Origin of the sequence: Arthrobacter antioxidans, from assembly GCF_023100725.1 — a bacterium.
GTDB lineage: Bacteria > Actinomycetota > Actinomycetes > Actinomycetales > Micrococcaceae > Arthrobacter_D > Arthrobacter_D antioxidans.
Map to the genome: position 1 here is coordinate 2,048,645 of NZ_CP095501.1, position 230,686 is coordinate 2,279,330.

The following is a 230,686-nucleotide window of genomic DNA, read 5'->3' on the forward strand; positions in this document are numbered from 1 at the left end:
AGATGCCCACGGGCTGGGCCATGCCGATGGCGTAGGCGATCTGGATCTCGGCCCGACGGGCGAGGCCGGCCGCCACGACGTTCTTCGCGACCCACCGCATGGCGTAGGCCGCCGAGCGGTCCACCTTCGACGGGTCCTTGCCGCTGAACGCGCCGCCGCCGTGACGGGCCATGCCGCCGTAGGTGTCGACGATGATCTTGCGTCCGGTCAGGCCGGCGTCGCCCACGGGCCCGCCGATCACGAAGGCCCCACCGGGGTTGAGGATGTGGCGGACCGACGACGCGTCGAGCTCGGAGGCGGCCAGGACCGGGGTGACCACGTGCTCGACGAGGCCGGCGCGCAGTTCCTCGAGGGACACCTCGGCGGAGTGCTGGGAGGAGACGACCACGGAGTCGATCGAGACGGGGCGGTCGCCGTCGTACCCGACGGTGACCTGCGTCTTGCCGTCCGGGCGGAGGTACGGGAGGGTGCCGTCCTTGCGGACGGCGGTGAGGCGCTCGGACAGCCGGTGCGCGAGCCAGATGGGGGCCGGCATGAGCACGGAGGTCTCGTCGCTCGCGTAGCCGAACATGATGCCCTGGTCCCCTGCGCCCTGGGCGTCGTAGGGGTCCAGGCCCGTCCCCTCACGGGTCTCGAGGGAGGTGAACACCCCGGAGGCGATCTCGGGGCTCTGCTGCCCGATGGACACGGACACGCCGCAGCGGGCGCCGTCGAAGCCGTTGGCCGAGGAGTCGTAGCCGATGCCGAGGATGGTCTTGCGGACGATGTCGGGGATCTCCACGTACGCCTCGGTGGTGACCTCACCCGCGACGTGCACGAGCCCGGTGGTCACGAGGGTCTCCACCGCGACGCGTGAATCCGGATCCTGTTCGAGCATGCCGTCGAGGATGGCGTCGCTGATCTGGTCGCAGATCTTGTCCGGATGGCCCTCGGTCACCGATTCCGAGGTGAACAGGCGCAGGGGGGAACCGATGCTGGGAGGAATCACGTGCTCACTCTACTTGGTCGGAGGGACGTTCCTGCGTGGGACCAGCGGGATCAGCGGGACAGCAGGCGCGCCGCATGGGCGATCACGGCGTCGGCGACGACCCGCTTGGAGCCGTGCACCGCGGCTGACTCGCTGCCGTCGGCGTCGAGGATGGTGACCTCGTTGGAGTCCTTGCCGAACACCCGGTCCGCGCCGACCACGTTGAGCACCAGGAAGTCGCAGCCCTTCCGGGCGAGCTTCGTGCGGGCGTGGGTCAGGGGGTCGGCCGCGGCGTCTCCCGTCTCGGCGGCGAAGCCGGCGATGACCTGCGGCCGCGCATCGGCGTCCCGGGCGAGTACGGCCTCGCGGAGCACGTCGGGATTCCGGACGAGGGTGATCACCGGGTCCGTCCCGTCGTCGTTCTTCTTCATCTTGGCCGCGGCGACCTCCGCGGGACGGAAGTCCGCGACGGCAGCGGCCATGATCAGCACGTCCGTGGTGGGCAGCGCGCCGAGGACGGCGTCGCGCAGCTGGAGGGCGGAGTCGACGCGCACGACGTCGCAGCCGGCGGGCGGCGCGACGTCGGCGTGGGCGAGGACGAGGGTCACGCGGGCACCCTGGGCGAGGGCGGCCCCGGCCAGGGCCATCCCCTGCTTGCCGGAGGACCGGTTGCCGAGGAACCGCACCGGGTCGAGGGCTTCGCGCGTGCCGCCCGCGGAGATGGTGACGTGCCTGCCCTGCAGGCTGCCGCCGTCCCCGGGGCGGGAGACGACGGCCATGACCGCCGCGAAGATGTCCGCCGGCTCCGGGAGCCGGCCCGGGCCGGAGTCCGTGCCGGTGAGGCGCCCGGAGGCCGGCTCGAGGACGGTGACGCCGCGCGCGCGGAGGGTCTCGACGTTCGCGCGGGTCGCCGCGTGCTGCCACATCTCGGTGTGCATCGCGGGAGCCATGACCACGGGGCCGTGCGCCATGAGGAGCGTGCCGGTCAGGAGGTCGTTCGCGAGCCCGGCGGCGGCCCGGGCCAGGACGTCGGCGGTGGCCGGCGCGACGACGACGAGCTCGGCCTCGTGCCCGAGGCGCACGTGGTTCACCTTGTCGACGTCGTCCCAGACGCTGTTGCTCACGGGGTGGCCCGACAGCGCCTCCCACGTGGCGGTGCCGACGAAGCGGGTGGCGGCGTCGGTGGGGATGACCGTGACGTCATGGCCGGACTCCGTGAAAAGACGGAGGAGGGATGCGGCCTTGTAGGCCGCGATCCCTCCTCCGACACCGAGGACTACGCGCACTGGCTGTCCGTGCTCGGGGCTGCCGGGACTACTCGGACTGTTCCATGGGCGAGGACACCAGCATGCCCTCGTTGATCTCGCGCAGGGCGATGGAGAGGGGCTTCTCGTTCAGGCGGGTGTCGACGAGCGGGCCGACGTACTCGAAGAGGCCTTCGTGGAGCTGGGAGTAGTACGCGTTGATCTGGCGGGCGCGCTTGGCACCGTAGATCACGAGGGCGTACTTCGAGTCCGAGGCCTCCAGCAGAGAATCGATCGGCGGGTTGATGATGCCTTCGGGCTGAGTTGACACAGAGTTCTCCAAAAAATAAGGCGGGACCGGCCGGATCAGCGCGCTTCAGCGCTCCAGCGGACGCAGTCCCATCAGTGATACGAGCTCGTCTGCCGCATGCTCCACGGTGTCGTTGACGACGGTGTGGTTGAATTCCGGCTCGGCGGCAAGTTCCAGTTTAGCGGTTTCCAGCCGCTGCTGCTGTTCCTCCGCCGTTTCGGTGCCGCGGCCCGCGAGCCGACGCACCATCTCCTCCCAGCTGGGGGGCGTGAGGAACACGAAATTCGCCTCCGGCATGGTCTCCTTCACCTGGCGCGCTCCCTGGAGGTCGATCTCCAGGAGCACGGTCCGGCCCTCGTCCATCGCGGCCTGGACGGTCCGCCGGAGCGTCCCGTAGCGGTTGCGGCCGTGCACCACGGCCCACTCCAGCAACTGCTCCTCGGCGACGAGCCGGTCGAATTCCTCCGGGGAGACGAAGAAGTAGTGCACGCCGTCGATCTCCCCCGGGCGTGGCGGGCGGGTGGTCGCGGACACGGAGAGCCATACCTCGGGATAGTGGTCCCGGATGTAGGTCGAGACTGTTCCCTTGCCGACCGCCGTCGGGCCGGCCAGGACTGTCAACCGGGGCTGTGACACTACCGCTTCCTTACTTTCTGGCCGAGCCAGACTGGTGTTGTTCGAGATAGGTGACGAGGGCCTTGCGCTGATGGATGCCGAGCCCGCGCACGCGGCGGGTCCCCGCGATGCCCACCTCCGCCATGATGGCGGCCGCCCGCACGTCGCCGACGCCGGGCAGGGCCTTGAGGAGGTCGAAGACCTTCAGGCGGCCCACGGCGTCGTCGCCGTCGTGGTTCTCGATCACGTCCGCCACGGAAAGCTTACCGGTCCTCAGCCTGGACTTGATGTCCGCCCGTACCGCACGCGCCGCCGTCGCCTTCTCGCGCGCCCGCGTCCGTTCGTCGTCCGTCAATGGCTTCAGGCTCACTGCTGCTCCCTACGCTGGACGGCACCACGAAGGGCGGCGACCGCTCGTCGTGTGGCTGGGTCAGGTGGATCGACGGACACGCCTGGTCGTCGTCCCGGGTGGGTGGGGGCCCGGCAGGCCCGGTGGAACGAACCTACCGGGCGCACGGCTCCGAAATCAATGCGCCCCCCGCGCTCAGGCGAGGCCGTCGCGGGTCCGCTCCGCCTCCGCGCGCAGCGTCGCCGCGCCGGGACCCGCGGCGAGGATCGCGCGGCTCGAGGTGGGCAGCACGAACGGCAGGGCCGCCCCGAACGCTGCCTCCAGCTCACGGCGCCCCGCACCCTGGGCGCCGACCCCGGGCGCCAGGACGGGGCCGTTGAGGGAGGGCAGATCCAGGCCGAGCCGCCGCGCGGCATCGCCGATGGTCGCGCCGATCACCAGCCCCACGTGGCCGGGCCCGGTGCCGGTGTTCTCCGCGGCCGCCGCATGCGCGATGGACCGCGCCACGGACGCGTCCCCGCCCACGTGCTGCACCGAGCGGCCTTCGGGGTTGGACGTCAGCGCGAGGACGAACACGCCGCGTCCGGTCGCGGTGGCGAGGTCGAGGGCCGGCCGGAGGGACTCGAACCCGAGGTACGGGTTCAGGGTGACGGCGTCGGCCGCCAACGGTCGGCCCTCCCCGAGCCACGCCTCGGCGTAGGCGCGCATGGTGGATCCGATGTCGCCGCGCTTGGCGTCCGCGATGGTGAGGACGCCGGCGTCGGCCGCACGGGCCAGCAGCGTCTCGAGGACCGCGAGTCCGCGCGCACCGTGCCGTTCGTACAGCGCCACCTGCGGCTTGAGGGCCGCGGCGACCGGCCCGACGGCGTCGAGCACGGTCAGGGAGAAGCGCTCGAGGCCCGCCGGGGAGTCCTCCAGCCCCCAGGCGTCCAGCAGCCCGGGGTGCGGGTCGATGCCGACGCACAGGCTCCCGCGGGCCGCCCGGGCCGCCGCGAGCCGTTCCCCGAAGGGGGCACGGGCCGCGGCGGCGCCGACCTCAGGAGGCATCGCGGGCCGCGGTGGACGCCTTGAGGTTGGCGGCGTGCTCCTGGAGGCTCGTCACCGACCACTCGTAGGAGCGCATGGCCTCGATCGCCTGCACGGCGGCCCCCACCTCGGGGATCGTCGTGATGACCGGGAGACCGTAGGACGTCGCGGCCGCGCGGATCTCGTAGCCGTCGCCGCGCGCCTGGCCGCCCGAGGGCGTGTTGATGATCATGTCGATGCCGCCCCCGGTGATGAGGTCCACCACGGTGCCCTCGCCGTGGGCCCCCGTGCCCTCGGCGACCTTGCGGACCGTCGTCGCCTGGATGCCGTTGCGCCGCAGGACGTCCGCCGTGCCGCCCGTGGACACGATCTCGAAGCCGAGGTCCACGAGCCGCTTGACCGGCATGACGATGGCGCGCTTGTCCCGGTTGGCGACGGAGACGAAGACCTTGCCCTGCACCGGCAGGGCCGCGTTCGCTGCGGCCTGGCTCTTCGCGAAGGCCGTGTCGAAGTACTTGTCGATGCCCATCACCTCACCGGTGGACCGCATCTCGGGGCCGAGCAGGGAGTCCACCACCGTGCCCTCGGGCGTGCGGAAACGGCTGAAGGGCAGCACGGCCTCCTTGACGGAGACCGGCGCGTCCAGCGGCAGCGAGCCGCCGTCGCCCCGGGCCGGCAGCAGTCCACGCTCGCGCAGTTCCGCGACCGTGACCCCGGTGCCGATCAGGGCGGCACCCTTGGCGAGCTGCACGCCGGTGGCCTTCGAGACGAACGGCACGGTCCGCGAGGCGCGGGGGTTCGCCTCGAGGACGTACAGGACTTCGGAGGCCAGCGCGAACTGGATGTTGATGAGCCCGCGCACGCCGACGCCCTCGGCGATGGCGAGCGTCGCCTCCCGGACACGCTGCAGCACGTCGGCGCCGAGGGTGATGGGCGGCAGCACGCACGCCGAGTCGCCGGAGTGGATGCCGGCCTCCTCGATGTGCTCCATGATCCCGCCGAGGTACATCTCCGTGCCGTCGTACAGCGCGTCGACGTCGATCTCGATCGCGTCCTCGAGGAAGCGGTCGATGAGGACCGGGTGCGCCGCCGTGATCTCCGTGGCGTTGGTGATGTAGCGGGAGAGGTTCGGCTCGTCGTAGACGATCTCCATGCCGCGTCCGCCGAGGACGTAGGACGGACGCACCAGCACGGGGTAGCCGATGGCGTCGGCGATCTTCTTCGCGTCCTCGAAGGACACCGCGGTGCCGTTCTTGGGGGAGATCAGCCCGCCGGCGTCGAGCACGCGGCTGAACGCCCCGCGGTGCTCGGCGAGGTCGATGGCCTCGGGCGACGTGCCGAGGATGGGGATGCCGGCGTCGGCGAGTTCCTGGGCGAGCTTCAGCGGCGTCTGGCCGCCGAGCTGGACGAACACGCCGAGGACCCCGCCGGTGCGCTGCTCGGCGGCGATGACCTCGAGGACGTCCTCGAGGGTCAGCGGCTCGAAGTACAGGCGCGTGGAGATGTCGTAGTCCGTGGAGACCGTCTCCGGGTTGCAGTTGACCATGACCGTCTCGTAGCCGGCCTCCCGCAGCGCCATCGTGGCGTGGACGCACGAGTAGTCGAACTCGATGCCCTGGCCGATCCGGTTGGGCCCGGAGCCGAGGATGATCACCGAGGGCTTCTCGTGCTGCGCCACCTCGTCCTCCTCGTCGTAGGACGAGTAGTGGTAGGGCGTGTAGGCGGCGAACTCCGCCGCGCACGTGTCCACGGTCTTGAAGACGGGGCGGATGCCGAGCGCGTGCCGGACCCCGCGCACCACGGCCTCGGGCGTGGAGGTGAGGGAGCCGATCTGCTCGTCGGAGAACCCGTGGCGCTTGGCGTGCCGCAGCACGTCCTCCGTGAGGTTCGGCGCCGAGCGCACCTCCTCCGCGATCTCGTTGAGGAGCACGAGCTGGTCGAGGAACCACGGGTCGATCGCCGTGGCCTCGTAGAGCCGCTCCACGGTGGCGCCGCCGAGCAGGGCGCGCTGCACCTGGGACAGCCGTTCGGTGGTGGGGCGCCGCGCCGCCTCGACGAGGGCGTCGACGTCCCCGGCGGGGACCGGCGCGAAGGACAGCTGCGACCCCTTCTGCTCGAGGGAGCGGAGTGCCTTCTGCAGCGCCTCCGTGAAGTTGCGGCCCATGGCCATGGCCTCGCCCACGGACTTCATGGTGGTGGTCAGCGTGGGGTCCGCGGCAGGGAACTTCTCGAACGCGAACCGCGGCACCTTGACCACCACGTAGTCGAGGGTCGGCTCGAAGGACGCCGGGGTCTTCAGCGTGATGTCGTTGGGGATCTCGTCGAGCGTGTAGCCGAGGGAGAGCTTCGTCGCGATCTTGGCGATCGCGAACCCGGTGGCCTTCGACGCGAGGGCCGAGGAGCGCGAGACGCGCGGGTTCATCTCGATGACGACGACGCGGCCCGTGTCCGGTTCGATGGCGAACTGGATGTTGCAGCCGCCCGTGTCGACGCCGACCTCGCGGATCACGGCGATCGAGATGTCCCGCAGGCGCTGGTACTCGCGGTCGGTGAGCGTCAGGGCCGGCGCCACCGTGATGGAGTCGCCGGTGTGCACGCCCACGGGGTCCACGTTCTCGATGGAGCACACGACCACGACGTTGTCGTTCCTGTCGCGCATCATCTCGAGCTCGTACTCCTTCCACCCGAGGATGCTCTCCTCGAGGAGGACCTCGCTGGTGGGGCTGTACTGCAGGCCCTGGCCGACGATGCGGCGCAGGTCCTGCTCGGTGTACGCGAGGCCGGAGCCGAGACCGCCCATCGTGAAGGACGGCCGGACCACCATCGGGTAGCCGAGGTCCTCGGCGGCCGCCAGGGCCTCGTCGATCGTGTGGATGATCGAGGACCGGGCCGACTCGGCACCGCAGCGCGCCACGACGCCCTTGAACTTCTCGCGGTCCTCGCCGAGCTCGATCGCGGCGATGTTCGCGCCGATGAGCTCGACGCCGTACTTCTCGAGGACGCCGTTCTTGTCGAGGGCGATCGCCGTGTTCAGCGCCGTCTGGCCGCCCAGGGTGGGCAGCAGGGCGTCCGGGCGCTCCTTCGCGATGATCTTCTCGACGACGTCCGGGGTGATCGGCTCCACGTACGTGGCGTCGGCGAACTCCGGATCGGTCATGATCGTGGCCGGGTTCGAGTTCACGAGGATGACGCGCAGGCCCTCCTCGCGCAGGACGCGCAGCGCCTGCGTGCCCGAGTAGTCGAATTCGGCGGCCTGCCCGATGACGATCGGCCCGGAGCCGATCACGAGGACGCTCTTGAGGTCGGTTCTGCGGGGCATCAGTTCTCTTCCTGGGTTGTGCTGCCGTGGCCGGGCTGGGCGCCCGCGTGGTCCTTCTCGGACCGCATCAGGTCGATGAAGCGGTCGAAGAGGTACGCCGAGTCGTGCGGACCGGCCGCCGCCTCGGGGTGGTACTGGACGGAGAAGGCCGGGATGTCCAGGCATGCCAGCCCCTCGACGACGTCGTCGTTCAGGCACACATGGCTCACCTCCACGCGGCCGTAGGTGCCGGTGGGCGCCTCGACGGGGCCGTCCAGCGGTGCGTCGACGGCGAAGCCGTGGTTCTGCGAGGTGATCTCCACCTTGCCGGTGCGGCGGTCCATGACCGGCTGGTTGATCCCCCGGTGGCCGTAGCGGAGCTTGTAGGTACCGAAGCCGAGTGCGCGGCCCAGGATCTGGTTGCCGAAGCAGATGCCGAAGAACGGCACGCGCGCATCGAGCACGCGCCGCAGGAGGTCCACCTGGGCGTCGGCCGTCGCGGGATCGCCGGGCCCGTTGGACATGAAGACGCCGTCCGGCCGGGCGGCCATGACGTCGTCGAACGTCGCCGCGGCGGGCAGGACGACGGTGCGCACGCCGCGCTGGGCGAAGTGCCTGGGCGTCATCGCCTTGATGCCGAGGTCGAGGGCCGCGATGGTGGCCACCGTCTCGCCGGTCCAGCCGTGGTCGGCGGGTTCGACGACGTACGCCTCGTCGATGCTGACCTCCTCGGCGAGCCGCGAGCCCGCCATGGACGGCTGGGCGAGGACCCGCTCGAGGAGCCGGTCCGCGGGCAGCGCGGCGTCCGCGCCGGAGAAGATGCCGGCGCGCATGGCGCCGCGCTCGCGGAGGTGCCGGGTCACGGCGCGCGTGTCGACGCCCTCGATCCCGACGATCCCCTGCTCGCGCAGCTGGTCGTCGAGGCTCTGCTCGGAGCGCCAGTTGGACGGACGGCGTGCCGCGTCCCGGATGACGTACCCGGCCACCCAGATGCGGCGCGACTCGGCGTCGTCGGCGTTCACCCCGGTGTTGCCGATGTGCGGCGCCGTCTGGACGACGAGCTGGCGGGCGTAGGACGGATCGGTGATGGTCTCCTGGTACCCGGTCATGCCGGTGGCGAAGACGGCCTCGCCGAGCGTGGTGCCCTCGGCCCCGTAGGCGCGGCCGCGGAAGGTGCGGCCGTCCTCGAGGACGAGCACTGCGGGTGCCTGTCGGTGGACCGGTGCCGTTGTTGGAGCGTGGCTCACAGCTGTTCCCTGCCTTCGGGGGTCGGTGGAGTGCGGTCGGAGGTGGTATCGGTGCGGGCGGTGTCGGTGCGGGCGGTGCCCGGGGGCGCGGAGCGGGCCGGGACGAGCGCGGCCGTGGCGGCGACGAGCTGCGCCTTGTGCGCGGCGTGGCGTGTGCGGAATCCCGTGTCGACGCCGTGATCGCCGAGGCGCCAGGTGAGGATCACGAGCCCCTCCTTCTCGACGAACTTGCCGGTCATCCCACCGGCGAGCTGCACCGAGGTGAGGTCGCCGCGCGGGATGAAGACGGTGCGGGCGCCCGTGCGCGTGATCAGGACGCCGTCCTCGTGGACGGAGGCGACGGCGTTGCCGCGCAGACCCAGCCCGTGCACGGCGATGCGGTCGAGCCAGTCCCCCGCCGTCGTCGTCGCGACGTACTGTCCCTCGGCCTCGTAGAGGACGGGCCCCAGGTCCGCGGGCGGCTCCGGCGGCGCAGGGACGTCCGCCTGCCGACGCAGCCGGTTGCGCCACCCGAGGCCCATGAGCCCGACGATCACGGCGATGATGCCGACGGTCAGGGCGACCCAGCCTAGAGATTCCACGCGGCGGCCCCTTCGGTCGCGGTCGCCGTCGCGGACTCCGGGCGGGGTGAGGCGAGGCGCCCGTCGAGGACCGTCGGGTGTCCGGCGTAGAAGGTGGCCCGGACCCTGCCGGGCAGTTCGAGGCCGCGGAAGGGGCTGTTGCGGCCCTTCGTGGCCATCGTGGACGGATCGACGGTCCACCGCGCGGCCGGGTCGACGAGGATCAGGTTCGCGGGCTCCCCGGCGGCGCCCGCCCCCCCCCCCCCCCGCCGGGCTGACCGAGGTGACCCGGGCGAAGCCCTCCCAGTCCAGCAGGCCGGTCTCCACCATGGTGTGCTGCACCACGGACAGGGCGGTCTCGAGGCCCGTCATGCCCATGGCGGCCTGCGCCCACTCGCACTCCTTGTGCTCGCTCGGGTGCGGTGCGTGGTCGGTGCCGACGACGTCGATCGTGCCGTCGGCGAGGGCCGCACGCAGCGCGTGGACGTCGCCGGACGTACGCAGCGGCGGGTTGACCTTGTAGACCGGGTCGTAGCTGCGGACGAGTTCGTCGGTCAGGAGCAGGTGGTGCGGGGTGACCTCGGCGGTGACGTCGATGCCGCGGGCCTTCGCCCACCGGATGATCTCCACCGACCCGGCCGTGGAGACGTGGCAGACGTGCAGGCGGGACCCGACGTGCTGGGCGAGCAGGACGTCGCGGGCGATGATGCTCTCCTCCGCCACGGCCGGCCAGCCGGTCAGGCCGAGGACGGCCGAGACCTCGCCCTCGTTCATCTGTGCGCCCTCGGTGAGGCGCGGTTCCTGCGCGTGCTGTGCGATGACGCCGTCGAACGCCTTGACGTATTCGAGGGCGCGGCGCATGAGGACGGGATCGTGGACGCAGATGCCGTCGTCGGAGAAGACACGGACGGCCGCCCGGGACTCGGCCATGGCGCCGAGCTCGGCGAGCCGCTCGCCGCCCAGGCCTGCGGTCACCGCCCCGACCGGGCGGACCTCGACCCAGCCGGAGGCGAGGCCGAGGCGGTACACCTGCTCGACGACGCCGGCCGTGTCGGCGACGGGAGAGCTGTTGGCCATGGCGTGCACGGCGGTGAACCCGCCGAGCGCGGCGGCGCGCGACCCTGTCTCGACCGTCTCCGCGTCCTCCCGGCCCGGCTCGCGGAGGTGCGTGTGGAGGTCCACCATGCCGGGGAGGGCGATCAGGCCCCCGGCGTCGATGGTCTCGACGTCGGCGGGTGCCTCGGCCGTCGCTGCGGCGCCGACGGCGGCGATGACGCCGTCGCGGACGAGGACGTCCTGGACGTCGCCGCCCAGGATCGAGGCGCCGCGGATGAGGTACGCGGGTGGGGTGGGACCGGTGGTACTGGTGGGGGTCGTCACGGGGTGCGGCCTTCCGGGATCAGGGCGGTCGGGTCATCGGTCTGGTCGTCGTGCTCGTCGCGCTGGTCCCCGGAGAGCAGCAGGTACAGCGCGGCCATGCGCACGGACACGCCGTTGCGGACCTGGGCGAGGACGGTGGAGCGGGGGGAGTCCGCGGCGGCGGAGGAGATCTCGAGGCCCCGGTTCATGGGCCCGGGGTGCATGATCACGGTGTCGTCCAGGCCCATCGTGTCCAGCAGTGCCAGCCGCCCGTCGTCGAAGCCCCAGCGCCGTGAGTACTCGCGCGTCGAGGGGAAGAACGCGGCGTTCATCCGCTCGGCCTGCAGGCGGAGCATCATGACGGCGTCGGGCCGCTGGGCGAGGGCGTCGTCGAGGTTGTAGAACACGGTGCAGGGCCAGGACCCGATGCCGACCGGGAGCAGGGTGGGCGGGCCGGCGAGGAGGACCTCCGCGCCGAGCGTGGTCAGCAGCCAGACGTTGGAGCGCGCCACCCGCGAGTGGAGGACGTCCCCGACGATCAGGACCTTCATGCCGGCAAGGGTGCTCCCGGCGCTGGGCATGCCGCCGAGACGCGCCCAGTGCCGGCGGAGCGTGAAGGCGTCGAGCAGGGCCTGCGTGGGGTGTTCGTGCGTCCCGTCCCCGGCGTTGACGACGGACGCGTCGATCCAGCCCGACGCCGCGAGCCGCGCCGGTGCGCCGGAGGCGGGGTGGCGGATGACGACGGCGTCCGCGCTCATGGCCTCCAGGGTCTGCGCGGTGTCCTTCAGGGATTCGCCCTTGGACACCGAGGATCCCTTGACCGCGAAGTTGATGACGTCGGCGGAGAGGCGTTTCGCCGCGGCCTCGAAGGAGATGCGGGTGCGGGTGGAGTCCTCGTAGAAGAGGTTCACCACGGTCCGGCCGCGCAGCGCGGGGAGCTTCTTGATCTCCCGCTCCCCCACCGCCGCCATCTCCTCGGCGACATCCAGCAGGCGCAGGGCGCTCCTCGCCGACAGGTCCTGCGTGCTGAGCAGGTGCTTCACGCGCGGTCCTCGATGACGACCTCGTTCACGGCGGAGCCGCCGATCAGGTCGATCTCGGCGAGATGCACGCGCACCCGTTCGCGGGACGACGTCGGCAGGTTCTTGCCCACGTGGTCGGCGCGGATGGGGAGCTCGCGGTGGCCCCGGTCCACCAGGACCGCCAGACGGACGGCGCGCGGCCGGCCCAGGTCGGCGAGGGCGTCCAGGGCAGCCCGGATGGTGCGCCCCGAGTAGAGGACGTCGTCGACGAGGACCACGACCTTGTCGTCGATGCCCGACGGCGGGAGCTGTGTCGCGAGGGGCGAGCGGGTGGGGTTGCGGCGGAGGTCGTCCCGGTACATGGTGACGTCGAGCTGACCCGTGATGAGGTCCGGATCCACCGAGGGATCCACGGACGCGATCTTCTGGGCGAGGCGCTGGGCCAGCGGGAAACCCCTGCGGGGAATGCCGAGGAGCACGAGGTCACGCGAGCCCTTGTTCGCCTCGAGGATCTCGTGGGCGATGCGTGTGAGTGCGCGGTCTATGTCTGCTGCTGCGAGAACAACGCGCTTGGTGATGCCGGAATCCGAGGCAGGCATGGTCATAACACGCTTCCTCCTTCCCCGCCTCACGGGACGGAACTTAAAGGGTGGTTGCGCCTTCAAAACTACCACAGCGGTGCATGCCCCTAGGGTTGGAGCATGGCGACGAACAACCAGGGCTACGGCCGACCGGCCGACTCCCGGCGGGCACAGCAGGACCAGCAGTGGCACCGGCACGGCGACCAGGGATGGTGGGGCGACACGACCGCGCGGCACCCCCGGGCTGCCCCGACCCGCGGCACGGGCGACGCCTTCCACCCGGTGTGGGACCGGCCGCCCCGACGCCGTCGCGTGCTCGACGTCCTCCTGGTGCTCGTCGCGGCCCTGGTGGTCGCGGCCGTCCTCCTGTTCCTCTCGCTGTCCCTCGGCCCGTCCGCCTTCGTCCTCTGCGGGATCCTCGCGCTGGTTCCGCTGGGCATCTGCCTGCTCGGGCTGCGCTGGATCGACCGGTGGGACCCCGAACCGCGCGGGGCCCTGCTCTTCGCGTTCCTGTGGGGTGCCGGAGCGTCCGTCGCCGTGACCCTGCTGCTCGGCACCTATGTGGTGGAGCTGCTCGGGGACGCGCTCACCACCACCTCCCCCGACGTGATCGGCCCGGTGCTGCAGGCCCCGCTCGTGGAGGAGTTCGCCAAGGGCCTCGGCGTGCTGATCCTCGTCTACACACGCCGCAGCCACTTCGACGGGCCCGTGGACGGCATCGTCTACGCCGGGACGGTCGCGGCGGGCTTCGCGTTCACCGAGAACATCCTCTATTTCGGCTCCGCGGTGATGGACTCCGGCAACGCCGGCGCCCTCGTGGGGGTGTTCGTGCTGCGCGGACTGTTCTCCCCGTTCGCCCACGTCATGTTCACCGCCCTGCTGGGGTTCGTGCTCGGCTACGCGCTGACCCGTGGCGGCGGGAACGCGCGGATCCTCGGCGCCTTCGCCCTCGGGCTCCTGCCGGCGATCGCCGGGCACATGCTGTGGAACGGCGGCACGATCCTCCTGTTCGACAACTTCTTCCTCTTCTACTTCGTCGTGCAGGTGCCGCTGTTCGTGGCCGCCGTGATCGCCGTCGTCCTCCTCCGGCGCGCCGAGCAGCGCCTCACCGAGGCGCGCCTCGGCGACTACGCGCAGGCAGGCTGGTTCACGGCCGAGGAGGTGAGCATGCTCGCCACCCGCCCCGGCCGGGCACGGGCTCTCGCGTGGGCCAGGACCGTCGGGGCGAGGGAGGACATGCAAGCTTTCATCCGGACGGGGTCGCGCATCGCGCACACGCGCCAGCGGATGCTGGGCGGACGGCGCGACGGCGACTACGCGGCCGAGGAGCGCGCCCTCCTGGCGGAGGCGTCGCAGCGGCGGGCCCGGATCTTCGACCGGGCGTCAGCCGTCCGGTAGGTGCGGCGCGGTCGCCCGCTCACGGGTCGGGCGCGCACCTGCGGTCGGTGCCCGACGGCGGAACCCACCGCACGTGCCCACCGACCGCCCGGAGCCGGGAACGGAAAAGCTCCCGTAGGCCGTCGACGGCCTACGGGAGCTTCCGGAGGGGATACGGGGCGCCGCTCAGGCCAGCAGGGTCGGCTTGAGCTGCTGCAGGCGTCCGAGGAGGCCGTTGACGAACTTCGGCGACTCGTCGGTGGAGAGCATCTTCGCGAGCTCGACGGCCTCGCTGACGGCGACGCCGTCGGGGACGTCGTCGTTGTAGAGCAGCTCCCAGCTGCCGATGCGCAGGATCATGAGGTCCACCGCGGGCATGCGGTCGAGCGTCCACCCCTGCGAATAGGTGCTCAGGAACTCGTCGATCTGCTCCTGGCGCTCCAGGACGCCCTCGACGACGTCCACCGTGTAGTCCGCGATGACCATGTCCGTCTTCTCGCGGCGCGCACGGATGACCTCGAGGGCCGGCATGTCGCGCTGCGCGGACTCGAAGAGGATGTCCAGGGCCCGACGACGGGCCTTACTGCGTGCGCTCACTCGTTGACGCGTCCCAGGTACTCGCCCGTGCGGGTGTCCACCTTGACCTTGGTGCCGGTGCCGAGGAACAGCGGGACCTGGATCTCGTGGCCGGTCTCGACGGTGGCGGGCTTGGTGCCGCCCGTGGAGCGGTCGCCCTGCAGGCCCGGCTCCGTGTAGGTGATCTCCAGCGTCACGGACGCGGGGAGCTCGACGTACAGCGGCGAGCCCTCGTGCATGGCGATCGTGGCCATCTGGCTCTCGAGCATGAAGTTCGCGGCGTTGCCGACGGTCTTGCCCGGCACCGTGATCTGGTCGTAGTCCGTGGTGTCCATGAAGACGAAGTCCTCGCCGTCCTTGTACAGGTACTGGTAGTCACGGCGGTCCACGGTGGCCGTCTCGATCTTCAGGCCGGCGTTGAAGGTCTTGTCGACCACCTTGCCGGAGAGGATGTTGCGAAGCTTGGTGCGGACGAAGGCGCCACCCTTGCCGGGCTTGACGTGCTGGAATTCGAGGACGTTCCAGAGGTTGCCTTCGAGCTTCAGAACAGTGCCGTTCTTGATGTCGTTCGTGGTCGCCACAGATTCACTTTCGTCGGGTTCTCGGATGGATCGGCCGGCCGGGGCACAGCGGGCGCGCGGAGGCACGCCAAAAGTCCAGAGCCCAGTCTACCCCGTACGGCCCGGGGGCCGGGCGGCCGCGGTCAGGACGCGGTCAGCACGTGGTCAGGCCGTGGTCAGCACGTGGTCAGCACGTGGTCAGGACGTGGTCAGGACGCGATCTCCTGGTAGGCCGCGAAGAGGAGCGACGTGTCGGGGACCTCGAGCATGCCCGGCCTGCCGATGCCGTCCAGCACCACGAAGCGGAGGAGGTCGCCGCGGGACTTCTTGTCGCGGCGCATCCCGTCCAGGAGCGAGGCCCAGCGGTCGCGCCGGTACGTGACCGGCAGGCCGAGGGCCTCGAGGATGCTCCTGTGGCGGTCCGCGTCGACGTCGCTGAGCCGCCCGACCATCCGCGACAGTTCCGCGGCGAACACGAGGCCCACCGAGACGGCCGCGCCGTGGCGCCACGAGTACCGTTCGGCGAGCTCGATGGCGTGGCCCAGGGTGTGGCCGTAGTTCAGGTACTCGCGGCGGCCCGATTCCCGGAGGTCCTCGGAGACGATGTCCGCCTTCACGCGGATGGACCGCTCCACGAGGTCCCGCAGCACGGGCGAGCCCGCGTCGGTCGCCGCGGCCTGGTCCTGCTCGATCAGGTCGAGGATCACCGGATCCGCGATGAACCCGCACTTGACCACCTCGGCGAGTCCGGTCACGAGCTCGTTCTTCGGCAGCGTGCCCAGCGCGTCGAGGTCCACCAGGACGGCGGCCGGCGGGTGGAAGGCGCCCACGAGGTTCTTGCCCTCGGCGGTGTTGATGCCGGTCTTCCCTCCGACCGCGGCGTCCACCATGCCGAGCAGGCTGGTGGGCAGGTGGACCACGCGGACACCGCGCAGCCAGGTCGCCGCGACGAAACCGCCGAGATCCGTCACCGATCCCCCGCCGACGGTGACCACGGCGTCCGAGCGCGTGAAGTCGTTCTGGCCGAGGACCTGCCAGCAGAAGGCGGCCACCTGGATGTGCTTGCCCTCCTCGGCGTCGGGGATCTCGGCGGTCACGGCGGTGAAGCCGGCATCGGCGAGCTCGTCGCGGACGGTGTCGCCGGTGGCGCGCAGCGCCCGCGGGTGGATCACCAGGACGCGCCGCACGCGCTCACCGAGGATCGCGGGCAGCCGCCCGAGGAGTCCGTGCCCGACGACGACGTCGTACGAGTCTCCGGGCGTGCTCCCGGTGACGGGGATGATGGTGGGGGTCTCAGTGTCCATGGTGTGTCGTCCCGCTCTCGTGGTCCAGGTGGTGTGTCGCGTCGTGGGTCGCCGCCGACGTGGTGTCGCCGAGCCCGCCGTCGCGGCGGTGCAGGGCCGGCAGGGCCCGGAGTACCGCCGCGGTGACCGCGCGGACGGAGAGCCCACGCGTGTCGACGACGGTCGTGGCCAGCGCGGCATAGACGGGCCGCCGCGCGTCGTAGAGCTCCTGCCACCGCTCCGCCGGTCGCCCGGCCAGCAGCGGCCGGCTCGCATCGGCGCCGATGCGCGGCAGGACGGCCGCGAGGTCGGTGTCGAGGAAGACGACCGTCGTGTCCCGCAGCAGGTCCCGGGTCCGCGGGTGGAGGACGGCCCCGCCGCCCAGGGAGACGACGGCGTCCTCGTCGAGGGCCGCACGGACGACGTCGGCCTCGAGGGCACGGAAGGCCTCCTCGCCCTGGCCGGCGAAGATCCCGGCGATGCTCCCGTGCCGTTCGACGATCACCCGGTCGGTGTCGATGAACGGCGCGCCGATCCGTTCGGCGAGCATCCTGCCCACCGCCGATTTGCCGACCGCCATGGGACCCACGAGGACGACGGGCCTGGTCCCGTGCATCAGGCCCCTGCGGAGTCCAGGAACTCCGGGATGTTCTCGAGGTAGCTGCGCAGGTTGCGGGCGGTCTCGGCCAGCGAGTCGCCGCCGAACTTCTCGGTGACGGCCTCCGCCAGCACGAGGGCCGTCATGGCCTCGGCGACGACACCGGCCGCGGGGACGGCGCACACGTCCGAGCGCTGGTGGTGCGCGCGGGCAGCGGCGCCGGTGCTCACGTCGACGGTTTGGAGGGCCCGGGGAACGGTCGCGATGGGCTTCATGGCGGCGCGGACGCGGAGCGTGTCCCCGATGCTCATGCCGCCCTCGATCCCGCCCGCGCGGTTGCTGGTGCGGACGATCTTGCCCTCCGCGTTGCGCACGATCTCGTCGTGGGCCGCGGTGCCGCGTCGCGCGGCGGTGTCGAAGCCGTCGCCGACCTCCACGCCCTTGATGGCCTGGATGCCCATGAGGGCCGCGGCGAGGCGTGAATCGAGCCGCCGGTCCCAGTGCACGTAGCTGCCGAGGCCCGGCGGGAGTCCGTACGCGACCACCTCGACCACGCCGCCGAGCGTCTCGCCCTCCTTGTGGGCGGCGTCGACCTCCGCCACCATCGCGTCCGAGGTGTCACGGTGGAAGCAGCGCAGCGGATCGGTGTCGAGGGCGATCACGTCGCCCGGGGTCGGCAGGACGGCGTCCTCCGGCACCGAGACGTACCCGACGGCCACGGTGTGGCTGACGAGGCGGATACCGAGGCCCTCGAGGAATTTCGCGGCGACGGCCCCGAGCGCCACCCGGGTGGCCGTCTCGCGGGCACTGGCACGCTCCAGGACGGGACGGGCCTCGTCGAAGCCGTACTTCTGCATGCCGGTGAAGTCGGCGTGCCCGGGGCGGGGGCGGGTCAGGGGGGCGTTGCGGGCCGAATCGGCGAGATCCGCGGCATCCTGCTCGCCCAGGGGATCGGCGGACATGATCTTCTCCCACTTGGGCCATTCGGTGTTCGCCACCTCGATGACCACGGGGCCGCCCTGGGTCAGCCCGTGTCGGACGCCGCCCATGATGCGCACCTGGTCCCGCTCGAACTTCATGCGGGCGCCGCGCCCGTACCCGAGCCGGCGGCGGGCCAGCGCGTCCTGGATGTCGCCGCTCGTGATCCCCACCCCCGCGGGCATGCCCTCGATGATGCCGACCACGGCGGGGCCGTGCGATTCTCCTGCCGTCAACCAACGCAACATGGCTTCCATACTGCCATGCGGCGCGGTACACCTCAGCGCCGGACTGCACCCACTGCGTCACACATCACGCGCAGGACGGCGGCGCGGTCCGCGCCGGCCTCGGGGAAGAACAGCGCCACCTGCTCGACGGCCTGGTGGATCAGCATGTCGAGGCCGGGCACGATGCGCCCGCCGGCCTGCTGCCACGCCGCGGCGAGCCGGCTCGGCCAGGGGTCGTAGGCGACGTCGAGCAGCGTCCCGTCCGTGCGGAACCCCGTGTGGGCCGTGAGCTCGCGGGCCAGCGGGTCGGCGGCGCGCGGCGGCAGGGTCGAGACGACGACGTCGGACGCCGGCACGACCTCGGCCGCACGGGACCACGGGACGACGGCGACCTCCACCCCGAGGGCCGCACCGATGCGCTGGAGGTCCTCAGAGGCTGCGGGACGGCGTACGATCACGGACACCGCGCCGGCGCCGAGCTGCGCGAGCCCGGCCACCGCGGCGGCGGCGGTGCCCCCACCGCCCAGGACGACGCAGCGCTGCGGCGCACCTACGCCTGCCGCGGCGAGGGCGTGGGCCACCCCGGCGACGTCGGTGTTGTGACCGGTGAGCATGGGGTGCGGGCCGTCGCCGACGACCACCGTGTTGACGACGCCGAGGACGGCCGCCGGCGCCGTCGTGGTGTCGACCAGCCGTGCGACGGCGCCCTTGAGGGGCATCGTCACGGACAGCCCGCGCCATGCGGTGCCGGCGCGCAGGTCGTCGAGGAACGCTCCTATATGCGCCGCATCCACGTCGATCGCGGAGTAGGAGCAGTCGATGCCGAGCGCCCGGTACGCGGCCCCGTGCAGCAGGGGCGATTTCGAGTGCGCGATCGGCGAACCGATCACGGCGGCCCGGACCCCCCGGGCCGCCGTCGTGCCTTCCGGCACCACCTACTGGCACCGTCCCGGATTGTCGCCGCACCAGGCGTCGTATTCGGCGACGTAGCGCAGGTGCTCCGCGTACGTCTCCGAGAACTTGGTCTCCCCCGTGTCGAGGTCCACCGTCACCCAGAAGTAGAACGGCACGTCCGCGGGATTGACGGTCGCGTCGATCGCCTCGTCGCTCGGGGAGCCGATCGGCCCCTTCGGGAGCCCCGGGTTGGCGTACGTGTTGTACGGGTTGGAGGTGTCGTTCTTCTCCTCCTCCGTCAGCTGGTACGTCCGCGTCCCGAGCCCGTAGGTCACCGACGCGTCCGACTGGATCAGACCGTTGGTCTCCGTGTTACCCGGCTTCAGCCTGTTGTAGATGGATCCGGCGACCGTCGCGTAGTCGCCTTCCTGCGCTTCCGCCTGGACGATGCTCGCCACGGTCAGGATCTCGTACTGTTCGTCCGGGTCGGTGACGCCGTCCTGGGCGAGCCGGTCGGTGGTCGCCGTGACCAGCTCGGTGATGATGTCCGTGGCGGTGGCCTCGACGTCGAAGCGGTACTCGCCCGGATGCAGGTAGCCCTCGAGGGAGAGCGCCTGGGCGGGGAGCCCGAACTGCCCCGGGTCCTCGCCGAGGGCGTCGAACTCCGCCCGCGGGATGCCCGTGGACTCACTGAGGATGTCGAACACCTCGCCCTGCCGCAGGTCGCGGGCGATCGCGGCATAGGAGACCATCGTCGGGTCCTCGCCGAGGAGCGCCTCGGCGGCGGCGGCGGAGGACATCTGCAGGCGCATCTCGTACTCGCCCGGCTGGACCTCGCGGCCTTCGGCGATGGCGCTGAGCGCCGTCACGAACGTCGCGGAGTCCGCCACGATGTCGGCGGCTTCGAGGCCGGTCCCGATCGCCAGCGCCCCGGCGCCCTCGGGGACCGCGAACACCGTCTCTTGGCCGCCCGGTCCCGCATAGTCCTTGACGTCGTTGAACCCCAGGAAGTCGCGCAGCATGAGGGCGGCGCCGTACACCGTGCCGGCGAACACGGCGAGGACCACGAGCATGACGACGGTTCGGCGGAGACGGCGGCGCCGCTTCGCCTTCGAGGGAGGCCGCGCGGTGTCGCGGGGCGGCATGTCCTGCGCCACGAAGAACTCCTCGACCGGCTCGGGGTGGGCGTAGTCGTCCTGCCGGGCGTCGTCGTCGTGCCCGTCGACACCCTGGTCGACGGCCTGGTCTGCAGGGTGGTCCGCCGCATCGTCTGCGGCGCCCTGGGGGGCGGAATGGCGGTCGCTCACGACTCGGATTCCCTCCTGCTGGGCGTACTGTGTCTGATGACTGGCTCCTCCGTAGGGGTCGGCAGCGGGCCTTGGGCGCCCGCAGCGGCTCGCACAGGAACCGGATCCCCCACATCCCGTCCACGTGAACGTTGCGTATCGATGGCATGCTGGAGTATTTCGACGGCAGCCACCTGATCTACCACCTTACGATGATCACGGCTCCCGAGACCAGCGGCGTGCAGGGAACGGTGGGCCGACACCGTGCTCAGCCTCTCGTCCACCAGGCGTACCGGTAAGGGATGGGACTGCCGGAGGAGTTCGTCCACGAGCAGGCCCGCGTACTCCCGTGCCATCTCCGCGGAGGGGCCCTCCCGGCCGCTGAGGGTCTTCGGGAGTCCCACGATGATCTGCACGGCGCCGCGTTCCACGGCCTCCCGGACGAGGATCCGCAGGTCGCTGTTCTTCCGCGCATCCCGCTTGAGCGTGCGGATCGGCGTGGCGATCAGTCCGTCGCGGTCGCACCCGGCGAGGCCCACCCGGACCTGTCCGACGTCGACCCCGAGTTTCGGCCCAAAGGGGTAGGGAGCGCCGTCGGGTGTGCCGGACGCCGCTCCCCCGCCGTTGTCCTCCACGGGTGCCGTCAGCGCTCCGCGACCGCTGAGCGGATCGCCGACAGCGCGTCGGGGATGCGGGTGGCGTCCGAGCCACCGCCCTGCGCGACGTCGTCCTTGCCGCCGCCGCCCCCGCCGAGGATCTTCGCGGCGGTCCGCACCAGCGCACCGGCCTTGACCCCGGCGGCCCGTGCCGCCTCGTTGGTCGCGACGAGGACGAGCGGACGGTTCTGCGCGACGCCGGTTGCGGCGACCACCGCGGGCCCGGACCCGAGCCGGCCGCGCAGGTCCAGCACGAGGGTCCGCAGTTCGTCCGCGCCGCCGATCTCGCCGGCGTCGTGCGCGATCAGGCGCACGCCGTCGACGTCCACCGCGGTGTCGACGAGCGAGCCCGCGGCCAGGGCGAGCTGCTCCCTGCGGAGCCGCTCCAGCTCCTTCTCCGCGGCCTTGAGCTTGGTGAGCGTCGCCGACAGGCGGTCGGGCAGCTGCGCCGAGGGCACCTTCAGCATCTCGGAGAGTTCGGTGACGAGTGCCCGCTCGGCGGCGAGGTGGCGGAAGGCATCGAGCCCCACGAGCGCCTCGATGCGCCGGTTGCCCGAGCCGACGGACTGCTCGCCGAGCAGCGTCAGGCTGCCGATGAGCGACGTCGAGGGAACGTGCGTGCCACCGCACAGTTCGCGGGAGAACTCGGCGTTCATCTCGACGACGCGCACCGTCTCTCCGTACGCCTCGCCGAACAGCGCGGTGGCGCCGAGCGCCTTCGCGTCCGCGAGGGACATGATCTTCGTCTCGACCTCGTAGTTGTCGCGGATCGCGATGTTCGAGACCTCTTCGATCTCCGACCGCGCCCCGGCACTGATGCCCTCGCCCCAGGAGAAGTCGAACCGGAGGTAGCCGGCCTTGTTGAAGGAGCCGCGCTGCAGCGCCTCGGGGCCGAGGATCTCGTGGAGGGCGGCATGGACGATGTGCGTGCCCGAGTGCGCCTGCTCGCCCGCGTGGCGGCGCCGGCGGTCGACGGCGGCCGTCACCACGGCACCCGGGAACACCTCGCCCTCGCGCACCACGGCGCGGTGGACGCTCAGGCCCTTGACGGGACGCTGGACGTCGAGGACCTCGACCACGAAGCCGTTGCCCGTGATGAATCCGATGTCGGCGGCCTGCCCGCCTGCCTCGGCGTAGAACGGCGTCTGGTCGAGGACGAGTTCGATCTCGCTCCCCTGCAGTGCGCTCGGGACGGACTGGCCGTGGTCCAGGACGGCGACGATCGTGGCCTCCGTGGTCAGTTCGTCGTAGCCCGTGAAGACGGTCTGGCCGCGGCCGAGCAGCTCGGTGAACACGGAGAGGTCGGCGTGGCCGGCCTTCTTGCCGCGGGCGTCGGCCTGGGCGCGGTGGCGCTGCTCGAGCATGAGCGAGCGGAAGCCTTCGGCGTCGACGGCGAGCCCGGCCTCCTCGGCCATCTCGAGCGTCAGGTCGATGGGGAAGCCGTAGGTGTCATGGAGCGTGAAGGCGTCCTGGCCCGACAGCGGGCGCTGCTCGGAGAGGGACTCCCGCACGGCCTCCTCGAGGCGCGCGGTGCCCGAGGCGATGGTGCGCAGGAACGCCTTCTCCTCGGCGTAGGCGATCCGGCTGATGCGCTCGAAGTCGGCGTCGACCTCCGGGTAGACGCCCTTCATGGCGTCCCGTGAGGCGGGCAGCAGGTCGGGCAGGCAGGCCTTCTCCACGCCGAGGAGCCGCATGGCGCGGACGGCGCGGCGGATCAGCCGGCGCAGCACGTAGCCCCGGCCCTCGTTGGAGGGGGTCACGCCGTCGGTGATGAGCATGAGCGAGGAGCGGATGTGGTCGGCGACCACGCGCAGGCGGACGTCGTCGGTGTGGTGCGGGTCCTGCGGGGACTCGGAGCTGGTGTACGTCTTCCCGCTGAGCGCGGCGGCGCGGTCCAGGACGGGACGCACCTGGTCCGTCTCGTACATGTTCTCGACGCCCTGCAGGATCATCGCGAGGCGCTCGAGCCCGAGCCCCGTGTCGATGTTCTTCTTCGGCAGTTCGCCCAGGATCTCGAAGTCGTCCTTGCCGGTGCCCTCGCCGCGCTGGTACTGCATGAAGACGAGGTTCCAGATCTCCACGTACCGGTCGTCGTCGGCCTCCGGACCGCCGTCGGCCCCGTAGGCGGGACCGCGGTCGTAGAAGATCTCCGAGCAGGGACCGGCGGGGCCGGGCTGGCCGGTGGACCAGTAGTTGTCCTTCTTGCCCATCTTCTGGATGCGCCCGGCGGGGACGCCGACGACGTCGCGCCAGATCTCCAGGGCCTCGTCGTCCTCGTGGTAGACCGTGATCCACAGCTTCTCCGCGGGCAGGCCGAACCCGCCGTCGGCGAGATCGCTGGTCAGCAGCTCCCAGGCCATACGGATGGCATCGGCCTTGAAGTAGTCACCGAAGGAGAAGTTCCCGCACATCTGGAAGAACGTCCCGTGCCGGGCGGTCTTGCCGACCTCCTCGATGTCGCCGGTGCGGATGCACTTCTGGACGCTCGTGGCACGGCTGTAGGGGGCCGTCTCGCGGGCGGTCAGGTACGGGATGAACGGCACCATCCCGGCCACGGTGAACAGGAGGGACGGGTCCGAGGAGATCAGCGACGCCGAAGGCACGACCGTGTGCCCGTTCTTCTCGAAGTAGCTCAGCCAGCGGCCGGCGATCTCGTGGGACTTCATGGGAGCAGATCCTTCGGTGGGTGGTCCGGACACCCGGACGGGGGGATGGGACCCGGCGGGCTCGCGCGGGTCGCGGTGCGGGGCCCGCCGTGCCGGCCCGCCGCGCGGACCGTCAGGCCAGGCGTCGGCGGTCGGAGACCCGGCGGCACCGGCGATGCGTCGTCCTAGCGGAGGGAGCGGCGCGTCGCGGGGGCGTCCGCAGCGGCGTCCTCGGCCGCAGCGGTGGGAGCCGGCACGCCGAGGGCGGAGCGGAGATCGTCCTCCCGCTCGTTCATGGAGGAGCGCAGGGCATCGGCGAAATCGGCGATGCTGTCGCTGATCTGCCCGACGGCGCGGTTCAGGCCCTCGGGGCCGAGGTTCGCCTTGGCCTGGGTCACCTTGCGCACCGCGACCACACCGATCGTGATGCCGGCTGCCAGCCAGAAAGCTCGTCTGATCATCGTTGTCTCCGGTTCGTCGTTGGGTTAGCGGCTGCGGCGGCGGCGGGTGGGCGAGGTCCGGCCGGCGAGGGCCGAGCGGACGCCGTACGAGAACGCCGAGACCTTGATGAGCGGAGAGCCGACGGTGGCGGCGATCAGCGAGGACAGCGCCGAGATGTTCGCCGACGCGTCGGAGACGTTGGAGGTGATCCCGTCGACCGTCTTCAGCTGCCGGTGCGTGGTGCTCACGGTGCTCGTGACCTCTTCGATCAGCGGCGTGGTCTCGTCGGTGACGGTCCGGATGGCCGTGCGGAGCTCGTCGAACACGCGTCCAAGCTTCCAGATCGGAACGGCCAGCAGCAGGACCAGGACGGCGAACACGCCCGCAGCTATCAGGCCGGCAATATCTCCACCTGACATGGGCGGTCTCCTTTACGCATGGGTGCACCGCCGGAACGGGCGGGCAGGGAATTTCGTGCTCTTAGTACCTTACAGAACGAAGAGCCCGCGGCGGGTGCCGCGGGCTCTTCAACCACGCCTGTCGTTCAGGGCCGCGGGGAACCCGCGGACGTGGACGCTAGCGTGCGTAGTACTCGACGACGAGCTGCTCTTCGCAGGTCACGGGGACCTCGGAGCGCTTCGGGCGACGCACGAGGCGCGCCTGGAGCTTGTCGAGCTGGACGTCCAGGTAGCCGGGAACGGCGGGGAGGACGTCGCGGTGCGCACCGGCGGCGGCAACCTGCAGCGGGACCATGGTCTCGCTGCGGCTGTGCACGTGGATGAGCTGGCCTTCGGCCACCCGGAACGACGGGCGATCGACGCGCGCGCCGTCGACCATGATGTGGCGGTGGACGATGAGCTGGCGTGCCTGGGCGCTGGTGCGGGCGAACCCGGCACGGAGCACGAGGGCGTCGAGACGCATCTCGAGCAGTTCGATCAGGTTCTCACCGGTCAGGCCCGAGGTCCGGCGTGCTTCTTCGAAGACGCGGGCCATCTGCGCTTCGCGGATGTTGTACTGGGCGCGCAGGCGCTGCTTTTCGCGCAGACGGACGGCGTAGTCGCTGTCCTGCTTGCGACGCGCACGGCCGTGCTGGCCCGGCGCGTACGGCCGACGCTCGAGGTACTTCTCGGCCTTGGGAGTCAGGGCGATGCCGAGGGCACGCGAGATGCGGACCTTCCGGCGGGCACGTGTGTTGTTAGCCACGTCTACCTTTCGATGTTTTTGCGGCGAAGAAGCGGACTTGCGCCACGGGGGCGTCCGCACTTCCGGTGTCGCTGGCCTCCACTTGCGGAGAGCCGGGATTGGCCGCTTCCCGGTACTACAGTCCGCCGCGACCCTGGCCGCCCACCCGCACGCAGCAGCAGGAACCTGCTGCAGGGCACGGAGGATGGCTGGTACACGACGACTTGCCAGTCAGCGTTCAATGCTAGCAGCGCGAGGGCGGTGGGCCGAATCCCTCCGGCGGCCCGCCACGACCGGCGGGGACCCGGGACCTCACTTGCCGCGGATGATCCGTCGGAGCCGCGACAGGCGGGAGCCGATGTCCCGTTCGACCCCGCGGTCCGTCGGCTCGTAGTAGTTCCGGCCCACCAGGTCGTCCGGCGCGTACTGCTGCAGGGCGATCCCGTGCGGCTCGTCGTGGGAGTAGACGTACCCCTTCCCGTGGCCGAGCTGGGAGGCACCCGGATAGTGCGCGTCCCGCAGGTGGGCCGGGATGCCCTGACCGCGGCCCGCGCGGACATCCGCGATGGCGGCGTTGATGCCGTTGTAGGCCGCGTTCGACTTCGGCGCGGTCGCGATGTGCACCACCGCCTCGGCGAGGATGATCCGGGCCTCGGGCATGCCGACGAGCTGCACGGCCTGCGCCGCGGCGACGGCCGTCTGCAGCGCCGTCGGGTCGGCCATCCCCACGTCCTCCGACGCCGAGATCATCAGCCGCCGGGCGATGAACCGCGGGTCCTCGCCGGCCTCGAGCATCTTCGCCACGTAGTGCAGGGCGGCGTCGACATCCGATCCGCGCAGCGACTTGATGAAGGCACTCGCGACGTCGTAGTGCTGGTCACCGGCACGGTCGTACCGCAGGGCGGCGACGTCGACCGCCTTCTCCGCGTGCTGCAGCGTGACCAGCACGGGCAGGGCCTCCCGCCCCTCCTGGTCGTCGTCGCCGTCGGCCTCACCCTCGCTCCGGGAGCCGACGGCCGGGGCGTCACGCTCGGACTGCGCGACGCCGGCGGCCGCCTCGAGCGCGGTCAGGCCGCGCCGGGCGTCGCCCGCGGCCAGGCGGACGAGATGCTCGAGCGCCTCCCCGGACACCTCGACCGTCCCGGCGAGCCCGCGTTCGTCGTCGACGGCCCGCTGGAGCAGGCCCCGGATGTCGGCCTCGTCGAGCGGCCGCAGGGTCTGCAGGAGCGAGCGGGACAGCAGCGGGGACACGACCGAGAAGGACGGGTTCTCCGTGGTGGCCGCGATGAGGACCACCCAGCCGTTCTCCACCCCGGGGAGCAGGGCGTCCTGCTGGGCCTTGTTGAAGCGGTGGATCTCGTCCAGGAACAGGACCGTGGTCTGCCGGTACAGGTCGCGTGAGGTCAGGGCCTCGTCCATGACGCGGCGCACGTCCTTGACCCCGGCCGTGATGGCGGACAGTTCCACGAACTTCCGGCCCCGGCCGCGCGCGATCACGTGGGCGAGCGTCGTCTTGCCCGTCCCGGGCGGACCCCACAGGATCACGGACGACGGCGCCGCATGGCCACCGGGATCGTGCTCCCCCGCGAGTGTCCGCAGCGGCGAGCCCCGGCCGAGCAGGTGCTGCTGGCCCACGACCTCCTCCACGCTGCGCGGTCGCATCCTCACGGCGAGCGGGCTGCGGGGCCGCAGGCCCGCCGAGCCGCGCGTGCTGCCGGCGGGCGCGTCGTCCGACTCGTCGTCGTCGGCCGCGGCACTGAATAGATCATTCACGGCCCCAACGTTACTGTGGGCCACTGACGCGCGGGCACCCGCCGAGGCTCCTCCGGACGGACGGCGCCGGACTGCGCGCTCCACGAGAGGAAGCCCATGACCCCCAGCAGGTCCGTGCTCGTCGAGGCCGGGCGCCTCGAGGGGTGGCTCGCACGCTTCGAAGCACGGAACGGCCCCTTCAGTGTGCACAGTGCGCAGGCGATGCCGGAGCGCGCGGACGGCTCGGTCACGGTGACCGCCGTGAACGGCTGCATCGCGGTCCTGACCCCGCCCCTGCCACCTGGCACCCTCCCCGGGCCTGGACCGGAAGGTGCGGTGCGTGGGTCGGCGGAGGGCGCCGGCCCGGTCCTGGACCTGCTCCCGGCGGTGGACCCGGCCACCACGGTGGGGATCCTGCTCGTCCGGCGTGGCGGCTACTCGGTGGGCGTCGCGCGGGACGGCGGGGTCGTGTCCTCGAAGACGGGCACGCGCTACGTCCAGGGCCGGACGGCGGCGGGCGGCTGGTCGCAGCAGCGGTTCGCCCGGCGACGGGCCAACCAGGCGGACGCCCTCGTGGAGGAGACCGCGGCCCGCGCCGCCGCCCTCTTCGGCGCCCATCCGCCGTCGTGCCTGCAGCTCGGCGGCGACAGGACACTGGCGACGGGCGCCCTCGGCGAGCCCGTCCTCTCACGGTTCGCGGGCCTCCCGCAGGTCCCGTTCCTCACGGTGCCGGATCCCCGCTTCGCGGTCCTCAAGGAGGCGGCCCGCACGGCCCTGGCCGTGCGGATCACGGTGACCGACCCGCCCGGGGAGAGCCCGTGACCGGGTGGCCGAGCCGTGCCCCTGCGCGGATCGGACCCCGCGCCGCCGTGCGCCTCAGGCCCTCCGGGCGGCTGCCGCGCGGAGTGCGGTGATCGCCGCGGCGGCGTCGTCCGCCCCGTAGACCGAGGACCCGGCGACGAAGACCGTGGCCCCGGCGTCGGCGGCACGGAGGATCGTCTCCTCCGTGATCCCGCCGTCCACCTGGATGGCGAGCGGCTGTGCGGCCCCCCGGACGGCCTCGGCGGCCCGGCGGATCTTCGGCAGGGTCAGGTCCAGGAAGGACTGCCCGCCGAACCCCGGCTCCACCGTCATCACGAGCAGCAGGTCGAGCTCGCCCAGCATGTCCAGGTAGGGCTCCACCGGCGTGGCCGGCCGCAGCGCCATGCCGGCCTTCGCGCCGGCCTCCCGCAGCTCCCGGGCCAGCCGGACCGGGGCCGCCGCGGCCTCCGCGTGGAAGGTCACCGACGCGGCGCCGGCCTCGGCGTACGCGGGCGCCCAGCGGTCGGCGTCCTCGATCATGAGGTGCACGTCGAGCGGCAGCGGGCTGACCTGCTGGATCCTCCGGACGATCGGCAGTCCGAGCGTGAGGTTCGGCACGAAGTGGTTGTCCATGACGTCCACGTGCACGGCGTCGGCCGACGCGATGCGCTGCAGTTCGGCCTCCAGGTTCACGAAGTCCGCCGAGAGGATGCTCGGATTGATACGGAGATGCGTCACAGCCGTTCCTTTCGTTGCCTCTGTCCTGACGTCCTCAGGGATTCTTCCGGATCAGCGCCAGGTACATGGCGTCCGTGCCGTGCACGTGGGGCCAGAGCTGCGCACTCGTCCCGTGGCCGGCGTCGAGCGCTCCCCCGATGCTCACGGCGTCGAGCGCGGCTCCCGCGTCGACCCGCTCGAAGCCGGTGCGCTTCCGCAGGCAGTCGTCGACGACGGCGTCCGTCTCCGCGTGGTGCGGCGAGCAGGTCACGTAGGCCACGACGCCGCCGGGGGCGACGGCGTCCAGCGCAGACGTGAGGAGCTCGCGCTGCAGGGGTGCGAGGCCCACGAGGTCGGAGGGCTTCCGGCGCCAGCGCGATTCCGGGCGGCGGCGCAGGGCGCCCAGCCCGGTGCAGGGGGCGTCGACGAGCACGCGGTCGTAGCTCTCCGGCTGCTCCCGCCCGACGTCGCGTCCGTCCCCCACCCGGAGGGTCCAGGAGTCCTCCGGCAGGGGCCGCAGCGCCTGCCGCACCAGCTGGGCGCGGTGCGGGACCGGCTCGTTCGCCGTCAGGTGCACGCCGTCGTCCAGCCCGATCGCCGCCAGCAGGGCGGTCTTGCCGCCGGGGCCGGCGCACAGGTCCAGCCACTGCTCGGGGCCGTCCGTGCGGCGTCCGGGGAGGTCGACGGCGGCCAGGGCCCGCGCCACGAGCTGTGATCCCGAGTCCTGCACGCGGAGGGTGCCTGCGGCGATGCCGGGGAGCCTGCTGATGTCGCCGCCCGAGTAGTAGGCCGATCCCGGTGCCAGCAGGCCCGGCTCGGCTCCTTCCCCGAGGGCGTCGTCGAGCGTGCCGAGCCCTGGGAGTGCGACGAGATGGACCACGGGCGCGGCGTTGTCGGCCGCCAGGAGGGCGTCGATCTCCGAGACGTCCCGGCCGTGGGCGACGAGCGCCTGGCGCATCGCGCGGACGATCCACTCGGGATGGCTGTGGGTCAGGGCCGCGATGGCGGTCGGGTCCGTCAGGCCCTCCACGAGGACGGCGATCCAGCCGTCCAGGTCATGTGCGGTGACCTTGCGGAGCACGGCGTTCACGAGTGAGGACGGACCTGCGCCGATCACGGCGCGCACGAGGCCCACGGTCTGGTCCAGCGCCGCGTGCGCGGGGACCCGCATCGCCAGGAGCTGGTGCACACCGAGCCTCAGGGCGTCCAGGACGGCGGGGTCGAGCTGGTCCAGCGGGCGGTCGACGCAGCGGGCCAGGACGGCGTCGTAGGTGCCCTGCCCCCGCAGGGCCCCGTAGGTGAGCTCGGTCGCGAAACCGGCGTCACGGCGGTCGAGGCGGTGCTTGCGGATGCTGGTCGGCAGCACGAGGTTCGCATAGGCGTCCTCGCCGGCCACGGCACGCAGGACCTCGAACGCCACGAGGCGGGCGGGATCGGCGCGGCGGGTACGCTGCGACGGCGCGGCCTGGGAGAACTGCCGGTCGCCGCCGCGGTTCCGTTCCCGGCCCTGGTCGTCGCGACGCCGGGTACCGCCGCCCTGACCGGCGCCCTGAGCCTTGCCTCCGGCACCCTGGCTGCGCTCACCGCGCCCGCCCGGTCCCCTGTTCGTTCCTCCGGTAGCACTCACTCGAACACCAGCTCTCCGCGCGTCGCCGCGCCCCGCGCCCAGTCGAGCGCTCTCATCATCTTCTTCCCGGCCGGCTGCAGGTCCCCGAGGACCAGCGCGTCCGTGCCCGTGCCCACCAGGACCTGCCGTCCGACGACGTCGATCCGGCCGGGCGGTACGGCCGGCTGTCCGCCGTCCATGCCCCCGTCCGTCATCCCGTCCTCACGGCCGCCGATCGGGGTGACGGGTCCGAGCTTCACCCGCTGCCCGTCGAGCGTGCTCCACGCCCCGGGCTCGGGGGTCACCGCATTGATGCGGCGGCGCACGGCGACGGCCGGGAGCGACCAGTCGATCCGTGCGTCGTCGATCGTGAGCTTGGGGGCGAGAGTCGCCTCGCCCGTCTGGGGTGTCGCCGTCACCCGACCCGCCTCGAGACCGGACAGGGTCTGCACGAGCAGGATCGCGCCGCTGTGGGACAGGCGGTCGAGGACCTCCCCGCTCGTGGCGCCGGGGTCGAGCGTCTCCGTCATCACGCCGAAGACGGGACCGGTGTCGAGCCCCTCCTCGAGGAGGAACGTGGTCGCGCCCGTGACGTCGTCCCCTGCGAGGACCGCGTGCTGCACGGGGGCTGCGCCCCGCCAGGCCGGGAGGACCGAGAAGTGGAGATTGATCCAGCCGTGCCGGGGAACGGCCAGCCCGGCCGGCGGGACGATGCCGCCGTAGGCGACGATCGCCGCGGCGTCGAGGGTCAGGGTCCCCAGGTGGGCGACGAGGTCCGGGGTGAAGCGGTTCGCCTTGAGGACGGGCAGCCCGAGCTCCTCGGCGGCGGCGGCGACCGGACTCGGCGTCAGGACTTTGCGGCGCCCCACGGGCGCGTCGACCCGCGTGAGGACGGCGGCGACATCGAAGCCTGCGTCCACCAGCGCGCGCAGCGACGGCACGGCGACCCCGGGCGTCCCCGCGAAGAGGATCCTCATCGGCCGGTCCTGCCGGCCGCGCCGGCGCGGCGGCCGGCCACCGGCGTCGCAGGCGTCGCAGGCGTCGCAGGCGTCGCAGGACGGGTGAAGCTCGATCCGAGGGACCGGGAGCGCTCCACCGCGGTCCGTGACGTGACCTGGTTGTAGTCGGCACTCCGGATGGCCCTGAGCGCATTCGTCCGGTCCTCGCCCGAGAGCCGGTCGATGTACAGGGTTCCGCGGAGGTGGTCCGTCTCGTGCTGGAAGGCGCGCGCCAGCATGCCCTCGCCCTCCACCGCGATGTCCTGCCCGGACACGTCCTTGCCCGTGATGCGCGCCCAGTCGGACCGGTCGACGAAGCTCCCGAGGCCCGGCACGGAGAGGCAGCCCTCGATGTCGGACTCCCCCTGCGAGGCGCCGCCGACCTCGAGCACGGGGTTCACCACGTGCCCCTGGACGCCGTCCACCCGGTAGGTGAAGACCTGGAGCCCGATGCCGACCTGCGGTGCGGCGAGGCCGGCCCCCTGCACGTCGATCATCGTCTCGGTCATGTCCTCGACCAGCCGGGCGAGCTCGGGCCCGAACTCGGTGACCTCCGCGGCGGGGGTACGGAGGATCGGATCGCCGATCATGCGGATACTCAGGACGGCCATCGGTACTCTGTTCCTCGCTTCGGTCACTTCGGATACGTCGGACACTCGTGTCGCTTCAGCTGCCCGGAGGGCGCGCGCACCGCGGCGGCGGTCCGACGACGTCGTGGCACCCGCACCCCGATCCGGGCGCGAGGTACCCGTCAATCCTAGTGCCGCGGCGCCCCGGGCCGTATCCGACGCCGACCACGGACGGACCGTCGACGGCTCCCGCGGCATGCGCCCTGCCTCAGGCGGGCAGTGCGGGTTCGGCGGGGGCCGGCCGGGCGGGCGGCGGACCGAGCGGCAGGAGCGCCCGGCCCGCCTCTTCGGCGTCGAAACCGGCTTCCCACGCCCGGCGGAGCGCGCAGAAGCGCAGCCAGTGGTTCTTCAGCACGGCGGGATTGGCCCGCATGGCCCGGACCTCGGTCTGGCCGACGGCCACCCCGAGCAGCAGCGGCTGGTCCCCGTGCTCCCACGCCCGCCATTCGCCCTTCAGGGGATCGACGAGGGACTCCTCCGCCTTCATGCCGGCCACGAGCTGCATGACCACCTTGTCGTCCAGCGCCTTCACGAATCCGTCGCGGTCGGTGTTCTTGGTCTTGTAGTCGATCAGGCACGTGCGGCCACTGATCGTGGCGACGAGGTCCAGGGTGCCCGCGTACCCGAGTTCGCTGTTCCACACCGTCAGTTCGGGTTCCACGGGGCGGACGTCGTAGAGGGCCCACCACTCGTCGAACCGCTGGGCGAAGCCGAGCTCACCCTGCTCCTCGAGGGCCAGGCGTGCCGCGTCGAGCTCGTCGGGACGCCCCAGGGCCCGCAGTGCCACCTGTTCGCAGTAGTGGTGCACCCGCGTCCCACGCAGGGCCGCCTCGTCGCGGTAGCGTTCGGCGGCCGACGCGGCCTCCCGGACGGCGGTGCGCAGCTCCGAGGCATTGCCCAGGGCTCCCGGCAGGCGGGGGTCGCGGGAGAGCGCGCTGGCCGCCATGTGGCCGTACCAGCCGCCGAGGGACGTGGGGAGCTGCGAGATGACGGTGGTGATGGACGGGACGGCGGGCTGCTCCGACGTGGAGCGGGCGTACATCCGGCCGTGCGGTGTCGCGTGGGCGAGGAGCGGGGCGGTCATGACCCCAGTCTCTCAGGTGGCTCCGACAGGTTCGGTCCCGGCGGCGGCGCCCCCGCCGGCTCCCACGGAAGGGACGACGCTCCCCGCCGATTGGACGAACCTCCGAACGTCCTATAGAGTTTTCTCTCGTTGGAAAACGAAGAAACACCGCGAAATGCATGGCATGGAGCAGGAGGTTTCGGCTTTTTTCCTCTGCGGACGTAGCTCAGCTGGCTAGAGCACCACCTTGCCAAGGTGGATGTCGCGGGTTCGAATCCCGTCGTCCGCTCGCAAGTCACTGTATGGCCGGATCCGTCCGGTGGTCGGAGCGATCCGATCATGGTGGGGTGGCCGAGAGGCGAGGCAGCGGCCTGCAAAGCCGTATACGCGGGTTCGAATCCCGTCCCCACCTCGGTGCAGAACGTGCACGAGTACCCATGAGAATGGGCGATTGGCGCAGCGGTAGCGCGCTTCCCTGACACGGAAGAGGTCACTGGTTCGATCCCAGTATCGCCCACTACGGCGCCCCCTCGGGGGCGCTTTTTTGCGGACGTAGCTCAGCTGGCTAGAGCACCACCTTGCCAAGGTGGATGTCGCGGGTTCGAATCCCGTCGTCCGCTCTCAGGCCGGTTGTCGGCCGTAGCCCGGTCCTGGCGAGGACCGGGCTTTTTTTGTGCTCCGCCGTCGGCGAACCGCCCCTTCCGCGCGAGCGATCCTCCCGGTCCTCCCCTATGCTGGATGCAGCGGAAACGGACTGCGTTTCCACGACCGAAAGGAGGTGTCCGTGGGTTTATTTGACGGGCTCAAGGGCAAGGCCGGCACCCTCGCGGGTAAGGCGACCGAACTGATTGGCGACAATTCCGACAAGGTGAAGAACGGCATCGGGAAGGCTGGCGACTTCGTCGACAGCAAGACCCAGGGCAAGTACTCGCACCACATCGACGGAGTGCAGACGAAGGCTTCGGAGATGGTCGACAAGGTCGACAAGAAGGACGGCAAGGACGGCTTCGGCCCCACCTCCCCGCCGGCCGTGTAACACCCAGCCTGGCAATGAGGAAGCGCCGGTCCCGCCGAGAGGCGGCACCGGCGCTTCTTGCGTGCAGGGGCCCGGAGGCCCGCCCGAGGGCTAGGAGGCCACGTCGCTGCCCTGCCGGGCCAGGGCGGTCAGGCGGGAGACCGCGCGGTAGTACTTCTTCATGTAGCCGCCGTGCATCATCTCCTCGGTGAAGAGGTGGTCGAACGTCGTGCCGCTCGCCATGATGGGCACGTCGCGGTCGTACAGCCGGTCCGCGAGGACCACGAAGCGCAGCGCGACGGCCTGTTCCGTGATCGTCTCCACGTTGTGCCAGGCCACGGCGTCGATGCCGTCCAGCATCTGCCGGTAACGGCTCGGGTGCACGTCCGAGAGGTGCCGGAGGAGATCCCCGAACTCGTCCTCGGCGAGGATCCCGCCGGCGTAGGACGCGACCCTCTCGCGCAGGCCGGCGTCGTCCATCGCATCGGGGGCCTGCGGCAGGCCGCGGTGGCGGAAGTCCTCGCCGTCGATCCTGGCCACCTCGAACTGGTCGGCGAGCACCTGGATCTCCCGCTGGAAGTCCTGGGCGGCGAAGCGGCCGTCCCCCAGGGATCCCGGCAGTGTGTTGGAGGTCGCGGCGAGCTTGACCCCGGCGTCCGCGAGTTCGCGCATCAGGCGCGACATCAGCACGGTGTCGCCCGGATCGTCGAGTTCGAACTCGTCGATGCAGACGAGGCTGTAGCCGCTCAGCGCGTCGACGGTCTTGCGGAAGCTGAGCGCTCCCACCAGGTTCGTGTACTCGACGAACGTCCCGAAGGCCTTCGGTCCCGAGGACGCGTGCCACAGGGACGCCAGGAGGTGGGTCTTGCCCACCCCGAAGCCGCCGTCGAGATAGATGCCGGCCCGTGTCTCGGGCTTCTTCCCCCCGCCGAAGAACCGGCGGAGGCCCGACGGCTTCGGCTCGTCCACGGAGGCCGCGAAGTCGCGGAGCTTCGAGACGGCCGCCGACTGCGACGGCTGCTGCGGGTCCGGACGGTAGGTGTCGAAGGACACCTGGCCGAAGCGGGGCGACGGGTAGAAGCCGCCCAGCAACTCATCGACGGAGACCCTGGGGCTGCGCTCTGTCAGGTGTTCGATGGCTGGCACGGACGTGGACCGCTTTCTCTCTCCGGCTGGTGGTGGCGGCGGCACGCCCGCAGGCTGCCGTTCCGCTACGCAAGACTACGGCACCCCTGTCCGCGCGGTACTTCCGGGACCCGCTCCCGGTAGCCCTTGACGCACGACCGATCGCGGAAGCAATTGCCCGGCCGCGTCGTTAGGCTAGAGGAAACCACGACCGCCCGTCCGCAGGACGTCGCGTCGTGTCCGGACAGCTGACAGCTACGCGAAAGGCCGCAATGACCCTGGCTCCCGACCCGCAGGACAAGTTCGCCGAGTACGCCCACCCCGAGCGGCTCGTCTCGACCGAGTGGCTCGCCACGAACCTCGGCGCCGAGGGACTCGTCGTCGTCGAATCGGACGAGGACGTCCTGCTGTACGAGACGGGCCACATCCCGGGAGCCGTGAAGATCGACTGGCACACGGAGCTCAACGACGAGGTGACGCGGGACTACATCGATGGTGAGGGCTTCGCGCGCCTCATGGCGGCCAAGGGCATCACGCGCGATTCCACCGTGGTCATCTACGGCGACAAGAGCAACTGGTGGGCCGCCTACGCGCTGTGGGTCTTCACGCTCTTCGGCCACGAGGACGTCCGCCTGCTCGACGGCGGCCGGGACAAGTGGGTCGCCGAGGACCGGACGCTGACCACCGACAAGCCCGCGGTCGCCGCCACCGACTACCCGGTGGTGGACCGCGACGACGCGTCCATCCGTGCCTACCTCAGCGATGTCCTCGACCACTTGGGCAATCCGCTGATCGACGTCCGCTCCGGGGACGAGTACACGGGCGCCCGCACCACCATGCCGGCCTACCCCGAGGAGGGCGCCCTGCGCGGAGGCCACATCCCCACCGCCCGCTCCGTCCCGTGGGCACGGGCCGCCGCCACGGACGGGACCTTCCGCACCCGCGCCGAACTGGACGCCATCTACCGGGACGAGGCGGGGCTGCAGGACGGCGACGACGTCGTCGCGTACTGCCGGATCGGGGAGCGCTCGAGCCACACCTGGTTCGTCCTCACGCACCTGCTGGGCTTCGACAGGGTCCGCAACTACGACGGCTCGTGGACCGAGTGGGGCAATGCCGTCCGCGTGCCCATCGTCCGCGGCACCGAGCCCGGCGACCTGCCCGCCGCAGCGCGGACATCGGCACGATGACCGCGGAGACCGTTCCGGCGAAGCTCGCCGAGATCATCGACGACTTCCAGGCCCTGTCCGAAGCGGACCGCCTGCAACTCCTCCTCGAGTTCTCCACCGGACTCCCGGGGCTGCCCGAGCGGTACAGCGACCATCCCGAGCTGCTCGAGCAGGTCGTCGAGTGCCAGAGCCCGCTCTTCCTCACCATGGAGATCGGCGGCGGGCCGGACCATCCGGTCCACCTCTTCTTCTCGGCGCCGCGCGAGGCCCCGACGACGCGCGGGTTCGCCGGCGTCCTGCTCGAAGGGCTGGACGGCCTGCCGGCCGCGGAGGTCCTCGCGGTACCGGACGACGTCCCCGACCGCCTCGGCCTCACCCGCGCCATCACCCCCCTGCGGATGCGGGGCATGTCCGCGATGCTGGGACGGATCAAGCGGAAGATCAGGGAAGCCTAGTAGCCGCCGCGCCGGGCATCTTGCCGCCGGGGAGGGTCCGCCCGTAGAGGTACCCGTCGAGCCAGCGTTCGACGACGGACTCCCACCGCTGCGGATCCACGTTCCACTCCTTCGTGTGCCGGGCCCGGTGGAACCGCTCGAGCGTCACGAAGGTGGGATTCTTCGCGGCCAGCTCGACCGAGGCGCCGATGGGGACGAACTCGTCGTCCTCGCTGTGGAGGATCAGGGTGGGCAGGGTCAGCTGTTCGGCGCGCGTGATCCAGTCCATGCTCTTGAGATCCAGCGGAGCGGCGAGACCGGTGATCCTGCGCGCACGCTGGCTCGCCAGGAGGTACTGGCCGAGACGCCCCACGGGCGCGGGGATCCGGTTCAGCGCGGCGTGGTGCGCGAGCACCTCCATCCAGTTGATCACCGGCCCGTTCAGGACCAGCGCGGTGATCCGGCTGCGGTGCCGTGAGAGGTCCGCGGTCTGCAGGACGATCGCCCCGCCCATCGACCACCCGAAGAGCACCACGTCACGGGCGCCGTGCGTCATCGCGAAGTCGATGGCGGCGTCGACGTCGTGCCATTCCGTCATGCCGAGGCCGTAGCGGCCGTCCGGTGCCGCGGGTGCTTCGCCGTCGTTCCGGTAGGAGATGACCAGGCTGGTCATGCCCAGGCGCCGCGCCGGGGCGACCGCCCTCAACGCCTCGGCCCGGGTGGCGCCGCGGCCGTGCACCATGATCGCCCAGGTGCCGGACGCCGCCTCGGCGCGGACCAGCCAGGCGGGAGCTGCCCCGCCTTCGACGGGGATGAGCACCTCCTCGTCCGCGAAGCCCACCGCGGACGGCGAGGCGTACACGGCTCCGCTCCACCAGCCGCGCGTCGCCGCCGCCAGGTCCCCCACGTGCACCGTCTCGACACAGCGTTCCACGGTGCCCTCGCGGGGGACGTAGGAGCGGATGGCACCGATACGGGCGTGACCGGCCCCCTGATCGAAGTACAGGCTGTAGGTCCCCTCCACGGTCGTGTCCTCGGTGGCGGGGAGGATGACCGTCTGGTTGCCGGCGGACCCGACGACGGCGAGGATGTCGAGGTTCTCGTCGCGGGTGCGCGCGGGCGTCACGACCTGCCGCGCGAAGTACACCGCGAGCCCCGAGACGGCGCCGGCCGCGGAGGATGCGACGGCGGCCCCCGCTCCCACGCCGAGCGCCGTCCACTTGAGCCACGGTGCGGTTCCCTGCTGCCCTGCAGCCGATGGCGTCATCGATGTCATGGTTCCATTTCTACCCTGCGGCGCCGAGGTCGTCGATTCGCGGACCGTTGCGATCCCGACCGGAGGGCGTGCAGCACGGCGCAGTACAGTGGCGCCATGACCCAGACAATCCTCGTACTGAGCGAAGAAGCACTGACCGCCCCGGATCTCCGCAACCTGCGGACGCTGCGGGGCGAGGACCATCTGGTGGAGATCGTCGTCCTGATCCCCGAGGACGCCAGCGAATCGGTGCTGGGTGAGTTCTTCCGCCACCTGAGCCTGTTCGAGGTGGGCGAGGCGTTCCGGACGTTCTCCGCCGACGACCGCCGCCATGACGAGGCCGCCGCCCGTGAGGCGCTCGCGACATCGCTGCGGCTGCTCGAGGAGGAGGGCTTCGCGGCCCGCGGACGGACGACCAGCGAGAATCCTGTGGACGCCATGATCCAGGAGGCGGCGGACAGCGGCGCCGCCCAGGCCGTCGTGATCACCCGCCCCCACGCCATGGCGGACACCTTCCACACCGACTGGGCCAGCAAGGCCCAGGCCAAGCTCGGCATCGCCGTGCTGCACCTGTACTCGGGGTCGGGATTTATTGGTGACTCGTAGGCGTTGCAGGGGTTATGACCACTGAACGTGAGAGCTACCGGCCAGAGATCGAGAAGTCCGACGACGAATGGCGGCAGGAGCTGACCCCCGAGGAGTTCCAGGTCCTGCGGAACGCCGGCACCGAACGCCCGTACACGGGCGAGTACTACGACGCCAAGACGGCGGGCACCTACGAGTGCCGAGCGTGCGGCGCCGAACTGTTCACGAGCAACGAGAAGTTCGACTCGCACTGCGGCTGGCCCTCCTTCTGGGCCCCGCTCGCCGAGGGCACGGTCCGCTACCTGCACGACCGCTCGCTCGGCATGGAGCGCATCGAGGTACGGTGCACCCGCTGCGACTCCCACCTCGGCCACCTGTTCAAGGGCGAGGGCTTCGACACCCCGACGGACCAGCGCTTCTGCATCAACTCCGTCTCCATGAAACTGGTGCCCGCCGAATAGTCCCGCGGCGGTAGAGCGTGCGCGGATGACGCAGGAAGGTCGGCCCTCCGGGGCCGGCCTTCCTGCGTTCCGGGTGCTGTGAAGGCCGGCTGGCCCTCCTGCAAGAGGAATCCACCGTTAGAACAAGGATCTCTGATGCTCGCGTGGTCTGTAGGTAAGAGTTCCTGTTCTGATTGCTAGGCTCGCCGCAGACGTACCAGCAGTCGTCCCGGCCGGAGAAAGCAGGAGCCATGACCGTCACCCCCCTCGTTCGAGCGGACAGCACGCCGCAGCACACCGACGCCTGGAAGGCGCTCAAGGCCGCAGCCCACGCGCTGCGGCTCCTGCAGGCCAAGGACGGCTCCATCCCCGACGCCGACCACCACGCGGCAGCCTCCGAGCACACCCGCAGGATCACCGCCGCCGTCGGGGAACTCGCGCCCCTGTTCCCCCACGACGCCGACTACCTCGCCCGCACCGTGACGGCCTTCGAGGCATGGCGCGCCGGCGGTTTCGCCGTCCCCGACTTCCTCGAACCGCTGCTCGCCTTCCAGCCGCAGCTGGACCGCACGGACGGCCTGCAACACCTCGTCGTGTTCCCCATGTACACCCAGAACGGCAGCACCAGCCGGCTCGTCGAGGCCGTGCTCGTCGAGGTGCTGTGGCCCGAGTTCGTCGCCGAACTGGAGGCGGGCGACTACTCCAACGCCCTCTTCGTCCCGATCAGGTTCCTCGACTTCACCGACGGCTACAGCACGAACTCCGCGGTGCTCTTCCCCGAGAGCGTCGCCGTGAGCCTCACGCCCACCTTCACGTGGGGCGCCATCTTCGCGGACCGGGAAGCCGCGCGGTTCCGTCGCGTGGTCCGCGCCGCCGCCGGGATCACCCACCTCGACCTGCCCGGCGAGGCGCTCGAGCTGCTGGAGGACCAGACGCTCGCCGAGGAGACCTTCGTGATGTGGGACCTCATCCACGACCGCACCCACATGCGCGGCGACCTGCCCTTCGATCCGTTCATGATCAAGCAGCGCATGCCGTACTTCCTCTACTCGCTCGAGGAACTGCGCTGCGACCTGACGGCCTTCCGCGAATCCGTGCGCATCGCCAAGGACGACGACGCCTCCCCCGAGGCGCGCAGGCACGCCCGGCTCGTGCAGTTCGCCGTGATCTTCGACCGCATCTTCCGCTTCAGCATCACGGGCAGCCGCGTACGCAACTACGACGGCCTCGGCGGCCAGCTCCTGTTCGCCTGGATGCACCAGCACCGCGTCCTCCACTGGACGGACACCAAACTCACCATCGACTGGGACGAGGTGGCCGACGTCGTCGTCGCCCTCGGCGAGCAGATCGAGCAGCTGTACTGGCGGTCCATCGACCGCCCCAAGATCGCGCACTGGCTGGCCGCCTACGAGCTGGTCTCGGCCACGGTCACACCGCACCCGGCGTCCGTGTGGGCGAAGGGACCGGACGCGCTCGAGCTCATGGGCCCGCCCCGCGCCCTCACCGACGCCGTCCTCGACGACGAGTTCCCGCTGTCCATGTTCTTCGAGGCGCTGGACCGCAAGATGAGGACCGTCATCGAGTCCACGGCCGGCATCACGGCGGACGCGGCATGAGCGGCGGCACCCGCGCCCGGACCGCCGTCGTGGCCGGCGCCACCAGCGCAGCCGGCATCGCCCTGACCCGGCGGCTGGTGGCGGACGGACTCGCCGTCGTCGCCGTCGGCTCCCACGCCGGCCGCCTCGACGCGGCGTTCGGGGCGCTCGACGGCGTGGACCGGCAGGCGTGCGACCTGGCCGACGAGGCCGCGGCCCTCGCCCTCGCCGACCGCGTCCGCGCCGACCACGGTGGCGCGGACGCGCTCTTCCACCTCGTCGGCGGCTGGCGCGGCGGCAAGGGCATCACCACCCAGACCACCGAGGACTACGACTTCCTGCACCGCTCGGTCTTCATGACCCTGTTCACCACGAGCCGGGCGTTCTACGACCAGTTGGCCGAGCGCGGAGGCCGGCTCGCCGCCGTCTCCGCCACGGCCGCCGCCGCACCCACCGCGGCGAACGCGTCCTACGCCGCGGTGAAGGCCTCCGTCGACGCCTGGATGCTGGCCGTCGCCGACGGCTTCGCCCGGGACGGCACGACGGCGGCCGCGACCGCCGTCGTCGTCAAGGCCCTCGTGGACGACGCGCTGCGCGAGCAGCACCCCGAACGCACCTTCCCCGGCTACACGCACGTCGACGACCTCGCGGCGATCCTCGCCGGACTGCCCGGGGCGCCGGCCGCGGAGGTCAACGGGACCCGCATCGACGCTGTTCGGGGATAATGGGACGGTGACCGATACCCTGACCTCCGTGGCCCCGCCCGCCTCCCTGCACGACCGCACCCAGCGCAGCTTCGCGTCGGACAACTACTCGGGGGTGCATCCCGAGGTCCTCGCGGCCGTCGCGGCGGCGAACGAGGGACACCAGGTCGCCTACGGCGAGGACCAGTACACGGCACGGCTGCTCGAGGTGATGGAGCACCACTTCGGCGAGGGGATCTCCATCTACCCCGTCTTCAACGGCACCGGAGCGAATGTCCTCTCCCTGCAGTCGATGCTCCCGCGGTGGGGCGCCGTCATCTGCCCGCAGACCGCGCACATCAACGTCGACGAGAACGCCGCGCCCGAGCGCGTGGGCGGCATCAAGCTCCTGACCGTGCCCACGCCGGACGGCAAGCTGACGCCCGAGCTGATCGACCGCGAGGCGTGGGGATGGGGCGACCAGCACCGCGCGCAGCCCCTCGCCGTCTCCATCACGCAGACCACGGAGCTCGGCACGCTCTACTCGGTCGCCGAGATCAAGGCCATCGCCGATCACTGCCACGCCCGCGGGATGCGCCTGCACATGGACGGCGCCCGGCTCGCCAACGCGGCAGCGGCGCTGGGCCAGCCCCTCCGCGCCTTCACGCGGGACGCCGGCGTGGACATCCTGTCCTTCGGCGGCACCAAGAACGGCCTCATGTTCGGCGAATGCGTCGTGGTGCTGGACCAGGAGGCGTCCACCGGGCTGGAGTACCTCCGCAAGCTCAACATGCAGCTCGCCTCGAAGATGCGCTTCGTCTCCGCCCAGCTCATCGCCCTGCTCGACGGGGACCTGTGGCTCCGTTCGGCGTCCCACGCGAACGCCATGGCGGCCCGCCTCACGGAGGGGGTCCGTGGGATCCCGGGCGTGACGCTGACGCAGGAGACCACCGCGAACGCGGTCTTCGCGATCCTGCCCCCCGGGGCTGCGGACCGCATCCGCGAGAGCTTCCGGTTCTACGACTGGGACCAGGCCACGGGCGAGGTCCGCTGGATGTGCTCGTTCGACACCACCGAGGAGGACGTCGACGCCTTCATCGACGCCATCCGCCGGGAGGCGTCCGCCTGACGGTCCCGGCGCGCCGCCGCCGCGCGCGCTGCGGCAGGGCATAGCCTGCGGGAGTGAGTGCAATCGGTGGCGTGTCGGAGCTTCCCGCAGAGTTCCTCGAAGCCCTCGCGGGGCTGCGGAAGGCGGCACGCCGCAGTGAGATCCGTCTCGAGGAGGTCCCCGCACCCTCGCGCCTCGCCCCGTTCGCCGTCGCGCTCGGCGCCGAGGTGTTCGAGGCGGCCCCCGCACCACCGGTACCCGTCCACGGTCCGGCACGCTCCCTCATCGTCGCACCCGACCCGGAGGAGCTCGCGACGGGCCGCTTCATCCTCCTCTACGATCCCGCGGGCTCCGAGGTCTGGAACGGCCGCTTCCGGATCGTGACGTACATCCGTGCCCAGCTCGAAGCGGACATGGGCAACGACGCCCTCCTCGGCTCCGTGGCCTGGACCTGGCTCGTGGAGGCCCTGCGGAACCACGGCGCCCGCCATCACAGCGCGGGCGGCACCGCCACCAGGATCCTCTCCGAGAGCTACGGCACGCTCGAGGACCGCCCGGACACCATCGACATCGAGCTCCGGGCCTCTTGGACGCCCGACACCTCCGACGTGCGGCGCCACCTTGAGGCCTGGACCGACATGGTGTGCACCTTCGCCGGCGTGCCGCCCCTGCCCGTCGGGGTCGCCCACCTGCCGCACCGCCGGTCCTGACGCGGCGTGCGTGCGAGGACTCGCACGAGGGCCCGTCGGGTCCCGGAAAGCCCCGGGATAGACTGAAAACACCATGAGTTCCCACACTTCCGAACAGACGGACCGCACCGAAGCGTCCCATCCCGCCGACGCCGGCATTCCCGAAGCACTCCCCCTCACCGAACCGCGCGACGGCGTGCCCCTGGTCATCGACACGCAGGCCGGGCTCGAACGCGCCGCGGCGGCCCTCGCGGCCGGGACGGGACCGGCGGGTGTCGACGCGGAGCGGGCGTCGGGCTTCCGGTACGGGCAGCGCGCCTTCCTCGTGCAGATCCGCCGTGAGGGGGCGGGCACCTGGCTCATCGACCCGGAGCCCTTCGACGACCTCCGCATCATCGACGACGCCCTCGACGGCGTCGAGTGGATCCTGCACGCCGCCAGCCAGGACCTCCCCTGCCTCTCCGAGCTCGGCATGTGGCCGGACCGGCTCTTCGACACGGAGCTCGCCGCCCGGCTGGCCGGACTGCCCCGGGTGGGTCTCGCCGCCGTCATCGAATCGCTGCTCGGCTTCAGCCTCGCCAAGGAGCACTCGGCGGCGGACTGGTCGAAGCGGCCGCTGCCCGAGCCCTGGCTGCGGTACGCGGCGCTCGACGTCGAGGTCCTCACGGAGCTGCGGGACAAGCTGGCCGCACTCCTCGAGCAGGACGGCAAGCTCGCGATCGCCGAGGAGGAGTTCGAGCACATCCGGCAGACGCCGCCCGCGGAGCCGCGGGTGGATCCGTGGCGCCGCACCTCGGGGCTGCACCAGCTGCGCGACCGGCGGCAGCTCGCGGCCGTGCGCCAGATGTGGCTCGAGCGCGAGGACCTCGCGCAGCGCCGCGACGTCGCCCCCGGCCGGCTGATCCCGGACTCCGCGATCGTCGCCGCGGCCAAGGCCATGCCTACGACCGTCCCGCAGTTGCTGGCGACCAAGGGGTTCCACGGCCGGGCGGCGCAGAAGGAGGCACCGCGATGGATCCGGTGCATCAGCGAGGCAGGGAAGCTCACCGACCTCCCGCCCCTGCACGTCTCCTCCAATGCTCCTCCCCCGCCGCGCGTCTGGGCCGAGAAGGACCCCGAGGCCGCCGCCCGGCTGCAGACCGCGCGGCCGCGCGTGACGCAGCGTGCCGAGAAGCTGGGGATGCCGGTGGAGAACCTGCTGACCCCGGACTACCTGCGCCGCATCGCCTGGCGTCCGCCGGCCGAGATCTCGCTCGAGTCCGTCGCGGCGGCCCTCGCGGACCTCGGCGCGCGACCGTGGCAGGTCGAGCAGGTCGCCGCCATCATCACGGTCGCGTTCCTCGACCCGGACCCGCTGCCGACCAAGGGCGGGCAGGAAGGCCAGGGCCTGGCTTCCGACTAGCAGAGTGCACCCGGGTGGCCGCTTGCACGCTATGTTACTGACCAGTAACATGTTCGCGGATCAACATCTCAAAGAGGAGTACCAGGTGAGCCTAGAAACCGGGACCACGCCCACACCCACGGGCAGAACGTCGCGCGCGTCACGCGCCGTCCGCGACGTCGTCTTCGTCGACGGCGTCCGGACGCCCTTCGGCAAGGCCGGCGACAAGGGCATCTATGCCGGCATGCGGGCCGACGACCTCGTGGTGAAGTGCATCCGCGACCTCCTGCGCCGCAACCCGTCCCTGCCGCCCGAGCGCATCGACGACGTCGCGATCGCGGCCACCACCCAGACGGGCGACCAGGGCCTGACGATCGGCCGCACCGCGGCCCTCCTGGCGGGCCTCCCCCGCACCGTCCCCGGCTTCGCGATCGACCGCATGTGCGCGGGCGCCATGACGGCCGTGACCACCACGGCGTCCGGCATCGCGTTCGGCGCGTACGACGTCGTCATCGCCGGCGGTGTCGAGCACATGGGCAACCACCCGATGGGCGCCGACGCGGACCCGAACCCCCGCTTCATGTCGGAGCGCATCGTCGACCCGGCGGCCCTGAACATGGGCAACACCGCCGAGAACCTCCACGACCGCTTCCCGGACATCACGAAGGACCGCACGGACGCGTACGCCGTGCGGAGCCAGCAGAAGCTCGCCGCGGCCTACGCGGAAGGGCACATCCAGCCCGATCTCGTGCCGGTCGCGGGGAAGAAGCCCGGTGCGGGATGGACCCTCAACAGTGTCGACGAACCTCCGCGCCCCGGCACCACCGTCGAGGACCTCGCGACGCTGCGCACACCGTTCCGCGCCCATGGGCGCGTCACCGCAGGCAATGCCGCCGGGCTGAACGACGGCGCCACCGCGGCCCTGCTCGCCTCCGCCGACGCGGCAGCGGAACTGGGCCTCCCGGTCCGCATGCGCCTGGTGGCCTACGCCTTCGCCGGCGTCGAACCGGAGGTCATGGGCATCGGGCCCGTCCCCGCCACGGAGAAGGCGCTACGGCAGGCCGGCCTGGACATCACCGACGTCGGGCTCTTCGAGATCAACGAGGCCTTCGCCGTCCAGGTCCTGAGCTTCCTCGACCACTTCGGCATCGACGACGACGACCCGCGCGTGAATCGCTACGGCGGCGCCATCGCCGTCGGGCACCCCCTCGCCTCCTCCGGCGTCCGCCTCATGAACCAGCTCGCCCGCCAGTTCGAGGAGGACCCCTCGGTCCGCTATGGCATGACCACCATGTGCATCGGCCTCGGCATGGGCGCGACCGTCATCTGGGAGAACCCCCACCACGAGCACTACGGACAGGATGCAGCATGAGCTTCGAACGCTACGACGAACTGGCCGCGCTGGTTCCCACCGAGATCGTCACCCACTCCTACGTCCAGGACGTCACGCTGCCCGAGGGGGCCGGGGTGCTCGCACTCATCACCCTCGACAACGACCTCGACCACTCGAAGCCCACGACGCTCGGACCCAACACCCTGATCGAATTCGGCCGCACCCTCGAGGGCCTGAAGGAACGCGCGGCGCGCGGCGAGATCTCGGCCGTCGCCGTGACCGGCAAGCCGTATTTCCTCGTCGCGGGCGCCGACCTCAGCACGGTCAAGAGCGTCAGGTCCGAGCACCTCGGCCGCCTGATGGCCGAGCTCGGCCATGAGGCGTACGACCTCCTCGCCGACCTGGGCGTCCCGAGCTTCGCCTTCATCAACGGCGTGGCCCTGGGCGGCGGCCTGGAGATCGCCCTCGCGGCGACGTACCGCACCGTGTCCTCGGGTGCCAACGGCATCGGCCTGCCCGAGGCCTTCATCGGTCTCGTCCCGGGCTGGGGCGGCGTCTACCGCCTCCCCCGCCTCATCGGCCCCGCCAACGCGGTAAAGGTCATGATCGAGAACCCGCTCAGCAACAACCGGAGCCTGGACGGCCGCACCGCGTACGAGCTGGGCATCGCGGACGCCCTCTTCGAGCCCGCCGACTACATCGAGCAGTCCCTGCTCTGGGCTGCGCGGGTGATCAACGGCGGCGAGGCCGCGGACGCCGTCGAGCAGCGGCGTGCCGGGCTCGCCCGGTACGACGACGCCACATGGACCGGCGCCGTCGCGGCGGGCCGCCGGTTCGTCGAGGCGAAGACCAGCAACGCCGCTCCGGCGCCGTCGCGGGTGCTCGACCTGCTCGAAGCGGGCCTCACGCTGTCCCGGAAGGAGTCGGCGGCTGCGGAGTGCACGGCCCTCGCCGAACTCATGCAGACGCCCGAGTTCCATGCCACGGTCTACGCCTTCCTGGACCTCGTGCAGAAGCGTGGCAAGCGCCCCGCCGGCGCTCCGGACAGGAAGCTTGCCCGCCCGGTCTCGAAGGTCGGCGTCGTGGGTGCCGGGCTCATGGCGAGCCAGCTCGCGCTGCTGTTCGCCCGGCAGCTCAGGGTGCCGGTGGTCCTCACGGACATCGACCAGGCCAGGGTGGACAAGGGCGTCGCGTACGTCCACGCCGAGATCGACAAGATGCTCGAGCGGAAGCGCCTGACACAGGACGCCGCGAACCGCACCAGGGCACTCGTCACCGGCTCCGTGTCGAAGGACGTCTTCGCGGACGCCGACTTCGTGATCGAGGCGGTCTTCGAGGAGATGTCGGTCAAGAAGCAGGTCTTCGCGGAGGTCGAGGCCGTCGTCTCGCCCGAGTGCATCCTCGCGACCAACACGTCCTCACTGTCCGTGGCCGAGATGGCTGCGGACCTCGTGCACCCCGAACGCGTGGTCGGCTTCCACTTCTTCAACCCGGTGGCGGCCATGCCGCTGCTCGAGGTGGTCCGCGCACCGAAGACGGACGACACCGTGCTCTCGACCGCCTTCGTCCTCGCGAAGGGCCTGAAGAAGAACGCCGTCCTCGTGCAGGATGCGCCGGCGTTCGTGGTCAACCGCATCCTCGGCCGCATGTTCGGTGAGATCACCGCGGTCTTCGATGAGGGGACGGACGCGGAGACCGCGGACAACGCCCTCCGGCCCATGGGCATGCCCATGACGCCGTTCCGGCTGCTCGCCCTCGTGGGCCTGCCGGTCGGGCAGCACGTGCAGGAGTCGCTGCACACCGCCTTCGGCGACCGCTTCCACGTCTCGGCGAACCAGCAGAAGCTGATCGACGCCGGAGTGAAGGGTCTGTGGGAGAAGCAGGAGGACGGTTCCTCGGTGGTGCCCGAGCAGACGCTGGCGCTCATGGAACGCGGGGACAGCCCGTCGTCCTCGGACGAGGTGCTGCGCCGCACGCAGGACGCCCTGGCGGACGAGATCGGGCGCATGCTCGACGAGGGCGTCGTCGCGGCTCCCGAGGACATCGACCTCTGCATGATCATGGGTGCCGGCTGGCCCATGCACCTGGGCGGTATCACCCCCTATCTGGACCGCGTCGGTGCGTCCGAGCGCGTCAACGGGAAGCGGTTCCACCAGGCCTGACGCATCGCCTGACGCGCGAAAGCGCCGGTCCGAGCGGCGCTCAGCCGGCTCGCTCCAGCAGCCACGCGTGGAGGTCCTCCACAGCCCCAGGGTTCAGCCGCGTGTGGTGGTCGACCGCCTGACGGTCACTTCCGAAGTGTCGGCCTAGCGAGTTCCGTCCCCGTCGGACAGGGCGGGATGATGGTGGCGGTACTCGGTGGGTGTGAGTCCTAGGTGACGTCTGAAGGCGGTGCTGAAGGAGTAGGCGTTGGTGTAGCCGACGGTGTGGGCGATCTGCGAGATGGTTCTGGTGCCTGGTGCGTGCAGAAGGTCCCCGGCGAGGGTCATCCGCCAGCGGGTGAGGTAGCTCATCGGGGGCTCGCCAACGGTTGACCGGAAGCGAGCGGCTAGGGACGCCCTGGATGTGTTGACATGGTCAGCGAGGCTTCCAACGGTCCAGGGCATCTCAGGTGCTGCGTGCAATTGCTCCAGCGCCTTTGTGACGATGGGGTCATCACATGTCAACCACGTCGGCCCCGTAGATGACTCAGGGCTGTCGAACCAGCCGCGGATCGTGCTGACAACGAGGACGTCCAGGAGGCGGTCGACGACGACTTGGGCGGCAGGATCATCGTGGGCGAGTTCGCGGGCCAGGAGCTCAACAAGGGTTGAATCAGCGTCCTCCTGGCGGACGATGGCGAGTCGAGGCAGGGCACGGGCAACAATCCCGCCGGCCTGATCCGGGCGCTCGTACGTTCCCACGAGGAGGGACGTCTCGCCGTCCTTGGCGTTACCCCACCGCCGGATACCGTGGCGCAATTCGTCCCGAACGTCGTGTTTCTCGACGGTGGTGCATCGCTGTCCGGGACCGATTTCAAGCGTCGGGACGCTACCGGCCGCATCGGTCACCTCGTACGGTTCTGGCCCGCGCACAAGGGCAACGTCACCCTCCTCGAGGAGCATTCCATCGACACGGGCCTGTCCCTTCGTCACGGCGAGGACAGTCAAGGCGGCGTTGTCGCGGACCGCGATCCCCCAGGGTGCGCTCATATGCACGGAGAGGGCGAAAGCCCTGGCGGCCCGTGGCCCGTCGAGGAAATGCGTCAGCGGGTCCATGTCAGGAAGGCTAGACGATCACGAAGGAAATCACGAGCTTCAGCTATTCAAAGTCCTAGAATCCGGCGGTGTACTGGGCTCATGACAATCCTTATCCTCGGCGGCGCAGGCCGCACCGGAGCACGCATCCACCACCGGCTCACTACCCGCGGAGTGCCGACGCGACTCGCTTCACGCCGGACCGGGTTCGACTGGCACCACCCGGAGACATGGCCTGCTGCGCTGGAGGGGATGTCAGCCGCATATGTGTGTTTCAGCCCTGATCTGGCACTCCCCGGGGTACCCGGGAAAATGGAGGCATTCGGGCGGCTCGCTGCACGATCGGGCCTCGAGCGACTGGTCCTGCTCTCGGGCCGGGGCGAGGAAGGCGCCAGGGCGAGCGAAACCGCCCTGCGTGCCGGGGGCGTGCCGACGACCGTGCTGCGCTGTTCATGGTTCCAACAGAACTTCTCCGAACATTTCCTCACCGGCCCGGTCCGTCGCGGCAGCCTGCGGTTGCCGGCCCCCGACGTACCTGAGGCATTTGTCGACCTCGATGATGTGGCGGACGCTGCGGTTCGCGCACTGACGCGTACGGTGCCGCGCGACGCTGTTTACGAATTGTCCGGGCCGGAGCTATTGACGTTCACCGATGTGGTAGCCGTCCTCAGCGGCGTCTGTGGTCGAGGCATAGCTTTCGAGCCTGTTGATGTACCGACCTTTGTTGCCGATCTCGCCGTGGACGGTATCCCTCGGGAGGACGCCGAGCCACTCGCCTACCTCTTCACTGAGATTCTCGATGGCAGGAACGCGTCTCTCGGCGACGGCATCGAACAACTCCTGGGCAGACGGGCCTCACCTTTCAGCTCCTACGCTCGTGTAGCGGCCGAGACGGGAGTCTGGGCGTGATCCAGATTGCTGCGGTCGTCGGAGCCGGTCTCGTCGGTGGCGTGTATACGGCGTTCTCGGTGATGGTGATGCCAGCGCTACGACGCCGTGATGACCAGACCGCGACCACCACGATGATCGCCATCAACCAAGCCGCCGAACGGGGGCCTTTCATCGTGATCTTCGGCGCCGCCGCTGTCGCGGCGCTGGGGATGGCGGTGAGCGCTCTACCTCGCGGCGCCGGAGGGGATCTCGCAATCGCTGGGGCATCCCTCGCCAGCACTGTCATCACCCTGGCAGTGAACGTTCCCCTCAATCGTCGGCTGGAGAGGGAAGGCACGACATTCTGGCCGACCTATCATCGTCGCTGGACAGCAGCGAACACGATCCGTGCCATCGCGGCCATCACCGCAGTGGGCCTTGGAAGTGCCATCCGGTGAGTGCCGCGGTGCGGTTGGGCTCGTGAACGGACCAGGTGCCGGGCGCGGCAATGCCCGCAGCACTGGTGACGGGCACCCAGGACACGGTCCGGTGGACCTGCTTGCCGCAAAACAGCGCTCCGCGCGGTGCACTCAGAGTTCCGAACAGACACCCTGCTGCAAGAGGCGTCGAGCGACGGCGAGCTTTGGAGACGGTCTCTTGCCTGTCCCATACCAGGGGGCAATAATTTAACCAACATGTTGGTTGATCAATCGAAGGGATGTGGATGATGTCGCACTGTCTGGCTTCCGCCATCGTCGTTGCGTCGCGGACGTGGTGGGTGATCGCCGTGGCCGTAGTCGCGACGGCGGGCTCCCTGATCCTGCTGCAGGCTACGGGTGCCCGCGTCGATCGATTCGTCGGATATCCGCCGTTCGACCTGCAGACGCCTCTGAGTGTCGAGTCGATCCTCGTACAGGCTCCGCTGTACGACGGGCCCGCACGCCAGGCGTATCTCTCGTTCCTGGTGGTCGATACCGTCTTTCCCCTCGCGGCGTCCGTGCTCCTCTGTCTCGTTCTGGCGCGGTCGCTCACCGTGCTGGAGAGGCTGCGGGGATTCCCGTCGGTCAACCTGGTGGTGCTCATTCCTCTGGTCGGGGCGCTGTTCGACTGGACCGAGAACGTCTTCTTCATGCTGGCGATCTGGGACCCGGATGGCCTTGGGTCATGGGCCGTGATCGCGGTGGGAGTGAAAGCGGCGAAGATCGTGCTGAGCGTCGTCCTCCTCTCCGGTCTGGTCCTCACCTTCGCGGTCCTCATGCTGACCTGGTCGACGGTGGCGCACCTGCGTACCCGGCGGCAGAGGACCCGGATGCTGCGCACCGATGAGTCTCCCGCGAGTACATCTCCCAGCCCGTCTTCGGGTCCCGCGCCCACGGCGGGAGCCTGAGATGGCACGGCCGAAGAGCCTGAACAGGTCTTCCCGCGCAAAGTTGCTCACCGAAGCGGAGAAACTGTTTGCAGCCCGGGGATTCTCATCCGTCAAGCTGAGGGATATCGCGGTGGCCTCGGGCCTGCATCACGCGTCGATCTACCACTACTTCCCGGGCGGCAAGGAACAGATCTACGTCGACGTGATGACAGCCAGCTTCCACGAACATCGCCGGGGGCTCGAGGAGGCCGTTGCGACTGCTCCGTCAGGGGTCCGGGAGCCGCTCTACGCCGTGGCGGATTGGTTCACCTCCCACCCCCCGGTGGATGTGGCGCGGATGGCTTTGGCGGATTTCCCCGCCCTGCATTCAGCCGCCGCAGACGAGCTCGCCGAGCTAGCATACGACTCGCTCCGGGGACCCATCGCGGCCGCCCTCAATGCGGCGCGAGACGCACCATCCGAGGCGCTGTCGATCACGGACCCGGATCAGGCAGCGATGGCCCTGGTGTCCCTCGTGCAGAGCGTCCACTCCGTGCCGGCCCGGTATCTGCCGACCCTCCAAGCGAGAACGGAGCTTGGCCGCGGTTTCGTGGACATGCTCCTCGACGGATGGATACGAAGGGAGCAGAAATGACCGCCACAACAATGAAGACCGTGGCCATTGAGCGACACGGCGGGGCGGAGGTGCCGAGCATCACGGAACTCCCGGTGCCACAGGTGGCCCGGATCAGGTCGCGGTCATGGTCGTCGCCGCAGGCCTGAACTCGGCCGACGCGGCGCTGCGCGCAGGACAGTTCAGGTTCTTCATCCGACACCCGATGCCTCTCGTGCTTGGGTCCGACCTCGCGGGAACGGTAGAGCAGGTGGGCGCGCTCTCGGCCTATCCGGCGAGGTACCTACGTGTCGGTCGTGCCTCTCGCCAACCCTGCGCAGTCATTTCGTGCTGGTTCACGCGGGCGTCGATTCCGACCGTCCATGCGGCTCGCCGAATCCGGCTCAGGCCGCCGGGCGCGGGAAGATCGCGTCCAGTGCGGCGAGGTCGTCGTCCGACGGCGTCCAGTCGGCCGCCGCCGCGTTCTGCCGCACCTGTTCGGACGACGTGGCACCGGCGATCACGGACCCGACGGACGGCTGAGCGGCGAGCCACGAGAAGGCCACCTGGACCTCGGTGACATCCCGTTCGGCCGCGAACGCGCCGAAGGCCTCGAGCTGGTCCCAGTCCGCGGTCTCCAGCACGTTCTTGCGTGAGTGGGTGAACCTGCTCCGGGCGGGGACCTCGTTGCGCCGGTACTTGCCGGTGAGCAGTCCGTTGGCGAGCGGGAAGTACGGCAGGACGCCCAGCCCGTAGGCCTCGACGGCGGGGACCACCTCGCGTTCGAGGCGACGGTCCAGCAGGTTGTAGGGGTTCTGCGCGGAGATGAACGGCGTGTAGCCGCCGCTGCGTGCCGTGAACTCGGCCTCGGCGATCTGCCAGCCTGCGAAGTTGGAGTGCCCGAGGTAGCGCACCTTGCCGCTCGTCACGAGGTCGTCGAGGGCAGCGAGGGTCTCCTCGATGGGCGTCAGCGGGTCCGGCGCGTGGTACTGGTACAGGTCGATCCACTCGGTGCCGAGGCGCCTCAGGGAGGCCTCGACCGCACGGATGATGTAGCGGCGGGAGCCGCGGGCGCCCCAGTCGGGCCCGTTGACGCCGTCCATGTCGAGGCCGAACTTCGTGGCGAGGACGACGTCGTCGCGCCGGCCGCCGAGGGCCTTGCCGAGCTGCACCTCGCTGACACCGGGCGCCCTGCCGTACATGTCGGCGACGTCGAACAGGGTGATCCCGGCGTCGATCGCCGCATGCACGACGGCGTCGGTACCCTCCTGCGACTCGGAGGTGGTGCCGGCCCGGCCCAGGTTGTTGCAGCCGAGCCCGACGGTGGAGACGCTGAGCCCCGAGGAGCCCAGTCTGCGATAGGTCATCATGCCCCTAACCTACCAACACAGTTGCCCCAGGCACACGACCCGGGGCAACGGTGTTCACGGTGGCGTCAGGCGAACCAGATGCCGATCTCCCGCTCGGCGGACTCCGCCGAGTCGGAGCCGTGCACGAGGTTCTGCTGGACCTTCAGGCCCCAGTCGCGCCCGAAGTCGCCGCGGATGGTGCCGGGCGCCGCCGTCGTCGGGTCCGTGGTCCCCGCCACCGAGCGGAACCCCTCGATGACGCGCTCACCCTCGAAGACGGCCGCGACGATCGGGCCGCTCAGCATGAATTCGACGAGCGGCTCGTAGAAGGGCTTCCCGACGTGCTCGGCGTAGTGCTCCTCGAGCAGCTCGCGGGTGGCGTGCACGCGCTTCAGTTCGGCGATGGTGTAGCCCTTCGCCTCGACACGGGACAGGATGGTGCCCGTCAGGCCGCGGGACACGCCGTCGGGCTTGACGAGGACAAGGGTGCGCTCAACGCTCATGGTGACTCCTGGGATGCATGCGCCGTCGCGGACGGCGCGGATGGGACAGCTGGTACCGGGTTCGACTCTACTAAAGCCCCTGCTCCTCGGGGTTCGCCTTCTCCCATTCCGCCTGCAGCCGGTCCCGCTCCACGTTCTCGCGGTCCACGCGGATGCCCTGCCGGATCCCGTACAGCCAGGTGAGGGCGAAGGCCAGGCCGACGACGAACATCACGGGTTCCAGGAAGCCCCCGGCGATGAGGACGAGCTGGAGGACCCAGCCGAGCGCGATGCCCCACTTCTTCGTCAGGACGGCGCAGGTGAGCACCAGCACCACACTGAGGAGGAGCCCTGTGGTCAGGATGAGGACCGGCGAGATCTCGTCGCGGCGCAGGCCGAACACCGCGAGCGTCGCGAAGAACACCACGAACGCCTCGAGGAAGAGGACCGTCGAGGCGAACAGGACCTTGGTGGACCGCCGCTTCTTCGGCATGCCGGGCCGCCACTCGCGCTGCGCCTTCGTCATGCGTCGTGCCATGCGTGGGCCTACTTCCCGAGGAGGGTGCGGGTTTCCCCGACCACCGTGATGGATCCGGTGACGAGGATGCCGCCGGAGAGGTCGTTGTTCTCCTCGGCCTTCATCACCGCCCACTCCAGGGCGTCGTCGAGCCCTGGGAGGATGGTGATGTTCTCCTCCGCGAACCCGGCCGCCAGGGCGGGCTGCAGGAGGTCGGCGGCCGGCACGGACCGGGGGGACGTCGACTGCGTCAGGCAGACGTCCTCGAGGATGCCGCCGAGCTCCTCGTGCAGCTCTGCCAGCATGCCCGCGACGTCCTTGTCCTCGAGGACCCCGATGACCAGCACGAGCCGGCTGAAATCGAACGCCTCGTTGATGCCCTTCGCCGCGGCACGCGCCCCGGCGGGGTTGTGCGCCGCGTCCACGATGATGCTCGGCGCGGTCCGGACCACCTCGAGGCGGCCGGGCGAGGTGACGGCCCGCAGCCCGTTGCGGACGAGCTCCGTCTCCAGCTCGCGCTCACCACCGCCGAGGAACGCCTCGACGGCGGCGACGGCGACAGCCGCGTTCTCCGCCTGGTGCTCACCGTGCAGGGGCACCAGCAGTTCGCCGTAGCGGCCGGCGAGCCCGGTGAGGGACACCACCTGGCCACCCACGGCGACGGTGCGGGATTCGACGCCGAACTCGACGCCTTCGAAGCGGAACTCCGCCCCGACCTCGCGGGCCCGCTCGAGCAGGACCTGCGCGGCGTCGCGGGGCTGGATCGCGCTGACCAGGAAGGAGCCGGGCTTGATGATGCCCGCCTTCTCGAGGGCGATGTCCTCGACGGTGTCGCCGAGCAGCTCGGTGTGGTCCAGGGAGATCGGCGTGACGACCGCCACCTGCCCGTCGCCGACGTTCGTGGCGTCGGTGATCCCGCCGAGGCCCACCTCGATGACGCCGACGTCGATCGGTTCGTCCGCGAAGATCGCGAACGCGAGGATGGTGACGCACTCGAAGTAGGTCAGGCGGGGTTCCCCGGCGACGAGGAGTTCCCCGTCGACGATGTCGAGGTAGGGCTTGATCTCGTCCCAGACCCGGACGAACGTCTCGTCCGTGACCGGTTCCCCGTCGATGCTGATGCGCTCGGTGACCCGCGAGAGGTGCGGGCTCGTGAAGCGGCCGGTCCGCAGGTCGTGTGCCAGGAGGATGCTCTCGATCATGCGCGCGGTCGAGGTCTTCCCGTTGGTGCCGGTGATGTGGATGATCGGGAACGCCCTGTTGGGCTCGCCGAGGATCTCCATCGCCCGGTGGAGCGGCGCCATGCGCGGCTCCATCCTGTTCTCCGGGGCTCGGCCGAGGAGCTCCGCGTACACGCTCTCGACCGAGAAGGCATCCAGTCCGGTGCTGCTCCCCGTGCCGTCGGTGCCGTCCGTGCCGGTCGTGTCATCCATGCTGCTGCTCCTGCTTCTCGACGGTGATGGTGAAGTCGTCGCCCGCGTCGGCGACGGCCTCGATGCGCAGTTCGAGGGTCAGCGTCTCGGCCCTGATGAGCCCGGCGTTCGCCTCGAGTGCTCCGACCTGCTCGGCGGCGACGCCGACGGTGGTGCGGATGCGGTCGCTGATGTCGAGGTCGGCATCGCGGCGGGCCTGCTGGATGGCACGGATCGCGTCACGGGCCGTCCCCTCCGCGGCCAGGTCCGCCGTCACCTCGGTGTCCAGGACCAGGAACCCGCCACCGGGCAGGACCGTCACCGCCTTCGAGGCGGCGTCGTTGCCCTCCACCACCGTGTCGAGGGTGTACTCGTGCGGTTCGAGGGCGAGGCCGCCCGCGGTGACGCCGCCGTCGTCGTCGACCTGCCAGTCGCCGGACTTCGAGGCCTTGATCACCGTCTGGACGTTCTTGCCCAGCCGTGGTCCCGCGGCGCGGGCGTTGACCACGAGCCGCTGGGTGATGCCGAACTCGGCCGGTTCGGCGTCGGCCGCGTCGATCAGGCGCACGCCCTTGAGGTTCAGCTCGTCGGCGATGATCGTCGCGTACTGCCCGGCGAGGTCCGCGGCGCCGGGCGCGACGACGGTGAGTTCCCGGAGCGGGAGCCGCACCCGGAGGTTCGCGGCCTTGCGCAGGCTGGAGCCGACGGAGCACACGGCACGCGTGCGGTCCATCTGCTCCACGAGATCCGGGGCGGCCGGGAACGACGTCGCCTCGGGCCAGTCGGTGAGGTGGACGGAGCGCCCACCCGTGAGGCCCCGCCAGATCTCCTCGGTGACGAGGGGAAGCAGCGGTGCGGCGACGCGGCAGACGGCCTCGAGGCACGTGTAGAGGACGTCGAACGCGTCGGTGTCCTCGTCGAAGAAACGCTGGCGGCTGCGGCGCACGTACCAGTTGGTGAGCGTGTCGAGGTAGCGGCGCAGGGATTCGCAGGCGTCGCTGATCGTGAACGCGTCGAGCGCCCCGGTCAGGTCGCGGACGAGGTTCCCCGTGTTGGCGAGGATGTAGCGGTCGATCGGCTCTGCCAGCTGCGCGGCCGCCTCCGGCGTCACGGTCTTCGCCTCGTAGCCCTCGCCGGCGTTCGCCGCGTTGGTGTAGAGGCTGAAGAAGTGCCAGACGTTCCACAGCGGCAGGATGACCTGGCGGACGCCGTCCCGGATGCCCTGCTCCGTGACCACCAGGTTGCCGCCCCGGAGGATCGGCGATGCCATGAGGAACCAGCGCATGGCGTCCGAGCCGTCGCGGTCGAAGACCTCCGAGACGTCGGGGTAGTTGCGCAGGCTCTTGGACATCTTCTGGCCGTCGGAGCCCAGGACGATGCCGTGGCTGATGACGTTGCGGAACGCCGGCCGGTCGAAGAGCGCCGTGGACAGGATGTGCAGCATGTAGAACCAGCCGCGGGTCTGCCCGATGTACTCGACGATGAAGTCCGCCGGGTTGTGCGTGTCGAACCACTGCTCGTTCTCGAACGGATAGTGCACCTGGCCGTAGGGCATGGACCCGGAGTCGAACCAGACATCCAGGACGTCCTCCACGCGGCGCATGGTGGACTGCCCGGTGGGGTCGTCCGGGTTGGGCCGCGTGAGCTCGTCGATGAAGGGGCGGTGGAGGTCCACCTCGCCCTGCGTGTTGACGGGCAGGCGCCCGAAGTCCGCCTTGAGCTCGGCGAGCGAGCCGTAGACGTCGGTGCGCGGGTACTCGGGGTTGTCCGACTGCCAGACGGGGATGGGGCTGCCCCAGAAGCGGTTGCGGCTGATGGACCAGTCGCGCGCGTTGGAGAGCCACTTGCCGAACTGGCCGTCCTTGACGTTGCCCGGGATCCAGGTGATGTCCTGGTTCAGTTCCACCATGCGGTCACGGATCTTCGTCACCTCGACATACCAGGAGGACACGGCGCGGTAGATCAGCGGGTTGCGGCAGCGCCAGCAGTGCGGGTAGCTGTGCACGTAGCTGGACTGGCGCACCAGGCGCCCCTCGGACTTCAGGACGCGTGTGATGTGCCGGTTGGCCTCGAAGACCTGCAGGCCCACGATCTCCGCGAGCGGTCCGCTGCCGAACATGGGCAGGAACTTCGCGCCCTCGTCGACCGAGAGGATCACCTGGATGCCGGCTTCCTCGCAGATCTTCTGGTCCTCCTCGCCGTAGGCGGGAGCCTGGTGGACGAGTCCGGTGCCGTCCGTCGTCGTGACGTAGTCCGCGACGAGGATGCGGAAGGCGTTGCGGTAGCCGCCCTCCTCGGGGTCCGCGAGGTAGTCCCACAGGGGCTGGTAGGTGAGCCCCTCCAGCTCGGTGCCGAGGTGGCGGGAGGTCACGGCCTCGCGCGCGGCGGCGGCATCGGCGAAGCCGAGGTCCTTGGCATAGTTGCCGAGGAGCTCCTCGGCGATCAGGTAGCGGCCGCCCTCGTCGTCGCGCCGACCCTCGACGACGACGTAGCTGATGTCCGGTCCGACGGCGAGCGCCGCGTTGGTGGGCAGGGTCCAGGGCGTGGTGGTCCAGGCGAGGGCCTGCACGCCGGCGAGGTCCTTCGAGAGGGCCGAGTCGCCGGGAAGGAGGGGGAACGTGACCGTGACGGTCTGGTCCTGGCGGTCCTGGTAGACGTCCTCGTCCATGCGCAGCTCGTGGTTGGACAGCGGCGTCTCGTCGTTCCAGCAGTACGGCAGCACGCGGTACCCGTTGTAGGTGAGGCCCTTCTGGTGCAGGGTCTTGAAGGCCCAGAGGACGGACTCCATGTACTCGGGGTTGAGCGTCTTGTAGTCGTTGTCGAAGTCCACCCAGCGCGCCTGGCGGGTCACGTAGTCGCGCCACTCCCCCGCGTACTTCATCACGGACGCCCGGGAGGCGTCGTTGAACTTGTCGATGCCCATCGCTAGGATCTGCTGCTTGTCGGTCATGCCGAGCTGCTTCATCGCCTCGAGTTCGGCGGGCAGGCCGTGCGTGTCCCAGCCGAAGCGCCGCTCCACGCGGCGTCCGCGCTGCGTCTGGTAGCGGCCCACGAGGTCCTTGGCGTAGCCCGTGAGGAGGTGGCCGTAGTGGGGGAGGCCGTTGGCGAACGGCGGTCCGTCGTAGAACACGAACTCGTTGGAGCCGTCGACGCCGGCGTCGCGGTGGTCGATGGACGCCTGGAAGGTGCCGTCCTCCTGCCAGTAGCGGAGGACGCGCTCTTCGAGCTCGGGGAAGCGCGGGGAGGCGCTGGTCCCGGCGGAGGGGGTGCCGCCGTCGTCGGGCGACACTGCTTTGGGGTAGATCTGCGGCATGGGTCTCATCCTGTGTACGGCGGCGTCGGGTGGTGCAGGAGTCCTGCCGTGAGGACGGGACACTGTCTCCCGCCACCGGTTGCCTGACCGGCCGCGAGGGTCCAGGACCCGCGGTACCACCTCACTTGCCGCCGTCGTCCGCCGTTCCGCTCATCGCGGTCGCGCGGGCCGGGGCTGCCGCTCGTTTCCAGGCTGTGACGGGCTCCCCGTCCGGGTCTACGGGCCGCCTCGCAGGAGGCCGGCCTTTCTTCCGGAAGCTCACCGGTGATGGCCGGGTCGACGCTTGTCCGTCCAGTCTAGCCCGGCTCCGAAATCGTTGTCGAAAGGGTCGAAGCACGCCGGGCGCCCCCGGCGCACCCACCGAAATCCGTTGTGGCGGGCGGCACGGCTTGGCAGGGTGGGAGGATGACATCCCCCGTTCTCCCCACCGCATCCGCCCCGGACACGGCCCGCCTGCTCCTCGGTGTGCTCCTGCCGACCCTCGTGAAGGGCCCCATCATCCGGCGTCCCTGGGCGGTGGGGCTCGCAGCGCGCCTCGACCTGGACACCCGGGCGGCGGGGATCGTGAGGACGGTCCACGCGAAGTACCCGGAGGGGCCGCTGATGCTGAAGGTGCCGATCCGCAAGCAGGCGATCGTCCTGGCGCCGGGCGATGCCAACATCGTCCTGGCGCAGTCCCCCGAGCCGTTCACCCCGGCCAGCAGCGAGAAGCGCGCGGCGCTGTCCCACTTCCAGCCCGCCAACGTGCTGATCACGCGAGGGCCCCTCCGGACGGTGCGCCGTGCCCTGCAGGAGCAGGTCCTCGACACGGACCACCCCGTGCACCACCTCGCCGACCGGTTCGTGCCCGTGGTGGAGGAGGAGATGCGGCAGGTGCTGGCCGAGGCCGTCCGCAGCGGGTCCCTGCCCTGGGACGACTTCCTCGACGCGTGGTACCGGGTGGTGCGGCGCGTGGTGTTCGGGGACCACGCCCGCGACGACACCGACCTCACGGACATGGTGATCCGCCTGCGGAAGGACGGGAACTGGGCGTTCCTGAAGCCGGTGCGGAAGAAGACGCGCCGACGCTTCCTGGCGCGGATCGCCGAGGAGCTCGCGAACGCCGAGCCGGGAAGTCTCGCCGCCGTGATGGCCGCCGCGCCCAGGGGCGACGGCGCCGAGCCCGCCGACCAGGTGCCGCAGTGGCTCTTCGCGTTCGACCCCGCCGGCATGGCGACGTTCCGTGCCCTGACCGTGCTCGCCACCCACCCGGAGGCGATGGCCGCGGCGCGGCAGGAGGTCGACGGCGACACCTCGGGACGCCGGCTCCTCCCCTATCTGCGCGCCGGCATCCTCGAGTCGCTGCGTCTGTGGCCCACCACCCCGATGATCCTGCGCCAGACCACGCAGCCCGTGCAGTGGGAGCAGGGACTGATGCCGGCCGATTGCGGCGTCCTGATCTACGCGCCGTACTTCCACCGGGACGAGCGTTCCCTGCGTAGTGCGCACAACTTCTCGCCCGAGCGCTGGCTGACCGAGGAGGACGACGGCTGGCCGCTGGTTCCCTTCAGCGGCGGACCGGTGGTCTGCCCGGGGAAGCAGCTCGTGCTGCTCGTGACGAGCGCGACCCTGGCGGCACTGGTGGCCGGGCACGACTTCCAGGTGCAGGAGGGGCAGGCGCTCGACCCGGCCCGCCCCCTGCCGGGGACCATGGACAACTACAGCGTCCGGCTGGGCGTCTCCCCCCGGGCCTGACCACCGCCCATCGGTGGCGTGGCTCAGCCCCGGAGGACCTTGTGGTTGGCGGCCTGGGCGAGCGGCCGGAGCACCAGGTGGTCGATGTTCATGTGGTGCGGCGCGTTCAGCGTGAAGGCGACGGCGGCGGCCACGTCGTCGGCGGTCAGGGGGTGCTGGACGCCCGCGTAGACCTGGTCGGCAGCGGCCTGGTCGCCACCGAGCCGGTTGAGGGAGAACTCCTCGGTGTGCACCATGCCCGGGGAGACCTCGATGACGCGGATGTTGTGCTCGGCCTCCTCGAGGCGGAGCGAGCGGGCCATCGACTCCTGCGCCGCCTTCACGCCGCAGTACCCGGCGCCGCCCTCATAGGGCGCGAGCGCCGCGGTGGAGGTCAGGAACAGGACGCTGCCCTGGCCGCCGTGGCGCAACGCCGGGAGCAGCGCCCGGGTCATGCGCATGGAGCCGAGGACGTTCACGTTGTACATCCACTCCCAGTCCTCCGTCCTGGCCTCGGCCACCCGCTCCGTCCCGAAGGCTCCCCCGGCGTTGTTGACCAGCGCGTGGACCGGGCCGGTCGCCGTGATCTCGGCGGCGAAGGCGTCCACGGACGCCTGGTCCGTGACGTCCAGCGCCATCGGCGTGGCCCCGGTCTCGTCCGCGAGCGCCTGCAGGCGGTCGATCCGCCGGGCCGCTGCGACGACGTCCCAGCCGTCCCGCCGGAGGGCACGGACGGTCGCGGCGCCGATCCCGGAACTGGCGCCGGTGACGATGGCGCGCAGGGCGGAGGGGGCAGGGTCGGCGGGGGCGCCGAGCGGCGCCGTCGATGTCTCGGTCATGGGCCCACTGTAGCCAGTGGGGGGCCGGAGCCCCGCCCCCCCCCACCGTCCAGGTCGCCGAGGGCCCCGTGCGCAATGGGATACTGATGGGATGCGTACCTCACGTCGACACCCTGTCCCTTCACCGTGGCCTCGGCATCGCTTCCTGGCTCTGACGGGACTGACCTTGTCGACGGTTCTTCTGGCCGGCTGCGGTTCTGACTACCCGCTGGGCGAGGAGCAGCGCCTCGCTGCGGAACAGAACACCTCGATGTTGGAGGGCACTCTGACCGGTGGTGGATCGACGGCGCAGAACTCGGCGATGACTGCCTGGCGTGCGGGGTTCAGTTTCCTTCATCCGAAGGTGCAGGTGCAGTACGCGTCGGTGGGATCCGGTGCCGGGAGGGCCGGCATCATCGAGGGCGCGACCGAGTTCGCCGGCTCCGATGCATACCTGCAGGACGAGGAGATCGAAGAGGCCCAGGAGACATGCGGACCCGGTGGGGCGATCAACATCCCGGCCTACATCTCCCCGATCAGCATCGCGTTCAACCTGCCAGGCGTCGACAATCTGAACTTCGACGCTGAAACGATCGCCCGCATCTTCCGTGGCGAGATCACGCAGTGGAACGATCCCGCCCTGCGGGAGTTGAACCCCGGCATCGACCTTCCGGACCGGATCATGACGGTCGTGACCCGGTCGGATGATTCCGGTACCACGGAGAACTTCACCGAATACCTCCATGACGCAGCCCCCGCTGTGTGGACCGACGACCCGGACGGGTCATGGCCGGGCGGCCTGCAGAATGAGAAAGCGCAAGGCAACACGGGTGTGGTCAGCACGGTCGTCCGCACGGAGGGCGGAATCACCTATGCCGATGATTCCCTCGTCGATGAAACCCTTGGAAAGGGTGTCTTGAAGGTCGGCGAGGAATTCGTCGAGGTCAGCGCCGACGCGGCAGCCACCGCGGTGTCGGTCGCCGAACGGGTACAGGGTCGTGGCAAGCATGACATCGCCCTTGAGCTTGATAGGACGACGACGGAACCAGGCGCCTATCCTCTGGTGCTGGTGTCGTATCTGATTTACTGCGCGACGTACCCGACTGCTGCGGACGCAGAGCTGGTGAAGACCTTCGGCCTGTACGTCGTGAGTCCTGAGGGCCAGCAACTTGCGAGTGATTCGGCGAAGAGCTCACCCATGCCGGCGGAGCTCGCACGGGAAGCACGGGAAGCAATCGAATCCATTTCGGTCGCCTGAGTCTTCCCGTGGCTCACCCTGATTCGCGGTGACCAAGGTTGCTGGTGGTTCAGGTGGTGTTCATGCGGTATCCGCCGGGCGGTTGTCTGCTGCTGATTAGCTGACGCGGACCACATTCCCCTGCGGAAGGCATGACCGTGACCACCACTGGACCATCGAAGTTCGCCCTGCTCCCCATGCTCGGGCACGTCAAAGGGAAGCGCAGCGCGGTGACGTGCGCACTGAAGTGCGACAACGCGTGCGCTTCCGCGGTGTGCAACACCTCCGACAACAACTACCTGCGCGATGTCGTGTCCGCGGAGTACTCGCGCCGCAGCATGCTCGGCGTCGGCGCCGCGGGTGCATTGACCCTCCTGCTGGGCACCGCAGGACAGAACACAGCCCACGCGGCCCTGTCCCCGGCCGCGAAGGCAGGCCATGGCAAGCTCAAGCACGCAAACCTGAAGTTCAGCCCCATCGCCCCGGTTCCTGCGATCGTCGATGAGATGACCGTCCCGGCCGGGTACTCCTGGGAACCGGTCATCCGATGGGGCGATCCCTTGTTCGCGTCGTCGCCGGACTTCGACCTCAATAATCAGACAGGCCGCTCCCAGGCCGAGCAGTTCGGTTACAACTGCGATTACGTGGACATCCTGCCCCTCGATGACAAGGGGCACGGCAAGGGGCACGGCAAGGGGCGCTCCGAGGACAAGAGCCGCCGCGCGGTCCTCGTCGCGAACCACGAGTACACCAACGAAACGATCATGGTCCCGCCGACCACGGACCCGGCGACGGTCCGAGAGATCGGCAAAGCCGGCCACGGCATGTCCGTCGTCGAGCTCGAGCGCAAGAACCACAACGCCCCATGGAAGTACGTGCGCGGTGCCCGTCTGAACCGCCGCATCACCATGAGCACCCCAATCGCCCTCACCGGCCCCGCCGCCGGGTCTGCACTGGTCCGCACCGCAGCGGACCCCTCGGGCCGCACCGTCCTGGGAACCCTGAACAACTGCGCCGGCGGCACCACCCCGTGGGGCACCATCCTCTCCGGCGAGGAGAACTTCCAGGGCTACTTCAAGGTCGCCACCCCCACCGCCGAACAGCGCCGGTATGGGATCACCAGCACGAACCCGGTGCGCGGCTGGCACGTCGACGAGGCCCGCTTCGACACCACGGTCGCCGGGTACGAGAACGAACCGAACCGCTTCGGATACATGGTCGAGGTCGACCCCATGGATCCAACATCGACCCCGGTGAAGCACACCGCGATGGGCCGCTTCAAGCACGAGGGCGCGAACGTCATCATCGCCCCCGACGGCCGGGTCGTCGCCTACATGGGCGACGACGAGCGGTTCGACTACCTGTACAAGTTCGTCTCCCGCGACCGCTACATCGAGGGTAACCGCGCCCACAACAAGACCCTGCTGGCCAACGGCGACCTGTTCGTGGCGAAGTTCGCCGGGAACTCCGCCGCCGAGATCGACGGCTCCGGGCGCCTGCCCTCCGATGGCGCGTTCGACGGCACCGGGCAGTGGATCCCGCTGACCCTCGCTGGCAAGAGTGCCATCGCGGGTATGAGCGTCGAGGAGGTGCTTGTCTACACGCGCCTGGCCGCCGATAAGGCCGGTGCCACGAAGATGGACCGCCCGGAGGACGTCGAACCGAACCCGGCCACGGGCCTGGTGTATGTGGCATGCACGAACAACTCCGACCGCGGCACCACCGGTAAGGCAGGAGTCGACGAGGCGAACCCGCGCACCCAGAACCGTGACGGGCACATCATCGAGATCGCCGAGGCGGGCAACGATCACGCCGGGACAACGTTCACCTGGAACCTGCTCATGGTCTGCGGCGACCCGAAGCAGGGAGACGTGACCTACTTCAGCGGGTTCCCCGTCGACCAGGTCTCACCCATCTCGTGCCCGGACAACCTGGCCTTCGACACGGCGGGCAACCTGTGGATCTCCACCGACGGCGCCCCTGCCGGCATCGGCTACAACGACGGCCTGTTCAAGGTCACCCTCGACGGCGCCGAACGCGGGAAGGTCGAGCAGTTCCTGTCCGTCCCTCGGGACGCCGAGACCTGCGGGCCGATCATCAAGGACGACGAGCAGATGGTCTTCGTCGCCGTACAGCACCCCGGCGAGGACGGTGCCTGGGGAGCCCAGAACTCCCTATTCCCCTACGAGGGTGCAGCAGCTCCCCGCCCCTCGGTCGTGCAGGTCTACCCCGCCAAGAAGAAGTAGACGACGCAGAGCACGCACTGAAGCGCATCCCTGGGGCGGTCGGACGGATGGTCCGCCCGCCCCAGGTCTCTTCCCGAGCGGACTGTATGGCCTCTTCCCCCTGGTGGTCCGGACCGAACGGCGGGTGGGTGGGGGCGCAACAGGTATCAGGGCGCCGCGTCGAGGACGTATCCCCTGGCTCTGACCGTGGTCAACGCGACTGTGGCCGGCAGTTTCTTCCGCAACCGGCCGATATGTACCTTGATCACGGATGTCCGGGGAGTACCGGACGCGTCTCCCCAGACCGCCGCGGTGATGTCCTCAAGGCTCACGACCTGCCCCGGCCGCGACATCAGCAGGCGCATCACCTCGAACTCGCGCACCGTGATGGGAATCCGCTGGTCACCGGCAGACAAGGTGAATGCTTCGGCATCCAGGGTGAGTTTTCCGACCGTGAGACGCGGCTCGGCCCGCCGGGTGAGGCGGGACGCCTGGACAAGGGAACGCAGTACGTAGGACTGATCCGGTGTGGGGTACGGGGGCCGGTGGACCTCGTCGATATTGGGCCTCAGTATGCCCGTGCTGATGACGGCGTGATCTGCCGAGCAAATCACGAGGACCGGAACGGCTGAGTGGTCCCTGATGGCCAGGGCTACGTCTTGCCACGCCCTGCCGCGACTACCACCAGTCTCAGGAAGGCTCTTGATGGAGCCTCCGGCTTCTTCTCCAGTGCCTTCGACACGGATGATGACCGCGCTTGGAGCGTGACGTCCGAAGAGGATGAACGCATCCGGGATCGTCGTCGCCACATGAACGGTTACTCCGGCGGAGCTGAGAGAGACGCGGAGCGCTTCATAGGCGTCCGCTGCAGGGTCGACGATGAGGACGCCCGGTGATAGTGGGTCCCAGATCGACGGTTTGCCCTCCATGTCAGCCATCATCGCACCCTCCTGCTAGTGCGCTGAACACGGTCGTCAGGCTGTCCTCGGAGCTCCCGTCCTGAAGTAGGCGAGGCTGCTCGCCAGCGACGACCCGCTCCCACGAAAAACCCTCCGGCATGCTGCGCATCATCTGCCCCACGTCCGGGTCATGGTCGGCCTGTTGCGCGTAGTTCATCCGGGTGATCCTCGGATGATTCGCCGATGTACCCACTTGGTCTGCATTGTGTTCATCTTTCGTTCACTTTCGCGGACTCTGATGGTCGATGTCGGCCTGACCGACATCCCCTCATCCCGGCGGCCGTCCCGCCCTTGGAAGGAACTAATCATCGTGAAGAAGACCGCACTTCGTACCGCTGGCCCCGCTTCGCTGCTGGCCATGGCCCTGCTGTTGACCGCTTGTGGTGGACAGCCCGAGTCCAACGCCGGCTCCGGCGAAAGCGCAGCGGCCGGCGAGGCGAGCGGATCGGTTGTCGCTGACGGCTCCTCGACCGTGGCTCCCCTGACCTCGGCCGCTGCGGACATGTTCCGCGACGTCGAGGCCGGCATCAACGTCACCGTGGCGACTTCGGGCACCGGTGGCGGCTTCCAGGCCTTCTGCTCCGGCGAGACCGATATTTCCAATGCTTCCCGCGCCATCGACGAGGAAGAAATCGCCGAGTGTGAGGCGAACGGCGTTGAGTTCACCGAGATCGTCATGGCGAACGACGGTCTGTCCGTCGTCGTGAACCCCGAGAACGACTGGGCCGAATGCCTGACCGTGGAGCAGGTCGCCACCATCTGGGGGCCGGAGTCCGAAGGCGAAGTCACCAATTGGAACCAGGTCGACCCGTCCTTCCCCGACCAGGAGATCGGTCTCTACGGCGCCGGCACCGACTCGGGCACCTTCGACTACTTCACCGACGCCATCAACGGCGAAGAGGGCGCGATCCGCACCGACTACAGCCCCTCCGAGGATGACAACGTCACCGTGCAGGGCGTCGAGGGCGACATGGGAGCCACCGGCTTCCTCGGCCTGTCCTACGTCGAAGAGAACCCCGATTCGCTGAAGGCCGTTGACATTGACAGCGGCGAAGGCTGCGTCGGTGCATCCCAGGAGACCGTCCAGGACGGTACCTACACGCCGCTCGGCCGTGAACTGTTCATCTACGTCGCGAACGCCTCCTACACTGAAAAGCCCCAGGTAAAGACCTTCGTCGATTACTACGTGGAGAACTCCGCTGAGATCGCCGACGCTGCCCTGTTCGTGCCCCTCACGGACGAGCAGGTCACGGTCGCCCAGGACGAGCTCGCAACCATCGGCTCCTAGCCGATACTCACCTCCCGTCCCGGGACACCTCGTGTCCCATCACACCCCAGGGAATCAGCACCACTTATGACACTTGTCAAAGAATCAGGCGGCCCGGCCAGCGCGCCGGGCCGCCCGGCCACAGCCCAGTTCAAGGGCCGCAAACGCTACGGCGAAATGATCATCGTCACCGTCCTACGGGCAGCGGCGATCCTGACAGTCCTCACGACGATCGGCATCGTCCTGGCGCTGCTCATCCCAGCCCTGGGGTTCTTCCGTGAAGTCCCGGTCACTGACTTCCTGTTCGGTGACCGATGGGCGCCACGCTTCGCGGACGCGTCCTTCGGCGTCATCCCCCTAATCACGGCAACGATGTGGACGACCTGCATCGCACTGCTCGTCGCCATCCCCATCGGCCTCGGCGCCGCGGTCCTGCTGTCCGAGTACGCTAAGCCGGGCCTGCGCAAAACCCTCAAACCGATCCTCGAGATCCTCGCCGGCGTCCCCACCGTCGTCTACGGGTACTTCGCCCTGACTTTCGTGCAGGGCACCATCTTCCGGGACTGGCTGAGCCTGGAAACCGGCGCCTTCAGCGTCCTCGCCGCCGGCCTGGTCATGGGTGTGATGATCGTCCCGACGATCGCCTCCATCTCCGAGGACGCGATGAACGCCGTCCCCCAGTCGCTCCGCCAGGGCTCCGCGGCGCTGGGCGCGAACCGAATGCAGACCAGCATCCGCGTCGTGTTCCCCGCCGCCCTGTCCGGCATCGTCGCCGCCGTCGTCCTCGGCGTCTCCCGCGCCATCGGTGAGACCATGATCGTCGCCCTCGCGGCCGGCAACCAGGCCCGCATCGTCGGCGGTCCGCTCGAGGAAGGCCAGACCATGACCGGCTTTATCGCCAATGCTGCCCTCGGCGACTCACGCGTCGGCTCCCTCGAATACGACACGCTGTTTGCGGTCGGCCTGCTTCTGTTCCTCTTGACCCTGCTGATCAACTTCATCAGCATCCAGTTCGTCCGTCGCTTCCGTGAGGAGTACTAGAGCCATGACCTCCATCATCGACAGCGGCACCAAGCCCCTGGGACACCGCCGCAGCAAGTTCAGCGGCGAAAAGACTCCTCAGGCCCTGATCTTCCTGATCCTGATCTGGGCGTGCCTTGCCTTTTCCTTCCTGTTCCTGCTGATCCTCATCGTCACGACCTTCATCGACGGGGCAGATCGATTCACCCTTGATCTGTTCACCGAGTACCCGGCGTCCTCCCCGGACCGGGCAGGAGCCAGGCCCGCGATCATCGGCTCCGCCTGGGTCATCGGCACCACCGCGGTCCTCACCATCCCCCTGGGCGTCGCCGCGGCGATCCACCTCGAGGAGTTCGCGGACAAGCGCAAATGGTACAACCGGGTTATCGAACTCAATGTGCAGAACCTCGCCGCAGTACCCGCAATCGTCTACGGCCTCCTGGCCCTGGCCGTCCTGTCCCTCATGGGCGTGCAGAACAAGAACATCGTCATCGGCGGTGCACTCGCCCTGGGCCTGCTGATCCTGCCCGTCATCATCATCTCCACCCGCGAGGCGATCCGCTCGGTCCCCATCGAGATCCGCCAAGGCTCCATGGCACTGGGTGCCTCCAGATGGCAGACCGTGTGGCGTCAGGTCCTACCGGCCTCCGTCCCCGGCATCGCGACCGGATCGATTCTCGCCCTTTCGCGGGCCCTCGGCGAAGCAGCCCCGCTACTGGTCCTCGGCGCCCTGGTGTTCCTCAGCTTCGATCCCAACGGCCTGCTCAGCGGGTTCACGACAATGCCCATCCAGATCTTCGATTGGACGAGCCGCCCGCAGGCCGGCTTCCAGGAACTTGCTGCTGCGACCAGCATCCTGCTCCTAGGGCTGCTCGTCATCATGAACGGCCTGGCCATCTTCATCCGCAACCGCTTCCAGACACGGTGGTAGAAAAAATCATGACCGATCCCACAACAACCACGCCCGCCACGACGCAGGGCAGCTCACACGCAGCCGCTGCGTCTGCTGGAGCTACCAGCGCCGGCACCGGAACCGGCGCGACACCCGCCTCCGAGTCAGGTATCGACGGGATGGGGCAGCGCGACACGAGCCGCCCCTCGGACCGCGCCCTGTCCGACAACGCCGACATCCTGCACCAGCAGCCCGGCATGAGCGTGCACCTCACCGGGCGTGCGGCTGCGGACGCCCTGCCGGACAAGCCCAACGGCATCATCAAGTGTGAAGACGTCAACGTCTACTACGGCAACTTCCGGGCCGTAACCGGGGTGAACCTCGACTTCGGCATGAACGAGATCACTGCCCTCATCGGCCCGTCCGGCTGCGGCAAGTCCACGCTCCTGCGCAGCCTGAACCGCATGAACGATCTCGTCGAGGGCGCCCGCGTCGAAGGCAAGATCACCTTCCAGGGGGCGGACATGTACGCACCCGAGGTCGACGCCATCGAAGTCCGCCGCCGCATCGGCATGGTCTTCCAGAAGCCCAACCCGTTCCCGAAATCCATCTACGACAACGTCGCCTACGGCCCCCGGGTCACCGGCATGAAGGTCAGCAGCATGGACGACCTGGTCGAGGAAGCCCTCACCAAGGCCGCCCTCTGGACCGAAGTCAAGGACAAGCTCAAGCAGTCCGCATTCGGTCTCTCCGGCGGCCAGCAGCAGCGCCTGTGCATCGCGCGCACCATCGCGGTGAAGCCCGATGTGATCCTCATGGATGAGCCCTGCTCGGCCCTGGACCCCATCGCCACCGTGCGCATCGAGGACCTCATGCACGACCTCCGCAAGGAGTACACGATCGTCATCGTCACCCACAACATGCAGCAGGCGGCCCGCGTCGCGGACCGCACCGCGTTCTTCACCGCGCTGGCCGACGAAGGAACCGGCGACCGCACCGGTGTCCTGGTCGAATACGCCAAGACCAGCAAGATCTTCGAAGGGCCGGATGATCAGAGGACCGAAGACTACATCTCCGGTCGGTTCGGGTAAGCGCAGCCATGGCTGAACGAGTCGGCCACGCGCCGCTGGGGGCGCATGGCCGGTCCATTCGTGGATCTTCCACACGGTGGCCCTGCACGATCGCCACCGTTGCCTCCTGCGGTTTCAGCTCCACCGTCGATCAGGAAGGGATGCTGCGGGTCGGCATCGACCTGCGCATCTACTCCGATGCGCCAAGTGCCCTGCTGGCAATCGGCGCGAACCGGCCCCAGGTCGTCCTCGCACCCACCGACATGGCCGGCATCGATGTCGGCGAGTTCACCGCGGTCATCACCCGCACCGCCGGGCTCCCCGTCCTCGTCGGCGTGCTCTCCACGCCTGACAGCCAGATCAGTGCCTATCACGCCCTGGAACGCGGAGCCCGCGGGATGACACCACTGCCCTTCACCCCGCGCAGCCTGTCCACCGCCGTGGGACAACTCGGGTTCCTCGAAACTGCCGACGCCGGCGAACTGCGCTGCGGATCCCTGACTCTCAACCCTCAGTCGCTCCGGGTGACCATCGAGGCCACCTCGGTTCACCTGGCGCCCAAGGAATTCGCCGTCCTGAAGTACCTGATGAGCGAAGCCCCCCGCGTCGTCAACGTCGAAGAGATCGCCGCCGCACAGGACGACTTCCTCGACGGCGACACCACCCGAACCCGCCTGGCGATCATGCGCACCCGCAAGAAGCTCACCGAAGCCGCGCCTCACCTGCCGGTCCTTATCGAGACGGTCCGCGGCCTCGGCTACCGCATGTCCTACTGACCCATGCCTCCGGTGATCCGGCGTCAGGTGAGGTTCTCCCGGCTCAGTAGTCCGGATCGCCCGACCGGCCGTGCACGGTACCCGTAGGGAAACCAGTGCTCACCAGCTGGGGTGTCGAACAGCAACCGCCGGATTCCGCGGCATCTGTGCCGCCTGCGGCACCTTCGGCGAGCGGGCCGGACGACGATGAGCTACCGGTGTCGGCGACCGCCGCGGTGTCGGTGTCGCAGGATCCCCCGAGGTCGGTGCTGCAGACCCCCGTCTCGGGCAGTTCGAGCTGCAGACGGGACGCGGCCTCGGTGTCGCCGGCGATCGCGGCGGTGACGGAGCGGACCTGCTCGTACCCCGTGGCCAGGAGGAAGGTGGGGGCCCGCCCGTAGGACTTCATGCCGACCAGGTAGAAATCCTTCTCCGGGTGGGCAAGGACATCCGCGCCGTGGGCGGGAACCGTCCCGCAGGAATGGAACTCCGGGTCGATCAGGGGGCCGAGCGCACGCGGTGCTTCCACCGCGGGGTCCAGGTCGAGCCGGAGTTCGCGCAGCATGTCGAGGTCCGGCCGGAATCCGGTGGCCGGGACGAGGACGTCGACGTCGATCGTGCGGACGCCGTCGGGTGTCGACGCCGTCACCGCCAGGCCCTGCCCGTTCCGGGCGAGCGCGGTGATGGTGAAGCCCGTGGTCAGCTCGACGACGCCGTCGCCGACGAGGGCCCTCAACCGGCTGCCGAGGGCACCCCGGGCCGGCAGGCCGTCGAGGTCGCCGCCGCCGTAGAGGCGCTGGGCCGATCCGCTGCCGCGGACGGCCCAGAGGATCCGGGTGCCGGGCTCGTTCACGGCGACCTCGCCGAGGTCGATCAGCGTGTTGGCGGCCGAGTGGCCGGCGCCGACGACCATGACCGTCCTCCCCGCGAACCGTTCCCGTTCGGCTCCGACGACGTCGGGCAGTGCGGAGGTCACCAGACCGGCCACGGTGTCCTCGCCGAGTGCGCGCAGCCCCGACTGGCCGAGCGGGTTGGGCCGGCCCCACGTGCCGGAGGCGTCGATGACGGCGCGCACGAGGTGATCGACGGTTCCCTCGGGACCGGTGACGCGGACGAGGAAGGGCGTCGTGTCGCGTCCCTTGGTCCTGGTCTTGTCCATGCCGAGCCGGGTGACGGCCGTGACGGTGCTGTCGAACTGCAGCGTCTGCGCGATCGCCGGGACGGCGGCGAGGGGTTCGAGATAGGAATCCACCAGTTCCCGCCCTGACGGCAGTGCGGTCTGGTGTGGTTCCACCCACCCGGTGGGCTCGAGCAGGCGTCGGGCCGCCGGATCAATGTCGTACTGCCACGGCGAGAACAGGCGGATGTGCGCCCACTGCCGGATCGCGGCCCCGACGTTCCCGCCCTGTTCGAAGACGATCGGGGTGAGCCCCTGCTCGATGAGGTTGGCGGCCGCGGACAGTCCGATCGGTCCGGCGCCGATGACGGCGACTGGCAGGTCGATCGTTCTGCCTGTGACATCGTTGCCGATGCCTACAGTGGCCTTCATGGGGTCTGAGCCGGTGTCAAGCATGGGATGCCTCCTCGTTGAGAGCCGTACTGGTGCTGGTGGGCAGGAGTTCACTGATGAGCTGCTGGATGCGTCCCTTGATGTCATCGCGGATGGGGCGGACCGAGTCGACACCCTTACCCGCCGGGTCCTCGAGGACCCAGTCCTCGTACCGCTTGCCGGGGAAGTACGGGCATTCGTCGCCGCAGCCCATGGTGACCACGACGTCGGAGGCCTTCACGGCGTCCGTGGTGAGGATCTTCGGGGTTTCCGCGGTGATGTCGATGCCCTCCTCCTTCATCGCCTCGACCGCGGCGGGGTTGACCTGGTCGGCGGGCTGCGAACCGGCGGAGAGGACCTCGATGCGCCCCTCGGACAGGTGGCTCAGGTACGCGGCAGCCATCTGCGACCGGCCTGCGTTGTGCACGCAGACGAACAGGACCGAGGGCTTCCCGTGATCGGCGGTCGTCGTGGCTGATGTCTCGGTGCTCATGATGATCCTTGGTTCATCGCCTCGTGCCGGAGGGCCGGGCGTTCGGATGGAGAGGAGGAGCCGAACCCCGGGTCGGACACCTCACGTTCCGGCGACCGACCAGGGATCGACTGGCTTCGATGTCGAGTATGCGGACAGATATCGATGGATGTCAATGCGCGGGTATGCTGGGCGAATGACGACGATCTCCGCGCCCGGACCAGCGGGCCTCGCAGCAGCCGAACCGGCGCTCGCGCCGCCCGTTGGCGCAACCCAGGACGGCCGCTGCTGCGTTCCCTCCGGAACCTCCGCGATGAGTGCCGGTCGCGCCGAGGAACTCGCGAAGCAGTTCAAGGCCATCGCCGACCCGAACCGGTTGCGCCTGGTCTCGCTCATCTCCGCGAGCGCCGCCAACGAGGCGTGCGTGTGTGATCTCACCGAGCCGTTGGATCTCGGCCAGCCGACGGTGTCCCACCACCTGAAGATCCTCGTCGACGCCGGCATCCTGCACCGCGAGAAGCGCGGCGTCTGGGCGTACTACTCCATCGTGCCCGGGAGCCTGGACTCCCTTGCCGGCGTCCTCACCGAGGCCCGATGACACAGCCTCCTGCCTCTGCCCTCCACCACGAATCGAGACCCCTGTGACCTTCAAAGCGGACAAGCCCTCCGTCCTGTTCGTCTGCGTCAAGAACGGCGGCAAGTCCCAGATGGCCGCCGGACTCATGGACAAGGTCGCCGGCGACTCCGTGACCACGGCCTCGGCCGGATCGAAGCCGGGGTCCGCCGTCAACGGCCTCTCCGCCGAGGTCCTGGCCGAGGTCGGCGTCGACATCAGCCGGAACATCCCACGCCAGGTCACCGCCGAGGACCAGGTCCGGGCGGACGTCGTCGTGATCCTCGGTCCCGAAGCGCAGGTCGACGAGGTCGAGGGGACCCGCTACGAACGGTGGACCACCGACGAGCCCAGCGACCGCGGGATCGACGGCATCGACCGCATGCGCCTGGTCCGCGACGACATCCTCGCCCGCGTCACCGCGTTGCACGCCACGCTCACCGCCCCGTAGGGCTACCTCCCCCGCCTTCTTCCTCCGCTCTCCCCTGCCCTTCTTCTCCCGTGAGTTCCCCCTGCTAGGAGTCCTGCTGCCATGACCGTGGTCGCCATCCTGATCTTCCTCGCCACCCTGACCCTCGTCATCTGGCAACCCAAAGGCCTCGGCATCGGCTGGTCCGCTCTTGGCGGGGCTGCGCTCGCGCTGATCACCACCGTCGTGAGCCTGTCGGACATCCCTATCGTGTGGGACATCGTCTGGAACGCGACCTTCGCCTTCGTGGCGATCGTCATCATCTCGCTGATCCTGGACGAGTCCGGATTCTTCACCTGGGCCGCCCTCCACGTCGCCCGCTGGGGGCGGGGCAACGGCCGCCTGCTGTTCACCCTGATCGTCCTGCTCGGAGCAGCGATCGCGGCGGTGTTCGCCAATGACGGGGCAGCACTGATCCTCACCCCGATCGTCATCCAGATGCTGCTCGCCCTGAAGTTCCCGGCCAGGGCATCCCTCGCGTTCGTCATCGCCTGCGGGTTCATCGCCGACGCCGGCAGCCTGCCCCTGGTCGTGTCGAACCTGGTGAACATCGTCACCGCGGACTTCTTCGACATCAGCTTCGCCCGCTACGCCGTCGTCATGGTCCCGGTCGGACTCGTCTCCGTCGCCGCCAGCCTGGGTGTCCTGCTCCTGTTCTTCCGGAAGGCCATCCCGCGCCACTACGACGTCACCGTCCTCGCGAACCCGAGATCCGCCATCGCGGACCCCCTGACCTTCAAGACCGGCTGGGTGGTCCTCGGGGTCCTGCTGATCGGCTACTTCGCCGCGGACCCCCTGCACATCCCGCTCTCCGCCGTCGCGGGCCTCGGCGCCGTCGTGCTCATGATCGTCGCCTCCCGCCGGCCTGCCTTCCTCTTCCCTCGTGCAGCCGCCCTGGCCGGCGCCCCGGACACGCGGCATGCAGCACCGGAATCGGCGCACGCCGCAGATCGGGCGGAGGACCTCGACTACGAGACCGCGGGCGTCGGGCGCTGGACCACGGTCGGCCCCCTCGCATCGCCTGCCTCGCACGCGGGCCCCGCCGATGACAGCGAGGACCTGCGGGCCTCGGCCGGCGGAACGGCGGCTGTGCGTGCTCAGGCGGGCCGGATCTCGGTTCCGCGCATCCTCAGGGAAGCGCCCTGGCAGATCGTCCTGTTCTCCATCGGCATGTACCTCGTCGTGTACGGGCTGCGGAACCAGGGCCTCACCGATGAGCTGGCCGGTGTCTTCTCGGCCGTCGGCTCCAACGGCGTCCTGATCACCGCCCTGGGCGTCGGGGTCATCGTCGCGGTCCTCGCATCCCTGATGAACAACATGCCCACCGTCCTCATCGCGTCCCTCGCGATCGGATCCGCGGGCGCCACCGGACTGACCCAGGAGGCGATGATCTACGCCAATGTGATCGGCTCCGACCTCGGCCCGAAGATCACCCCGATCGGCAGCCTCGCGACCCTCCTGTGGCTCCACGTCCTGGACCGCAAGGGCATCCACATCGGGTGGGGCCAGTACTTCCGCACCGGGATCGTGCTCACCATCCCGGTCCTCCTCATCACGCTGGTCGCCCTCGCAGGGTGGCTGACCGTGGTCGGCGTCTGATTCTCCTGCGCCGTCCAGGTGGGACCAGGGGCACTCGTCACGTCGGCGGGAGGACGGAGGAACTGCTCGGCGAGGGGCAGAAGAGAGCAACAGTCCCGACCGTGACGGGGATGAGCGCGGCGATCCGGCTCGGGGCGGTGTAGCTGCCGGTGATGTCGCGGCCGATGGAGAAGAGGATCGGTCCGAGGGCCGTGGAAGCGACGTTGATGGACGTGATGACTCCGCGGATGCCCCAAGGCTCTCCGTGCCGTAGTAGTGAGCGAGAGCGATCGGTTCGATCGCGCGAATGGCTCCGCCGGCGGCGCCCAGGATAAGGCCGTAGGCGACGGCAAGGCCGAAGCCGGTGATCAGGGGCAGGAAGCAGAGCGCTGCGGCGAGAAGTGCCATGGATCCCGTGAGCGCGTAACGCGGGTCGAGCTTATGGGCGACGGCGCCGACGGTCAGGGTGGCCAGGATCGCGGTGATGGTCTGGGGATGAAGTTCGCGGCGGCTTCGGTGCTGCTCAGTCCCTGGCCGGTGAGGATGGAGGCCTGGTGGAAGGCCAGGGCGGTCGACAGCATGCCGGTGGCCGCCAACGCTGCGGCGATGACCCAAAAGATCGGCGTCCGGGCCGCTTCGTTGGTCGTCCAGACGCCAGTGCCCGACGGCGCTCGCCCCGCGACGTCGGGCCCGGGGGGTGTGCCGGCGCTGCCGGCAATCGATGCTGTCCAGGAGCCGGTTGTGGGCAATTCTGGTGGCGGGGCAGGAACAGGATCATCGGCAGGACGACGACGAGCACGGCAACGGACTGCACACGCCATGCCAGGGCGATGCCGCCGCTGCTGACGAGACGTTCGACGAGGATCGGGGTCAGGGAGATCACGGCGGACCCGATCGCGGAGACCAGACCGATGGCGAGGCCGCGCCGGTGATGAATGGCCTTGACGACGACGGCGGTGGTCGCGGCGAGGGTCAGGTTCCCTGCCCGGCCATACGCAGGATCACGAAGCCCGTAGTGAGCCCGTAGATGTCGGTGCGGGAAATTCCGAGTTCGTCGATGAGCGGATCGGTAAGCGGGGACAGGCCGGCGGTCTGCCCGGGTGCCGTCGCGGCGCTGACGAGCGCTCCGGCGGCAACGACTCCCCACCAGCGTGTGGGCACCGGCGCCGGAGCTACGGCATGAGGCGTGAGTGCTGGGCGCATGAAGGTGTCAGTGGCCGCCGCCGAGGTGCCCGCCGAGGCGTTCGCGGATGGCGAGGCTCGCGGTGTTCAGGCCCTCGATCTGGACGCTTTTGCCGTAGCTGTCGTACTTGGCGGTGATCGCGTCCAACGCGGCGATGGTGGAGGCGTCCCAGAGGTGGGATCCGTACATGTCGATGACGATGGTGTCCGGGTCCTCGGCGTACTCGAACTGCGTATAGAGGTCGTTGGAGGAGGCGAAGAACAGCTCGCCTGACACCTCGTACTTCGCGACGGACACACCGAAGTGTTCCTCGACGGTGCGGTCGACCGTGACGAAATGCGCGACCCGGCGGGCGAACGCGACCATGGCCACGAGGACGCCGACGATGACGCCGATCGCGAGGTTGTGCGTCCACACGGTCACGATGACCGTGGCGAGCATGACGGTCGTCTCGCTCTTGGGCATCCGATTCAGCGTGCCGGGCTGGATGCTGTGCCAGTCGAAGGTGGCGATGGACACGAAGATCATCACCGCGACGAGGGCGGCCATGGGGACGAGGGCGACCACGTCGCCGAGGGCGACGACGAGGATGAGGACGAACAGTCCGGCCATGAACGTGGAGATCCTGGTGCGCGCTCCGGAGGCCTTCACGTTGATCATGGTCTGGCCGACCATCGCGCAGCCGCCCATGCCGCCGAAGAACCCGGTGACGATGTTCGCGGTCCCCTGACCCCACGATTCGCGGGTCTTGTTCGACCGGGTGTCGGTGACGTCGTCGACGAGCTTTGCGGTCATCAGCGACTCCATCAGACCGACGACGGCCATGCCGGCCGCGAACGGGGCGATGATCTGGAAGGTCTCGAGGGTGAGCGGAACGTTCGGGAAGAACAGGGACGGCAGGCTCTCTGGCAGTTCACCCTTGTCTCCCACGGTGGGGACGGTGATCGCGAGGACGACGGCAGCCGCGGTGACGACGACGATGGCCACCAGGGGTGCGGGAACCGCGCGGGTGATACGCGGCAGCAGGAAGATGATGACCAGTCCGACGGCAACCATCGGGTACACGAGCCAGGGAACACCGATCAGCTCCGGCAGCTGGGAGGTGAAGATCAGGATGGCCAGAGCGTTCACGAAGCCCACCATGACCGATCGGGGGATGAAGCGCATGAGTTTCGCGACCCCGAGGACGCCGAGGAGCACCTGGAAGATCCCGGCCAGGATGACCGCGGCGATGAAGTAGTCGATCCCGTGACTTGCCACCAGGGGTGCGATGACCAGGGCCGTCGCGGCCGTGGCCGCGGAAATCATCGCCGGGCGTCCGCCGAGGAACGCGATGGACACGGCCATGGTGAAGGAGGCGAACAATCCGATCCGCGGGTCGACACCGGCGATGAGGGAGAACGCGATCGCCTCCGGAATCAGGGCCAGGGCGACGACGAGGCCGGCGAGGACCTCGGTGCGCAGCAGGCGCGGCGTTCGCAGGGTCCGCCAGACGGATTGGCGGTCCTCGGGTGTCAAGGGCGGAGCGGTGGTGGCAACAGCCATAGGAGTCCCCTTTCAGGGATCAGGAGGGCGCATTAGCTGCCCTCGGTGGTGAAGACGGTGGGGGCGCGACGCTGCGTCCGGGAAGAAGAAGGAGGGGGCCATCGGACCCACGCATAACTATACTCTAACGTAATGGTAGAGTTAGGCGTGTAGGGCAGAGCAAGCTATCAGGAGGATTTTCCGTGCATATCGGTGAGCTCGCAGACCGGACAGGCCTGTCCCTGCGCACGCTGCGCCACTATGACGAGGTCGGACTCCTGCGCCCCAGCGGGCGCACCGACGGAGGATTCCGGGTCTACTCGGAAGACGACTTCACCCGGCTGACCCTGATTCGACAGGCACGAGCCCTGAAGTTCGGCCTCGACGAAATCAGCGTGCTCCTCGACGTCCTCACCGCACGTTCGGGCTACCACGGGCTGGTGGAACTCGACGCGATGGAAACCCTGCTCGCGGAAGCATGCCGGCGCCGCACGAGACTCGTGGCTGACCTCGGCCGCGCGGACGACCTCATCACGCTCCTGTCCAGCAGCCTTCAACGCCCCGTCCAGCCTGCGGTTCAGCAGGCGGGGTAGATACCACTGCCTTCGGAGCCGGCGGCAGATCCGGGATCTTCGTCGATCGCCTCGGCGAACCCTTGTGGTCGCCTTACAGCCTCCGGAACAACTCACCCAGCACGATCACCCGGTTCCCACCATGGGTAGGAGACATTTCTTGACGACGTCGGACACAGTCCAACACCACGGAACACCACCCGGTCCCGGGAGCGCGCCGTCGGCTGCACCGGCCGGCCAGTCGGGCACCTTTCGGCCGGAGGTGCAGGGCCTCCGCGCGGTCGCCCTTGTCCTGGTCGTGGTCTATCACGTGTGGCTGGGACGGGTGTCGGGCGGGGTGGACGTCTTCCTGCTCGTCTCCGCGTTCCTGCTCACCGCCTCCTTCGCCCGCCGTTCCACGGACGGCCCGCTGGGCCTGCGCGCATATTGGGCGCGCGTGTTCGGTCGGCTCTTGCCACCGGCCGCAGTCGTCCTGCTCGCAACCGTCATCGCGTCGATCGCGTTCTTCCCGCAGGTCAGATGGGGCACCCTGATCGAACACGCCTGGGCGTCGCTGCTGTATGTGCAGAACTGGGACCTGGCCTTCGGTGCCGTGGACTACCAGGCAGCCGATGCCGCGACGGCCAGCCCGTTCCAGCACTTCTGGTCCCTGTCCATCCAGGGCCAGGTGTTCATCCTCTGGCCGCTGATCCTGGTCGGCTGCATCCTCGCCGCCCGACGCACCCGGTTCTCCTTCACCGCCGTCGCAGGAACGGTCTTCTCCCTGATCTTCGCCGCGTCGCTTGCCTTCTCGGTGCACCAGACGACGACGAACCAGGCCTTCGCGTACTTCGACACCCGGGCGAGGCTGTGGGAGTTCGCGGTCGGATCCCTGCTGGCCCTGGCCCTGCCCCATCTGAATCTGAACCGGCTGACCCGGCTGGCCCTGGGCTGGGCCGGGATCCTGATGATCATCGCCTGCGGCCTCGTGGTCCAGGTCGAGAACCAGTTCCCGGGCTGGATCGCCCTGATCCCCGTCCTCGGAGCCGCCGCCGTCATCACCGCCGGCCCGCAGGGACACCAGCCCCGTCACCGGCTGGGCATCGATCGCATCCTCGGCGCAGCACCCGTGCTGTCGGTCGGGCGGATCTCTTACGCCCTGTACCTGTGGCACTGGCCGATCCTGATCACCTACCTCGTCACCACCGGAACCAGCACCGTGTCCCTCGGCGAGGGCGCCCTGATCATCGCCCTGTCCGCGGTCCTGTCCTGGGGCACGATGCGCCTGGTCGAGCGTCCCCTGCAGGGCTGGTCCTGGGTGCACCGCCGCAAGCGCCGCAACGCAATGCTCACGGTCGGCTGCGCCCTGATCGTCGCCGTCCCCCTCTCCGGGTGGGAGACGCGCATCAGCGTCCAGGAAGAGCAGCTCGCACAGCAGCCGGCGGCGCTGAACCCCGGAGCGGAAGCCCTCCTCTCACCCGAGGAACACGCGACCCTCCCGGAGGCCGCGCTGCTGCCGGCCGCCACGGACCTTGGGGCCGAGTGGGGCAAGGCGGGGCCCGCCTGCGACGGCGGATACCGGCCTCAAGACGAGGCGCTGGAAACATGCCACCAGATCGAACCCGACGGGCAGGCAACCCGCACGGTCGTCGTCATCGGAGACTCGCACGCCAACCAGCTCATGCCCGCACTCACCCACATCGCCGAGAAGAATCAGTGGCGGATGATCACCCTGCTCCGCAACGCCTGCCGCTACGGAGCGGAGTCCGACGCCCGCGACGAGGCATGTAATGCGCGTAATGACGCTGCCCGCGAATACGTGCTGGACCTGCAGCCCGACGCGGTCATCACCCACGGAACCCTCAGCACGGCCGAGGAACCGCATGAGCTCCTCGTCCCGGACTGGGAAGCAGGGATCGGTGTCTTCCTCGAGGACGGCATCGAAGTCCTCGCCATCCGGGACAATCCCCGCTTCCCGATCAACATGTTCGAATGCGTCGAGCTCCACGGGCAGGACGCACCGCTGTGCAACACCCCTCGCGACCAGGCGCTCCTGGCGGTGAATCCGGTCGAGGCGATCGCGGCCCGGGAACCGCTCGTGCATTCGCTGGACGTCACCCCGGCGTACTGCACCGACACCACCTGCCCCGCCGTCGTCGGGAACGTCCACGTGTACATGGACCTTGACCACCTCAACCGCACCTACGTCGAAACCTTCACCGGCTACTTCGAGGACGAATTGTTCGCGAGCACCGGGTGGACGGCCACGGCACCACACATCTCCGACCAGGACCCTGAGTCTCCGGAGATGCGCTAGTAGCGGGTGAGGACGTCGATGAACTCGTCGGCGCGGGCGAGGGTCTCGACCATCTTGTCCCGCCGTTGGACGGCCGTGTCACGGAAGGTGGCCACGCGCGCGCGCAGCTCGTCGACCGCTCCCTGGTCCGTCTCCTGCTGCAGGGCATCCAGGACGGAGAGGAGATCCGTCATCTCCTCGAGCGTGAAACCCAGCGGCTTCATCCGGCGGATCACCATCAGCCGCTCGAGATCCTCCTCGCTGTAGACGCGGAACCCGCCCTCCGTGCGGGCGGTCGCCGGGAGGATACCGACGTCGTCATAGTGGCGGATCGTCCGCAGGGACAGGCCTGTGCGCTCGGCAAGCTCACCGATATGCATGGTCCGGCCCGCCTCGGCGACCTCCGGTGTCGCATCGCTCATCTGTGCTTCCCTTCCCATGCCGGCTACAACCTCACGTGACGTTAGGTTAGAGTTTAACGGTTACTGCGGCATCCCGCGGTTCTTCTGTACGCCGGCGTACAGCCTAGCTTCCCTTCCCGAACGGCGAACCAGCCGTCTCCCGCCGCCCTGTACTCTTCACGCACGAAGGAACCTGCCATGTCAGCAGCCGCGCCGACCGCGACACCAGCACCCACTCCCGTCGAACGTCAGTCGGTCGCCAGGACCTTGCGGAATCCTCGCCTGCTGAAGACCGAGGTCCTCGCCGGCCTCGTCGTCGCCCTCGCCCTGATCCCGGAGGCCATCGCCTTCTCGATCATCGCCGGCGTGGACCCGCGACTGGGCCTGTTCGCCTCGTTCACCATGGCGGTCTCCATCGCCTTCCTCGGCGGACGCCCGGCGATGATCTCCGCGGCCACCGGCGCGATCGCCCTGGTCATCGCACCCCTGGTGGCCAGCCACGGCGTGGACTACTTCATCGCCGCGGTGATCCTCGGCGGCGTCTTCCAGGTGATCCTCGGCATCACCGGGGTCGCCCGGCTCATGCGCTTCATCCCCCGCTCCGTCATGGTGGGCTTCGTCAACGCCCTCGCGATCCTCATCTTCATGTCGCAGGTCCCCGAGCTCATCGACGTGCCCTTCCTCGTGTACCCCATGGTCGCCGTCGGCCTGCTGATCGTCTTCGGCCTGCCCCGCCTCACCAGGGCCGTCCCCGCACCCCTGGTGGCCATCGTGGTCCTGACCGTCTTCGCGGTCCTCGCCAACGTGCTCGTACCGACCGTCGGGGACAAGGGCGAACTGCCCGAGAGCCTGCCGTCCCTGTTCTTCCCCGATGTGCCGCTGACCCTCGAGACCCTTCGGATCATCGCCCCCTTCGCCCTGGCACTGGCCGCCGTCGGGCTCCTCGAGTCCCTCATGACCGCCAAGCTCGTCGACGACATCACCGACACCCGCTCCAACAAGACCCGCGAGTCCTGGGGTCAGGGCGCCGCGAACATCATCACCGGGTTCTTCGGCGGGATGGGCGGCTGCGCCATGATCGGCCAGACCATGATCAACGTGAAGGCCTCCGGCGCGCGCACCCGGATCAGCACCTTCCTCGCCGGGATCTTCCTGCTCATCCTCGTCGTCGCCCTCGGCGACATCGTGGCCCTCATCCCGATGGCCGCCCTCGTCGCCGTCATGATCTTCGTCGCCATCGCCACCTTCGACTGGCACAGCATCCAGCCCGCCACCCTGAAGCGGATGCCCAGGAGCGAGACCACCGTCATGCTCGCAACCGTCATCGTCACCGTCTGGACCCACAACCTCGCCATCGGCGTCGGCGTCGGCGTCCTCGTGGCCATGGTCGCCTTCGCCCGCCGCGTGGCGCACTTCGTCACCGTGGAACGGACCGAGACCACCGTGGACGGCGACCGGCACGCCACCTACACGGTCGACGGCGAGCTGTTCTTCGCGTCCTCCAACGACCTCTACACCCAGTTCGAGTACGCCACCGACCCCCGCCGGGTCACCATCGACCTGCACGGCTCCCACCTCTGGGACGCCTCCACCATCGCCGCCCTGGACGCGGTCACCGAGAAGTACCGCACCCACGGCACCGAGGTGAAAGTCGTCGGCCTCAACGAGGCCTCCACGATGATGCGCGAACGCCTCGGCGGGAAGCTCGGCGCCGGCCACTGACCGGTTGCGCCGGGATCCAGCCGACGCATGTCCGGCGCGGAACCCGCCGCCGTGCCGGAGTCCGCGGGCAGTAGGGAACAATGGAGGAATGGCCGATACCACCCAGGGCACAGACACGCCCTCCCCCCAGCCCGTTTCCGTCCCCGACAAGCCCGTACTCGAGGGCCTCGAGGAGAGACTGTCCCGCCAGTGGCGCGAGGACGGCACCTACGCCTTCAACCGTGACACGACGCGCGCCGACGTCTACTCGATCGACACTCCCCCGCCCACCGCCTCGGGATCGCTCCACGTGGGGCACATGTTCTCCTACACGCAGACCGACGTCATGGCGCGGTTCAAGCGCATGCGCGGCGCCAACGTCTTCTACCCGATGGGCTGGGACGACAACGGGCTCCCCACCGAGCGCCGCGTCCAGAACTACTACGGTGTCCGCTGCGACCCGTCGGTGCCGTACGACGCCGACTACCGGCCTCCCGCCGAACCCGCGAAGAACCAGCGGGACTTCGACGCGGTGTCGCGGAAGAACTTCATCGAACTGTGCGAAGAACTGGCCGTCGAGGACGAGAAGGTCTTCGAGAACCTCTTCAGCACCCTGGGCCTCTCGGTCGACTGGGACCTGACCTACCGGACCATCGACGACACCTCGCGCGCCGTCTCGCAGCGTGCCTTCCTCGAGAACCTCAAGGCCGGCGATGCCTACCTGGCCGAGGCGCCCACCCTGTGGGACGTCACCTTCCGCACCGCCGTCGCGCAGGCCGAGCTCGAGGACCGAGAGCAGGCCGGCGCCTACCACCGCATCGCGTTCCACGCCCCCGACGGCTCGCAGATCCACGTCGAGACCACGCGCCCCGAGCTGCTGCCCGCGTGCGTCGCCCTCGTGGCACACCCCGACGACGAGCGCTACAAGCCGCTCTTCGGCACCACCGTCACCAGCCCGCTGTTCGACGTCGAGGTCGAGATCAAGGCGCACCCCCTGGCGAAGCCCGACAAGGGCAGCGGCATCGCCATGATCTGCACGTTCGGCGACCTCACCGACGTCACCTGGTGGCGGGAACTGCAGCTGCCCACCCGCGCCGTCGTCGGCCGCGACGGCCGCCTCCGCGCCGAGGCACCCGAGTGGATCGCCACCGAGCGTGCGCGCGAGAACTACGGCCAACTGGCCGGCAAGACCATCTTCAGCGCCAAGGAGGCCGTCGTCGCCCTGCTCCGCGAGAGCGGGGACCTCGAGGGCGAGCCGAAGAAGATCATGCACCCGGTCAACTTCTACGAGAAGGGCGACAAGCCCCTCGAGGTCGTCACCAGCCGCCAGTGGTACATCCGCAACGGCGGACGCGACGCCGGCAAGCGGGAAGTGCTGATCGAGCGGGGACGGCAGATCGACTTCCACCCCGCCTTCATGCGCTCCCGCTACGAGAACTGGATCGAGGGACTGAACGGCGACTGGCTCGTCTCGCGCCAGCGCTTCTTCGGCGTCCCCGTCCCTGTCTGGTACCGCCTCGACGGCGATGGCGAACCGGAGTACGAGGACCCGATCATCCCTGCCCTCGAGTCCCTGCCCGTCGACCCGGCCGCCGATCCGGCGCCGGGCTTCGAGGAGACCGCGCGCAGCCAGCCCGGCGGCTTCATCGGCGACAGCGACGTCCTGGACACCTGGGCGACGTCGTCCCTGACCCCGCAGATCGTGGGCGGCTGGGCGCGGGACGAGGACCTCTTCGCGAAGGTGTTCCCGTTCGACCTGCGCCCGCAGGGACACGACATCATCCGCACGTGGCTGTTCTCGACGGCGGTCCGCGCCGATGCCCTCCAGGACTCGGTGCCGTGGAAGCACGCCGCCCTCTCCGGCTGGATCCTCGACCCCGACCGCAAGAAGATGTCGAAGTCCAAGGGCAACGTCGTGGTCCCCACCGACGTCCTGGAGCAGTTCGGCGCGGACGCCGTGCGTTACTGGGCCGCATCGGCGAAGCTCGGCGCGGACACCGCGTACGAGGTCAACCAGATGAAGATCGGCCGGCGCCTGGCGATCAAGCTGCTCAACGCCTCGAAGTTCGTCCTCAACCTCGGGGTCACCGAGGCGTCCATCGGCTCCGGCGCGCTGGACCGCGTCTCGAACGCCCTGGACATCTCCCTGCTCGCCCAGCTCCGCACGGTGACCGAGCAGGCCACGGCCGCGTTCGAGAAGTACGACTACGCCCGCGCCCTCCAGCTCACGGAGTCCTTCTTCTGGACGTTCACGGACGACTACGTGGAACTGGTCAAGGACCGCGCCTACGGCGATCCGGATGACGCGGGGACGCAGTCCGTCCAGACGGCGCTGGCGACGACCCTGGACGCCCTGCTGCGCCTGTTCGCGCCGTTCCTGCCGTTCGCCACGGAAGAGGTCTGGAGCTGGTGGCGCGAGGGATCCGTCCACCAGGCGGCCTGGCCCGGTGCCGAGGCACTCACGGCGCTGCCGCACACGGCCGACGCCGGGGTCCTCACCTCCGTGGCGCTGGCCCTCGGGGGCATCCGCAAGGCCAAGTCGGAGGCGAAGGTCAAGCAGCGCACCGAGGTGGAGCGCGCCGTCGTCACCGCGTCCCCCGCCCAGGCGGGGCAGATCCGCGCCGGGCTGGCCGACCTCCTCGCGGCCGGCAACGCCCGCGACCTCGAGGTCGTCGAAGGGGACGGCCCAGTGAGCGTCTCCGACGTCGAGCTGGTGCCGCAGCCCGCCGAGTAGCGTCCGGACACAGGAAGGGACCCGCCGCTGGGCGGGTCCCTTCCTGCATCCTGGCCGGGTGGACGTCAGTCGAAGCGGGGGCTCTCCGTGCGGGAGCGCTTGAGTTCGAAGAACCCGGGGAACTCGGACATCAGGACGGCGCCGTCGAAGATCCGCCCGGCCTCCTCGCCGCGGGGGATCCTGGTGAGCACGGGCCCGAAGAACGCCGTGCCGTTGAAGGCCACGACCGGCGTGCCGACCTCGTCGCCCACGCGGTCGATGCCGTCCTTGTGGGACGCGCGCAGCTGGGCGTCGTACTCGTCGCTGTGCGCGTAGGATGCGAGGTCGGCCGGCAGGCCCACCTCCTCCAGCGACTCCCGGATCACGACGTCGAAGTCCTTGTTCTGGCCGATGTGGATCCGTGTGCCCATCGCGTCGTACAGCTTCTTGATGTACTCGTCCCCGTGCAGCTCGGCCGCGGCGATGATCACGCGCACCGGGCCCCAGCCCTGCAGCATCATGGCCTGGTACTCCTCGGGGAGATCCCGCCCCTCGTTGAGGACGGACAGGCTCATGACGTGCCACGCGACCGAGATGTCGCGGACCTGCTCCACCTCACCGATCCAGCGGGACGTGATCCAGGCGAAGGGACACAGGGGGTCGAACCAGAAATCGGCCTTCTCGACGGTCGTGGACGCGCTCATGCGGTACTCCTTGCAGGGGTTGGTGAGGCCGAAGCCTTTTCCGGTGCAACCCGCCCCGGCGGCTCGCTATTCCGTCCGAATTGGTGCGGGCCCACGGGAGGCGGTCTAATGAGAGGACACGACCAGTCGAGGATGCCTGGCGCTATCCCTGCGTCGCCATCGGGCTGGATGAGCTTGCACCGGCCACCCGGTGCCGAAAAGGATGCCGCTGTGCAGCACCACCGGACCGAGACCCACGACACCTGGCTGGAACGCGAAGCCCTCGCCGAAGCCATGATCCCGCTCATCGGGCGCCTGTACCGCGACAACAACGTCGTCACGAGCATCCACGGACGCAGCCTCATCAACAAGTCGACGATGAACATCCTCAAGGCGCACCGCTTCGCGAGGCGCATCACCACCGAGGAGCTGCGCCTCGAGGACACCGCTCCCCTGCTGCAGATGCTCGCCGACCTGGACCTCGGCGCCGCCGCGATCGACATCGGACGCCTCCGCTTCGCCTACGACCGCGCCGGGGACGGCCGGACCCTCGAGGAGTTCGTCCGCGCGGAGCTCGCCGACATCGTCGGCCGGGGCGGGCGCGACGAGCGCACGAGCACCGACGTCGTCCTCTACGGTTTCGGGCGGATCGGGCGCCTCGTGGCCCGGCTCCTCATCGAGAAGGCCGGCGGCGGCCACGGACTGAGGCTGCGCGCCGTCGTCGTCCGCCGGGGCTCGGACAACGACCTCGCCAAGCGCGCGAGCCTGCTGCGCCGCGACTCGGTGCACGGCCCCTTCGAGGGGACCATCCAGGTCGACGAGGCGTCGAACACGATCACCGCCAACGGGATCCGCATCCAGGTGATCTACTCCGACGATCCGGCATCCATCGACTACACCGCGTACGGCATCCACGACGCGATCGTCGTCGACAACACGGGCCGCTGGCGCGACGCCGAGGGCCTGTCCCAGCACCTCAAGAGCCGCGGGGTGGCGAAGGTCCTGCTGACCGCCCCCGGCAAGGGCAGCCTGAAGAACATCGTGCACGGCATCAACCACGCCGCCATCGAGGACACCGACCGCATCATCACCGCGGCGTCCTGCACCACCAACGCGATCACGCCCGTCCTCAAGGCGGTCAACGACCGCTTCGGCGTGGTCCACGGGCATGTGGAGACCGTCCACTCCTTCACGAACGACCAGAACCTGATCGACAACTTCCACCACGGCGACCGGCGCGGGCGCTCGGCGGCACTGAACATGGTCCTCACCGAGACGGGAGCGGCGACGGCGGTGGCGAAGGCCCTGCCCGAGCTTGCCGGCAAGCTGACCGGCAGTTCCATCCGCGTCCCGACCCCGGACGTTTCCATCGCCATCCTCAACCTCACCCTCGAGCACGGGACCACGAAGGAGGAGGTCAACACCTACCTCCGCGAGATGTCCCTCCACTCGGGCATGCGCAAGCAGGTGGACTACATCGACAGCCCGGAGGTGGTCTCGACGGACTTCGTCGGCTCGCGCCGCACGGGCATCGTCGACGGCCTCGCGACCATCGCCGACGGCACCTACCTCGTCCTGTACGTCTGGTACGACAACGAGTTCGGGTACAGCTGCCAGGTGGTGCGGGTCCTCGAGGAGATGGCCGCGGTGCACCCGCCGTCCTACCCCGTCGCGGACCTCGAGGCTGCGGTGGCAGCGCACCCCTGACGCGGCCGGGGACGATGCCGCGCAGACGAACCACGGCAGCACCCTGCGTCGACCAGTCAGGCAGGTCCCTCCGTGCACGTTCTGAGGGTGCCGCTCACCATCAGGCCTGGTCCGCCCCGCTGCGAGCCTCGCGCAGCGCGCCGGGAGCAGCCGGCGTGCCGTCAAGAGCACAGTGCGTAGGATGATCGCTGTCCGCCAGGGCGGGGTTCCGAATGGTGACAGCCGCAAGAATGCCGCTGAGCACCAGGATGACCGCGCCGATGATGCAGGCGGCGTCGAATCCTGCCTGGAACACGTGCGGGTTGCTGTAGGCGTCGCCGGTCAGTCCCACGGCGGCCGGCAGGACAGCGATGGCGATCAAGCCCGCTGCCCGCGCCACAGCGTTGTTCACGCCGGAGGCCAATCCGGCCTGGCGTTCCGGCACGGCGGACAGCGCGGTCGATGTCAGGGGAGCAACGAGCAGCGACAGGCCGAGGCCGAGCACGATCACCGATGGCAGCACGTCCACGAGGTAGGACGCACCCGGCCCGATCCGCAGCATGAGGACAAGTGCTGCGGCACACAGCAGCGGTCCGACCGCCATCGGTATTCTCGGCCCGATCCGGGAACTGAGCGCACCTGCGCGGGGCGACAGGACGAGCATCAGAGCCGTGATCGGGAGCATCGCGGTCCCGGACGCCAGTGGGCTGAATCCCGCCACGACCTGGAGATGGACGACGAGCAGGAAGAAGACGCCGCCGAAGACGGCGTAGATGAGGAAGGTGACGGCGTTCGCGGCGCTGAACTGGCGGTTGCCGAAGATCCGCAACGGAAGCATCGGATGCTCGGTCCGCCACTCGACCACGAGGAAGGCCAGGGCGGCGGTGAGGCCCAGGGCCCCTGACGCGAGGACAGCCGGAGCGCCGATTCCCTGGGTCGGCGCCTCGATCAGGGCGTAGGTGGTTCCAGCGAGTGCCAGTGCCCCGAGGAGCGCTCCGGCGACATCGAGGCGGCCGGTTGCATCGGTGTCGCGCGTTTCCGGGACGTGCCGTGCCGCGATCCAGATGGCGGCGGCGGCGATGGGGACGTTGATGAAGAAGATCCAGCGCCAGGAGAAGCTCTCCACGAGCCAGCCACCGAGGAAGGGTCCGATGGCGGTGGCCACCCCGCCCAGTCCGGACCAGGCGCCGATGGCCCGCGCGCGGTCCTCACCGGCGAAGCTGGCCTGGATGATGGCGAGACTGCCTGGCGTGAGCAGCGCCCCTCCGACTCCCTGCAATGAGCGCGCCGCGATGAGCAGGCCGGCATCCGGCGCCAGCCCGCACAGCAGGGAGGCAACCGCGAACCAGACGACACCGACGATGAAGATACGCCGGCGCCCGAATCTGTCGCCCAAGGAGCCGCCGAGGAGGATGAAGGAGGCAAGGGTCAGGGTGTAGCCGGTGACCATCCACTGGAGTGCTGCGAAGTCGGTGCCCAGGTCCAGGCCGATCGTCGGCAACGCGATGTTCACGACCGTCGCGTCGATCCCCGCGATACCGGAGCCGAGCACCGTTGCCAACAGGATCCACCGGCCGGACGCCGTCTTCACGCGGATCTCACTCATCGCCCACCGTCCGTCCACGCCCGTCGTGCCTCGGGCCCCAGGCAAAGTATGGCACCGTCATGCACGCCGTCCGGCGAGCAGCCGCCATAGGACGGGTTGCAGGAACTGGGGAGGGCCGACCACGGTCATCGCGCCGGGGTAGCGGAGAAACAGATGTGCGGCCTGCCGCAGGCGGAGCCCTCCCGTGGGAGTGAGTGCTTCCTCGTCCGCGAGGTCGTGGAGCGCCTCGAAGAAGCCCCTCATCTCCCGGCCCGGCTCGATGCTCACATCGACCACGACGGCAGCGCCGGACCGGTTGGCGTAGGTGTGGATCGTCCCGGGCGGAATCTCGACGTCCTCCCCCGCCGTCAGCGTGCGCCATTGCCGCTCCACGCGGACCGCCAGACTACCGGCCACGACCGCGAAGAGCTCCGTGGCCGCCGGATGCCGGTGGAGAGGCGGACCGTGGAAATCCGGCGCGAGTTCGAGCCGGAAGCGCTGGACGGACTCGGACGGAGCGCTGAGGAAGGTCATCGTCTGCCCCGCGCGCGGGTTGAACCGGACGGCAACGGCCCGGTTCATGACCGGTACCACGCGATGGTCTGCTCGATCGCGTCATCCAGGGGCGTCGGTCCCAGGCTGAAGGCCTGTTCGAAACTCGTCGAATCGACGACGTAGGGGTGCTCGAACTCGTACATCATCTCGCTGACCTCCCGCATGATCGGGCTCACCAGGCCCAGGACGCGTGCCTGGGGTGGGCGCAGGAAGCGTGTGCGGGCGGCGCCCTGTTGCCCCGCGAGCTCCCAGATACGTTGGGCGAAGTCCCCTTGGGTGAGCGCTGCCTGCACCGGCGGGATCCAGGCCCTGCCCCATCCCGTCCCGCTCACCCCCAGGCTCACCATCGCCTCGGCGACGTCGGGGACGAAGCTGAAGCTGTGCAGGGCGTCTGCCCTCCCCAGGAACTGCATGGGCCGCCCTTGGGCCGCTGTGGCGAAGACGGACTTTCCGTTCCGGTCGTAGCCTGCGCCGAAGTAGTGTGACGGCCGCGAGAGCGCGACGCGCAGGAGTCCGTGACGGTGGGCGTCCATCGCGGTGGTGGCCATGGCCTGGCGTAGGTGCCCTTTCCTGCTGGATGGCACCTCGACGGAGTCCTCGGTCAGGGCGCCATGGCGCGGCGCGCCGTACATGTAGAGGTTGTCCGCGACCACCAGATCGGCCCTGACGCGGACCGTTGCGTCGATCACGGACTGCTGCAGCGCGGCGAACTCGTCATGCCACCGCGAGTAGGCGGGCTGGGCGCACTGGTACACCACCGCGCTGCCGTCGAGTGCCCGCGCGAGGCCGTCCGTATCGGTGGCGTCGGCCGTGCGGACCTCGACTCCTGGAGCCGGCTGGGACCCTCGGCGGCTGACGAGGCGGGTTTCACGGCCCCGGGCAGCGAGGGCGCGCACAACTGCTGTGCCCAGCGCGCCCGCACCCACGACGGCGTGGACCGTCTTCACGGCCGGGCCGCGCTGTTCGTCGGGAGGAGGGGGCGACCGGGGCGCGCCGCGCGGAGGAGGAGCACGGCGCCCAGGACCAGGAACCACAGCTGGACGAGCGCGCTGCTGACGCTGATCGCAGCGCCCAGATCCATCCCGAACACCTCGAGCCAGGGCAGCAGCAGGGCGGCCACGACGACGAACCCGAAGGAGCCGAGCCACGCGGGCACCGTGTGGGACCGGAGGATCGCGACGCACAGGAGGGTGAGGGAGAACGCAGCGAACGCGCTGACGCCCAGCAATTCGCCGATCGCACCGCCGAACGTGTTGATGGCATCGAAGACGACCGCTTCGGCGTCGTCCGGTGTGGCGACGTAGCCGGCCGCCAGAGCCGGGAGCACCGTGAGCCATCGGATGATGCCGATACTCCGGGCGAGGGTGGAGAGGGCCGCGAACAGGACAGCCAGGCGGGTCAGGGACGAGCCCCCCACGACCTTGGCAACCAATCCGACGACCGGGAGGAAGGCGATGCTGTACGCGAGATACACGAGGTACCCGACGCGGACGGCGTCCGCCTGCTCGACGATGCGAGGCATGATGCTGGTGGCCGGTTCGTCGAGACTTGCGGGCCAGTCGATGGCTGCCCCGAGCACGATCAGGGGGACGAAGAGCAGGACCCCGAACAGCAGCGAAGCGGTTCCGGCCGCCACGAGGAGCCGGCGCGTCGGCACCTGCTGCTCGGGCGGGGCAATAATGGGGTGGTTCATGACACGACTCCAATCGTGAATATTACCAGTGGTAAGTTACTTACCACTGGTAATATAAGAAGCCGAAAGGCAAGCTGTCAACCCCCCGAGAGGACCCAGAATGGCCCACGTTGCGTCCGATGCGGCCCCCGCACCGCGCACCCAGGCAGGGCGTCAGCGCTACCACCACGGAGACCTGCGCAATGCCCTGCTCGACGCCGGGCGCGCCGAAGCGCGGTCCGTCGGTGCGGAGTCGCTCACTCTTCGAGGCGTCGCACGCCGCGCGGGTGTGTCCCATGCGGCTGCCTACAACCACTTCACCGACAAGAATGACCTGCTGCGCGGCATCGCCATCGAGTCGTTCCGGGACTTCGCCGGGCTCATCAGGTCCCTGGACCGGACCGAGACGGAGCTCGAGGACCTCGGCGTCCTGTACACGAAGTTCGCGTTCGAGCATCCGGTGGAGTTCCGCTTCATGTTCCGCCGGGAACTGTGCGCCCCGGAGGGTGAACCCGATCCACTGGCGGAGGCGTCACTCGACGCCCAGGGGGCCTTCGGCGATCGGCTGGCGGATCTGCAGCGGCGGCAGGTCCTGGTGGCCGGCGATCTCGAGCCACTGCTCCTGGCCGTGTGGAGCCAGATGCACGGCCTGACGACCATCCTGCTCGAAACACCGGCCTTCAAGTCCATCAGTCAGGCGGACGCGCTCGGGCTCGCGCGTAGCGGGATGCGCCAGCTCGCGGCGGGCCTCAACCCCCCGGCCCTGCCGCAACGACCGCCGGCCTGACGGGACTCCGACGCCCAGCCGGCCGGGTGTCGCGTCAGCGCGGTATCAGGCCGACTTGTTGCGGCGCTTGGAGGCCACCTCGTGCGAGATGAGGGTGGGTTCGGCGCGCTTTCCGACGACGTCGTCCGTGATGACCACCGTGGCGATGTCCTCGCGGCTGGGGAGGTCGAACATGACCGGCAGGAGGACCTCCTCCATGATGGCGCGGAGGCCCCGTGCACCGGTTCCCCGGTCCAGCGCGAGGTCGGCGATGGCCTCGAGGGCCTTCGGTTCGAGGACGAGTTCGACGCCGTCGAGCAGGAACATCTTCTGGTACTGCTTCAGCAGGGCGTTCTTCGGCGCGGTCAGGATCTGCATGAGCGCCGGGCGGTCGAGATGCGTGACCGTGGTGATGACGGGCAGCCGGCCGATGAACTCGGGAATGAGGCCGAACTTCAGCAGGTCCTCGGGCATGACGTCCCCGTAGCTCGCCTCCTCGTTCTTGAGGGAGCTCAGGGGTGCGCCGAACCCGATGCCCTTCCGGCCCGCACGGGAGCCGATGATCTCCTCGAGACCGGCGAACGCGCCGGCGACGATGAACAGCACGTTCGTGGTGTCGATCTGGATGAATTCCTGGTGCGGGTGCTTGCGCCCGCCCTGCGGGGGCACGGAGGCCACGGTGCCTTCGAGGATCTTCAGCAGCGCCTGCTGGACGCCCTCGCCGGACACGTCGCGCGTGATCGAGGGGTTCTCGCTCTTGCGGGAGATCTTGTCGATCTCGTCGATGTAGATGATGCCCCGCTCGGCCTTCTTGACGTCGTAGTCGGCGGCCTGGATCAGCTTCAGCAGGATGTTCTCGACGTCCTCGCCGACGTAGCCCGCCTCGGTGAGGGCCGTCGCGTCGGCGACCGCGAACGGCACGTTCAGGCGACGCGCGAGGGTCTGGGCGAGATAGGTCTTGCCACACCCGGTGGGGCCGATGAGCAGGATGTTGGACTTCGCGATCTCGACGTCCTCGGTCTCGACCGCGTCGGCCAGCGTACCGGCGGCGCGGGGCCCGTTGCCCGACTGGATGCGCTTGTAGTGGTTGTAGACGGCGACGGCGAGGGAACGCTTCGCGGGCTCCTGGCCCACCACGTACTCCTGCAGGAAGTCGAAGATCTCGCGGGGCTTCGGCAGCTCGAACGTCCCGAGATCGGCGACCTCGGAGAGCTCTTCCTCGATGATCTCGTTGCACAGGTCGATGCACTCGTCGCAGATGTACACACCGGGGCCGGCGATCAGCTTCCGGACCTGCTTCTGGCTCTTCCCGCAGAAAGAGCACTTGAGCAGATCCGTGCTCTCACCAATGCGAGCCATGGTTCAATCCCCTTAGGTTTATCGCGATTGCTATGACCACTGTAGGCCACCAGCCCGTGGGAGCCAGTATCAAAAGGCCCGTGGTGCCATGCGGCACCACGGGCGAGCAGCGGGTCGGGTGGCGGATCCGGAGTCGGCCGACTCGTGGATCCGCCGTCCGGCTACGGGGTGTTGATCTTCGGCGGCGTGATCTTCCGGGAGGTCAGGACCTCGTCGACCAGCCCGTACTCCACGGCGTCGGCCGCGGTGAGGATCTTGTCGCGCTCGATGTCGATGTTGACCTGCTCGGAGCTGCGGCCCGAGTGGAGGGCCAGCGTGTCCTCGAGCCAGGTGCGCATGCGCATGACCTCGTTGGCCTGGATCTCCAGGTCGGAGGCCTGCCCGCCCTGTCCTCCGGAGAGGGCCGGCTGGTGGATCAGCACGCGGGCGTTCGGCAGGGCCAGGCGCTTGCCCGGCGCTCCCGCGGCCAGCAGGACCGCTGCGGCACTGGCAGCCTGGCCGAGGCAGACGGTCTGCACCTCGGGCCGGATGAACTGCATGGTGTCGTAGATCGCCGTCATGGCCGTGAAGGAACCACCGGGCGAGTTGATGTACAGCGTGATGTCGCGCTCGGGGTCCGTGGACTCGAGGACGAGCAGCTGGGCCATGACGTCGTCCGCGGAGGCGTCGTCCACCTGCGTGCCGAGGAAGATGATGCGGTCCTCGAACAGCTTCGTATACGGGTCCTGGCGCTTGAAGCCGTAGGGCGTGCGCTCTTCGAACTGGGGAAGGATGTAGCGGCTGGTCGGCAGGTTGTGCGCCGACGATCCCGCTGCTGCCTGGAATTCGTGGTTCATGGTGTCTCCTGTAGGACGACTGGTGAAGAGAGGGGCTGGGCGCGGACTAGGCGGTCTGGTCGGTTCCGCCGCCGCCGGCCACGGAGCCCGAGTGCGCGGAGATGTGGTCGAAGAACCCGTATTCGAGGGCTTCCTGGGCCGTGAACCACTTGTCGCGGTCGTTGTCCTTCAGGATCTTCTCGACGGTCTGGCCCGTCTGTTCCGCCGTGAGCTCGGCCATGACCCGCTTCATGTGCAGGATCAGCTCGGCCTGGATCCGGATGTCCGTCGCGGTTCCACCGATGCCGCCGGACGGCTGGTGCATCAGGATCCGGGCGTGGGGCGTCGCGTAGCGCTTGCCCTTCGTGCCCGAGGAGAGCAGGAACTGGCCCATCGAGGCGGCGAGGCCGGTGGCCACGGTGACGACGTCGTTGGGGATGAACTGCATGGTGTCGTAGATCGCCATGCCGGCGGTCACCGAACCACCGGGCGAGTTGATGTAGAGGAAGATGTCGCGCTCGGGATCCTCGGCCGACAGCAGCAGGAGCTGTGAGCAGATGGCGTTCGCGTTGTCGTCGCGGACCTCCGAACCGAGCCAGATGATGCGCTCCTTGAGGAGCCTGTTGTAGATGTAGTCGTCACGACCGCCCATCTCGGGGCCGGCCATGCTCGGGGTGCTTGGTTCGGTTGCCATTGACGTTAACCTCTCACTCTGGCGGGCCGCTGCCGCTTCGGCCGACCCGTCCGTTTGTCTCTCCTTGGACACTAACCCGCTGGCCTCACGAATTGCTCCCGCTCCGGGAACTGTTCGCTGACGGCGCACGGTCGCACGGGCCCCGTCCGGACGCCGTTCGCCGAGGGCTCTCGCCCGTTTCCCGGGGGCTTAAAACAGGCAGCGGCGCCGCCGCCCGAGGGCTACGGCACCGCTGTCTTCGCTGCTGGTTACTCGGAAGCCGCCTTCTTGCGCGGCGCCCTCTTCTTCTTCGGTGCTTCGGCAGCCTCGGGCTCCTCGGCAGCTTCCGGCGCTGCAGCCTCGGGGGCCTCCGTCGCGTCCGCTTCGGCCTCGGTGGCCTCCGCTTCGGGTGCCTCGGCGACCTCGGTGGCCTGGCCGTCCTCGACGACGTCCTGCTCGGTCTCGATGTCGTCCGCGCTGATGGTCTCGGTGTCGTCACCGGCGGGGCGGACGAACTCGCTGAGGTCGACGACGGCACCGTTGGTGTCGGTGACCGTCGCGTACTCGAGGACCTTGGCGAGGGCCTTGCGGCGACGCACTTCTCCGACGATCATCGGGACCTGGCCGCTCTGGTCGAGCATCTGCGCGAACTGGTTCGGCTCCATGCCGTACTGGCCGGCCGTGGAGACGATGTAGTCGATCAGTTCGGGCTGGCTGACGCCGACCTCTTCCTTCTCGGCGACGGCGTCGAGGATGACCTCGTTCTGGAAGGCGCGCTCCGTGTTGGTGCGGATCTCCGCGCGGTGCTCTTCAGTGTCGTGGTCCTCGCCGGCGCTGTGGGCGTTCTCACCGTTGAAGTGCTGCTCGAGCTGCTCTTCGATGACGCTCTGCGGGACCGGCACGGCGACGAGTTCGACGAGCTTGTCGAGCACCTTGTCACGCGCCTCGACGCCCTGGTCCATCAGCTTGGACTCGGAGGCCTGCTTGGTCAGGTCCGCGCGCAGTTCCTCGGCGGTGTCGAACTCCGACGCCAGCTGGGCGAACTCGTCGTCGACCTCGGGGAGTTCGCGCTCCTTGACGGCCTTGACGATGACCTTCACCTGCGCGTCGGCGCCTGCGTGCTCGCCGCCGGCCAGCTTGGTCTCGAAGGTGGCGTCCTCGTCGGTGGAGAGTCCGGTGACGGCCTCGTCCATGCCCTCGAGCATGGTGCCCGAGCCGATCTGGTAGGACAGGTCCTGGGCGGAGTCGACCTCTTCGTCGCCGACCGACGCGGTCAGGTCGATGGTCAGGAAGTCGCCGTCCTGGGCGGGGCGGTCCACCGCGGTGAGGGTGCCGAAGCGCCCGCGCAGCTCGTCCATGGCCTTCTGGATGTCTTCGTCGGATGCCTCGACGGGCTCGACGGTGACCTCGATGCCCTTGTAGTCGGGGAGTTCGATCTCGGGGCGGATGTCCAGTTCGACGCTGAACGTCAGCTGGCCGTCCTTCTTCGCGGGATCGGGGACCTCGGTGATCTCGACCTCGGGGCGGCTGAGGGGGCGGATCCCCGTCTCCTGCACGGCGCTCTGGTAGAAGCCGTTGAGGCCGTCGTTGATGGCGGTCTCGATGACGTAGCCGCGCCCGACGCGCTGGTCGATGAGCTGCGTGGGAACCTTGCCCTTGCGGAAGCCCGGAACCTGCACCTGGGTCGCGATGGTCTTGTAGGCCTCGTCGATGCTGGGCTTCAGTTCCTCGAAAGGTACCTCGACGTTCAGCTTCACCCGGGTGGGGGAAAGGGTTTCAACAGCGCTCTTCACAGCGTAGGACTCCTGAAATGATTGGGATTGGTTCTGCAGCGGAGGCACTTTCCTCATCACACAACAGAGTCGGGGTGACAGGAGTTGAACCTGCGACTTCCTGCTCCCAAAGCAGGCGCTCTACCAAGCTGAGCTACACCCCGTAAGTGCGACTGCCAGTCTACGCATCTTTGCGCCGACCTCGCACATTTGGCGATAGCGCGGCAGCTGTGATGTAGTTATAGGCGTTCCACGGGGCCCTGAAAGGCCTTCTGCGGGGATGTAGCTTAATGGTAAAGCCTCAGTCTTCCAAACTGATTACGCGGGTTCGATTCCCGTCATCCCCTCTGCTCCCGGCCCGATGGGCCGTATCACCCGGACCCGTGGTCCGGGTGTTCCTCTTTAATCCTCCTGGCACTGCGGGCACCAGAACACGTTCCGTGCCGCCATCACCGCGGTGAGGATCGGGGTGCCGCAGCGACGGCACGGCTCACCCGTGCGCTTGTAGACGTAGTGGGGTGCCGAGCGTTTCGGGCGTCCGTTCCGGACCTCCGGCGTCGTCGTCACGATGCGCCCCTCGCGGACGCCGTCGTTCATCAGCCGCACCGTGTCCGCCCAGAGGCCGGCGGCCTCGTCGTCGCGGACCTGCTTGCCGGGCCGCCACGGGTTGATGCCCTGCAGGAACAGCACCTCGGCACGGTAGATGTTGCCGATGCCCGCGATGACCGCTTGGTTCATGAGCTGGATGCCGACGGGCGTGATGCTGGACATGAGCTTCCGTGCGAACACCGTGCCGTCGGACTCCGGCTGGAGGGGGTCCGGCCCGAGTTTCGCGCGGGCCGCCTCCTCCTCCGCGCCGGTGATCACCTCGCACGCGGTGGGTCCCCTGAGGTCCGCCCAGCCGTGCGCCGACACGAACCGGACACGGACGGCGCCGACGGGCGCGGGAGGGCCGGCGTAGCCGGAGGCGGCGCCCTCGTCGGAGGACTGCTCCGACTCCCCCACCCGGCGGGGGGCGCCGATGCTCGAGGCCCCGCGGAACGTCTCGTCGCCGCCGAAGGTCCACGCCCCGTACAGGCCGAGGTGCACGCGCAGGACGCGGTGGTTGTCGAAGCGCAGGAACATCTGCTTGCCGTGCGCGAGCGCGCCGAGCAGCGTGGCGCCGTCGAGCTGCGCGGCCCCGGCGGCGAAGCGTCCCTGCGGGCTCGAGACGGCGAGCCGCTCACCGGTGAAGACGGAGCCGAACTGCCGGGCCAGCCGGTGGACCGAGTGGCCCTCAGGCAACGCGTCCCGTTTCCTCGAACCGGGCCACCTGCGCGATCCTGCGGCTGTGCCGCTCGGCACCGCTGAACGGCTCGGTGAGGAAGGCCTCGATGATCGCCGTCGCCTCCGCCACGGAGTGCTGCCGGCCGCCGACCGCCACGACGTTCGCGTCGTTGTGCTGGCGTGCTAGGCGCGCGGTGTCGAGGCTCCAGGCGAGGGCGGCACGGATGCCGCTCACCTTGTTCGCGGCGATCTGCTCTCCGTTTCCGGAGCCGCCGAGGACGATCCCCAGGGCCTCGGTGCCCGCGGACCGGTCCGCGACGACGGCCTGCGCCGCGTCGATGCAGAACGAGGGGTAGTCGTCCTCGGGATCGTAGGAGGTGGGGCCGTGGTCGACGACGTCGTAGCCTGCCGCGGTGAGGTGCGAGAGCAGGTGGGCGCTGAGCTCCATGCCGGCGTGGTCGGTGGCGAGGTGGACGCGCATGTGATCGGTTCCTTCTGGTGGTGCCGGGGAGGGGCGACGGCGGCTGCGGGAGGTCTCCGCGCAGCAGGACGGGACGGTTCCAGCCTAGACCGCGGGGCCGGAGGGGTCGACGTGCGCGACGGCGCCGGGCAGAGTGGGAGAATCGAACCGCCGCGTAAGCCTGATCACACGCGGAGAATCCGAACCCACCCTGGAGGCGATCCTTGCCCGGTCTGAACCTGACGCGCGACGAAGCACGTGCGCGCGCCGATCTGCTCACCGTCCACTCCTACGAGGTCACGCTCGACCTGACGCGCGGCGAGCGCGTGTTCCGTTCGACGACGGTGGTCTCGTTCGACGCACGCCAGGGCGCCTCGACGTTCATCGACGCCGTGACGGACACCGTGCACCGGGTGGAGCTGAACGGCGTCGCCCTGGACCCGGCGGAGGTCGCCGACGGCGTCCGGATCCAGCTTCCCGTGCTGGCCGCGAGCAACGTCCTCGTGGTCGAGGCCGACATGCTCTACATGAACACCGGGGAGGGCCTCCACCGGTTCATCGATCCCGTGGACGGCGAGGTCTACCTGTACACCCAGTTCGAGGTCCCGGACTCCCGCCGCGTGTTCACCGTCTTCGAGCAGCCCGACCTGAAGTCGACGTTCCGCTTCTCCGTCACCGGGCCCTCGCACTGGGACGTCATCTCGAACACCGCCACGCCGGAGCCCGTCCAGGCCGGGTCCGACGGCGGCGCCTCCACCTGGTCCTTCGAGCCGACGCCCGTCATGTCCTCCTATGTGACGGCGCTGATCGCCGGCCCCTACCAGTCGGTGCGCAGCGAACTGACGAGCTCGGACGGCCGCACCATCCCGCTCGGGGTGTTCGCCCGCAAGTCCCTCATGCAGTACCTGGACGCGGAGAACATCTTCGCCCTCACGCGCCAGGGCTTCGCGTTCTACGAGGAGCAGTTCGGCGCCCCGTACCCGTTCGCGAAGTACGACCAGCTGTTCGTGCCCGAGTTCAACGCCGGCGCCATGGAGAACGCGGGCGCCGTCACGTTCGTCGAGACCTACGTCTTCCGGGGCCGCGTGCCCGACGCGACCGTCGAGCGGCGCGCCATCACCATCCTCCACGAGCTGGCCCACATGTGGTTCGGCGACCTCGTGACCATGCGCTGGTGGAACGACCTCTGGCTGAACGAGTCCTTCGCCGAGTTCATGTCCACCCTCGCGGCCGCCGAGGCCACGGAGTTCGAGCAGGCGTGGACCACGTTCGCGATCCTCGAGAAGGGCTGGGCCTACCGCCAGGACCAGCTGCCCTCCACCCACCCGATCGTCGCCCGGATCAACGACCTCGAGGACGTCCAGGTCAACTTCGACGGGATCACGTACGCGAAGGGTGCGTCCGTGCTCAAGCAGCTGGTGGCCTGGGTGGGTCAGGAGGAGTTCATGCAGGGCGTGCGCCAGTACTTCGCGAAGCACTCCTGGAAGAACACCGAGCTCGTGGACCTGCTGTCCGAGCTGGAGGCCGCCAGCGGGCGTGACCTGAAGGCGTGGTCCGCCCTCTGGCTCGAGACCGCCGGCGTCAACACGCTCCGCCCCGAGTTCACCACCGACGAGAACGGCACGATCACCTCGTTCGCGATCCTCCAGAGCGCGGTCGAGGCGTTCCCGACCATCAGGCCCCACCGCCTCGCGGTCGGCTTCTACGACCACGACGACGACGGCGCCCTCGTCCGCGTGCACCGGCTCGAACTCGACGTCGACGGCGAGCGCACGGAGGTCGCGGACCTCGTGGGTCACCGGCAGCCTGCCCTCGTGCTCCTCAACGACGACGATCTCGCCTACGCGAAGATCCGTCTGGACCCGGCGTCCCTCCGCACGTCCGTGCGCCACGTCAGGGACTTCCGGGATTCCCTCCCCCGCACCCTCGTCCTCGCGTCGGCGTGGGACGCGGCCCGTGACGGCGAGACGCCGGCACGCGACTACGTGGAACTCGTGCTGCAGAACATCGGGGCGGAGTCGGATTCGTCCGTGGTGCTCGTGCTGCTCCGGCAGCTCGCCTCGACCCTCGCGTTCTACGTCACCCCGGAGGACCGCGAACCGATGGGTGACGCCGCGGCGGACAGCCTGCTGGAGCTCGCCCTCGCCGCCGAGGCGGGCTCCGATGACCAGCTGCAGTTCACGAAGGCCTTCTCGGCCCACGCCCGCACGGCGCCCCAGCTGGACACCGTCGCGGCCCTGCTCTCCGGTGAGGACGTTCCCGGGGGGCTCGCCGTGGACCAGGACCTGCGGTGGGAACTGCTCACGAGCCTCGTGGTCGGCGGGCGTGCCGGGGAGCAGGAGATCGACGCCGAGCTCGCGAAGGATTCGACGGCGACCGGCGAGCTCGCGGCGGCCGCGGCCCGGGCGGCTGTGCCGACGCCGGAGGCCAAGGAGGCGGCCTGGGCGGCGCTCGTCGACTCGGCGGACCTGCCGAACGCCGCGCAGCGGTCCATGATCGGCGGGTTCACGCGCGTGCACGACCGCTCGCTCCTGGAGCCCTTCGTGGCGCGGTACTTCGCCTCGATCCAGGACGTCTGGGCAACCCGCACCCACGAGATCGCCCAGCAGATCGTCGTGGGCCTCTACCCGTCGCTCCTCACCACCCAGGACACCCTGGACCGCACGGATGCCTTCCTCGCCGCCCTCGGCGAGGAATCGCCGTCGCTCCGGCGCCTGGTGCTGGAGAGCCGGGACGGCGTGGTGCGCGCCCTGAAGGCGCAGGCCGCCGACCGGTAGGAGCCCACCGGGCGGGGAGGAGCGTCGCCCTCCCCGCCTGCACGGTCCGAGGATGGGGGCGCGCCGGCGCTAGGGTCGTGTCATGAACCTGCAGGAACACCACTACGCAGCGCGGGTCCGCTGGACCGGCAACCTCGGCACCGGGACCTCCGGCTACCGCGCCTACAGCCGCGACCACGAGGTGGAGGTGGACGGCCCGGGCCTGCTCCCCGGGACGGCGGACCCCACCTTCCACGGGGTGACGGACCGCTGGAACCCGGAGCAGCTGCTGCTGACCGCCGTCGCGCAGTGCCACATGCTGTCCTACCTGCACGTCGCGGTGAAGGCCGGCGTCGTCGTCACGGGCTACCGGGACACGGCGACGGGCACCATGCGCCTGAACCGGGACGGCAGCGGCGAGTTCACGGGGATCGTGCTGCACCCCGTCGTCGAGCTGCAGGACGCCTCCCAGAGCAGCCTCGCCGACTCCCTGCACGCGGAAGCGAACCGCCTGTGCTTCATCGCGCGGTCCCTGAACTTCCCGGTCCATCACGAACCCACCGCCGGTCCGGGCCAAGGCTGAGGCCACCGGGGCCGCCCGGCCTCGCTGTAGCCTGTTAAGGCATCCCCGCGCCTACCGCGCCCACCTTCGGCGGACCCCCGGATGCCCGCACGAAAGCGATTCCATGACATTCCTCACCTCCCTCGGCTATGGCGGCCAGGTCATCTCCGCGCTGGTCATCCTGATCGGCGCCCTGATCCTGTGGCTCGTGATCCGCGCCGTGATCAACCGGTCGGTCAAGCGCGTCCAGAGCGGCTACAGCGTCTTCAAGAAGCCGCACTTCAAATGGGCCCAGCCCGCGCTGCGCCCCTTCGACAGCGCCCGGCGCGTCCAGCGCGCTGAGACGATCGGCGGCCTGCTCTCCAGCGTGGCGGCCCTGACCATCGCGATCATCGCCGGCCTGATGGCCATCGACACCCTCGGCTTCAACATCGGGCCCATCCTCGCGAGCGTCGGCATCGTCGGCATCGCGATCGGTTTCGGTGCGCGCGAGGTGATCCGCGACGCCTTCCTCGGCTTCTTCATCACCATCGAGGACCAGTACGGCATCGGCGACACCATCGAGGTGGGAGAGACCGTCGGCACGGTCCAGTCCCTCGGGCTGCGGATCACCCGCATGGTCGACAAGGACGGGGCCATCTGGTACGTGCGGAACGGAGACATCACCAAGGTGGGCAACCGGTCGCAGGGCGACTACGTGGAGCCGACCCCCGACCCCGTCGCGCCCGCCCTGACCCAGGAGCAGTCATGACCACGGAGCAGGACCCGGCGCAGGTACCGGAGGCAACGCCCCCCGCGGGGGCACGGACCGCCCTGCCCGTGGAACGGCTCGTCGCCGCCGGGCAGGGCTTCACCCAGCCGCAGTACACGGACAATTTCTACGAGGCGGTGGGCGGCCACCCCACGTTCGTGCGGCTGGTGGACGCCTTCTACGACGGCGTGGCGGGCGACGAGGTGCTGCGTCCCATGTATCCGGAGCAGGATCTCGGTCCGGCGAAGGAGCGCCTGCTGCTGTTCCTGGAGCAGTACTGGGGCGGGCCGAAGACCTACGGCGAGCAGCGGGGCCATCCGAGGCTCCGCATGCGGCACATGCCGTTCCGGGTGGGGCCGCAGGCACGTGACCGGTGGCTGCAGCACATGCGCGCCGCGGTGGACTCCCTGGACCTCGCTCCCCTGCACGAGACGACCCTGTGGGACTACCTCGAGCGCGCCGCACACTCGATGGTGAACGCCGCGGACTGACGCCGGCCGCCGTCTCCGTGCGGTGCCGGTTGTCGATGACCGGGCGTCAGAGGATGGCGGCGGCGCGGACGAGCACGTGGCCGCGCGGCGTGCTGACGCGGGACCAGCGCCCGTTCGTGTGGACGGTCCCCGTCGTCCCGGGCTGGAGGAAGCCGAGGCTGAGCGCTCCGAAGGCCGCCCCGGCCGGGACGGCGCCGGGCACCCCGGCCAGCGGACGCCCCCACACGGCGATCCTCGCGCTGCTCACCAGGGGCGCGCCCGCGCGCTCGGGCAGGCTGCGGGCCACCTCGGCGATGCCCTCGTGTGCTGCCTGGTCCAGGACGTCGGCGGTCACGGTCCCGGCGGCTTCCCATCCCGAGCGGGGAGGGAGGACGCCGGCCCAGTTCTCGGTGACCGTCACGGTGGGGACGGGGAACACGACGTCGCCGTCGGGCATGCGGGCGAGCCGGTCGAGGACCGAGCCGAGCGCGACGGTGGTGTCGACGTCGGCGTCCTCCTCGAGGGCCATGGTCCGCAGCCCGAGCACGGTGGGCACGGCCTCTCCGAGCACCGTGGGGCGGAGCGTGCACACGTACGCGGCGAGCACCCGGCCGGCGGCCACGAGGCGCATGCCGCCGTCGTCGTTGGCGCGGGCGCGGGCGGTGAAGGTGCGGAGATCGGCGACGGTGTGCGGGTCCGCGAAGCGCAGGGACGGGGACGTCATGCCCGCGCGCCGGCCCGCGTGCGGCGGAAGGGGACGGGTGGTCCCTGCCAGGACAGGAGGACGGCCTTCTGTTCGCCCGACAGGCGCACGGGACGACCGGTGCTGCGGCTGACCAGCACCATGGTGGTCGCGGCGATCGCGCTCGTGGTGCTCCCGTCGGCTGCTACCCGGTCCCGGACCGCATAGCCGAGGTCGAAGCTGGAGCCACCGACCGCGGTGACCCAGAGGTCGACGGCGGCCGGTTCCATGCTCACGGTCAGCGGTGAGCGGTACTCGATCTCCTGGCGGCCGACGAGGGTGTAGTGGTCGGGGTCGATCAGTTCCATGAACGAACCCTCGGGCCGCGACTCGTGCATCAGCGACAGGCGCGCGTCCTCGAGGAACTGGAGGAAGCGGACGTTGTTGACGTGGCCGTAGGAATCCTCGTCGCCGAACCGCAGCTGGAGGGGGAAGGTGTGCACCGGGGACATAGCGCCATCCTCTCAAACCGCGCCGCCCCGCGACGATTCGCCGTGGCACGCGGATCCGGGTGTGAGGAACACCATGGGCGCGGCCGCGTGCCCGTATTGAGTGCGCATGGAGCGGCGTCTACTGTCAGTAGATGCCCGGGAGCGCACCGCTTCCACCGCCCCCGCCCACGAGGAGACACCGAACCATGGCAGAACACGCGCCCGCATCAGAGGCACCGGCGCGGGGAGCGCAGGCGAAGGACCCAACCCGGGCCCTGCTGGATCTGCTCGACCTCAGCAGCGCCGAGGGGGCGCAGACGGACGAGGAGATCTACGTCGGGAGCTCCGCACGCCAGCCGGGCCGGCGCGTCTTCGGCGGCCAGGTGCTCGCTCAGTCGCTGATCGCCGCGATGCGGACGGTCGAGCCGACGCGCGAGGTCCACTCCATGCACGGGTACTTCCTGCGGGCGGGCGACGCCGACCAGCCCATCACGTTCGGCGTCCAGCGGCTCCGTGACGGGCGGTCGTTCTCCGCCCGCCGCACGCACGCCTACCAGAACGGTGTGCCCATCCTGTCGATGATCGCCTCGTTCCAGGAGCCCGACGAGGGCATCACCCACCAGGACACGATGCCCGCCGGCGTCCCCGATCCGGAGAGCCTGCCGTCCACGGCCGAACTGCTCGGCGCCTTCGACCACCCCGTGGCGCAGGCGTGGGCCTTCGACCGGCCGTTCGACATCCGGCACGTCGACGCACCGCTGTACCTGTCCAACGAGGGGTCGCGGGAGCCCCGGAACGCCGTCTGGATGCGCAGCCTCGGACCCATGCCCGACGATCCGAACATCCACCGTGCCGCCCTCGCGTACGCGAGCGACTACACGCTGCTCGAATCGATCCTGCGACCCCACGGCCTGAGCTGGATCCATCCCGGCATGAACGTGGCGAGCCTCGACCACGCGATGTGGTGGCACCGCCCCGTGCGGGTGGACGACTGGCTGCTGTACGTCCAGAGCTCCCCCAGCGCGTCCGGTTCGCGCGGGCTCGCCGCCGGCCGCATCTACGACCGCAGCGGGGCGCTCGTGGCGAGCGTGGCCCAGGAGGGCATGGTCAGGATCCCGCCCGCCTGACCTGCACGTTCGCACCACACACAGCAGAAGGGACACGGCCGCGGCCTTGTCCCTTCCTGTGACTGCTTCCGCCGGGGCGGACCTCCGCTAGTCGCGCGTGAGGCGGCGGTGCGTGACGCGGTGCGGCTTCGCGGCGTCGGCTCCGAGCCGTTCCACCTTGTTCTGCTCGTAGGCGTCGAAGTTGCCCTCGAACCAGTACCAGTGGTCCGGGTTCTCCTCGGTGCCCTCGTAGGACAGGATGTGGGTGGCCACCCGGTCGAGGAACCACCGGTCGTGCGAGACGACGACGGCACAGCCGGGGAACTCGAGCAGGGCGTTCTCGAGGCTCGAGAGCGTCTCGACGTCGAGGTCGTTGGTCGGTTCGTCGAGGAGCAGCAGGTTGCCACCCTGCTTCAGGGTCATCGCGAGGTTCAGCCTGTTGCGCTCACCGCCGGAGAGGACGCCGGCCTTCTTCTGCTGGTCCGGTCCCTTGAACCCGAACGCCGACACGTAGGCGCGCGAGGGCATCTCGACCTGGCCCACCTGGATGAAATCGAGGCCGTCGGAGACGACCTCCCACAGGCTCTTGTTGGGGTCGATGCCGCCGCGGGACTGGTCCACGTAGGAGATCTTCACCGAATCGCCGATCCGCAGTTCGCCGCCGTCGAGGGGTTCCAGGCCCACGATCGTCTTGAACAGGGTGGTCTTGCCGACACCGTTCGGGCCGATGACGCCGACGATCCCGTTGCGGGGCAGCGAGAAGGACAGGCCGTCGATGAGGATGCGCTCGTCGTACCCCTTGCGGAGGTCGTGCGCCTCGATGACCTGGCTGCCGAGCCTGGGGCCCGGCGGGATCTGGATCTCCTCGAAGTCGAGCTTCCGGGTGCGCTCCGCCTCGGCTGCCATCTCCTCGTACCGGTTCAGGCGCGCCTTGGACTTCGTCTGGCGTCCCTTGGCGTTCGAGCGGACCCATTCGAGTTCCTCGGTCAGCCGCCGGGAGAGCTTCTGGTCCTTCTTGCCCTGCACCTCGAGGCGCGCGCGCTTCTTCTCCAGGTAGGTCGAGTAGTTGCCCTCGTAGGGGTACAGGTGTCCGCGGTCCACCTCCGCGATCCATTCGGCGACGTGGTCGAGGAAGTAGCGATCGTGGGTCACGGCGAGCACGGCGCCGGCGTAGGACTTCAGGTGCTGCTCGAGCCAGAGCACGCTCTCGGCGTCGAGGTGGTTGGTGGGCTCGTCGAGGAGGAGCAGGTCGGGCTTCTGCAGCAGCAGCTTGCAGAGCGCCACACGGCGGCGCTCACCACCGGAGAGGACCCGGACGTCGGCCTCCGGCGGCGGGCAGCGCAGGGCGTCCATGGCCTGCTCGAGCTGGGAGTCGAGGTCCCAGGCGTCGGCGGCGTCGATGGCCTCCTGCAGCTTGCCCATCTCGTCGAGGAGGGTGTCGTAGTCGGCGTCCGGGGAGGCCATCTCCTCGGAGATCTCGTTGAACCGCTGGATCTTCCCGTAGATCTCGCCGACGCCCTCCTGGACGTTGCCGAGCACGGTCTTCTCCTCGTTCAGCGGGGGCTCCTGCAGGAGGATGCCGACCGTGTACCCGGGGCTGAGGCGCGCCTCGCCGTTCGACGGGGTGTCCATGCCTGCCATGATCTTCAGGATGGTGGACTTACCCGCACCATTCGGCCCCACCACGCCGATCTTCGCGCCAGGGAAGAACGACATGCTGACGTCGTCGAGGATTACTTTGTCGCCAACGGCCTTGCGGGCCTTGCTCATTGTGTAGATAAATTCCGCCATACCACCAAGGCTAGTGGGTGGCCGGACCGATTCCACACTCGGGCCGTCCGTGCTGGTGGCCGTCGGCCCGCTCCGGTCCGCGAATCAGCGCACCTCCCTGATGCGGGAGCAGCTCCCGCCTCCGCGAAGCCCTGCTCCCGATCAGCCACCGGCTGCGCCTAGAACGGGACGGTCTCCTCCTGACGGGCGTCCTCGTGGTCGCCGCCCGCCTCCCCTGTCGGCAGGGGGTCGCCCGCACCCTCGTCGTCGCCCGGGTCCGCATCGAAACCCGATGCTCCCCCGAACACCTCTCCCGTGGCGGCATCCACCCCGGCGGGAAGATCGTCCCCGGCGGGGTGGATGCCGCCGGCCGCGTCCTCCGATCCGGCACCCTGCTGGGCCTCGCTGCGGTCGGCCGTGGTGCGCTTGAAGTTCGCGGTGCCCCACATGAGGTCGTGTCCGGCGGTGTCCGCGTCGATGTCCACGGATGTTCCCGTCCGGCCGTCCGCGTTGATCCACGGACGCACCCTGAGCCGCCCGGTGACGATCACGCGGTCGCCCTTCTTCAGGCTTGCCCCCGCATTGGTGGCGAGCTGGCGGAACATGGACACCGAGTACCAGTTCGTGTGCCCGTCCACCCAGGCATTCGTCTCCCTGTCGAAGCGGCGGTCGGTGGAGCACATGCGGAAGCCGGCGACGGCCAGTCCGCTCTGCGCCGAGGTGAGCCGCACGTCCGTGGCGACATAGCCCCGCACGGTGATGATGTCGGTCATGATCTGTCCTTCCGTAGATCCCGGGGGTCGGCGTTCGATGCCGGCCTCGACCAAGTCTTCGTGCGGAGGACCACCCGCGCCGGGGCGAGCGGGCGTATGTTGACAACCACCCCGAGTCGCCCTGCGCGGGATAGGAGCACAGGCAGGAGCGCGGGCAGGCAAAGCAAAGGGCCGGACGCCTCGGCGTCCGGCCCTGATGCTGTGCCCCCGGCAGGATTCGAACCTGCGACCAGAGGATTAGAAGGCCCCTGCTCTATCCCCTGAGCTACGGAGGCAGTCACGCCAGTTTACTATGGCGGTCCGGTGGGGGGCCCGACCACGGTCCCAGGGGCCCGTGGGCACACGCCTATTGGCTCACGGCGGGGAAGCTCACCCTCAGTTCCAGGCGGTGCTGCCCGTCCGGGTCCTGGGAGTAGACGGCCTTGCCCGCGATGCCGCGGAGACCCTCCGTGCCGGAGCCCGGGATGATGTGCCCCGAACTCGCGGCGTCCGCCCCCTCGGCGACACCCCAGTGCTGGACGGTCATCGCACCCGTCCGGTCCCCGATGGTCCCGACGAACTGTTCGGACGCGACGTAGCCGGCGCCGACGTCGTTCCCCGCCATCAGCAGTTCCGCCGTGCTGGTCCCGCTGATCTCGCCTTCGAACACCTTCGAGGCCCGCACGCGGGAGAGCTCGCCCGTGCTGCCCGGCTCCGCGTAGGGCTCGGCATCCCAGCTGGTGATCTCGAACTCGCCGTTGTACGTCGTCGTTCCTGTGTCAATCATCTGTTCAGTATCGCGGTTCAGGGCGGGTATCGCATGCCCAGCCTGTTCTCAGTGCATCACTCCGGGCGCCGCGGGCCGATAACGCCGGAGGAACAGGACCTTCGTGCTGCGATCCACGAACACGAGGTAGAGCGCGAATCCGAGCGCGATGACCGCCGCGATCTGCCGCGCCATCATGAGGCTGAAGTCGAAGTACGGGAAGATGTCGAGCTGGTCCGTGATGGCGTAGACCATGAAGAAGGCGACCGTGAAGTACAGGAACTTCACCTGCCAGTCGTCGCGGATGCCGGTGACCGCGAAGAGCGGGATCAGCCAGACCACGTACCAGGACTGGATCATCGGCGCCAGCACCACGATGGCCGCGAAGGCGATGGCCAGGCGGTGGACGAGACGGCTGTGGTCGCCGCGGAAGACCTGCAGCGCGATGATGACGAGCGAGGCCACCCGGGCGAGGGTGTGGAACCCGCCGGCGAGGTCCCATCCGGGCAGGCCGACGGCGTCCCCGAGCGTGGCGATGACGAGCCCGATGAAGCCGACGGGTGCATACCAGATCCAGACGCTGCCCGGGGTGCTGAGGGCACCCACCCAGCCGAACCCGAAGGTGTTCACCAGCCCCATGACCCAGAGGATCCCGAGCGACATGCCCGCGGTGAGGAACCAGTAGAGGAACCGCCGCGGCCAGGACGCTCCCCTGCCCGCCCACATCAGGCCGACGAAGGGCAGGAAGATCAGGGTGATCGGCTTGATGCCGACCGAGAGCGTGATCAGGAGGATCCCGAGGAGGGGCCTCTTCGTCGCCGCCAGGTACAGGCCGGCGAGGGCAAGGCCGATCATGAGCGCATCGTTGTGGATGGCCGCCACGAAGTTGATGAGGAACAGCGGATTCGCGGCGGTCAGCCACAGGGCGCGGTTCGCGTTGATGGAATGGAGGGCCGCGAGCTTGGGGATGACGTACACGCACAGGGCCACGCCCACGAGTGCGACGACCCGGAACAGGATGATGGAGGTGTCGGGGTGTCCGCCCGTGATCCTGACGATGCCCTCCTCGATCCAGAGGAAGACGGGCCCGTAGGGCGTGGGGCTCTGCGCCCAGAGGTCGTCGGCACCGATCTGCAGGTAGTTCGAGATCTGCGAGTACCCGTCGACATAGGGGTTGAGCCCGGCCACCATGACCTGGCCCTGGGCGATGTAGGCGAAGACGTCGCGGCTGAAGAGCGGCAGCGCCGCGGCGAGCGGGATGGTCCACGCGATGATGGCCTTCATCACGTACGGCCTCGTGTCGTCCGACCAGCCGTTCAGCCGCTGGCCCAGCCGTAGCCACGACCGGACGAGGAGCATCCCGCCGAGTGCGAGGAGGAGCACGGAGAGCACGGCGCCGGCCGGCTCGAACCGGAGCCAGATGATGATCGGGGTGCGCCTGAGTTCCGCCGACGCCAGCGAGAGCCAGCCGACGCCGAGCGACCCCATCCACATGAGGAGGGATCCGACGAACCCCTGCGCGATGGCGACGTTCGGTCGGTTCGGCCCCCGCCGCGTTTCGACGTCGGAGAGCGGGACCTGGGAGGACATCGGGGAAATCCAATCGTCGGCAAGCATGAGTCGGCGTCGAACGCCCTGCCCTCGGGCCGTCGGCCGGTGACGACCGACGGCGGGCGACCCGCGAGCGGTGCCCTTACCGGAAGCGGCAGGGTTTCCCAGATCTCCCCGCAACCCTGAGCGAACTGTTCGAATATTAGCATCGGGCGCGGAGAGCGCCCCGGCAGGCGCCGCCGTCGGCGCGCGCCCCGATCGTGCTCCGGCCTGCGGGTCGGGCGCGCGGCGGCGGGCGCGGAAGCGGGGGTACCGGGCGGTACATTGGTCGAATGCCGATATCGAATGACCCCATCGTCTGGATCGACTGCGAGATGACGGGACTGGACCTCGTCAACGACGCCCTGATCGAGGTCGCCGTCCTCGTGACGGATTCCGAGCTCAACGTCCTCGGCGACGGGGTGGACGTGGTGATCAAGCCCACGCCCGAGGCCGTCGCCCAGATGGGCGACTTCGTGCGCACCATGCACACGACGTCGGGCCTGCTGGAGGAGCTCGACGACGGCATCACCATGGAGGACGCCGAGCAGCAGGTCCTCGAGTACATCAGGAAATGGGTGCCGGAACCCCGCAAGGCCCAGCTGGCAGGCAACTCCGTGGGCACGGACCGCAACTTCCTCGTCCGCGACATGCCGCTCGTCGTCGACCACCTGCACTACCGCGTCATCGACGTCTCGACCATCAAGGAACTGGCGCGCCGCTGGTACACCCGCGCCTACTTCCAGTCCCCCGCGAAGACGGGGGGCCACCGGGCCCTGGGGGACATCGAGGATTCGATCCGGGAACTGCGGTACTACCGGTCGGCGGTCTTCGTGCCCTCCCCCGGTCCCGACTCCGCCACGAGCAAGGACATCGCGCGCACGATCGCGTCCTGACGGACTCGGGCGGCGGCCTCCCGCCGTTGTCAGGACCACACCGAAAAGTGTGTAAACTTGGATCCGCTGCCTTCCACGGACAGCCCGGCCGGCCAGTCGCCACCGGGATGCACCGCGGAGACACATGGTGGGTATAGCTCAGCTGGCAGAGCGCCTGGTTGTGGTCCAGGAGGTCGCGGGTTCAAGCCCCGTTACTCACCCTCAGTCGTCAGGAATGTTCCTGGCCACGTATGCCGTCCCGGAGATCATCCGGGGCGGCATACGTCATTCAGGCCCCATCAAGCCCAAGCCCTGGAGAACGGCCGCCCGGCCTGCGCCTTCACGGGCTGCGAGCATCCGAAGGACCCACGTCATGGAACGCACTGTGTTCGAAGAAGATCACGAGCTCTTCCGCGATGTCGCCCGCGAGTTCAACGACCGCGCCGTCGCTCCCCACTACGCCGATTGGGACCGACAGCACCTGATGGACCGCTCGGTCTGGACCGCGGCGGGCGAGCAGGGACTGCTGGGGCTCGCCGTCCCCGAGGAGTTCGGCGGCGCAGGCATGCCGGACTACCGGTTCCGGACGGTGCTGGACGAGGAGTTCGCCCGGAGCAACCACCTCGCCGTCGGGCTCGCCTTCCACCTGCAGGACGACCTCGTGCTGCCGCACCTGCTCACCTACGGCTCGGACGACCTCAAGGAGCGGTGGCTGCCGGGCATGGTCTCGGGTGAGATCGTCACGTCCTGCGCCTGGACCGAGCCGGGAGCCGGGAGCGATCTCCGCGGCATCCGGACCAGGGCCGTGCGCGACGGCGACGACTGGCTGATCACCGGCCAGAAGGTGTTCATCGGCAACGGGATCAGCGGGGACGCATCCCTCGTGCTCGCGCGCACCGACGGCAGCTCGGGCCGGGGCTCGAGCGACGCGTTCTCCCTATTCATGGTGCGCAAGGGCGAGGGCTACGCGCCCGGCCGCCAGCTGGACAAGATGGGCCTCCGCGCGTCCGACACCGCCGAACTCTTCTTCGACAACGTCCGCGTGCCCGGCGCCGACCTCGTGGGCGAGGTGGGCCAGGGCCTGCGCTACAGCCTCGAGCAGATCCCGCAGGGCCGCCTCGGCATCGCCGTCGCCTCCGCCGCGCTCGCGCGGGCGACCTACGAGCAGACCCTGCGGTACGTGACCGAGCGCAGCGCGTTCGGCGAGCGCGTGCTCGACTTCCAGAACACCCGCCATGTGCTCGCCGACATCCTCACCGAGGTCCGGGTGACGGAGACCTTCGTCGACCAGGCAGTGCTGGCCTTCAACGCGGGCACGCTGACCCCCACGGACGCCGCCCAGGCCAAGCTGTGGGCCAGTGAACGGGCGAAGTCCGTCACGGACCGCTGCCTCCAGCTGCACGGCGGCTACGGCTACATCCTCGAATACCCGGTCTCGCAGGCCTTCCTCGCCGCGCGGCTGCTGACGATCTTCGGCGGGACCAGCGAGATCATGCGCGAGTCCATCGGCCGGTCGATCGCCGACCGCCCCACCCAGAACAGGTAGGTTCCATGACCGTCCACCCCATCACGATCGCCGGCGAGCCCGTCCTGCACCGGCGGGCCCTCCCCGTCGAGGCGTTCGACGACGCGCTGCGCACCCTCATCGCCGACATGTTCGAGACGATGGACGTCGCCAACGGGGTGGGCCTCGCCGCACCGCAGATCGGCGTGGGGTTGCGCCTGTTCGTCTACGGGATGGAGAACGACGACGACGTCACGCCGCGCGGTGTCCTCGTCAACCCGACGCTCGTGACCTCGAAGGTCCCCGGGTCCGACCCCGACCCGGAGGACGAGGCGGAGGGCTGCCTGTCCGTCCCCGGTGAGTCCTTCCCCCTCAAGCGGGCCGACTGGGCACGGGTGTCAGGGTTCGACGGTGACGGCGTGCCCGTCGAGTTCGAGGCCACGGGGTGGTTCGCCCGCTGCATGCAGCACGAGTACGACCACCTCGACGGCAGGCTCTACGTGGATCGCCTCAACAACCGCCAGGGACGCAAGGCGAGCAAGGCGATGAAGAACAACGGCTGGGGCGTGCCCGGGCTCACCTGGATGCCCGGAGTGGACCCGGACCCGTTCGGGCACTAGCCGGATCGCGCCGGAGCCGGGGGCTCCGGTGTCAGGTGCTCCGGTGTCAGGTGTTCCTCGTGACCTGGACCTGCGCTGCGGCCGCCGGGGCCTCGACGAGGTCCTCCAGCCGCTTCACGCCCCGGAGGGGTCCCAGCAGGGCCACCAATGGAGCGGTGCACGCGATGAGGACGCCGATGAGGACGGCCTCGCGGATGCCGACGGTCTCCGCGAGGATTCCGGCCAGCAGGCTTGCGAGCGCGAGCATGCCCCAGCTCACCGTGCGCGACGCGGCGCCGAGACGGCCCATCATGTCCGGCGGGCAGACGCGCTGGCGGAAGCTCGTACCGACGACGATGTTCCAGGAGACACTCGCGCCCATCACGAACATGCCCAGGAGCCCCCAGAGCATACCGGCCCCGGGCGAGAGGATCAGCAGGGAGGCGTAGCCGAGCACCCCGGGCACCATGGACCAGCGCCACAGCGGCCCGGAGCCGAAGCGCTCACCCAGGGAGTTGGCCGTGACCCCGCCGACAGCTCCCCCGATGGAGGATGCGGCCAGCAGCAGGCCGAGCCACAGCTCCGATTCCCCGAGGGTCCTCAGCACCAGCAGCACGAGCAGTGACGCGGAGATGTTGCCGCCGAGGTTCCAGAGCGCGGCGTTGAGGAGGAGCGCGCGCAGCGGGGCGGTGCTGAAGGTGTAACGCAGCCCCTCCCACATCTCCCGGACGATCCGGTGGTCGCTCCGCGGGCGGACGATCTCCCTGACGTCCAGGCGCTGGATGGCCACCAGCGCGATGACCGACGTCGTCACCTGCACGATCAGCGTGTTCGAGGCGCCGACGGCCCCGGTGAGCCATCCCCCTGCGGAGCGTCCTGCTGCGTCCGCGGCGGCACCGGAGCCCGTGATCAGGCCGTTGCCCTCCATGAGTTCGTCCGCGGTGACGGCCTGCTGCACCAGGGCGGCGTCCGCGAGCTGGAAGAAGACGCCGGCCACGCCCGCGATGAATGCGGCGGCGAACAGCAAGGGAGTGCTGAGGAACCCGAACCAGTAGCCGACGGGCAGGAGGGCGAGGACCACGACGCGGACGGCGAGGGACGCGAGCATCACCGGCTTACGCGGCAGCCGATCGACCCATACGCCGATGAGCAGTCCGCAGAGGAGCCAGGGCAGGAAGGTCATGCCGGCGAGGGCTGCGACCTCGAAGTTGCTGGCATCGAGTTCCACCGCGGCGATGACGGGCAGCGCCACCGCCGCGACGGCGTTGCCGAGCACGCCGAACGTACTGGAGACCATGAGTGCGCGGAAGTTCCTGTTGCGCACGAACAGGTGTCGTTCGGCAGTGCCCCCGGTGCTCATCCGATCACCCTAAGCCAGAGCGCCCCCGACGATCGGGCCGCCGCGGCCGGTTTTCGGCAGCGGTTCGTCGAGTCTTGACGGGTTCGCGGCCACGACCGATAATCATTCGCCTCGGCAACGGAAATGTCGGACCGTTGTTCCCGATTTCTCCCTTGGCTTAGCGCGACCCCTGCGATTGCAGGGCGGTCGGTGGAAGAGCACCATGGAGCAGGGAGTGCGTCCCGCGATCGTTCCCCCAGCAGTATCGCGGTCGACGAACTCCCGAGGCGGCTATAGACGCCGGACGGTCCCCCTACCTCTTGAGACCGGGTACGGGGGACCGTTTCATGCCCGCGATCGCGCGGCCGGGTCGAGGCGAACGGGCCGGCCCCGAAGCCCCAGCAGCAGGCCGACCCGTTCATACCGCAGCGCTTGCGTATGAGACCCGCAGCGGTGTTCACACAGTAGGACGAGCGGGGGCCCGCGACAACGTGTGACGCGCCGGAGACCTCGCACGGGGTGCGGATCGAGGGAGCAGCTCATCCGGTCCCGGCTGCCGTCGGCTGTCCTGCCGGGGGGAGGTCGAGGGATGGGTCGACCGATACGCCGGGTTCTGTCATCGCGCGCCGTCGCCGGCCCGCGAGTAGCGACCATCCATCTACGGACGCCGTTGCCGACGCCCTCCAGCGGCCTACCCGTGCACTCGGGCGGGCAGCCCTCGAACGCGCACTGTCTGGCCTTGCTCCGGGTGGGGTTTACCGAGCCGTGCCGGTCACCCGGCACGCTGGTGGTCTCTTACACCGCCTTTTCACCCTTACTGCCCGCGCCGGCCGAAGCCTGCGGCGGGAGCGGTCTCTTTTCTGTGGCACTGGCCTGCGGGTTACCCCGAGTGGGCGTTACCCACCACCCTGCCCTGCGGAGCCCGGACGTTCCTCGGTGGAGCGGATGCTCTCGCACCGTCCAACGCGGCCGCCTGGTCGACCCATCCGGTGACTATTCTAGGTGACCGGGACGCCGCCGGCTGCCGCGCACGGGTGGCCGGTCCGGGTTGGATACAGTGGATCGGTGCTGATCCTGCTCCCCCCGTCCGAAGGCAAGTCCGCAGCCCGTACGGGTGCCCCGCTCCACCTCGACGATCTCCACTTCCCCGAGCTCAACGACGCGCGCCGGGCCGTGCTCCACGCCCTCAGGACCGCCAGTGCCGCCGACGACGCCCATGCGGTCCTCGGCGTCGGGGCGTCCCTCGCCGAGGACGTGGCACGGAACCTGGTGCTGGACGTGGCACCCGCCGCCCCCGCCCACGACATCTACTCGGGGGTCCTGTACGACGCCCTCGACTACGCCGGCATGACCGCCGTGCAGCGCCGCAAGGCGCGGGATCAGTGCGTCGTCGTGTCCGCCCTGTGGGGGGCCGTGGGGTTCGGCGACAGGATCCCGGCGTACCGCCTGTCGATGTCGGTGGACCTCCCGGGCACGGGGCGCCTCGCGACCTACTGGAGGAAGCACCTCGCGGCTCCCCTGGCGCACCACGCGGATGACGGCCTGATCGTCGACTGCCGGTCGAGCACCTACGCGGCGGCCTGGGCCTCACCGCCGCGGCAGAGCGCCGCCGTCAGCGTGTTCCAGGTCCGGAACGGGAAGCGGACGGTCGTCTCGCACTTCGCGAAGCACACGCGGGGCGAGCTCGCCCGGCACCTGATCACGCGCCGCGGCGGAGCACCCGCGACGCCGGACGCCCTGCTCGGGGCCGCCCGCGAGAAATGGACGGCCGAGCTCGAGCCGGCCACCGGGCGGAAGCCCGCGCAGCTGAACATCGTGCTCGACTGACGGGTGCTTCGGGCCACCGATTCGGCCGTAACTCGGCGGGCATCCCGGTGGATGCCCATCAGGTCAGGGCAGTCGGTGGGCGGGCGCGACGGCGCGCGCGAGGAGGGCCGACGGTCAGTCGGCGACGAGCTCCACTTCGAACCCCTCGGCGTTCTCGAGGTACGCGGCGTAGTGCTCGGGGCCGCCCGCGAACGGGTGGCGGTCGGCGAACAGCAGCGACCAGCCGTGGCTGGCCGCGCGCCGGACCAGGAGGTCGACGTCGGCGCGCGAGCCGGCGCGGAACGCGAGGTGGTTCACCCCGGGACGACGGCGGTCGTGGCCGCCGGCGGCGACGTCCGGTCCGCTCTCCAGGACCACGTAGAACTCCTCGGAACCGAAGCTCGCGCCGTTCTTCCACGACTCCCTGCGGGGGAACCCGAGCCGCTCGAGGAGCCAGCCCAGGCTGGCGTCCGCCGCAGGAAGATCCTTCGTCCACACCTCGACATGGTGCAGCCGGCCCACGCGGCGGGGCGCTTCCTGCGCGGGAGCCTCGCGTGCGGTCACGGGAGCACTCGGCGACGCGGTCGACGGCGCCGCAGCGGCGGCGCGGGGCTTCCAGTCGACGCCCGCCATGCCGGCGTCCATCGCCTCGTTGGACAGCCGGTCGGCGTCCTTGTTCCGCTCGCGCGGGATCCACTCGTAGGTCACACGGCGCGGATCGAGGACCTTCCGCGCCCTGGCCGCCAGGACGCGCATGTCGGCGTGCTTGATCTGCCACCGCCCGGACATCTGCTCGACGACGAGCTTGGAGTCCATCTTCACGTGCACGGCGGCCTGCGGGTTGATCTCGCGGGCGAGCTCGAGCCCGGACACGAGTCCGGAGTACTCGGCGACGTTGTTGGAGGCCTTGCCGATGTAGGCGGCCTTCTCCACGAGGATGCGGCCCGTGTCGGGATCGCGCACGAGGGCGCCGTAGCCGGCGTGCCCCGGGTTGCCGCGTGATCCGCCGTCAGCCTCGACGACCAGCCGTGCGGGCAGGTCCTGCTGCGCGCGGTCCTGGTCCTCGTCCTGGTCCTGGGCATAGGGGTCGAACAACTGCTGATCCGTCACGGCTGCTGGTTTCCCCAGTCGCTCGAGCGGACGAGGATGCAGCCGGAGTCGGGGCAGAGGACGACGTCGTCGGGCGCGGCGGCTGAGATGTCGGCGAGGTCGCCGGGGCTCAGCTGCATGCCCGATCCCTCGGACTTCCCGTGGAAGAGGCGTGCCGCGCCCACACTGCGACGGGCGAGGATCCGGTCGTAGATGGTCAGGAGCGGCGCGTCGAAGGTGGCGGCGAGCTCGTCCCGCTGCGCCTGCACCTGCGCGCGCTGCGCATCGATGGCGGCCAGCTCGGCGTCCCGGGCGTCCTCGAGGGCCTTGAGTTCCGCGCGGACGCCGTTCGTGCGCCCCTGCACCTCGGCCTGCGCGGCCCGTGCCGTGTCCACCCGCTCCATGACGTCGAGTTCGACGTCCTCGAGGTCCGACCGCCGCTTCGTGAGGGTCGCGACCTCGTGCTGCAGGGCGGTCAGGTCCTTCGAGGTCCCGGTTCCGCTGTTGAGCCGCTTCTCGTCGCGTTCGAGGCGGTTGACGACGGACTGGACCTCGTCCTCCGCGCGGGTCAGTTCGCGCTGCAGGTCCCCGAGTTCCGTGGTCGCGCGGACGAGTTCGCCGTCCACGTCCGCCACCCGGCCGGCGACGATCCCGATCTCGGGATTGCTGCGCGCGGCGGCGGCCTGGCGGGAGAGCTTGTTGAGGGTCGAATCGAGGGCCTGCAGGTCGAGCAGGCGGAGTTGTTCCTCGGGTGCAGCCTTGGCCACGATAAACCTCCAGGATGGGACGGATGGGGCACGACGAGCCGGCGTGGGCGTCGTCCCAGCCTAGGCCACGACGCCCGGGGCGGCGGTCAGTGACCGGGCGTGAGGACGAAGTCCCAGGGGTCGGTGTTGACCCCGCTCACCCGGATGTCCGTGGTGAAGCCCTGATCGGTGAGGACGGTGGCGAGGGCCTCGGCGGCGGGCGTCAGCCACAGCCACTCGCTGCCGAAGTGCGAGACGTCGATCAGGTACGGCGCGGCACCGGCCGCTGCCTCCCTGACCTCGGACGCCGGGTGGTGCCGCAGGTCCGCGGTCACATAGACGTCGGCCCGGCTCGACCGGACGCTGTCGAAGAGGGAATCGCCGGCACCGCCGCAGACGGCGATCCTGCGCACCGGTGCGTCCTTGTCGCCGGCGACGCGCACGCCGCCCGCGACGGCGGGGAGGATGGAGAACACCACTTCCGCGAAGTCGCCGAGCGTCATCGGCGCCCCGAGGTCCCCGACCCGCCCGATGCCCTCCTCGGGCAGTCCGGCCGCCGCCCGGGCGAGCGGCTGCACGTCCTGCAGGCCGAGGGCGTCCGCCAGGACGTCGGACACTCCCCCGACCGCGCTGTCCCCGTTGGTGTGGACCGTGACCAGGGCGCAGCCTGCCTCGATGAGCCGATGGACGGCCTCCCCCTTGAAGCTCGACGCGGCGACGGAGGAGACGGGCTTGAGGAGCAGGGGGTGGTGGGACACGATCATCGTCGCGCCCCAGTCGAGCGCCTCGTCGAGGACGGCCGCGGTGGGGTCCACGGTGAACAGGATCCTGTCCGCCCGTTTCCCGGACCGGCCGGCCACCAGCCCCACCTTGTCCCAGTCCTCGGCGAGGCTCTCGGGCCACAGCTCCTCGATGGCGAGGAGCACGTCGCCGACGGTCGGAGCCGTCGTCGTCTCACGGCCGGCCGTGACGTCGTCGTGCTCGTTGTGGTCCATGACACCAGTAATACCCGCCGCCGACGGGCCCGCCAAGTCCGCGCCGTCCACCGACGGCGGAACGGGCGCGGGAATCATCGGCGCGTGGCGCGCATTGACACAGTCATGAAGACTTTTGTGCTTGGAGGGGGCTGCTTCTGGTGCCTCGATGCCGTCTACCAGAAGACCCGTGGCGTGACGGAGGTCGTCTCCGGCTACACCGGTGGTCACACGAGGAACCCGGACTACGACAGCGTCTGCTCCGGGATCACCGGGCACGCCGAGGTGGTGGCGGTGACCTTCGACGAGGAGGTCGTCCCCGAGGACGTCATCCTGGACATGTTCTTCGTGTCCCACGACCCCACCACGCTGAACCGGCAGGGCTACGACGTCGGCACCCAGTACCGCAGCGTGATGTACCACCAGGACACGGAGCAGAAGGAACTCTTCGAGGACGCGATCCGCCGCAACCAGGAGAACTGGAAAAATCCCATCGTCACGGAGGTCAGCCGGCTCCCCCGCTTCCACGTCGCCGAGGACTGGCACCAGGACTTCTACGCCAAGCATCCCGAGCAGGGCTACTGCCAGGTCATCATCAACCCGAAGCTCGCGAAGGCGCGGAAGTATTACGCCCAGTGGCTGGCCGCGTAGGAGCGCCGGCGCCCGGCCGTTAGGCTGACCGCCGTCGCCCCGGGGCGGGCCCGCGCCCCACCCACGACGACTCCCCGCACCCCCGACCCCCGAAAAGGCAGGCTCCCCATGGCAAAGATCTACGACGACGTCACCCAACTGGTCGGGCGTACCCCCCTCGTCCGCCTCAACCGGCTGACCGAGGGGCTCGAGGCGCAGGTCGCCGTCAAGCTCGAGTTCTACAACCCGGCCAACAGCGTCAAGGACCGCATCGGCGTCGCCATCATCGACGCCGCCGAGAAGGCCGGCGCCCTGCGGCCCGGCGGCACGATCGTGGAGGGCACCTCCGGCAACACCGGGATCGCCCTGGCGATGGTGGGCGCGGCCCGCGGGTACAAGGTGGTGCTGACCATGCCGGAGACCATGTCCACCGAGCGGCGCGTCATGCTCCGGGCCTACGGCGCCGAGATCGTCCTCACCCCCGGCTCCGAGGGCATGCGGGGCGCCGTGGACCGCGCCAAGGAGATCGTCGCGACGACCGAGAACGCCATCTGGGCGCAGCAGTTCGCGAATGCGGCGAACCCCGAGATCCACCGCACCACCACCGCGGAGGAGATCTGGGAGGACACCGACGGCGAGGTGGACATCTTCGTGGCCGGCGTCGGTACCGGCGGGACGATCACCGGCGTGGGCCAGGTCCTCAAGGAACGCAAGCCCGGCGTGCAGATCGTCGTCGTCGAGCCCGCCGACTCCCCCATCCTCAACGGCGGCGCTCCCGGCCCGCACAAGATCCAGGGCCTCGGCGCCAACTTCGTCCCGGAGAACCTCGACCGCGAGATCTACGACGAAGTGATGGACGCCACGGTGGAGGACTCGGTGCGGGTGGCCCGCGCGCTCGGCACCCAGGAGGGCATCCTCGGCGGCATCTCGTCGGGGGCCATCGTCTGGGCGGCGCTCGAACTCGCGAAGCGCCCCGAGAACGCCGGTAAACTCATCGTGGCCGTGGTGTGCGATTTCGGCGAGCGCTACATCTCCACGATCCTCTTCGACGACATCCGCGGCTGATCCCGCCGCGACGTCCGTCCCCGACCATTCCACGAGAAGGTACCCGGTGAGTTTTCTAGAACGACTGCGTGAGGACCTCGAGACCGCGCGCACCCACGATCCGGCTGCGCGTGGCCCGTTCGAGACCACGGTGGTGTACTCGGGGCTGCACGCCATCTGGGTGCACCGCCTGACCCACCGGATGTGGCGCGACGAGAGGCTGCGGTTCCCCGCCCGCGCGCTGGCCCAGCTGGCGCGTGCCCTCACCGGCGTGGAGATCCACCCCGCCGCCACCATCGGCCGCCGGTTCTTCATCGACCACGGGATGGGGGTCGTGATCGGGAGCACCGCGGAGATCGGCGACGACGTCATGCTGTACCAGGGCGTCACGCTGGGCGGACGCTCGCTGGAGAGGGTCAAACGCCATCCCACCATCGGGGACCGCGTGACGATCGGCGCGGGCGCCAAGGTGCTCGGGCCCATCACCATCGGTGCCGGCAGCGCGGTCGGCGCGAACGCCGTCGTGGTCAAGGACACGCCCCCGGACTCGATCATCACCGGGATCCCGGCGACGTTCCGCCACCGGGACTCGCGCCGGGAGACACAGCCGGCCGTCGACCCCGCGGAGTACGTGGACCCGGCGATCTACATCTGACGCCGACCCTTCATACGACGGAAGCCCCGGACCGAGGTCCGGGGCTTCCGTCGTGGTGCGGGGTGCAGGCCGGTCAGTGGGTGTCGACGGCCTCGATCTCGGACTTGTCCTCGCCCCACATGGTGTGGAAGGTGCCCTCGCCGTCCACCCGGTTGTAGGTGTGAGCGCCGAAGAGGTCGCGCAGGCCCTGCGTCAGGGCGGCCGGCAGGCGCGGGCGGCGCAGGCCGTCGTAGTAGGCCAGCGACGCCGAGAACACCGGCACGGGGATGCCCAGCTGGACGGCGGTGGCGACCACGCGGCGCCAGGCCGGCACGGCGCCGGCGATCGATTCGGCGAACGCGGGGGCCAGCAGCAGGTTGGCCGGGCGGTCGCCGCCGGCGTACGCCTTCATGATGTCGTCGAGCAGCTCGGCGCGGATGATGCAGCCGGCCCGCCACAGGGACGCGATCTCGTCGAGCCTGAGGTCCCAGCCGTACTCCTTGGCCGCGGCCGTCAGCATGTCGATGCCCTGCGCGTAGCTCACGAGCTTCGAGGCGTACAGCGCGAGCCGGACGTCCTCCACGAAGGTCTCGGGCAGCTCCACGGTGCCCTCATGGCCCTGCAGGATGTCCTGGGCCAGCACGCGCTGCTCCGTCTGGGAGGACAGGGCGCGTGCGAAGACGGACTCGGCGATGCCCGACGTCGGGCTGCCCAGCGCCAGTGCGGACACGACGGTCCACCGCCCGGTCCCCTTCTGCCCGGCGGCATCCACGACGACGTCGACGAACGGCTTCCCGGTCCGCGCATCCGTATGGCCGAGCACCTCGGCGGTGATCTCGATGAGGAACGAGGACAGCGTCCCGGTGTTCCAGTCGGTGAAGATCTTCGCCTGGTCGGCCGGCTCGATGCCGGCGCCGGAGCGCAGGAGGTCGAAGGCCTCCCCGATGACCTGCATGTCCGCGTACTCGATGCCGTTGTGCACCATCTTCACGAAGTGGCCGGCACCGTCCGTGCCGATCCACCGGCAGCAGGGCTCCCCGTTGTACTTGGCGGAGATCTTCTCGAGCATGGGACCCAGCGAGTCGTAGGCCTCGCGGGATCCGCCGGGCATGATGGACGGGCCGAGGAGCGCGCCTTCCTCGCCGCCGGACACGCCGACGCCGACGAAGTGCAGGTCGTGCGCGGACAGGGCCGCTTCACGGCGCCGCGTGTCCTCGTAGTGGGAGTTGCCGCCGTCGATCACGATGTCGCCGGGCTCCAGCAGGGGCACCAGCTGGTCGATCACGGAGTCCACCGGCCTGCCGGCCTTCACCATGATGAGCACCCGGCGGGGCTTCTCCAGCGCGTCGACGAGTTCCTGCATGGTCTCCGTGCGGATGAACTCGCCGTCCCCGCCATGCTTCTCCAGCAGGGCGTCCGTCTTCTCGTTGGATCTGTTGTGCACGGCCACGGTGTAGCCGTTGCGGGCCAGGTTGCGGGCGAGGTTGGCTCCCATGACTGCCAGGCCTGTGACGCCGATCTGTGCGCTCAATGTGTTCTCCGTTGTTGGTCACCTGCATGCAACGCGCTGCATGTGCCGGAGCTCCGGGCGCGTTCCCGCGCGGTGCCTCCGGTCGCTTTCACACTATTACCGCCACGCGGCGCGCCGCCACACCCGCGGACGCCGGCACCCTTATGTGTCGCCCGGTCGGCGGTTCCCGCCTGCCGTCCACAACGCACCCGACTGGGACGCTGGTGCCATCCGTGAAAGAATGATAGGGATGTCCGACGTTACCGTTACCCCCACTGCCCTTGCCCCTGCCTCCTCGCGCCCCCAGGTGCGACCCGAGGTGGAGGGCGCCGCGCCGATCGTATCCAGCGACGGCAGGCCGCTGCTGCAGTTCAAATCCCCCCGGGTCAGCCAGCCGCCGGTGCACCTGGCGGACCTGACCCTGCCGGAACGGCAGGAGCGGCTGAAGGAACTGGGACACCAGGGCTTCCGCGCCAAGCAGCTGTCCACGCATTACTTCTCGCACTACACCACCGACCCCGCGGCGATGAGCGACCTGCCGAAGGCCGGGCGCGAGGAACTGGTCACGGCTATGTTCCCGCCGCTGCTCACCGAGGTGAAGCGACTCACCACGGACAACGGCGACACCATCAAGTTCCTCTGGCGCCTCTTCGACGGTGCCCTCGTGGAATCGGTGCTGATGCGCTACCCGGGCCGGGTGACGCTCTGCGTGTCCTCGCAGGCCGGCTGCGGCATGAACTGCCCGTTCTGTGCGACCGGCCAGGCGGGCCTGACGCGCAACATGTCGACGGCGGAGATCGTCGACCAGGTGGTCGCCGCGAACCGTGCCCTCGCCGAGGGAGCCCTCGGTGACCTGCGCACGGACGGCGGGCACGACGCCGACCGCGTCACCAACATCGTCTTCATGGGCATGGGTGAGCCGCTGGCCAACTACAAGCGCGTCATGGGTGCCCTCCACCGCTTCGTGGACGACTCCCCCGAGGGCCTCGGCATGTCCGCACGCAACATCACGGTGTCCACCGTGGGCCTGGTGCCTGCCATCAACAAGCTCGCCGCGGAGTCGCTGCCAGTCACCTTCGCGCTGTCCCTCCACGCGCCCGACGACGAGCTCCGCGACGAGTTGATCCCGGTCAACACGCGCTGGAAGGTCGACGAGGCGCTCGACGCTGCCTACAACTACTACCGGGTCACCGGGCGCCGTGTCAGCATCGAGTACGCGCTCATCAAGGACATGAACGACCACCCGTGGCGTGCGGACCTGCTGGCGAAGAAGCTCAACCAGCGCGGGCGCGGCTGGGTGCACGTCAATCCGATCCCGCTCAACCCCACGCCGGGATCCATCTGGACGGCCTCCGAGAAGAGCGTGTCCACCGAATTCATCAACCGGCTGCGCGATGCCGGGATCCCGACCACACTGCGCGACACCCGCGGCAAGGAGATCGACGGCGCGTGCGGCCAGCTCGCCGCCGAGGAGTAGGCGCGCCCGGATTGGCGTCGACGATCCGCGAGCCGGTATAGTCGACCCTCGTGATGCCGCCCGGACCGGGCCCGGTGTCACGGGACGAGGGTCTTTAGCTCAGCTGGTAGAGCGCCACGTTTACACCGTGGATGTCATCGGTTCGATCCCGGTAGGACCCACCGAGAGACGGAAGGAGCCCCGCACCTGCGGGGCTCCTTCTGCGTTCCCGTCCACGACTGCGGTCAGTGTGCGGCCGCTCGTGCGTGGGCCTGGCATTCCGCGCAGAAGAGGGTTTCGCAGACCTCTCCGCAACACTGGCACCGGTGCTCTGTATAGCTCATGCATCGACAGTAATAGCTCGGCCCGTGCGCCACCCGGGGGGCCGCTACTCGACCTGTCCACCGAACAAACAGGTAGTCCGGTGCGCTTCCGTCCCAGCGCCCGGTCAGCGGTCCTTCAGAACGGCGATCAGCCTTCCGGCCAGGACGACGAGCACCAGGGACGCGCCGACCACGAAGAGCAGGGCGAGCCACAGTGCCGGCCCGCCGTCGTCGTCGACGCCGAGTCCCAGCCTGCGGGCGGCGATACAGAGCGCCAGCATGCTCGCGCCCACAACGAGGATCGCCGTCCTCCGATTCCACTGCCACTGTCCACGCACGCCGTCCACTCTAGCGCCCGCCCCCTCGCGCGTTCCTAGCCCCGCGCTTCCGCGACGCCCACCGGCACGCCGTCGGAGAAGGTCACCACGTAGTCCTGGCCCATGATCTCGACGACGCACTGCAGCGCCCCGGTGATCCGGCAGTCGTCGCCGGCGCCCGGCGTCGGTGGTTCCTCGAAGATCGGCTGCAGGAGTTCGGGCGCGATGCCGGGAGGCGTGGGCTCGAAGAAGGGCCTGGACCCGGGGCGCTGGCAGGTGGAGGGATCGGCAGGATCCGTCCACCAGGCGCCCTCCTCCGTGATCGGGCACTGCGGGGAGGGCTCCCCGGGGAGGAGCTCCGCTGCCGGATCGGCGGCCCGCCCGCCCGCGGGCGGAGGCGGAACCGGACCCGGCGCCGTCGTCGACGCCGGGTCGGCCGCACCCGCCGGGGACCCGCTTGCAGCGGAGGGATCGTCCGACGGTGCCAGGAGGAGTGGGGCGGACGTCGGCGGGGCGATCGCAGCGCTGGGGACGGCTACGGCCTCGTCCGCGGCCGTCCGGCCCTGCGTATCGAGTACCTGCGTATCGAGCACCAGGGGTGCTGCGACGAGCACCGCCGCGGATCCGAAAGCTACCAGAAGAGACCGTGTTGTGTGCTGCATTGTTCCACCCTGCTCGAGAGACCTGATGGGACGACGCTACGGGCGCGCGGACGTCGCCGACACCGAAGTCACTACTCGGACGGAAAGTTGACTACGTGCACGCCACGGTGTTCACTACCTGCACGCTACGGTGCAGTGCCTACGGCAGCGCCAGGTCCGGGAGCCGGCCGGCCAGGTAGGTGAGGGCCTCGGAGACGCCCACCTCGATCTTGAGCGAGGCGAACTCGTCGCCGCGCGTCCATCCGCGGTTGATGATCACCACGGGCTTGCCCCCCTTCACCGCGTGGCGGACGAAGCGCAGTCCACTCATCACGGTCAGTGAGGACCCGGCGACCAGCAGCGCGGCGGCGTCGTCGACCATGGCGTACGCGTCGGCCACCCGGGCCTTGGGCACGTTCTCGCCGAAGTACACGAAGTCGGGCTTGAGCATGCCTTCGCACACCGGGCACGGGGCCATCACGAAGTCGCCGGTGTCGTCCACGTCGGCGTCGGCATCGGGGGCGATGTCCCCGGCGTCGGACTGCCGCTCGAGATAGCCGGGATTCAGCGCCTCGAGGATCTCCGCGATCCGGGACCGCGGGAAGGACGAGGCGCACTGCAGGCACACCACGCGGTCGAACGTCCCGTGCAGGTCGATGACGTTGACGCTTCCGGCCGACGAATGGAGCCGGTCGACGTTCTGCGTGATGAGGCCGGACAGCAGGCCCCGCTGCTCCAGCCGTGCGACGGCGGTGTGCCCCGCGTTGGGGTCCGCCCGGCGGAGGTGCCGCCACCCCAGGTGGTTCCGCGCCCAGTAGCGGCGGCGCAGGGCCTCGTCGCCGACGAACTGCTGGTAGGTCATCGGATTGCGCGGCACGGACTGCGGACCGCGGTAGTCCGGGATGCCGGAGTCGGTACTCAGCCCGGCGCCGGTCAGCACGGCCAGCCGCAGCCCGCCGAGCAGGGCGACGGCCCCGTCGAGGAGCTCACGGTCGGCCGGCTCCAGGACCGGGAGGACGGGCGCCGGAGGCTCACGGACGAAGCCGGTCAGCCCGAGACCCGGGTTGGACTCCGGTCCGGGCAGGTCGTCACGCATCCGCATGCCGCCGCCCGGAACGGTCACAGGGCCGCTTCGACCGAGCTCAGCGCGTGGGCGTAGTCGGCGATCGGTCGGCCCTGCCCGTGGGCCGAGGACACGACGGCGCGGACCACGCCCGCGCCGTCGAGCACGTAGCTGATGCGCTCGGCATAGCCCTGCTCCTCGTCGAACGCACCGTAGGCGCGCGTGATCGCGCCGTGCGGCCAGAAGTCGGCCAGGAGGTCGAAGGAGATGTCGTTCGCGTCGGCGAAGGCACGCAGCGTGTACTTGTGGTCCACGGAGACCGCCACGAGCGTGACGCCGGCGGCGTCGAACATCTCCAGATTGTCACGGAGCTGACCGAGTTCGTCGGTGCAGACGCGGGAGAACGCGAAGGGGAAGAAGACGACCACGGAGCCGCCGACCAGGGACTCCCGGGTCACCGTCTCGCCGAACTGGTTCGCCAGGGCGAACCCGGGTGCCACCGACCCGACGTCGAGGGGCACGTCCTACTGCTTCCGGCGGTTGACGAGCCGGGTGGCGGCCCATTCCTTGGACACCCCGGCGGAGGACGTGGAGTGCAGTCCTGCCGTCGGCGCGGCTTCCTGGATATCGGCGGGCGGCACGTATCCGGGCCGGCCCGACTTCGGCGTGAGGAGCCAGACGACCCCGTTCCCGCCGAGGGAGGTCAGGGCGTCCACGAGGGCGTCCACGAGGTCGCCGTCACCGGTCCGCCACCAGAGAAGAACGCCGTCGACGACGTCCTGGTCGTCCTCCGTGAGCAGTTCGGACCCGATGCCGTCCTCGAGGTTTTCGCGGAAGTCGAAGTCGACGTCGTCGTCGTACCCGAGTTCCTGAACGAGGTCCCCCTGCTTGAAACCCAACTTGCCTGCCACGTCGACCGCGGTGGCGGCTTCAGCCTCGCTCACTTGTCTCCTCCTGGAAAGACGGGACTGTCGCCCGACGGATCCTGCTATAGATGTGCATGCCTACCAGCCAACACCTTTATGCGCCAAGCATCAAGCCAGCGGACGGATTTCGGGTACGGCGTCGACGCGTACGGCCGGATCTCCGGCGGGGACGCCCCCGCACACGCCCTCGGCGTAATCTGCCCTGCGGCCCGCCTCCCGCTACGCATCGGGCGCACGGCGACGATAGAGTGAAGCACCATATGGCCTGGGTGCATACGCCGGGCATACATCTCTGCGCGGGCCAACGAGCCGTGCGCAGGCATTAAGCGACACAGACATAATCTGTGGAAGTGGAGAGACATCACGTGGCTGCAGAACAAGGTACGGCGGATATTCTGAGCGGTCTGACCGTCGGCAAGCCCGACGGGGATCCCGAGGAGACTGCCGAGTGGATCGAATCCCTCGACGAGCTGATCCGCGTCCAGGGCACCGAACGCGCGCAGTACATCATGCGTTCGCTCCTCCAGCGGGCCGGCGCCCAGTCCGTGGGCGTGCCGATGGTCACGACGACCGACTACGTCAACACCATCCCGGCGGACCAGGAAGCGGAGTTCCCGGGCGACGAGGAGATCGAGCGCAAGTACCGCGCCTGGCTGCGCTGGAACGCGGCCGTCATGGTGCACCGGGCGCAGCGCCCGGAGATCGGCGTCGGCGGTCACATCTCGACGTACGCCGGTGCGGCGACCCTGTACGAGGTCGGCTTCAACCACTTCTTCAGGGGCAAGGACCACCCGGGCGGCGGCGACCAGATCTTCTTCCAGGGACACGCCTCCCCCGGCATGTATGCGCGCGCCTACCTCGAGGGACGCATCACCGAGGAGGACCTCGACGGGTTCCGCCAGGAGAAGTCGAAGGAGGGCCATGCCCTCTCCTCCTACCCGCACCCCCGCCTGATGCCGCACTTCTGGGAATTCCCGACCGTGTCGATGGGCATCGGCCCCATGAACGCCATCTACCAGGCGCAGTCGAACCGCTACCTGCACAACCGCGGCCTCAAGGACACCTCCGAGCAGCAGGTCTGGGCGTTCCTCGGCGACGGCGAGATGGACGAGCCCGAATCGCGCGGCCTGCTCCAGCTCGCCGCGAACGAGAACCTGGACAACCTCAACTTCGTGATCAACTGCAACCTGCAGCGCCTGGACGGGCCGGTGCGCGGCAACGGCAAGATCATGCAGGAGCTCGAGGCCTTCTTCCGCGGCGCGGGCTGGAACGTCATCAAGGTGGTCTGGGGCCGTGAGTGGGACTCGCTGCTCGCCAAGGACCACGGCGGCGCCCTGGTCGACATCATGAACCAGACGCCCGACGGCGACTACCAGACCTACAAGGCCGAGTCCGGCGGCTTCGTCCGTGACCATTTCTTCGGCAAGTCGCCCGAGACGAAGGCCATGGTCGAGGACCTCACCGACGCCGAGATCTGGAACCTCAAGCGTGGCGGCCACGACTACCGCAAGGTGTACGCGGCGTACAAGGCCGCCACCGAGTTCAAGGGCAAGCCGACGGTCATCCTGGCGAAGACGGTCAAGGGCTACGGCCTGGGCCCGCACTTCGAGGGCCGCAACGCGACCCACCAGATGAAGAAGCTCACCAACGCCGACCTGAAGGCGTTCCGCGACCACCTGCGGATCCCCGTCACCGACGAGCAGATCGACGACGACCTCTACAACGCGCCGTACTACCACCCGGGCGCCGACGCCCCCGAGATCAAGTACATGCTCGAGCGCCGGCGTGAGCTCGGCGGCTTCGTCCCCGAGCGCCGGACCAAGCACACCGACGTGGTGCTGCCCGGCGACAAGGCGTACGAGACGGCCAAGAAGGGCTCCGGGAAGCAGATGGCCGCCACCACCATGGCGTTCGTGCGCATCCTGAAGGACCTCATGCGCGACAAGGAGTTCGGCAAGCGCATCACGCCGATCATCCCCGACGAGGCCCGCACCTTCGGCATGGACTCGTTCTTCCCGACGGCCAAGATCTACAACCCCAAGGGCCAGAACTACCTGTCCGTGGACCGCGACCTCGTCCTCGCCTACAAGGAGTCCGTGGAGGGCCAGATCCTCCACGCGGGCATCAACGAGGCGGGGTCCATGGCAGCCTTCACGGCCGCCGGCACCGCCTACGCCACCCAGGGTGAGCCGCTGATCCCGATCTACGTCTTCTACTCGATGTTCGGCTTCCAGCGCACGGGCGACTCCATCTGGGCCGCCGCGGACCAGATGGCGCGGGGCTTCATCATCGGAGCCACCGCCGGACGCACCACACTGACCGGTGAGGGCCTGCAGCACGCGGACGGCCACTCCCCGATCCTCGCCTCGACGAACCCCGCCGTGATCACCTACGACCCGGCGTTCGGCTACGAGATCGGGCACATCGTCCGCGACGGCCTCCACCGGATGTACGGGGACATCGGCGACAAGCCGGAATCCTTCCGGAACGTCATGTACTACATCACGGTGTACAACGAGCCGTTCCAGCAGCCCGCCGAGCCGGAGGAACTGGACGTCGAGGGCCTGCTCAAGGGCATCTACCTCCTGAAGCCCGCGAAGGTCGACGGACCGAGGACCCAGCTCCTCGCCTCCGGCGTCGCCGTCCCGTGGGCCCTCGAGGCGCAGAAGATCCTCGCCGACGAGTGGGGCGTCTCGGCCGACGTCTGGTCCGTGACCTCCTGGAACGAACTGCGCCGCGACGGTCTCGACGCGGAGGAGGAGGCCTTCCTCAACCCCGGCGCCGATGCACGCAAGCCGTTCGTCACCCAGCAGCTCGAGGGGGCCACCGGGCCGATCGTCGCAGTCTCCGACTTCATGAAGGCCGTCCCCGACCAGATCCGCCAGTTCCTGCCGAACGAGTTCGCGACCCTCGGAGCCGATGGCTTCGGCTTCTCGGACACCCGCGCGGCGGCACGCCGGTACTTCAAGATCGACAGCCACTCCGTCGTCGTCCGGGCGCTCGAGATGCTCGCCCGCCGCGGCGAGGTCGACGCCAACGCGCCGAAGGAGGCGATCGAGAGGTACCGCCTGCTCGACGTGAACGCCGGAACCACGGGCAACACGGGCGGCGAGGCCTAGGCCCGGCGTCCCCTGAGGGGGCGACGGCGGGAGCAGATCACTCTGCTTCCGCCGTCGCCCTCTTTTTTGTAGCCTTCTCACAAATGGAGGGCGGCCTGCCGGAGACCGTATGCTCGGAGGATGCCGCAGCCCCACGACGTCCCCGCCAGCGTCCCGAGCCCCGGTGGGGCGACGAACGCGGGCAGCGCTCCCCCGGATCCGGCGACCGTCGAGAAGCTGCGCGCCACCATCGGCTCGCTGTCCACCGCGACCCTCCGGCAGCTCGACGCCGACCTGCCGTGGTACCGCGGACTGCGGCCGGACGAGCGCTCCGCGCTCGGACTGGTGGCGCAGAAGGGCATCGCGTCCTTCGTCAACTGGTACCAGAAGCCCGTCTCCCCGGCCTGGGTCCTCAGCGACGTCTTCGGCACGGCCCCCACGGAGCTCACCCGCTCCATCAGCCTCCAGAAGGCCCTGCAGCTCATCCGCGTGGTGGTGCAGGTCGTCGAGGACCACGTGCCCTTCCTGGCGCCCGCCGCCGACCAGGGGCCCCTGCGGGAAGCCGTGCTCCGCTACTCGCGCGAGGTCGCCTTCGCCGCGGCCGATGTCTACGCCCGCGCCGCCGAGACCCGCGGGTCCTGGGACACGCGGCTCGAAGCGCTCGTGGTGGACGCGATCCTGCGCGGCGAGAGCTCGGACGCGCTCCGCTCCCGGATCGCCGCCGTCGGCTGGAAGTCCCAGGCCCGCATCACCGTCATGGTCGGCAGCGCCCCGCAGGAGCCCAACGCCGGCTTCCTCAACGAGCTCCGCCGCGTCACCGGACGCCTGGCCGAGGACGTCCTCGTGGGCATCCAGGGAGAGCGGCTCATCCTCGTGCTGGGCGGCGTCCGTGACGCGGACAAGGCGTACCCGAGGATCAGCGAGCTCTTCGGCGACGGCGCCGTCGTCTTCGGGCCCGAGGCGGAATCGCTCGTCGCCGCCAGCAGCTCGGCCCAGGCGGCCTTCGCGGGGCTGACGGCCGCCCGTGCCTGGCCGGGAGCGCCCCGGCCGGTCTCCTCCGAGGACCTGTGGCCCGAGCGCGTGATGTCCGGCGACGACACCGCGCGTCGTGCCCTGATCAGGATGATCTACCGCCCGCTCCTGGCGGCCTCGAACGGGCTGGAGCAGACCCTCTCGGCCTACCTGAGCCTCGGCCACTCGCTGGAGGCCACCGCGCGGTCCCTCTTCGTGCACGCGAACACCGTCCGGTACCGCCTCCGCCGCGTCTGCGACGTGACCGGCTGGGATCCCCTCGTGCCCCGCGAGGCGTACGTCCTCCAGACGGCGCTCGTCGTCGGCCGCCTCGCGCCCCCGCAGACCACCCCCGGCCCCGGCGGTGCGGCGCCCGGTACGGGGCGGGGAGCACGCGCGACACCCGCCGACCAGGGCGCGACAACGGCTGCCGCACGCCCCGTCTCCTTGTAGACTTCCCACAAAGACGCTCAGGGAGCTTGGTTCAGCCGAACACCCGATATTGCCCCACCGATTTGGAAAGCTGGAAGAGTGCTTGCAATCGCCTGCCCCGGACAGGGCTCACAGACACCGGGCTTCCTGAGCCCCTGGCTCGAGCTCCCGGGAGTCCGGGACCACCTGGACCAGCTCAGTGAGCGGGCCGGCACGGACCTCGTCCGCCACGGCACCGTCTCCGACGAGGAGACCATCAAGGACACCGCCGTCGCCCAGCCGCTGATCGTCGCGGCCGGCCTCGTGACCGCGCGCCTGGTCCTCCAGGACCACCCCCTCACCGCGGCCACCGTCGTCGCAGGTCACTCCGTGGGTGAACTGACCGCCTCGGCCGTCGCGGGCGCTCTCAGCGAGGACGACGCCGTCGCCTTCGTCCGTGTCCGGGCCAACGCCATGGCCGAAGCCGCGGCCGCCCTGCCCACGGGCATGAGCGCCGTCCTGGGCGGCGATCCGGACGAGGTCGCCGCGGTGCTCGCGGAGCTCGGGCTCACCGCCGCGAACGCCAACGGCGGCGGGCAGGTCGTCGCCGCCGGCACCCTCGAGCAGCTGGCCGCCCTCGCCGACGCTCCCCCGGCCAAGGCCCGCGTCATCCCCCTGAAGGTCGCCGGGGCCTTCCACACCAGCCACATGGCCCCGGCCGTGACGGCCCTGGAAGCACTGCGCCCGAGCCTGTCGCCGACGGACCCGCTCGCCACCCTCGTGTCCAACTATGACGGCCGGCCGGTCGCCGCGGGAGAGGCCAACCTCGACAGCCTGATCGCGCAGGTCTCGCGCCCGGTCCGCTGGGACCTCTGCATGGAATCCCTGCAGGAGATGGGCGTCACCGGGATGATCGAACTCTCCCCCGCAGGCACGCTGACCGGTCTGGCCAGGCGCGGAATGCGCGGTACGGCGGCACTCGCAGTAAAGTCGCCAGAGGACCTTGACGCCGCCCGCAGCTTCCTCACGGAGCACTCGCGGACCGCGGATCTCGATCCGTCCCTTACCTCCGAAGGACCTCAGTGAGCATCACCGCCCTCAAGCAAGCACCCCTCCGCGAACACACCCGCATCCTCGGCGTCGGCTCCTACCGGCCGGAGGTCATCGTGACCAACGAGGACGTGTGCCAGTGGATCGACTCCTCCGACGAGTGGATCCGGCAGCGGACCGGCATCGTCACCCGGCACCGCGCGCCCCGCGACGTCAGCGTCATCGACATGGCGGAAGCCGCCGCCCGGGAAGCGTTGGAAGCCGCGGGGATCGAGGCGTCCCAGCTCGGAGCCGTCCTCGTCTCGACGGTGACCCATCCCTACGCCACGCCGTCGGCCGCAGCCCAGCTGACCGACCGCCTGGGGGCGACGCCGGCACCTGCGTTCGACATCTCCGCAGCCTGCGCCGGCTACTGCTACGGCATCGCCCAGGGTGACGCGCTGGTCCACGCAGGCACCGCCGAGTACGTCCTCGTGGTGGGCGTCGAGAAGCTCTCGGACTTCATCGACAACGCCGACCGCACCATCTCGTTCCTCCTCGGCGACGGCGCCGGTGCCGTGGTGATCGGCCCCGCCGATTCGGCGGGCATCGGACCCTCCGTGTGGGGATCGGACGGCAGCAAGCACGAGGCCATCCGGATGAACCGGTCCCTCATCGATGTGCGCGACTACGCCCTCGGCGCCGTCGCCACCGACACGGAGCGTGAGGCCGACGTCGACGCCGGCCGCCAGAGCCTCTGGCCCACCATGGTCCAGGACGGACCCACGGTGTTCCGCTGGGCCGTCTGGGAGATGGCCAAGGTCGCCCAGAAAGCCCTCGACGCGGCCGGAGTGACCGCGGACGACCTCGCAGTGTTCCTCCCCCATCAGGCCAACATCCGTATCATCGATGAGATGGTGAAGCAGCTGAAGCTCCCCGAGCATGTCTACGTGGCACGGGACATCGTGGACGCGGGCAACACCTCGGCGGCCTCGATCCCCCTCGCCATGCACCGCACCCTCAAGGAACAGCCGTCGCTGAGCGGGAAGCTCGCCCTGCAGATCGGTTTCGGCGCGGGCCTCGTGTTCGGCGCGCAGGTTGTGGTTCTTCCCTAGTTTTCAAGCCCAGACCGCGAGAGTGCGGTCTGACCATCCCCGCCGGTGCACCGGCAAGAACAGAAAAGGAGCCACCATGGCTAGCAACGAAGAAATCCTGACCGGCCTGGCCGAGATCGTCAACGAAGAGACCGGTCTCGCGCCGGAGTCCGTGGAAATGGACAAGTCCTTCACGGACGACCTCGACATCGACTCCATCTCGATGATGACCATCGTCGTCAACGCCGAAGAGAAGTTCGGCGTGCGCATCCCCGACGAGGAAGTCAAGAACCTGAAGACCGTCGGCGACGCCGTCAACTTCATCTCGGGCGCACAGGCCTAGTTCCTGCGGTTCCGAGCGCTGCGGCCGCTCCCGGCGACCCCGCCGTGAGCGGCCGTACTCGTAATCCCCCCGCCCCGGTCGTGCCGGCGCACCTCCCAGCTTCGAAAGAGTGACCATGCCACGCAAAGTCGTCATCACCGGACTCGGTGCCACCACCCCTATCGGCGGGGACGTCCCGACCATGTGGGCCAATTCCCTCAAGGGTGTCTCGGGCGCACGGACCATCGAAGCCGACTGGGTGGAGAAGTACGAGCTGCCGGTCACCTTCGCCGCGCAGATCACGACCCCGGCCTCCGAGGTCCTCTCCCGGGTCGAGGCCAAACGGATGGACCCCTCCACGCAGTTCGCCGTCGTCGCCTCCCGCGAGGCCTGGCGGGATTCCGGGATCGAGGACATCGACAAGGACCGCCTGGCCGTGGCCTTCGCCACCGGCATCGGCGGCGTGTGGACGCTGCTCGATGCGTGGGACACGCTGCGCGAGAAGGGGCCCCGGCGGGTCCTGCCCATGACCGTGCCCATGCTGATGCCCAATGGTCCCGCCGCGGCCGTCAGCCTCGACCTCGGCGCCCGCGCCGGCGCGCACACCCCGGTGTCCGCGTGCGCCTCGGGTACCGAGGCCCTGCACCTGGGCCTCGACCTGATCCGGTCCGGCAAGGCCGACGTCGTCATGTGCGGCGGCGCCGAAGCCGCGATCCACCCCATGCCGATCGCCGCGTTCGCCGCCATGCAGGCACTGTCCCGGCGGAACGACGAGCCGGAGCTGGCATCGCGTCCCTACGACACGGCCCGCAACGGCTTCGTCATGGGCGAGGGCGCCGGCGCCCTCGTCATCGAGGCCGAGGAACACGCCCTGGCCCGCGGTGCCCGCATCTACGCCGAGCTCGCCGGCACCTCCGTGACCGCGGACGCCTATCACATCACAGCCCCCGACCCCGAGGGCCTGGGCGCGACCCGCGCCCTCAAGGCCGCCCTGTTCGACGCCCGTGCCCAGCCCGAGGACGTGGTCCACGTCAACGCGCACGCCACGTCGACGCCGGTCGGCGACAAGCCGGAGTACACCGCCCTGAAGGCCGCCCTGGGCAGCCACGTGCACGAGGTGGCGGTCTCGGCGACGAAGTCGCAGACCGGCCACCTCCTCGGAGCATCGGGCGCCGTGGAAGCCGTCATGACGGTCCTCGCCATCCACGAGCGCAAGGCCCCCCTGACGATCAACCTCGACAACCAGGATCCCGAGATCCCCCTCGACGTCGTCACCACCCCGCGCGATCTGCCCGCCGGCGACATCGTCGCGCTGAGCAACTCCTTCGGGTTCGGCGGCCACAACGCCGTCATCGTGCTCCGGAACGTCTGAGCCTGTAACAGCGAGAAAGGCGCCACCCGCACGGGGTGGCGCCTTTCTCGTCGGTCGCGGCGTGTCCGGGCGGTCAGCCCACCTGATGCAGCCAGCGCACAGGGGCTCCCTCGGCGGCGTGTCGGAAGGGCTCGAGTTCCTCGTCCCAGGACTCCCCGAGCGCGAGGGACAGCTCGTGGTAGACGGCTGCGGGATCACCGGCTCCCGCCTCGTAGGCGTAGCGGATGCGGTCCTCGGTCACCATGATGTTGCCGTGGACGTCCGTCGTGGCGTGGAAGATGCCGAGCTCGGGCGTGTGCGACCACCGGCCGCCGTCAGCACCGGCGCTCTGCTCCTCGGTGACCTCGTACCGCAGGTGGGCCCAGCCACGGAGCGCGGAGGCGAGTTGCGCACCCGATCCCTGGGGGCCGACCCACGAGAGTTCGGCACGCAGCATTCCGGGCGCGGCAGGCTGCGCCGTCCACTCCATGTCGAGGCGCTTGTCCAGCACCGAGCCGATCGCCCACTCGACATGAGGGCACAACGCAGTAGGGGCTGAGTGCACGTACAAGACACCGCGCGCCATCACAACAGACATTCCATCCTCCATAGCTGTAGGTACGTCTTCCCCAACGACCTGCAACGGATGATGACAGTGCGATGAACCTGGCAGAGCTTTCCGAGACCCTCCCGCGATACCACGCGGGATCCGCCTGACTCCTGCTCATTGTGCACGAGAGGCGTGAATTTCGCCACTTCGCCGGCGGTGCGCCCATCCCTTGGACGCAGTACACCGGAGCAGGGGCCCGGGAGGTGTGTCCCTCAGGCCCGGGGGTGCGCCTGCTCGTAGCTGCGGCGGAGCCGGTCGACGGACACATGCGTGTACAGCTGCGTGGTGGCCAGGCTGGAGTGCCCGAGGATCTCCTGGACCGCGCGGAGGTCGGCGCCGCCGTCGAGCAGATGGGTCGCAGCGCTGTGGCGCAGGGCGTGCGGGCCGCGCGCGGAGGTGTCCCCGAGCGCGTCGAGGGTCGTCCGGACCTGGGTGCGCACCGCACGCTGGTCGATGCGCCCGCCGCGCCGGCCCAGGAAGAGGGCGGGACCGCTCTTCCCGGTCACCCACCGCGGCCGGCCGCGCCGGAGCCAGTCGTCGACGGCGTGCGCGGCCGGGACGCCGTAGGGGACGGTGCGCTCCTTCGCCCCCTTGCCGAGCACCACGAGGGTACGCCGCTCGGTGTCGAGGTCGTCGAGGTCGAGACCCACCAGCTCCCCGACGCGGACGCCCGTCCCGTACAGCAGCTCGAGCATCGCCCGCAGCTGCAGCTCGTGCGGGTCGCCCTGCCCGGTCCGCTCGGCCGCGCTCGTGAACATCGCGGCGGCCTGCGGCTGGCTGAGGACGGCGGGCAGGGTGCTGCTGCGCTTGGGAGCGCGGAGGCGGAGGGCCGGGTTGGCGGGGACGAGCTCCTCGCGGACCGCCCAGTCCATGAACGTGCGGACGGAGGCGGACCGCCGGGCGATGGTCGACCGGGACAGCCCCGCCGCGTCGAGCGCCCCGAGCCACGCGCGGAAATGGCGCAGTTCCAGCTGCGTCAGCGCGGTGACGCCCGATTCCCCCGCGTGCAGCAGGAAGAGCTCCACGTCCTTCAGGTAGGCGCGGACCGTGTGCTCCGAGCGGTTGCGCTCCCGCGTCAGGTAGTCGCCGAACCCGTCGAGGCCCGCGCGGAGCTCGCCCGCCATTCCCGTACTGCTCTCTGCCATGAAATCCTCCGCTCCCCAGTATCCACGGCGTCCTCCGTCCCGCGTGCCCTCCAGCCCGGCGGGCGCCTTCACGGGTCGCGCGGTGGTCCCGGATCGGCGCGGCACGCGGGATCGGCGGTCACCCGGATCGGCGCGGTTCCCGGGATCGGCGCGGTACCCGGTATCGGCGCGGCACGCGGGACCGAGGCGACCCGACCGTCGCGGCACAGCCCGACTCACCGGTGGGCGCCCGGCACGGACACGGGTCCGGACGGCGCTCGGTGGGCCAGCTCCAGCTCCAGCAGTGCGGTCTTGGTCTCCGTCCCCGCCGCATACCCGACCACGGCACCGGTGCTGCCGACCACGCGGTGGCCCGGCACGATGACCGACACCGGGTTGCTGCGCACCGCCGCCCCGATCGCGCGGCCCATCCGGGGGTTGCCGAGCCGGGTGGCGATGTCGCGGTAGCTGCGGGTCTGCCCGTAGGGGATCGCGCTCAGTGCAGCCCAGACCTGCTGCTGGAAGGCCGTGCCCTGGAGCTCGATGGGCAGGTGGAAGGTGTGCCGTGACCCGGCGAAGTACTCCCCGAGCTCCCGGTCCGCCTGGAGGAGCAGTTCGACGCCGCGGGAGGGCGGGCCCGGGGCCCGGGCTTCGGGGGTGGGCGGGGCACCCCGCGCGCGGAGGGCGTCCTCCTCGAGGCGGCGCCCGAGGCTCGCCCGGTCCGGAGCCGGTGAATGCTCCCCGTGGTACAGGCCGACGATCGCTTCGGTGCCGGCGACGATCAGCAGGGGTCCCACCGGTGATGGGACCTCGTGATGCCACCGGTCGGTCGTCGGGTCGATGGGCTGGGTATCGGTCATGGGGTCCTCCTGGGTGGCGGGGTGTGGACGGCAGGGCCGGGTGGGGCCGCGGCGGCACCCACTGGTGGGCCGGCCGTGCGCTGGGTGTCAGGCTCTGCGGCGGCACCACCCGCCGCCGGCCCTGACAGCGAGTCCTGCCAGCTCGAGGCGGGCGAGCCCGCTGATGACCTCCCGCGTGGACAGGCCCGCGACGACGGACAGCTTGTCCACCGTCGTGGGAGCGCGAACGGGGAGGCCGTCCAGCAGGAGGAGGTCCGGGATGGTGAGGCCGTCGTGGTCCAGGACGGGAGCGGCGTCGGCCCGCGCCCGGTCGCCGAGCGGCTCGGTGCCGAAAGGCCCTGCGAGCTCGACGACGTCGGCGGCGTCCGTGACGCACACCGCCGTGCCGTCCCGCAGGAGGCGGTGGCACCCCGCGGAATTCGCTGAGTGCACGGAGCCGGGCACCGCTCCGACGGACCGGCCGAGCCCGGCGGCATGATGCGCCGTATTGAGTGCCCCCGAGCGCCAGCGCGCCTCGACCACCACCGTGACCGCGCTGAGGGCGGCGATGAGCCGGTTGCGCTGAAGGAACCGCCAGCGCGTCGGGGAACTGCCGGGCGGGACTTCGGAGATGAGCACCCCCTCGTCGGCGATCGCCCGCAGCAGGTCCTCGTTCCCGGCCGGGTAGTACCGGTCGATGCCGCACGCGAGGATGGCGAGGGTGGAGGCGTGGTCGCCGCCCCCTGTCGTGGCGAGCGCGGCCCGGTGCGCCTGCGCGTCGATGCCGTAGGCGCCGCCGGAGACCACCGTGAAGCCGCGCGTGCCGAGTCCGGCGGCCAGATCGGAGGTGACGGAGGACCCGTAGGTGGTGCTGTCCCGCGAACCGACCAGGGCGGCGAGACGCGCCGACGGCGGGATCTCGTGCCGGCCCCGCACCCAGAGGCACAGCGGTGCCGCCTGCTGCAGGTCGTCCAGCGCCGTCGGCCAGTCACCGGACTCCGGGATGACGAGACGTCCCCCGAGCCGGTCCAGGCCCGCCAGATCCCTCTCGGGCGCGAGGTCGCGCAGGCGCGGCGCCCATCGCGCCAGCCCGTCCTCCAGAGGACGGCGGCTGCCGTCCGGGAGGTCGAGTGCTTCGCTCAGCCGGCGGTTGACGTCGGTGCCCACCCCGATCTCCCGGCGGGCGATGCGTAGGGCGTCCACGGGACCGACGACCGACACCAGGGCCAGGCCCACGGCGTCGGAGGGTTCGAACAGCCGTGACAGCGCGGCCCTGGACCGGCGGAGATCCTGCTGCCTCCCGCTCACGCGGCACGCTCCTGCAGGCGGAAACCGAGGGCGGTGACGACGTCGTCGGCGTCCGGGCGGGAGCGCCCGGCGAGGTCCGCGATGGTCCACGCGACGCGCAGGACCCTGTCCCATCCGCGCGCGCTGACGAGGTTGCGGTCGAGCGCCCGGTCCAGGAAGGCGGTGACGGCCCGCGGAAGTGCCAGCTCACCCCGGAGGATGCGCCCCTGCACCTCCGCGTTGGTGGCGTAGTCCCAGTGGTGGAGGCGTTCCCGCTGCGCCGCACGCGCCGCGGCGACCCTGCCGGCGACGGCGGCGGACGTCTCGGGAGACCGCACGTCCGCGTAGTCGGCAAGGCTCACCCGCTGGACGGCCAGCTGCAGGTCCACGCGATCCAGCAGCGGCCCGGAGAGGCGGTTGAAGTACCTCCGGCGCTGCTGCGCGGTGCACAGGCAGTCGATCCCCTTGCCGTTCGCGAGACCGCAGGGGCAGGGGTTCAGGGCCAGGACGAGCTGGAAGCGGGCCGGGTAGGACGCCGTGCCGGAGGCCCGGTGCAGGACCAGCATGCCGCTCTCGAGCGGCTCGCGCAGCGCCTCGAGGACGCGCCTCTCGTACTCCGGCGCCTCGTCGAGGAACAGGATGCCCCGGTGCGCCCGGGATGCGGCCCCCGGTCTCGGGATGCCGCTGCCGCCCCCGATGATGGAGGCGGGCGTCGCCGTGTGGTGCGGGCTCTCGAAGGGCGGCTTCCGCACCAGCTCGGTGCAGAGCCGCTCGCCGGAGAGGCTGTGGATCGCCGTCACCTCCATCGCGTGGTCGTCGTCGAGATCCGGGAGGATGCCCGGCAGCCGCTCCGCGAGCATCGTCTTGCCGGCACCTGGCGGCCCGACCATGAGGAGGTGGTGGGCTCCCGCGGCCGCGATCTCCAGCGCGAACCGTGCCTCGTGCTGGCCCGCGATGTCGGAGAGGTCGTGGGCGGGCCCGGACCGGACCGTCGGCGGGATCGGTGCGCTGCGGACGACGGGCTGGGGCAGCGCGACCTGGGCGGCGTCGGCTCCGAAGGCCAGCGCCACCTCGGCGAGCGTGCGGTAGGAGCCGACGTCGGCGGCCGGGACGAGAGCCGCCTCCGGTGCGTTCTCCTCCGCGACGATGATGCGGTGGTGCCCGGCCTCCACGGCAGCCATCACGGCGGGCAGCACCCCGCGGACCGGCCGGAGCTGCCCGTCCAGACCCAGTTCGGCGATGAAGACCGTGGACCCGACGCCGCGGACGTCCCCCGCCGCGGCCAGCGCCGACATGACGATCGCGAGGTCGAAGGAGGACCCGCGCTTCGGCAGGGACGCGGGGATGAGGTTGACCGTGATCTTCCGTCGGCTGAGGGGTACGCCGGCGTTGCGGGCCGCCGCCCTGATGCGGTCCTTGGCCTCGTTGAGCGAGGCATCCGGCAGGCCGAGCAGCACGAACGCGGGCAGGGTCTGCCCGATATCCGCCTCGACCTCGACGACATGCCCGTTCAGGCCGACCAGGGACACCGCGTAGGTGCGTCCGAGCGCCATCAGATCACGGCCCGCACGTGTTCGATGCGCGGGGCGCCCGTGCCGTCGTCGAGGACACCGACGGCGTCGATGCGGAATCCGCTGAACCGCAGGTTGTGTGCGCGGGCCCACTGCGAGGCGAGCAGGTAGAGCCTCTCGAGCTTGCCGGCCGTGATGGCCTCCAGGGGCTGCCCGAAATCATCCGAGCTGCGCGTCTTGACCTCCACGATCACCAGGGTGGACCCGTCCACCGCCACGAGGTCGATCTCCCCTGCCGGGCACCGCCAGTTCCGATCGACGATCGTCAGGCCGGCCCGCTCCAGGAAGAGCGCGGCGATCGCCTCCCCCCGACGCCCCAATTGATCCTTCGCCAACATGGCTACCACCTCCGCACCCAGCCTCGGCCCTGCAGGACGGCCCGGAGCGGCGGCAGTCGCCTATGTGGACAACCGGGGGCGACAACCGCGACCGCTGTCCCCGTCGACCGATCCGGCACTGGTGGACGGACCGGCATCGGCCTAGCGTGGAGGTGCAGCGGCAGCCGGCCGGCCGCCGCGCCCACGACGGATGGAGGACACCGTGTCAGAGCAGAGTGACGTCATGCCCGGTGGGACCGAAGCGGATCTCCAGGAGCAGCTCACGGAGGCCCGGGCCGCCGGATCGGGCACCACGGCCGTGGCCGCCAGCGGCACGGGCGGCTCGGAGGCCGATCGGCAGGAACAGGGCACGCCCCTCGATGCCGGCACCGCCGGGGGCGGCGTGGGGATCGCCGGCGAAGGGACGGGAGGCTCGGAGGCCGACCGCCTGGAGCAGGCCGCTGACGTGCCGCTCGACGCCGAGGACGCCTTCCCGCACGGAGGCGGGGACGACGACGGGCCCTGACGCCGTCAGGACCCGTCGGAGGGCGTCAGTTGCCCAGTGTGCCGTCCTTGGGCAGGGCGATGTCGTCCGACTTGGCGAGCTCCTCGACGTTGACGTCCTTGAACGTGATCACGCGGACGTTCTTCACGAAGCGGGCCGAGCGGTACACGTCCCACACCCAGGCGTCCTGGAGCGTCAGGTCGAAGTAGACCTCGCCGTCGGCCGAACGTGCCTGGAGGTCCACGTGGTTCGCCAGGTAGAACCGGCGCTCCGTCTCCACGACATAGCTGAACAGCCCCACCACGTCCCGGTACTCGCGGTAGAGCTGGAGCTCCATGTCGGTTTCGTAGTTCTCAAGATCCTCGGCACTCATCCGATCATCATCCTCCACTTTCCAGTCGGGCAGCGTCAGGCCGCGCCAGGCTTCCCAGACGCCAGGTCCTCCGGTGGTACTCGCTCGGGCCTGCCGCGTCGATGGCCGCGCGGTGGCTTTCCGTCGCGTAGCCCTTGTTCACGTCCCAGCCGAAGTCCGGGTGGTCGGCGGCGAGGGACACCATCAGGGCATCGCGCTCCACCTTGGCCAGCACGCTGGCCGCCGCGACGCTCAGGCATTTCAGGTCCGCCTTGATCCGGGTGTGCACCGGGGCCGTGCAGCCGCCCGTCCCCGCGGGGCCGCCCTGCTCGATCCCGACCGAGCCCTCGCCCGCCCCGAAGAGCACGCCCTGGGACCGCGCGGACAGCCAGTCGTGGTTGCCGTCGAGGATGACGACGTCGGGGGTCACCGTCTCGAGGACCGAGGCCCATGCCCTGCTCCCGGCCGCACGCAATGCGGACATCAGTCCCAGCGCGTCGATCTCCGCCGCCGAGGCATGGCCGACGGCGGACGCGACGGACCAGCGGCGGATGCGGGGCACCAGGGCCTCACGCTCGGCGGCGGGCAGCAGCTTGCTGTCCCGCACACCCCGCAGCGGAGCCGGGGCGCCGAGGTCGACGACCACGATGCCGACCGACACCGGTCCGGCCAGGGCTCCCCTACCCACCTCGTCGCATCCGGCCACGTAGCGGTGGCCCGCGGTGGCGAAGGACTTCTCGACGCTCAGGCTGGGAGCGGTGGATCGTCGTGTGCGCAGGGGCGTCATGGCCCGGCCGGTGCAGGGGTGGGAACGGGAGTGGGCTGAGCACCGGGCTGGGGGTCGGGCACGCCGTCGAACACGTCCGACGGCGTGGCGAGGAAGCCGAGGCGGTTCAGCGGCCAGGCGATGACCGCGGCCTTGCCCTCGACGTCGTCGATGTCCACGAAGCCCTTGCCGAGCTTGGTCTGGTTGGCCCGCGAGTCGGCGGAGGCGTTGCGGTGGTCCCCCATCACCCAGAGCTTGCCCTCGGGGACGACGACGTCGAAGGGCAGGTCGGAGGGGTTGGCCCCCGGGTAGAGGTAGGGCTCGTCGAGCGGCTCACCGTTGACGGTGAGGCGGCCCTGCGCGTCGCAGCAGATGACGTGGTCGCCCGGGAGCCCGATGACACGCTTCACCAGGTGCTGCTGGGACTCGTCCGGGGCGAGCCCGATGAAGATGAGCGCTTCCTTGAACCAGCTGACCTGCGCCTCGGCCTGCTCGGGCAGCCAGCCCTCCGTGTCGCTGAAGACGACGATGTCCCCGCGCTGCAGGTCGAAGGGCTGCGGCACCAGCTGGTTCACGAAGATGCGGTCGTCGATCTCCAGGGTCTCCTCCATGGAGCCGGACGGGATGAAGAACGCACGGAAGAGGAAGGTCTTGATGAGGAAGGAGAGCACCAGCGCGATCACGACGATCGTGCCGATCTCCTTCAGCCATGCGCCGAACCCGCGATCGCGGTCCTTGCCGTCGCGCTGCCGCTTCCTGGGGGCCTCTGGCACGGTTCCGTCCGCGGAGGATGCGTCAGGATCGGACGCCGGTGGTGCAGGGGCCTCGGCCCGCAAAGAGGACTTCCTGCGGAAGCTCCGTGCCATGTGAACAGTTTCCTCTGTACTCGTGATGCCCGGCTGCCGACGGTGCCGGGAAGGGGTCTCCGACGGGTGACCGTGCCACCGGGTGGACGTCAGTCGGACGATCGGTCGATCGGGCCGGACCGGTCCAGTGGCCAGACTAGCTGAAAGGCCCGTCCGATGATCCGATCCTCGGCGATGAGCCCCCCGCCGGGTGCGCCGAGCAGCGACCTCGAGTCCGTCGACGCCGACCGGTGGTCACCGAGTAGCCACAGCCGCCCCTCGGGGACGACGACGTCGAAGCTCGTGGTGCTCGCGGCGTCGCCCGGATGGAGGTACGGCTCCCGGAGGGTCTGCCCGTTCACCGTGAGGGATCGGTCTGCGCTGCAGCACCTCACATGGTCCCCGCCGACACCGATCACGCGCTTGACGTAGGTGGTGTCGTTGCCCGCGAGCCCGAGCCACTGGCCCGCGCCGGCGAGGACCCGCTCGGGGAGGCTCCGCGGGTCCGTGATCGGGTCGAAGGACCCCCGGCCGTCGAACACGACGACGTCGCCGCGCCGGACGTCCGACGCCGCGAGTTTGGACACGAGCACGCGGTCGCCCTCGGTGAGCAGGGGCTCCATGGACGCGGACGGGATGAAGTAGACGTCCAGGAGGAAGCCGCGCACGAGCCCTGTGACGAGGACGGCGAGCATGACGGCGGAGAACACGAAACGCCAGCCCACAGAGCGGGGCCGGCGTTTCGGTTGCCCTCCAGCCGGAGACTGGGAAGCGGGCGTTTCATGCACCAGAAGGAGCTACTTGACCGTCTTGGGGTCGCGCTTCTCCTTGATCTTCGCTGCCTTGCCGCGCAGTTCGCGCATGTAGTACAGCTTGGCGCGGCGGACATCGCCCTTGGAGACGACTTCGATCTTGTCCAGGACCGGGCTGTGCACGGGGAACGTACGCTCCACGCCCACACCGAAGCTCACCTTGCGGACCGTGAAGGTCTCGCGGATGCCGTCGCCCTGGCGGCCGAGGACGAAGCCCTTGAAGATCTGAACACGGGTGTTCTTGCCTTCGATGATGTTGACGTGGACGTTGACGGTGTCGCCGGCGCGGAAGTCGGGGACGTTGTCGCGGAGGGATCCGGCGTCGACTGAATCGAGAATATGCATGGTCATGCTCCTGGTGGACGCCACAGGTCATCCACGTTGGTCATGGCGGCCAGGGACCGGGCGCAGGGCCCGGGCGATACCGCCGAAGAAGATGTCCGGCCGATCCGATGATTCGGTGGCCGGTGTGTGAACTGTTGGCCGCACGCCCCCTGTGGCAGGGTCCGGCCCAGTGGACACAAGGCACGATTATTCCACAGCGCCGGCGCCAACCACTAATGCTGCGGTCTGGTCAGCCTGCCGTCGACGACGTCGAAACCCGCCGCGCGCAGCGCCGTGAGGTCCGCCTTGCCGAGGGCGCCGACGTCGACGCGGCCGAGGAGGTCGGGGCGCCGGTCGGCGGTGCGCTGGAACTGCTCGAGCCGCCGCCACTGCGCGATCTTCGCGTGGTTGCCGCTCAGCAGCACCTCGGGGACCTCGCGTCCGCGCCACGACGACGGCTTCGTGTACACGGGGTACTCGAGCAGGCCGTCCGAGTGGGACTCCTCCACGAGGGATTCCGGGTTGCCGACGACGCCGGGGATGAGGCGCGCGACGGCTTCGACCATCGCGAGCACCGCCACTTCCCCGCCGTTGAGGACGTAGTCGCCCAGTGAGACCGGCCGGACGTCGAACTCCTCGCGCGCCCAGTCGACCGCGCGTTCGTCGATGCCCTCGTACCGGCCGCACGCGAAGACCAGGTGGTCCAGCGCGGCGAGCTCGTACGCCATCGCCTGGTCGAACACGGCGCCGGCCGGGGACGGCACGATGAGCGTGGGCCGGGAGTCGGCGGGCGCCTCCGCCCGGACGGCTTCGAGCGCCTGCGCCCAGGGTTCGGGCTTCATGACCATGCCCGCGCCGCCGCCGTAGGGGGTGTCGTCGACCGTCCTGTGCCTGTCGGTCGTGAAGGACCGCAGGTCGTGGATGCGCACGTCCAGCACGCCGTCCTGGCGGGCCTTCCCGATGAGGGACAGGTCGAGCGCCGCGAGGTACTCCGGGAAGATGGAGACGACGTCGATGCGCACTAGTCGCGCGTCCCGCCCGGCCCGGAATCGGCGGGGGCATCGGCGGGGGGATCGGTCGGCGCGCCGGCGGAGTCGCGCGCGATGTCGTCGCCGTCGTCGGGCGCCTGGTTGGAGCCGGGCGTGTTCAGGTCGAAGAGGCCCGCCGGCGGCACGATGGTCAGGAAGCCGGCGTCCGGGTCCACCTCGGGCACGATCGACGTGACGAACGGCACCAGCGCCTCGTGTCCGTCGGCGAGTTCGACGACGAGGAGGTCCTGGACCGCCATGGTGCGCAGGGCGGTGACCTTGCCCACGGTCGTCCCGTCCACGCGGGCGTCGAGGCCGACGAGCTCGTGCTCGTACCAGGCGTCGTCGTCGTCGTCCTGGGCGCCGGCCGTGTCGATGAAGAGCTGGGCACCGCGCAGGGTCTCGGCCTGGTTCCGGTCCGCCACCTGCTCGAAACCGACGATCAGGATGTCCTTGTTCCACCGCGCCTTCACGACCGTCAGCTCGGTGACGGCCGCGCCCTCCACGCGGAAGATCCCGCCCGGTTCGAAGCGGTCCTCCGGGGCGTCGGTGAAGAGCTGGACCGTCACCTCTCCGCGGATGCCGTGGGGCTTCCCGATCCTGGCTACGAGTACGTCCATCGTGGTGCTCCTGCTGTGGGTGGCTGAATCATGGGTACTTCAGGGGTGAACGGGAACGGCCCCACCACCAGGTCCTGGTGGTGGGGCCGTTCGGCATGCTGGATGGCGTGAAGCTCGGGCCGGTCAGTCCCGGCGGCGGTCGGTGTCGACGACGTCGACCCGCACCGGCTCGCCGTCAGCGAGGGCCGACACCACGGTGCGCAGCGCGCGGGCGGTGCGCCCCTGGCGGCCGATCACGCGGCCGAGGTCCTCCTGGTGGACGCGGACCTCGAGCGTCTCGCCGCGGCGGTTGTTCTTTGCGGCGACCCTGACGTCGTCAGGGTTGTCGACGATGCCGCGGACGAGGTGCTCCAGAGCTTCGGCCAGCAAGTTACTCTGCCTCGGTGGCTTCCGCGGCGGCGTCGTCGGTCTTCTTCGCCTTCGGCGTGATGGCCTCGGGGACGATCACGGAGCCCTTCTCGGGGGCGATGAACGCCTCCTTGGCGGCCTTGGTCCTTAGGGTGCCTTCCTGGCCCTTGAGTCCCTTGAACTTCTGCCAGTCACCGGTGATCTTGAGCAGCACGGAGACCTGCTCGGTGGGCTGCGCGCCGACACCGAGCCAGTACTGCGCACGCTCGGAGTTGATCTCGATGAACGAGGGCTCCTCGGTGGGGTTGTACTTGCCGATCTCTTCGAGGGCACGGCCGTCACGCTTGGAGCGTGAATCCATGACGACGACGCGGTAGAACGGTGCGCGGATCTTGCCCATGCGCTTGAGGCGAATCTTTACGGCCACTTGTGTGGTCACTCCTTGTAAATGAAAAGGGGCGAACCCGTCATCCTGCTCCCGTGGGGCGGGCCATTCATGAGGGTTCAAAGGACACAATGCACGCGCAGAGAGAGGGGCTGCACGGATCGAGTACGGAACCATTGTGCCAGACGGCCGTGCTTTAGGCGATTCCGCCGGACGCGTGGGCGGCGGCGACACGGAGCCGGTTCCGCCAGGGGTCCTCGAAGCGCAGTTCGGCCCCCGTGTGGTGGCTCGCGACGCCCGCGTGGGCGAGGCGGTCCGCCAGCGCCCCGATCTCGTCCGCCGACGATACCCGGATGAGCACCTCACCGAGGCCGAGGGTGTCCTTCCGCGGCCCGGCGCCCCGGCTGTTCCAGACGTTCATGGCCATGTGGTGGTGGTAGCCGCCCGCGGAGACGAAGAGGGCCCGGTCGTGCCACCCGGCGGTGCGCTCGAAGCCGAGGACGTCCACGTAGAAGCTGTGGGCAGTGCCGACGTCGCCGACCTGCAGGTGGACGTGGCCCACGGTCGCGGCCCTCGACTCCGCGGACGACACCGCGTCCTCGGTGAGGTGCCGCTCGAGGTAGTCCTGCGGGGGCAGGGGAAGGCTGTCCATCACCACCGAGCGGGTCCCGCGCCCGTCGCCCGTCCACGTCCAGCTGTCCCGGGGTCGGTCGACGTACAGTTCGATGCCGTTCCCCTCGGGGTCGGTGAAGTAGAACGCCTCGCTCACGAGGTGGTCGGCGCTGCCCACGTAGGTACTGAGCGGATGGTGCGCGGCGGAGGCGACGGCGGCGGCCAGGTCCGCACGGTCCGCGAAGAGGAGGGCGGTATGGAAGAGGCCGGCCTCGCCACGCTGCGGGAGGTGCAGGTGGCGGGCGGATTCGAGGCGGAGGACGGCGCTCCCCCGGCGCCCGAGGACGACGGCGTCCGCTCCGTCCTCGATCACCTCCAGACGCAGCGCGGCGGCGTAGTAGCGGGTCAGCCCGGACAGGTCGCCGACCCTGAGCGTCAGCGCCCCCATGGCGGTGTCGGTGGGCAGCAGGTCCTGTGCGGGCATATCGGCTCCTCGGGGTGGAAGGTCTCCCCTGCACAACTTGTTGAAGCTTCAACTTATTCCGGCGGGGCCGTCCGGATGACCTCTCCGCGCAGCACCACGGCCCGGAGGGAGGCGAGGGTGCCGGCGTCCAGGCGGGGGTCGGCGGCACAGACGACGGCGTCAGCGCTCGCTCCCTCCGCGATCCCCGGGAAGCCCAGCCAGGCGCGGGCGGACCAGCAGGCCGCGTCGAGCGCCGCGGCCGGGCCGAGGCCGGCGGCGGCCAGTGCCGCCACCTCGTCCGGGAGCCGGCCGTGGGCGATGACGCTGCCGGCGTCGGTGCCCGCGTAGACGGCGATCCCGGCGTCGTACGCCCGCCGGACCATCGTCTGTCGGCCGCCCCACAGCCGGCGCATGTGCGCCGCATAGTCGGGGTACCTGCCGGCGGCGCCGTCGGCGATGGCGGGGAAGGTGTCGATGTTGATGAGCGTGGGGACGATTGCCACGCCCTGCTCCACGAACCGGGGGATGTGCCGCGGGAGCATGCCGGTGGCGTGCTCGATGCAGTCGATCCCGGCGTCGAGCATGCCGTCGAGCGTCTCTGCCGCGAAGCAGTGCGCCGTCACGCGGGCACCCTCCGCGTGCGCGGCGTCGACGGCGTCCTTCAGGGCCGCGGGCGGGAAGGCGGGGGCGAGGTCGCCGAGGGAGCGGTCGATCCAGTCCCCCACGATCTTGACCCATCCGTCGCCGCGCCGCGCCTGCTCCGCGACGGCCCCGGCGAGATCCGCAGGTTCCACCTCGACGGCGTAGTCGCGGAAGTAGCGGCGGGTCCGTGCCACGTGGCGGCCCGCGCGCACCAGGCGGGGCAGGTCCGCGCGCTCCTGGACCCACCGCGTGTCATTGACGACGCCGGCATCGCGGATGAGCAGCGTGCCTGCATCGCGGTCCTGCAGGGCCTGCTGTTCCGCCAGGTCGTCGGGGACCCGGCCGCGCCGGTCGAGGCCGACGTGGCAGTGGGCGTCCACCAGGCCGGGCAGCACCCAGCCCTCGATGGTCCGCAGCGGAGGGCCGGGCGGGCGCCGGAAGGTGAAGCGGCCGTCCTGCACGTAGACGTCCGCCACCGACCGCGACGGCGACAGCAGCACCGTCCCGGTGAGATGCAGGAACCCGGGCCCGTCAGGCAGCATGAGGCCCGTCGGCGGCGTTCCTCACGCTGCGGCCTGGTGCAGGCCGGCGCGCAGGAAGGACCGGATGAGCGCGTCTCCCTCGGGGGTGTCGTGCGGCCGGTGCCCGCCGGGTGCTACCCGGTGGATCGCGCCCGTGCCGGCGAGGTACTCGGCGACCTCCTCGTACAGGGGCTCCCACCCGCCGGTCAGCACCAGGGTCGGCACGCCGGGGACGATCGCCAGTGGGGCCTCCCACGGAGGGCTCTGGAGCCGGAGCCTCGCGGCGTCGCGCCGGGCATCGGTCGTGGCGGGTGTCCGCGCGTCGGCGTCGAACACGCGCCGCACGAAGGCGCGGAGGAAGTCGTCGTCGGACATCGCGTGGCGCTCCGCGAAGAGCGGCGTCATGAGGGCGATGTGCGCGGCCGTGGCCGGGAGCTCTGCCGTGAGGGAGAAGCACGCAGGCTCCACGAGGGTGAGCGAGCGCACCAGGTCGGGACGTTCGACGGCGAGCATCATGGCCGCCACGGCGCCCTGGGAATGGGCGACGACGTGTCCCCCGCCGCCCAGGGCGTCCGCGATGATCTCCTGGTCCCGGCCATGGTCCGTGGCGACCGGCTCCTCGGTGGCCGAGAACCCGTGCCGGCGGACGTACAGGCAGTCGAAGTCGATGGACAGGCCGTGCTGCCGGGGCCAGGCCGCGGCACCGAAGGACCCGCTGCCGTGCACGAACACCACGCGCTCGGCACCCATCACAGCCCGGCGCCCATCAGGGACGGCATCGACGGGTCACATCCTCGGACAGCACCGGCGCGCTACTTCCCGAGGAACTTCTCGAAGCCCTTGGGGAGGTTCATCGCCGACGGGTCGAAGTCCTGCTGCCCGCCGAAGGCCGCACCGGAGGGCGCTGCCGTGCGTGCGGCAGCGCGCCGAGCCTCCGCCTCCTGGAGCTCCTGCGCCGCCTTCGCAGGGTTCCCCGAGCGCGGCTTCTTCTTGCCCTTCGCGGCGGCGGCCTTGGTCTTGCGGGGACCGCCGAAGCCTCCCGGACCGGCCATCCCGGGCATCCCCGGGATTCCGCCGCCGGAGGCCATCTTCTTCATCATCTTCTGGGCCTGCGTGAAGCGCTCCAGCAGCCCGTTGACCTCGGAGACGTGGACGCCGGAACCGCGGGCGATCCTCGCGCGGCGCGATCCGTTGATGATCTTGGGGGCAAGGCGCTCGTGCGGGGTCATCGACCGGACGATGGCCTCCACGCGGTCGATCTCGCGTTCGTCGAAGTTCTCGAGCTGCTCCCGCATGTTGGCGGCCCCCGGCATCATCATGAGCATCTTCTTCATGGAGCCCATGTTGCGGATCTGCTGCATCTGCGCGAGGAAGTCGTCGAGGGTGAAGTCCTCCTGGTCGGCGAACTTCTTCGCCATCCGCGCCGCTTCGTCCTTGTCCCAGGACTGCTCAGCCTGCTCGATCAGGGTGAGGACGTCACCCATGTCGAGGATGCGCGAGGCCATGCGGTCGGGGTGGAACAGCTCGAAGTCGCCGAGCCCCTCACCCGTCGAGGCGAACATGACCGGCTTGCCGGTGATGGACGCGACCGAGAGCGCGGCACCGCCGCGGGCGTCGCCGTCGAGCTTGGTCAGGACGACGCCGGTGAAGTCCACGCCCTCGTTGAAGGCGAGCGCGGTGTTGACGGCGTCCTGGCCGATCATCGCGTCGATGACGAACAGCACCTCGTCGGGGCTGATGGCCGCGCGGATGTCCGCCGCCTGCTGCATGAGCTCGGCGTCCACGCCGAGGCGTCCGGCGGTGTCGACGATGACGACGTCGTGCAGCCGGGCGCGTGCCTCGGCGACGCCCTGGCGGGCGACGGCGACCGGGTCGCCGGTGGCGGCCTCGAACTCGGAGCTGACGCCCGGGTGCGGCGCGTAGACGGGCACGCCCGCCCGCTCGCCGTTGACCTGGAGCTGGCGGACGGCGTTCGGGCGCTGGAGGTCGCAGGCGACGAGCAGCGGGCTGTGGCCCTGGCCCTTGAGCCACTTGGAGAGCTTGCCCGCGAGTGTCGTCTTTCCGGCACCCTGCAGGCCCGCCAGCATGATGACGGTGGGCGGGTTCTTCGCGAGGCGGATGCGCCGGGTCTCGCCGCCGAGGATCCCGACGAGTTCCTCGTTGACGATCTTGACGATCTGCTGGCCCGGGTTCAGGGCCTGCGAGACCTCGAGGCCGAGGGCGCGTTCCTTGATGGCGGCCGTGAAGGCGCGGACCACGGGGACGGCGACGTCGGCGTCGAGCAGGGCTCGGCGGATCTCGCGGACCGTGGCATCGATGTCCGCCTCGGTGAGGCGGCCCTTGCCGCGGAGGTTCTTGAAGGTCGCAGTCAGCCGGTCGGAGAGTGAATTGAACACGTGCCGTGCACTACTTTCATCGGGGACTTTGGAGACTCAACTCCCAAGGGTATCAACTGGGGACGTCCGGGAGCGTTCCTCGTACGACCCCCGCGCGCGAACAGCGACGCACCCCGCCGGCGCAGGACACCCGCGGGCAGAAGTGGCAAGGTGAAGAAGTGGATACACACTCGCTCGCAGAGCACGACACCATTCCCGCCGACGCCGACACCCGCGTCAGGACGCTCCTGATCCTCGGTGCCTCCGGCGACCTGACCGGACGCCTCCTCCTGCCGGGACTCGCACGGCTCGTCCGCCTCGGCCGCGCCGACGGCCTCAAGCTCGTGGGCGCGGGCTCCGACGACTGGACCGACGAGCAATGGCGCGAGAGGCTGGACAGCTCCTTCGCCGCCGCCCGCGAGAAGGCGGACGACGCCGGGCGGGCGTCGCTGCAGCAGGTGCGCGACGACAGCTGGTACCACTTCCTCGACGTCACGAAGGACGGGCTGGCCGATCTGGTGCAGGGCCTCGAGGGGCCGGTGGCCATCTACTTCGCGCTGCCCCCCGCCGTCAGCCAGCTGGCCTGCAGCGCCCTCGGGACGGATGCGTTGCCGAAGAGCACCCGCCTCGTGATGGAGAAGCCCTTCGGCACGGACCAGGCCAGCGCGCACCGCCTCAACGAGAAGCTCTCGAAGCTGGTGCCCGAGCAGAACATCCACCGCGTGGACCACTTCCTCGGCAAGGCGACGGTGTTCAACATCCTCGGCCTGCGATTCGCCAACCGCATCCTCGAGCCGGTGTGGAACAACCTGCACATCGAGAAGGTCGAGGTGATCTTCGACGAGGACCTCGCGCTCGAGAACCGGGCCCGCTACTACGACGGCGCCGGCGCACTGCGCGACATGATCCAGAGCCACCTGCTGCACGTCATGGCACTCCTGGCCCTGAACGCGCCGTCGACCCTGCACGAGAGGGACCTCCGCGACCACATCGGCTCCATCCTCCGGGCCAGCTCGGTGGACCTGGACAGTCCGGGCAGCAGCCGCCGGGCACGCTATGCCGCGGGCACGATCGGCGACCGGGAGATCCCCGACTACGCGGCCGAGCCCGGCGTCGACCCGGAGAAGGGCACCGAGACGCTCGCGGAGATCACCGTGTCCATCAACAACGAACGCTGGTCCGGCGTGCCGTTCGTCCTCCGCTCCGGCAAGGCGCTCGGCATCAAGCGCAAGGAGGCCGTCATCACCTTCAAGCCGGTGAGCCACCTGCCCGTCGGATTCACGGGCCAGGACGCGCCGACCAAGCTGCGTATCGGATTCGGCCCCGACACGCTGCAGCTCGAGATCGACGTCAACGGGCCCGGTGACATCTTCGCCCTGGACCGGGCGACCCTCAGCGCCGACCTCAACCAGACGGACCTGCTCCCCTACGGCGAGGTGATCGAGGGAGTCCTCGCCGGCGATCCGACGCTCTCGGTCCGCGGCGACACCGCGGAGGACTGCTGGCGCATCGTGGAGCCCGTCCTGAAGGCGTGGTCGGAGGGCCGCGTGCCCCTCGAGGAGTACCAGGCGGGCTCGGAGGGGCCGGAGGCATGGCCGTCGTCGCACGGCCGGAAGGAGTAGGGCGCAGGAGGTCCGGGCGCAGGAGGTCCGGGCGGGTGCGCGGCTGCGGCGGGCTCCCCGGGAGTCCTCAGACCTTCGCGCGGGCCAGCAGTTCCTCGAGCTGTTCGTAGGCCTCGGAGAGTCCGCCCTCCATCCCGGACTGCACCATGCCGTCCCGGGCCTCCATGGTCGGGTAGACGGCGTGGGCGCTCAGCCGGGTCCTGCCGCCCCCCAGGTCCTGGAAGGTCAGGAATTCGATGCTGACCACGTCCGGGTACCCGTCGTACTCGAAGGTCTGGATCGCGAAATCGTTCTCCCGGACGGTGTGGAAGACACCGCTGAACACGTGGTCCACGCCGTCCGGGCCGGTGTGGGTGTAGCGGTAGCTGCCGCCGGTCCGGAAGTCGTACTGCTCGACGCCCAGCCGGAGGCGCCGCGGGCCCAGCCACTGGGCCACGAGGTCGGGGTCCTTGTGCGCGTGGAAGACCTCCGCCACAGGATGGTCGAACTCGCGGTCGAGATCGATGAAGGGGAGGCCTTCGGGGACGAGGAGATTCAGGGCATTGCTCATGACGAGTCCTTCGCCTGCGGGCCGCGGGCCGCGGCCTGGGTGGATAGCACGGCGTCGAGGCCGCGGAACTGCTCCTCGCGGACCAGCCGGTACTGGTCGATCCAGGCGGTGAGCGCCTCCAGCCGTGCGGGATTCAGGTGGACGGGCCGGCGCTGGGCGTCGCGCGTGCGCGTGACGAGCCCCGCCTGCTCGAGGACCTGGATGTGCTTCGAGACCGCCTGCTTGGTGATCGCGAAGGGTTCCGCCAGTTCGTTGACCGTGGCCTGGCCCCGGCTGAGCCGGGCGATGATGCGGCGGCGGACGGGATCGGCCAGCGCCAGGAAGGCGAGGTCGAGGCGTTCGTCGTCGGTCACGGGGTCACGCTCCTGAGGTTCCACCTCCCTGGTTGATCAATGTATCCGTTGATCAACCAGGAGGTTGTTCAAGGGTATGCCCGTTGCTCGGGGACGGCAAGGGTTGCTTCCAGGGCAAGCAGAACGCCCGGCCGGGGTGGCCCGGCCGGGCGTTCTGTGCTGTGCCTGTGCTCCTCGTGCGGTGGAGCCTCCCCTAGAGGGCGGCTTCGCCCCGTTCGCCGGTGCGGACGCGGACGGCCTCCTCGACAGGGATGACCCACACCTTGCCGTCCCCGGCGCGACCGGTGTTGGCGGTGGAGACCAGGACGTCGACGATGTCGGTCACCCACGCGTCCGCGACGAGGACCTCGACGCGCGCCTTCTGGAGGAGGTCCACGGTGTACTCGGCGCCGCGGTAGACCTCGGTGTGGCCGCGCTGGCGGCCGTAACCACTCGCCTGGCTCACCGTGAGGCCCTGCACGCCGTAGTTCTCCAGGGCCCCCCGGACACCGTCGAGCTTGTCGGGCCGGACGATTGCTGTGACCAGTTTCATGAACGAGCGCCTTCCGTGACGTCCTGCTGTGAGGAGTTCTGCTTGGTGCTGTGCTTGCCGCCCTGCTGGGTGACCATCTGATCGGCGAACGGGTGGAAGGATCCACCGACGCCGAGCCCGCCGAATTCGTAGGCGGTCTCCGCGTGCTCGGTGAGGTCCACGCCGGACACCTCGTCGTCCGAGCTGATCCGGAAGCCGATGGTCTTGTGGATGGCGAGGCCGATGATGGCGGTCATGATTGCCGAGAGGGCGATCGCGATGGCTGCGGCGACGATCTGCGCGACCAGCTGGCCGGCGCCGCCACCGTAGAAGAGGCCGCCACCCTCACCCTCGACGGGCAGCATGATGAACCCGAGGGACAGGGTGCCCACGATCCCGGCGACGAGGTGGACGGCGACGACGTCGAGCGAGTCGTCGAAGCCGAGCCGGTACTTGACGCCGACGGCGAGGGCGCAGACCGCACCGGAGACGATGCCCAGGCAGATGGCGCCGACGGGGCTGACGTTCGCGCAGGCCGGGGTGATGGCCACCAGGCCGGCCACGATGCCCGACGCTGCGCCGAGCGAGGTGGGACGGCCGTCGCGGATGCGCTCGGTCATGAGCCAGCCCACCATCGCGGCCGCGGGGGCGGCCATGGTGTTGACCCAGATCAGGCCCGCTTCCTCGGCCGAACCGGCGGCGCCGCCGTTGAAGCCGAACCAGCCGAACCACAGGAGTGCGGCGCCGAGCATCACGAACGGGATGTTGTGCGGGCGCTGCGCCGGGTCCTTGCCGAATCCCTGGCGCTTGCCGAGGATCAGGGCGAGCACGAGGGCCGCGACGCCGGCGCTGATGTGCACCACGGTGCCGCCCGCGAAGTCGACGGCCTCGCCGACCGCGCCGCCCACGGCGCCGTCGGCACTCAGGAGGCCCCCGCCCCAGACCATGAACGCGAGGGGGCAGTAGACGAGGGTCACCCAGATGGGGACGAAGATCACCCAGGCACCGAACTTGGCGCGGTCGGCGATGGCACCGCTGATCAGGGCCACGGTGATGATGGCGAATGTTGCGCCGTACCCGGCGCCGATGAGGTCCTCGGTGCCGATGAGCCCGCTCATGCCGAACGAGGTGAAGGGGTTGCCGAAGAGCTGGGCGATGCCGTCGCCGCCGGTCATCGAGTAGCCCCAGAGGACCCACACGATCCCCACGAGTCCGACGGCGATGAAGCTCATCATCATCATGTTGAGGGCGGCCTTGGCGCGGGTCATGCCGCCGTAGAAGAAGGCGAGCCCGGGGGTCATGAGAAGTACGAGGGCGGCTGAGATCATCACCCAGACGTGGCCTGCTGTCAGATCCATCAAACACGATCCTTCCAAAGGGGCGGGGACTTCCCGCTCCTCCAGAATGCGATGGTCGTGTTTCGGTCCCGGGGGCATCGCGTTGCACGCAGGTTACAGGCTGAGCGCGGGAGTAAAGACCCCGTGTCGATCGTGTTTCCTGCAGGTTTCCCGGCTCGCCGGGCCTTGACGCGGGGCGGGGTGCGCCCCGCTCCGGCCGGCCCTAGCTGAGCAGCGCGTCGACGAAGCCCTCGGCGTCGAACGGGGCGAGATCGTCCGCGCCCTCGCCCAGCCCGATGAGCTTCACGGGCACGCCGAGGCTGCGCTGGATGGCGACGACGATGCCGCCCTTGGCGGTCCCGTCCAGCTTGGTGAGGACGATGCCGGTGATGTTCACGACCTCGGCGAACACGCGCGCCTGGTTGAGGCCGTTCTGGCCCGTGGTCGCGTCCAGGACGAGGAGGACCTCGTCCACGGTGCCCTGCTTCTCGATGACGCGCTTGACCTTGCCGAGCTCGTCCATGAGGCCCACCTTGTTCTGCAGGCGCCCGGCGGTGTCGATGAGGACGACGTCGACCTCTTCCTCGATGCCGGTCTTGACCGCCTCGAAGGCGACGGACGCGGGGTCGGCGCCGTCGACGTCGGACTTGACCGTCGGCACGCCGACACGCGCCCCCCAGGTGGCGAGCTGCTCGGCGGCGGCGGCGCGGAACGTGTCCGCGGCGCCGAGGAGCACGTCCTTGTCGTCGGCGACGAGCACGCGGGCCAGCTTGCCGACCGTGGTGGTCTTGCCCACCCCGTTGACGCCGACCACCATGACGATCGCCGGACGGTCCGCGTGCCGCTGGGTGGCCAGGGACCGGTCCATCGTGGGATCGACGAGCTTCACGAGTTCCTCGCGGAGCATGTCCTTGACCTCGGCCGGGTTGCGGCTACCGGTCACCTTGACGCGTGCGCGCAGCGCATCGACGAGTTCCATGGTGGGCTCGGTGCCGAGGTCCGCCATGAGGAGGGTCTCCTCCACCTCGTCCCAGACGTCCTCGTCGATGTTGTCCCGGGACAGGAGGGCGAGGAGGCCCTTGCCGAGGGCGTTGTTGGACCGCACCAGGCGGGCGCGCAGCCGGGCGAGCCGCCCCTGCACGGGGTCGACGGTGTCCAGGCGCGGGGCGGGCGCCTCTTCCAGCCCGCTGAGGTCGTTCGGGACGAGCACGCCCGTCGGGAGTCCGTCGGGCCGCTCCAGGACGTCCGTGGACGTGGCGCCGTGCGTCCCGCCCTCCACCTGGTCGTCGGGGTCCCGGGGCGAGGAGTACAGGCCCGGAGGGGTCCGTCTGCCACGCACGAGGAGGACGGCGAGCGAGCCGATCACGGCGATCGCGAGGATGACGAAGATGACAGGCAGGAGGATGTCGTTCACCGATCCACCTTCTCATATGGGTCCTGCACGCACGGATTGACCCCCGACGCCGGGGCGGTGACAGAATGCGAGGACCATGGCCGCATTCCCCCGCGTACCCAAGCGCTCCCCCTTCCGCATCCCCCGTCCCGGACGACGGACCGGGGACGGTGCCACACCCGCCGGGGAGCGGCAGCGGATCCCGCGGGAGATCAGGGTCCTCATCGCGGCCGCGTTCGTCATCGCCATCGGATTCGGCCTCGTGGCGCCGATCCTGCCGCAGTTCGCGCAGAGCTTCGACGTCGGTGTCACCGCATCGGCGGTGATCGTGAGCGCCTTCGCGTTCACGCGCCTCGTCTTCGCGCCCGCGGGAGGCCGCCTCGTGGAGCGGCTCGGCGAACGGCCCGTGTATATCGTCGGGCTGCTCATCGTGGCGCTGTCCACCGCTGCCTGCGCCTTCGCGGCGGACTACTGGCAGCTCCTCGTCTTCCGCGCCCTCGGCGGGATCGGTTCGACGATGTTCACGGTCTCCGCGATGGGCCTGATCGTGCGGCTCGCCCCGCCGGCCATCCGCGGGCGGGTCTCCGGCGCCTACGCCACGGCGTTCCTGCTCGGGAGCATCGGCGGCCCGATCGTGGGCGGCCTGCTGGCCCGGTTCGGCCTGCGGGTGCCGTTCCTCGTCTACGCGGCGGCCCTGCTGGTCGCCTCCGCCGTCGTCTTCTTCCAGCTGAAGGACACCTCGCTCTCGGACCGCAAGGCGGCGCGCGACAAGCCGGCCCTCACGGTGCGCGAGGCGGTCACGGATTCCGGGTACCGGGCGGCGCTGGCGTCCAGCTTCGCGAACGGCTGGTCCTCCTTCGGCGTCCGGATGGCGCTGGTGCCGCTCTTCGCGGACGCGGTCCTCGGAGCGGGTACGGAGATCGCCGGCATCTCCCTGGCCTTCTTCGCGGCGGGAACAGCGCTCGCCCTCACGATGTCGGGCGGGCTCGCCGACTCGCTGGGCCGGCGGCCGCTCGTGATCACGGGCCTCCTCGTGAACGGGGCGGCGATGATCGCGCTCGGTTTCTCCGGCAACGTGGTGGTGTTCCTGGCCCTGTGCGTCGTCGCGGGCATCGGCACGGGCCTCCTGAATCCCGCGCAGCAGGCGGCGGTGGCCGACGTCGTCGGCAACGACCGCAGCGGCGGCAGGGTCCTCGCGACCTTCCAGATGAGCTCGGACTTCGGCGCGATCCTCGGCCCGATCCTCGCCGGACTCATCATCGACCAGCTCTCCTTCGGCTCCTTCGCCCTCGCCTTCACCGTGACCGGCGTCCTGACCGCCCTCGCGGCCGGTGTCTGGGCGCTGTCCCGGGAGACGCTGCCCCGGGCGGAGCGCACCCTGCCGCCCACCGATGCCTCCGAAAGCGATGTCGGCGATGACAGATCTGACGGTGACGACGGCGATGCCGGATCGCAGCGCCGCAGCGCCCGCCCGTCCGCGGAGGAGCAGGGGACCCCGGGGTCCTAGCCGAGGGCGTCCTGTCTCTCGGCACTGATGCGCTGGCTGATGACCGTGGACACGCCGTCGCCGCGCATCGTCACGCCGTAGAGGGCGTCGGCGACCTCCATGGTGCGTTTCTGGTGCGTGATGATGATCAGCTGGCTGGATTCCCGCAGTTCCTGGAAGATCGTGATCAGCCGCCCGAGGTTCGTGTCGTCGAGGGCGGCCTCCACCTCGTCCATGACGTAGAACGGCGAGGGCCGAGCCTTGAAGATCGCGACGAGCAGCGCGACGGCCGTCAGCGACCGTTCGCCGCCCGAGAGCAGTGACAGCCGCTTGATCTTCTTCCCGGCGGGCCGGGCCTCGACCTCGATGCCGGTGGCGAGCATGTCCGTCGGGTCCGTGAGCACCAGCCGGCCCTCACCGCCCGGGAAGAGGGTCGCGAAGACACGCTCGAACTGGTCGGCGGTGTCCCGGTACGCGGCCGCGAAGACCTGCTCCACGCGCTCGTCGACCTCCCGGATGATGTCCAGCAGGTCCTTCCGGGTCGCCTTGAGGTCGGCGAGCTGGGTGCTCAGGAACTGGTGCCGTTCCTCGAGCGCCGCGAACTCCTCGAGGGCGAGGGGGTTCACCTTGCCGAGCGCGGCGAGGTCCCGTTCGGCCCGCTTCAGCCTCTTCTCCTGCTCCTGGCGCACGAACGGGACGCCCTGCGGCACGGGGTTGCCGTCGTCGTCGACCGGCGCGCGCAGCGCCGCCCACTTGTCCTCCGTCGCCGCGTCGCCGGGCACGGGCAGGTGCGGACCGAACTCGTCCACGAGGTGGTCCGGGGTGAGGCCGAGCTCCTCGATGGAGCGGTTCTCGAGCACCTCGATCCTCAGGCGCTGCTGGGTACGGGCGAGTTCGTCCCGGTGCACGGAGTCCGTGAGCCGTGCCAGTTCGACGCCGAGGGCCGCGTTGGAGGCCCGCACCTCCTGCAGCTCGGCATCCTGCTGCCCGCGCAGCCGCTCGGCGGCGTCGCGCTGGTCCGCCGCGACGGCCACGGACTGCGCGGCCCGCTGCTCCGCCCGACGCGCCGCCGCGGCGACCTCCGCCGCCCTGACGGCCTGGGCCCGGCGGATCCTCGCCTTCTCCGCCGCCTGCTCGCGGGCGCGGCGTTCGGACTGCGCCGCGCGTTCCAGGGACGCGGCCCGGTTCGCGAGCGCGGAAAGCTGCTCCTCACGGCCGCGCAGCGCGAGGCGTGCCTCCAGTTCGGCCTGACGGGCATCCACCGCGGCGCGCCGCAGGGCGTCGCGGTGCTCGCTCGAGGGCTCGGCCTCCACGGGCTGCTCCTGGAGGTTCTTCAGCCGCCCGGCGGCGTCCTGCAAACGGGCCTCCTCCTGCGCGAGATTGGCCTCGGCCGCCCGCGCGAGCACGGCAAGCCGCTCGGCTTCCCCTCCCGCGGACCGCAGCTCGCCCTGCAGCCGGCCGAGCTTCTCGGTGACCGCGGCCATCCGCGCATCGGATTCGTGCAGGCGCTCGAGCGCGCCGTCGACGCGCTGCTGCGCCTCCTGCCGGGCGGATCGCGCTGCGGCCAGGCGGAACCGGAGACGGTCCGCGGCGGCACCGGCCTGCGCCAGCTTCTCCTCCGTGTCCTCGGCGGCGGCCCGCAGTTCGAGGTACCCCGCCGCACCGGGTGAACCGCCGCGGGCCGTGTGGCGGGACAGGACGTCGCCGTCGCGCGTGACCGCCAAGGATGCGGTGCCCTCCTCGACGGCGCGGCGCGCCGCCTCGAGGTCCGCGACCACCACGACGCCGTCCAGCAGCGCGGCCACGGCAGGCTGCAGCGCGGGCGGGGCCGTCACGACGGCGAGCGCGGGAACGACGGCGTCGGAAGGCTCCGGCGCCGCGTCCGCCGTCTCCGGCCGGCTGGTCGCCCCCGGTCCGGAGGCGACGACGAGCGAGACCTGGCCGGCGTCGTCGTCCTTCATGACCCCGACCGCGTGCGCCGCCGCCGCGATGCTCTCGACGGCGACGGCGTCGGCGGAACCGGCGAGCGCCGCGACGACCGCCTTCTCGAAGCCCGGGCTCACGTGCAGGAGCCGGGCGAGCGGTTCCAGCACGCCGTCGAGCCCCGCGGCGAGGAGGGCCGCGGAACCGTCGCGCTGCTGCAGGCCCTCGCGCTGCGCCTCGAGCCGCGCGGCCAGGGCGCCGCGCTCGCGCTCCGTGGCACGCTCCTCCTCCACGAGTGCTGCCACGTCCCCCGTGAGGGAGCGGAGGATGTCCGACGCCGCCTCGTACTCCGCGTCGAGGCCCTCCTCGCCCTCCTCGTCCCCCGCGACCCGGCCCTCGAGTGCCTGGAACTCGCGCTCGGCGGTCCGCCGTCGTTCCTCGGCCGCGGTGATGGACGCGCGCAGGCGCCCGAGCTCGGCCACCGCGGACTCGACGCGCGAGCGTGCCGCGCCCACGGCGCCGGTGAGCCGCGCGTCTCCCTCGCGCCGGTCCGCGGCGGCCCGCAGGAGGCGTGCGAGCCTCGCGTCCTCGGCGGCCGAGGCCTCTTCCGCGGTCCGCCGGGCTGTCAGGGTCTCCTCGAGGGCGCGGCCGAGGGACGCCACCTCCTCCTCGAGGCCGGCGACCTCCGCCCGCACGCGCCCGGCCTGCCGGTCGAGGTGGTCGGGATCGCGGCCCTGGTCCGGTTCCGTCGCCTGCCCGAGGAGGTGTCCGCGGTCCTCGGCGCGCGTGGCGAGGGCGGAGAGCTTCTCCCGGGCGCTCGAGAGCGCGTACCAGGCCTCGCGTGTCCGGTTGAGCGCGGGCACGGCTGCGGCGGCGGCCTGCTCGAGGTCCGCCTGCCGCTCCTGGCCGGCGCCGAGCAGCGTCCCGATCTCGTCGCGGCGGGCCTGCAGGGCGGCCTCGGCCGCGACGTCCCGCTCGAACCCTGCGCGCAGGGCCACGAGCTCGTCGGCGAGCAGGCGCGACCTCGCATCACGTACCGCGAACTGCACCTGCTGGGCGCGCCGGGCGACCTCCGCCTGCTTCCCGAGCGGGGTGAGCTGCCGGCGCAGCTCCCCCGTGAGGTCGGACAGCCGTGCGAGGTTCGTCTGCATCGCGTCGAGCTTCCGGACGGTCTTCTCGCGCCGGCGGCGGTGCTTGAGGATCCCGGCGGCCTCCTCGATGAAGCCGCGCCGTTCCTCGGGTGTGGCATGCAGCACCTTGTCCAGCTGCCCCTGGCCCACGATGACGTGCATCTCGCGGCCCAGCCCGGAGTCGGAGAGGAGTTCCTGGATGTCGAGGAGCCGGCAGCTCTTGCCGTTGATGGCGTACTCGGAGCCGCCGGCCCGGAAGAGCGTGCGGGCGATGGTCACCTCGGCGTACTCGATGGGCAGGGCGCCGTCGGCGTTGTCGATGGTGAGGGAGACGTGGGCCCGCCCGAGCGGCGCACGGCCGGTCGTCCCGGCGAAGATGACGTCCTCCATCCGGCCGCCGCGGAGCGTCTTGGCCCCCTGCTCGCCCATGACCCAGGCCAGCGCGTCGACGACGTTCGACTTGCCGGACCCGTTGGGGCCGACGACGGCGGTGACACCCGGCTCGAAGTCGAAGGTGGTTGCCGAGGCGAAAGACTTGAACCCTCGCACGGTTAGACTCTTCAGATGCACGGTGGCAGGCTCTCCAGATGGGGTAGGACCTCCCTAATCTACCGGAGGACACCGACGGTACCGGGCAGCGGGTCGCCAGGACGGTGGTCCCGGACGTTTCCGGAGTGACCGCCACTGCATTACCAAGTAGGCTTACGAAAGTTTCAGCAGTATCCAGAAGGCGTCCAGGCCGATCCACCCGTGGGTCCTTCCCGGCCACAGACCGGCGCTATCAGTTGACGAGGCAGGAAATTTGACCGGTAACGCGACCTTCCGACATGACAACACGGCCTTGCTCGCCGTCACGAGTGTGGAGGCGCCGGTAGTCGTCAGTTCCGCAGAGTTCGACGAACGGCTTGCTCCCAGCCTGAAGAGGCTGCGCCTCTCCAAGCGGCTCCTCGAGCGCGTGGCGGGCGTGACCGAACGCCGCTGGTGGTCGCCGGGCACCGACTTCGACGACGCCGCCATCGAGGCCGGCGCCAAGGCGATGGCTGAGGCGGGCATCGAGCCGGGCGAGGTGGGCCTCCTCATCAACACCTCGGTGACGCGGCGCAACCTCGAGCCGTCCGTCGCCGTGAAGATCCACCACTCCCTCGGCCTCCCCTCCTCGGCCCTGAACTTCGACCTGGCGAACGCCTGCCTCGGGTTCGTCAACGGCATGACCCTCGCCGCGAACATGATCGATTCGGGGCAGATCAAGTACGCCCTGATCGTCGCGGGCGAGGACGCCCAGAAGACCCAGGAAGCCACGTTCCGGCGGCTCAACCGGGAGGACTCGACGCGCCAGGACTTCCTCAGCGAGTTCGCGACCCTCACCCTCGGGTCCGGGGCGGCCGCCGCCGTCCTCGGCCCTGCGGATCTGCACCCGGGTTCGCACCGCCTCCTCGGCGGTGTCTCCCGCGCCGGAACCGAGCACCACGAACTCTGCGTCGGCGGGATCGACGGCATGTACACCGACACCAAGGGCCTGCTGGAAGGCGGCCTGGACCTCGTGGTCACCGCGTGGCACGAGGCGCAGGCGGACGGCTGGGCCTGGGACTCCATGGACCGCTACGTCACCCACCAGGTCTCCAACTCCTACACCAACGCGATCATCAAGGCCGTGGACCTCGAGCGCGAGCGGGTCCCCATCACCTTCCCGCACTGGGGCAACGTGGGTCCGGCGTCCCTGCCCATGACCCTCGCCCAGGAAGCCGACTCCCTGCGGTCCGGGGACCGCGTCCTGTGCCTCGGCGTCGGGTCCGGACTGAACACATCGATGATGGAGATTGCGTGGTAGCACTCCCCGGCGTCGACCCCTCCTGGTCGACGTACCTCGACGTGCCCTCCACCAGCGCGGCGGACCGCCCCGGCACCAGCCATCGCTGGCACTACCTCGACAACGGCGCCGACCTCGAGGACGGCGCTGTCCGGGGGACGCTGCTCTGCGTGCACGGCAACCCCACCTGGTCCTACCTCTGGCGGACCTACCTGGCCGCCGGCCGGGCCGCGGGCTGGCGCGTCATCGCCGTGGACCAGCTCGACATGGGCTACTCCGAGCGGACAGGCGTGTTCCGGCGGCTGGCCGACCGCATCACCGATCTCGAGGACTTCGTCGCCGCCGTCGGGCCGACCGGCCCCGTGGTCACCGTGGGGCACGACTGGGGCGGCGTCGTCAGCCTCGGCTACGCCCACCGGAACCGGGAGGACCTGGCCGGTGTCATCCTCACCAACACCGCCATCCACCAGGACCCGGACCGTCGTATTCCCGCGCCGCTCCGGCTCGCCCTCGCCCCGGGCGTCCACGGCCTCGGCACCCGGACCACCAGCGCGTTCCTCGACGTGACCCTGGCCCTCGCCCGGCCCGCCCTGTCCCCGGATGTGCGCCGTGCCTTCAGGGACCCGTACCGCACCGCCGCCGACCGGCAGGGCATCGCGCACTTCGTCTCGGACATCCCCGCGGATCCCTCGCACCCCAGCTACGAGGCCCTGACCGCGACGGCCGAGGGGATCAGGAGCCTCGAGGTCCCCGTGCTCATGATGTGGGGACCGCACGACCCGATCTTCTCGGACCCCTACCTGGAGGACCTCGCCCGGCGTCTCCCCCACGCGGACATCCACCGCTTCGAACGTGCGAGCCACCTCGTGCAGGAGGACGCCGACACGGCGTCGACGGCCATGCAGTGGCTGGCCGAACGGTCGGTGGGACACCCCGCACCCTCCAGCGACGTCCCGTCCCGCGAGGAAGGCGCCTCTGCTGGCGGGGCCCCGTACGTCCCGCTCGGCCAACGGCTCACCGACCTCGCCGCCGGACCGGACGCCGCACGGACCGCCGTCGCGCAGATGCAGCCCGCCGGCCCGCCGCGGACCCTGTCCTGGCGGGACCTCGCCGACGACGTCTCCGCCGTCGCCGCCGGCCTGACCGCGCTCGGTTACGGTCCCGGCAGCCGGGTCAGCCTCCTCGTCCCGCCCGGCGTGGACCTGACCGTGCTCATCTACGCCTGCCTGCGCATCGGCGCCGTGATCGTCGTCGCGGACGCCGGCCTCGGCGCGCGTGGCCTCAGCCGCGCCGTGAAGGGGTCCGCGCCCGACGTCGTCATCGGCATCGAGCGCGCCCTCGTCGCGGCCCGCGCCTTCGGGTGGCCCGGACGCCGGATCAGCGCCTCTCCCCTGCCCGCGGCCACGCGCCGGGCGCTGCGCGTGGAGGCCTCGCTCAACGACCTGCGCGCCGCACGGCCCGCGGCGTCCGTCGTGGAGGCGCCGCCCGCCGATGCCGACGCCGCCATCCTCTTCACCTCCGGCTCCACGGGACCGGCGAAGGGCGTCGTCTACACGCACCGGCAGCTCTCCGCCATGCGGGACGCCGTCGCGGCGACCCTGGGACTCGGCGAGGGGGCCTCGCTCGTCGCGGGCTTCGCCCCGTTCGCGCTGCTCGGACCGGCCCTCGGAGCGACGTCGGTCACGCCGGCCATGGATGTCACAGCCCCGCGGACGCTGACCGCGCAGGCACTGGCCGACGCCGCGGACGCGATCGACGCGACGGTCGTCTTCGCGTCACCGGCAGCCCTGCGCAACGTGCTCGCTACCGCCGGTGCGCTCACCGACGCGGGCAGGACGGCCCTCGGCCGGATCTCACTGCTGCTCTCGGCCGGGGCGCCGATCCCCGTCCCGCTCCTCGAAGCGGTACAGGACCTCGTGCCGTCCGCCACCCTGCACACGCCCTACGGCATGACGGAGTCCCTCCTCGTCGCGGACATCGACCTCGCGGGCATCCGACGCGCCGCGACTGCCGCGCGGGACGGTCTCGACGGCGCCGGCGGCGGGGTGTGCGTCGGCCTCCCGGTGCACGGCGCCCGCGTCGCCGTCAGCCCGCTCGACGCCGACGGCGCCGCGACGCGCGAGGCGACCACGGCGCCGGGGCGGACCGGCGAGATCCTCGTGGACGCCCTCCATGTCAAGGACCGCTACTTCCGGCTGTGGAGGACGCAGCACGAGTCCACCCAGACTCCCCCGTGGCACCGCACCGGCGACGTCGGCCATTTCGACGCCGACGGGCGCCTCTGGGTCGAGGGCCGGCTCGGCCACATCATCACGGCGGCCTCCGGCGTCCTGACGCCCGTCGCCCTCGAGCAGTCCCTGGAGACGATCGACGGCGTCCGGCTGGCGGCCCTCGTGGGCGTGGGCCCCGCGGGCACGCAGGCCGTGGTCGCGGTCCTCGAGACGGACGCCGCGGGGCGGCGCCCTGCCCTGGCCGATGCTCCGGTCGCGGAGGCGGCACGCTCCGCCGCGCTGGGGCACGGTGTCGACCTCGCCGCGGTCGTCGCCGTCCCCGCGCTCCCGGTGGACATCCGGCACAACGCCAAGATCGACCGCACGCGCATCGCGCAGTGGTGCGGCCGGTTCCTCTCCGGTGCCCGCGCGGGGTCCCTGTGACCGTCCTCGTCACCGGTGCCAGCGGGATGCTGGGGCGCACCGTCGCCGAGCACCTCGTCGCCGCCGGGGAGGACGTCCGGTGCCTGCAGCGGCGCCCCTCCGGGGTATCCGGTGCGCAGGACGTCCTCGGATCGATCACGGATGCCGCGGCCGTCGCCGCCGCGGTGCAGGACTGCCGCGCCGTGATCCACCTCGCGGCGAAGGTCTCCTTCACCGGGGTGCCCGCCGAGTTCGAGCGCACCAACGTGGACGGGACGCGGATCCTGCTGGACGCCGCCCGCGCGGCCGGGGTCACCGACGTCGTCCATGTGTCCTCGCCGTCCGTCGCGCACGACGGCTCGTCGCTGGTCGGGGCTCCCTCCGGTCCGGCGGACCCGGCACACGCCCGCGGCGACTACGCCCGTACCAAGGCCGCGGCCGAGGTGCTCGCCCTGGCCCGTTCGACGCCGTCGTTCCGCGTCGCCGCGATCCGGCCGCACATCGTGTGGGGTCCCGGCGACACCCAGCTGGTGGAACGCGTGATCGAGCGCGCCCGTCACGGTCGTCTTCCCCTGCTCGACGGCGGGACCGCCCTGATCGATACCACCTACGTGGACAATGCGGCGTCGGCCATCGTCGCGTGCCTGCGGCGGATGGACGCGGCACAGGGCCAGGCGCTGGTCGTCACCAACGGCGAGCCCCGCCCGATCGCCGAGCTGCTCGGCGGGATCTGCCGTGCCGGCGGGGTGGAGCCGCCCGCCCGGTCCGTGCCGGGAGTGCTTGCCCGCGGTGCCGGTTCCCTGATCGAGCGGGCCTGGCTCCGGCTCGGCAGGACGGACGAACCCCCCATGACCCGCTTCCTGGCGGAGCAGCTGTCGACCGCGCACTGGTTCGACCAGCGGCACACGCGCAGCGTGCTCGACTGGAGCCCGTCCGTGAGCATCGACGAAGGGCTCGAGCGCCTGGCGGCGTACTACCGCTGAGGCTCCGGCTTCCCTCGTTTTCTCGTGCGCCCGATGGTGCGCGCACACCCATACGCGTCAGGCACACCTATCTGCCCTGATTGCGCAGCTGTGGTGGGTCCTGCCGTCGACAACCCGCCACACGTGCACAACGAGCATGCTCCGGGCGCCGTCGACGCCTCCGGCTTGCCGTGGAACGCGGAAGGACGGGATGCGTGATGCATCCCGTCCTTCTGACCGTCCGACTGGTGTCGCCGACCATGGGCCGGCGGCTCAGTTAGCGGGTGTAGTAACCATCCACCGACATGGCGTTGACCGAGTGGACGAGGGTACCCTGCGAGGAGTTCAGGGCGCTGACCATCTGGCCGTCGCCGAGGTAGATCCCCACGTGGCTGCCGCCGTTCTGGCTCACCAGGTCACCCGGCTGGGGGTTGCTGGTGGGCGTCATGGCAGCGAACTGGGCCCAGGTGGTGCGGGGCAGGTCGATGCCGTTCTGGGCGTAGGCCCACTGCACGAAGGCCGAGCAGTCCCAGGCACCGAAGGCGGTTCCGCCGTACACGTAGCCCGATCCAACGCCCTGCATCGCCGTTCCGACGACGCCGCCGCCGGCCACCGGAGTGATCGACGCGGCGGACTGGAGGCTGACACCGGGGGTGGCTGCCGGAGCGGGGGCTGCGGCAGGCGCAGCGGGTGCTGCGGCCGGAGCGGGTGCTGCGGCGGGCAGTGCGACGATCGACGCCGACTGCGCGGAGTACTGCGCAGGAGCAGCCGAACCGCCGAGGGAGATCGACTGGCCGGGGTAGATGACCGAGGCGCTGCCGAGCCCGTTGGCTGCGAACAGCACGTCGACGCTCAGACCGTGCATCGCGGCGATGGAGCCGAGCGTGTCGCCGGCCTGGACGGTGTGGGTGCCCGCGGCAGCAGTGGAGACTGCTGCCGGCTGGGTGGCGACCTCGCCTGCGGCGTTCGCCGGGAGCGATGCGCCGAACATGATTCCGGAAGCAACGGCGACGACGGCGGCAGGCTTGCCGGCGACGGAGGCGCTTGCGGAGACGGCGCGTGATGCCGTGATGAAGGGGTTGATGCGCGTGGGGACGGCCCGGTGGCGCGCGTTATGGCTCTGCTTGGACATGTTGATGCCTTTCCCAATGCCTGCGAAGTTAGCTGTCGGGTTCGGATGGGACATCCGGACGCGCTTTCTGCAAACCACCGTCCCCAGTGCTGGTTTGCGCGTGTCTTTACCCCTAGGACCCGTGATCGAGTCCGCTAGTGGTTCCCCCGCCCCTGTCGAATGTGTAGTACGAACGGTCCGTCCTCATCGACAGGGTTAGGCAGTGTGAGGATGGGCGCCCATCCGTTGTGGATCGGACGCGAGACCAACCGTACCGGCTGCCGACGCCGGTTGTCACATTTAGATCACGAGGGGAAAATCACCTTTTTTTCCCTAACGTCTCAGAACCGTGCATTCCGTGGTCTGGGCTGGCAGTGCGGGCACAGGTAGGAGGACCTGTTCATGAAGGATTCGCGGCGCAACAGCGTGGTCCTGCCCTCGGAGGCGCACCGTCGGCAGGGCCGGCCCTCCCGCCCGTAGGCCTCCAGATCGCGGGCGAAATAGCCCGACGCACCGTTCACGTTGACGTACAGGGAGTCGAAGCTGGTGCCGCCGGCCGCCAGCGCCCGGTGCATCACCGAGGTGACGGCGTCGAGGATGCGCTGCGTGTCGGGTCGTCGCAGGGTGTCCGTGGGCCGCGCATAGTGGAATCTGGCCGCCCAGAGCGCCTCGTCGGCATAGATGTTGCCGATCCCCGAGACGAGCCCCTGGTCGAGGAGCGCGCGTTTGAGGCCCGTCCTGCGGCCGCGGAGACGCTCGTGGAAGGAGGCTGCGGAGAATCCGGGGTCGAGGGGATCGCGCGCGATGTGCGCCGCCTGGTGGGGTACGAGCGGGAGGTCGGAGATGCCGAGCCCGCCGGGCAGTCCGTCCGGCGTCGGCTCCAGGTCGGCCACGAACATGCCGCCGAAGATCCGCTGGTCGACGAATCGCAGCTCACCCGGCAGGGCGGCGCCCTCGTCGTCGACCGCCGGGGAGAGCGCGAGGCGGACCTTCAGGTGCTTCTCCAGGGGCGCGTCGGGGTCCTCGACCAGGAGCTGTCCGCTCATCCCGAGGTGTGCCATGAGGGCTACGTGGGGGCGACCACCGGGCCGGCCTGCGTCCTCGAGCGTCATCCAGAGGAACTTCCCCCGGCGCACCACGTCGCGCACACGGGCCCCCGCGAGGTTGCCGACGAAGTCCTCGACGCCGTCGACGTGCCGCCGGAGCGACCGGGGATCCAGGACCTCCACGGAGTCGATGACGCGTCCCGCCACCCAGCGCGCGAGGCCGCGACGGACGACCTCGACCTCGGGGAGTTCAGGCACTCAGGGTCCGTCGGGTGACGCGGGGGTGCCGGTGCTGTCGGCGTCGGCGGGACCGCCCGGCAGCAGTGGGTCCAGCGGCACCGCGAGGGTCTTCCACGAGGCGGCCGCAGCCGCCTGCTCGGCTTCCTTCTTCGAATTGCCGCACCCGGAGCCGTACTCCGTGCCACCGATCAGCAGGCGTGCCGTGAACGTCCGGGCGTGGTCCGGGCCCGTCCCGTCGACCCGGTAGTCGATGGTGCCGAGCCGCCGGGCAGCCGCCGTTTCCTGGATGCGGGTCTTCCAGTCGGTCCCCTCGCCGAGCACCGCCGCATCGAGCAGCAGCGGCCCGATCAGCCGCATGACCATGGCGCGCGCCGTCTCGATGCCGTGGCTGAGGTAGGCGGCCCCGATGACGGCCTCCATGGTGTCCGCCAGGATCGAGGCCTTGTCGCGTCCGTTCGTCAGCTTCTCCCCCTGGCCCAGCAGCACGTAGCTGCCGAGGTCCAGGGTGCGGGCCACCCCGGCCAGCGCCCTGGTGCTGACGACGGCGGAGCGCCTCTTGGCGAGGTCGCCCTCGGACAGATCCGGGTGGTCCCGGTACAGGGCATCGGTGACCGCCAGCCCGAGCACCGAGTCGCCGAGGAACTCCAGGCGCTCGTTCGTCGGGATCCCGCCCTTCTCATAGGCGTAGGAGCGGTGCGTCAGGGCAAGACGAAGCGTCCCGGTGTCGATATCGACACCGAGACGCTTCGTGAGGTCTTCCGTATTCTTCACAACTGCATCAGCTGATCCAGCAGCGGACGGCCACCGGCAGGCGCAAGGCCGGCCGGGAGCGCGGGTCCGTTGTTAGACGTCGGCTACCTTGCGGCCCTTGTATTCAAGGAACAGCGGGGTGCCGGCGGAATCGGTGACAACCTTGGCCTGGTGGGCGAGGCTGTAGGTGACGCGGCCGTTCTCGAGGGTCTTGACCAGCTTGGGGGCGGTTGCCTTCCACTGGGACCGGCGTGCGCGGGTATTCGCGCGGGACATTTTCCGTTTCGGGACAGCCACGGCTAACTCTCTTCCTTCTCGTCTGACTCTGACTTGGGTGCCGCGTCCTGCTCGGCGGCGGTGCCCGTCAGCCCGGCAAGGGCTGACCAGCGAGGATCCAAAACTTCATGGTGGTGGTCAGGATCATCGTTGAGCTGCGCTCCGCATTCGGAGCACAGGCCCTGACAATCCTCCCGGCACACCGGCTGGAATGGCAGCGACGTAACCACTGCATCCCTCAACACGGGTTCCAGATCGACCGAATCGTTCTCCACCCTGTGCTGTTCTTCTTCCTCTTCCACCGACAGCGACGCTGAGTCGCTGTAGAAGAAGAGCTCCTGGATCTCCACGTCGCGGTCGAACCGCAGTGGTTCCAGGCACCGGCCGCACTCGCCGGTTACTTCGACGTTCGCCGTTCCCGATACCAGGATCCCCTCGTGCACCGATTCGAAGCGCAGGTCCAGCTCCATTTCGGAACCCTCCTGCACGCCGATCAGGGCGACGCCGAAATCCTTGGGTACCGGCGCATGTTCTTCGATTGTCCGCATGCTTCCCGGACTGCGTCCGAGATCCTTGACACTGAAAGTCAAAGGCGAACTGAGATCGCTTTTAATGGTGACTCCTGTAGAACATATGACCGACGTACCATCCTATCCTGATCAGGCGGGCAGGCCCAAAACGGGCGCGGCGTCTAGGCTCGGACCGTGACGTCCGATCCCCCGCCCCCCGCACCGCGTCGACGTCTCCTGCGGGTCCTGCGCACGGTGGGCGTGCTGCTGGCTGCAGTCCTGACGGCCTGGCTGGTCCTCGCCTGGACGCTGTTTTACGATCCCCCGCTCCGCCCGGCGGGCAGGGCCGACGCCGTCGTCGTCCTCGCCGGGGCGGCAGCGGAACGCCTGCCGCTCGGCCGGGAACTGATCGACGACGGCGTCGCGGACGAACTGGTCCTCTCCTCCACCGGGCTGCCGGGCAATGCGGCGACCGACGCCGTCTGCGCCGAGGAGAACCCCGATATCACCTGCTTCGTCCCCGATCCGCTGACCACGCGGGGGGAGGCGCGCGCGGTGGCCGCGCTGGCGCGGGACAACGGCTGGGACGAGATCGTCGTCGTCACCTCCACCTACCACGTGACCCGGGCGTCGACGAACCTGGCGCAGTGCTCCGAGGCGGACATCACCATGGCCGGGTCGCGGCCCGGGCTCGGAGCGTCCGGATGGCTCGGGCGGTTCGTCGAGGAGAGCACGGCCCTCGTGGCATCGTTCGTGCGACCGGCCTGCGCACGCCCCGTCTGAGACTTGCGGTCCGACGGAGCAGGCGGATCAGGCGGACTTCCGCAGGCGCTTGTTGACCGCGTCCGGCACGAAGGGCGTGACGTCGCCGCCGAGGGACGCCACCTCCTTCAGGAGGGTCGAGGAGACGTGCGCGAACTCGGTGTCCGTGGGCAGGAACACGGTGTCGATGTCGGCCAGGTGGCGGTTCATGGTGGCCATGGGGAGCTCGTAGTCGAAGTCGAGGCCGGACCGCAGCCCTTTCACGAGGGCGCTCGCGCCGTGCTCCCGGCAGAAGTCCGCGAGGAGGCCCTCCCCCATCGGGACCACCGTCACCCCGGGAAGGTACGCGAGGCTCTCCGCGCAGAACGCCATGCGCTCCTCGAGGTCGAAGCGGTACGTCTTCGCGTAGTTCGTCGAGACCGCGACGATCACCTCGTCGAAGAGCCGCGCGGCGCGGCTGATGACCTCGAGGTGGCCATTGTGGAGGGGGTCGAAGGATCCGGGGCAGACGGCGCGGCTCATCCCCCCACGGTACCCAGTCCCGCCGGCCCGTGACGGACCGGTCGGGCCCCCGGCGGTGGGAGCGGCAATACTGGTGGGATGACGACAGACGCTCAGACTCCTGCCCGGGCTACCGGCGAGGCGCCGTGGATGCGGGCGGCGCGCGGCGCGAACCTGCTCGGCGACGACGGCCGGCTCGGCATCACCATCTTCGAGGAGGTCACGGCCCTCGCGCAGCAGCACACAGCGGTCAACCTCGGCCAGGGTTTCCCCGACGAGGACGGGCCGCGGGAGATCCTGGATGCGGCACGGGCGGCCATCGCGGACGGGGCGAACCAGTACGCGCCCGGCCAGGGGCTCGCGGTGCTGCGCCATGCGATCGCCGCGCACCAGGCGCGTTTCTACGGCCTCACGGTGGACCCGCAGACCGAGGTGATCGTCAGCACGGGCGCCACCGAGTCGATCGCCGCCGCGATCCTCGCATTCGCCGGACCGGGGGACGAGGTGCTGACCTTCGAACCGTTCTACGACTCCTACGGCGCCGTAATCGGTCTCTCCGGCGCGACGCACACCACGGCCCCGCTGCGCGCGCCGGACTTCCAGCCCGACGCCGCGAGCCTCGAGGCCGCGTTCAGCGAGCGCACGAGGATCGTCGTCGTCAACAACCCGCACAACCCGACGGGCAGTGTCTTCACGCGCCCGACCCTCGAGCTGATCGTGCGGCTGGCGGAGCGCTACGACGCGATCATCGTGACGGACGAGGTGTACGAGCACCTCACGTTCGGCGCGGAGTTCGTGCCGATCGCGTCCCTGCCCGGGGCGACCGGGCGCACCCTGAGCATCTCCTCCGCCGGCAAGACGTTCTCCGTGACGGGCTGGAAGATCGGGTGGCTCAGCGGTCCGGCCGAGCTCGTCGCCCAGGTGCGCACCGTCAAGACCTTCCTCACCTATACCTCGGGCACACCGTTCCAGGGCGCTGTCGCCCAGGGCCTGGCGCTGCCCGACGAGTTCTTCGCCTCGATCGCGGGCACCCTGCGGAAGAAGCGCGACCTGCTGGGCGAGGGCCTCCGCGCGGCCGGCTTCGACGTCTTCGAGCCGGAGGGCACCTTCTTCACCATGGTGGACGCCGCACCGCTCGGCATCGAGGACGCCACGGACCTCGCCCGGCGCCTGCCGGCCCTGATCGGCGTCGCGGCGATCCCCGTGGCGATGTTCTGCCATGCCGAGGGCGCCGAGCGGACCCGCTCCCTGCTGCGCTTCGCGTTCTGCAAGAAGTTCGACGTGATCGAGGAGGGCGCACGGCGCCTGGCGACCCTGCGGGACCGGTTGTGAGCAGCGGGCCGGCGGGGCAGACGGAGGGGCTCGCGGACGGGCACGCGGAGGGGGACGGGGAGTTCGAGGTCCCCACCCGCTGGCTCCCCGGGACCGGCGCGTATGCGGAGATCGACGAGGACGCCTTCATCGAGGGCGCCCTGATCCTGAGCATCGGCGGCGCCCAGCAGTCCCACGTGGACATGCTGCATCCCGGCCGGGTCTTCTACGAATACCTGCAGCGCATCGCGAACGTCATCGACCTGGCGGCACCCGCGGGTACTCCCCTGCGGGTGCTGCACCTCGGCGCCGGGGCCCTGACCCTGGTCCGCTACGTCCAGGCCACGCGGCCCGGCTCCCGGCAGGTCGCCGTGGACCTGGAGTCCGAGCTGATCGACTTCGTCCTCGACGCCATGCCGCTGCCGGAGGGCACGTCCTGCGAGATCATCGCCGGGGACGCCGCGGATGCCGTGCTCGAACAGCCGGACGCTGCCTTCGACGTCGTCGTGCTGGACATCTTCGCGGGAGCGGACGCGCCCGCCCACCTGACCGGCCCGGATTTCGCGGCGCATCTGCTGCGGGTGTGCGCGGAGGACGGCGTGGTGCTGGTGAACGTCGGCGACGACCCCCCGCTCGCCTTCGCCCGCGCGCAGAGCCGGCAGCTCTCCTCGCTCGCACCGGCCACCGCCGTCCTGACCGAGGCGGCCATGGTGGGCGGCGGGCAGGCGGGGAACGTCATCGTCGCCGCCCGCCGCGCGGCGTGGCCGGCCGGCTGGACCCGGGCGCTGCTCGCCGCCGGACCGCACCCCGCGGCCGTCCTGACGGGGCCGGACCTCGCGCGCTTCGAGCAGCCTCCCGCGTAGATGGACACACGACGGCGCGGGGCTGTCAAGCGGAATTCCGCGCTGGCACCATCCCGATACCCGCTCTAGCCTGAGGGGGCTGAAGCAGTTTGGCATGGACCCTTCCCCCTGGGAGACCCAACCATGAGCCACAAACTGCGCGTCACCATCAACATCGACCTCGACCTCCGCCAGGCGCGCATGGAGGTCAACGGGTGTCTCACGGAGGAGAACTGCCAGGCACTGCTGCCCATCATCCGGCGCTGCTTCCGCATCCTGCGGGACCCGCGCGTCGTGATCGATACGAGCAAGGCCCAGCACATCGACACCGAGGGCCTCGACGCCCTCCGCCGCCTGGGCGTCGGACAGGTCGACCACACCGCCTTCGATCTCCCCGGATCCTGCTCCCTCGTGGTGCCGGACGACCTTCCGGTGTGCCCCGCCCGTGCCCCCCGGTTCCATGGCAGCCACCAGTACGCCTCGTGACCCGTGGCCTGTCGGCTCGTGCCCGCGGGGCCCATCCGGAGACCGCGCCCGGACGAAGTACCGGTACGCGGATGGCGCGGACGACGGCGGTACGCTTGTCGGGCAGGTGAGCGTCGGCCGTTCCAGGCGCCGGGGGCCTCACCCACGCACGGGAGCACGACAGGGAGGGAGATGCGCATGGCTGGTGGCGGCCTTCCCTATCTCCGGGCCCTCACGCTCGTCTCGCTCATCATGTCGGTGTCCGCGGCGTCCCACCTCCTCGCCGCCGGGCACCTGCCGCACCTCGGGGTGATCCTGCTCCTCGGGGCGCTCCTCCTGGTCCCGATGACACTGCTCACCCGGCGTGCGCTCTCGTTCCGGTCGGCGCTGCTCGCCATGGGCGCCGGACAGCTTCTGCTGCACACCCTCTTCGGCATGACCGCCGCTCCCGCGGTCTGCCAGAGCTCCTCCGCGATGCCGGGCCACCACGCGGCCTTCGAGCTCGCCTGCTCGCCCGCGGCGCAGGACACGATGGGCGCCACCTCGGGGGGTCTCGCGATGCTGCTGCTGCACACCCTCGCCACGGTGGTCCTGGCCGTCGCGGTCGCCCGCAGCGACCATGCGCTGGCGTTCCTCCGCGCATGGCTCCTCCCGCTGTTCGTCCTTCCGGCGCTCGCCCCGCAGGCCCCGCCCCGCCGCCGTCCCGTCCGGGACGTCCCGCCGCCCGTCCCGCCGCTGTCGGTGCATGCTTCGATGCCGACGCTGCGCGGGCCGCCGCGCGCCCACGCGCTGCCGATCTGACCCGGACACGTCCCTGCGGACCCTGGGCCAGGGTGGCGCTGCCCGCACCACTTTCCCCAGTTCCCTGCTGCTCCACGTCCTCCCGCGGTCGCGGGCTGGAGCGCACCCCCGAAAGGCAGTCCCATGACTTCGTCCCACTCCTCACGCGCCCTCACCACCGGCGCCGTCGTGCTCGCCACCGCCGGCCTGATGACCGTCGGCCTCGGCGCGGCCGGCGCCCACGTCAGCGTCGCGCCCACGTCCACCACGGAGGACGGCTACGCGCAGCTCACCTTCAGCGTTCCCAACGAATCGGAGACCGCCGGCACGAACAAGCTCGAGGTGCAGCTGCCCACCGAGCAGCCGTTCACCTCGGTGCGGGTCAAGCCCGTGGAGGGCTGGACGGCCGAGGTGGTCACCGGCGCCCTGCCGGAACCCGTCACCACCGCCGACGGCGCCACGCTGAGCGAGGCACCCCTGTCCGTCGTGTGGACCGCGGAGGAGGGCGCGGAGATCTCGCAGCAGGAATACCAGACGTTCTCCATCTCGGTCGGCCGCCTCCCGGAGGCCGGCTCCACCGTGCTGCTGCCCACCACGCAGTCCTACACGGACGGCGAGGTGTCGGCGTGGACCCAGGAGACCGTCGAAGGCGAGGAGGAGCCCGAGAAGCCCGCGCCGTCCTTCGTGACCACCTCGGCTGCCGAGGGCGAGGACGCGCACGGCTCCCACGGCGCGGAGGAGACGGAGGCGGCCGATGAGGCCGTCGACACCGAGCAGGCGGGGTCGACCACCGACGCCGCGGCAGGCACCGACACGGGCTCGACGTCGGCGGTCGGCTGGGCCGGCCTGGCCGCCGGTCTGCTCGGGCTCGCCGCGGGCGTCACGGCGCTCGTCAGGACGAGGCGCCGGGCCTAGCACCCGCAGTCCGGGCCGGGCTCCGACCCCGACAGGGGCCTCGGGGCCCGGCCCGCGCAGCGCGTCAGTCGACGGCGGGCTCCAAGAACCACAGGCGCGTCTCGCCGTACTTCTTGTCCGCGAACCGCTCGAGCCACGCGGGCCACTCCGGCTCCGGGGACCTCGACGACCGCTCGACGACGACCACCGCTCCCTCGGCCAGCCGCGACTCGAGCGCTCCGAGGACCGCGAGCACGCCGTCCGCCATGACCGTGTACGGCGGATCCATGAGCACGAGGTCCCACCTCAGGTCCGGCGCCGCGCGTTCCAGGTACGTCTCCACCTTGGACCGGTGCACGCGCACCGCCGTCCAGCCCAGCACCCTGTTCACGAGGTCGGCGTTCTTCTGGGCCACTGCGGCCGCACGGTCGGCGGATTCGACGAGGTCCACGGTGGCCGCGCCGCGGCTCGCGCTCTCGACGCCGAGGGATCCCGAGCCGGCGTACAGGTCCAGCACGTGCGCGCCGTGCACCACCCCGTAGGACTCGAGGCTCGAGAAGAGGGCTTCCTTCACGCGGTCCGTCGTGGGCCGGGTGCCGTTCCCCTCGACGCTGGTGAGGGTCGAGCCGCCCGCGGCTCCGGCGATGATACGGGTCATAGCGTCGACTCTATCGCCCGACCGCACCGGGCTCACGCACGCCCTGCACCGGGTAGATGCTTGCGTCCTCGTGGCGGAACCCCAGGAACAGCCGGCCGCCGGGCACGATCCCGAGGGCGACGACGTCGGACGGGGCCACGTCCGCCGCCAGGCCGCCGGCGTGCAGGCGCACGAGGTCGCCGCGGTGCTCGACGTCGTCGACCTCCGCTGCGATACAGACCGCCCCCGGCGCGGTGGTGGCGCTGCGGGACACCGTGACCCGGCCCGGCCGGACAGCGAGCGCGAGGGAGGACCCCTCCGGTGCCGTGCCGGCGAGCGGCACCGTCCACCCGTCCCCCGCGGTGAAGCCGTCCGGCGTCCGGCGACCCGTCACGAGGTTCAGGCCGGCCAGGTGCGCGCCGAACGCCGTCACCGGGCGCGTCAGCACGGCGGCGGTGGCACCGGATTCGACCACCCTTCCGCCGTCGAGGATGAGCACGCGGTCGGCGAGGAGGAAGGCGTCCAGGGGATCGTGCGTCACGATGATCGCCGAACGGTCCGCGAGGACGTCCCGCAGGAGGGTCCGGATGGCCGGGGCGACGGTGACGTCGAGGGCGGACAGCGGTTCGTCCAGCAGGAGCAGCGACGGGTCCGCGGCGAGCGCGCGGGCGACGGCGACGCGCTGCGCCTGCCCGCCCGAGAGCTGCCCGGGCCGGCGTCCCGCGAGATCCCCGGCGCCGACGCGGTCCAGCCAGGACAGGGCCGTCGCGCGGGCGGCGGCGCGGTCCACGCCGCGGCTCCGCGGACCGAACGCCACGTTCTCCAGTGCCGAGAGGTGCGGGAAGAGCAGCGCCTCCTGCGCGAGCAGCGACACGCCGCGGTGCCGGGGTTCCGTGAGCGTGCGCCGGTCCGCGCCGACGTCGAACAGGACCGTCCCGTCCAGCTCAGCCCGTCCGGTGGACGGCGCGAGCAGCCCGGCGAGGAGGGTGAGCAGCGTGGACTTGCCGGCGCCGTTGGGCCCGAGGACGGCGAGGGTCTCCCCCGGGGCCAGTTCGAAGGCGACGTCGAAGCCGCGCTCGGCCAGGGTCGCGGCGAACGTGAGGCTCATGGGCGCGCCGCCTCCCTGGACGGTGCCCGCGTGGACGCGGCAAGGTCCCCGAGGGGCCTCACGCGGTGGGCCACCCCGACCACGGCGATGGCCACCAGCACGAGGATGAAGGAGAGGGCGACGGCGGCGTCCGGGTCCGTCTCCCGCTGGAGGTACACCTCGAGCGGGAGCGTCCTCGTGGTGCCCTGGAGGCTGCCGGCGAAGGTCAGCGTGGCGCCGAACTCGCCGAGGGCCCGCGCGAAGGAGAGCACCGCCCCGGACACGAGCGCCGGCAGTACGAGGGGCAGGGTGATGCGCCGCAGCACGGTCCAGCGTCCGGCGCCCAGGGTGGCGCCCACCGCCTCGTAGCGCGTGCCGACCGTCCGCAGGGCACCCTCGAGGCTGAGCACCAGGAACGGCAGCGCGACGAAGGCCTGCGACAGGACGACGGCGGTGGTCGTGAAGGCGATCTCGACGCCCAGGGCACTGAGGCTGCTGCCGAGCAGCCCCCGCCGGCCGAACGTGTAGAGCAGCGCGATGCCGCCGACCACGGGGGGCAGGACCAGCGGCAGCAGCACGAGGGAGCGGAGCAGCCGCTGGCCGCGGAACGAGGTCCGGGCGAGGACGAGCGCCATGGGGACGCCGACCAGGACGCAGAGCGCCGTCGCGGTGAGGGAGGTCCGCAGGCTCAGCAGCAGGGCCGTCGTCGCACTCTCCGACGTGACGAGCGTGACGAAGTTCGGCCAGTCGACCCGCAGGGCCATCGCGACGATCGGCAGGACCACGAACAGGCTGCCGACGACGGCGAGCGCCACCACCCAGCCCGGCAGGCGTGCGGCGTTCAGGGGCCCGTGGTCACGGCGCACCGAAGCCCGCCGCCCCGAGGACGGACTGCCCGGACGGTCCGGATGCGAACTCCACGAACTCCTGCGCGGTCCCGGCGTCGCCGCTGTCGGCGAGCGCGGCGATCGGGTAGGCGGTGGGAGCGTCGGCGGCCTCCGGGATGTCGATGCCGCGGACGGCGTCGCCCGCCGCCCGTACGTCGGTCACGTAGACCAGGCCGGCGTCCGCCTCGCCGGAGGTGACCTTTCCCAGCACGTCCGTCACGGAGGACTCCTCACTGACGGGCGACAGGTCCACGCCGGAGGCCTCCTCGACCTGGACGGCCGCCGCACCGCAGGGCACCTGCCGCGCACAGACCACCGTCCTGATGCCGGGCCGCGCCGCGTCGGCGAGGGAGGTGATGCCCGCCGGGTTGTCCGGCGGCACGGCGAGCTGGAGCGTGTTGGTGGCGACCTCCACCGGGTCGCCGGCGAGCAGGTCCGCGACCTTCGCCATGGTCCCGGCGTCGGCGGAGGCGAAGACGTCGGCCGGCGCGCCCTCGCTGATCTGGGTGGCGAGATCGGACGAGCCGGCGAAGTTCAGGCTGACCTCCGCCCCCGGGTATGCCTCCTCGAACTGCGCGGCCAGCTCCGTGAACGAGGCCGTCAGCGAGGCGGCGGCGAACACTGTGATGCTGCCGTCCACTGCATCAGCGCCCGAGGACCCTGCCGCGTCGGGGTCCGCGGTGCCGCAGGCGGTCAGGGCGAGCACAACGGCGGCCGCGGCTCCCGCCCCGGGCGCGCGGAAGCGGAGGGCCGGCGTCGTGCGCACCCCGGTCACGCCTTGCCCGCCGGGGTCTCGATGATGACCGTGGTGGCCTTGACGACGGCGATGGCGATCGTCCCCTTCTCCAGGCCGAGGTCCCGGACGGCCTCGCTGCTCATGAGGGACACCACGCGGTGCGGACCGCACTGCAGTTCCACCTGGGCCATGACGGTGTCCGTGATGATGTCCGTGATGATGCCGACGAAACGGTTGCGTGCGGACCGGCCGATGTCCGAGGGGTCCCCGGGGAGCACGGCGTTGCGACGGGCGAGCCCCGCGAGCTCCAGCGCGTCCACCACGGCCCGCCCCGAGGCGTCCTTGGTGCTGCCGAGGAGTCCGCCGTCGATCCACCGGCGCACGGTGTCGTCGCTGACGGCGAGGAAGCGTGCGGCGTCGCCGATCCGTATCTGCGTCATACAGGCGAGGTTACCTCCTCAGACGCGGAGAACGCAGGTCAGCCCTTCTCGAGGAACGCTTCCTTCTCGGGGTTCAGGTACAGCTCGATCGCCAGCGCGAGGCCGGGGAGATCGTGCAGGTCAGGATCCTCGGCCACGATCTCCTGGGCGTCGGTGCGCGCCTTCTCGATGACCTTGCCGTGCTGCGTGATCTTCAGGAAGCGCAAGGCCGAGCGCCCGCCGGACTGCGACGCCCCGAGGATGTCCCCCTCACGGCGGAGTTCGAGGTCCTTCTGCGAGAGCTCGAAGCCGTCCGTGGTGGACGCGACGGCGGAGAGCCGCTCCCGGCTCGGGTGCTCGGGTTCCAGCTTCGTGACGAGCAGGCAGGTTCCTGCGTGCCCGCCGCGGCCGATGCGCCCGCGCAGCTGGTGGAGCTGGGAGATGCCGAAGCGGTCGGCGTCCATGATGACCATGAGCGTGGCGTTGGGGACGTCGACGCCCACCTCGATCACCGTGGTGGCGATCAGCAGCTGCACGGTGCCGTCCGCGAAACGTCCCATGACGTCCGCCTTGTCCTGCGGATCCAGGCGCCCGTGGAGCATACCGCTCGTGACGCCCTGCAGCTGCGGGATCCCGGCGAGGGAGTCGAAGAGCGCGACGACGCTGGTGAGCTCCTGCGCTCCCCCGCCCTTCCGCTCCGCAGCCGGTTCGCCGTAGAGCGCCTCGGGGGCGTCGTCGTCGGCCTTGCCGTTGTCGCCGATCTTCGGGCACACCACGTACACCTGCCGTCCGGCGTCGATCTCCTCGCGCGCACGCGACCAGATGCGGTCGATCCACGCCGGGTGCTCCGTGAGCCCCACCTCGTGCGTCGCGATCGGCGACCGGCCGGCGGGCAGCTCGGAGAGCGTGGAGGTCTCGAGGTCGCCGAAGACCGTCATGGCGACGGTCCGCGGGATCGGCGTGGCGGTCATGACCAGCACGTGCGGGGAGGTGCGGGCCTTGGTCCGCAGGGAGTCGCGCTGCTCCACGCCGAACCGGTGCTGCTCGTCGACGACGATCAGCCCGAGGTCGAAGAACTGCACGTTCTCGGAGAGCAGCGCGTGCGTGCCGATGACGATCCCGGCCTCCCCCGACGCGGCGTCGAGCAGGGACTTCTTCCGCTGCGCCGTGGACATGGACCCGGTCAGCAGCACCACGCGCGTGCCGTCCAGGGCGCCGCCGAGCATGCCGCCCTCGGCGAGCGGGCCGAGCGTCCGGGTGATGGACTGCAGGTGCTGGGCGGCCAGGACCTCGGTGGGCGCGAGCAGTGCCGCCTGTCCCCCGGCGTCGATGACCTGCAGCATGGCGCGCAGCGCCACGAGGGTCTTCCCCGAGCCGACCTCGCCCTGCAGCAGCCGGTTCATGGGGTGGGTCCGGGCGAGGTCCTCCGCGAGGGTCAGGCCGACGTCGCGCTGGCCCTGCGTCAGGGTGAAGGGCAACCGGGCGTCGAACTGGTCGAGCAGTCCGTCGGCCTGGGGCGGGCGCGCCGTCGCCTCCTCCCGGGCGGCGAGCGCACGACGGCGGGCGAGGGCCGCCTGCAGCACGAACGCCTCCTGGTAGCGGAGGCGGTGCTGGGCCCGGTAGGCGTCCTCGATCTGCGGCGGCCGGTGCACGAGCTCGTAGGCCGTGGCGAGGCTCATGAGCTTGTCGCGGCGGGCGATCGACGCCGGGATGGGATCGTCGAGGTCGGAGAGCCGCAGGGTGTCCAGGACCACGCCCACGGCCTTGGCGATCGCATCGCTGCTGAGCTTCTCGACCGCCGGGTAGACCGGGATGGGGCGTTTGGCGCGGGCCGGGTCGTCGTCGCCCTCGTCGAGCAGCGAGTAGCGAGGATTGGTCAGCGACAGATGGCCGCGGTAGAGCGTGACCTTGCCGGAGAACATGGCCCGCACGCCGGGTTTGAGTTCGCGGGCGGCGGTGAAGCCGTTGAAGAACGTGAGGTTCATACCGCCGAGGCTGCCGTCGGCGTCGTCGGTGATGACCACCTCCAGGAGCGTCCCCTTGCGCGTGTGCATGCGCCGCGAATTGGCGGACTGCACCCGGGCGATCAGGGTGACCTCCTCGTCCACCGGGACCTCGGCGATGGGCGTCAGCTCGCCGCGCTTGAGGTAGGTGCGCGGGAAGTGGTTGAGCAGCTCCCCCACGGTGGTGATGCCGAAGTGCTTGTCCAGGAGCTTGGCCACCGGACCCAGGCGCTTCTCCAGCGGTGCGTCGAGCTCGGAGGCGGTCGCCGTTCGGGCCGCGCCCGTCACCGGACGCACGACGTCAGGACTCACCGGCCTCGGCTCCTACCGGCGGGGCGGCGAGCTGGGTCACCGTGATGTTGACCGGCGTTCCCGCCTCATGGATGAGGGCCAGCGCGGGTCCGGGGTCCGGGACGTGCACGTGGACGCGCCAGCGGTAGCCGTCCTCGACCGGGGAGACGGCGCTCATGATCACCGAGTCGCCGATCTCGTCGAGGTGGAGGCGGAGGGTGGCGGCGTCCAGGGGGCTGAGGTTGATGGTGCACATGACCTCCACGCCGTCCGCGTCCCCGCCCCGGTGGATGTGCGGCGCCTGGATGTCGTAGCCGTGCAGCCCGTCGAGGAGTTCGTCCTGTAGCTCCTCGCCGAGGGCCGCGGCGCGCAGGGCGTCGAGGATCAGGAGGAACCCCACGCCCCCGGCGTCCACCACCTTCGCCTCGGTCAGCGCCCCGAGCTGGCTCTCCGTGTCCACCACGGCCCGCAGCGCGGCCTGCACGGAGGCCCGGAGGGTGACGGTGAGGGCGTGGTTGCTGTCATCGCCGGCGTGCGCGGAGGCGGTCTCGGCCGCGCCGCGTGAGCTCGCCTCGAGGACCGAGAGCATGGTGCCCTGCACGGGGTCGCTGAGTGCGGACCAGCTGCGGATCTCCGCGCGGTGGAGTGCGGAGGCGAACAGGGAACTGGTGAGCCGCGTGCTGCCGTGCAGCGGTTCGGCGAGCGCGGAGAGGAAGACGGCGAAGAGGGTGCCTGAGTTCCCGAGCGCCTCCTCCATGGCGGCGCGGCCCGCGACGGTCAGCAGCGCGCCGAGGTCCAAGGCGTCGTCGTTATGCGCGGCGCGCGCGGCGGACCGGACGGTCATGTAGAGGTTGGTGCCGGTATCGCCATCGGCGACGGGGAAGATGTTGATGGCGTTCAGGCGGTCGCTGTGGTTGCCGAGGGATTCTTCGGCCTTGCTCAACCAACGCTTCATCGCGAGCGCGTTCGCGGTGATCCTAGTGTGCAAAGTGATCCCATCCCCTGAGAGCTGCGGGCTGTGACGCCAGTGTCACGAGCGGCTGGCCCGGCACCACCGAGCCTACCGCAGTGAACCCGGGCGGCAGCAGGACGTCCTGCGGGAACGTGGCGAGGAGCCCGTGGTCCTCGCCCCCGCCGAGCACCCATTCCATCGCATCCATGCCCAGGAGCGCCGCCGTTCCCTCCAGCGGGACCGCGTACTGCCGTAGGGCGGACAGGTCGAGGTCCAGCCCCACGCCGCTCGCCGTCGCGATGCGTCCGGCGTCGCGGATGAGGCCGTCGGAGATGTCCAGCATGGCGGACGCACCGGCGACGGCGGCGTCCGGACCGGCAGCCAGGGGCGGTCGCGGCCGCAGCTGCGCAGCGACGAGCTTCTCCCCCGCCGGCCCGAAGTCCTTGATCGGGCGGCCGTCCTCGAGCAGGGCGAGGCCCGCGGCGGCCCGCCCCGGCGCCCCGGTGACGGCCACGGTGTGCCCGGCCTTCGCGCCGGAGCGCAGCACGGGCTCCCGCCCGTCGAGGGTCCCGGTGACCGCGGCAGTGACGACGAGCTGTGCGCCGGCACCGAGGTCACCGCCGACGACGCCGCACCCGGGTGCGCCGAGCTCGCGGATCGCCGCGGTCAGGCCGTCGGCGAGCGCCTCGACCCACTCCACGGGCGTGGCGGGCGGGAGGGTGAGGCTGACGACGAGCGAGGTGGCCCTGCCCCCCATCGCGTTGATGTCGCTGAGGTTCTGGGCGGCGCACTTCCAGCCGACGTCGTAGCCGGTGGTGCGGTGGCCGTTGGGGCGCAGGAGCCGGAAATCGTGGTCCTCGACGAGCGTGTCGATGCTGATCACGGTCCGGCCGTCGGGTGCGGCCAGGATGGCGGCGTCGTCGCCCGGGCCGAGGAGGACGGCGTCCGGCACGGGGAGGCGGGGGAAGATCCGCGCGAGGAGTTCGGCCTCGTTGAGGTCTCCGACCGCGAGCCGGTGCGTGGAGGTGGGGGAAGGCGACTGCGACACGCCACCACGCTACAGCGCAACTCCGACACCGCCCTGTGTCCTGGTTTGCGTCGTGCCGCGATTACAGTTAGTCCTAATTTCCGGCCGCAGTGGTGGGGATCCAGTGAATCCGCTGGGCGGCTCCTCATCGAAGCGCATCACTGCATGCATTTCTTTTTCATCACACGGGGGTCCTATGCCTGTAGTCATGCCCATCTTTGGCACGCGTCCCGAAGCCATCAAGATGGCCCCCATCGTGCAGGCGCTCAAGGCGTCCAGCGTGCTGGAGTGCGTCGTCACCGTCACCGGCCAGCACCGCGAGATGCTCGACCAGGTGCTCCGCCTGTTCGACGTCGAGCCGGATCACGACCTCGAGATCCTGCGGCCCGGGCAGACCCTCGCCGGCATCATGACGCGGACCATCGACGGGCTGGACGCGCTCTTCGCAGCCGCTCCCCCGGACGCCGTGGTGGTCCAGGGCGACACCACGACGTCGACGGCGGCCGCAATCGCAGCGTTCTACCGCGGAATTCCCGTGGTGCACGTGGAGGCGGGGCTGCGGAGCGGCGATCTCTTCTCGCCGTTCCCCGAGGAGGCGAATCGCAAGATCACCACTCAGATCGCCAGCCTCCACCTGGCCCCCACCGCCGAGAGCCGGCAGAACCTCCTCAATGAGGGGATCGCCGCGAACAACATCGTCGTCACAGGCAACACGGTCATCGACGCGCTCCTCGACACCGTAGCCAAGAATGTTCCCTTCGCCGATCCGAGGCTGGAGGACCTGGCCGCATCCGGTCACCGTGTCCTCCTTGTGACGACGCACCGCAGGGAGAACCAGGGCGAGGCGATGCGCGGCATGGGGCGGGCCCTCGCCCGGCTGGCGGAGTCCGAGCCAGACCTCGTGATCGTGCTCCCGGTCCACAAGAACCCGGTGGTCCGGGAAGCCATCCTCCCCGCCATCGACGGCAAGCCCAACGTGCTCGTCACGGAACCCCTGGACTACGGCGAGTTCACCCGGTTGCTGTCCATGGCGCACATCGTCCTCACCGATTCCGGCGGTATCCAGGAGGAGGCCCCAAGCCTGGGCATACCGGTGCTCGTCATGCGTGAGAACACGGAGCGGCCGGAGGCTGTGCAAGCCGGGACGGTGCGCCTGATCGGGACAGACGAGGAGCGCCTTGTCAGCGAGGTCAGGGCGCTCCTTCATGAGGATGACCGTTATTCAGCGATGGCGGCGGCGCTCAATCCCTACGGTGACGGCACGGCAGCCGGGCGCGTCGTCGCGGCGCTCGAGCACCTGTTCGACGCCAGCCCCCGGCCTTCGGACTTCGCACCCCAGGCGGATGACTCCGCGACGTATGAAGGACTGCTCTCCTGACGTCTCCGGACCGTCCAGCCCCGTCGGTCTCGCGGCGCCGACTCCTCCAACTCTCGCTCGCTGCAGCCACCGTTGCGGCCGTGGGACCGCTCAGCGGCTGCTCCGCCGACAAGCCGCACAGTGCGACGTCGACCAATCCCGTGCCTCTTGGTCGGGCGACCACGCGCGAAAAGACCATCCGGCTCGGATCTCCACTGTCCGAGGGCCGGCCGTACCGTGTGCTCGACGCAGGGGGCGCCCAGGAACCGGTGCTGCGGGAGGATCTCGCGCAGCGACCCGAAGGAGCCGATGTGGATCCCACAGCGCGCGCGGTTTTCGGGCATGTCACCGACTCACACATCATCGATGCGACAAATCCTGGCCGGTTGTCCTTCCTCTGGCAGTACTCAGATTTCAAGGAGGGCTACCCCACCTCCGGCAGGTTCCGGCCACAGGATGCCCTCACGCTTCACGTCCTGGATGCAACGGTCCGGGCCTTCAACGACCTCGAGAGGGGGCCCGTCACCCGCCGCGGCATCGACGCGCTCGTGCTGACAGGCGATATCACCAACTCTTTTCTCACCAGTGAATTGGAAGGAGCAGCGAGAATACTGAAGGGCGGCGCCGGCAACTCCAATCCCGCGGGCCGCTACGAGGGCATTCAGGATCACGAACCGGCTCCCCGCAGGCTGCAGCTGAACGTCTGGCATCCCGAACCCGAGAATGGCGATGCTCCACAGGATCAGTGGAAAGAGCCGCATGGGTACCCGACCGTTCCGGGACTGCTCGCCGCTTCCAGTCGGTCCATCGATGCCCCGGGCACGGCTTTTCCCTGGTACGTGGGATTCGGCAACCATGACGAAGCCGGGCGCCTCGACGGTTCGCTGATCTCGAACGGCGAGCAGTTCCTGGATCTGCTCCGGACCGGCCCCATCCTTCCGTTGGAACTGCCGGAGGAATTGGACACGTCGGAGTTCTGGAGGCTGGTAGCGGGCGGCGAAAAGGATCGGGGGCGCCTGCTGGCCGAGCTGCCGTCGCGCAGAATCACCGCTTCCGATCTGCGCACCGTCTTCGACAAGCCGACGTTCCGGGCCGAGCTCACGCAGCCCGGCCAGTCCATCGACCGGCCGGGATCACGGGACGTGCTCTATTACGCTTTCGACGTCTCACCCGACGTTCGCGGAATCATGCTAAACACAGCCAGCCCCGATGGAGGCGGTCGCGCCGTTCTCGACCGGAACCAGGCAGCCTGGCTGGTGGAGCAGTTGCAGGCAGTGTCCAGCAGGTACGTCGACGACGAGGGCACAGACGTGACGGCCGACGTCGAGGACAGGCTGGTGGTGCTGTTCAGTCACCACCCGCTCCGCGCTTTCGACGAGGCCCCGTCCTCGGAGGACGACGGCGGCGAGTCGATAGCGCGCGATGATCTGCTCGACCTCCTCACGCGCTTTCCGAACCTCGTGCTCTGGATGAGCGGCCACGAACATCGACACAAGATAGTGCCCCATGCGGGCCAGCGCGATTCCGGAGGGTTCTGGGAGATCACCACGGCATCGCTCATCGACTTCCCCCAGCAGTCACGGGTGGTCGAGGTGATGGACAACCGGGACGGCACCCTGTCCATCATCACGACGCTCGTCGATCATTCCTCCGCCGACGATGTCCAACGCGACGGACCCCAGACGCCGCAGTCACTTGCCGCGCTCAGCCTCGAACTGGCCGCCAATCGTCCAGGACTGGACGCAGAACGCGTCATGGGGAGCAGCAGAGACCAGAATGCGGAGCTGTTGCTCCCTGCCCCCTTCTGACCTGACCCGACAGGAAGACCGGCGCGCCCAATTCGGTAGTATCTGCTGCTCCTGTAGTATCACGGCGGGGGCACCCCAAATGGCGGTGCGGCTGCAAAGGTCTCGTGGTATGACGTCTGGTCGATCATGCTCCTTTTCCAATGGCGAAACATTCGATGGGATCATTCATGACGGTTCAGGCAGTAATTCTTGCAGCGGGTATGGGAACACGACTCGCACGCCCCCACCCCAAGCCGCTCACCGAATTGAGCGACGGACGAACCATCATGCAGCAGCAGGTGCAGAATCTGACGTCCGAGTTCAAGAAGAAGCTGCGCCTGTCGATCGTCGTTGGGTTCAAGCTGGAATTGATCCTCGAGCACATCCCCCACGCATCCTTCATCTACAACGAGGCCTTCGATCAGACGAACACCTCGAAGAGCCTCTTGAAGGCACTGCGGAATTCGACCAAGGGTGGCGTGCTGTGGATGAACGGCGACGTCGTCTTCGCACCCGAGATCGTGAATTACCTGCGACCTTTCATCGAGCAGGACATCTCTTTCGTCTCGGTGGACATGTCCTCGGTGAGCGACGAGGAAGTGAAGTACACCGTTGACGAGAACGGGCACATCGAACAGCTGTCCAAGACCGTCGAGGGGGCCCTCGGTGAGGCAGTGGGCATCAACTACATCTCGTCGAAGGACAAAAAGAAACTGATCAAGCGCCTGGCGCAGGTCGGCGATCAGGACTACTTCGAGCGGGCCATGGAGCTCACCATCACCAAGGACAACGTCCAGTACACGCCGGTCGACATCAGCAACTTTTATGCCGTCGAAGTCGATTTCGCCGACGACCTCGAGCGGGCCAACGAAAAGTTGGACGCCAGAGTCCCCGCGAACGCCTGATCCACCCTCTGAAGGACGTTTCACTCATGGCACGTTGGACCAACACCGCCGACGACGCAGTCTCCGGCATTCGTCGGATAGCTGAACGGCAACTGCGCACCGCGTGGCAAAAGCTACCGGCGGAACAACGCACGAAGCTGCGGCAGGCCGTTCATCCGGCCGACGCGGCGAAGGTCCAGCGCCGGGTGTCTACGCTCGCCTCGGGCAGCGCCCGCCCTGCCGTCCCGGCGCAGAAGCCCGTCATCGCGATCAGCGTTGTGGTGTCGGACGCCGCGCAGGATCTGGCGGCCACGCTCCAGAGCATCCTCCGGCAGAAGTTCACGCCCCTGACGATCGTGGTCGTCGACACCACGGGCGAGGATGCCATTGCCGACGAGACGGCCACCTACGTGAAGCGGGATGGCCGGGTCACCTTCCAGTCCGCGGCAGGACTCTCGGCGCCGGCCGCACGTCTGATGGCGGTGGAGCGAGCGACCACCCGGTGGGTGATGTCCCTGAGCGCTGGCGATGTTCTCGCACCAGGAGCGATGGAAGCCGCCATCAAGTCCCTCAAAGCCACCAAATCCGACCTGGCGGTTGGGACGGTCGGAGTACGGAAAGGCTCGAAGTTCGTCACCCCGGCTGCACAAAGCGCCGTCCACGGCACCGAGAACCTGACCACGACGCTCGAGCACTCACCGGGTCTCGCCGGTGACCTCTATCTCAGCAACAAGGTCTTCTCGAGGTCTTTCTGGCTGGAGGAGCTGACCGGAGTCGAGTTCGACGGCGAGCTCTGGCAGGCCGAGCTCGTGCGGACCGCCTACCGGCGAGCAGGAACCATCGACCTGATTCCCCGCAAGGTCAGCGACGTCGTCGGTGACCGTGGTAGTGACGTCCTGACCCGGGAACAGCTGTGCAGCCCGGCAATTCTCGACGAATACCTTCGCCGGATGACACGGGTCATGACCGCGGATGCCGGCAGCTCCTCACCGGACCTGGCAGAGCAGCTACTCACACGGCTGCTCGGTGAAGACCTCTTCCCGTTCTACGAAGTCGTACCCCGGACGGACGATACCTATTGGTCCCTCCTGGTCCTCGGCACACGGGAATTGGCTGCGCTCGGGCCGATCGCCTGGCATGACATCCGCCTGCACAACCGGCTCATCCTCGCGGCGGTACTCGACGACAACCGCGCCGACGTCGTCGCCATCTGCGGATCGCGCAGCGATCTCGGATCCACCTTCGCCACCACGCCCGACGAAGGGATGCTCCTCGCCCAACCGCCGTACCTGCCCGACCTGGTACAGCAGCCGATGAAGCACCTGCTCGCCTGCCAGGACGTGGATCTGCGAGTCACCAGCAAGATCACCGAACTCGAGTGGAACGTCGACGGCAGCCTCGAAATCTCCGGGCACGCCTACATCCCGTCCATCGATCCGGTGACTGCAGATCTGAACATCGAGGCCATCGTCATAGACCCGGACGGCGCGGAGATTCACACGCTCGTCGTCGAACGGCACCGGGACCCCCGCATTGACTGGGACGCCAACGACAACTGGACGAGCTACGCCGACAGCGGCTTCTCGACCCGCATCGATCCGTCGATGCTTCTCGCCGATGGCGCAACGGCGTCGTCTTGGTGGCTCAAGCTGCGACTGACGGCTCATGACCGCGTACTGGAATCGCCGGTGACCCGGCGGGAAATGACCGGGGCTGCAGGATCAGTGCCCATCTCCCCGATCGATGGTCAGCGGCGGGTCGCCGTCGAGTTCAAACCCAAGACCGGACTGACGCTGGTGCGGGTCGCGCCCATGTATTCGGCAACAAGCGTTGCCCTCGAGGGACGCACGCTGACAATCACGGTGGAAGCTCACTCTGCTCCCCTAGCGTCCAAGATCACGGTCGAGTGCGCAAAGCTGGCCATCAGGAAGACCGCTGTCTGCGTAGACGTCCGCGGCAATGTCGCGGATTACCGCGTCGTCGTCCCGCGCCTGTCGGCCGAGGCCTCTCCCCGGGTGGAGCACCAGTGGGACCTGCGACTGGACAGCGGGTTCAAGACGCCCCAGCCGATAGCGTGGCGCCCGGACAGCGTGGCCTTCGAGGACCAGCACGACCGGACCCGGCGCCTGCGCCTCAAACTCACCGGCTACGGCTTCCTTGCCCTCGAGGAGCGCCGGTACCGCGTCGAGGCAGACAGCGTGGTCGTGTCCGACGACGGCCGCTACCTCACGCTCCAGGGAACGGCCGACTTCACGAGCATCCACGCACCGCGTCTCGTCCTCTCGAGTGGCAAATCGGTCATCGAGGCGGACCAGGTCTCCTTGAACGTGATGCGTAATCAGGGCAGCAATCGCTTCATCGTCCGCTTTCCACTCATGTCCACTCCGTGGAGCGGGCAGGAAATTGTGCCCGAAGCCGGGGCCTACAGCGTTCGCTATATCCCGCAGAAGTCCGAGGACAACGTGGGGTACTGGATCCCGGCCGCCCCGGTAATGCAGGGCACCATGCCGTCGCGCGAGCTCCGCGACGCCCTCGAGGTCGGGCTGAGCAGAACAGCCGTGGCGGGGGCTCTGACGGTCCATTTCCGGCCCCCGCTGGCCCCAGAAGAACTTGGACGGTTCAATCAGCAATCCCTCCGCAATGCCGTCGCCCGTGCGGATCTGCCATTGCGGGATGCTGTCCTCTTCATGTGCTTCGGTGGGCGCCGGGCCACCGACAGCACCCGCCGCATCTTCGAGGAATTCCAGCGCCGCGGGGCCACCAGCGACATGTACTGGGCCATAACCGACTACTCGGTGACCGTGCCGGACGGCGCGCAGCCCGTCCTGATCGGCTCACGGCTCTGGTACGCACTGCTGGCCGGGGCGAGGCTGCTCGTCAACAACAACAACTTCCCCTTCTACTTCCGGAAGCGGGAGGGCCAGACATACATCCAGACCTGGCACGGCACACCGCTGAAGAAGCTGGGCAACGACGTCGCACGGACCAACTTCTCACTGTCCTACTGGAATCTCATGCACAGGGAGGCCGGCTACTGGGACGCCCTCCTCGCCCAGAATCCATACGCGGCCGACGTGCTGGCCACCTGCTTCGGTTTCACCGGACCGGTAATTACCGAGGGCTACCCACGCAACGACTCCCTCAAAACAGTCGATGCCGATGCTCGTCGCTCAGCAGTCCGCGACCTCCTCGGTATCGACGCGGGCAAGAAGGCCATCCTGTACGCACCGACCTGGCGCGACGACGCCAAGAACACCTCGAAGCAGTACGAGATGGTCACCTATCTGGATTTCGAGGCCGCTCAAAAGGCACTGGGTGACGACTACGTGATCCTGCTGCGCGGCCACCACAACATCGCCGGCCAGCGCCAGACCGCCGGCAACCGTTTCGTCATCGATGTCACCGAGTATCCCGAGGTGAACGACCTCTACCTCGCTGCGGACGTCCTCATCAACGACTACTCATCGGTGATGTTCGACTTCTGCGTGACAGGAAAACCGATCATCTTCTTGACCCCAGACATCGCGCAATACCGCGATTCCACGCGAGGGTTCTACTTCGATCTCGAGGAGCAGGCTCCCGGCCCCCTGCTCATGACGACACCCGAGGTCGTCAACGCCATCCAGTCGCTGCCATCCATCAGAATGCGATACGCCGACCGGTACCGGAGGTTCGCGGAGACGTATGCGCCGATGTGCGACGGCTCGGCGACGCAGCGTGTGGTGGACGCGCTCCCGGTCAGCGCCCTGTCACGGATATAGACCGCTCACTGGCCCTCGGCCCGCCGACACAAATTGCAGCCCGATCGAAACCCCTCGATTGTGCTCACTCACGAGGAGTCTCATGACCAACGGGATAGCCCGTCACGATGCCATCCACCACTCGGAAGGCCCACAGGATTGGGTGGCGGTCGCCGAAGTACTGACGAGCCGGTTAGCGGCGGGCAGCCACATCTCACCGGACGAGCAGTTCGAGCTGGGCCACGCTCAGTTCCATCTCGGCAACCTCGAAAGCGCTGCTCAACACCTCACAGCCGGTCTGGAGCTTGATCCGTCCAATCCGCGGTGGCACTACAGGTTGGGCTACATCAGGGAGAAGCAAGGATTTTTCACAGATGCCCGAGAACAGTACTCGGAGGCTCTTCGACTCCAGCCGGACAATGAGCGTTGGGAGCATCGGCTCGCTTCCGTTGCTACCGCGGCCGAGCGGCAGCAAGCGGCCGAAAGAGCCGAGCTGGCCAAATCACAGGCAATCTTCACCGAGCGCCGGCTCCTCCTTAAGGAACGGAAGGCTCCCAAATGGCAGGAGATCGATGTTCTCGCTGCCGGCAAGCCTTTCTTCAAGGAGGACCCCGAGTGGCACAGCGCCCTCGCCGATGCCTTGTTCTTCATGAATCGACACGCAGAGGCGGCAGAAAACTACGCTGCCGCTGCGCGTCTGACACATGAAAACGCGCAACTCCACTTTCGGGCAGGTTGGGCGTACCATCTGGCAGGTTCAGACCACCTCGTAGACCGTCACTTCACCCATGCGATCGCTGCCGACAAGGAACTGCAGTCTTCGCGACTCGGAATCGGTGCCTTCTTCCAGAAGAAGGGCCAATGGCTGCTCGCTGCAACACACTACCAAACAGCCTTTCGCCACAACCCCTCGGATGCGGAACTCGCCTATCACTGGGGCTTCGCGCTGCAGCGCTGCTACGACTGGCAAGGTGGAGCCAATGCAATCCGGACGGCAATAGCCCTCGATCCGTCACAAGCACAGTGGCACTACCGCCTCGGCTTTTCCCTGGAGCGGAGCGCTGATTGGGCCCAAGCCGCAGAGGCATATTCGTATGCTCTGGCGATTTCAAGTAGCCCGAACGAGTATTGGTCCTACAGGCTGGGTTGTGTCCTAGCCAACGCCGACCGCTTCGAAGAATCCTGCATCGCCTTTCTCGGCGCCAGGGCGGTCCTTCTGGAGCCGCCTGCGCAGCAAGACTCCGCGTACGCCGGCAACGAGTACCTCCGGAATGTCATCTCCGCCGGGCTACGCGCTGCTCGATCCGCGCAGTCCTGGGAGCAGTGCGTCCAGTTCGCTCAGTTCGCAGAACGAAACGGAGACCTGGAGACGGCAGCCGAAGCATATAGGGCCGCTACGCAACGATCAGAAAAGCATCAGCCCCCGTTGTACTTCTCACTCGGCACGTTGCTTTACCGCCTTGGCCGCTTCAAAGAAGCGACGGCTGCACTGCGGGAGACTCGTCTGTTGAAGCGACCACACGGAGTCAATACCGCACCTTATTTCAAGGATGTCGCGCTGCGGCAATCAATGATCTACGTCGAGTACCTGGAGACGCTGCCGATCAGGGAAGACGTCATCCTTTATGAAAGTAGCCAAGGCAACTCGATCGGATGCAATCCACTCAACATCTTCCGAACACTGCTCAAGGACGATCGATTCGCGACAAAGACCCACGTCTGGGTCATCAACGATCGAACGAAGATACCCGACGAGCTCCGCAGCCTACCCAACGTTATTTTCGCCGCGCGAGACACTGACCTCTACTTGCGCTATCTCGCGTCAGCCGCGCATCTCCTCAACAACAACACGTTCCCCCCATACTTCAGCCGCCGTCCGGAACAGAAGTACCTCAACACGTGGCATGGCACCCCAATGAAATCACTCGGGCGTGACATCAAGGACGGGTTCATGGACCATCGGAATGCCACCCGAAACTTCCTCCATACCACCCACCTGCTGGCCCCGAACGAGTTCACGGCCCAGATGCTTCTGGACAAGTACGAGATATCCGCGTTGTTCGACGGTCGAGTCGCCGTCACCGGCTACCCTCGGGTAGACGCGACGATCGGTCTGGATCAGAAGTTGCGCACACGGCTGCGTGCGCGGCTCGGGATCGACCCCACGCAGAAAGTGATCCTATACGCCCCTACCTGGCGTGGATCGCTCGCCGATAGGAGGCTGGATAACGACCAACTGCTCGCAGACTTGAACACCATGGCCTCGATCGATGCCCGCCTGTTATTCCGAGGGCATCCCGTCACCGAAGCACAACTAGATGAAGCCGGGGTCGCCGCACACCTCGTTCCCGCCAACATCGATACGAACGACCTCTTGGCGATCGTCGACGTACTCGTCACCGACTACTCAAGCGTCGCGTTCGATTTCATGGCAACGGGCCGCCCAGTCCTCTACTACGCATACGATCTCGAGGAATATCACCAGGAACGAGGATTGTGCCTCGACATTACTGAACTGCCCGGCGAGCTTTGCCGCAACGCCGCCGAGCTTCGCGATGAGTTGCAACGAGCGCTCCGACGCGAGCCGGTGAATGAAATGAAGGCTGGGCAATTCGTGGGCCTCGAATGCGGTAAATCGTCCGCGCGTGCGGTTGAGTTTTTCTTCTTTGGAGCGACCGACTGGTTGATGCCGCGAGTCGAGGATAAACGGAAGACAATGCTGATGTACCAGGGCTCATTCATACCAAATGGCATCACGTCTTCCTACCTCAACCTCACATCGCATCTCGATCCAACGGATACACAAGTCTATGTGGCCATCGAACCCTCTGCTATATCTTCGGATGAACGACGCCAAGAAAAATTCGACCAGAATCCGCAGCACGTCCGCGTTCTTCCACGTGTCGGTGGACAGCTGATCGGTGCGGAAGAGCGCTGGATCGTCGACAAGTTCAACGCGCAAAGTAGCCTTCAAACGGACGAGCAGTGGGAGATTTATCACGCCGCGTTCGCCCGAGAATTCCGGCGTATGTACGGCACGGCTTGCTTCGACGCGATTGTCTGCTTCGAAGGCTACGCTCGCTTCTGGGCCGCACTGTTCGCAGCCGCACCGTCGCAATCTTCCACCAAGTCAATCTTCCTGCACAACGATATGCACAGCGAATGGCTACACCGCTTCCGATACCTTGAATCGATGTTCCGACTATATCCCAGCTATGACTCGCTGATCTCCGTTACGGAAAGTGTCAGCCAAGAAAACAAACTGCAGCTGGCGGAACGCTTCGGGCTCGATCCTGAGAAGTTTCACCACAGCAACAATTTGGTCAACGCTGACGCAACAATCGAGCTGTCTCAGGAGCCAGTCCCCGAAGCGATCGAGCAGTGGATAGGCAATTGCGCGTCAGTTTTCGTTACAGCAGGACGTCTCTCGCCGGAAAAGGATCACACAAAACTCTTGGAGAGCTTCGCGTTACTGGTTGCCACCCACGAAGACGTGAAACTCATTATTCTTGGAGACGGTCCGCTAAGGGGCCGACTCGAAAGGCAAATCGGACAGCTCGGTATCACCTCGAAGGTTCTACTTGCAGGCCTACTGATGAACCCTTTTCCCGTGATCCAGCGAGCGTCCTGTTTCATCTTTTCGTCCAACTACGAGGGCCAGGGGCTTGCCGTCCTAGAAGCCCTCATTCTGGGGAAGCCAGTAATCTCGACCGACGTTGTCGGCCCCCGCAGCATCCTCGGAAACGACTACGGGCTCCTCGTCGATAATTCCGTCGAAGGTCTGTGGAAAGGCATGACAGCTTTCCTCGACAGCTGGCCGGGTTATATGCCGTTCGACTATGCCAAATACGAAACGGAGGCCCTTAGAGCGTTCACGAATATCGCGTTGGAACCACTCCGTGAAGCGCACAGCTAAGGTATAGGACGTCTGCCCCGGTTGCATTGGTGCACAGCACCAAATCGAACCGGCAACATGGGATCGTCCGAAGGCGGGCAGCACGATCCACTTCTCCTGGCGGAGGTCTGATTGCCGACCTTGGCCACGTAGATAACCAGCCGTTTACCCAGTCCGCCGCTCATGTCAGCCAGTCATTCTGCGGACGAAATGGCCGGCCGCGAAGCCTAGTGAGGAACTCAATGGAATCTTCGTACAAACTGCCCGAAGGGCGCTACACAATGCTGAACGCATCCGTCAGGCTTACATATGGCGGGGCCACCAGATCACAACTTCTGAGAGCTCGCCTTTTCTCGGAGTACTCGGATCAAAGGGTCGAGCTCGCCACGTTCGACGCCTTTGCTGAGTACGACACCGAACGAGAGTTGCTGCGAGATAAGGGCCTGTTACCCGGCACAGTGACGCTGAGAAACTTGTACGAAGAACTTTCAACTTCGTCAGACTTAGGTCAATTTTCTTCCACGCCCCTCGCGGACATCCCGGCGTGGTATCAAGAGACGTTGACTCGAGACTACGTGATCGAGTATGCGAAGAACGGCACGCCGTGGCGTCGAGCCATCGACGTCAACGGTGATCGCCGATCGTTCTACTTCCAATATTTGCGCAGCGATGGCTCTATCTACGCCACTGTAGATCGACGAATCGGCGGCTCAGACTGGGACAGGCAGGAACGCGGCGTTGTCCTCACTGATGTCTTCGGGAACCCGGTCGCTGTTTTGGCAAGCATCCCGGAACTCATCAACAGCTGGATAAGGATCATGGGTGCGGGTGAAGATCGACACTTCCTCATTTTCGACTCCAAAGAATCGGGTAGGCTCATCGCCGAGCACCCGCGTGAGGCCAACCAATTTCTCCTATTGACCGCCCATACACCCCACCTTCAGCCACCCCGACACTGGAACTCCCCCGCGGCTACCACCGACTGGCAGGAGACGATATCTGGCCTACAAAGCTGGGATGCCTTCATAGTACTGAGCGACGCTCATCGTCACGATCTGGAGCTCGCCCACGGGAAGGTCAACAATATATTTGTCCTGCCCCATCCCATCGGTGAGGTGGACCTGCCGACGGAGGACGCCAGGGATCCGGCCCTCGCAATGATTGTCTGCCGGCTTGAAAAGCAGAAGCGAATTGAAGATGCACTACAGGCATTTCGTCGTGTCGTAGATGAGCTGCCTGGAGCAAGGCTGGAAATCTACGGCGAGGGTAGCAAGCGCACTGAGTGGCAGGAATTGACACAAGCACTTGGACTATCCGACTCCGTGAGCTTTCTCGGCTACGATCCGAATCCAGGAAAGCAGTACAGGCGTGCTTCCGCATTCCTCATGACCAGCCTCTTTGAAGCACAGCCACTGGCGCTTCTTGAAGCGATTTCACACGGAAGTCCGATCGTTGCTTACGACATAAAATACGGTCCCGCTCAGATGGTGCAACATGGGGAAAATGGGTACCTGGTGCCTGAAGGAGATATAAACGACTTTGCTCAAAAAACCGTTGCAATTCTCAGTAATACCACACTCTCCGCCCAAATGTCGAAATCCTCTTTGACCATGTCAGAAAATTTTCAACTGCCGCGCTTCTTTGCTGCATGGAGCGAGCTACTAGACACAATTTGTGACCAAAAATCATCTCGCTCCGCATTGATGACGATAAAAGCAGAAATCGTAGAGTCCGCACCTGTTTTTGAGCGTCCATTCAATCAGATTTCGATCAACGAAGTTCCCGACTGTATTGATGTCGTAGTTCGCACTTTCGTTCAAACCCATACTACTAACGCCACCTTTGAAGATCAGCTCAAACTCCAGCTACGGGTCCAGAATCTCGAAAGCCCCGGTGTGGTGTTTTTGAGTACAAGTTATTTGCGTGAACCAGGCTCTCAGGATCAGTTCATTGTAGCGGCTCAAATTCTCCGGAAAGATATCGAGAAGCATTTCCCTGATGCCACACAGGGGTTCGAATTATGGTGTGAAGCGACATTCAATAATGCTCACTCCTTAGTCCGCTGTGGTTCAGTCGACACGAGTTCGAACCGCCAAGCTGATCTTCTGCTCGAACCCATCGAAAGGCGAGTACCTCGACTGGAGAAGACGAATACTACCCAAGAAGTATCCCAAAGTAGCGCCAAATCGGGGGCGCTGAACTTGAAGCTTCTTGATGATGTTGACGCGGCTCTCGGGTCTACTAGGGAAAAACCATACTTCATCTACCTGAATGATACGGGCGGCGTACTTGAAGGGCGCAGCACTTTGAAAGCAGCTCACCAGGATCAACGAATCAAAAAGTCAGTGAACGCGCTTGCGCAGCGCGGATACTATGTTTATCACACCACCGGCGGTGTAAGTAAGTTCGTAAAGGATGAGCATATCCCGAGAATGTGGAACAGTGTTCAAGATGGAACTTACTCCGTATCCGACGAAGGTGTAATTCACATATTGGAAGAACCACTCGCGGGAGTTCGCCCCCGCAAACTTATCGTCGTCTTCTCCTCGATCGGGGACATATTCAATGATGGCCTGTTTCGCTTTTTCACAAGGAACTACAGAAGCATTCAGAAATTCGTCCCACAAGACGCCGCGATCCTTAGAATTGCAGATGTCGGCGGTGTGGTCGGAGCATTCTATCTGAATACTGCGTATCGCACGGACAACGTGCGCCGAATCAGCGCGCTGATTGAAAAGACTCGTGAAAGACTGGGGCTTTCCAAGGACGACGTTATAACCTACGGAGCGTCCAAGGGGGCGACTGGAGCGCTCTTTCACGCGGTGACAAACGGCTATAGATCACTTTCGGTTGAGCCTATCCTAAATGATCATTATTACGAGAACACTTTCGGCGATACCCACTTCACTAAGGGAGGCAATTTTCCGTCTACTAAGGAAATGGTGTTTGAAGCGTTGATGTGCAATCACAAAAGTACTTTGATGAAAAGATCAGAAAGATCTTTGCCAAGAATAGTTGTGATCTACTCCGAGCAGTCGCCGCAGTCCCGTTATATTGATCATTTACTGGCTGGGAATCTCGCAAGCGACATATCGGTGGTCAATGTCACTCACCCAAGCATCAAAGACCATCCTGATGTTAGTCCTGCCTCCCTGAACCTCGCAGCAACGTTCCTGAATATGCTTTGCTACAATTTCGCCATACCTGGCGGACACTTTAGTTTACGTTGCGAGTGAAGCGTGGCAACGATTTGCAACCTTATCTCAGTTTGCGTCACCTCGTGCAAATGGGGTGAGGGCGGACTTCGCTTTATTCAGATCTGCCAATCTTATGAAGGGCATGGCCAAATCCGCGACAGTGTCTCAAGTGCGGTTCCCACCTATAACTGATTACACTCGGGCTCGATTCGCGCCGATCGAACTAAATTCCTAGTAGTTCGATACGGGTCGCTCGGGGCGATCTGCCGCGTCAAATTTGCGGGAGCTTCATTTTTGTGTGACGTCGTACTTGTATCGCCCAAATGTGCCTGGCGGCCCAGGGATAGGTGACTTGCCCCTAGTTGATCACGACCGTGTTTTTCTGCCTCTTGCGTTCGGGCTGAGCGAGCCGTCCGCGGCCCGATGCGGCGGAATAATAGCGGCCCATAGCCCTCTCATTGCGGAGCGTCCGGCAAAGGCTCTCGGGCCTATCATTGCTCGTCAATCGCTTATTTTTTCGTATTTTGGTTCCGAATCAGACGGCCCCTTGTCTCGCATTACTCCTGTGGCTTGCAGACCGAATCTTCCTAGCACACGACTCTTTGGACCTTTGAGCGGCGTGCTGAAGACCATGGCACGGCGTGCTGGCGGACGCCGAGGGCAGGACCCGGTCAATGTGGTGCTTGCCGACTAAATGCCACCCGCTGCCATCCACGCGGTGCCGGTTCCTTCACGGCGATATCGGGCGATGCCTCCCGCTCGTCCTGATCGTTCGGTAGGACCGGTTACTTGGTAAGAAGTCCGACCTGGTTCAGCGGCTCAAGGTTTCCTCAGAACGCACCTTGAGAAGTGTCGAGGCCGGCATGTTGAAAACCGGTTTCGACGACGAGCGGTGGCAGGCGCTTCCGGCTGTGAAGCATGAAAATTCGTAAGCTGCCCATGCACCGTTCAGCCCTCTTCCACGCCGGGCATGAAGCGCATGTCCCCCGACACTGCGAACACAGTATTCTGGCAACTTTGTCGCAGTTCCTGAAGCTGACCGCTAGTGGAGTGGCATGATCACGTCATGCCCGCTGGGGGCACGTCTGTTCTGCGAGGTCTCATGCTGCATACGCTCTATGGCGCCGTGCCACGGTACAAGCCTGCGCTTCTTTTTCAGCGCAACAGCGAGCGCGGCCTTCACGCTGGTTATCATGCCCTCGTAATTTTGCGCCACCGGCCGACCTTGACGTCGCACCATGCGCCAGACCAGCAGCCATTACGGAAGCACATCCTCTTAGGGATGTCGGACAAAGCCGGTCCAGTTCTCCTAGCTCTCGCGTCAATTCTTCCGCCTCATTTTGCATGCCTTCGGAATACCTAACCCACGAGGAATCATGAATAGCTTCTTCTTACTCGAGATAGTCATTGCGAAAGCCACGCGCGTCATTTCAACGTTGCTGATCCTCCTGCTTGTTGCTGGCGCACAAAGCGCCTCCGCAGCATCGATCGTCGTTACACCCACGGTGATTCAGGCAACCACGCCTGCGCCTTCGGGACTCGCCTCGCCCTCCCAGGAACTTACGAGTGTGAAGTTGACATGGAATGCCTGGAACAATGCTCCGCGTTACCGCATCCAGTTCTCTACCAAGCCCGATATGTCCGGTTCCCTCTACTACCGGTACGGCACAACCAGCGCAACTATCACCGGGCTGATGAAGGACACGACGTACTATTTCAGGGTCCGAGCGCTTGACTCGGACAATACGACCGGGCTTAGCCCGTACTCGGCAGCAATCAAGGTGAACACCAAGACCGATTCGCCTGCACCGACGGGCCTGAAGTTCACGGAGCAGAACGAATTCGGCATCAAACTCGCCTGGAACGCCTGGAACAACGCACCGCGCTACCGCATCCAGTTCTCCACCAAACCCGACATGTCCGGCCCTACCTACTACCGGTACTACACAACCACCGCCGACATCCGCGGACTCACCCCCAACACCACCTACTACTTCCGCGTCTCCGCCATCTCCGCCGACGGAACCACCAGCCTCAGCCCCTACTCCAACCCCATCACCGCCAAGACCGCCGCCGCCGCACCAACGGCCACGCCTGCACCGACGGGCCTGAAGTTCACGGAGCAGAACGAATTCGGCATCAAACTCGCCTGGAACGCCTGGAACAACGCACCGCGCTACCGCATCCAGTTCTCCACCAAACCCGACATGTCCGGCCCTACCTACTACCGGTACTACACAACCACCGCCGACATCCGCGGACTCACCCCCAACACCACCTACTACTTCCGCGTCTCCGCCATCTCCGCCGACGGAACCACCAGCCTCAGCCCCTACTCCAACCCCATCACCGCCAAGACCGCCGCCGCCGCACCAACGGCCACGCCTGCACCGACGGGCCTGAAGTTCACGGAGCAGAACGAATTCGGCATCAAACTCGCCTGGAACGCCTGGAACAACGCACCGCGCTACCGCATCCAGTTCTCCACCAAACCCGACATGTCCGGCCCTACCTACTACCGGTACTACACAACCACCGCCGACATCCGCGGACTCACCCCCAACACCACCTACTACTTCCGCGTCTCCGCCATCTCCGCCGACGGAACCACCAGCCTCAGCCCCTACTCCAACCCCATCACCGCCAAGACCGCCGCCGCCGCACCAACGGCCACGCCTGCACCGACGGGCCTGAAGTTCACAGAGCAGCACGCGACTGCAATAGAACTCGCCTGGAACGCCTGGAACAACGCACCGCGCTACCGCATCCAGTTCTCCACCAAATCCGACATGTCCGGGGCGGTTTACAATCGATACGACTCCACCACCGCCGACATCCGCGGGCTCACCCCCGACACCACCTACTACTTCCGCGTCTCCGCCATCTCCGCCGACGGAACCACCAGCCTCAGCCCCTACTCCAACCCCATCACCGCCAAGACCTCGGCCGTACCAGCGATACCGGCCATTACAAATCCGCTATCTGTCGCGAGCTTCAACATCGCGTGCGCCAGTTGCTTCTCGGGTCGGTCCGATGAACTCCCGTGGTCGGAGCGTCGCTCGTCAGTCGTCTCAACGATCAAGTCACGCATGCCAGACGTCATCGGTGTGCAGGAAGCATCTCAAGGGTGGCTCGCTGACGACCCGCGTCCAGGGGGAATCTCTCAATTCGAGGATCTCAAAGAACGGCTTGTTCTCTCCGGCGCGCCCTATGCTCTGACCAACAGCAAGAGGAACAACTGTGTGAAGGACACCACGCCAACGGGCTGCGTCTACTCCGATCAAGGCGCTTCTCAGGGAACAAGAATCTTGTTCAATACAGACACCGTCGAACTTGTCGATCAGGGGTCCAAGGAACTGCCAGCGATCGATTCGACTGACAACAAGCGATTCTTCGCGTGGGGAGTCTTCTCGCAGAAATCGACCGGACAGAAATTTTTTGTCGGTAACACTCATCTCGAGCCTTCGAGCGGAGACGCTTACTATGAGCTCCGTAAAAAGCAGACCGAGGCAATTATCACCGAAATCAAGTTGAAGAATATTGAGGGACTACCCGTGCTGATTACCGGAGACATGAACTCCAACAAGTGGACAGTCCCCTCGAACGCGCCCTATGACCTGCTAGCCGAAGCTGGGTATTCGGATCCGCTGGGTAACACCTATGGAACAGATCTACCCAGCGGCGACGCTCCAGCGGAGAAAACGGTCGGCGCGTTCTACGACAGTTATAACGGCTACCTCCGACAGGCCAGCGCGCGTCACGACTACGGCAACGGCACCTACCTGGATTACATCTTCACCTCCAAGATGCGCGTCGCGAAATGGGAGACCGTAGTGAACGTTGATGGAGCCGGAAACTTCGTGGGCGTTATTCCTTCGGACCACAACATGATCAGCGTTCAGGTTCAGCTGCCCTAAGCTGGAACCATAATTCTCGTAATCGGTCGCTTGACGGTTTTCCCCATCGACGGCTCACCGCACGGAAGCAATTGTGCGGTGAGTCGTCGGTGGGGTCGCCCGCCTCAACTCACGAAGCCTGGGACGTCAAGCCAGCTCCAAGCTCCCGGAGCTCCGCCAGCACCTTTCGATCTGCAGCCTGCTTCATGCATTCCCCCCATCGTGCGACGACCGGCCGATCGCTGAACTCCGACGCACGGCGAATCGCCGCACATCTCATAGCCGCAAGTTGCACGCCATCCATCTGCTCGATCAGCGCTATTTTGTCGGCCATTGCCTCGACGTCACCGTCTGCCACGAGGAAGCCATCGATCCCATCCGTGATGATATCCGCGGGGCCGTACGCAATATCGTAGGAAACTGGGATGCATCCCGCGCTCATTGCCTCGAGCAGTACCAGCGGCTGCCCCTCCGAGCGGCTTGTAAGAAGGGTGAAACTTGCTGCGCCGAAGTATTGAGCAGCTTTTGGATCGAATCCAGAAATCGCGATCTCGTCCTGCGCTCCGCCTGCATCAATCATCTTCTTGAGTGATTCCTCCTGACTTCCGCCACCAAAAATCCTCAGCGGAATACTATGGTGGACTTTTTGCGCGGACAGCTGAGTGGCCTTGATTGCATGATCCAGCCGCTTCGCTTTAGTGAATCGAGCCAGTACAAGCCCCCCTGATCTGGATTCGCAGGGAATTTCCCCTACGGCCGAGGCAGCGTTTCTACTGTTGGGAACGACGTATGTATTTCCTGGGGGATCGAATACTAGATCCACATCCCGTTTCTGCCGTTCGGTAAGCAAGACCACGCCATCGAACAGGTGTAGCCGATCGAATGTATACCGCCGGGACGGACTCATGTCGCCGTGAGGGGGATTGACGACATGCGAAGAATGTAGCTGATGCAACGTTACGACGTTTGGTCGACGATAACGAGTCATAAAGTTAGCTGCAAATTTGCTGTCGATGATCATATATGTTTCTCTTGCGGCGATGACGTGGTCCAGCCAAAAAAGGTACAGAGGCCATATTTGGCGCCATGAAACAATCGGCTTCCCCGAACGATCGCACAAGGTGACAAGTCGCCCTCCGGGCACGCCCCGGTTGTCGCGATCAAGACGATCAGAGACCACAAGCGTCCCATCTTCCCGCAGGTAGTCAGTCTGCAGAATTTGGCCTGATGAGTCCGTTCGTGTCCGCCTTGAACCCCCGGTGTCAGAGCTCACTTCGCGATAGTCGTCGGACTCGCTTAGCGGCTGGAAGTCGATGGAACTGTGACCACTTACCGAGGCGAGTGAAAGCGACGCATCATCGAGGTCGGCCAGTTCCTCCCACAGGTTCCTCAACGCAAGACCGGGAATAAGGACACCGTCCACTTCCAGCTCGCATCTGATGTCATCAAGATTTGGTTCATACCCAAACGTCAGAATGTCCACGTGCTCTCCCGCCTCCCGGACGAAGGCGCGCGAGCGATGGAAGAGAGCGTTTGTCATCCCCCCGAAGTCATGCGGAATGCTCCAGGCGATTGCACAATGATAACCATGGGGCAGAACCTTGCCGTCTGAATTCAGGCTTTCTTGATTTTCCACGGAATTACCCTCCATTTGATCGCTGCAAAGCCAACGGTGTAGCGCACGCTCTCGTCCCAGTCGGTGAGCGTCGGTCCAAGAACTATTGTTGCCAAAAACCACGTGTGTCGATTACTTGTTTTCCGTTCAGACTCTCTACCGGAATGTCCCTGAATCGATCATGATCGACGAGCAAGAGCACCACGTCAGCGGCGTCGACGGCCTCCTGCATCTCGCACCGCTCAGCGTTGGCGATCCCTGAAACCACCAAGGGTAGATCCCGTTCCATCCGCAGAGGTGTCGCCACCAGTAGCCGGGCGTGAGGTGCTGCAGTCGCAAGGCGTTGAACGATCTGCACCGCCGGCGACTCGCGGACGTCGTCGATGTTCGCCTTGAAAGCGAGCCCGAGGCACGCGATGACCGGTTCGGGCTGGTCGTCGATCGCGCGGAGGACTTTCTGCACAATGTGTTCCGGCTTGCTGTCGTTCACCTCGCGCGCGGTGCGGATCAGAGTCGAATGCTCCGGGTCCGCCGCTACGATGAACCAGGGATCCACGGCGATGCAATGACCTCCCACCCCTGGACCAGGGCTGAGGATGTTGACCCGTGGGTGGTGGTTTGCGAGACGGATGAGCTCCCACACGTCGATGTCGAGGTTCTCACTGATGACGCTCAGTTCGTTTGCGAAAGCAATGTTCACATCCCGATAGGCGTTCTCCACCAGTTTGCTCATCTCGGCGGTGGCAGCGTCGGTTACGTGGATCTCGCCCTTACAGAAGGTCTGATAGAGCTGGCGTGCTGCCTCGGAGGCGTGCGGGGTCAGGCCTCCCACAATGCGATCGTTGGTGACGATCTCGATCATGATGCGGCCGGGCAGCACCCGCTCCGGGCAGTGCGCTACGTGCACCACAGATTCATCAGGCGTCCCGCCAAGGCGGAGGTCGGGCCGGAGCGCGAGAAGATACTCGCCGAGGCGCTGGGTGGTTCCGGGAGGCGATGTCGATTCGAGGATGATCAGCTCGCCGCCATCGAGTTGCGGGGCGATCTGGTCCGCCGCCGCAAGGATGTAGGAGAGGTCTGCGCTCTTGTCCGCGGTGAACGGAGTGGGAACGGCGACTATGTAGGTGCTGGCCGGTGGTGTCCGGGTGGTGGCGCTCAGGGCGCCCTGACTCACGGCACCCGCAACGTGGACGCCGAGATCGGGCTCAACGAATGGCACGAGACCGTTGTTCACGGCGTCCACCGTCTCCTGGTTGACGTCCACCCCCACCACCCTCAGTCCCGTGGTGGCGAGGATCGCGGCGGTGGGCAGGCCGATGTACCCGAGGCCGACGACGACGACGTCGGCTCGGCCTTCCCTGCTCAGGACGGGCTCAGATATCAACATGCTCGTAAGGCCTTCCATAGAATTTGAGGTCGCCCGTCGCGAGCAGTTCGGCCTCGCCGATCTGCCAGGTGTGACCGGATCCGTTTCGCATCTGGACGTAATTGAACCGGTCAGCCGAATAGATCGAGCCGCCGGCCGCGGCAACCCTCTTGAGGAACGCGGTGTCCTCACCGCGCTGAAGCGCCGGGAACGGGGTCTTTCGAACGATCTCCGCGCGCGCCGTTATGGTGGGTCCCATGACGAAGTCGGTGAAGCGGTGCTCCCGCTCCCCCGAACGCAGGATGACCGCGTCGGACTCGGTGAGGTACATGTAGTGGGCCTGCTTGCCCACCACATCCGCATTCGAATACTGCATGGCGAACAGTTGGTCGCTGAGATACTGCGGACCGTAGTGGTCGTCGTCGTCCATCTTGGTCAGGATCTGCCCGTCCGCCGCTGCGACACACCGGTTGAGGCAGGCGCCGAGCGGAGTGTCGGATGGTTCGGAGAGGAAGACGACGTCCTCGATTCCGTGCTCGCGGGCCACGGCATGGACTTCGCGTTCGGCGAGAGGGATCCCATGCGCGAGAAGGACCAGTTGCGGGCTGACGCCCTCCTGGCTGCCGAGCATGCGGCAGATGTGTTCCAGCTGTGCACCTCGGATCGTGGAGACGAGGGCCGACACTGAGGGGCGAACAAGGGGCCGGGCTTGCCTAGGGGCTGCTGCTGCGACAACGGTCTCGGCGCGGTGCGCATACGTGTGCCCGCTCCAGATCCGACGCTGCGCGAGATGGACAGTGCGGTCGTTGTGCTCGGCATTGCGGACCAGCGAGCGGATGAATTGGGCCGCTTCGCCGCGGGTGGCCACAAGCGGGACTTCATCGGGGGCGAAGAACTCCGGGATGGCGGCACTGGGACCAGAGATCACCGGTGTTCCTGACGCGGTGATCTCGAAGATGCGCCGGGCGCACATGCTCGGCGAGTCCACGACCGAATTGACGTTCAGGAACACCTTGTAGGCCTTATAGGCCGTCAGCATCCGGTCATAGCTGAGACTGCCGACCACGTGGCCGGCGAGAGGAGCCGGGAACTGGTACTCGGCACCGCCGTCGAGCATCCGGGAGAAGATTTCCAGCCCGTGCTTCATGTCGGCAGAGACGTCCATCGCCCCTCCGAGCAGAACATCCAGCTGGTGTCTCCGCTCAGGATACTTGTGGGCGAAGTACATCCCGGCGAAGGCCACATCCCTGCCGTGCCGACCGTGCGCGGGGCGTACAGGGTTATGGATGGCGGGCTGGGCTGCGAACGGTAACACGGCTACCCGTTCATGGCCCAGGTCCTCGCGATAGGACGCCACGCGTCCTTCGTCCGAGGTAAAGACCCAGTCGGCCAGCCTCGCGGCCGCAAGGAAGTCGGCGTAGTGGGGAGGGTCTTCCTTGTTCCAGAAGACCGTCGGCACCCCGTGTTCACGACACCATTTCATGAGGTCGTGAAACTCCGGCGCCGGACCTGCAGGCCCGGCTAGTTTGCCGCGCCACAGACGGTTGTTACCCGCCCAGGCCGATTCGACGAAGACGAAGTCCACGTTGGCATCGGCGCACTGCTCCTGCCACCGGCGCGGATCGAGGGACACGACCGTCCACTCGTAGGCGAACGCCGAAGAGGAGAACTCGTCGAGGATAACGCCTACCCTGAGGTCGCTCCGGCGAGGGCTCCTACGGCTCGGGGACGCCGCCGAGAACGACAGCTGTCGGTTGCTCCCCCGCCCGGTCCAGACTCCCTCTGCTCCCCGCAGACCGCTGGGAGGCGCGTGGAGGCGCTCGGCTTTCTCCCGCGCCGTCCACGTCCTCACCTGCTGGATGCCGCCGTGCCGCAGATGCCAAAGCCCGCGTCGGAGCCGGATCAGCGTCGCCGCTGCATCACCCATCATGCTCTTCTGCGCCCCACCCTCTGGTTCTCTACTTCTGTGACCACCAGGGAGCTTCGTGCTTCGTCCCGCAGCCTGCCGGCGCTCTCGTTGTTCCCTTTCGTGAGGTGCCGTGTGTACTCGAGGTAGGCCTGGGTCACTGCAGCAGGGTCTCCGTCCATCATGAGGTCTCCCCCATCCAGCCACAACGTTCGCGTGCACATCTCCTTGATCGTGGTGAGACTGTGGCTCACCAGGAAGACCGACCCCGCGTTGGCTCGGAGCTCACCCATCCGCTCCTTGCTGCGTTCCCGGAACTGTGCGTCTCCCGTATTGAGCGCCTCGTCGATCAGCAGGATCTCGGGATCCACGCTCGCTGCGATCGCGAACCGCAGCCGGGAGGACATCCCGGACGAGTAGGACCGCATGGGAAGGTGGATCGCCTTCTCCAGCCCTGATAGATCCACGATGGATTCGAACTTCTCATCGATCTGCGCGCGCGTCAGGCCCATGGCAAGGCATCCCAGCACGATGTTGTGGTCCCCCGACAATTCGGGGACAAGCGCTGCGTTGACCCCGAGCATCACCGGAACGCTTGACGCGTAGACCGCTCCCCCGGTGGGCCTGCTCTGTCCGCTGATGAGCCGCATGAGGGTGCTCTTCCCTGACCCGTTGCGGCCCACGATTCCGATGGACTCACCGTGCTCGGCAACGAGGGACAGCGGGTTCAGCGCATCGACGGGCACGAGGGGGGCCCGTCCAAGGATCCTCCGGGCCAGACCGCTCGCCCCGCCCCTGCCTGCGGCATGATGCGCCTCGGTGGAAGGGACGTGGTAGCGCATGCTGACGCCACTGACGACGACGGTGGGTTGGGCCCTGGTGCCGGCGTGGACCTGATCACTCGCGGCCATAGGATTCCTCGGCCTTCCAGAAGAACACGATTCCTACGGCCAGCACGCCGAACGCCCACGCGGAGAGGATCGCCCATGACTCCCAGGAGGGGAGCGTCGCGTACAACACGCAATCGCGGACGATGTCGAGGACGTTGAACAGGGGATTGAGCTTCACGATCGCGAGGAGACCGGCATGATCGATGAAGCGTTCGTAGGAGAAGAACACCGCCGAGGCGTACATCCACACCCGCAGTCCGAACCCCAGCAGGTGGGTGATGTCATTGACCCGCGAGATCATCCTCGCGAGGATCAGCCCCACGCCCAGATTGAAGACGGACTGAAGGAAGAGTGCGGGCACCATGAGGATCCAGCGCCATGTGATGTCCTCTGTCGGCGGGAAGACCAGGATGAGGATCAGCATGGTGATGAGCACGGGGACCGAAGCCAGGACCTCCCGAACGTTCACCGAGATCGGCAGCGTGGCACGGGGGAAGTTGAAGGCCTGGATGACGGCCTTATTGGATTGTACGGACCGCGCGCCGTTGGTGATCGCCCGGGCGCTGATCTGGAACAGGAACACTCCGATGATCAGGTAGCCGACGAAATTCTCGATGCCCCGGCCGGTGTCGAGCAGCAGACCGAAGATGAGGTAGTAGGTGAGGCCGTTGAGAACGGGATTGAGGATCATCCAGGCGCTACCCAGACGATCCTTCCGGTTGCCGCTGCTCACCCGTGCGCGCGCGTCGTAGACGATGAACCCGCGATGATGCCAGATCTGCCGCAGATACTCGAGGAGTCCGGGGCGCGCGCCGATGCGCAGCAGACCCTGAGTGGAGACGGGCACCACCCTGACGCCTGCTACATCGAGACCGGCTTCGTCCTTCACGGCGTCCGCCATCAGGAGGACAGCTCCAGTTCCTTGTACGCGCCGGCCAACTGCGACGCATTGCGAGCCCACGTGCGTGTTGCCAGTACTATCTCGCGGCCGCGCGCACCGAAGCCGGTGCGCTCCTCCTCATGGTCCATGAGGTGCTTGATGGCCGCGGCGAGCGTCGCCGGATTTTCCGGGTCCACCAGCAGGCCCGTGACACCGTGCGAGATGATCTCGCGCAGCGCCGGCAAATCACTTGCAACCACGGGACGCGCGCAGGCCATCGCCTCCACGGGCTTGAGCGGCGTGACGGCGCTCGTGACCTCGAGGTCCCTGCGAGGAACCACGAAGATGTCCAGAGCCTGATGGAAGGACCGGGCCTGGTGCCGGGGAACGCGGCCCGCAAAGGTCACGCTGGAGGAGATACCCAGTTCCTGGGCGAGCGATCGGAGGGCCGGCGCGGCGCTGCCGTCTCCGACGATCAGGCAGCGGAGTTCGGGATTCGAAGGTACCAGCAGTGCAACGGCGCGAAGAAGAGTATCCAGTCCCTCGTAGTCCACCAGGCTGCTGACCGTGCCCACGAAGATACCCTTCGTCGGCAGCCCGACCCGGTCCCGTGCCGCGGCAGCGGGGACGGGCTCCTCCAGGAACTCCTCGCCCACGCCATTGGGGCTCAGCAGCACCTTGTCCTGCGGTATTCCGCTGCGCATGATTCCCCGCTTCATAGCCTCACCCAATGTCACCACGAGGCTGGCTCTGCGCATCACCTGTGCTTCACGATCAGTGAAGAGCTTATAGCGTTCACTCGCTTTCACGTGCGCCGGCCGGTTCGCCGCCCAGGTGTCGGCGAGCTGACCTCGGGCTTCGTACACCCACGGGATCGCGAGGGCGCGCGCCACCTGTTCGGTGACGATCCCGTTCACGAAGGGTGTAGTGGTGTGCAGGACCGCGGGTTTGACCTCCAGGGCAAGCCGCAGTAGTTCCTCGGCCTGCTGCTGAAGCCGCTGGTCGTACCCCCGTGCCATCGACACCGGGAGCAGACGGTGGTACCGGACGCCGTCGAGCTCGTCGACGGCATTGGCCAGGAGTTTCCCCACCTGCACGGGGTAACCGACCCGGGTAGCAGCATGCACGGTCCAGCCGTTCTCGCTCTGGGCCTTGAGGAGGGAGTGGGTGCGCTGGGCATACCCGCTCCCCGTGTGGGGCAGTGAGTTGGTCAGCAGATGAAGAACGGTGTCGTCCTCCGGGACGTACCCCTCCACGGCAGGGAGGGTCGGGTGCCACCCCTCGAACACCCGCACCTCCCCCGCAAGCCGTTCAGCATGCCGGGTGCGGCCCGCCTGCCGCAGTACGCGCACCGCGCCGGTCATGTCGCCGTCGTACCAGCGCCGCCGGGCCCGGACTCCCGCGGTGGTGCTGCCGGAGCCGGCAAGGCCGAGCAGTGCGTCCGCCTCGTCGGTCATGCCCGCGGCAAGGGCGACGTCGGCCAACCGACGCGCCACGCCGGCCCTGACGGGCTCGGCGGAGGACCTTCTGAGGGCCGAGGTCAGCGAGGAAGTTCGTCCGAGCAGCTGGGCAGACAGGGCTTCCGCGACGGGCAAGTTAGCCCCCGGGATTGCCGCCAGCCTGCCTGCGGCGCCCGCCACGCGGCGAACGAGACCCGAGGGCATCCTGCGGCTGATCTGGAGGACCAGGAGCACGGGGTCATCGCTGAGGTGGATCACCGCGGCCGCCGCGGCGAGCCGCAGGTTACCCAGCAGCCGGACGGCCCTCACGCGCGGCCCTCGCGCGTGACCTCGAGGAGAAGTTCGATGTAGGCCTCTCCCAGCGCCTGCACGTTTGCGTTGTTTCGCACCCATGCTCTCCCCTTGTCACCGACCCTGAGCAGCTCACGGTTCTCCGCGAGCGTCCGCCAGAGGTCCGCCACGGCCTTGGCCTCGGAGGCTACGACGTGCCCGGCCTCGGCTTCTTCGAGGATGGCACGGGCCTCACCCTTGACGATTCCCGTAACGTGTCGGCCAACCGACAGCACCTCGTAGGTCTTGGACGGAATGGTGGTATCGAACGACTTCCAATCATCGCGGAGCGTGACGATGCAGCTATCGGCTCGCTCGTAGTAGTCCATGATCTGCGGACCGTGGATAGGAGCGTGGAACTCCACGGGTGCGCCGAGTTCCGCAGCCAGTGCCATGAGCCGGTTGCGTTCCACCCCGTGGCCCACGAGCGTCAGGCGCATGCTCCGCCCCACCAGGGCGGCGGCACGGATGGGCACGTCGAGCCGCTGGCTTTCACCGTGGTTCCCGAGATAGAGCACCTCCAAGCGGTCCTGGTGGCTCGGCGGCGGGTCCAGGGCACGGATGACCGCCATGTCGATGCCGTTCGTTACGGTCGCGACGTTCTTGAGACCGCGCTCACGCAGTGTGTGGGCGAACCCGTACGTCACCGTCACCACGAGGTCCGCGCGGTCCTGGATCGCGACGATCACCCGCTCCACGAGACTCTTGGCACTGCCGCGGACAATCCGGGCATCCCGTGCAATGTCCGGCCATGCGTCCCTCATGTCCACCACCAGCGGGCGCCGTAGAAGGCGCGATACCACGAAGCCCGCGCCGAGAATGGGGAGGCTCGGCACGGTGACGATCACGACGTCGGGGCGGGGCGCCATGGCTGCAATCGGCACGGACATCGCGGCCGAGAGCAGGTGGTTGATGAGCCGGCCGAGCCGGGTGGTCCTGTGCCAGAGATACGGGACGCGGCGGACAGTCTCGCCGAATTCACCTCGATGGGCCAGGAAAGGACGCCCGGCGATCCTGGACGGCAGCGTGCGCCGACCGTGCGGCGCATGAGCCACCGGCGTGACGACGTCGACATGCCAGCCCGCCGACCTGAACGACCGGATGAGCTGCGTCCAGCGCCGCTGGGGAGGGCTGTGTTCAGGCGCGTAGGAATGCGTGAGCAGCATTACGCGCACGTGAAGGACCCCCAGGCGAAAGACGAGACCATAATTTTCCGCTCATTTTAGTACCCGCGACAGCGAAAGCCTCATCTGAAGGCCCGACCGCCTGTCCGCAGTTTCGAGTAATAGACCGCTCCGAGCCCGATGAGCAGGAGGATCACGAGGATTCGTGTTGCCGGATGCGTGCCGATCGATTGGGTGGACGCCTGGTCGATCTCCTCGGCTCCAGTGGCGGGCCCGGCGGATGCGGACGGCGTCGGGGCCGCCGCGGTAGCCGTTGGCGTCGGCTTTCCGGTGGGCGGAGCTGACGACCTGGCTGTCGCCTCGCTGGTCGGTTCAGGCGCGGCGGACTCGGTCGGTGATTCGTCTTCCGCCACCGTTACGTCCTCCACGACCCCGGTCAGAGGGTCCCATCGGAACGTCGTGTAGGCGAGGCTTCCGGGTATCACCAGGTTGCTCGTCCCGGGCTCGATGAGGTACCCCGTGGGTGGGTGGATGAGCCAACCCGTGACGAGATCGATTGCGAAGCCGGTGACGGGATCGATGGCGGTCTCCGGTTCTGGGTCCTCGGACGGCGTAGGCGACGGCGTGGGTGCGGGAACGGGAGCCGGAGCCAGAACGGGCGCTGGAGCAGGCGCAGGGCGCGGCGGGGCAGGCTGTACCGGACGCGTGGTCACGGGCGGGCGCTGCGTCACGGGCGCCGGCGCGGGCGTCGTCGGCGCGGGTGTGATCGGCGCAGGGTCAGGCGCCGGCGCCGGCGCCGGCTCTGTCAATGGAGCGGGGCTTTCATCGGCCGTCGCAGGCGCCGCCGGAACGGCGACCAGAATGGACAGGGTGAGGAGCGTCGCCGCGACCGTCCGGCGCATCAGCGCCCGGCCCATCACGATCCGGCCTCCGGGTTAGCCACGAGGTACTCGGCCAGGCTGTCGTTCTGCAGCGCCTCGCCCACCTGGGCGATCGCCGCGTCGTCCTTGACGATGATCGACTGGCCATCCGTTGAGGTACCGATGCCGAGATTCGGCAGGGTGAAGAAGTCGATGCTGTCCGACCGGACGCTGCGCAGCGAGACGGCGAGGGATCCGACCGTTCCGGCGTCGAGGCTGTCATCCACGGCCACGAAGGGGGACATCTGGTCGACCACCCGGTACACCTTCTGCGGATCGGTCAGCGTGTCTGCGGTGAGCACCTTGCCGATGACCGACTTCACGAACAGTTGCTGGTTCCTGACGCGCTGGTAGTCGCCGTCGCTGAAGGCATAGCGCTCCCTGACGAACTTCAGTGCCGACTCGCCCTGCAGGGTGATGGGACCGGCGGCGAAGTACTCGCCGCCGCTTCCGCGGGACTGGAAGGCGACGGGGTTGTCGACCTCGACGCCGCCGAGAGCGTTGGTGAGGCCCTTGAAGCCTTCGAAGTCGATGCTCGCCACGTGGTCCACCCGCACATTGAACATTCCTTCGACGGTCTGCACCACGAGGGGCACCCCGCCGAGTCCCATGGCGGCGTTGATCTTGGCCTCCCCGTGGCCCGGGATGTCCGTCCAGGTGTCGCGCATGATCGACATGACCTGGATGCCCTGGCGATCGGCAGGGATGTGCATGAGCATCATGGTGTCCGCACGGCTGTCCGACGGACCTACCGCCGCGACGTCCCCCGGTTCCTCCGCTGCGGCCCGGGAGTCGCTGCCGAGCAGCAGGATGTTCACGGCCCCTTCGGCCTCGGGCGCCACCGTGGGCCGGGACTCCTCGACGGGAAAGGCCGATTCGATCGTCTGGGAGTTCTGGTCGAAGGACTGTGCCAGGGAGAACAGGTACCCGCCGGCCACGAGGGCCGCGACAACCACGAGGGACCCGAGAATCAGGAACGTGGTCCGGACCGGATGCTTGCGGCGCCTCTGGCGCCCGTCGCGGGTCGTGTGGGGCTCGGTTGTACTGGCATAGCCGTCAAGACTCAAAGGGACTCCCCCGTCGTGGCAAAGATCAGTTCATGGTACGGCCTGATGCTGGTGTGCTCGTTCAGCCACCGTCATCCGGGCGGTAGTGCCCGGATCAGTGCTGCCGACGACGGCGCATGGCAAGGAACACGACGGCGGCGACCGCTGCGGCGAGGATGCCCGCACCGATCCAGGCGAGCGGCGCCAGCGAGGCGGCACGCTCCTCCTCGGCGGTCGCGGCCGGCGTGCTGCTCGCGGTCGGGGTGGCGGACCGGGTGGCGCGCGGCGTGGCGCTCGCCGTGGCCGTCTCCGGGACACTGCCGACCACGGCGGGCGATGCCGTCGGTGCCGGGGGTGTGGGCGTGACCGGAGCGGATGCCGTCGCGGTCGCGGTGGGTGAGGCGGAGGGGGTCGTTGTCGCCGTCGTCTCTGCCGGGGCGGGGCTCGGCGCCGGGGCCGGGGCCGGGGCCTCGTCGGCGAGCCCCACGACCTCGCGGGTCACGGCATCGTAGCGGAGGTTCGTGTAGATGAGGGTTTCAACGAACACGAGATTGCCGGTCCCGGGCTCGATGAGGTGGCCGGTCCCCGGGTGGACGAGGAACCCGGTCCGGGCGTTGATGGCGAAGCCCGTGGCCGGGTCCGTCCCGGAGGTCGCACGCGGGTTAACGACGGGCGGGGCCGGCTCCCCGAAGGTCGCGTTCGGCTGGGGCTGCTCGACGACGCGCGGCGGCTGCTGCTGCTGCTGACCCACGACGGCGGGACGGGCGGACGAGGGCTCGGACTCGACGGCCAGGGCGGCCACCGGGGTGGCGAGGACCGCTGCTGCGAGGATGACGGCGACCGTGCCGGTCATGGTCCTGAGAGCGGTAGCGGTCGGGGGGAAGCGGTGGTGCGTGGTCATTCGTCCTCGGCTCGGGATCTCGCACGCGCGGGTTGGGGGCAACGCCGGGTGCGCGGGGGGAACCAGCAGCCTGAGACTGACTGCCGGCTCCTGCATCCTACTGGCGGCCGCTCCCGCCGCCCTGCTTCCGGCCGGAGCCGTGGCGTCGTGTCGCGCACTCGAGGCGAGGGTTCGCGACGCGGCGGCGCGGGACCACCGATTAGGCTGGCATCATGCCTGCCCTCCCCCGCGCCCTGACGTCCCTGCTGCCGGCCGTGGCCCTCCTGGTCGGGCTGACCGGGTGCTCGTCGGTGGTGGACGTGGACCCTGCCGGGGACGCCGCGAACGCCCGGTGCGCCGACGTCATGATCGCGCTACCGCCCATTGTCGCCGAGAACGACCAGCGCGGCACGAACAGCCAGGCCACCTCCGCCTGGGGTGACCCGTCCCGGGTGGTGTTGCGGTGTGGCGTGGATGTGCCGGGGCCCACCACCGACCCCTGCGTCACCGTGAACGACGTCGACTGGGTGGTCCGCGAGGGGGACCCGGCGTGGACGGCCACCACGTACGGGCGGGACCCGGCGGTGGAGGTCTTGTTCGACCCCGAGGAGGTGGCATCGAGTACCGTCCTCGTGGAACTCGGCGGCGCCGTGGCGCGGGTCGAGCAGACACGGGCGTGCGTCGGGCTGGCCGACGCGACCCCCGCGCCGACGGACGACTGACGCTTCACCCTGCATCCCGAACCCACCGACTGCCAGGAGGCACTGTGAAAGCCGAGCAAATCTCCGACGTCTGCACGTTCCACGGGGAGGGGCCGTACTGGGATCCGCGCCGCGGCGAGCTCCTGTTCGTCGACATGATGGAGGGCGACGTCCTGGTTCGCCACGAGGACGGGAGCTTCGATCGACACAGCGTCCACCCGCGCCTGGCCGGCGTCATCCGTGGACGGACCTCGGGCGGCTACGTGATCGGCGTCGAGCGCGGCTTCGTCTTCGCCGACGACTCCTTCTCGGTGCTCGAGCAGGGCCCCGAGGCCTTCAGCGACGGCGCGGTGCGCATGAACGACGGCGGGTGCGACACCGCGGGCCGCTTCCTGTGTGGGTCCATGGGCTGGGAGGGCGGGTTCGGCGCCGGGACCCTCTTCTCGCTGGACGCCGAGCGGACCGTCTCCACGCTTCTGACGGGCCTCACCGTGTCCAACGGACTGCACTTCTCCCCCGCGGGCGACACAGCGTTCCTCAGCGACACCCCGACGGGGCGCATCGACGCCCTCGCATATGACGTCGGCACGGGCCGGTTCACCGACCGCCGCACCTTCGCCGTCGTCGAGCCCGCCCTCGGCATGCCGGACGGCATGGCCATCGACGCGGACGGCGGCATCTGGACGGCCCTGTACGGGGGCGGCGCGGTCGCCAGGTACGACGCCTCCGGACGGCTCTCCGAGCACATCCCGCTACCGGTGACCAACGTGACGGCGTGCGCGTTCGGCGGGAACGACCTCTCGACCCTCTTCATCACGACGACGCAGGAGAACATCCCCGAGGGGTCCGAGCCGCAGGCCGGCGCGCTGTTCGCCGTCGAGCCCGGCGTCGCGGGCGTTACCCTGCCGATGTACAACGGCTAGCGGGATCTCCTAGGGGACGCCCGCCGATCACGGGCGTCCCTGCGTCACTTGATCAAAATGGTCGACGCGACGCTGGGCACCCCGTTGTCATCCATCGCGAAGAGCATGTAGTTCCCGGGGACCAGGACCCCGGGGTCTGCAGGCAGCGTCAGTGATGCCGTGTTGCCTGACACCGAGGTCGCGGTCAGCGGGATGCGCCGCTGGTCCGTGTTCACGGTGTGGGTCACGGTGCTCATCCGTACCAGGGAGAACTCGGTAACCGGCGACCCGGTGGTCACCGCGACAGTGCTTCCGACCGCGGCGGTGGTCGGAGCCGTGACGATCTTCGGCCGTGCACGATCGCTGCCGTCGGCGTTCAGCAGGTAGGGAGGCGTGAAGATCTCCCCATCCAGATGGTTCGTCGTGGTGCAGTTGGTGCACAGGCCGCCGCCACCCACGAAGACGCGACCGTCGGGAAGCAGCAGGGCGACGCTGTGATACGTCCGGGGGACGGCCATCGGGGCCAGCATGGTCCATTTGCCCGTTTCAGGGTTCCACATCTCCGGAGCCATCCGGGCACCCGTATCGGTGAACGGGACGGGGGTGGCCTGGCCTCCGACCACGAACACCTGGCCGTCGGGCAGAGCGACTCCGTTCGCGAACGACCGCGTGACCGCCATGTCCGCGGTCCGTTCCACACGGACGCCGTCGTTGATGTCGATGGTGTACGCCCGCGCGGTGGCGGGAGCGTTCGAGTAGGCGGTAGCACCGCCTACGGTCAGGATCTTGCCTACGTCGTACATCACGGCGTCGCCGTTCATCGCATCCGCACTGTCCGACCGCAGACCGGCGGAGGTGATGCTGCCGTTGCCAGTGGTGGAGATCCAGGCCATTTCGCGACTCGGCCCGGCGTGGAAGACGCGGCCGCCCGGAGCAGCGAACAACCAGGCGTGATTGTCCGAACGATACTGGCCCCGGGGATCGTCGGTCAGGATGCTGTCCACCCCGACGTTCGGCAGCGTGCGCCAGCCACCGGCGGCGGACCACACCTCCCCGTGCTTGGGTGCGCTACCGCCGGACCAGGATCCACCGATGGTGAAGACTTCGCCCGTGGACGTCGTCACGTTGCTCTGGTAGCCCCGCGGGATCTTCATGTCCGGACCGGCGGTCCAGGCGTTCGTCGTGGGGTTGTACAGGCTCGTCTTCGAGCTGTTGCTGCCGCCACTGACCATGATCGTCCCGTCCGGCAGCATCGAGGTGCCGGGGCAGAACATGTCGTGGCCCGTGTTGGAGATCTGGCTCTGGGACACCTCGCCCGTGGCCAGGTCGAGGATGGAGGTCTGGGTGTATCCCCTGCTGCCCCCGAAGGTGGTCGGGGAGTAGGCGGACCAGGTCAGCAGCTTGTTGCCGGGCAGGAGCGCCGCGGCAGCCGGCACGAGAGGGAAGTTGATGGTGGGACCCCATGATCCCGCGGACGCCCCCGACGACGATCCGGAGGACGGGCCGAGGAGGTTGATTTCTGCGGCGCTGCTCCACGGGCCGCGGTTCCCGGCCTCGGAGGTCGCCGTCAACCGGATATACCGGGCGCTGACGGCCGGGAAGGTCACCGTCTTCTCGGCGATGGTGTCCTCCCAGGTGCCGGTGGTGAGGACCTCCCAGGTGGTGCCGTCGGAACTGGCCTCGATCGAGTACTTCCCGATGCGCCCATTGCCACCGTCGGGACGCGGCAGATACTTGAGCCCGCCGATACCGCGCGCCGCTTTCGTGTCGATCGTGATGGAATGCGGCAGCGGAGCCGCGGGCGCCGGCGAGTACCTGGTGTGCCAGATCGTCGCCGTATTGCCATCCAGCACATTGGCTGCGCCGTTGTTCACGCGGGCAGTCTCCGCATCGCTGGCGGCGGCCGTCCACCCCGTCCGCGGCAACACCCCGGCAGGTGGCGCCGGTTCACCCGCAAGGAGGTTGATTTCTGCGGCGCTGCTCCACGGGCCGCGGTTCCCGGCCTCGGAGGTCGCCGTCAACCGGATATACCGGGCGCTGACGGCCGGGAAGGTCACCGTCTTCTCGGCGATGGTGTCCTCCCAGGTGCCGGTGGTGAGGACCTCCCAGGTGGTGCCGTCGGAACTGGCCTCGATCGAGTACTTCCCGATGCGCCCATTGCCACCGTCGGGACGCGGCAGATACTTGAGCCCGCCGATACCGCGCGCCGCTTTCGTGTCGATCGTGATGGAATGCGGCAGCGGAGCCGCGGGCGCCGGCGAGTACCTGGTGTGCCAGATCGTCGCCGTATTGCCATCCAGCACATTGGCTGCGCCGTTGTTCACGCGGGCAGTCTCCGCATCGCTGGCGGCGGCCGTCCACCCCGTCCGCGGCAACACCCCGGCAGGTGGCGCCGGTTCACCCGCAAGGAGGTTGATTTCTGCGGCGCTGCTCCACGGGCCGCGGTTCCCGGCCTCGGAGGTCGCCGTCAACCGGATATACCGGGCGCTGACGGCCGGGAAGGTCACCGTCTTCTCGGCGATGGTGTCCTCCCAGGTGCCGGTGGTGAGGACCTCCCAGGTGGTGCCGTCGGAACTGGCCTCGATCGAGTACTTCCCGATGCGCCCATTGCCACCGTCGGGACGCGGCAGATACTTGAGCCCGCCGATACCGCGCGCCGCTTTCGTGTCGATCGTGATGGAATGCGGCAGCGGAGCCGCGGGCGCCGGCGAGTACCTGGTGTGCCAGATCGTCGCCGTATTGCCATCCAGCACATTGGCTGCGCCGTTGTTCACGCGGGCAGTCTCCGCATCGCTGGCGGCGGCCGTCCACCCCGTCCGCGGCAACACCCCGGCAGGTGGCGCCGGTTCACCCGCAAGGAGGTTGATTTCTGCGGCGCTGCTCCACGGGCCGCGGTTCCCGGCCTCGGAGGTCGCCGTCAACCGGATATACCGGGCGCTCACCGCGGTGAAGGATGCCGTCTTCTCCACTGCCGTGTCCGCCCACGTTCCGTTCGCTACCGGCTCGCTCCAGGTGACGCCGTCGACGCTCACCCGGATCTCGAAGCTCCCGATCCGCCCGTTCCCCAGGTCGGCACGCGGCAAATAGCTCAGCCCCGCGATACCGCGCGCGGCCTTCGTGTCGATCGTGATGGAATGCGGCAGCGGAGCCGCGGGCGCCGGCGAATACCTGCTGTGCCAGATCGTCGCCGTATTGCCATCGAGCACATTGGCCGCACCGTTGTTCACCCGTGCGGTCTCCGCGTCACTGGCCGTCGCCGTCCACCCCGTCCGCGGCAGAGGGGTGGGAGCGGGCTCCACCAACGCCGCCGGAAGCACCGTGCTGTGATGCAGGCTCGTCGAGGGTGAGGACTCGCCCGGGTCAGCAACCACGAGGTGGTGCGCATGGGAACCGTCGGGACCGGTGGCCGTCGACGGGCCCATGGTCTCGCATCCGGCGACGAGCAGAAGGACCATCAGGAGGGCCGGCCCTCGACGAACGCTGCTCCGTCGGACTGAACCGGCCGTGGAGCCACCCAGCAGCTGCGTGTCCCTGGCGGTGCGAGCGTAAATTCGAGACTCCACGGTGGTGCCATCCTGTCCCCCAGCAATGCATTGAAAACCTGCTTTCGACACTAGGAAGACGGCGAACAGTAAACACGAGTGGGGTCTACTGGAGGTGGGCACAAGGATTACTTGCCCTCCCACCTCCGAGCGAGGGCAGTTACTTGGAAACGGGGGCCACGGTTACGCAGACCGACGTGGCATCCGCAGTCCGGGCAGCACATAGAAGAACCGCACTCGTCGGATGACGAATGCGGTCCCTGGTGCGGCGCGAGCTCCTTCCGGATCAGAGGATGGGTTGACCGCCGGTCACGGCGATGCGGGCGCCCGAGACGTAGCTTGCCTCGTCGGAGGCGAGCATCACGTACACCGGGGCGAGCTCGGCGGGCTGGCCCGGACGCTGCATGGGCACCTGCTGGCCGAAGGTCTCGACCTGGTCCTCGGGCATGGTGGCCGGGATGAGCGGCGTCCAGATGGGGCCCGGGGCAACGGAATTGGCGCGGATGCCGCGCTCCGCGAGGAGCTGGGCCATGGACGCCGTCATATTGGCGATGCCTGCCTTCGTCGCCGAGTAGGGCATCAGCGTGGGCACCGGACTGTCCGAGTTGATGGAACTCGAGCCGATGATCGAACCGCCCGGCCCCATGTGCGGCAGGACCGCCTTCGTGAGGTGGAAGAACGCGCTGAGGTTGGTGGCGAGCGTGTAGTCCCACTCCCCGTCCGGGATCTCCTCGATGGTCTCGTGCGACATCTGGTAGGCGGCGTTGCTGACGAGGATGTCCACCCTGCCGAACTCCTGCACCGCCCTGTCGATCACGGCGCGGCACGTCGCCGGGTCGGAGAGGTCCCCCGGGAACAGCACGGCCTGCCGGCCGGCCTCCTCGACCCAGCGCGCCGTCTCGCGGGCGTCGTCGTCCTCGTTCAGGTAGCTGATCAGCACATCCGCGCCCTCCCGCGCGTACGCGATGGCGACGGCGCGGCCGATCCCGCTGTCCGCACCCGTGATGACGGCCTTCTTGCCGGTCAGGCGTCCCGAGCCCCGGTAGGTCCGCTCCCCGTGATCCGGCGTGGGCTCCATGGCCCCGGTGGTTCCGGGTGTTTCCTGCTGCTGCGCTGGCTGCGTCACTGTTCCTCCTGTATGTGCGGCGATCCCGTAAATACGGTCCTTGCCCCCTAACCGTAAGCACCCTTACTAATTGATAGGAAGTGGAGATCCTGTCCGGTCGCTTCTTGCGCGGGGAATACCGCGCTCCCCAGGTATCACGGCCCGCACTCCCCGAAGGTGTCAGAGACAGTAAGTACACTGATGGCTCACGCTGTTCACGACGAAGAGGAACTCACATGGCAGACACACTGGGAAGCCCGACATCCGAGCCCGAGGGCGGCTTCGAGCGCGATCCCTCCGACTGGGTCACCGGCGACGAGCCGATGACGGCGGCACAGCGGAGCTACCTCGACACGCTGGCGCGCGAAGCCGGCGAGGAGATCCCTGCCGACATCAACAAGGCCGAGGCCTCCGAGCACATCGACCGGCTGCAGGGCAAGAGCAAGAGGGTCAGCGACTCCTGATCTGCCCTGATCCCACTCTCCGCGCCGGTTCAACGGAAATGGTCGACCATTCCGACCGGCCCGGGGAGTGGGATCAGCCGTGCGCCGGCCTACCGCGCGCCGGCGAAGTTGAACTCCGTGCAGATGTCCTGGCCGAAGACGAACCGCCGCACGGGCGCGGTACGCGCCTCGGCGAGGGCGTCGGAGCCGCTGAAGCGGATGCCGGGGACGCCGTCACCCACGAGCACCGGCGCCGTGGTGAGGTACAGGCGGTCCAGCAGCCCGGCTTCGAGGAAGCGGGACACGGTGTTGCCGCCGCCCTCGATGAGGACCCTTTCCAGCCCCCTCCCCTGCAGGAGCTCGAGGATCCGCTGCGGTGCGAAGTCCTCCGCACCCAACCGCACCACCTCCACCGAGGACGGCAGGCCGTCCGGGACCGTCGCGTCGGCGCCGATGATCCAGAGCGTGGGCACGCCGTCGTCGGCCAGGACCCGCGCCCCCGCGTCCACTTTCGCCGACGCATCCAGCACCACCCGCACCGGGCTGGTGCCGGGCACGTCGCGCACGGCCAGCGAGCAGTCCTCCGCGAGGACGGTGGACGCCCCGACGACGACGGCGTCGACGAGCGCACGGAGCCGCTGCAGGTGCCCGTGGTCGCCGCGGTCCTCGTGGAGGCCGGCGTCACCGGAGCGTGAGGCGATGAAGCCGTCGAGGCTCTGCCGCAGCTGTCCGACGACGAGCGTCCCGGACGCCCCTGCGAGGTAGCCGTACCGGTGGGTCAGTTCCTCCGCCTCGCCCGGCGCGGGAGCCGGGGGGACGGCGCCGTCGAGCAGGGACATCCAGGCGTCGGCGGGCGGCGGGGTGTCGTGCCGCATGCGGGCGCGCTTCGTCGCGAGGTAGCCGGCGTTCTCCGACCGCTCGGAGACGGCGAGGCCGCGGCGCTCGACGACGTCGATCCCGAGGTCCTCCAGCGCTTCCTCCTTGGCGGGGTTGCCGGAGAGCAGGCGGACCGCCCGGATGCCGAGGTCCTGGAGGATCTCCGCCGCCTGGTCGTAGCGGCGGGCGTCCACGGGCAGTCCCAGTTCGGTGTTCGCGTCCACGGTGTCCACGCCCTGATCCTGCAGGGCGTACGCCTTGAGCTTGGCGAGGAGTCCGATCCCGCGGCCCTCGTGCCCGCGGACGTAGACCAGCACGCCGCGTCCTTCCCCGGCGATGGCGGCGAGCGCGGCATCGAGCTGTTCCCCGCAGTCGCAGCGCCAGGAGCCGAAGGCGTCCCCGGTGAGGCATTCGCTGTGGACACGGACCAGGGGCGGTGCCTCGACCGGGCCGTGCGCGCCGTCGTCGATCCCCTGCGCGAGCGCCACGTGCTCCGTGCCCGCGCCGTCCCGGTAGCCGATCATGCGGAAGGTCCCGTGCCGGGTGGGCAGCACGGTCTCGACGACCCGCTCGACGGTGGCCGGGACGGGTGCTGAGGCGTGGTGCGTGGACTGCAGGGACATGGAACAACCTTAGGAGCGGAGCGTGGTGACGCGAAAAGCAGGTCTGCCGGTGTCAACGGGCGGCAGTGGGGATTTATTGCGGTTCCAGCTGGTGCTCCTCCTGCCGGGAGGGACGCAGGACATCCGCGGCGGCTCGACCGAGGACCTCGCGCACGGCGAGGACGGCGGGCCGGCGTGCGCCGGCGCGGCGCGCCGAGGTGAAGATGGAGCGCCGCGGGTCCTCGGCGAGGTCGAGCAGCCGCACGGGCACGTTCCTGCCCGTCCAGACCAGCTCGGGCATGAGCGCGACGGCGTTGCCTGATTCGATGAGCCGGATCTGCGCCTGCAGGTCCGCCGTCTCGTAGCGCACGTCGGGCTCGAAGCCGGCCCGCCGGCACGCCTGCTCGGCCCAGTGCCGCGACGCCGCCCCGCGGGGTTCCATGACCCACGCCGCGCCGGCCGCCTCCGCCACTGAGGCGATCCCGGCATAGGGGTGGCCCGCCAGGGGGACGGCGAGCTGGATGGCGTCGTGGGTCAGCGCCACGTGGTCGAGTTCGGGGTGGCGCGGTGCGGCGTGCCCCGGGTACTGCTCCGCGATCACGAGGTCGAAGTCCCTGGCGAAGGTCTCGTAGAGGGCGGTCTCCGGCTCGCGCTGCACCATCTCCACGCGGACGTCCGGGTAGTCGAGGGTCATGGCCGTCAGGGCGTCCGGCATCAGTGCGAGCGCGGCAGACTGGAAGACCGCGACGCGCACCGTCCCGGACACCGTGGTCAGCGAGGCGGCGAGATCCGCCTCGGCCCGCTCGAGGGTCTCCAGCAGTTCCTCGGTGTGCGCGACGAGGACCTCGGCCTGGGGCGTGAGCACCACGCGGCGCCCGGTCTTCCGCAGCAGCTGGACGCCCACCTCCTTCTCGAGCTGGGCGAGCTGCTGCGACACGGAGGACGGGCTGTAGCTCAGGGCGGCGGCGACATTCGCGAGGGTCCCCCGGATCTTCAGTTCACGGAGCAGGCGGAGCCTGCGCAGGTCGAGCATCGACGCTCCACTTCTTCGGTTTCACCGATGGATACCGTTCGGTATTCATCGCTTTTCCTAATGGTACGGTGCGTCCGATACTGGGGTGGAAGTAGCTGCTTCATCCTGTGCCCGGCGCCAGCCGTCCAACCGAAAGCCGTTGCCATGACAACCCAGATCCCGCCCCGCGAGGGCACCGCCACCACCCCGGCGTCCCCGGACCCGTCGATCGCCTCCCACCCGAGCGCCGACGTCGAGCCCGACTCCTTCTCCGCCGGCCCCGGTGGCACCACGGACATCCCGGCCGCGCTGCCGGACGAGGCGATCGCCCTGGTGCGGCGGTGGCTGACCGAGGCGTCGAAGGTTCCCGTCGACGCGTCGGCCAAGCAGCTCGCCGGCGTCCTCAAGGACCCGGACGGGCTGGCGTTCACGGTCGGCTTCGTGGACGGCGTGATCCGCCCGGAGGACCTCGCCGTCGCGGCCCGGAACCTCGGCGCCATCGCGCCGAAGGTCCCCGCCTTCCTCCCCTGGTACATGCGCTCCGCCGTGAAGGTCGGGGCCGCCGTCGCCCCCGTCCTCCCGCAGGTCGTCATCCCGATCGCCCGCCGCGTGCTGCGCGAGATGGTGGGGCACCTCATCATCGACGCCTCCGACGCCCGACTGGGCCGCTCGATCGGGAAGATCAGGCGCGAGGGCATCCACCTGAACATCAACCTGCTCGGCGAGGCCGTCCTCGGCGACCACGAGGCCGAGCGCCGCCTGGCCGGGACGGTGCGCCTCCTCGAGCGGCCCGACGTCGACTACGTCTCCATCAAGGTCTCCTCGACGGTCGCCCCGCACCCCGCCTGGGCCTTCGACGAGGCGGTCCGGCACGTCGCGGAGAAGCTCGCCCCCCTGTACACGCTCGCGGCGCAGGCCGGGACGCCCAAGTTCATCAACCTGGACATGGAGGAGTACAAGGACCTCGACCTGACGCTCGCCGTGTTCATGGACATCCTCGACCGGCCCGAGTTCACGCACCTCGAGGCGGGGATCGTCCTGCAGGCGTACCTCCCCGACGCCCTGGCCGCGATGATGCGGCTGCAGGAGTGGGCCGAGGCCCGGCGGGCCCGGGGCGGCGCCGGCATCAAGGTCCGCGTGGTCAAGGGCGCCAACCTCCCCATGGAGCAGGTGGAGGCGTCGCTCCACGACTGGCCGTTGGCCACGTGGGGCTCGAAGCAGGACTCGGACACGCACTACAAGCGCGTGCTGAACTACGCTCTGCAGCCGGGCCGCATCGATAACGTGCGGATCGGCGTGGCGGGCCACAACCTCTTCGACCTCGCCTTCGCCTGGCTGCTCGCCGGCGAGCGCGGCGTCCGCCACGGCATCGAGTTCGAGATGCTCCTGGGCATGGCGCAGGGGCAGGCCGAGGCCGTGAAGCGCGACGTCGGCTCGCTGCTCCTCTACACGCCCGTGGTGCACCCGGGCGAGTTCGACGTCGCCATCGCCTACCTCATCCGCCGCCTGGAGGAGGGCGCGAGCCAGGACAACTTCATGTCCGCGGTGTTCGAGCTCACGGAGAACGAGTCCCTCTTCGAGCGGGAGAAGAACCGCTTCCTCGCCTCCCTCGAGGAGCTCGACACGGCCATCCCGGCGCCGAACCGGCGGCAGGACCGCGGCGTCCCCGCCCCGGCCCACCCAGGGACCGGGTTCACCAACACCCCCGACACCGACCCCTCGCTGCCGGCGAACCGCGCCTGGGGCCGCGCGATCCTCGACCGGGTGGCCGCCTCCGACCTGGGCAAGGACGTCGTCGCCGCGACCACCCTGACCCGCGCCGACGAGCTCGAGGACACCATCGCGGGCGCCGTCGCCGCGTCGGCGTCCTGGGGTTCGCTGACCGGCGCCGAGCGCGCCGCGGTGCTGCACCGGGCCGGCGATGCACTTCAGGCGCGCCGGGCCGACCTCATGGAGGTCATGGCCGCCGAGACCGGCAAGACGCTCGACCAGGCCGATCCGGAGATCTCCGAGGCCGTGGACTTCGCCCACTACTACGCCGAGCGCGCCCGCGAGCTCGACGACGTCGACGGCGCGTCCTTCTCCCCCGTCCGGCTCACCGTCGTGACGCCGCCGTGGAATTTCCCCGTCGCGATCCCCGCGGGCTCCACCCTCGCGGCCCTCGCCGCCGGGTCCACCGTGATCATCAAGCCCGCCCCGCAGGCGCGGCGCTCCGGCTCGGTCATGGTGGAGGCCCTGTGGGCCGCGGGCGTACCGCGCGAGGTCCTGCACCTCGCGCACCTCGACGAGGGAGACCTCGGACGGCAGCTCCTCGCCGATCCCCGCGTGGACCGCGTGATCCTCACCGGCGGCTACGAGACCGCCGAGCTGTTCCGCTCCTTCCGGCCGGACCTGCCGCTGCTCGCCGAGACCTCCGGCAAGAACGCCATCATCGTCACCCCCAGCGCGGATCTCGACCTCGCCGCGAAGGACGTGGCGCAGTCCGCCTTCGGCCACGCCGGCCAGAAGTGCTCCGCGGCCTCGCTGGTCATCCTCGTGGGCAGCGCGGCCACGTCGCAGCGCTTCCGCAACCAGCTGGTCGACGCCGTCGCGTCCCTGACCGTCGGCTACCCCGACGACCCGAGCACGCAGATGGGCCCCGTCATCGAGCCCGCGGCGGGCAAGCTCCTGGAGGGGCTGACGACCCTCGGCGGGGGCGAGTCCTGGGTCATCGAGCCGCGGCAGCTCGACGACTCGGGCCGCCTGTGGAGCCCCGGCGTCCGCACGGGCGTGCGGCGTGGGTCCACGTACCACCTCACGGAGTACTTCGGCCCGATCCTCGGCATCATGACCGCGGCCACGCTCGAGGAGGCCATCGCGCTGCAGAACGACATCGACTACGGCCTCACCTCCGGCATCCACTCCCTCGACCGCCGGGAGATCGCCACCTGGATGGACGGTGTGCAGGCCGGCAACCTCTACGTCAACCGGGGCATCACCGGGGCGATCGTCCAGCGCCAGCCCTTCGGCGGCTGGAAGAAGTCCGCCGTCGGCGCGGGCACCAAGGCGGGCGGCCCCAACTACCTCGTGGGCCTCGGCTCCTGGACCCCGCAGCAGTCGCGTGCACAGGACGGCCCGTTGCCCGCCGTCGAGCCCCTCCTGACGGCCGCCCGCGCGGCCGGTCTGCCCGAGGCCGACGTCTCCCGCCTCGACCGCGCCGCGGCGTCCGACGCGGCGGCATGGACGAGCGAGTTCGGCCGCGTGAAGGACGTCTCGGGTCTTGCGGCGGAGCGGAACCTGTTCCGCTACCTCGCGCACCCCGTGACGGTCCGCCTCGCCGAGGATGCACCGGTCGCCGACCTGGTCCGCGTGCTGCTGGCGGCCCGTGCCGCCGGCGCTCCGGTCACCGTGTCGAGCGCCGTCGAACTCCCCGTCGCCCTCCGGTCCGTGGTCCTGGCGCAGGCGGAGAGCGTCACCCTCGAGGACGACGACGCCTGGCTGGCCAGGGCGTCGTCGCTCACGGTCCGCCGCGTGCGGCTGATCGGCGGCGGGGCCTCGGCCCTCGCGGAGGCGACCGGCGGGCGCCCCGACCTCGCGGTGTACGCGCAGCCCGTCACCGAGGCGGGGCGGATCGAACTGCTGCCGTTCCTGCAGGAGCAGGCGATCAGCATCACGGCCCACCGGTTCGGGACCCCGAACGCGCTGACGGACGCGACCCTCTAGCTCGTCCCTCGAGAGGGCAGGAATGACCACTGAACGGGGACAGGCCCGGTCATGTCCGCCCTTTCGACTTTGACACGGCTCCAGTCGCCGGGACTGACCGGACCACCGCAATGTTGAACACCGGCGTGCCGATCGCTCCCCAGATCCGCAGCCACAGCGGCATCAGCGCTTCCGTGGCGCGCGCGGTGTCGAGGGCGCCGAGGTCGAGGATGTCCTCGGCGGGCCAGCCGAAGCCGGTGAGCAGGCCCGTCACGAGAGCCTTGGCGTCGGCGGCGTCACCGCTGACGAAGACGGTGTGGTGTCCCTCGAGCAGCCCCGGGTCCACCATCACCGCGGCCGTCATCGTGTTCAGCGCCTTGACCACCCTGGCGCGCGGGAGGGCCCGCTGGATCTGCTCCGCCAGGCTGTCACCGGCGGTTCCGCTGACGCTGGGCGGCATCCCGGCCGAGAAGTCCAGGGTGTTC

At 69.1% G+C, this 230,686-nt stretch carries 203 protein-coding genes, 9 tRNA genes, 1 other RNA gene, 2 pseudogenes and 1 riboswitch (2 of these 216 cut by a window edge); of the genes and pseudogenes, 86 read left to right on the forward strand and 129 right to left on the reverse strand.

Features of this window, described 5'->3' with window-relative positions; genetic code table 11:
• The 12 genes and pseudogenes from metK to pyrR all read right to left on the reverse strand — a co-directional run.
• Positions 1-988 carry the 5' portion of a methionine adenosyltransferase gene (metK, locus tag MWM45_RS09370; RefSeq protein WP_272496049.1) on the reverse strand. The gene continues 224 nt to the left of window position 1, outside the view, so the window shows 988 of its 1,212 coding nt (coding positions 1-988); it begins with the start codon at positions 986-988; its stop codon lies beyond the left edge, outside the window.
• A gap of 50 nt (positions 989-1,038) precedes the next feature.
• Complete coding sequence (coaBC, locus tag MWM45_RS09375) at positions 1,039-2,253, reverse strand: bifunctional phosphopantothenoylcysteine decarboxylase/phosphopantothenate--cysteine ligase CoaBC (protein ID WP_247826225.1); 1,215 nt, start codon at positions 2,251-2,253, stop codon at positions 1,039-1,041.
• A gap of 28 nt (positions 2,254-2,281) precedes the next feature.
• Positions 2,282-2,542, reverse strand: coding sequence for a DNA-directed RNA polymerase subunit omega (rpoZ, locus tag MWM45_RS09380; protein WP_043445516.1), 261 nt, complete (start codon positions 2,540-2,542; stop codon positions 2,282-2,284).
• A 45-nt stretch (positions 2,543-2,587) separates the two neighbouring features.
• A complete protein-coding gene (gene gmk / locus MWM45_RS09385; RefSeq protein WP_247826226.1) occupies positions 2,588-3,157 on the reverse strand; it encodes a guanylate kinase in 570 nt (189 codons plus the stop codon).
• Between the two features lie 10 nt (positions 3,158-3,167).
• The gene (gene mihF / locus MWM45_RS09390) at positions 3,168-3,506 is read right to left on the reverse strand and encodes an integration host factor, actinobacterial type (protein ID WP_247826227.1); all 339 of its coding nucleotides are present in this window, start codon (positions 3,504-3,506) and stop codon (positions 3,168-3,170) included.
• 174 nt (positions 3,507-3,680) lie between these two features.
• Positions 3,681-4,532, reverse strand: coding sequence for an orotidine-5'-phosphate decarboxylase (gene pyrF / locus MWM45_RS09395; RefSeq protein ID WP_247826228.1), 852 nt, complete (start codon positions 4,530-4,532; stop codon positions 3,681-3,683).
• On the reverse strand, positions 4,522-7,830 hold the full coding sequence (gene carB, locus MWM45_RS09400; protein ID WP_247826229.1) for a carbamoyl-phosphate synthase large subunit: 3,309 nt from the start codon (positions 7,828-7,830) through the stop codon (positions 4,522-4,524). The genes pyrF and carB overlap by 11 nt, the downstream gene beginning before the upstream one ends.
• Positions 7,830-9,056 (reverse strand): glutamine-hydrolyzing carbamoyl-phosphate synthase small subunit, encoded by a 1,227-nt coding sequence (carA, locus tag MWM45_RS09405; protein ID WP_247826230.1) that lies wholly within the window; start codon positions 9,054-9,056, stop codon positions 7,830-7,832. Before carA ends, carB begins: the two co-directional genes overlap by 1 nt.
• Positions 9,053-9,577 (reverse strand): PH-like domain-containing protein, encoded by a 525-nt coding sequence (locus tag MWM45_RS09410; protein WP_472924488.1) that lies wholly within the window; start codon positions 9,575-9,577, stop codon positions 9,053-9,055. The genes carA and MWM45_RS09410 overlap by 4 nt, the downstream gene beginning before the upstream one ends.
• A gap of 47 nt (positions 9,578-9,624) precedes the next feature.
• A pseudogene (locus tag MWM45_RS09415) lies at positions 9,625-10,996 on the reverse strand (dihydroorotase).
• Positions 10,993-12,018: an aspartate carbamoyltransferase catalytic subunit gene (locus MWM45_RS09420; protein ID WP_247826232.1), complete on the reverse strand. Its 1,026-nt coding sequence runs from the start codon at positions 12,016-12,018 to the stop codon at positions 10,993-10,995. Before MWM45_RS09420 ends, MWM45_RS09415 begins: the two are co-directional and overlap by 4 nt.
• A complete protein-coding gene (gene pyrR, locus MWM45_RS09425) occupies positions 12,015-12,596 on the reverse strand; it encodes a bifunctional pyr operon transcriptional regulator/uracil phosphoribosyltransferase PyrR (protein ID WP_418909766.1) in 582 nt (193 codons plus the stop codon). Before pyrR ends, MWM45_RS09420 begins: the two co-directional genes overlap by 4 nt.
• A 102-nt stretch (positions 12,597-12,698) precedes the next feature.
• Here pyrR and MWM45_RS09430 point away from each other — a divergent pair, with 102 nt between their 5' ends.
• The gene (locus tag MWM45_RS09430; RefSeq protein ID WP_247826233.1) at positions 12,699-13,976 is read left to right on the forward strand and encodes a PrsW family intramembrane metalloprotease; all 1,278 of its coding nucleotides are present in this window, start codon (positions 12,699-12,701) and stop codon (positions 13,974-13,976) included.
• A gap of 165 nt (positions 13,977-14,141) precedes the next feature.
• On the opposite strand, the gene nusB is transcribed toward MWM45_RS09430, so the two are convergent.
• The 13 genes from nusB to MWM45_RS09495 all read right to left on the reverse strand — a co-directional run bounded on the left by nusB (position 14,142) and on the right by MWM45_RS09495 (position 27,054).
• Positions 14,142-14,552, reverse strand: coding sequence for a transcription antitermination factor NusB (gene nusB / locus MWM45_RS09435; protein ID WP_043445544.1), 411 nt, complete (start codon positions 14,550-14,552; stop codon positions 14,142-14,144).
• Entirely contained in the window at positions 14,549-15,112 is a 564-nt protein-coding gene (gene efp, locus MWM45_RS09440) for an elongation factor P (RefSeq protein ID WP_104050627.1), read from the reverse strand. The genes nusB and efp overlap by 4 nt, the downstream gene beginning before the upstream one ends.
• Positions 15,113-15,300: 188 nt before the next feature.
• Positions 15,301-16,395, reverse strand: a complete 1,095-nt coding sequence (gene aroB, locus MWM45_RS09445) for a 3-dehydroquinate synthase (RefSeq protein WP_043445549.1) — start codon at positions 16,393-16,395, stop codon at positions 15,301-15,303.
• Positions 16,385-16,990 carry a shikimate kinase gene (locus MWM45_RS09450; RefSeq protein ID WP_247826234.1) on the reverse strand — a complete coding sequence of 202 codons (606 nt, stop codon included), beginning with the start codon at positions 16,988-16,990 and terminating at the stop codon, positions 16,385-16,387. The genes aroB and MWM45_RS09450 overlap by 11 nt, the downstream gene beginning before the upstream one ends.
• Complete coding sequence (aroC, locus tag MWM45_RS09455) at positions 16,990-18,198, reverse strand: chorismate synthase (RefSeq protein ID WP_247826235.1); 1,209 nt, start codon at positions 18,196-18,198, stop codon at positions 16,990-16,992. The genes MWM45_RS09450 and aroC overlap by 1 nt, the downstream gene beginning before the upstream one ends.
• A 32-nt stretch (positions 18,199-18,230) precedes the next feature.
• The gene (locus tag MWM45_RS09460) at positions 18,231-19,112 is read right to left on the reverse strand and encodes a shikimate dehydrogenase (protein WP_247826236.1); all 882 of its coding nucleotides are present in this window, start codon (positions 19,110-19,112) and stop codon (positions 18,231-18,233) included.
• Positions 19,113-20,378, reverse strand: a complete 1,266-nt coding sequence (gene mltG / locus MWM45_RS09465) for an endolytic transglycosylase MltG (RefSeq protein ID WP_247826237.1) — start codon at positions 20,376-20,378, stop codon at positions 19,113-19,115. It abuts the gene before it with no gap.
• Positions 20,375-20,992 carry a Holliday junction resolvase RuvX gene (gene ruvX / locus MWM45_RS09470; protein ID WP_247826238.1) on the reverse strand — a complete coding sequence of 206 codons (618 nt, stop codon included), beginning with the start codon at positions 20,990-20,992 and terminating at the stop codon, positions 20,375-20,377. Before ruvX ends, mltG begins: the two co-directional genes overlap by 4 nt.
• A gap of 8 nt (positions 20,993-21,000) precedes the next feature.
• Positions 21,001-23,679, reverse strand: coding sequence for an alanine--tRNA ligase (alaS, locus tag MWM45_RS09475; protein ID WP_247826239.1), 2,679 nt, complete (start codon positions 23,677-23,679; stop codon positions 21,001-21,003).
• 164 nt (positions 23,680-23,843) lie between these two features.
• Positions 23,844-24,119, reverse strand: coding sequence for a hypothetical protein (locus tag MWM45_RS09480; protein ID WP_247826240.1), 276 nt, complete (start codon positions 24,117-24,119; stop codon positions 23,844-23,846).
• Between the two features lie 24 nt (positions 24,120-24,143).
• On the reverse strand, positions 24,144-24,518 hold the full coding sequence (locus tag MWM45_RS09485; protein WP_247826241.1) for a DUF948 domain-containing protein: 375 nt from the start codon (positions 24,516-24,518) through the stop codon (positions 24,144-24,146).
• 157 nt (positions 24,519-24,675) lie between these two features.
• Entirely contained in the window at positions 24,676-25,302 is a 627-nt protein-coding gene (gene rpsD / locus MWM45_RS09490) for a 30S ribosomal protein S4 (RefSeq protein WP_043445565.1), read from the reverse strand.
• 291 nt (positions 25,303-25,593) lie between these two features.
• Positions 25,594-27,054: a replication-associated recombination protein A gene (locus MWM45_RS09495; RefSeq protein WP_247826242.1), complete on the reverse strand. Its 1,461-nt coding sequence runs from the start codon at positions 27,052-27,054 to the stop codon at positions 25,594-25,596.
• Positions 27,055-27,150: 96 nt separating this feature from the next.
• Between MWM45_RS09495 and MWM45_RS09500 the strand changes: the two genes are divergently transcribed.
• Positions 27,151-27,855 carry an acVLRF1 family peptidyl-tRNA hydrolase gene (locus MWM45_RS09500; protein ID WP_247826243.1) on the forward strand — a complete coding sequence of 235 codons (705 nt, stop codon included), beginning with the start codon at positions 27,151-27,153 and terminating at the stop codon, positions 27,853-27,855.
• 54 nt (positions 27,856-27,909) lie between these two features.
• Here the strand turns inward: MWM45_RS09500 and rpe are convergent, their stop codons facing one another.
• The 5 genes from rpe to MWM45_RS09525 form a co-directional block, all read right to left on the reverse strand.
• Positions 27,910-28,572: a ribulose-phosphate 3-epimerase gene (gene rpe, locus MWM45_RS09505; protein ID WP_247826244.1), complete on the reverse strand. Its 663-nt coding sequence runs from the start codon at positions 28,570-28,572 to the stop codon at positions 27,910-27,912.
• A 34-nt stretch (positions 28,573-28,606) separates the two neighbouring features.
• A complete protein-coding gene (locus tag MWM45_RS09510; protein ID WP_247826245.1) occupies positions 28,607-30,178 on the reverse strand; it encodes an RsmB/NOP family class I SAM-dependent RNA methyltransferase in 1,572 nt (523 codons plus the stop codon).
• On the reverse strand, positions 30,175-31,134 hold the full coding sequence (locus MWM45_RS09515) for a methionyl-tRNA formyltransferase (RefSeq protein ID WP_247826246.1): 960 nt from the start codon (positions 31,132-31,134) through the stop codon (positions 30,175-30,177). Before MWM45_RS09515 ends, MWM45_RS09510 begins: the two co-directional genes overlap by 4 nt.
• Positions 31,131-31,766, reverse strand: coding sequence for a peptide deformylase (gene def, locus MWM45_RS09520; protein ID WP_247826247.1), 636 nt, complete (start codon positions 31,764-31,766; stop codon positions 31,131-31,133). Before def (MWM45_RS09520) ends, MWM45_RS09515 begins: the two co-directional genes overlap by 4 nt.
• Before the next feature lie 226 nt (positions 31,767-31,992).
• Entirely contained in the window at positions 31,993-32,868 is an 876-nt protein-coding gene (locus MWM45_RS09525) for a cytochrome (RefSeq protein ID WP_247826248.1), read from the reverse strand.
• Positions 32,869-33,062: 194 nt separating this feature from the next.
• Between MWM45_RS09525 and MWM45_RS09530 the strand changes: the two genes are divergently transcribed.
• The 5 genes from MWM45_RS09530 (at position 33,063) to MWM45_RS09550 (ending at position 33,883) form a co-directional block, all read left to right on the forward strand.
• A tRNA-Gly gene (locus MWM45_RS09530) sits at positions 33,063-33,136 on the forward strand.
• A 52-nt stretch (positions 33,137-33,188) separates the two neighbouring features.
• Positions 33,189-33,259: transfer RNA gene (locus tag MWM45_RS09535), tRNA-Cys, on the forward strand.
• A 33-nt stretch (positions 33,260-33,292) separates the two neighbouring features.
• A tRNA-Val gene (locus MWM45_RS09540) sits at positions 33,293-33,364 on the forward strand.
• A 29-nt stretch (positions 33,365-33,393) separates the two neighbouring features.
• Positions 33,394-33,467: transfer RNA gene (locus tag MWM45_RS09545), tRNA-Gly, on the forward strand.
• 164 nt (positions 33,468-33,631) lie between these two features.
• Complete coding sequence (locus tag MWM45_RS09550) at positions 33,632-33,883, forward strand: antitoxin (RefSeq protein WP_082046393.1); 252 nt, start codon at positions 33,632-33,634, stop codon at positions 33,881-33,883.
• A gap of 90 nt (positions 33,884-33,973) precedes the next feature.
• On the opposite strand, the gene zapE is transcribed toward MWM45_RS09550, so the two are convergent.
• Positions 33,974-35,008, reverse strand: a complete 1,035-nt coding sequence (gene zapE, locus MWM45_RS09555) for a cell division protein ZapE (RefSeq protein WP_247826249.1) — start codon at positions 35,006-35,008, stop codon at positions 33,974-33,976.
• Positions 35,009-35,259: 251 nt separating this feature from the next.
• Between zapE and MWM45_RS09560 the strand changes: the two genes are divergently transcribed.
• Together MWM45_RS09560 and MWM45_RS09565 are read left to right on the forward strand one after the other, a co-directional pair.
• Complete coding sequence (locus MWM45_RS09560; protein WP_247826250.1) at positions 35,260-36,177, forward strand: sulfurtransferase; 918 nt, start codon at positions 35,260-35,262, stop codon at positions 36,175-36,177.
• Entirely contained in the window at positions 36,174-36,611 is a 438-nt protein-coding gene (locus MWM45_RS09565; protein WP_247826251.1) for a SufE family protein, read from the forward strand. The genes MWM45_RS09560 and MWM45_RS09565 overlap by 4 nt, the downstream gene beginning before the upstream one ends.
• Here MWM45_RS09565 and MWM45_RS09570 read toward each other — a convergent pair.
• Positions 36,598-37,866 carry an alpha/beta hydrolase family protein gene (locus MWM45_RS09570; RefSeq protein ID WP_247826252.1) on the reverse strand — a complete coding sequence of 423 codons (1,269 nt, stop codon included), beginning with the start codon at positions 37,864-37,866 and terminating at the stop codon, positions 36,598-36,600. The two genes, MWM45_RS09565 and MWM45_RS09570, sit on opposite strands and share 14 nt — an antisense overlap.
• A gap of 96 nt (positions 37,867-37,962) precedes the next feature.
• On the opposite strand from MWM45_RS09570, the gene MWM45_RS09575 reads away from it, so the two are divergent.
• The 9 genes from MWM45_RS09575 (at position 37,963) to MWM45_RS09615 (ending at position 47,821) form a co-directional block, all read left to right on the forward strand.
• Entirely contained in the window at positions 37,963-38,451 is a 489-nt protein-coding gene (locus MWM45_RS09575; protein WP_247826253.1) for a hypothetical protein, read from the forward strand.
• 14 nt (positions 38,452-38,465) lie between these two features.
• On the forward strand, positions 38,466-38,891 hold the full coding sequence (gene msrB, locus MWM45_RS09580) for a peptide-methionine (R)-S-oxide reductase MsrB (protein ID WP_043445601.1): 426 nt from the start codon (positions 38,466-38,468) through the stop codon (positions 38,889-38,891).
• 230 nt (positions 38,892-39,121) lie between these two features.
• The gene (locus tag MWM45_RS09585; RefSeq protein WP_247826254.1) at positions 39,122-40,486 is read left to right on the forward strand and encodes a DUF6421 family protein; all 1,365 of its coding nucleotides are present in this window, start codon (positions 39,122-39,124) and stop codon (positions 40,484-40,486) included.
• On the forward strand, positions 40,483-41,190 hold the full coding sequence (locus MWM45_RS09590) for an SDR family NAD(P)-dependent oxidoreductase (protein ID WP_247826255.1): 708 nt from the start codon (positions 40,483-40,485) through the stop codon (positions 41,188-41,190). Before MWM45_RS09585 ends, MWM45_RS09590 begins: the two co-directional genes overlap by 4 nt.
• Before the next feature lie 7 nt (positions 41,191-41,197).
• Positions 41,198-42,277, forward strand: a complete 1,080-nt coding sequence (locus tag MWM45_RS09595) for a threonine aldolase family protein (RefSeq protein ID WP_247826256.1) — start codon at positions 41,198-41,200, stop codon at positions 42,275-42,277.
• A gap of 53 nt (positions 42,278-42,330) precedes the next feature.
• Entirely contained in the window at positions 42,331-42,966 is a 636-nt protein-coding gene (locus MWM45_RS09600; RefSeq protein ID WP_418909672.1) for a DUF3000 domain-containing protein, read from the forward strand.
• A 73-nt stretch (positions 42,967-43,039) separates the two neighbouring features.
• Positions 43,040-44,347 carry an HRDC domain-containing protein gene (locus MWM45_RS09605; RefSeq protein ID WP_247826257.1) on the forward strand — a complete coding sequence of 436 codons (1,308 nt, stop codon included), beginning with the start codon at positions 43,040-43,042 and terminating at the stop codon, positions 44,345-44,347.
• 85 nt (positions 44,348-44,432) lie between these two features.
• Positions 44,433-45,698, forward strand: a complete 1,266-nt coding sequence (locus MWM45_RS09610) for a thiolase family protein (RefSeq protein ID WP_247826258.1) — start codon at positions 44,433-44,435, stop codon at positions 45,696-45,698.
• A complete protein-coding gene (locus tag MWM45_RS09615; protein WP_247826259.1) occupies positions 45,695-47,821 on the forward strand; it encodes a 3-hydroxyacyl-CoA dehydrogenase NAD-binding domain-containing protein in 2,127 nt (708 codons plus the stop codon). Before MWM45_RS09610 ends, MWM45_RS09615 begins: the two co-directional genes overlap by 4 nt.
• Positions 47,822-47,965: 144 nt before the next feature.
• Here MWM45_RS09615 and MWM45_RS09620 read toward each other — a convergent pair whose 3' ends face one another.
• Entirely contained in the window at positions 47,966-48,916 is a 951-nt protein-coding gene (locus tag MWM45_RS09620) for an AraC family transcriptional regulator (RefSeq protein WP_247826260.1), read from the reverse strand.
• An 81-nt stretch (positions 48,917-48,997) separates the two neighbouring features.
• Between MWM45_RS09620 and MWM45_RS09625 the strand changes: the two genes are divergently transcribed.
• The 5 genes and pseudogenes from MWM45_RS09625 to MWM45_RS17770 form a co-directional block, all read left to right on the forward strand.
• Entirely contained in the window at positions 48,998-49,804 is an 807-nt protein-coding gene (locus MWM45_RS09625; protein ID WP_247826261.1) for an SDR family oxidoreductase, read from the forward strand.
• Positions 49,801-50,223: an anthrone oxygenase family protein gene (locus MWM45_RS09630; protein ID WP_247826262.1), complete on the forward strand. Its 423-nt coding sequence runs from the start codon at positions 49,801-49,803 to the stop codon at positions 50,221-50,223. The genes MWM45_RS09625 and MWM45_RS09630 overlap by 4 nt, the downstream gene beginning before the upstream one ends.
• A gap of 266 nt (positions 50,224-50,489) precedes the next feature.
• Entirely contained in the window at positions 50,490-51,152 is a 663-nt protein-coding gene (locus tag MWM45_RS09635) for a hypothetical protein (protein ID WP_247826263.1), read from the forward strand.
• A gap of 1 nt (position 51,153) precedes the next feature.
• On the forward strand, positions 51,154-51,768 hold the full coding sequence (locus tag MWM45_RS09640; protein WP_247826264.1) for a TetR/AcrR family transcriptional regulator: 615 nt from the start codon (positions 51,154-51,156) through the stop codon (positions 51,766-51,768).
• Between the two features lie 97 nt (positions 51,769-51,865).
• A pseudogene (locus tag MWM45_RS17770) lies at positions 51,866-51,994 on the forward strand (alcohol dehydrogenase catalytic domain-containing protein); the annotation flags it as partial.
• A gap of 136 nt (positions 51,995-52,130) precedes the next feature.
• Here MWM45_RS17770 and MWM45_RS09645 read toward each other — a convergent pair.
• The 5 genes from MWM45_RS09645 to ileS form a co-directional block, all read right to left on the reverse strand.
• Positions 52,131-53,096 carry an aldo/keto reductase gene (locus tag MWM45_RS09645; protein ID WP_247826265.1) on the reverse strand — a complete coding sequence of 322 codons (966 nt, stop codon included), beginning with the start codon at positions 53,094-53,096 and terminating at the stop codon, positions 52,131-52,133.
• A gap of 65 nt (positions 53,097-53,161) precedes the next feature.
• Positions 53,162-53,578 carry a nucleoside-diphosphate kinase gene (gene ndk, locus MWM45_RS09650; RefSeq protein WP_043445620.1) on the reverse strand — a complete coding sequence of 139 codons (417 nt, stop codon included), beginning with the start codon at positions 53,576-53,578 and terminating at the stop codon, positions 53,162-53,164.
• Between the two features lie 70 nt (positions 53,579-53,648).
• Complete coding sequence (locus MWM45_RS09655) at positions 53,649-54,095, reverse strand: DUF4233 domain-containing protein (protein ID WP_247826266.1); 447 nt, start codon at positions 54,093-54,095, stop codon at positions 53,649-53,651.
• Between the two features lie 8 nt (positions 54,096-54,103).
• Entirely contained in the window at positions 54,104-55,507 is a 1,404-nt protein-coding gene (locus MWM45_RS09660; RefSeq protein ID WP_247826267.1) for a bifunctional folylpolyglutamate synthase/dihydrofolate synthase, read from the reverse strand.
• A complete protein-coding gene (gene ileS, locus MWM45_RS09665) occupies positions 55,500-58,799 on the reverse strand; it encodes an isoleucine--tRNA ligase (protein ID WP_418909673.1) in 3,300 nt (1,099 codons plus the stop codon). The genes MWM45_RS09660 and ileS overlap by 8 nt, the downstream gene beginning before the upstream one ends.
• A gap of 405 nt (positions 58,800-59,204) precedes the next feature.
• Here ileS and MWM45_RS09670 point away from each other — a divergent pair, with 405 nt between their 5' ends.
• Positions 59,205-60,533, forward strand: coding sequence for a cytochrome P450 (locus tag MWM45_RS09670; RefSeq protein ID WP_247826269.1), 1,329 nt, complete (start codon positions 59,205-59,207; stop codon positions 60,531-60,533).
• Positions 60,534-60,556: 23 nt separating this feature from the next.
• On the opposite strand, the gene MWM45_RS09675 is transcribed toward MWM45_RS09670, so the two are convergent.
• Entirely contained in the window at positions 60,557-61,351 is a 795-nt protein-coding gene (locus tag MWM45_RS09675) for an SDR family oxidoreductase (RefSeq protein ID WP_247826270.1), read from the reverse strand.
• 91 nt (positions 61,352-61,442) lie between these two features.
• Here MWM45_RS09675 and pstS point away from each other — a divergent pair, with 91 nt between their 5' ends.
• Positions 61,443-62,588: a phosphate ABC transporter substrate-binding protein PstS gene (pstS, locus tag MWM45_RS09680; protein WP_418909675.1), complete on the forward strand. Its 1,146-nt coding sequence runs from the start codon at positions 61,443-61,445 to the stop codon at positions 62,586-62,588.
• Positions 62,589-62,719: 131 nt separating this feature from the next.
• Positions 62,720-64,813 carry a PhoX family protein gene (locus tag MWM45_RS09685; RefSeq protein WP_418909677.1) on the forward strand — a complete coding sequence of 698 codons (2,094 nt, stop codon included), beginning with the start codon at positions 62,720-62,722 and terminating at the stop codon, positions 64,811-64,813.
• 146 nt (positions 64,814-64,959) lie between these two features.
• Here MWM45_RS09685 and MWM45_RS09690 read toward each other — a convergent pair whose 3' ends face one another.
• On the reverse strand, positions 64,960-65,733 hold the full coding sequence (locus tag MWM45_RS09690; protein ID WP_247826272.1) for a winged helix-turn-helix transcriptional regulator: 774 nt from the start codon (positions 65,731-65,733) through the stop codon (positions 64,960-64,962).
• Positions 65,723-65,908, reverse strand: coding sequence for a hypothetical protein (locus MWM45_RS09695; protein ID WP_247826273.1), 186 nt, complete (start codon positions 65,906-65,908; stop codon positions 65,723-65,725). Before MWM45_RS09695 ends, MWM45_RS09690 begins: the two co-directional genes overlap by 11 nt.
• 153 nt (positions 65,909-66,061) lie before the next feature.
• On the opposite strand from MWM45_RS09695, the gene MWM45_RS09700 reads away from it, so the two are divergent.
• The 5 genes from MWM45_RS09700 (at position 66,062) to MWM45_RS09720 (ending at position 70,776) form a co-directional block, all read left to right on the forward strand.
• On the forward strand, positions 66,062-67,039 hold the full coding sequence (locus MWM45_RS09700) for a PstS family phosphate ABC transporter substrate-binding protein (RefSeq protein WP_247826274.1): 978 nt from the start codon (positions 66,062-66,064) through the stop codon (positions 67,037-67,039).
• 66 nt (positions 67,040-67,105) lie between these two features.
• Complete coding sequence (gene pstC / locus MWM45_RS09705) at positions 67,106-68,059, forward strand: phosphate ABC transporter permease subunit PstC (protein ID WP_247826275.1); 954 nt, start codon at positions 67,106-67,108, stop codon at positions 68,057-68,059.
• Positions 68,060-68,063: 4 nt separating this feature from the next.
• Positions 68,064-68,969, forward strand: a complete 906-nt coding sequence (pstA, locus tag MWM45_RS09710; RefSeq protein WP_247826276.1) for a phosphate ABC transporter permease PstA — start codon at positions 68,064-68,066, stop codon at positions 68,967-68,969.
• A gap of 278 nt (positions 68,970-69,247) precedes the next feature.
• Positions 69,248-70,021: a phosphate ABC transporter ATP-binding protein PstB gene (pstB, locus tag MWM45_RS09715; RefSeq protein ID WP_247829193.1), complete on the forward strand. Its 774-nt coding sequence runs from the start codon at positions 69,248-69,250 to the stop codon at positions 70,019-70,021.
• An 8-nt stretch (positions 70,022-70,029) separates the two neighbouring features.
• Positions 70,030-70,776, forward strand: a complete 747-nt coding sequence (locus tag MWM45_RS09720) for a winged helix-turn-helix transcriptional regulator (protein ID WP_247826277.1) — start codon at positions 70,030-70,032, stop codon at positions 70,774-70,776.
• Positions 70,777-70,819: 43 nt separating this feature from the next.
• Here the strand turns inward: MWM45_RS09720 and MWM45_RS09725 are convergent, their stop codons facing one another.
• Positions 70,820-72,304: an NAD(P)-binding domain-containing protein gene (locus MWM45_RS09725; RefSeq protein WP_247829194.1), complete on the reverse strand. Its 1,485-nt coding sequence runs from the start codon at positions 72,302-72,304 to the stop codon at positions 70,820-70,822.
• Between the two features lie 16 nt (positions 72,305-72,320).
• Positions 72,321-72,797, reverse strand: a complete 477-nt coding sequence (locus tag MWM45_RS09730; RefSeq protein ID WP_247826278.1) for an arsenate reductase ArsC — start codon at positions 72,795-72,797, stop codon at positions 72,321-72,323.
• Positions 72,798-72,972: 175 nt separating this feature from the next.
• Here MWM45_RS09730 and MWM45_RS09735 point away from each other — a divergent pair, with 175 nt between their 5' ends.
• The 3 genes from MWM45_RS09735 (at position 72,973) to MWM45_RS09745 (ending at position 75,457) form a co-directional block, all read left to right on the forward strand.
• Positions 72,973-73,374 carry an ArsR/SmtB family transcription factor gene (locus MWM45_RS09735; RefSeq protein WP_418909678.1) on the forward strand — a complete coding sequence of 134 codons (402 nt, stop codon included), beginning with the start codon at positions 72,973-72,975 and terminating at the stop codon, positions 73,372-73,374.
• Positions 73,375-73,417: 43 nt separating this feature from the next.
• Positions 73,418-73,840: an arsenate-mycothiol transferase ArsC gene (locus MWM45_RS09740; protein ID WP_247826279.1), complete on the forward strand. Its 423-nt coding sequence runs from the start codon at positions 73,418-73,420 to the stop codon at positions 73,838-73,840.
• Between the two features lie 81 nt (positions 73,841-73,921).
• Positions 73,922-75,457, forward strand: coding sequence for an arsenic transporter (locus MWM45_RS09745; protein WP_247826280.1), 1,536 nt, complete (start codon positions 73,922-73,924; stop codon positions 75,455-75,457).
• A gap of 440 nt (positions 75,458-75,897) precedes the next feature.
• Here MWM45_RS09745 and MWM45_RS09750 read toward each other — a convergent pair whose 3' ends face one another.
• Positions 75,898-76,185 (reverse strand): hypothetical protein, encoded by a 288-nt coding sequence (locus MWM45_RS09750; RefSeq protein ID WP_247826281.1) that lies wholly within the window; start codon positions 76,183-76,185, stop codon positions 75,898-75,900.
• Between MWM45_RS09750 and MWM45_RS09755 the strand changes: the two genes are divergently transcribed.
• Positions 76,176-76,463: a hypothetical protein gene (locus MWM45_RS09755; protein ID WP_247826282.1), complete on the forward strand. Its 288-nt coding sequence runs from the start codon at positions 76,176-76,178 to the stop codon at positions 76,461-76,463. The genes MWM45_RS09750 and MWM45_RS09755 overlap by 10 nt on opposite strands.
• A 183-nt stretch (positions 76,464-76,646) precedes the next feature.
• Here MWM45_RS09755 and MWM45_RS09760 read toward each other — a convergent pair whose 3' ends face one another.
• Positions 76,647-78,164 (reverse strand): SulP family inorganic anion transporter, encoded by a 1,518-nt coding sequence (locus tag MWM45_RS09760; protein ID WP_247826283.1) that lies wholly within the window; start codon positions 78,162-78,164, stop codon positions 76,647-76,649.
• 182 nt (positions 78,165-78,346) lie between these two features.
• Here MWM45_RS09760 and MWM45_RS09765 point away from each other — a divergent pair, with 182 nt between their 5' ends.
• On the forward strand, positions 78,347-78,736 hold the full coding sequence (locus tag MWM45_RS09765) for a MerR family transcriptional regulator (RefSeq protein ID WP_247826284.1): 390 nt from the start codon (positions 78,347-78,349) through the stop codon (positions 78,734-78,736).
• Positions 78,737-78,875: 139 nt separating this feature from the next.
• Positions 78,876-81,011: an acyltransferase family protein gene (locus MWM45_RS09770; RefSeq protein WP_247826285.1), complete on the forward strand. Its 2,136-nt coding sequence runs from the start codon at positions 78,876-78,878 to the stop codon at positions 81,009-81,011.
• Here the strand turns inward: MWM45_RS09770 and MWM45_RS09775 are convergent.
• Positions 81,008-81,412, reverse strand: a complete 405-nt coding sequence (locus MWM45_RS09775; protein WP_247826286.1) for a MerR family transcriptional regulator — start codon at positions 81,410-81,412, stop codon at positions 81,008-81,010. The two genes, MWM45_RS09770 and MWM45_RS09775, sit on opposite strands and share 4 nt — an antisense overlap.
• Before the next feature lie 177 nt (positions 81,413-81,589).
• Here MWM45_RS09775 and MWM45_RS09780 point away from each other — a divergent pair, with 177 nt between their 5' ends.
• Positions 81,590-83,113, forward strand: coding sequence for a SulP family inorganic anion transporter (locus tag MWM45_RS09780; RefSeq protein WP_247826287.1), 1,524 nt, complete (start codon positions 81,590-81,592; stop codon positions 83,111-83,113).
• Between the two features lie 88 nt (positions 83,114-83,201).
• Positions 83,202-85,826: a valine--tRNA ligase gene (valS, locus tag MWM45_RS09785; protein WP_247826288.1), complete on the forward strand. Its 2,625-nt coding sequence runs from the start codon at positions 83,202-83,204 to the stop codon at positions 85,824-85,826.
• A gap of 65 nt (positions 85,827-85,891) precedes the next feature.
• Here the strand turns inward: valS and MWM45_RS09790 are convergent, their stop codons facing one another.
• On the reverse strand, positions 85,892-86,509 hold the full coding sequence (locus MWM45_RS09790) for a mycothiol-dependent nitroreductase Rv2466c family protein (RefSeq protein WP_247826289.1): 618 nt from the start codon (positions 86,507-86,509) through the stop codon (positions 85,892-85,894).
• A gap of 246 nt (positions 86,510-86,755) precedes the next feature.
• On the opposite strand from MWM45_RS09790, the gene MWM45_RS09795 reads away from it, so the two are divergent.
• Positions 86,756-88,195 (forward strand): glyceraldehyde-3-phosphate dehydrogenase, encoded by a 1,440-nt coding sequence (locus MWM45_RS09795; RefSeq protein WP_247829196.1) that lies wholly within the window; start codon positions 86,756-86,758, stop codon positions 88,193-88,195.
• A gap of 100 nt (positions 88,196-88,295) precedes the next feature.
• On the opposite strand, the gene MWM45_RS09800 is transcribed toward MWM45_RS09795, so the two are convergent.
• From MWM45_RS09800 to MWM45_RS09815, 4 genes are read right to left on the reverse strand one after another with little or no spacing between them, the layout of a single operon-like run.
• On the reverse strand, positions 88,296-89,780 hold the full coding sequence (locus MWM45_RS09800) for an MFS transporter (protein WP_247826290.1): 1,485 nt from the start codon (positions 89,778-89,780) through the stop codon (positions 88,296-88,298).
• A 57-nt stretch (positions 89,781-89,837) separates the two neighbouring features.
• The gene (locus tag MWM45_RS09805) at positions 89,838-90,341 is read right to left on the reverse strand and encodes a cupin domain-containing protein (RefSeq protein ID WP_247826291.1); all 504 of its coding nucleotides are present in this window, start codon (positions 90,339-90,341) and stop codon (positions 89,838-89,840) included.
• Entirely contained in the window at positions 90,338-91,261 is a 924-nt protein-coding gene (locus MWM45_RS09810) for an NAD-dependent epimerase/dehydratase family protein (protein WP_247826292.1), read from the reverse strand. The genes MWM45_RS09805 and MWM45_RS09810 overlap by 4 nt, the downstream gene beginning before the upstream one ends.
• Positions 91,258-92,007: a DUF4386 family protein gene (locus tag MWM45_RS09815; RefSeq protein ID WP_247826293.1), complete on the reverse strand. Its 750-nt coding sequence runs from the start codon at positions 92,005-92,007 to the stop codon at positions 91,258-91,260. Before MWM45_RS09815 ends, MWM45_RS09810 begins: the two co-directional genes overlap by 4 nt.
• A gap of 100 nt (positions 92,008-92,107) precedes the next feature.
• Here MWM45_RS09815 and MWM45_RS09820 point away from each other — a divergent pair, with 100 nt between their 5' ends.
• Positions 92,108-92,773 carry a TetR/AcrR family transcriptional regulator gene (locus MWM45_RS09820; protein ID WP_247826294.1) on the forward strand — a complete coding sequence of 222 codons (666 nt, stop codon included), beginning with the start codon at positions 92,108-92,110 and terminating at the stop codon, positions 92,771-92,773.
• Positions 92,774-92,818: 45 nt separating this feature from the next.
• On the opposite strand, the gene clpX is transcribed toward MWM45_RS09820, so the two are convergent.
• The 5 genes from clpX to MWM45_RS09845 form a co-directional block, all read right to left on the reverse strand.
• A complete protein-coding gene (gene clpX / locus MWM45_RS09825; protein ID WP_247826295.1) occupies positions 92,819-94,111 on the reverse strand; it encodes an ATP-dependent Clp protease ATP-binding subunit ClpX in 1,293 nt (430 codons plus the stop codon).
• 161 nt (positions 94,112-94,272) lie between these two features.
• On the reverse strand, positions 94,273-94,947 hold the full coding sequence (locus MWM45_RS09830; protein WP_247826296.1) for an ATP-dependent Clp protease proteolytic subunit: 675 nt from the start codon (positions 94,945-94,947) through the stop codon (positions 94,273-94,275).
• A gap of 46 nt (positions 94,948-94,993) precedes the next feature.
• Positions 94,994-95,620: an ATP-dependent Clp protease proteolytic subunit gene (locus tag MWM45_RS09835; protein ID WP_269429750.1), complete on the reverse strand. Its 627-nt coding sequence runs from the start codon at positions 95,618-95,620 to the stop codon at positions 94,994-94,996.
• A 248-nt stretch (positions 95,621-95,868) separates the two neighbouring features.
• A complete protein-coding gene (tig, locus tag MWM45_RS09840; protein ID WP_247826297.1) occupies positions 95,869-97,392 on the reverse strand; it encodes a trigger factor in 1,524 nt (507 codons plus the stop codon).
• Positions 97,393-97,461: 69 nt separating this feature from the next.
• Positions 97,462-97,535: transfer RNA gene (locus MWM45_RS09845), tRNA-Pro, on the reverse strand.
• 112 nt (positions 97,536-97,647) lie between these two features.
• Between MWM45_RS09845 and MWM45_RS09850 the strand changes: the two genes are divergently transcribed.
• Positions 97,648-97,718 (forward strand) — tRNA-Gly (locus MWM45_RS09850).
• A gap of 55 nt (positions 97,719-97,773) precedes the next feature.
• Here MWM45_RS09850 and MWM45_RS09855 read toward each other — a convergent pair.
• Entirely contained in the window at positions 97,774-98,655 is an 882-nt protein-coding gene (locus tag MWM45_RS09855) for an Fpg/Nei family DNA glycosylase (protein WP_247826298.1), read from the reverse strand.
• Positions 98,648-99,118 (reverse strand): ribose-5-phosphate isomerase, encoded by a 471-nt coding sequence (locus MWM45_RS09860; RefSeq protein WP_247826299.1) that lies wholly within the window; start codon positions 99,116-99,118, stop codon positions 98,648-98,650. Before MWM45_RS09860 ends, MWM45_RS09855 begins: the two co-directional genes overlap by 8 nt.
• A gap of 212 nt (positions 99,119-99,330) precedes the next feature.
• On the opposite strand from MWM45_RS09860, the gene pepN reads away from it, so the two are divergent.
• From pepN to MWM45_RS09880, 4 genes are all read left to right on the forward strand, one after another.
• The gene (gene pepN / locus MWM45_RS09865) at positions 99,331-101,874 is read left to right on the forward strand and encodes an aminopeptidase N (RefSeq protein ID WP_247829197.1); all 2,544 of its coding nucleotides are present in this window, start codon (positions 99,331-99,333) and stop codon (positions 101,872-101,874) included.
• Between the two features lie 82 nt (positions 101,875-101,956).
• Positions 101,957-102,436: an OsmC family protein gene (locus tag MWM45_RS09870; protein ID WP_247826300.1), complete on the forward strand. Its 480-nt coding sequence runs from the start codon at positions 101,957-101,959 to the stop codon at positions 102,434-102,436.
• A 103-nt stretch (positions 102,437-102,539) separates the two neighbouring features.
• Complete coding sequence (locus MWM45_RS09875; protein WP_247826301.1) at positions 102,540-103,166, forward strand: mechanosensitive ion channel family protein; 627 nt, start codon at positions 102,540-102,542, stop codon at positions 103,164-103,166.
• Positions 103,163-103,657, forward strand: a complete 495-nt coding sequence (locus MWM45_RS09880) for a globin (protein ID WP_418909680.1) — start codon at positions 103,163-103,165, stop codon at positions 103,655-103,657. The genes MWM45_RS09875 and MWM45_RS09880 overlap by 4 nt, the downstream gene beginning before the upstream one ends.
• 46 nt (positions 103,658-103,703) lie before the next feature.
• Here the strand turns inward: MWM45_RS09880 and MWM45_RS09885 are convergent, their stop codons facing one another.
• Positions 103,704-104,360 (reverse strand): DUF8185 domain-containing protein, encoded by a 657-nt coding sequence (locus MWM45_RS09885; protein ID WP_247826302.1) that lies wholly within the window; start codon positions 104,358-104,360, stop codon positions 103,704-103,706.
• Positions 104,357-104,830, reverse strand: coding sequence for an acyl-CoA thioesterase (locus MWM45_RS09890; protein WP_247826303.1), 474 nt, complete (start codon positions 104,828-104,830; stop codon positions 104,357-104,359). The genes MWM45_RS09885 and MWM45_RS09890 overlap by 4 nt, the downstream gene beginning before the upstream one ends.
• Positions 104,831-105,015: 185 nt before the next feature.
• Between MWM45_RS09890 and tesB the strand changes: the two genes are divergently transcribed.
• Positions 105,016-105,936 carry an acyl-CoA thioesterase II gene (gene tesB, locus MWM45_RS09895; protein WP_247826304.1) on the forward strand — a complete coding sequence of 307 codons (921 nt, stop codon included), beginning with the start codon at positions 105,016-105,018 and terminating at the stop codon, positions 105,934-105,936.
• An 87-nt stretch (positions 105,937-106,023) separates the two neighbouring features.
• On the opposite strand, the gene ettA is transcribed toward tesB, so the two are convergent.
• From ettA to mptB, 5 genes are all read right to left on the reverse strand, one after another.
• Positions 106,024-107,706 (reverse strand): energy-dependent translational throttle protein EttA, encoded by a 1,683-nt coding sequence (ettA, locus tag MWM45_RS09900; RefSeq protein WP_043445691.1) that lies wholly within the window; start codon positions 107,704-107,706, stop codon positions 106,024-106,026.
• 158 nt (positions 107,707-107,864) lie between these two features.
• Positions 107,865-108,458 carry a single-stranded DNA-binding protein gene (gene ssb / locus MWM45_RS09905; protein ID WP_247826305.1) on the reverse strand — a complete coding sequence of 198 codons (594 nt, stop codon included), beginning with the start codon at positions 108,456-108,458 and terminating at the stop codon, positions 107,865-107,867.
• A 202-nt stretch (positions 108,459-108,660) separates the two neighbouring features.
• Positions 108,661-108,733: transfer RNA gene (locus MWM45_RS09910), tRNA-Arg, on the reverse strand.
• A 71-nt stretch (positions 108,734-108,804) separates the two neighbouring features.
• Positions 108,805-109,224: a DUF3224 domain-containing protein gene (locus MWM45_RS09915; protein WP_247826306.1), complete on the reverse strand. Its 420-nt coding sequence runs from the start codon at positions 109,222-109,224 to the stop codon at positions 108,805-108,807.
• Positions 109,225-109,272: 48 nt separating this feature from the next.
• A complete protein-coding gene (gene mptB, locus MWM45_RS09920; RefSeq protein WP_247826307.1) occupies positions 109,273-110,793 on the reverse strand; it encodes a polyprenol phosphomannose-dependent alpha 1,6 mannosyltransferase MptB in 1,521 nt (506 codons plus the stop codon).
• Between the two features lie 293 nt (positions 110,794-111,086).
• Between mptB and orn the strand changes: the two genes are divergently transcribed.
• The 4 genes from orn to def (MWM45_RS09940) all read left to right on the forward strand — a co-directional run bounded on the left by orn (position 111,087) and on the right by def (MWM45_RS09940) (position 113,792).
• Positions 111,087-111,689: an oligoribonuclease gene (gene orn / locus MWM45_RS09925; protein WP_247826308.1), complete on the forward strand. Its 603-nt coding sequence runs from the start codon at positions 111,087-111,089 to the stop codon at positions 111,687-111,689.
• A 127-nt stretch (positions 111,690-111,816) separates the two neighbouring features.
• Positions 111,817-111,889: transfer RNA gene (locus MWM45_RS09930), tRNA-His, on the forward strand.
• A gap of 152 nt (positions 111,890-112,041) precedes the next feature.
• The gene (locus MWM45_RS09935) at positions 112,042-113,214 is read left to right on the forward strand and encodes an acyl-CoA dehydrogenase family protein (protein WP_247826309.1); all 1,173 of its coding nucleotides are present in this window, start codon (positions 112,042-112,044) and stop codon (positions 113,212-113,214) included.
• A gap of 5 nt (positions 113,215-113,219) precedes the next feature.
• A complete protein-coding gene (gene def / locus MWM45_RS09940) occupies positions 113,220-113,792 on the forward strand; it encodes a peptide deformylase (RefSeq protein WP_247826310.1) in 573 nt (190 codons plus the stop codon).
• 46 nt (positions 113,793-113,838) lie between these two features.
• Here the strand turns inward: def (MWM45_RS09940) and MWM45_RS09945 are convergent, their stop codons facing one another.
• A complete protein-coding gene (locus MWM45_RS09945) occupies positions 113,839-115,131 on the reverse strand; it encodes an MFS transporter (RefSeq protein ID WP_247826311.1) in 1,293 nt (430 codons plus the stop codon).
• A gap of 565 nt (positions 115,132-115,696) precedes the next feature.
• Positions 115,697-116,095, reverse strand: an RNA gene (gene rnpB / locus MWM45_RS09950) — RNase P RNA component class A.
• An 80-nt stretch (positions 116,096-116,175) separates the two neighbouring features.
• Here rnpB and MWM45_RS09955 point away from each other — a divergent pair.
• Positions 116,176-116,937, forward strand: a complete 762-nt coding sequence (locus tag MWM45_RS09955) for a YaaA family protein (protein WP_247826312.1) — start codon at positions 116,176-116,178, stop codon at positions 116,935-116,937.
• A 114-nt stretch (positions 116,938-117,051) separates the two neighbouring features.
• Here MWM45_RS09955 and MWM45_RS09960 read toward each other — a convergent pair whose 3' ends face one another.
• The 3 genes from MWM45_RS09960 to MWM45_RS09970 all read right to left on the reverse strand — a co-directional run bounded on the left by MWM45_RS09960 (position 117,052) and on the right by MWM45_RS09970 (position 119,746).
• Positions 117,052-118,026 (reverse strand): reverse transcriptase-like protein, encoded by a 975-nt coding sequence (locus MWM45_RS09960; RefSeq protein ID WP_336296660.1) that lies wholly within the window; start codon positions 118,024-118,026, stop codon positions 117,052-117,054.
• Positions 118,023-118,772, reverse strand: coding sequence for a zinc ribbon domain-containing protein (locus MWM45_RS09965; RefSeq protein WP_247826313.1), 750 nt, complete (start codon positions 118,770-118,772; stop codon positions 118,023-118,025). The genes MWM45_RS09960 and MWM45_RS09965 overlap by 4 nt, the downstream gene beginning before the upstream one ends.
• 86 nt (positions 118,773-118,858) lie before the next feature.
• Entirely contained in the window at positions 118,859-119,746 is an 888-nt protein-coding gene (locus MWM45_RS09970) for a Nif3-like dinuclear metal center hexameric protein (RefSeq protein WP_247826314.1), read from the reverse strand.
• 105 nt (positions 119,747-119,851) lie between these two features.
• Between MWM45_RS09970 and msrA the strand changes: the two genes are divergently transcribed.
• The 3 genes from msrA to epsC all read left to right on the forward strand — a co-directional run bounded on the left by msrA (position 119,852) and on the right by epsC (position 122,054).
• The gene (msrA, locus tag MWM45_RS09975) at positions 119,852-120,376 is read left to right on the forward strand and encodes a peptide-methionine (S)-S-oxide reductase MsrA (protein ID WP_247826315.1); all 525 of its coding nucleotides are present in this window, start codon (positions 119,852-119,854) and stop codon (positions 120,374-120,376) included.
• Between the two features lie 108 nt (positions 120,377-120,484).
• Positions 120,485-121,420, forward strand: coding sequence for a cysteine synthase A (gene cysK / locus MWM45_RS09980; protein WP_043445716.1), 936 nt, complete (start codon positions 120,485-120,487; stop codon positions 121,418-121,420).
• A gap of 46 nt (positions 121,421-121,466) precedes the next feature.
• Complete coding sequence (epsC, locus tag MWM45_RS09985) at positions 121,467-122,054, forward strand: serine O-acetyltransferase EpsC (protein ID WP_043445719.1); 588 nt, start codon at positions 121,467-121,469, stop codon at positions 122,052-122,054.
• A 73-nt stretch (positions 122,055-122,127) separates the two neighbouring features.
• Here epsC and gndA read toward each other — a convergent pair whose 3' ends face one another.
• Positions 122,128-123,564 carry an NADP-dependent phosphogluconate dehydrogenase gene (gndA, locus tag MWM45_RS09990; protein WP_247826316.1) on the reverse strand — a complete coding sequence of 479 codons (1,437 nt, stop codon included), beginning with the start codon at positions 123,562-123,564 and terminating at the stop codon, positions 122,128-122,130.
• A gap of 229 nt (positions 123,565-123,793) precedes the next feature.
• Between gndA and rlmN the strand changes: the two genes are divergently transcribed.
• Together rlmN and MWM45_RS10000 are read left to right on the forward strand one after the other, a co-directional pair.
• On the forward strand, positions 123,794-125,020 hold the full coding sequence (gene rlmN, locus MWM45_RS09995) for a dual-specificity RNA methyltransferase RlmN (RefSeq protein ID WP_247826317.1): 1,227 nt from the start codon (positions 123,794-123,796) through the stop codon (positions 125,018-125,020).
• An 88-nt stretch (positions 125,021-125,108) separates the two neighbouring features.
• Positions 125,109-125,181 (forward strand) — tRNA-Val (locus tag MWM45_RS10000).
• A gap of 266 nt (positions 125,182-125,447) precedes the next feature.
• Here the strand turns inward: MWM45_RS10000 and MWM45_RS10005 are convergent.
• From MWM45_RS10005 to MWM45_RS10025, 5 genes are all read right to left on the reverse strand, one after another.
• Complete coding sequence (locus MWM45_RS10005; protein WP_156135170.1) at positions 125,448-125,660, reverse strand: hypothetical protein; 213 nt, start codon at positions 125,658-125,660, stop codon at positions 125,448-125,450.
• Positions 125,661-125,695: 35 nt separating this feature from the next.
• On the reverse strand, positions 125,696-126,301 hold the full coding sequence (locus MWM45_RS10010; RefSeq protein ID WP_247826318.1) for a hypothetical protein: 606 nt from the start codon (positions 126,299-126,301) through the stop codon (positions 125,696-125,698).
• A gap of 139 nt (positions 126,302-126,440) precedes the next feature.
• The gene (locus MWM45_RS10015) at positions 126,441-127,376 is read right to left on the reverse strand and encodes an NAD-dependent protein deacetylase (RefSeq protein WP_247829200.1); all 936 of its coding nucleotides are present in this window, start codon (positions 127,374-127,376) and stop codon (positions 126,441-126,443) included.
• Between the two features lie 23 nt (positions 127,377-127,399).
• The gene (locus tag MWM45_RS10020) at positions 127,400-127,864 is read right to left on the reverse strand and encodes a redoxin domain-containing protein (protein WP_247826319.1); all 465 of its coding nucleotides are present in this window, start codon (positions 127,862-127,864) and stop codon (positions 127,400-127,402) included.
• A 3-nt stretch (positions 127,865-127,867) separates the two neighbouring features.
• Complete coding sequence (locus MWM45_RS10025; RefSeq protein ID WP_043445737.1) at positions 127,868-128,287, reverse strand: DUF3052 domain-containing protein; 420 nt, start codon at positions 128,285-128,287, stop codon at positions 127,868-127,870.
• A gap of 347 nt (positions 128,288-128,634) precedes the next feature.
• Here MWM45_RS10025 and aceE point away from each other — a divergent pair, with 347 nt between their 5' ends.
• From aceE to fabF, 6 genes are all read left to right on the forward strand, one after another.
• Positions 128,635-131,388, forward strand: a complete 2,754-nt coding sequence (gene aceE, locus MWM45_RS10030) for a pyruvate dehydrogenase (acetyl-transferring), homodimeric type (RefSeq protein WP_247826320.1) — start codon at positions 128,635-128,637, stop codon at positions 131,386-131,388.
• A 120-nt stretch (positions 131,389-131,508) separates the two neighbouring features.
• Complete coding sequence (locus MWM45_RS10035) at positions 131,509-132,831, forward strand: PucR family transcriptional regulator (RefSeq protein WP_247826321.1); 1,323 nt, start codon at positions 131,509-131,511, stop codon at positions 132,829-132,831.
• Between the two features lie 78 nt (positions 132,832-132,909).
• On the forward strand, positions 132,910-133,875 hold the full coding sequence (locus MWM45_RS10040) for an ACP S-malonyltransferase (RefSeq protein WP_247826322.1): 966 nt from the start codon (positions 132,910-132,912) through the stop codon (positions 133,873-133,875).
• Complete coding sequence (locus tag MWM45_RS10045; RefSeq protein WP_247826323.1) at positions 133,872-134,933, forward strand: beta-ketoacyl-ACP synthase III; 1,062 nt, start codon at positions 133,872-133,874, stop codon at positions 134,931-134,933. The genes MWM45_RS10040 and MWM45_RS10045 overlap by 4 nt, the downstream gene beginning before the upstream one ends.
• A 76-nt stretch (positions 134,934-135,009) precedes the next feature.
• On the forward strand, positions 135,010-135,255 hold the full coding sequence (locus MWM45_RS10050; protein ID WP_043445747.1) for an acyl carrier protein: 246 nt from the start codon (positions 135,010-135,012) through the stop codon (positions 135,253-135,255).
• 115 nt (positions 135,256-135,370) lie between these two features.
• Positions 135,371-136,606, forward strand: a complete 1,236-nt coding sequence (fabF, locus tag MWM45_RS10055) for a beta-ketoacyl-ACP synthase II (protein ID WP_247826324.1) — start codon at positions 135,371-135,373, stop codon at positions 136,604-136,606.
• A gap of 73 nt (positions 136,607-136,679) precedes the next feature.
• Here fabF and MWM45_RS10060 read toward each other — a convergent pair whose 3' ends face one another.
• The 6 genes from MWM45_RS10060 to MWM45_RS10085 all read right to left on the reverse strand — a co-directional run bounded on the left by MWM45_RS10060 (position 136,680) and on the right by MWM45_RS10085 (position 142,363).
• Entirely contained in the window at positions 136,680-137,183 is a 504-nt protein-coding gene (locus MWM45_RS10060; protein ID WP_043445754.1) for a DUF3145 domain-containing protein, read from the reverse strand.
• Between the two features lie 224 nt (positions 137,184-137,407).
• On the reverse strand, positions 137,408-138,340 hold the full coding sequence (locus tag MWM45_RS10065) for a tyrosine recombinase XerC (RefSeq protein WP_247826325.1): 933 nt from the start codon (positions 138,338-138,340) through the stop codon (positions 137,408-137,410).
• Between the two features lie 215 nt (positions 138,341-138,555).
• A complete protein-coding gene (locus MWM45_RS10070) occupies positions 138,556-139,179 on the reverse strand; it encodes a methylated-DNA--[protein]-cysteine S-methyltransferase (RefSeq protein WP_247826326.1) in 624 nt (207 codons plus the stop codon).
• Between the two features lie 87 nt (positions 139,180-139,266).
• Positions 139,267-140,466, reverse strand: a complete 1,200-nt coding sequence (gene dprA, locus MWM45_RS10075) for a DNA-processing protein DprA (protein WP_247826327.1) — start codon at positions 140,464-140,466, stop codon at positions 139,267-139,269.
• Positions 140,463-141,998 (reverse strand): YifB family Mg chelatase-like AAA ATPase, encoded by a 1,536-nt coding sequence (locus MWM45_RS10080; protein WP_247826328.1) that lies wholly within the window; start codon positions 141,996-141,998, stop codon positions 140,463-140,465. The genes dprA and MWM45_RS10080 overlap by 4 nt, the downstream gene beginning before the upstream one ends.
• Complete coding sequence (locus tag MWM45_RS10085) at positions 141,998-142,363, reverse strand: YraN family protein (RefSeq protein ID WP_247826329.1); 366 nt, start codon at positions 142,361-142,363, stop codon at positions 141,998-142,000. Before MWM45_RS10085 ends, MWM45_RS10080 begins: the two co-directional genes overlap by 1 nt.
• A gap of 193 nt (positions 142,364-142,556) precedes the next feature.
• Here MWM45_RS10085 and MWM45_RS10090 point away from each other — a divergent pair, with 193 nt between their 5' ends.
• Positions 142,557-142,859 carry a hypothetical protein gene (locus MWM45_RS10090; RefSeq protein WP_247826330.1) on the forward strand — a complete coding sequence of 101 codons (303 nt, stop codon included), beginning with the start codon at positions 142,557-142,559 and terminating at the stop codon, positions 142,857-142,859.
• Positions 142,860-142,884: 25 nt separating this feature from the next.
• Here MWM45_RS10090 and MWM45_RS10095 read toward each other — a convergent pair whose 3' ends face one another.
• The 13 genes from MWM45_RS10095 to ffh form a co-directional block, all read right to left on the reverse strand.
• The gene (locus MWM45_RS10095) at positions 142,885-143,211 is read right to left on the reverse strand and encodes a DUF2469 domain-containing protein (protein ID WP_043445771.1); all 327 of its coding nucleotides are present in this window, start codon (positions 143,209-143,211) and stop codon (positions 142,885-142,887) included.
• A 7-nt stretch (positions 143,212-143,218) separates the two neighbouring features.
• Positions 143,219-143,977: a ribonuclease HII gene (locus MWM45_RS10100; RefSeq protein WP_247826331.1), complete on the reverse strand. Its 759-nt coding sequence runs from the start codon at positions 143,975-143,977 to the stop codon at positions 143,219-143,221.
• On the reverse strand, positions 143,974-144,729 hold the full coding sequence (gene lepB / locus MWM45_RS10105) for a signal peptidase I (protein ID WP_247826332.1): 756 nt from the start codon (positions 144,727-144,729) through the stop codon (positions 143,974-143,976). Before lepB (MWM45_RS10105) ends, MWM45_RS10100 begins: the two co-directional genes overlap by 4 nt.
• Before the next feature lie 182 nt (positions 144,730-144,911).
• On the reverse strand, positions 144,912-145,496 hold the full coding sequence (gene lepB, locus MWM45_RS10110) for a signal peptidase I (protein ID WP_247829201.1): 585 nt from the start codon (positions 145,494-145,496) through the stop codon (positions 144,912-144,914).
• Between the two features lie 102 nt (positions 145,497-145,598).
• Positions 145,599-145,958: a 50S ribosomal protein L19 gene (gene rplS / locus MWM45_RS10115; protein WP_043446665.1), complete on the reverse strand. Its 360-nt coding sequence runs from the start codon at positions 145,956-145,958 to the stop codon at positions 145,599-145,601.
• A gap of 212 nt (positions 145,959-146,170) precedes the next feature.
• A complete protein-coding gene (trmD, locus tag MWM45_RS10120) occupies positions 146,171-146,959 on the reverse strand; it encodes a tRNA (guanosine(37)-N1)-methyltransferase TrmD (protein ID WP_247826333.1) in 789 nt (262 codons plus the stop codon).
• Complete coding sequence (gene rimM, locus MWM45_RS10125) at positions 146,959-147,585, reverse strand: ribosome maturation factor RimM (RefSeq protein WP_247826334.1); 627 nt, start codon at positions 147,583-147,585, stop codon at positions 146,959-146,961. The genes trmD and rimM overlap by 1 nt, the downstream gene beginning before the upstream one ends.
• 123 nt (positions 147,586-147,708) lie before the next feature.
• A complete protein-coding gene (locus MWM45_RS10130; RefSeq protein WP_043445779.1) occupies positions 147,709-147,954 on the reverse strand; it encodes an RNA-binding protein in 246 nt (81 codons plus the stop codon).
• Position 147,955: 1 nt separating this feature from the next.
• The gene (rpsP, locus tag MWM45_RS10135; protein WP_247826335.1) at positions 147,956-148,360 is read right to left on the reverse strand and encodes a 30S ribosomal protein S16; all 405 of its coding nucleotides are present in this window, start codon (positions 148,358-148,360) and stop codon (positions 147,956-147,958) included.
• Between the two features lie 154 nt (positions 148,361-148,514).
• A complete protein-coding gene (locus MWM45_RS10140; protein ID WP_247826336.1) occupies positions 148,515-149,414 on the reverse strand; it encodes a VOC family protein in 900 nt (299 codons plus the stop codon).
• 53 nt (positions 149,415-149,467) lie between these two features.
• A complete protein-coding gene (locus MWM45_RS10145) occupies positions 149,468-150,577 on the reverse strand; it encodes an amidohydrolase family protein (RefSeq protein ID WP_247826337.1) in 1,110 nt (369 codons plus the stop codon).
• A 21-nt stretch (positions 150,578-150,598) separates the two neighbouring features.
• Positions 150,599-151,306 (reverse strand): alpha/beta fold hydrolase, encoded by a 708-nt coding sequence (locus MWM45_RS10150; protein ID WP_247826338.1) that lies wholly within the window; start codon positions 151,304-151,306, stop codon positions 150,599-150,601.
• Between the two features lie 62 nt (positions 151,307-151,368).
• Positions 151,369-152,952, reverse strand: coding sequence for a signal recognition particle protein (gene ffh / locus MWM45_RS10155; RefSeq protein ID WP_247826339.1), 1,584 nt, complete (start codon positions 152,950-152,952; stop codon positions 151,369-151,371).
• A 158-nt stretch (positions 152,953-153,110) separates the two neighbouring features.
• Between ffh and MWM45_RS10160 the strand changes: the two genes are divergently transcribed.
• Positions 153,111-154,553 (forward strand): glucose-6-phosphate dehydrogenase, encoded by a 1,443-nt coding sequence (locus MWM45_RS10160; RefSeq protein WP_247826340.1) that lies wholly within the window; start codon positions 153,111-153,113, stop codon positions 154,551-154,553.
• A 67-nt stretch (positions 154,554-154,620) separates the two neighbouring features.
• Here MWM45_RS10160 and MWM45_RS10165 read toward each other — a convergent pair whose 3' ends face one another.
• From MWM45_RS10165 to ftsY, 5 genes are all read right to left on the reverse strand, one after another.
• Entirely contained in the window at positions 154,621-155,103 is a 483-nt protein-coding gene (locus MWM45_RS10165) for an SRPBCC family protein (protein WP_247826341.1), read from the reverse strand.
• The gene (locus tag MWM45_RS10170) at positions 155,100-155,456 is read right to left on the reverse strand and encodes an ArsR/SmtB family transcription factor (RefSeq protein WP_247826342.1); all 357 of its coding nucleotides are present in this window, start codon (positions 155,454-155,456) and stop codon (positions 155,100-155,102) included. Before MWM45_RS10170 ends, MWM45_RS10165 begins: the two co-directional genes overlap by 4 nt.
• Before the next feature lie 193 nt (positions 155,457-155,649).
• Positions 155,650-155,988, reverse strand: a complete 339-nt coding sequence (locus MWM45_RS10175; RefSeq protein ID WP_043445797.1) for a P-II family nitrogen regulator — start codon at positions 155,986-155,988, stop codon at positions 155,650-155,652.
• Positions 155,985-157,325 (reverse strand): ammonium transporter, encoded by a 1,341-nt coding sequence (locus MWM45_RS10180; RefSeq protein ID WP_247826343.1) that lies wholly within the window; start codon positions 157,323-157,325, stop codon positions 155,985-155,987. The genes MWM45_RS10175 and MWM45_RS10180 overlap by 4 nt, the downstream gene beginning before the upstream one ends.
• A 202-nt stretch (positions 157,326-157,527) precedes the next feature.
• Positions 157,528-158,718, reverse strand: a complete 1,191-nt coding sequence (gene ftsY, locus MWM45_RS10185; RefSeq protein ID WP_247826344.1) for a signal recognition particle-docking protein FtsY — start codon at positions 158,716-158,718, stop codon at positions 157,528-157,530.
• 76 nt (positions 158,719-158,794) lie between these two features.
• Here ftsY and MWM45_RS10190 point away from each other — a divergent pair, with 76 nt between their 5' ends.
• Positions 158,795-160,204, forward strand: coding sequence for an MFS transporter (locus MWM45_RS10190; protein WP_247826345.1), 1,410 nt, complete (start codon positions 158,795-158,797; stop codon positions 160,202-160,204).
• Here MWM45_RS10190 and smc read toward each other — a convergent pair.
• Positions 160,201-163,806 (reverse strand): chromosome segregation protein SMC, encoded by a 3,606-nt coding sequence (gene smc, locus MWM45_RS10195; RefSeq protein ID WP_247826346.1) that lies wholly within the window; start codon positions 163,804-163,806, stop codon positions 160,201-160,203. The two genes, MWM45_RS10190 and smc, sit on opposite strands and share 4 nt — an antisense overlap.
• 232 nt (positions 163,807-164,038) lie before the next feature.
• Here smc and MWM45_RS10200 point away from each other — a divergent pair, with 232 nt between their 5' ends.
• From MWM45_RS10200 to MWM45_RS10210, 3 genes are read left to right on the forward strand one after another with little or no spacing between them, the layout of a single operon-like run.
• A complete protein-coding gene (locus MWM45_RS10200; protein WP_247826347.1) occupies positions 164,039-165,064 on the forward strand; it encodes a 3-oxoacyl-ACP synthase III in 1,026 nt (341 codons plus the stop codon).
• A complete protein-coding gene (locus MWM45_RS10205; protein WP_247826348.1) occupies positions 165,058-167,697 on the forward strand; it encodes an alpha/beta fold hydrolase in 2,640 nt (879 codons plus the stop codon). The genes MWM45_RS10200 and MWM45_RS10205 overlap by 7 nt, the downstream gene beginning before the upstream one ends.
• The gene (locus tag MWM45_RS10210; RefSeq protein WP_247826349.1) at positions 167,694-168,659 is read left to right on the forward strand and encodes an NAD-dependent epimerase/dehydratase family protein; all 966 of its coding nucleotides are present in this window, start codon (positions 167,694-167,696) and stop codon (positions 168,657-168,659) included. The genes MWM45_RS10205 and MWM45_RS10210 overlap by 4 nt, the downstream gene beginning before the upstream one ends.
• Before the next feature lie 256 nt (positions 168,660-168,915).
• Here the strand turns inward: MWM45_RS10210 and MWM45_RS10215 are convergent, their stop codons facing one another.
• From MWM45_RS10215 to MWM45_RS10235, 5 genes are all read right to left on the reverse strand, one after another.
• On the reverse strand, positions 168,916-169,770 hold the full coding sequence (locus MWM45_RS10215) for a C40 family peptidase (protein WP_247826350.1): 855 nt from the start codon (positions 169,768-169,770) through the stop codon (positions 168,916-168,918).
• A gap of 3 nt (positions 169,771-169,773) precedes the next feature.
• Positions 169,774-169,981, reverse strand: a riboswitch (cyclic di-AMP (ydaO/yuaA leader).
• A 109-nt stretch (positions 169,982-170,090) separates the two neighbouring features.
• Positions 170,091-171,053 carry a bifunctional DNA-formamidopyrimidine glycosylase/DNA-(apurinic or apyrimidinic site) lyase gene (mutM, locus tag MWM45_RS10220; RefSeq protein ID WP_247826351.1) on the reverse strand — a complete coding sequence of 321 codons (963 nt, stop codon included), beginning with the start codon at positions 171,051-171,053 and terminating at the stop codon, positions 170,091-170,093.
• The gene (gene rnc / locus MWM45_RS10225; RefSeq protein WP_247826352.1) at positions 171,054-171,806 is read right to left on the reverse strand and encodes a ribonuclease III; all 753 of its coding nucleotides are present in this window, start codon (positions 171,804-171,806) and stop codon (positions 171,054-171,056) included.
• 72 nt (positions 171,807-171,878) lie between these two features.
• Entirely contained in the window at positions 171,879-172,082 is a 204-nt protein-coding gene (rpmF, locus tag MWM45_RS10230) for a 50S ribosomal protein L32 (protein ID WP_043445822.1), read from the reverse strand.
• A 2-nt stretch (positions 172,083-172,084) separates the two neighbouring features.
• Complete coding sequence (locus MWM45_RS10235; RefSeq protein ID WP_247826353.1) at positions 172,085-172,651, reverse strand: YceD family protein; 567 nt, start codon at positions 172,649-172,651, stop codon at positions 172,085-172,087.
• 114 nt (positions 172,652-172,765) lie between these two features.
• On the opposite strand from MWM45_RS10235, the gene MWM45_RS10240 reads away from it, so the two are divergent.
• A complete protein-coding gene (locus MWM45_RS10240) occupies positions 172,766-173,353 on the forward strand; it encodes a YdcF family protein (RefSeq protein ID WP_247826354.1) in 588 nt (195 codons plus the stop codon).
• Between the two features lie 27 nt (positions 173,354-173,380).
• Here MWM45_RS10240 and coaD read toward each other — a convergent pair whose 3' ends face one another.
• Complete coding sequence (gene coaD, locus MWM45_RS10245; protein WP_043445827.1) at positions 173,381-173,854, reverse strand: pantetheine-phosphate adenylyltransferase; 474 nt, start codon at positions 173,852-173,854, stop codon at positions 173,381-173,383.
• Between the two features lie 78 nt (positions 173,855-173,932).
• On the opposite strand from coaD, the gene MWM45_RS10250 reads away from it, so the two are divergent.
• The 5 genes from MWM45_RS10250 to MWM45_RS10270 all read left to right on the forward strand — a co-directional run bounded on the left by MWM45_RS10250 (position 173,933) and on the right by MWM45_RS10270 (position 178,146).
• Positions 173,933-175,165, forward strand: coding sequence for an aminotransferase class I/II-fold pyridoxal phosphate-dependent enzyme (locus tag MWM45_RS10250; protein ID WP_247826355.1), 1,233 nt, complete (start codon positions 173,933-173,935; stop codon positions 175,163-175,165).
• Entirely contained in the window at positions 175,162-176,007 is an 846-nt protein-coding gene (locus tag MWM45_RS10255) for a spermidine synthase (RefSeq protein WP_247826356.1), read from the forward strand. The genes MWM45_RS10250 and MWM45_RS10255 overlap by 4 nt, the downstream gene beginning before the upstream one ends.
• Before the next feature lie 123 nt (positions 176,008-176,130).
• On the forward strand, positions 176,131-176,472 hold the full coding sequence (locus MWM45_RS10260) for a hypothetical protein (RefSeq protein WP_247826357.1): 342 nt from the start codon (positions 176,131-176,133) through the stop codon (positions 176,470-176,472).
• 177 nt (positions 176,473-176,649) lie between these two features.
• Positions 176,650-177,252, forward strand: coding sequence for a hypothetical protein (locus MWM45_RS10265; protein WP_247826358.1), 603 nt, complete (start codon positions 176,650-176,652; stop codon positions 177,250-177,252).
• A gap of 123 nt (positions 177,253-177,375) precedes the next feature.
• Positions 177,376-178,146: a YcnI family copper-binding membrane protein gene (locus MWM45_RS10270; protein WP_247826359.1), complete on the forward strand. Its 771-nt coding sequence runs from the start codon at positions 177,376-177,378 to the stop codon at positions 178,144-178,146.
• A gap of 64 nt (positions 178,147-178,210) precedes the next feature.
• Here MWM45_RS10270 and rsmD read toward each other — a convergent pair whose 3' ends face one another.
• Genes rsmD through MWM45_RS10310 form a run of 8 tightly spaced genes read right to left on the reverse strand, consistent with a single transcriptional unit; the run spans position 178,211 to position 186,185 of the window.
• Positions 178,211-178,783 carry a 16S rRNA (guanine(966)-N(2))-methyltransferase RsmD gene (rsmD, locus tag MWM45_RS10275; protein ID WP_247826360.1) on the reverse strand — a complete coding sequence of 191 codons (573 nt, stop codon included), beginning with the start codon at positions 178,781-178,783 and terminating at the stop codon, positions 178,211-178,213.
• Positions 178,784-178,793: 10 nt separating this feature from the next.
• Positions 178,794-179,870: a sulfate/molybdate ABC transporter ATP-binding protein gene (locus tag MWM45_RS10280; RefSeq protein ID WP_247826361.1), complete on the reverse strand. Its 1,077-nt coding sequence runs from the start codon at positions 179,868-179,870 to the stop codon at positions 178,794-178,796.
• A complete protein-coding gene (locus MWM45_RS10285) occupies positions 179,867-180,715 on the reverse strand; it encodes an ABC transporter permease (RefSeq protein ID WP_247826362.1) in 849 nt (282 codons plus the stop codon). The genes MWM45_RS10280 and MWM45_RS10285 overlap by 4 nt, the downstream gene beginning before the upstream one ends.
• Positions 180,705-181,502: a molybdate ABC transporter substrate-binding protein gene (gene modA, locus MWM45_RS10290; protein WP_247826363.1), complete on the reverse strand. Its 798-nt coding sequence runs from the start codon at positions 181,500-181,502 to the stop codon at positions 180,705-180,707. Before modA ends, MWM45_RS10285 begins: the two co-directional genes overlap by 11 nt.
• Before the next feature lie 5 nt (positions 181,503-181,507).
• Positions 181,508-181,912, reverse strand: coding sequence for a TOBE domain-containing protein (locus MWM45_RS10295; protein WP_043445844.1), 405 nt, complete (start codon positions 181,910-181,912; stop codon positions 181,508-181,510).
• A gap of 38 nt (positions 181,913-181,950) precedes the next feature.
• A complete protein-coding gene (locus tag MWM45_RS10300; RefSeq protein ID WP_247826364.1) occupies positions 181,951-184,206 on the reverse strand; it encodes an ATP-dependent DNA helicase RecG in 2,256 nt (751 codons plus the stop codon).
• Positions 184,196-185,140, reverse strand: a complete 945-nt coding sequence (locus tag MWM45_RS10305) for a DAK2 domain-containing protein (protein ID WP_247826365.1) — start codon at positions 185,138-185,140, stop codon at positions 184,196-184,198. The genes MWM45_RS10300 and MWM45_RS10305 overlap by 11 nt, the downstream gene beginning before the upstream one ends.
• Before the next feature lie 22 nt (positions 185,141-185,162).
• Positions 185,163-186,185, reverse strand: a complete 1,023-nt coding sequence (locus MWM45_RS10310) for a thiamine-phosphate kinase (RefSeq protein WP_247826366.1) — start codon at positions 186,183-186,185, stop codon at positions 185,163-185,165.
• Between the two features lie 175 nt (positions 186,186-186,360).
• On the opposite strand from MWM45_RS10310, the gene wecB reads away from it, so the two are divergent.
• The 7 genes from wecB (at position 186,361) to MWM45_RS10345 (ending at position 204,941) form a co-directional block, all read left to right on the forward strand.
• Positions 186,361-187,542, forward strand: a complete 1,182-nt coding sequence (gene wecB, locus MWM45_RS10315) for a non-hydrolyzing UDP-N-acetylglucosamine 2-epimerase (RefSeq protein WP_247826367.1) — start codon at positions 186,361-186,363, stop codon at positions 187,540-187,542.
• Between the two features lie 290 nt (positions 187,543-187,832).
• Positions 187,833-189,329: a metallophosphoesterase family protein gene (locus tag MWM45_RS10320; RefSeq protein ID WP_247826368.1), complete on the forward strand. Its 1,497-nt coding sequence runs from the start codon at positions 187,833-187,835 to the stop codon at positions 189,327-189,329.
• 167 nt (positions 189,330-189,496) lie between these two features.
• Positions 189,497-190,213 (forward strand): phosphocholine cytidylyltransferase family protein, encoded by a 717-nt coding sequence (locus tag MWM45_RS10325; protein WP_247826369.1) that lies wholly within the window; start codon positions 189,497-189,499, stop codon positions 190,211-190,213.
• A gap of 26 nt (positions 190,214-190,239) precedes the next feature.
• Complete coding sequence (locus tag MWM45_RS10330; RefSeq protein WP_247826370.1) at positions 190,240-193,953, forward strand: bifunctional glycosyltransferase/CDP-glycerol:glycerophosphate glycerophosphotransferase; 3,714 nt, start codon at positions 190,240-190,242, stop codon at positions 193,951-193,953.
• An 82-nt stretch (positions 193,954-194,035) separates the two neighbouring features.
• Entirely contained in the window at positions 194,036-197,848 is a 3,813-nt protein-coding gene (locus MWM45_RS10335; protein ID WP_247826371.1) for a CDP-glycerol glycerophosphotransferase family protein, read from the forward strand.
• A gap of 221 nt (positions 197,849-198,069) precedes the next feature.
• Positions 198,070-201,063 carry an XcbB/CpsF family capsular polysaccharide biosynthesis protein gene (locus MWM45_RS10340; protein WP_247826372.1) on the forward strand — a complete coding sequence of 998 codons (2,994 nt, stop codon included), beginning with the start codon at positions 198,070-198,072 and terminating at the stop codon, positions 201,061-201,063.
• A gap of 1,337 nt (positions 201,064-202,400) precedes the next feature.
• Positions 202,401-204,941, forward strand: coding sequence for a fibronectin type III domain-containing protein (locus MWM45_RS10345; protein ID WP_247826373.1), 2,541 nt, complete (start codon positions 202,401-202,403; stop codon positions 204,939-204,941).
• A gap of 109 nt (positions 204,942-205,050) precedes the next feature.
• Here MWM45_RS10345 and MWM45_RS10350 read toward each other — a convergent pair whose 3' ends face one another.
• From MWM45_RS10350 to MWM45_RS10390, 9 genes are all read right to left on the reverse strand, one after another.
• On the reverse strand, positions 205,051-206,556 hold the full coding sequence (locus MWM45_RS10350) for a glycosyltransferase (RefSeq protein WP_247826374.1): 1,506 nt from the start codon (positions 206,554-206,556) through the stop codon (positions 205,051-205,053).
• Positions 206,557-206,638: 82 nt separating this feature from the next.
• Positions 206,639-207,922, reverse strand: coding sequence for a UDP-N-acetyl-D-mannosamine dehydrogenase (wecC, locus tag MWM45_RS10355; RefSeq protein WP_247826375.1), 1,284 nt, complete (start codon positions 207,920-207,922; stop codon positions 206,639-206,641).
• The gene (locus MWM45_RS10360) at positions 207,909-209,534 is read right to left on the reverse strand and encodes a glycosyltransferase family protein (protein ID WP_336296661.1); all 1,626 of its coding nucleotides are present in this window, start codon (positions 209,532-209,534) and stop codon (positions 207,909-207,911) included. Before MWM45_RS10360 ends, wecC begins: the two co-directional genes overlap by 14 nt.
• 293 nt (positions 209,535-209,827) lie before the next feature.
• Entirely contained in the window at positions 209,828-210,718 is an 891-nt protein-coding gene (locus MWM45_RS10365) for an ABC transporter ATP-binding protein (RefSeq protein WP_247826376.1), read from the reverse strand.
• Positions 210,705-211,586, reverse strand: a complete 882-nt coding sequence (locus MWM45_RS10370; protein WP_247826377.1) for an ABC transporter permease — start codon at positions 211,584-211,586, stop codon at positions 210,705-210,707. The genes MWM45_RS10365 and MWM45_RS10370 overlap by 14 nt, the downstream gene beginning before the upstream one ends.
• An 11-nt stretch (positions 211,587-211,597) precedes the next feature.
• Positions 211,598-213,346 (reverse strand): glycosyltransferase family 4 protein, encoded by a 1,749-nt coding sequence (locus tag MWM45_RS10375; protein ID WP_247826378.1) that lies wholly within the window; start codon positions 213,344-213,346, stop codon positions 211,598-211,600.
• On the reverse strand, positions 213,343-214,533 hold the full coding sequence (locus MWM45_RS10380; RefSeq protein WP_247826379.1) for a glycosyltransferase family 4 protein: 1,191 nt from the start codon (positions 214,531-214,533) through the stop codon (positions 213,343-213,345). The genes MWM45_RS10375 and MWM45_RS10380 overlap by 4 nt, the downstream gene beginning before the upstream one ends.
• A gap of 874 nt (positions 214,534-215,407) precedes the next feature.
• On the reverse strand, positions 215,408-216,478 hold the full coding sequence (locus tag MWM45_RS10385) for an LCP family protein (RefSeq protein WP_247826380.1): 1,071 nt from the start codon (positions 216,476-216,478) through the stop codon (positions 215,408-215,410).
• A gap of 94 nt (positions 216,479-216,572) precedes the next feature.
• Complete coding sequence (locus tag MWM45_RS10390; RefSeq protein ID WP_247829299.1) at positions 216,573-217,358, reverse strand: hypothetical protein; 786 nt, start codon at positions 217,356-217,358, stop codon at positions 216,573-216,575.
• Positions 217,359-217,570: 212 nt separating this feature from the next.
• Here MWM45_RS10390 and MWM45_RS10395 point away from each other — a divergent pair, with 212 nt between their 5' ends.
• Complete coding sequence (locus MWM45_RS10395) at positions 217,571-218,059, forward strand: DUF3515 family protein (RefSeq protein ID WP_247826381.1); 489 nt, start codon at positions 217,571-217,573, stop codon at positions 218,057-218,059.
• A gap of 44 nt (positions 218,060-218,103) precedes the next feature.
• The gene (locus MWM45_RS10400; RefSeq protein WP_247826382.1) at positions 218,104-218,961 is read left to right on the forward strand and encodes an SMP-30/gluconolactonase/LRE family protein; all 858 of its coding nucleotides are present in this window, start codon (positions 218,104-218,106) and stop codon (positions 218,959-218,961) included.
• Positions 218,962-219,005: 44 nt separating this feature from the next.
• On the opposite strand, the gene MWM45_RS10405 is transcribed toward MWM45_RS10400, so the two are convergent.
• Together MWM45_RS10405 and MWM45_RS10410 are read right to left on the reverse strand one after the other, a co-directional pair.
• Positions 219,006-222,395 (reverse strand): galactose oxidase family protein, encoded by a 3,390-nt coding sequence (locus tag MWM45_RS10405; protein ID WP_247826383.1) that lies wholly within the window; start codon positions 222,393-222,395, stop codon positions 219,006-219,008.
• A gap of 373 nt (positions 222,396-222,768) precedes the next feature.
• Positions 222,769-223,608, reverse strand: coding sequence for an SDR family oxidoreductase (locus MWM45_RS10410; RefSeq protein ID WP_272496050.1), 840 nt, complete (start codon positions 223,606-223,608; stop codon positions 222,769-222,771).
• A gap of 215 nt (positions 223,609-223,823) precedes the next feature.
• On the opposite strand from MWM45_RS10410, the gene MWM45_RS10415 reads away from it, so the two are divergent.
• A complete protein-coding gene (locus MWM45_RS10415; protein ID WP_247826384.1) occupies positions 223,824-224,051 on the forward strand; it encodes a DUF3072 domain-containing protein in 228 nt (75 codons plus the stop codon).
• Between the two features lie 89 nt (positions 224,052-224,140).
• Here MWM45_RS10415 and ribA read toward each other — a convergent pair whose 3' ends face one another.
• Positions 224,141-225,529 (reverse strand): GTP cyclohydrolase II, encoded by a 1,389-nt coding sequence (gene ribA / locus MWM45_RS10420; protein WP_247826385.1) that lies wholly within the window; start codon positions 225,527-225,529, stop codon positions 224,141-224,143.
• A gap of 73 nt (positions 225,530-225,602) precedes the next feature.
• Positions 225,603-226,541, reverse strand: a complete 939-nt coding sequence (locus MWM45_RS10425; RefSeq protein WP_247826386.1) for a LysR family transcriptional regulator — start codon at positions 226,539-226,541, stop codon at positions 225,603-225,605.
• A gap of 144 nt (positions 226,542-226,685) precedes the next feature.
• Between MWM45_RS10425 and MWM45_RS10430 the strand changes: the two genes are divergently transcribed.
• The gene (locus MWM45_RS10430; protein ID WP_247826387.1) at positions 226,686-230,222 is read left to right on the forward strand and encodes a bifunctional proline dehydrogenase/L-glutamate gamma-semialdehyde dehydrogenase; all 3,537 of its coding nucleotides are present in this window, start codon (positions 226,686-226,688) and stop codon (positions 230,220-230,222) included.
• 49 nt (positions 230,223-230,271) lie between these two features.
• On the opposite strand, the gene MWM45_RS10435 is transcribed toward MWM45_RS10430, so the two are convergent.
• On the reverse strand, positions 230,272-230,686 hold the 3' portion of the coding sequence (locus tag MWM45_RS10435; RefSeq protein ID WP_247826388.1) for an NADPH-dependent F420 reductase. It continues 281 nt past the right edge of the window; only the last 415 of its 696 coding nucleotides appear in the window; the start codon falls outside the window, past its right edge — the gene reads right to left on this strand; the stop codon is at positions 230,272-230,274.

Bases quoted from the DNA above. Each gene is read 5' to 3' on its own strand.
- pyrF (WP_247826228.1), bottom strand. From the start codon at position 4,532: ATGCCTCCTGAGGTCGGCGCCGCCGCGGCCCGTGCCCCCTTCGGGGAA.
- carB (WP_247826229.1), bottom strand. From the start codon at position 7,830: ATGCCCCGCAGAACCGACCTCAAGAGCGTCCTCGTGATCGGCTCCGGG.
- MWM45_RS09410 (WP_472924488.1), bottom strand. From the start codon at position 9,577: ATGGGCCTCGGGTGGCGCAACCGGCTGCGTCGGCAGGCGGACGTCCCT.
- pyrR (WP_418909766.1), bottom strand. From the start codon at position 12,596: ATGCCTGCCTCGGATTCCGGCATCACCAAGCGCGTTGTTCTCGCAGCA.
- MWM45_RS09430 (WP_247826233.1), top strand. From the start codon at position 12,699: ATGGCGACGAACAACCAGGGCTACGGCCGACCGGCCGACTCCCGGCGG.
- aroB (WP_043445549.1), bottom strand. From the start codon at position 16,395: ATGGACACTGAGACCCCCACCATCATCCCCGTCACCGGGAGCACGCCC.
- MWM45_RS09450 (WP_247826234.1), bottom strand. From the start codon at position 16,990: ATGCACGGGACCAGGCCCGTCGTCCTCGTGGGTCCCATGGCGGTCGGC.
- aroC (WP_247826235.1), bottom strand. From the start codon at position 18,198: ATGTTGCGTTGGTTGACGGCAGGAGAATCGCACGGCCCCGCCGTGGTC.
- alaS (WP_247826239.1), bottom strand. From the start codon at position 23,679: ATGAAGTCCCACGAGATCGCCGGCCGCTGGCTGAGCTACTTCGAGAAG.
- MWM45_RS09480 (WP_247826240.1), bottom strand. From the start codon at position 24,119: ATGATCAGACGAGCTTTCTGGCTGGCAGCCGGCATCACGATCGGTGTG.
- MWM45_RS09485 (WP_247826241.1), bottom strand. From the start codon at position 24,518: ATGTCAGGTGGAGATATTGCCGGCCTGATAGCTGCGGGCGTGTTCGCC.
- MWM45_RS09500 (WP_247826243.1), top strand. From the start codon at position 27,151: ATGACCCCCAGCAGGTCCGTGCTCGTCGAGGCCGGGCGCCTCGAGGGG.
- MWM45_RS09515 (WP_247826246.1), bottom strand. From the start codon at position 31,134: ATGAGGATCCTCTTCGCGGGGACGCCCGGGGTCGCCGTGCCGTCGCTG.
- def (WP_247826247.1), bottom strand. From the start codon at position 31,766: ATGGCCGTCCTGAGTATCCGCATGATCGGCGATCCGATCCTCCGTACC.
- MWM45_RS09525 (WP_247826248.1), bottom strand. From the start codon at position 32,868: ATGACCGCCCCGCTCCTCGCCCACGCGACACCGCACGGCCGGATGTAC.
- MWM45_RS09560 (WP_247826250.1), top strand. From the start codon at position 35,260: ATGACCCTGGCTCCCGACCCGCAGGACAAGTTCGCCGAGTACGCCCAC.
- MWM45_RS09565 (WP_247826251.1), top strand. From the start codon at position 36,174: ATGACCGCGGAGACCGTTCCGGCGAAGCTCGCCGAGATCATCGACGAC.
- MWM45_RS09570 (WP_247826252.1), bottom strand. From the start codon at position 37,866: ATGACATCGATGACGCCATCGGCTGCAGGGCAGCAGGGAACCGCACCG.
- MWM45_RS09575 (WP_247826253.1), top strand. From the start codon at position 37,963: ATGACCCAGACAATCCTCGTACTGAGCGAAGAAGCACTGACCGCCCCG.
- msrB (WP_043445601.1), top strand. From the start codon at position 38,466: ATGACCACTGAACGTGAGAGCTACCGGCCAGAGATCGAGAAGTCCGAC.
- MWM45_RS09585 (WP_247826254.1), top strand. From the start codon at position 39,122: ATGACCGTCACCCCCCTCGTTCGAGCGGACAGCACGCCGCAGCACACC.
- MWM45_RS09590 (WP_247826255.1), top strand. From the start codon at position 40,483: ATGAGCGGCGGCACCCGCGCCCGGACCGCCGTCGTGGCCGGCGCCACC.
- MWM45_RS09605 (WP_247826257.1), top strand. From the start codon at position 43,040: ATGAGTTCCCACACTTCCGAACAGACGGACCGCACCGAAGCGTCCCAT.
- MWM45_RS09615 (WP_247826259.1), top strand. From the start codon at position 45,695: ATGAGCTTCGAACGCTACGACGAACTGGCCGCGCTGGTTCCCACCGAG.
- MWM45_RS09620 (WP_247826260.1), bottom strand. From the start codon at position 48,916: ATGGACCCGCTGACGCATTTCCTCGACGGGCCACGGGCCGCCAGGGCT.
- MWM45_RS09625 (WP_247826261.1), top strand. From the start codon at position 48,998: ATGACAATCCTTATCCTCGGCGGCGCAGGCCGCACCGGAGCACGCATC.
- MWM45_RS09635 (WP_247826263.1), top strand. From the start codon at position 50,490: ATGATGTCGCACTGTCTGGCTTCCGCCATCGTCGTTGCGTCGCGGACG.
- MWM45_RS09640 (WP_247826264.1), top strand. From the start codon at position 51,154: ATGGCACGGCCGAAGAGCCTGAACAGGTCTTCCCGCGCAAAGTTGCTC.
- MWM45_RS09645 (WP_247826265.1), bottom strand. From the start codon at position 53,096: ATGATGACCTATCGCAGACTGGGCTCCTCGGGGCTCAGCGTCTCCACC.
- ndk (WP_043445620.1), bottom strand. From the start codon at position 53,578: ATGAGCGTTGAGCGCACCCTTGTCCTCGTCAAGCCCGACGGCGTGTCC.
- MWM45_RS09655 (WP_247826266.1), bottom strand. From the start codon at position 54,095: ATGGCACGACGCATGACGAAGGCGCAGCGCGAGTGGCGGCCCGGCATG.
- MWM45_RS09660 (WP_247826267.1), bottom strand. From the start codon at position 55,507: ATGGATGACACGACCGGCACGGACGGCACCGACGGCACGGGGAGCAGC.
- ileS (WP_418909673.1), bottom strand. From the start codon at position 58,799: ATGCCGCAGATCTACCCCAAAGCAGTGTCGCCCGACGACGGCGGCACC.
- MWM45_RS09670 (WP_247826269.1), top strand. From the start codon at position 59,205: ATGACATCCCCCGTTCTCCCCACCGCATCCGCCCCGGACACGGCCCGC.
- MWM45_RS09675 (WP_247826270.1), bottom strand. From the start codon at position 61,351: ATGACCGAGACATCGACGGCGCCGCTCGGCGCCCCCGCCGACCCTGCC.
- pstS (WP_418909675.1), top strand. From the start codon at position 61,443: ATGCGTACCTCACGTCGACACCCTGTCCCTTCACCGTGGCCTCGGCAT.
- MWM45_RS09685 (WP_418909677.1), top strand. From the start codon at position 62,720: ATGACCGTGACCACCACTGGACCATCGAAGTTCGCCCTGCTCCCCATG.
- MWM45_RS09690 (WP_247826272.1), bottom strand. From the start codon at position 65,733: ATGATGGCTGACATGGAGGGCAAACCGTCGATCTGGGACCCACTATCA.
- MWM45_RS09695 (WP_247826273.1), bottom strand. From the start codon at position 65,908: ATGAACTACGCGCAACAGGCCGACCATGACCCGGACGTGGGGCAGATG.
- pstC (WP_247826275.1), top strand. From the start codon at position 67,106: ATGACACTTGTCAAAGAATCAGGCGGCCCGGCCAGCGCGCCGGGCCGC.
- pstA (WP_247826276.1), top strand. From the start codon at position 68,064: ATGACCTCCATCATCGACAGCGGCACCAAGCCCCTGGGACACCGCCGC.
- MWM45_RS09720 (WP_247826277.1), top strand. From the start codon at position 70,030: ATGGCTGAACGAGTCGGCCACGCGCCGCTGGGGGCGCATGGCCGGTCC.
- MWM45_RS09725 (WP_247829194.1), bottom strand. From the start codon at position 72,304: ATGAAGGCCACTGTAGGCATCGGCAACGATGTCACAGGCAGAACGATC.
- MWM45_RS09730 (WP_247826278.1), bottom strand. From the start codon at position 72,797: ATGAGCACCGAGACATCAGCCACGACGACCGCCGATCACGGGAAGCCC.
- MWM45_RS09735 (WP_418909678.1), top strand. From the start codon at position 72,973: ATGACGACGATCTCCGCGCCCGGACCAGCGGGCCTCGCAGCAGCCGAA.
- MWM45_RS09745 (WP_247826280.1), top strand. From the start codon at position 73,922: ATGACCGTGGTCGCCATCCTGATCTTCCTCGCCACCCTGACCCTCGTC.
- MWM45_RS09760 (WP_247826283.1), bottom strand. From the start codon at position 78,164: ATGGCTGTTGCCACCACCGCTCCGCCCTTGACACCCGAGGACCGCCAA.
- MWM45_RS09775 (WP_247826286.1), bottom strand. From the start codon at position 81,412: ATGAGCGATGCGACACCGGAGGTCGCCGAGGCGGGCCGGACCATGCAT.
- MWM45_RS09780 (WP_247826287.1), top strand. From the start codon at position 81,590: ATGTCAGCAGCCGCGCCGACCGCGACACCAGCACCCACTCCCGTCGAA.
- valS (WP_247826288.1), top strand. From the start codon at position 83,202: ATGGCCGATACCACCCAGGGCACAGACACGCCCTCCCCCCAGCCCGTT.
- MWM45_RS09790 (WP_247826289.1), bottom strand. From the start codon at position 86,509: ATGAGCGCGTCCACGACCGTCGAGAAGGCCGATTTCTGGTTCGACCCC.
- MWM45_RS09800 (WP_247826290.1), bottom strand. From the start codon at position 89,780: ATGAGTGAGATCCGCGTGAAGACGGCGTCCGGCCGGTGGATCCTGTTG.
- MWM45_RS09805 (WP_247826291.1), bottom strand. From the start codon at position 90,341: ATGAACCGGGCCGTTGCCGTCCGGTTCAACCCGCGCGCGGGGCAGACG.
- MWM45_RS09815 (WP_247826293.1), bottom strand. From the start codon at position 92,007: ATGAACCACCCCATTATTGCCCCGCCCGAGCAGCAGGTGCCGACGCGC.
- MWM45_RS09820 (WP_247826294.1), top strand. From the start codon at position 92,108: ATGGCCCACGTTGCGTCCGATGCGGCCCCCGCACCGCGCACCCAGGCA.
- clpX (WP_247826295.1), bottom strand. From the start codon at position 94,111: ATGGCTCGCATTGGTGAGAGCACGGATCTGCTCAAGTGCTCTTTCTGC.
- MWM45_RS09830 (WP_247826296.1), bottom strand. From the start codon at position 94,947: ATGAACCACGAATTCCAGGCAGCAGCGGGATCGTCGGCGCACAACCTG.
- MWM45_RS09835 (WP_269429750.1), bottom strand. From the start codon at position 95,620: ATGGCAACCGAACCAAGCACCCCGAGCATGGCCGGCCCCGAGATGGGC.
- MWM45_RS09860 (WP_247826299.1), bottom strand. From the start codon at position 99,118: ATGCGCGTCCACCTCGCCACCGACCACGCCGGCATGGAGCTCAGCGCC.
- MWM45_RS09870 (WP_247826300.1), top strand. From the start codon at position 101,957: ATGAACCTGCAGGAACACCACTACGCAGCGCGGGTCCGCTGGACCGGC.
- MWM45_RS09875 (WP_247826301.1), top strand. From the start codon at position 102,540: ATGACATTCCTCACCTCCCTCGGCTATGGCGGCCAGGTCATCTCCGCG.
- MWM45_RS09880 (WP_418909680.1), top strand. From the start codon at position 103,163: ATGACCACGGAGCAGGACCCGGCGCAGGTACCGGAGGCAACGCCCCCC.
- MWM45_RS09885 (WP_247826302.1), bottom strand. From the start codon at position 104,360: ATGACGTCCCCGTCCCTGCGCTTCGCGGACCCGCACACCGTCGCCGAT.
- MWM45_RS09890 (WP_247826303.1), bottom strand. From the start codon at position 104,830: ATGTCCCCGGTGCACACCTTCCCCCTCCAGCTGCGGTTCGGCGACGAG.
- tesB (WP_247826304.1), top strand. From the start codon at position 105,016: ATGGCAGAACACGCGCCCGCATCAGAGGCACCGGCGCGGGGAGCGCAG.
- ettA (WP_043445691.1), bottom strand. From the start codon at position 107,706: ATGGCGGAATTTATCTACACAATGAGCAAGGCCCGCAAGGCCGTTGGC.
- ssb (WP_247826305.1), bottom strand. From the start codon at position 108,458: ATGACCGACATCATCACCGTGCGGGGCTATGTCGCCACGGACGTGCGG.
- MWM45_RS09915 (WP_247826306.1), bottom strand. From the start codon at position 109,224: ATGATTGACACAGGAACGACGACGTACAACGGCGAGTTCGAGATCACC.
- mptB (WP_247826307.1), bottom strand. From the start codon at position 110,793: ATGTCCTCCCAGGTCCCGCTCTCCGACGTCGAAACGCGGCGGGGGCCG.
- orn (WP_247826308.1), top strand. From the start codon at position 111,087: ATGCCGATATCGAATGACCCCATCGTCTGGATCGACTGCGAGATGACG.
- MWM45_RS09935 (WP_247826309.1), top strand. From the start codon at position 112,042: ATGGAACGCACTGTGTTCGAAGAAGATCACGAGCTCTTCCGCGATGTC.
- def (WP_247826310.1), top strand. From the start codon at position 113,220: ATGACCGTCCACCCCATCACGATCGCCGGCGAGCCCGTCCTGCACCGG.
- MWM45_RS09945 (WP_247826311.1), bottom strand. From the start codon at position 115,131: ATGAGCACCGGGGGCACTGCCGAACGACACCTGTTCGTGCGCAACAGG.
- MWM45_RS09970 (WP_247826314.1), bottom strand. From the start codon at position 119,746: ATGGACCACAACGAGCACGACGACGTCACGGCCGGCCGTGAGACGACG.
- msrA (WP_247826315.1), top strand. From the start codon at position 119,852: ATGAAGACTTTTGTGCTTGGAGGGGGCTGCTTCTGGTGCCTCGATGCC.
- cysK (WP_043445716.1), top strand. From the start codon at position 120,485: ATGGCAAAGATCTACGACGACGTCACCCAACTGGTCGGGCGTACCCCC.
- rlmN (WP_247826317.1), top strand. From the start codon at position 123,794: ATGTCCGACGTTACCGTTACCCCCACTGCCCTTGCCCCTGCCTCCTCG.
- MWM45_RS10010 (WP_247826318.1), bottom strand. From the start codon at position 126,301: ATGCAGCACACAACACGGTCTCTTCTGGTAGCTTTCGGATCCGCGGCG.
- MWM45_RS10015 (WP_247829200.1), bottom strand. From the start codon at position 127,376: ATGCGTGACGACCTGCCCGGACCGGAGTCCAACCCGGGTCTCGGGCTG.
- MWM45_RS10035 (WP_247826321.1), top strand. From the start codon at position 131,509: ATGCCGCAGCCCCACGACGTCCCCGCCAGCGTCCCGAGCCCCGGTGGG.
- MWM45_RS10050 (WP_043445747.1), top strand. From the start codon at position 135,010: ATGGCTAGCAACGAAGAAATCCTGACCGGCCTGGCCGAGATCGTCAAC.
- fabF (WP_247826324.1), top strand. From the start codon at position 135,371: ATGCCACGCAAAGTCGTCATCACCGGACTCGGTGCCACCACCCCTATC.
- MWM45_RS10060 (WP_043445754.1), bottom strand. From the start codon at position 137,183: ATGTCTGTTGTGATGGCGCGCGGTGTCTTGTACGTGCACTCAGCCCCT.
- MWM45_RS10065 (WP_247826325.1), bottom strand. From the start codon at position 138,340: ATGGCAGAGAGCAGTACGGGAATGGCGGGCGAGCTCCGCGCGGGCCTC.
- MWM45_RS10070 (WP_247826326.1), bottom strand. From the start codon at position 139,179: ATGACCGATACCCAGCCCATCGACCCGACGACCGACCGGTGGCATCAC.
- MWM45_RS10080 (WP_247826328.1), bottom strand. From the start codon at position 141,998: ATGGCGCTCGGACGCACCTACGCGGTGTCCCTGGTCGGCCTGAACGGG.
- MWM45_RS10095 (WP_043445771.1), bottom strand. From the start codon at position 143,211: ATGAGTGCCGAGGATCTTGAGAACTACGAAACCGACATGGAGCTCCAG.
- MWM45_RS10100 (WP_247826331.1), bottom strand. From the start codon at position 143,977: ATGACGCCCCTGCGCACACGACGATCCACCGCTCCCAGCCTGAGCGTC.
- lepB (WP_247829201.1), bottom strand. From the start codon at position 145,496: ATGCTCGCCGTCCTCGTCACAGGGCTCGTGCGCGGCTTCCTCCTGGAC.
- rplS (WP_043446665.1), bottom strand. From the start codon at position 145,958: ATGCATATTCTCGATTCAGTCGACGCCGGATCCCTCCGCGACAACGTC.
- rimM (WP_247826334.1), bottom strand. From the start codon at position 147,585: ATGGACGTACTCGTAGCCAGGATCGGGAAGCCCCACGGCATCCGCGGA.
- MWM45_RS10140 (WP_247826336.1), bottom strand. From the start codon at position 149,414: ATGCCCGCACAGGACCTGCTGCCCACCGACACCGCCATGGGGGCGCTG.
- MWM45_RS10145 (WP_247826337.1), bottom strand. From the start codon at position 150,577: ATGCTGCCTGACGGGCCCGGGTTCCTGCATCTCACCGGGACGGTGCTG.
- MWM45_RS10150 (WP_247826338.1), bottom strand. From the start codon at position 151,306: ATGGGTGCCGAGCGCGTGGTGTTCGTGCACGGCAGCGGGTCCTTCGGT.
- MWM45_RS10165 (WP_247826341.1), bottom strand. From the start codon at position 155,103: ATGAGCAATGCCCTGAATCTCCTCGTCCCCGAAGGCCTCCCCTTCATC.
- MWM45_RS10175 (WP_043445797.1), bottom strand. From the start codon at position 155,988: ATGAAACTGGTCACAGCAATCGTCCGGCCCGACAAGCTCGACGGTGTC.
- MWM45_RS10180 (WP_247826343.1), bottom strand. From the start codon at position 157,325: ATGGATCTGACAGCAGGCCACGTCTGGGTGATGATCTCAGCCGCCCTC.
- MWM45_RS10190 (WP_247826345.1), top strand. From the start codon at position 158,795: ATGGCCGCATTCCCCCGCGTACCCAAGCGCTCCCCCTTCCGCATCCCC.
- MWM45_RS10215 (WP_247826350.1), bottom strand. From the start codon at position 169,770: ATGTCCAAGCAGAGCCATAACGCGCGCCACCGGGCCGTCCCCACGCGC.
- coaD (WP_043445827.1), bottom strand. From the start codon at position 173,854: ATGAGCCGCGCCGTCTGCCCCGGATCCTTCGACCCCCTCCACAATGGC.
- MWM45_RS10250 (WP_247826355.1), top strand. From the start codon at position 173,933: ATGACGACAGACGCTCAGACTCCTGCCCGGGCTACCGGCGAGGCGCCG.
- MWM45_RS10260 (WP_247826357.1), top strand. From the start codon at position 176,131: ATGAGCCACAAACTGCGCGTCACCATCAACATCGACCTCGACCTCCGC.
- MWM45_RS10265 (WP_247826358.1), top strand. From the start codon at position 176,650: ATGGCTGGTGGCGGCCTTCCCTATCTCCGGGCCCTCACGCTCGTCTCG.
- MWM45_RS10270 (WP_247826359.1), top strand. From the start codon at position 177,376: ATGACTTCGTCCCACTCCTCACGCGCCCTCACCACCGGCGCCGTCGTG.
- rsmD (WP_247826360.1), bottom strand. From the start codon at position 178,783: ATGACCCGTATCATCGCCGGAGCCGCGGGCGGCTCGACCCTCACCAGC.
- MWM45_RS10280 (WP_247826361.1), bottom strand. From the start codon at position 179,870: ATGAGCCTCACGTTCGCCGCGACCCTGGCCGAGCGCGGCTTCGACGTC.
- MWM45_RS10295 (WP_043445844.1), bottom strand. From the start codon at position 181,912: ATGACGCAGATACGGATCGGCGACGCCGCACGCTTCCTCGCCGTCAGC.
- MWM45_RS10305 (WP_247826365.1), bottom strand. From the start codon at position 185,140: ATGAAGCGTTGGTTGAGCAAGGCCGAAGAATCCCTCGGCAACCACAGC.
- wecB (WP_247826367.1), top strand. From the start codon at position 186,361: ATGCCTGTAGTCATGCCCATCTTTGGCACGCGTCCCGAAGCCATCAAG.
- MWM45_RS10325 (WP_247826369.1), top strand. From the start codon at position 189,497: ATGACGGTTCAGGCAGTAATTCTTGCAGCGGGTATGGGAACACGACTC.
- MWM45_RS10330 (WP_247826370.1), top strand. From the start codon at position 190,240: ATGGCACGTTGGACCAACACCGCCGACGACGCAGTCTCCGGCATTCGT.
- MWM45_RS10335 (WP_247826371.1), top strand. From the start codon at position 194,036: ATGACCAACGGGATAGCCCGTCACGATGCCATCCACCACTCGGAAGGC.
- MWM45_RS10340 (WP_247826372.1), top strand. From the start codon at position 198,070: ATGGAATCTTCGTACAAACTGCCCGAAGGGCGCTACACAATGCTGAAC.
- MWM45_RS10345 (WP_247826373.1), top strand. From the start codon at position 202,401: ATGAATAGCTTCTTCTTACTCGAGATAGTCATTGCGAAAGCCACGCGC.
- wecC (WP_247826375.1), bottom strand. From the start codon at position 207,922: ATGTTGATATCTGAGCCCGTCCTGAGCAGGGAAGGCCGAGCCGACGTC.
- MWM45_RS10365 (WP_247826376.1), bottom strand. From the start codon at position 210,718: ATGGCCGCGAGTGATCAGGTCCACGCCGGCACCAGGGCCCAACCCACC.
- MWM45_RS10380 (WP_247826379.1), bottom strand. From the start codon at position 214,533: ATGCTGCTCACGCATTCCTACGCGCCTGAACACAGCCCTCCCCAGCGG.
- MWM45_RS10390 (WP_247829299.1), bottom strand. From the start codon at position 217,358: ATGACCACGCACCACCGCTTCCCCCCGACCGCTACCGCTCTCAGGACC.
- MWM45_RS10395 (WP_247826381.1), top strand. From the start codon at position 217,571: ATGCCTGCCCTCCCCCGCGCCCTGACGTCCCTGCTGCCGGCCGTGGCC.
- MWM45_RS10405 (WP_247826383.1), bottom strand. From the start codon at position 222,395: ATGGTCCTTCTGCTCGTCGCCGGATGCGAGACCATGGGCCCGTCGACG.
- MWM45_RS10415 (WP_247826384.1), top strand. From the start codon at position 223,824: ATGGCAGACACACTGGGAAGCCCGACATCCGAGCCCGAGGGCGGCTTC.
- ribA (WP_247826385.1), bottom strand. From the start codon at position 225,529: ATGTCCCTGCAGTCCACGCACCACGCCTCAGCACCCGTCCCGGCCACC.
- MWM45_RS10425 (WP_247826386.1), bottom strand. From the start codon at position 226,541: ATGCTCGACCTGCGCAGGCTCCGCCTGCTCCGTGAACTGAAGATCCGG.
- MWM45_RS10430 (WP_247826387.1), top strand. From the start codon at position 226,686: ATGACAACCCAGATCCCGCCCCGCGAGGGCACCGCCACCACCCCGGCG.